A 230,686-nucleotide genomic window follows, 5' to 3' on the forward strand; every position below is an offset into this window, starting at 1 on the left:
GGCTTGACGAGGCGATGCTCACCATAGAGCAGGCCATCGACAACAACAATCGTGATGCCCTGCGTCGCGCCGCGCATAAGCTCCGCGGCGAAGCAGTTACCCTCTGTTTTACCGCGCTTGCAGAGCGGCTGCAGCAGCTTGAGAGCGAGGCTGCGTCACTCGACCAGGACGGGCTGAATGTCCTGAGAGGCGAGCTTATTGAGGAAGTCGGGCGCAGTGTCGCGTGGCTACGCCAGCGAGCGCAGGAGGTAAAGCATGATCCGTAAACTTATTCTGCTGTTGATAGTCAGCACGCCGCTGGTACAGGCAAGCCAGCCCGTCACCTGGTCTCTCGCCGGGCTGTGGCGCGTACATGACGCTAACGACAGCAGTTTTAACGGCGCGGCCGCTCCCGTCACCGACTGGCGTCTGCTTCGCGTTCCAGCCAACTGGTACAGCGCCGGATACGACCATCAGGGGGCACTTTGGTATCGGCATGACTTCACCCTTCCTGAGCGCACGCCGGATACCATGGCCACCCTGGTTTTTGACGGCGTAGACTATTTTGCCGACGTTACGCTCAACGGCCAGCCGTTAGCCCACCATGAAGGCTATTTCCAGCGCTTTTCAGTAGACGTGAGCGACACGCTGCGTCGGCATAATCAGCTTGCCGTACGGGTTGATAGCCCCTATGAGGATCCTAAAAAAGTCTGGCCTCTGCATAAAACACTGATGAAGGGCGTACTTAGCCAGCACGATTCACGCCCGGGGGGAGCCTGGTCTGAACAGGGGCAGGATAATAACTCCGGTGGCATCTGGGCACCGGTGCGATTGCACCTGAGTCGCGGGGTAACCATCGATGAAGTGGTTCTGCGCCCCGATTGGCGTCATGGGCTGGAGAACCCCGCCTTAGAGGCTGAGATCCACTATCGCGCCCTGACCAGCGGCCCCGCCACTCTGCGCCTGACAGCCGCACCAAATAATTTTAACGGCCAACGCTTTCAGCAAGAGTTTCCGGTAACGCTGGATAACAAGGACGGTACCGTACATACCCTGCGCGTCACGCTGCCTATGGAAGAGGCAAAGCTCTGGTGGCCGGTGGGCGTTGGCAAGCCAAACCTCTACCAGGTGCGCGCCACTCTCATGGACGGCCAGGGGGTGATGGATACCGCCGTCACCCGAACCGGCTTACGCAAGCTTGAAGAGCAGCCGGATAACAAAGGCTGGCTTATCAATGATAAGCGGTTATTTATCAAGGGCAGTAACTACATCGGTTCTCCCTGGCTCGGCACGATGACGCGAAAAAAATATCGCCGTGATTTTGAACTCGTCGAGGCAATGAATGCCAACGCGATTCGCGTTCACGGACACGTGGCAGGCCGCGCACTGTATGAGGTGGCCGATGAGATGGGGTTAATGATCTGGCAGGATGTCCCCTTACAGTGGGGCTATGATGATAGCCCTGCGTTTACCGAGAATGCGGTACGGCAGACCCGGGAGATGGTCAAACAGTTCGGTAACTCACCGGCCATTATCGTCTGGGGAGGCCATAACGAGCCGCCCTGGAACTCACCGTGGATGGAAAAAAGATTCCCTGACTGGAACAAAACGTTAAACCAGGCATTAACGCAAAAGGTCGCCGATGCGCTGGCTGAAGATACCTCTCGCATTGTGCATCGTTTTTCTGCCGTAGAGGAGCACTACTGGGCTGGGTGGTATTTCGGTACCATGCGCGATCTGCTTGCACCTGCCAAAACAGGGATTATCACCGAGTTCGGCGCTCAGGCGCTGCCAAGGCTCTCGACCCTGAAAACCTTTATTCCCGCTCACCTGATGTGGCCGAAAAGCACGGCCGCGGACGATCCCGGCTGGACGCTATGGAAGTATCACAATTTTCAACCGTTCCAGACGTTTAAGTTCGCACACATACCGCGCGGTAATAACATTCAGGAGATGATTCATAATACTCAGCAGTATCAGGCGCAGCTGGTGTCGATGGCAGCCGAGAGCTACCGTCGACAGCGATATCAGCCCGTCACGGCCCTTTTCCATTTTATGTTTGTGGAGACATGGCCCTCAATCAACTGGGGCGTCGTGGACTATCTGCGCAAACCAAAGGCCGGATACTACGCACTGCAAAAAGCCTATCAACCTATCCTGCCATCGATTGAGCCGGTTACGCCCGCGTGGCGTGTCGGTAGCCCGACAACAATTCGCCTGTGGGCCATTAATGATACGTGGTCAGCCTGCGACGACTGCCGCCTGAAATGGCAGGTCAAACAAAATGGCCGCGTGCTTGATAAAGGCGAAACAACGCTGACTCTTCTTCCCGACTCCGGCCAGCAGGTAAAAGCGCTCACGGTCACGCCTCGCAGCAAACATAACCTGTTGATTGAGTACTATATTGAGAATAAAGCAGGTAAAACGGTAGGGAAAAACCAGCGCGTAGAGCAGTGCGATAATTGCTAACATAAACTGTAACGGCTGTAACGCTGCTGAGCCTGTCAGATAGCGTTGCATTCGATGCCAGCAATCTTGTTACCGGTATCACGGAAAGCACTTTACGTAACCCAGATGTTAAATCCCGCAATTGTTAACCCTCCATCTTCAACCACACTATTGTCCTGATTAGAGAACCTGTACCTTAACGACACCTGGTGACATCAATGACAACTAAAGTTACCCGTAAAGAAAAGATCAGTTATGGCCTTGGGGATATGGCGAGCCATATTGGTCTGGATAACGTGATTATTTTCCTCACGTTTTACTATACCGATGTGGTGGGCCTGCCGGCCGCATTCGTCGGAACCATGTTTCTGCTTGCCCGCACCGCCGACGCCATTATCGACCCCGCGATGGGCTATATGGCCGACCGTACCCGTTCCCGTTGGGGAAAATTCCGCCCGTGGATGCTGTGGCTAGCCCTACCCTTTGGCCTGAGCTGCCTCCTGACCTATGCCGTACCACAATCGCTGGATATGACCGGTAAAATGATTTTCGCCAGCATCAGCTATACCTTCATGATGCTGATGTATACCGCCATCAATATCCCCTACTGCTCAATGGGCGCAGTGATTACTCCTGACAACGACGAGCGCATCTCCCTTCAGTCCTGGCGCTTCTTCCTTGCCACGCTTGGCGGCGCAATGTCGACATTTTTCATGATGCCGCTGGCGGAGTACCTGGGCGGCGCGGATAAGCTGGCAGGTTACCGCTGGGCGATGGCAATAATGGCCAGCGCGGCGGTGATCATGTTCTGGATCTGCTTTGCCAATACCCGGGAGCGTATTAAAGCACCCGCCACGCACAACAATTACCTGGCCGAACTACGGGATCTGCTGCGTAACGATCAATGGCGAGTCGTCGCGGTGCTGGTGATAACCAACATTGGCTTTGGCGTGATCCGCCTTGGGGCGATGATGTACTTCGTCACCTATTATCTCGGCAGCGCCAGTTACTTCATGTGGATGCTCGCCGCGCATATCCTTGGCAAAGCCGCCGGTAGTCTGCTGGCCAAGCGTCTGACCCGCAATTTCAATAAAGTGCAGATATTCGGCTACTGTGCCGTACTGGCGGGTGTGCTCAGCATCGCCCTGTTCTTTGCACCGAAATCCGTTTTCGTCCTGGTTCCGCTAACGTTTATTATCTCAACGCTCTATCAGGCGACCACCACCCTGATGTGGGTGATGATGGCCGACGTCGCCGACTACGGCGAATGGAGCCAGGGCAAACGTATGGATGGCATCATTTTCTCCACCTTCCTCGCCGTCCTCAAGCTGGGCATGGCGCTCAGCGGTGCCATCGTCGGTTGGACGTTGGGCTTCAGCGGCTACGTCGCCAACGCGCCGGAACAGACGTCGCTGGCAATGCACTGCATCGTCGCCCTTTTCACCGTCGTCCCCGGACTGCTCTCTCTGGCGGCTTTCGCCACGCTGCGCTGGTACAAGCTTGATGACCAGACCATGCAGGAAATCAATTTGGCTAAAATGCAATCCATTGTGAAAGGATGACCTCTCCATGAGCGAATTAATTGAGCACGCTAACGCCATCGAATGGCGCTTCGAACGACAGATTTTACGTCTCGAGCCCTGGGGCAAGAACAGCCTGCGGGTACGCGCCACCTGCGCGCCGGAGTTTACTTCCGCCCTTCATGCTCTGCTGACGCCAGAATCATGCCAGGCTGAAATTTTGCGAGATGCAGAAACCCTGACTCTGCGCAACGGCAACATCAGCGCGGTATTGAACCTTAAGGGCCAGTTGGCGTTTTACAATCAGCGCGGCGAGCTACTGCTGGAAGAGATGTGGCGACAGCGTTCTACGGTTGGCATCGGCGCCAGCGAAAAAAGCCAGGACAAGTACGTCAGTGCACTGAAGCTGGATGGCCGAGAATTTAAACCGCTGCCCGGCGGTAAATATCAGCTGACAGTCCGTTTTGAAGCCCGCCAGGGAGAAAAGTTGTATGGCATGGGGCAGTACCAGCAGCCCTGGCTGGATCTGAAAGGCTGCTCTCTGGAGCTGGCGCAGCGTAACTCGCAGGCCAGCGTGCCCTTTGTCCAATCCAGCCTCGGCTACGGCCTGTTGTGGAATAATCCGGCCATTGGCGAAGCTAGCTTTGCGAAAAACCACAGCCAGTGGACCTCACGCGTCACCCAGGAGATGGACTATTGGATCACTGCGGGTGATAGCGTGATGGAGATAACCCGCCAGTATGCCAAAGCCACCGGTACGCCGCCCGCCGCGCCGGAATTTATCAGCGGCCTGTGGCAGTGTAAATTGCGCTACCGCACCCAGCAGGAGGTATTGGACGTCGCGCGCGAATATCATCGCCGCAACCTGCCGCTGTCAGTGATGGTTATCGATTTCTTCCACTGGCCCAATCAGGGAACCTGGTGTTTCGATCCTGTCGACTGGCCGGATCCGCGGGCGATGGTAGAAGAGCTGGAATCCATGGGCATCAGGCTCATGGTGTCGGTCTGGCCGACCGTGGAAGCGCGTAGCCCGCTCTTTCCGCAGATGAAAGCCAAAGGTTGGCTGGTGACCAGCGATCGCGGCGTGCAGGTGAACCTCGATTTTATGGGCAATACCACTTTCTTTGACGCCACCCAGCCGCAGGCGCGGCAGTTTGTCTGGGATACGGTGAAGAAAAACTATTTTGATTACGGGATCAAGCTGTTCTGGCTGGATGAAGCCGAGCCGGAGTATCGCGCGTATGACTTCGATAACTATCGCTACCATGCTGGACCAGTACTGGAAGTAGGCAACCGCTATCCGCGCGATTTCGCTCAGGGCTTTTACGACGGCCTGCGTGCAGAAGGCGAAAACGAGATAGTCAACCTGGTGCGCTGTAGCTGGGCAGGCAGCCAACGCTATGGCGTACTCGCATGGTCTGGAGACGTTCACTCCTCCTTCCATTCGTTCCGCAATCAGCTGGCTGCCGGGCTTAACATGGGACTGGCGGGTATTCCATGGTGGACTACCGATATCGGCGGTTTCCAGGGCGGCAACATCCACGATCCAGCATTTCACGAGCTGCTGATCCGCTGGTTCCAGTGGGCGGTGTTCTGTCCGGTGCTGCGTATGCACGGCTACCGCGAGCCGCGGATCCAGCCGCCGGAAAGCTATCGCCACGGTATTCCGCAATGCGATAGCGGTTCACCCAACGAGCTGTGGAGCTATGGCGAGGAGAATTTTGCCATTATGCAGCGCTGGCTGGGCGTCCGCGAGGCGCTCCGTCCCTATATCGATGAACTTTACGCTAATGCGCATCACCACGGCGATCCGCTCATGCGTCCGCTCTTCTGGCACTATCCCGACGAAGCGCAAAGCTGGCAGGTTGAAGACCAATATCTGTTTGGTCGTGATTTACTGGTTGCGCCGGTTATGCACGCCGGTCAACGTCAGCGCGATGTCTGGCTGCCGGGCGAACATCAGTGGGTCAATTTACAGGGAGAGTGCTATCAGGGTGGGCAGCGTATTACGGTTTCTGCCGAACTGGAGACGATTCCACTCTTTATTCGTGAGGGCAGCCCGCTGATTTCACTGCTGGTAAAGTAAATCCCTAAATGAACCGGTTATGCCCTCGTGGCATGCCGGTACTTCGACTACGATTCGCCTGTAGGCCCGGCTTACGGGCCTGTCTGCTGAAGACCATCTTTTGTAGAAAACTCAGCTGAGAGGTAACGCCCGCTATCAGTAGCGTTTTTTTCAATGGTATAAAACACGGTATAGGTATGGCCCTTTTGGAAGTCATAACCAAATGTTGGCAGACACTGCCCGTTAGCGACATACACAGGGTCATGTTCTAATGTTTTGAGAAGATTATTGTTTTCTCCGTCAGAGAATTGGGCTGAAGAAACGAACTCTCCAGGATAGACAGGCGCAGTAATACAAACCTGGTTATCTTTTAATGTCACATTAGCGGGCTCTTTAGGCGGAATTCTGTCGCCAGGCCCCGGGCAACCGGAAAGTAAAAATGCCGCGACTATTACTGAATAATTTTTGTACATTGACCTTCCTCTGTCTTAGCGCCCATTTCGTAAAATCCAGGAGTGTTAATCTCTTACTCCGTTAGCAGTTATATTAATAACAGGCATCACTGCAACGTCATTTTCATAAAACAGATCTGAGTTAGTGAAGTTATAGATCTTCCCGGTCATTTTCACATTTACCGTATTTCCATAGGCAGTCGCTGTCACTGCATCCGTGTTCGTTTCAAGGAAAGGCGATCTATCCTTCAGAGCGTTAGTTACGTCACTGTTTCCAAGGTCTTTATCGAGATAAAAACGATAAATATTTGAAACAGTTGCGTTTCCCTCATCGTATTTCGTGACGTATAACCAGACGCTGTCTGACAGTTTTTGTTTACCCACAAAGGTATCGTGAGGCGGGGAGTTAAAAAAAGAGTAATAGGCCGCGTAACCGCCTACGAGCAGTAACAACACCACGGTAAGCATACCGTGTAGCTTTTTAGTAACCGAGCTTGCGAGCATAGTCTATCCCTTGCTTAATCCAATACTGGTCATGTGGATCGTCGCCATACGGCGGCTTTTGGTACCAATGTCCCCAGTTTTTTCTGGAAGTTTTCGCCATCTCCTGCGCAAAACCACCGCCCATTTGCAGGATTTCTGCTGGTATTCCTGCGGCGTAGCCGATTGCACCATAATGAAAATTACCAAAGTTTTCTAGCTCTGGGTGATGCTGCTTGTAGTCCCATGGGCCACGGTTTCTAACTTGCATGTAAAACCATGCATAAGTTAAAGGTGTTGCCATGTCACGAGGCATACCATGAATACGAGCTGTGCGCATATGAGCTAAAATCAATGGTATTCCCTGCGGTGGAAGCAAAGGTATAACTGCCATGTTAACCCCTCAATTACTAAGTGAATAGCAATCGTACTCCTGGCAATCAGATAGAGTAAACATAGTTTCCTAAAAACTCCTTATTTTCGGACACTAATGCTTTGTTACTCGTTCATGTAAAACGAGGTGCGGAACGTAGCAGTTGCCTCGTTGATAGGCCATCCGTCAGTCGCCCCGCTTATCCTAACAATCTTCATGATGTGCTTTGATTTTTCCCAATGGCAAGCATAACGCGGACGCTCTCGTCCTTAGGCTTACGGTTATACTTCTATTCAGTTTTAGCATGCTTGTTGTCCTGCGCTCGGTCCGCGTGTTGTTCATAGAATGCGGCTTGTAGAGGGTTATGCGCACGCATCGAGTACAACCGTAATACTTAATGCATAAAAACCTTTGAGAGTTGCATGGAGCAGAGATCCCAGCCGTTCAAATCAGAAACCACAAAACAATTTTGTATCAACAATGCTCAATGACTCTTCTGGAGGACATACAAAGTAAATTAAGGGATTTCACATATAAAGGATCCCACCATCGTCGCTCTTTACGTTAATTTCTATCGCGATACATGTGTCGGGGTGCTAGAGGCAAAGGTTCTCCAGCACTTCCAGCATGGTTGCCATAACTTTAGTCACTGGATTACTACCTCATCCCCGGCATGATCAGGCGGCCTGTTTATCATCAGCTTTAATCTGGCGCTGGCTGGCTTTAAGCATCATACCGACATGCTCGCTTAACCGGTCGAGGCCGGTCATACGGGGCAGGACGTCAGCCGGATCGTCGCTCTTTCCGTACACGAGATTGTTATACCAGGTACGCACTGCCGTGATTTGCGAGACATCTTTTTTGATTCTCTCAACCAGATCGGCAACAGCGCTAATCAAAGATTTTTACTTGTCGGGGTGGGAAGTAGGTCAAAGACAGGAAAAGCAGGCAAAACTCCACGCTGAGTCACTCTTCATTGCTCGAAAATCCCTTTGACTTGCGAAGCATAGGCTGTGAATTAGCAGCTAATAATCAGCGTTTGGTCAAGTTTTCATTTTTTTTCACATGCGTTGACTTTCATGTAGCCCTTGTCGTTCACGGACTTAGCCACTATTACCTTTCCGCAACCGCAACTTAACCTCAAAATCAACTCTTGTACTGAAAAGAATCCTTATTAAAATGTAGAACATATAGGGCAGCATTTGCTCACACCCCCTATATGTAGTGTCGATGTATGAATAACAGGCATAAAAAACCGGATTCATTTTCATGAACCCGGTCAAAGAAGCATGACCAATAGGAGTCGCCAAACTCGTATGAATCTTAGCCTTGCCTTCATTTCTAGCAGCTTGATTGTGCCAGGCAAAGAGGATCATGTAAATCTTAAAATGAACGCTCAATAGGAGCATTGCATGACCATTTGTAAACAGTCGCATCGTTACAATACACTTTTCATTAGCCTACCTCACGATCAAGGCGGTGAGGGTCGCCATAAATGCTGTGGGTGTGCTTATGATCAGGGCTACCGCGCTGGTTTAGCCCGTACAGGACAGCCTTGGGTTGATTTATCTGCTCTTCCCGATAGCCAAGCGGGAACGGTTCGTCATAAAAGCCCTCAAGCAGCATTTGCTGATGGCTATCGTGATGGAATCCGTGATTCATATAGCAAAGCTATTTGATACTTAATCTAGCATAAGGAGGCCTTTTGGCCTCCTTAAGAAGGTTATATATTTGAGGTTATTGATCAGGGATCAGAATGGATAGTTTAAAAGACTCAGTTTCACAAGCCTTAAAAGAGCGATTCACTAGCCCTTTATGGGGCTATATTATTCTTTCTTGGCTCGGATTCAATTGGCAGAATTTCGCATGGCTTTTCATGAGTAAACAGGATGTTGAAAAAAGAATTGAACTCATTACATCTCAAAATTGGTTTTACAGCCATTATTTACTTCTCCCCATTTTTGTTGGTGGAGTGCTGGCTGCATTATCACCATACTTTAAGGCATTGCTTTCTATAGTTCATAAAAAAGCAGAACAACAGTTAACTAATGTTGAGCGTGATAGGTCTCTAAACAGTTTACAAATAGAAATTGACATTATCGAGAAAACCGCCGAACGTAATTTCACCTCACGCAAGGCGGAAGCTAAAGAACAAAAAAGACTTATAGAAATTGAAGAAGAACAGAAACAGTTACCTCTAAAAACCGAATTCCTTCTGAAAGAACATGCAAATCTAAGCAAAAAAAATAAAATCCATCAATGAAGAATTAAATAACCATGTTAATCTGAAAGAAAAATTATCATCTGAAGTAGACGAACTAAAGAGCAAAGCAAATGAAATAATTAATATATTTCGAAAATATAATGCACCCAGCAATCATGAAGAAATAAAAAATTTTATTTCTGAAATATCTATTATTTTCAAAAAGATAGAAGACAGCCACCCTTCTCCTTCAAAGTCCACATCAGCTGATGATGCAAAAATTGCATTAGAGAATATAACTAAAGCATCACTTGCAGGTTTGAGCCTCCAGAATCCTTTTTCTGAAATGCAATACAAAAAAGCATATGAGCAGATTCAACAATCATTATCTCCTCATCCAGATTTAGCACAGTTGGCTGCAAGTTCTTTGATGGCTTTTAGCAATCCAAACTTTAAGGAAATTGGGGAGCTAAGCCGTCAAATCTCGGCTCTTAAAGACCAATACCCACAATTATCTTCATTATCTTCACAGACATCAGAAGCTCTTAAAAGTTTGACAAGTGATAACATCAATAATTTCGCTAAGTATGCACATTTAGTTAAACCAGAACTCACTAACATTGAAACTTTCCTTGATAAGGATAGCAATAATAAATAATAAATAAAAAATAAAACGATAATAGAAAAAGAATAAGCCGTGACCATAAAAAAGGGGGGCATCACCCCCTGTCTTATTTATTATGGCACTGGTACAACTGATATAATTGAGAACCCAGCAACTGATGTATCCCCCTGTGATGGGGTATTAAACTTTGCTGTATCCTTTCTTACAGCATCTTGGACTTCATCTTGTGTAGGTTCGTGATCGGACTGAATCAATACCTCTTCAGCTCTCGTTTCTTTTCCATTTCTATGCTCATAAGTGATTTTATACGTTACGCTCATTTGTCTGCTCTCGTGTGATTGGTATTGGTAAGTTTAGACAATAGGAGCCATAAAGCCCCGTTGGTGATACAGCAACAAGCGGAGCGTAGCGACTTCGACAATCTGTCAGAGAGATCGCGCCTTATCAGGATAACCGTGTACCCTTGCCGGGAGCGTGGCTGAGCCGCTGATAGAGCTTGCATTTGGTGTGCAAGTACCTTCCTGTTTACGCAGCCACAAGGCCGCACATTGGGCTTAAATGCATGTGATCAATCTGTTATGAGAATCAATGCCCGGATCAGGCTTTGCCTTCACGTTGTGCTGTCGCGGTGTGAAGATTGGAACTGCCGCCGACGAATAGTTGTACTCTCATTTCCATATTAACTATTCGTGACAACTATCAGTGTAGTTTAAAGTGGTAGAACATGAGACTGACAATCTATACGAGGTCAGAAACTGGTTTCGTAAACAATAGCTTAGGTAAGTTTTGTGACCACAGAGAGAGACTTGGAGCGGGCGAAGGGAATCGAACCCTCGTATAGAGCTTGGGAAGCTCTCGTTCTACCATTGAACTACGCCCGCTTTGAGGTGCGTAAGGCATTATAAACCTTACGCACCGTCTGGCAAGGCGGAAGAACGCTAACCGATGGTTAATTAATCAGTTAGCACTTCGGCGGCGTGCCCTGCGGCGGCAGGTAGCGGATCGGATCGATGGCGGTAGCACGGTAGCGCAGCTGGAAGTGCAGCTTCACCGAGTCGGTATCAGAGCTGCCCATCGTGGCAATCTTCTGCCCTATTTTTACGCTCTGGCCGTTGTTCACCAGCAGCGTGTCGTTGTGGGCATAGGCGGTGATGTAGTCTTCACTGTGCTTGATCATAATGAGGTTGCCGTAGCCGCGCAGCTGGTTACCCACGTAGACCACCTTCCCTGACCCGGCAGCGTAGATCGCCTGCCCGCGTGAGCCTGCAATGTCGATACCCTTGTTGCCACCGTCGGCGGAGGAGTATGGCAGCACCACGGTGCCGCTTGTCGGCCAGCGCCAGCAGCGCTGCCCTACCGGTGGCCAGGAAGCTGGCGGTACGGTGACGACGCGTGAGGAGGAACCGCTGCTGCTCTTACCGGAGGTCTTTTTACCGGCACCGTTGGTCCGCAGCCGCTGGCCGATCTCAATGGTATACGGCGGAGAGATACCGTTAAGGCGCGCCAGGTCCCTGACGCTAGTGCCGGTCAGGCGCGAAATACGCGACAGCGTATCGCCACGTTTAACGACGTAAACATCTTCATCTGACAGCTTGTTGGATGAACAGGCAGCTAACAGCATGCCCAGCATCAGACAGATAATAAGGCGAAACGGTTTTCTCATCGGGCGTCCTGCGCTCAAAACGGATCCTCAGGTAATTGTTATGGGGGTTGTTTATGATAGCAGTCATCCGCCGGAGGCTAAATCTCTTCACGGTGATTTACATTTCAAGGGAATGGATGCCCGGTAGCGCTACGCTTACCGGGCCTACGCTCAGTGCGGTTTTGTAGGCCGGATAAGCGCAGCGCCATCCGGCTTTTTTGCAGGAGTTACTTAACCGGACGCATTGCCGGGAACAGGATCACGTCACGAATGGTGTGGCTGTTGGTAAACAGCATCACCATACGGTCGATACCAATGCCCAGACCTGCGGTCGGCGGCAGGCCGTGCTCCAGCGCGGTCACGTAGTCTTCGTCGAAGAACATCGCTTCGTCATCACCGGCGGCTTTCGCATCCACCTGGTCCTGGAAACGCTGGGCCTGGTCTTCCGCGTCGTTCAGCTCGCTGAAGCCGTTACCGATCTCACGTCCGCCGATAAAGAACTCAAAGCGGTCGGTGATCTCCGGGTTCTGGTCATTACGACGCGCCAGCGGGGAGACTTCTGCCGGGTACTCGGTGATAAAGGTCGGCTGGATCAGATGTGCTTCAGCGGTCTCTTCGAAGATCTCGGTCACGATACGGCCCAGACCCCAGCTCTTCTCAACCTTGAGGCCAAGGCTTTCGGCAATGGCTTTCGCCGCGTCGAAATTGTCCAGATCCGCCATATTGGTCTCCGGACGGTACTTCTTGATCGCCTCGCGCATGGTCAGCTTCTCGAACGGCTTACCAAAGTCGAAGGTTTCATCGCCGTAAGGCACCTCGGTGGTACCCAGAATGTCCTGCGCCAGAGTCCGGAACAGGGATTCGGTCAGCTCGATCAGATCTTTATAATCCGCGTAGGCCATATAGAGTTCCATCATGGTGAACTCAGGGTTGTGGCGAACGGAGATGCCTTCGTTACGGAAGTTACGGTTGATCTCAAACACGCGATCAAAACCACCGACCACCAGACGCTTGAGGTACAGCTCCGGGGCGATACGCAGGTACATGTCCAGATCCAGCGCGTTATGATGGGTGATGAACGGACGCGCGGAGGCACCGCCCGGGATCACCTGCATCATCGGGGTTTCCACTTCCATAAAGTCGCGGTTAACCATGAACTGGCGAATACCGGCCATGATCTGGGAGCGGATTTTAAAGGTCTTGCGGGACTCATCGTTGGAGATGAGATCCAGGTAGCGCTGACGGTAACGCGCCTCCTGATCCTGCAGGCCGTGGAACTTGTCCGGCAGTGGGCGCAGGGCCTTGGTCAGCAGACGCAGCTCGGTGCAGTGGATGGAGAGCTCGCCGGTCTTGGTTTTGAACAGCTTACCTTTTGCGCCGAGGATATCCCCGAGGTCCCACTTCTTGAACTGCTCGTTGTAGATGCCTTCCGGCAGGTCGTCACGGGAAACGTAGAGCTGAATGCGGCCGCCAACGTCCTGCAGGGTGATGAAGGATGCCTTGCCCATGATACGGCGGGTCATCATACGGCCGGCCACGCTCACTTCGACGTTCAGCGCTTCCAGCTCGTCGTTCTCTTTCGCGTCGAACCCGGCGTGCAGCGCATCGGAGGTGTGGTCGCGGCGGAAGTCGTTCGGGAACGCAACGCCCTGCTCACGCAGCTGCGCCAGCTTCTCGCGGCGGGTTTTTAGTTCGTTATTAAGATCGACCGCCGCGTCAGCGCCCTGTGCTTGTTGTTCAGACATGTTGGTTCCTCATAGCCCTGCTTTCAAACTTGCTTCAATAAACTGGTCCAGACTACCGTCCAGCACCGCCTGCGTATTACGGGTTTCAACCCCGGTGCGCAGATCTTTGATACGGGAGTCGTCCAGTACGTAAGAACGGATCTGGCTGCCCCAGCCGATGTCGGATTTGTTATCTTCCATCGCCTGCTTCTCAGCATTTTTCTTCTGCATCTCCAGCTCATAAAGCTTCGCTTTCATCTGCTTCATGGCCTGGTCTTTGTTCTTATGCTGGGAACGGTCGTTCTGACACTGCGTCACGGTGTTGGTCGGAATGTGGGTAATACGCACCGCCGATTCCGTACGGTTAACGTGCTGACCGCCCGCGCCGGAGGCACGGTAGACGTCGATACGCAGATCCGCCGGGTTGATTTCGATATCGATATCGTCTTCCACTTCTGGATAGACAAACGCCGAACTAAAGGAGGTATGACGACGGCCACCGGAGTCGAACGGGCTCTTACGCACCAGACGGTGTACGCCGGTTTCAGTACGCAGCCAGCCGTAGGCGTAATCGCCAATGATCTTGATGGTCACCGATTTCAGGCCAGCAACTTCACCTTCGGACTCTTCGATAATCTCGGTTTTAAAGCCGCGCGCTTCGGCCCAGCGCAGATACATACGTGTCAGCATGCTGGCCCAGTCCTGGGCTTCGGTACCACCGGAGCCGGCCTGGATATCCAGGTAGCAGTCGGCGCTGTCGTATTCACCAGAGAACATGCGGCGGAACTCAAGCTGCGCCAGCTTCTCTTCCAGCACGTCAAGCTCGGCAACGGCCTCGTTAAAGGTCTCTTCGTCGTCGGCTTCCACGGCCAGCTCCAGCAGGCCGGAGACATCTTCCAGGCCCTGACGCATCTGATCCAGCGTGTCGACGATGGCTTCCAGCGAGGAGCGCTCTTTACCCAGCGCCTGCGCGCGTTCGGGTTCGTTCCAGACGTCCGGCTGTTCCAGCTCGGCGTTTACTTCTTCAAGACGCTCTTTCTTGGCATCGTAGTCAAAGATACCCCCTAAGAACGTCTGAGCGCTCTGTGAGGTCCTGAATGCGGTTTTTTACAGGATTGATTTCAAACATGGCTGTATTCTTTTCTGCGCTTGTCAAAATGCGGTTATAAGGGCGGGATCTTAGCGGATTCGCGCCCTTTTTTACAGTGAAAGTGATGCTAAATCGGCCAGATATCGTCGATGATCAGCTGCACGCTGCGGTTGCCTCGGAACTCGTTAACATCAAGTTTATAGGCAAGGCTCACTTCACGCACGCCGTTATCCGGCCAGATAGTGGTATCGACGTTAAAGGCGATGCCGTCCAGCAGCGGGCCACCGCCGACCGGTTCAACCATGACCTTCAGGTGGCGCTCGCCGACGATACGCTGCTGCAACAGGCGAAAACGCCCATCGAACAGCGGCTCCGGGAACATCTGTCCCCACGGCCCGGCGTCGCGCAGCATCTCTGCAACCTCCAGCGTCATTTCCGCAGGGGAAAGCGGGCCGTCCGAGACGACCTCCCCCTGTAACAGGGCAGGATCCAGCCACTCGGTAACCAAATCGCCAAAGCGCTGCTGAAACTCCTCAAAGCGCGATGCCTCCAGCGACAGCCCCGCCGCCATAGCGTGACCACCGAACTTCAGCATCATGCCCGGATAGAGCGTATCGAGACGCTCAAGGGCGTCGCGCATATGCAGGCCCTGGATCGAACGGCCGGAGCCTTTCAGCAGACCGTCCCCCGCCGGGGCGAAGGCTATGACCGGGCGGTGGAAGCGCTCTTTGATGCGCGAGGCGAGAATACCGACCACGCCCTGGTGCCACTCAGGGTGATACATCGCCAGTCCGCCGGGCAGCGTCTCGCTGCTGCGCTCCAGCTTCTCGCACAGCGCCAGCGCCTCGGCCTGCATCCCCTGCTCAATCTCTTTACGCGTCTGGTTGAGAGCGTCCAGCTCGCTGGCCAACACCCGGGCTTCACCGACGTTGTCGCAGAGCAGCAGCGCCACACCCACCGACATATCGTCGAGCCGCCCGGCGGCGTTAAGCCGGGGACCGAGGGCAAAACCGAGATCGCTGGCCGCCAGCTTCTGGGGATCGCGGTTGGCGATCTCCAGCAGCGCTTTAATACCCGGACGGCACTTGCCCGCACGAATGCGGCTCAGCCCCTGCCAGGTTAAAATACGGTTGTTGGCATCCAGCGGCACCACGTCGGCCACTGTGCCAAGGGCAACGAGATCCAGCAGCTCCGCCAGGTTAGGCTCGGCCAGACCACGGGCGGCAAACCAGCCCTGGTCACGCAGATGGGCGCGCAGGGCCAGCATCAAATAGAATGCAACCCCTACCCCTGCCAGCGACTTCGACGGGAAGGTGCAGTCGCGCAGGTTCGGGTTAACAATCGCCTCGGCGTCCGGCAGCGTCTCTCCTGGCAGGTGGTGATCGGTCACCAGCACCGGGATCCCCAGCTCATGGGCGCGATCGACGCCGGTATGGGAGGAGATACCGTTATCCACGGTCAGGATCATCTGCGCACCGCGGGCATGCGCCTGATCAACCACCTCCGGGCTTAGCCCGTAGCCGTCGTCGAAGCGGTTCGGTACCAGACAGGTGACGTTCCCACAGCCCAGCGCACGCAGGGCCAGCACGCTAAGGGCGGTACTGGTGGCACCGTCGGCGTCAAAATCGCCGACGACGACAATGCGCAGCTCCTCTTGCAGGGCGCGATAGAGCAGCGCCACGGCTTTATCGATGCCGCTGAGCTGCTGCCATGGGAGCATCCCTCTGACGCTGCGCTCCAGCTCCCCGGCCGAACTTACGCCGCGGCTGGCATATAAGCGCCGCAGCAGCGGGGGCAGGTTCGCCGGTAGATCCGCCGCCTCATCCACGGTTCGGCGGCGAAGTTGTCTCTGATGTTTCACGTAAATTATTTACCGCTCATAGATTTCTGCTGGTCGAGGAACGCCTTCAGCTCCTGCGGGCCCTGATAGCCCGGCACGACATAGCCGTTGCTCAGGACAATAGCCGGGGTGCCGCTAACGCCAAACTGCACGCCCAGCGCATAGTGGTTAGCAATGTCGATATCGCAGCTGGCTGGCTGCACGCCTTTGCCGTTCATCGCATTGTCGAAAGCCTTGTTACGATCTTTCGCGCACCAGACCGACTTCATATCTTTTGCCGCATCGCTCTGGATACCCTGGCGCGGGAAGGCCAGGTAGCGCACGGTGATGCCCAGCGCGTTATAGTCCGCCATCTCTTCATGCAGTTTATGACAGTAGCCACAGGTGATATCGGTAAACACGGTAATGACGTGCTTCTCCTGTGCGGCCTTGTAGACAATCATCTCTTTTTCCAGCGCGTTGAGATGGGTCATCAGCATCTGGTTAGTGACGTTAACCGGCTGCGCACCGCTGACGTCGTACATCGGCCCCTGAATAATATGCTTACCGTCGTCGGTGACGTAGAGCACGCCGCTGTTGGTCATAACGGTTTTCATGCCGCTCACTGGCGCAGGCTGGATCTCGGTGCTCTGTACGCCCAGCTTCGCCAGCGACTGTTTGATGGCCGCGTCATCAGCGTGGGCCATCCCGGAGAGCGTTGCCGCCAGCAGGGTAAACATCATTAAACTCTTTTTCATAACCGTCCTTAACTGTTCAGCATCATGCCCGGGGGTGATGCTGTTGATGAAGTTGTCGCAAGCGCTCTGTGGCCACATGGGTGTAGATCTGGGTCGTAGAGAGATCGCTGTGTCCAAGCAGCATCTGCACCACGCGCAGGTCAGCGCCGTGGTTTAACAGATGCGTGGCAAACGCGTGGCGCAAAACGTGCGGCGAAAGCTTTTCACTGTCAATGCCCGCCAGCAGAGCATAGTGCTTAATCCGGTGCCAAAAGGTCTGCCGGGTCATCTGCTGGGCGCGCTGGCTAGGAAAGAGCGTATCGATTGAGGTGCCGTTCAGCAACCACGGCCGCCCATGCTCAAGATAGTTCTCCAGCCAGTAGACGGCCTCTTCTCCCAGCGGCACCAGACGCTCTTTATTACCTTTACCAATAACCCGCACGACGCCCTGACGCAGGCTGATATCGCTCATAGTCAGCCCTACCAGCTCTGAAACGCGCAGGCCAGTGGCATAGAGCACCTCCAGCATGGCCTTATCGCGCAGCTCCAGCGGCTGATCCACCAGCGGAGCCTGCAGCAGGCGTTCAACCTGGGCCTCACTGAGATCTTTTGGCAGCCGCTGCGGCAGCTTAGGCGACGCCAGCAGCGCGCTGGGATCGTCCGGGCGCAGCTTCTCCCGGTACAGATGCTGAAAAAGTCGCCGTATGGCGCTCAGCAGGCGCGCAGAGCTGGTGGCTTTATATCCGCCCTCAATGCGCTCCGCCAGCAGCGCCTGCAGGTCGTCGCTTTGCGCGCTCTGTAACGAGAGACCGCGATGGTGCAGCCACTCCGCCACCATGCTGAGATCGCGGCGGTAGGCGCTTAGCGTATTCTCCGCCAGATTACGCTCCAGCCAGAGCGCATCAAGAAACTGTTCTATGCGTGCGAGATCCTGATCCATTTGAGCCTCTTGGGGTCTGCGGCTCTCCATTATGCCTGATTGCCCACTGATTCTGGTACACTGTGCGTAAAGCCCCATCAGGAATTGAGACGTTTACGCTATGAACATTGGTCTTTTCTATGGTTCCAGTACCTGCTACACCGAAATGGCGGCGGAGAAGATCCGCGACGTTATCGGCCCGGAACTGGTTACGCTACATAACCTGAAAGACGACGCTGTCTCCTTAATGGAGCAGTACGATGTCCTGATCCTCGGCATTCCCACCTGGGATTTTGGCGAGCTTCAGGAGGACTGGGAAGCCGTTTGGGACCAGCTCGACGGCCTCAACCTCGACGGTAAAATCATTGCGCTGTACGGCATGGGCGATCAGCTCGGCTACGGCGAGTGGTTCCTTGACGCGCTCGGCATGCTGCACGACAAGCTGGCCGCCAAAGCCGTCACCTTTGTTGGCTACTGGCCGACAGAGGGCTATGAGTTTACCAGCCCTAAGCCGGTGATTGCCGATGGTCAGCTCTTCGTTGGCCTGGCGCTGGATGAAACCAACCAGTACGATCAGAGCGAAGAGCGCATCCAGAGCTGGTGCGAACAGATCCTCAGCGAAATGGCCGAGCAGTTCGCCTGAGTTTTGTCAGTGCTCCCCTGTCGCTGGCTGCTGGAGCAGCATCCGGCGCAGGTCTCGCCACTCACGTTCATCCATACTGTCCGACGCCAACCACAGGTGATGCACGCGTCCGCCCTGCTTTTTACGCAGGCGCAGCATCATGCCGCTGGTCAGCATCCAGGGCGTGCCGATAATATCCCACTCCGCGTCCTGCCAGCGCAGCCGGGAATCCATCAGCAGCTTGATTTCACCGTGGCAAGCATTTATGCGCCGCTGGCTGCGTACGCAGTCAAACACCACCAGCGACAGCAGTATCAGCCACAGCGGCGTATAGCGCAGCGGCCAGGGAGCCAGCAGGATTATTGCCGCCACCAGGCCGTGAAGCAGAAGAGAGAGCCACTGAGCGCGCCACGAGACGCGTAGATCAGATTGCCACAGGACCACGTTCCCGATTCCGTGTCTGAATTAACTGCACCATTCTCTGCAACTCCGTGTCGGCAGGTTCACCGTGATTCATTAACCAGTTAAACAGATCCGGATCGTCACTTTCCAGCAGGCGAACGAAGAGCCGTTTGTCGTCATCGCTCAGCGTATCGTACTCGTGTTCAAAAAAAGGCATGATGGAGATATCCAGCTCGCGCATTCCCCGGCGGCAGGCCCAATGGATGCGGGCTTTATTATTTATGTCCATGTCTTCTCCCTGCATTACGCTATATAAGTATCGATAGTGCAGACAGTGTATCGTGTTTTTTGTTCATCCTTTACTGGAAAGTTGATAATTAGGAAGGGTGCTTCCAACATAAAACATCCCGGACGTACGTTTTGCATTTTATTGCGTAGCGCTACGCATCCCGGTGAAGTGAGCACAAATCGTATGCTTTTACCGCTTGCATTGGTCGGCGGCTCTTTTACCATTAAGCATCTAACAGCGTTAAGCAAACCAGGACACTATTATGGCCTTTACTCCTTTTCCTCCGCGCCAGCCTTCCGCCTCTGCGCGTCTGCCGCTGACGCTTATGACGCTCGACGATTGGGCGCTGGCAACCCTGACCGGCGCAGATAGCGAAAAGTATCTGCAGGGCCAGGTCACCGCTGACGTTGCCGCTCTGACCGAGCACCAGCATCTGCTGGCGGCGCACTGCGATGCCAAAGGCAAAATGTGGAGCAACCTGCGCCTGTTTCGCCGCGACGGCGGCTTTGCCTTGATTGAGCGCCGCAGCATCCGTGATGCTCAGCTGACCGAGTTAAAAAAATACGCGGTCTTCTCTAAGGTCACTATCGTGCCGGATGACGAGCACGTGCTGCTGGGCGTGGCCGGTTTTCAGGCCCGCGCCGCGCTGGCGAATGTATTTACCACCCTGCCCGACGCTGAAAAGCAGGTCGTACAGGAGGGGGCAACCTCTATTCTGTGGTTCGCGCACCCGGCAGAGCGTTTCCTGCTGGTCACTGACGTGGCCACGGCGGAGCTGCTTAGCGAGAAGCTACGCGGTGAAGCGCAGCTGAACAACAGCCAGCAGTGGCTGGCGCTGAACATTGAAGCGGGCCTGCCGGTGATCGACGCCGCCAACAGCGCCCAGTTCATCCCTCAGGCCACCAACCTGCAGGCGCTCGGTGGCATCAGCTTTAAGAAAGGGTGCTATACCGGCCAGGAGATGGTCGCCCGGGCGAAGTTCCGCGGTGCCAACAAGCGCGCCCTGTGGTATCTGGCGGGCAAAGCGAGCCGCCTGCCGGAGGCGGGAGAAGATCTTGAGCTGAAGATGGGTGAAAACTGGCGTCGCACCGGGACAATCCTGGCGGCGGTACAGCTTGATGATGGCCGCCTGCTGGTACAGGCAGTGATGAACAACGATATGGAGCCGGACAGCGTCTTCCGCGTGCGCGACGATGCCAATACGCTCAGCATCGAGCCGCTGCCCTACTCGTTAGAAGAGTGAGTTGGTGCGCCGGGTGGCGGCCTCGCCTTACCCGGCCTACGGTTTTGTAGGCCCGGCAAGCCTTGCGCCGCCGGGCAAAATTCAAGCCTGGCCAACGTAGAAGTAGATGGCGAGGAAGTGGCACAGGCTGCCGCCCAGCACAAAGCCGTGCCAGATCGCGTGGTTGTAAGGGATGCGTCTGCACACGTAGAAGATCACCCCCAGCGAGTAGACAATGCCCCCCGCAGCCAGCAATATGAGCCCGCCAGCAGAGAGTCTGACGGCCAGCTCATAGATCACCACCAGCGACAGCCAACCCATCGCCAGGTAGGTCACGAGCGAGAGCACCTTAAAACGGTGAGCAATGGTTAATTTGAACAGGATCCCGAGCAGCGCCAGACTCCAGATAACAACCATCAGGCCGCGTGCAAGAGGTGAATCCAGCCCTACCAGTAAAAAAGGCGTATAGGTACCGGCTATCAGCAGATAGATAGCACAGTGGTCGAATTTTTTTAGCCACGGCTTTGCGCGCGGATGGGGAATAGCGTGATAGAGCGTTGAGGCCAGAAACAGCAGGATCATACTGCCGCCGTAAAGGCTGTAGCTGGTAATGGCCAGTGGGCTGGCATGATTATCCATTGCCTGCATCAGTAAGAGCACCAGTCCCACCACACCGAATATCAGTCCAATACCGTGACTAATGCTGTTGGCTATCTCCTCAGCCAGTGAATATCCCTGTTTTTTTAATGGTTTATCAACCATAGCTTACTCCAGAAAACCGAGGCTTGCGCCGGGTCACTCAGTAGCCGATAGCTGCCTGAATGATAACCAGTATAGAGTAACTGAGAATGATTCCAGTGCACACCTGTTAGCTAAAATAAATATTACCGTCAAAAAAATGCAATAAACTCACGCTTCGCTCAGGCTACAGCTGTTCCGGTTTTCAGAGCAGACTGCGCCGCGCCGCCGTTTCCCGTTTCGGGCAAAATGTGGCAGCATAGAGAGGTGCCGCACCGTGCAGATAACCATCTGAAAAAGGAAGCCTCGTGACCCTGTTTAACCACTCCGCTGTTGCCAGCCTCAACAACCTTGAGATGATGGTCTACAACGTGGTCATTAAAAATCGCGACAAGGTGATGTACATGACCATTCGCGAGCTGGCCAATGCCGCAGGCGTCTCTACCACTACTGTTCTCCGCTTCTGCCGCAAGCTGGAGTGCGAAGGCTACTCAGAGTTTCGCGTGCGCTTTAAATTATATTTAGCACAAAGCGAACCGCAGCCCGCTAATTTTGGTGCCAGCGAAATTATTAGCTTTTTTAAAAGCGTCAATAACGATGAATTCGACCGCCTGCTGGATCAGGCAACCGATATTATTTTAGCTTCTGAACGAATTATATTTGTCGGCGTCGGCACCTCCGGATCGTTAGCAAAATATGGCGCACGCTTCTTTTCCAACGTGGGTAAATTCAGCAATCACGTTGACGACCCCTATTTTCCCGTCACCAACGATATGGCTAAAAATGCGCTGGCAATTGTCCTCTCCGTCTCCGGTGAGACAGAGGAGATCCTGCGCTTCGCCAGCCAGTTCAGCCTGCATCGCTGTAAGGTGATGTCGATTACCAGCCACGAGCACTCGGCGCTGGCTAAGCTGGCAGATTTTAATCTCTCCTGGCATATTCCCCAGACGCGCATTTTAGGGGGCTACGATCTGACCACCCAAATTCCCGTGATCTATATTCTTGAAACCCTGGGCCGCAAGCTGGCGAAAAAATTAGCCTAAAAAAACAGGCTGTTTTTTCTCTGTAACATATTACCGAGGCGGCAACGTGTTATATCGTGACTTTCGATTGGGCTTTGCTAGACTCGGCGTAAACCTATTTTCTGTCGGTTACAGCGGGATAAATAAGCATGAAAAAGATCACCTTACCAAAAGACTTTTTATGGGGCGGCGCGGTCGCTGCGCATCAGGTTGAAGGCGGCTGGAACAAAGGCGGTAAAGGCCCGAGCATCTGCGACGTACTGACCGGCGGCGCGCACGGCGTACCGCGTGAGATCACCCAGGACGTTGTGCCCGGCAAATACTATCCGAACCACGAAGCCGTTGAGTTCTACACCCACTACAAAGAAGACATCAAGCTGTTTGCCGAGATGGGCTTTAAGTGTTTTCGTACCTCTATCGCCTGGACCCGTATCTTCCCAAACGGCGACGAGCAGACGCCGAACGAAGAGGGTCTGAAGTTCTATGACGATATGTTCGATGAGCTGCTGAAATATAACATCGAGCCGGTGATCACCCTCTCCCACTTTGAGATGCCCCTGCATCTGGTGCAGGCCTACGGCGGCTGGACCAACCGTAAAGTAGTGGATTTCTTTGTGCGCTTCGCCGAAGTGGTCTTCGAGCGCTATAAGAGCAAGGTCAAATACTGGATGACCTTTAACGAGATCAACAACCAGCGTAACTGGCGCGCGCCGCTGTTTGGCTACTGCTGCTCCGGCGTGGTCTATACCGAGCATGAAAATCCGGAAGAGACCATGTACCAGGTGCTGCACCACCAGTTCGTTGCCAGCGCGCTGGCAGTGAAGGCCGCGCGGGAGATCAATCCTGAGATGCAGGTTGGCTGCATGCTGGCCATGGTGCCGCTCTATCCGTTCTCCTGTAAGCCAGAAGACGTCATGTATGCTCAGGAGTCAATGCGCGAGCGCTGGGTCTTTACCGACGTGCAGCTGCGCGGCTACTACCCCTCCTACGTTCTGAACGAGTGGGAACGTCGCGGCTTTGATATCAAAATGGAAGCCAACGACGAGCAGATCCTGCGCGAGGGTACCTGCGCCTATCTCGGCTTCAGCTACTACATGACCAACGCGGTGAAAGCGGAAGGCGGCAGCGGTGACGCGATCTCTGGCTTTGAAGGCAGCGTGCCAAACCCGCACGTTAAAGCCTCTGACTGGGGCTGGCAGATTGACCCGGTCGGCCTGCGCTATGCTCTGTGCGAGCTGTACGAGCGCTACCAGAAGCCGCTGTTTATCGTGGAAAACGGCTTTGGCGCGTACGATAAAGTGGAAGAGGATGGCAGCATCAATGACGACTACCGCATTGATTACCTGCGCGCCCACGTGGAAGAGATGATCAAAGCCGTGACCTACGACGGCGTCGATCTGATGGGCTACACCCCGTGGGGCTGCATCGACTGCGTCTCTTTCACTACCGGCCAGTACAGCAAACGCTATGGCTTTATCTATGTGAACAAGCATGACGACGGTACCGGGGATATGTCCCGCTCCCGTAAGAAGAGCTTTGAGTGGTACAAAGCCGTGATCGCCAGCAACGGTGAGAACCTGTAACTACGCATTGCCGGGCGGCTACTTGCCGCCCGCTAACTCAATAAAACTGCCCGTCACGTACGATGCCTTCTCGCTCAGCAGCCAGACTATCGCCTGCGCCACCTCTTCCGGCTGACCGCCGCGCTGCATTGGCAGCATGGACTTGATCCGATCCACGCGTCCCGGCTCGCCGCCAGAGGCGTGAATGTCGGTATAAATCAGGCCAGGGCGTACGCAGTTGACGCGAATGCCCTGCGCCGCCACCTCGAGTGATAACCCGGTGGTCAGCGAATCCACCGCCCCTTTGGATGCCGCGTAATCCACATATTCACCCGGTGCGCCGAGGCGTGAAGCCGCGGAGGAGACATTCACTATCGCCCCACCCTTGCCGCCATGTTTAAACGACATGCGTTTTACCGCTTCGCGACAGCAGAGAAAGTAGCCCGTCACGTTGGTAGCCAGCACGCGGTTGATGCGTTCGGCCGACAGGTTTTCGATGGTCGATTGCTCAAACAAAATGCCTGCGTTATTGACCAGCGCGGTCAGCGGCTCGTTCTCCTCGTCGAGACGAGCGAACATCGCCAGCACCTGCGCTTCATCGCTGATATCTGCCTGTACCGCGAAAGCCCTACCGCCCGCAGCAACAATCGTGTTCACCACCTCGGTTGCCGCATCCACGTTGTGATGATAGTTAACCGCCACGCCGTAGCCTTCACGCGCCAGCTCCAGCGCCGTGGCCCTGCCAATGCCCCGGCTTGCGCCGGTTACCAGTGCAATACCCATTCCATTCTCCCAATAAAAAAGCCGGGTAGCGGCTTCGCCTTACCCGGCTTACGTTACTAGACCAACACTATTACTGGTATTCGCTCATCGGCACGCAGGAGCAGAACAGGTTGCGGTCACCGTAGACGTCATCAAGACGCTTCACGGTCGGCCAGTACTTGTTCGCTGCCCCTGCCGGGAAGACCGCCAGCTCGCGGCTGTAGGCGTGGTTCCATTCCGCTACCAGCTCGTGCTGAATATGCGGAGCGTTAACCAACGGGTTGTCCTCTTGGGTCCACTCGCCGTCCTGCACGCGATCGATCTCCATGCGGATAGCCAGCATCGCATCAATAAAGCGGTCCAGCTCGGCTTTGCTTTCGGACTCCGTTGGTTCCACCATCAGCGTACCCGCCACCGGGAAGGACATGGTTGGCGCGTGGAAGCCGTAGTCGATTAGACGCTTGGCGATATCCAGCTCGCTAATGCCGCTCTGCTCTTTCAGCGGACGAATATCCAGAATGCACTCGTGCGCTACGCGACCATCGCGACCGGTATAGAGTACCGGGAAGGCCGACTGCAGGCGGGTAGCAATGTAGTTAGCATTGAGGATCGCTACCTGGCTGGCTTTCTTCAGCCCTTCTGCGCCCATCATACGGATATACATCCAGCTGATTGGCAGAATAGAGGCGCTGCCGAACGGGGCGGCAGAGACCGCGCCCTGACGGGTCAGCATCCCTTCAATTTGTACTACGCTGTGGCCTGGTACAAATGGTGCCAGGTGAGCTTTCACGCCGATAGGCCCCATGCCCGGACCGCCGCCGCCGTGCGGAATACAGAAGGTTTTATGCAGGTTGAGGTGCGACACGTCCGCGCCGATAAAGCCAGGGGAGGTGATCCCTACCTGAGCGTTCATGTTCGCGCCGTCAAGGTAGACCTGACCGCCGTACTGATGGACGATTTCGCACACCTCGCGGATCGTCTCTTCATAAACCCCGTGGGTAGACGGGTAGGTCACCATGATGCAGGAGAGGTTATCCCCCGCCTGCTCGGCCTTGGCACGCAGATCGGCCAGGTCGATGTTACCGTTTTTATCACAGGCAACCACCACCACCTGCATGCCGGCCATCTGCGCCGACGCCGGGTTGGTGCCGTGGGCGGAGCTGGGGATGAGGCAGATATCGCGATGGCCGTCGTTGCGGCTCTCATGGTAATGGCGGATCGCCAGCAGGCCTGCGTACTCACCCTGCGCGCCGGAGTTCGGCTGCATGCAGAGGGCGTCGTAGCCGGTCAGCTTCACCAGCCACTCAGAGAGCTGATTGATCATCTGATGATACCCTTCCGCCTGGTCTGCCGGGCAGAACGGATGCAGCTCGGAGAACTCAGGCCAGGTGATAGGGATCATCTCTGCGGCGGCGTTCAGCTTCATGGTGCAGGAGCCAAGCGGGATCATCGCCTGGTTCAGGGCCAGATCCTTACGCTCCAGCGAGTGCATGTAGCGCATCATCTCGGTTTCGCTATGGTAGCGGTTGAATACCGGATGGCTCAGAATAGCATCATCACGCAGCATACCCGGCTGAATTGAGCGGCTGTCGTGAGCCACTTCTTTGTCCAGCGCATCGATATTGAGACCATGACCATCGCCGACAATGACGTCAAACAGCGTCGCCACGTCTTCACGAGTGGTGGTTTCATCAAGCGTAATGCCCACGGCGTTATGGATGTCGCTGCGCAGGTTGATCTCTGCCGCTTCGGCACGCGCCAGCACCGCCGCTTTATCGGCAATTTCAACGCAGAGGGTGTCAAAGAAGTGCGCATGGCGCAGCTTCAACCCTTTCTGCTGCAGGCCGGTGGCGAGGATATCGGCCAGGCGGTGGATACGACCCGCAATGCGCTTCAGCCCAACCGGGCCGTGGAATACGGCGTAGAGGCTGGCGATATTCGCCAGCAGCACCTGCGAGGTACAGATGTTGGAGTTCGCTTTCTCGCGACGAATATGCTGCTCGCGAGTCTGCATCGCCATGCGCAGCGCGGTGTTCCCGGCAGCGTCTTTCGATACGCCGATAATACGGCCTGGCATGGAGCGTTTGAATTCATCTTTGGCAGCAAAGAAGGCCGCGTGCGGGCCGCCGTAGCCCATCGGCACGCCGAAGCGCTGGGCAGAGCCGAAGACGATATCCGCCCCCTGCTTGCCTGGTGCGGTCAGCAGCACCAGCGCCATAAAGTCTGCCGCGACGCTTACAACAACCTTGCGTGCTTTCAGCTCACTCATCAGCGCGCTGTAGTCATGCACTTCACCGGTAGTGCCTACCTGCTGGAGCAGCACGCCGAAGAGATCCTGGTGATCCAGCGCTTTGTCGGCGTTGTCGACCACGATCTCAAAGCCAAAGGTTTCCGCGCGGGTGCGCACCACGTCCAGGGTCTGCGGATGCACGTCGGCGGCAACAAAGAAGCGGTTCGCCCCTTTCAGCTTGCTCACGCGTTTGGCCATCGCCATCGCTTCGGCCCCTGCGGTCGCTTCATCAAGCAGCGAGGCGGAGGCGATATCGAGACCGGTGAGATCCAGCGTGACCTGCTGGAAGTTAAGCAGTGCCTCAAGGCGGCCCTGAGAAACTTCCGGCTGATAAGGGGTATAGGCGGTGTACCAGCCCGGGTTTTCCAGCATATTGCGCAGGATCACCGGCGGCAGCTGCACGGCGGTGTAGCCCATGCCGATGTAAGACTTAAAGCGCTTGTTGCGCGCGGCGATGGCTTTCAGCTCGGCCAGCGCGGCAAACTCCGTGGTCGCTTCGCCAATCTGCGGCGGCGTTGCCAGCTGAATGTCTTGCGGGACAATCTGGCCAATCAGGGCGTTAAGTGAATCTGCGCCAACGGTTTTCAGCATCTCTTGCTGCTGAGCAGCGTCCGGCCCGATGTGGCGATCGATAAAAGCGTCGCGGTGTTCAAGCTGGCTTAAAGTCTGGGTCATGAGCGATGGTTCCTGAAACGTGCGGTGAATCGTGGTTGTTCTTTCTCACATACGCAAAATAATTCGCGTTGCAGGAAGGCGGCGACGCAGTGAACCCTCAGGAGCTTACATAAGTAAGTGACTGGGGTGAGCGAGGAAGCCAACACACCTGCAACGTGAAGTATGAAGCGTATTACTCGTCTTCTAGCAGAGATTCGTACGCGGTCGCGTCCAGCAGGGCTTCAACCTCTGCTTCGTCGCTGGCCTTGATTTTAAAGATCCAGCCGCCGGCGTATGGCTCGCTGTTGACCAGCTCTGGGTTGTCGCTGAGCGCGTCGTTGACTGCCACGATCTCGCCGCTCACCGGAGCATAGATGTCGGAGGCCGCCTTAACGGATTCTGCAACGGCACAGTCATCGCCCGCGCTGACGGTAGCGCCCACGTCCGGCAGGTCAACGAACACCATATCGCCCAGCAGCTCCTGCGCATGTTCGGTGATGCCAACGGTGTAGGAGCCGTCTGCCTCTTTGCGCAGCCATTCGTGTTCTTTACTGTATTTCAGGTCGCCAGGTACATTGCTCATTCACATTTCTCCACGATAGATTAGGTTACGCGACGGCTTTGCCAGCGCGCACAAAAACAGGTTTCGTTACCTTCACCGGCATTTCACGGTTGCGGATCTGCACGATAGCCGTGTCGCCAATCCCGGCCGGTACGCGGGCCAGCGCGATGCTGTAGCCCAGCGTCGGCGAGAAGGTGCCGCTGGTGATAATGCCCTCCTGCGAGTTGCCGCTGGCATCGGTGAAACGCACCGGCAGTTCGTTACGCAGGACGCCTTTTTCGGTCATGATCAGGCCAACCAGCTGCTCGGTGCCTCTTTCACGCTGTAGTTCCAGCGCTTCGCGGCCAATAAAATCACGATCGGCAGGCTCCCAGGCAATGGTCCAGCCCATATTCGCCGCCAGCGGCGAAACGCCTTCGTCCATCTCCTGGCCATAGAGGTTCATACCCGCTTCCAGACGCAGCGTGTCGCGCGCGCCCAGGCCGCAGGGCTTCACGCCTGCGCTAATTAGCGCCTGCCAGAAATCCGCTGCCTGCTCACTCGGCAGCGCAATCTCATAGCCCGCTTCACCGGTGTAGCCGGTGGTAGCGATAAACCAGCCGTCCGACTCCACGCCAAAGAAGGGCTTCATGCCTGCCACGGCCTGACGTTGGGCATCGGTAAACAGACCTGCCGCTTTCGCCTGGGCGTTCGGCCCCTGAACGGCGATCAGCGCCAGATCGTCACGAACGGCAATCTCGATATCAAAGGGAGCCGCGTGCTGGGTGATCCACGCGAGATCTTTTTCGCGGGTGGCAGAGTTCACCACGAGGCGGAAATGATCTTCGGTAAAGAAGTAGACGATCAGATCGTCAATAACGCCGCCGGAGGCGTTGAGCATGCCGCTGTAGAGCGCCTTGCCCGGCTGGGTCAGTTTAGCAACGTCGTTGGCCAGCAGATGGCGGAGAAACGCCCGGCAGAGGCTGCCGCGCAGATCGACGATGGTCATATGCGAGACATCAAACATACCGGCATCGGTGCGCACCGCGTGGTGCTCATCGATCTGCGAGCCGTAGTGCAGAGGCATCATCCAGCCGTGGAAATCCACCATGCGGGCGCCGCACAGCGTGTGTTGTTCGTATAAAGGGGTTTGCTGAGCCATCTTTTCCTCATTGAATAAGCGGGGCCAGGATAAATAAGGCGAAGTCGTAAGCACGTAAGCCTCGGTTCCAGACGGCGACGCAAACGTTACCTTTCGCCTGAACTTATCATCGAACAGCGGGCATAACCATAAGCAAAAATGTTCCATCACATTAGCTTATGACCTAAAACACTGAAGCAGGCGGCAGGATATTACACTGGCACAGGCCGGTGAGTTTGCGATAAACATCATAAAACAGACGATGAAGACCCGATAAGCCAGCGTATTACGCGGCAAAGCACGCAGATTTCAAGATGGGAAAATTTTGGTAGATGAGAAAAAGTAATCCGAAAACCGGGGTGAAATTAGAATATTTCAAATGAGAGAACGCGTCCCTCTCCAGGCTCGGAGAGGGAAAGTGTGATCGAGTTAACGTAACCACTCGGGCAGATCGTTCAGGCCCATCGCCTGGCGAATAAGCTGCGGCTTAACCCCCGGCAGCGTGTCGGCCAGCTTCAGGCCGAGATCGCGCAGCAGCTTTTTCGCCGGGTGCGTGCCGGCAAACAGCTCGCGAAAGCCCTGCATACTCGCCAGCATCACGCCGGCGCTATGTTTACGGCTGCGCTCATAGCGGCGCAGGTAGAGATGCTGACCGATATCTTTGCCTGCGCCGTGCAGGCGTTTCAGCTCGTTGACCAGCTCGGCGGCATCCATAAAGCCAAGGTTTACCCCCTGCCCCGCCAGCGGATGGATGGTGTGCGCGGCATCGCCCACCAGCGCCAGCCGGTGGGCGGCAAACTGGCGTGCATAGCGCCCCGTCAGCGGAAACACCAGCCGCTCGCTCTCAACGTGGCAAAGGCCAAGGCGGTTATCGAACGCCATGTCCAGCGCCTGGTTGAAGGCCTCCTCTGTCGTATCCTGCATGCTTGCCGCCTCCAGCGGCGGCAACGACCAGACAATGGAGCAGAGATGCGGATCGCTCAGCGGCAGGAAGGCTAAGATGCCGTCGCCGTGGAAGACCTGACGCGCTACCGCCTCGTGAGGCTCATCGGTGCGGATAGTGGCAACCAGCGCATGATGCCGGTAGTCCCATGAGGTAAGCGCAATATCGGCTTTTTCACGCAGCCAGGAGTTAGCCCCGTCCGCGCCAACCACCAGCCGTGCCGTCAGCATGCCGCCATCTTTCAGGGTTAAAAAGGCTTCATTTTCACCCCAGGCGACCTGTTGTACGCCAGCAGGTGCCATAAGCGTAACATCCTGACACTGCTGCGCTCTCTGCCACAGCGCCTGATGGATCACATCGTTCTCAATAATATGGCCCAGGTGGCTATAGCCCATGCTGCGGTCGTCAAAAGCGATGCGTCCAAAGCTGTCTTTGTCCCACACTTCCATACCGTGATAGCAGCTGGCGCGGTTCGCCACGATAGATGACCAGACGCCAAGACGCGTCAGCAGCTTTTCACTGGCGGCGTTGATGGCCGAAACACGGAGCGCAGGCGGCGCACTCTCCGGCAGCGGCTGGGGCGGGTTTTGCTCCAGCACCGCTACGCGCAGGCCGCTCCCCTGCAATCCGCAGGCTACCGCCAGACCAACCATACCGCCGCCGACAATTGCTACATCTACACTTTGCAAAATTCGCTCCTAAAACTACTGCCTGTTATTGTGCGACCCATCCTAGCGTTCGCTGCGCCAGCACGTCGCGTGCCGGGGTAAAAAGTTCCATTGCCATCAGGCCGGCGTTGCGACCCGCAACCAGCGGTGACCAGCGGTTAGCAAACAGCTGCACCAGCCCGTCGGTAACGCCGATTGTCGCCTCTTTGTCACTCTGACGGCGCTGCTGATAGCCGCGCAGCACCGGATAAGCGCCAATGTCGCTGTTCTCTGCCTGCGCATCGGCTAGCGTCTCGGCCAGGCTCATCACATCGCGCATGCCGAGGTTGAACCCCTGCCCGGCGATAGGATGCAGCGTCTGGGCAGCGTTGCCCACCAGCACCACGCGGTGCGATACCGGCGATGAGGCAGTAGTTAACGTCAGCGGATAGGCATTGCGGGTGCCCGCGTGGACAATGCGCCCAAGCCGCCAGCCAAACGCGCTTTGCAGCTCGTGGCAGAAGCGCTCATCGGACCAGGCCATCACCTCATCGCGCTTCTCCAGTGGATGACACCAGACCAGCGAGTAGCGCCCCTGCGACATAGGCAGCAGCGCCAGCGGACCGTGTTCGGTAAAGCGCTCGAAGGCTCTCCCCTGGCCGGCAAGCGAGGTAGTCACGTTGGCGATCAGCGCTACCTGATGATACGGCGTCTGCTGCCAGCCGATACCGCACTGCGCTGCCAGCGCCGAGCGGGAACCGTCCGCCGCCACCAGCAGGCTTCCCTGCAGCGTTTTACCGCTCTCCAGGGTCACGCTGACGCCCTTTTCGCTGCGGGTAAAGTCGCTGACCCGGTCAGGACAGTGCAGCGTGACGCCAGGGGCGCGGCGTAGCAGCGAAAATAGCCGCTGCCCCACCTCGTGCAGCTCTACAACGTGCCCGAGCGCGTCGACGCGATAGTCCTGTGCTTCCAGCGTCACGAAGCCCACATGACCGCGATCGCTTACGTGAACGCTGGTGATGGGCGTGGCGCACGGGGCAATATGCTGCCAGATGCCGATCCGCGCCAGATGCTGGCAGGTGCCTTCGGCCAGCGCAATGGCACGCGCATCAAAGCCTGGATGCGCCTGCTCTTCCGGAGCAGTGGCTTCGATAAGGTGCACCGGCAGCGTGCCGTGCGTCAGGCGCGAAATAGCCAGCGCAAGCGTAGCGCCGGTCATCCCGCCGCCGACGATTATTACACTCATGAATGCTTCGCCGCCGCCATCAGCGCCTCGATCTCATCGGCCCTCTTCACTACGCTGGCGGTCAGGTTCTCGTTGCCGTTTTCGGTGATGAGGATGTCATCCTCGATGCGGATCCCAATGCCACGATACTGAGGCGGCACGTCGGCATCCGGAGCGATATAGAGACCCGGTTCGACGGTCAGCACCATGCCCGGCTCAAGCGTGCGCGAGCGGTCAGGCCCGTAGACGCCGACGTCATGAACGTCCAGCCCCAGCCAGTGGCTCAGGCCGTGCATGAAGAAGGCGCGGTGGGCGTTGTCGGCCAGCAGCTGGTCAACGTCACCTTTCAGGATATCGAGCTTCACCAGCCCGGTAATCATGATCCGCACAACGTCGCTGGTAACGTCTTGAATGGAGGTGCCCGGACGGAACAGGGTCAGCGCGGCGTCGAGCGAGGCCAGCACGATGTCATAGATCTCGCGCTGGGCCGGGGTAAACTTGCCGTTAATCGGGAAGGTACGGGTGATATCCCCCGCGTAGCCCCGATACTCGCACCCGGCGTCAATCAGCACCAGCTCACCGTCACGCAGCTCGCTTTCGTTCTCGGTGTAGTGCAGGATGCAGCCGTTTTCCCCACCGCCAACAATGGTGTTATACGACGCAAAGCGCGCCCCGTGGCGGTTGAACTCGTGCAGGATCTCGCCTTCGAGCTGGTATTCGAACATGCCCGGACGGCAGACCTGCATCGCCCGCGTGTGGGCCAGCGCGCTGATCTCACCTGCGCGGCGCAGGACGTCAATCTCTTCCGGGGATTTAAACAGGCGCATCTCATGGACAATGGGCCGCCAGTCAGTTATCGAGGCGGGCGCGGTGAGATTCTGCCGGGACCCTTTGCGCAGCTTGTCCAGCGCGGTGAAGAGGATCGCATCCGCATAGGGATATTCGCCCTGCGCGTGGTAGACCTCGTCGAGTCCGTTAAGCAGCTGGTAGAGCTGCTCGTCGATTTCACTGAACGCCAGCGCCCGATCCACCCCTAACTTCTCCGGCGCGGCCTCCTGGCCCAGCCGACGGCCAAACCAGATCTCTGCGGTTTTATCCCGCAGGCGGTTAAACAGTACGCTGTGATTGTGGGTGTCATCGCTCTTGATCAGCACCAGCACCGCCTCAGGCTCGTTAAAGCCGGTGAAGTACCAGAAGTCGCTGTTTTGACGGTAGGGATATTCACTGTCGGCGCTGCGGGTCGCCTCCGGAGCGGAGAAGATCAGCGCCGCGCTGGCCGGGGCCATCTGCGCAAGCAGCGCCTGGCGGCGGCGAAGAAACTCAGACTGGGTCATGACACCTCCTTTTAGCATTCAGTACGACGCTTAATGTAGCGTTGGCTTACGCACTTCCGGTGCGGTCGGCTGTGGACGAGTAAACGTATCATGGCAGAGGAGCGCCGCCACGCGGACGTACTCCACGATCTCTTCGAGCGACATCTCCAGCTCTTCCTGATCTTCGTCCTCCTCGTAGCCCAGCTGCGCGATGTTGCGCAGATCGTCGATGGCCTCGCCGGTATCACCAGTGACCTTATCGAGCTTCGGCTGCGTGACGCCCAGCCCCAGCAGGAAGTGGTTCACCCAGCCCGCCATGGCGTCGGCCCGGTCAAACACGCTGACCTCATCGCCGTCCGGCAGAAAGAGCTGGAACTGGAAGCCATCGTCTTCCAGTGCGTCGCTGGTGGCGGCGTGCATCTTACGCAGCGCCTCGGCCAGCTCATGGCCAAACGCCAGACCTTCGTTGGTGAGATCGTGTAACAGCGGCTGCCACGAACTGTCGTTATTGCCGCCGCAAAGCATCCCGCCGATCAGACCGTGCATCTCGGCTGGCGTTAAGCCAACACCCTGTTGGGTGAGTAACTGGTTCAATTCATTGTAACCAGGCATTTCGTTCTGTATTGACATGCGCATTCGTCGTCGTTGGGAGAAAGATTCATGGTATGCTACCACTTTGGACCCTGGTGATATAGCCGTCAGCTTTCGCCAAACATGCGTTTGCGACCTTTACGTATAGGTTTCTTTTTACGGCTATGTTAAGAGAATAGGCTAAGAGTTCAGGTTATGAGAATCTGCTTGAATCCTCTAACCAGGGTAGCTATAGTGTCGCCCCTTCGCAGCCAGGACTCGGTTGCCAAGGTAGAGCGCAGTCAAACAGCAGGAAGGTGTCATGTCTGCACAACCCGTCGATATCCAAATTTTTGGCCGTTCACTGCGCGTGAACTGTCCGCCTGAACAGCGGGACGCTCTCAATCAGGCTGCAGATGATCTGAATGAGCGGTTGCAAGATCTGAAAGTTCGCACTAGAGTCACAAATACTGAGCAGCTGGTTTTCATCGCCGCGTTGAACATTAGCTACGAACTGGCTCAGGAAAAGGCGAAAACCCGCGACTACGCATCCAGCATGGAGCAGCGTATTCGACTGTTACAGCAGACCATCGAACAGGCATTGCTTGATCAGGGTCGCACTAACGAAAGACCGGGGCCTAAGTTTGAATAACACTTCAATGTCGACTATGGTAGAGTGACAGTGAAGAAAAAATTTCTCTGAGATGTTCGCAAGTGGGCCAGTCCCCTGAGCCGATATTTCATACCACAAGAATGTGGCGCTCCATGGTTGGTGAGCATGCTCGGTTCGTCCGAGAAGCCTTAAAACTATGACGACATATTCACCTTGAACCAAGGGTTCAAGGGTTACAGCCTGCGGCGGCATCTCGGAGATTCCCCTTCCTCTACCTGATACCATGACATCACTCGCGCTATCCGCTTCACCCCGACAGCTCATTCGCCAGCAGATCCGCCAGCGTCGCCGTGCCCTAAGCAACGACGAGCAGCGTAGCTACGCCCAGCAGGCCGCTAACCGCATGATGGCGTTTCCGCCGATGGTGCTGGCCCACACCGTGGCGCTGTTTCTCTCTTTTGACGGTGAGCTTGATACCCGTCCGCTGATCGAGCAGCTCTGGCGCAGCGGCAAACGCGTCTGCCTGCCGGTTTTGCACCCCTTTAGCCCCGGTAATCTGCTGTTTCTGCACTACCACCCTGAGAGCGAACTGGTGGTAAATCATCTGAAAATTTATGAGCCCAGGCTCGATCTGCGCGACGTCACGCCGCTCGACACGCTGGACGTGTTGATCACGCCGCTGGTGGCCTTTGACAATCAGGGACAACGGCTGGGGATGGGCGGCGGCTTTTACGATCGCACGCTACAGAAGTGGCAGCAGCATGACTTTACGCCGGTAGGCTACGCCCATGACTGCCAGCAGGTCGATGCTCTGCCGGTAGAAGAGTGGGATATCCCCTTGCCTGCGGTGGTGACGCCATCGCAGACATGGCAGTGGTAGGCCCGGCTGGCACGCCGGGCAACACGGATCAGTAGAGCAGACGTGCGCGGATAGTTCCGGCAATGCCTTTCATGCTCTGCAGCGCCTTCTGCGCCACCTCTTCTTCCGCTTCGATATCGATCACCACGTAACCCATCTGCGGTGTCGTTTGCAGATACTGGGCGGCAATGTTGACCCCCTGCTCGGCAAAGATCTGGTTGATGGCGGTCAGCACGCCAGGGCGGTTCTCATGGATGTGCAGCAGGCGACGACCGCCGTGCAGCGGCAGTGAGACTTCCGGGAAGTTCACGGCAGAGAGCGTGGAGCCGTTGTCTGAATATTTCGCCAGCTTGCCCGCCACTTCAAGGCCGATGTTCTCCTGTGCTTCCTGCGTAGAGCCGCCGATGTGCGGGGTCAGAATGACGTTGTCGAACTCACACAGCGGGGAGTCAAACGGATCGCTGTTGGTCGCCGGTTCAGTCGGGAAGACGTCGATAGCCGCGCCGGCCAGGTGTTTGTTACGCAGCGCGTCGCACAGGGCCGGAATATCGACAACCGTGCCGCGTGCGGCGTTGATCAGCAGCGAGCCCGGCTTCATCAGCGCCAGCTCTTCGACGCCGATCATGTTCTTCGTCGAGGCGTTTTCCGGCACGTGCAGGCTCACGACGTCGCTCATGTTCAGCAGGTCAGAGAGGTGCTGAACCTGCGTCGCGTTGCCCAGCGGCAGCTTGCTTTCGATATCGTAGAAGAAGACGTGCATCCCCAGCGACTCCGCCAGAATGCCCAGCTGGGTACCGATGTGGCCGTAGCCGATAATACCGAGCTTCTTGCCACGCGCTTCATAGGAGCCTGCGGCAAGCTTGTTCCAGACGCCGCGGTGCGCCTTGGCGTTGGCTTCCGGAATACCGCGCATCAGCAGCAGCAGCTCGCCGATCACCAGTTCCGCCACCGAGCGTGTATTGGAGAACGGCGCGTTGAATACCGGTACGCCACGCTTAGCAGCCGCGTTGAGGTCAACCTGATTGGTGCCGATGCAGAAGCAGCCGACGGCAACCAGCTTCTCTGCGGCAGCGAAAATCTCTTCTGTCAGATGCGTACGGGAGCGCAGGCCGATGAAATGGGCATCACGGATCGACTCTTTCAGCTGGGCGCTGTCCAGCGCACCTTTGTGGTACTCAATGTTGGTGTAACCCGCTGCACGAAGGCTATCTATTGCTTTCTGATGAACGCCTTCAACCAGCAAAAACTTAATTTTGTCTTTTTCCAGTGATACTTTTGCCATTTCCCCGACCCTGTTATTTTCTAAATCAGTGTGTGTTCGCTTTAGCCAACATATCAAAAAAAACTATTGCGGCAATATGAACGTTTGCGTCGGCGGCATGAAGAAAAGTCACGCAGTGAAGTTTGACAGAGGAAAATGCTAGCAAAGCGGCTAAACGGCAACAGGATCGTCAGTCGCTGGCTGAAAACGTGACACAAGTCACCAAATTCAGCCAGGGGAAATTTTTTCTCCGGCGAGAGCCTCTCGCCGTCAGATCATTTTACGATGGTTTTTACGCCGTCGGCGGTACCGATCAGCGCCACGTCCGCACCACGGTTGGCGAACAGGCCGACGGTGACCACCCCTGGAATGGCGTTAATCGCATTTTCCAGCGCCACAGGATCGATAATCTCCAGACCGTGCACGTCGAGAATGACGTTACCGTTGTCGGTCACCACGCCCTGACGATATTCAGGACGACCGCCCAGCTTCACTAACTGACGGGCAACGGCGCTGCGGGCCATGGGGATCACCTCTACCGGCAGCGGGAAGCCTCCCAGAATAGCCACCTCTTTTGACGCATCGGCAATACAGATAAACTTATCCGCCACGGAGGCGATGATCTTTTCGCGAGTCAGCGCCGCGCCGCCGCCTTTGATCATCTGCATCTGACCGTTGATCTCGTCAGCACCGTCAACGTAAACGCCCAGACGATCGACCTCGTTGAGATCGAACACGGTGATGCCAAGGGATTTCAGCTTTTCGGTAGAGGCGTCAGAGCTGGAAACGGCCCCTTCAATCTGCCCCTTCATCGTGCCCAGCGCATCGATAAAGTGTGCAGCCGTTGAACCGGTGCCAACGCCGACAATGGTGCCTGGCTCAACGTAATTTAGCGCCGCCCAGCCTACTGCTTTTTTTAGTTCATCCTGCGTCATGATCGTTTGCCTGTGGTGTGAAGACCGAGCGCGCATTATAAGGCATCGATCGTTAAAATGTCCCTGTGATCAATGTCACAACTCTTAGTGAAAAACGCAGGCGCGCATTTCGTCTGTATCGAACGAAAATTTATGTCATAGTGCTGTTAATCACACTTTGGAGCACCTCTTAGCAATGAAACGTCCGGACTACAGAACATTACAGGCGCTTGATGCGGTCATTCGTGAACGCGGGTTTGAGCGCGCCGCGCAAAAGCTGTGCATTACCCAGTCCGCCGTCTCACAACGTATTAAACAGCTGGAAAATATGTTTGGTCAGCCGCTGCTGGTTCGTACCGTGCCGCCGCGTCCTACCGAGCAGGGTCAGAAGCTGCTGGCACTGCTGCGTCAGATTGAGCTGCTAGAGGATGAGTGGCTGGGGGATGAGCAGACCGGCTCTACGCCGCTGCTGCTCTCGCTAGCGGTCAACGCCGACAGCCTGGCGACCTGGCTGTTACCCGCCCTGGCACCGGTGCTGGTTGACTCACCGATCCGCCTTAATCTGCAGGTGGAAGATGAGACCCGTACCCAGGAGCGTCTGCGTCGGGGGGAAGTGGTCGGCGCGGTCAGTATCCAGTCCCAGGCGCTGCCAAGCTGCCTCGTGGATCGGCTCGGCGCGCTCGACTACCTGTTTGTAGGCTCAAAAGCCTTCGCCGAACGCTACTTCCCCAACGGCGTGACCCGCTCGGCGCTGCTAAAGGCCCCGGCGGTGGCGTTTGACCATCTCGACGATATGCATCAGGCCTTTTTGCAGCAGAACTTCGATCTGCCGCCGGGCAGCGTACCGTGCCATATCGTTAACTCGTCCGAAGCCTTTGTGCAGCTGGCGCGCCAGGGTACGACCTGCTGCATGATCCCGCACCTGCAGATTGAGCGCGAGTTAGACAGCGGCGAGCTGATTGACCTGACGCCGGGCCTGTTCCAGCGGCGGATGCTTTTCTGGCACCGTTTCGCGCCGGAGAGCCGCATGATGCGCAACGTTACCGAAGCGTTGCTGGCCCACGGTCGCCGCGTACTGCGTCAGGACTAAAACGGGAGAGTATCCGGCCAGGTTTGACCCCGGCCGGATAAGAGAGGATTACTGCTGGGCTGGCTGAGTTGACTGGGCTGGTGCCGACTGCGCAGGCGCAGGTTGAGAGGTGCTTCCCGCCTGCGGCTGCAGTTCAAACACCACGTCAACCTGATCGTCAAACTGGATCGTTGGCTGCTCGTAGGTCTCCTGCGCCGACGTTGGTGCCGCGTCTGCCTTCATCATGCGTACCATCGGGGTAGGCTGATAGTTAGAGACATGGTAACGCACGCTGTACACCGGCCCCAGGGTAGACTTAAAGCCCGCAGCCAGCTGCCCGGCCTGACGCACGGCGTCATCGATTGCTGCTTTACGCGCCTTGTCTTTATAGGCTTCTGGTTGCGCAACGCCGAGGGTAACCGCACGGATCTCGTTCAGCCCGGCTTTCAGCGCGCCGTCCAGCAGCGAGTTAAGCTTATCCAGCTCGCGCAGCGTCACCTCTACCGTACGTACCGCCCGGTAACCTTTCAGAATGCTTTTGCCATTCTGATAGTCATAGTCCGGCTGGGTACGCAGGTTAGCGGAGTTGATATCCTTCTTCGCCACGCCGTTCTGCTCAAGGAAGCTCAGGTATTGCGCAACGCGATCGTCGGCCTGCTTCTTCGCCGATGCCGCATCTTTTGCTGCAACGTTAACTTCAATCGCCAGGGTAGCGATATCCGGCACGGCATCAACGCTCGCCGTACCCGAGGTCACAATATGCGGGCCGTTTGGCAGCTCATTTGCCTGAACCGACAGCGCACCTAATCCAACTAATGCCGCAAGGGCCATCACTTTGAACTTCACCGTAGCTTCTCCTTGTCTGAATATTCGCCGCGGACGCGGACGTTTGGCTGCAAGCTTAACGTTTTCGGCGCGGTTGTCCATCGGACTTAGCCTGGTAACGCTGTGCTTACAGCACCTGTAAATGATGAATACCGTCCTTCGCCAGCTGAAACGCGATAAACCACATGATCACGCCAACGACGACGTTGATAATACGCTGCGCCTTAGCGGTGCGCAGGCGTGGCGCAAGCCATGCTGCCAGCAGCGCCAGGCCGAAAAACCAGATAAACGAGGCGCTAATCGTCCCGAGCGCAAACCAACGCTTCGGCTCTGCCGCCAGCTGCCCACCCAAACTGCCGAGCACCACAAAGGTGTCGAGATAGACGTGAGGGTTGAGCCAGGTTACCGCCAGCATAGTGGCGATTATTCGCCAGCGCCCCTGTTTTAACACCTCAGCATTAGCCAGCTCAAGCTGCTGGCTAAAGGCCGTTTTTAGCGCGCCGAAGCCATACCAGAGCAGGAACGCTACGCCGCCCCAGGTGACCAGCGCCATCAGCCACGGCGACTGCATCAGCACCGCGCTGCCGCCAAAGATCCCGGCACAGATCAGAACCAGATCGCTGAGAGCGCATAATCCAGCCACCATCAATGGATACTGGCGGCGGATGCCCTGATTCATCACAAACGCATTTTGTGGGCCCAGCGGCAGGATCATCGCCGCACCTAACGCAATCCCTTGAAAATAATAACTTAACACCATCATAGCCTCTACCTGTCGTTCATGGCGGAGACTATACCGTGCCCTTATTATAAGCGGAAATTTAAAATTCTAATCAATAATCAGTATTACTAATAATAAGCAGGGCCAGCAAGGCTGGCCCTGGGGAGATTATTGCTGCTCGGCAGGCTGAGCGGCTCTCTCACGCTTGAAGTGCACATCCATCTGCGGATAGGGGAAACCAATGCCGTGGGCATCGAATGTCTTCTTGATGCGCTCCAGCACGTCCCAGTAAACGTTTTGCAGATCGCCGCTGTTGCTCCAGGTACGGATCACAAAGTTAACTGAGGATGCGCCCAGCTCGTTCATGCGGACGGTTCTTTCGCGATCTTTCAGAATACGATCGTCAGACTCGATAATTTCGGTCAGCAGCTGTTTCACCAGATCGATATCCGCATCGTAATCAACGCCGATAATGAACTCGTTACGGCGCACCGGCTCGCGGGAGAAGTTAATGATGTTGCCAGCAATGATCTTACCGTTGGGGATGACAATGTAGCGGCCATCGGCGGAACGCATGGTGGTAGAGAAGATCTGCACATGCAGAACGGTTCCCGCCACGCCGCCTAAATCCACATACTCACCGGCGCGGAAAGGACGGAAAGTCACCAGCAGCACGCCTGCGGCCAGGTTAGAGAGCGAGCCCTGAAGCGCAAGGCCAATGGCCAGACCCGCGGCACCCAGCACGGCAATCACCGATGCGGTTTGCACCCCTACCCGGCCCAGCGCGGCGATCAGGGTAAAGGCAATAATGCCGTAGCGCACCAGCGCAGAGAGAAAGTCAGCCACCGTGGCATCAATATGGCGAGCCACCATCAGCCGGTTGATACCATTCGAAATGACCCGGGCGATGATCATCCCGATAGTGAGGATGACAATCGCAGCAACGATGTTGACGGCATAGCTTAGCAGCAGCGCCTGGTTACGTACCAGCCAGCCGCCGGCGTTGTTTATGCTACCCAGCACATTAAGATCGTCCATTCACTGTTCCTTATGCTTACCTAAATGGGTTAAAAATCACGTAAAACGTGAAGCAGGTCAGCAAAGCGTAAACAAAAAACGACACCTATGCCAAACCCTAAACGCACCGGTCGCACAAAACGCCTGCGATAAAGGTGACTTTTCAGACTGGGTTCACCCTATACAGGCAAAAAAAATGGCCCCCCGTAGGGAGCCACTCTCTTTTACACGCTTTAAATTACAGAACGTCGATCGCGTTCAGCTCTTTAAATGCCTGCTCCAGACGCGTCACCATGCTGGCCTGTGCGGCACGCAGCCATACGCGCGGATCGTAGTATTTCTTGTTCGGCTGGTCTTCGCCTTTCGGGTTGCCCAGCTGAGACTGCAGGTAAGCTTCGTTCTCTTTGTAGTACTTCAGGATACCTTCCCAGTTAGCCCACTGAGTATCGGTATCGATGTTCATTTTGATCACGCCGTAGCTTACGGAATCTTTGATCTCCTGAGCGGAAGAGCCGGAACCGCCATGGAACACGAAGTTCAGGCTGTTGTGCGGCAGGTTATGTTTCTTAGAAACATACTCCTGAGAGTCGCGCAGGATGGTCGGGGTCAGCTTAACGTTGCCCGGTTTGTACACGCCGTGCACGTTACCGAAGGAAGCCGCGATGGTGAAGCGCGGGCTGATTGCGTTCAGCTTGGTGTACGCGTAGTCAACGTCTTCCGGCTGGGTGTACAGTGCAGATGCGTCCATATGGCTGTTGTCTACGCCATCTTCTTCACCGCCGGTGCAGCCCAGTTCGATCTCCAGGGTCATGCCCATTTTGGACATGCGCTCCAGGTATTTAGAGCAGATCTCGATGTTCTCTTCCAGGGACTCTTCAGAGAGGTCGATCATGTGGGAAGAGAACAGCGGTTTACCGGTAGCGGCAAAGTGTTTTTCACCCGCGTCCAGCAGACCGTCGATCCACGGCAGCAGTTTCTTCGCGCAGTGGTCAGTGTGCAGGATCACCGGCACGCCGTAGTGTTCAGCCATCTGGTGAACGTGGTGCGCACCAGAGATAGCACCCAGAATAGCCGCCTGCTGGCCTTCGCCTTTGAAGCCTTTACCAGCGATAAACGCAGCACCGCCGTTAGAGAACTGAACGATAACCGGCGCTTTTACCTTCGCAGCGGTTTCCAGAACGGCGTTGATGGAGTCGGTACCTACGCAGTTAACGGCTGGCAGCGCAAAGTTGTTCTCTTTAGCAACCTGGAATACTTTCTGAACGTCATCACCGGTGATCACGCCTGGTTTTACGAAATCAAAAATTTTAGACATGGTGTAAATCCTGTATTTACAGAAAACGGGTCTGAAAACAGGCGGAGCGATCCGCCTGCTCAGGCATTACTTCTTAGCGCGCTCTTCGAGCATCGCTACGGCTGGCAGCACTTTGCCTTCCACGAATTCAAGGAACGCGCCGCCACCGGTGGAGATGTAGGAGATTTTGTCAGCGATGCCGAACAGGTCGATCGCTGCCAGGGTATCACCGCCACCTGCGATAGAGAATGCGTCGCTGTCAGCGATAGCGTTGGCTACGATCTCAGTCCCTTTACGGAAGTTCGGGAACTCAAAAACGCCAACCGGGCCGTTCCACAGAATAGTTTTGGCGTTTTTCAGGATTTCAGCCAGTTTCTCAGCGGAAACATCACCCAGATCCAGAATCTGCTCTTCATCTTTGATGTCGCTAACAGATTTCAGGGTCGCGGTCGCGGTTTCAGAGAACTCAGTGGCAACGCGCACGTCAGTCGGGACCGGAATGTCGCAGGTCTGCAGCAGACGTTTCGCTTCGTCGACCAGGTCCGCTTCGTACAGGGATTTGCCCACGTTGTGGCCCTGCGCAGCAACGAAGGTGTTGGCGATGCCACCACCGACGATCAGCTGGTCAGCAATTTTAGACAGGGAGTCGAGCACGGTCAGCTTGGTAGAGACTTTAGAGCCGCCAACGATAGCCACCATCGGGCGAGCTGGCTCTTTCAGCGCTTTACCCAGCGCGTCCAGTTCCTCTGCCAGCAGCGGGCCTGCGCACGCTACGTCAGCAAACTTGCCTACGCCGTGAGTAGACGCCTGCGCACGGTGTGCCGTACCAAATGCATCCATCACGAAGATGTCGCACAGGGCAGCATATTTTTTCGCCAGGGTTTCGTCGTCTTTCTTTTCGCCTTTGTTGAAGCGAACGTTTTCCAGAACAACCAGCTCACCCTCAGCCACTTCCACGCCGTCCAGGTAGTCTTTGACCAGACGTACCGGGTTAGAGAGTTTGTCTTTCAGGTAGTTAACAACTGGCAGCAGAGAGAATTCTTCGTTGTACTCGCCTTCGGTCGGACGACCCAGGTGAGAGGTGACCATCACTTTTGCACCCTGTTTCAGGGCCAGTTCGATAGTCGGCAGGGAGGCACGAATACGCGCATCGCTGGTTACTTTACCATCTTTAACCGGTACGTTCAGATCCGCACGGATAAAAACGCGTTTCCCAGCTAGATCCAGATCGGTCATCTTAATTACAGACATGGTGAATCCTCTCGTTGATTCTTAAAGTTTTGCAGACGCAAGACGCGTCCTACCTAAAACCTTTCGCGGCCATCGCTAACGTCGTGTCGAGCATTCGGTTAGCGAAACCCCATTCATTATCACACCAGACCAGCGTTTTGATCAGATGTGCACCGCTGACCCGCGTCTGTGTGCCATCGACAATGGCACTGTGCGGATCGTGGTTAAAATCAGTTGAGACCAACGGTAATTCCGTATAGTCAACTATACCATGAAATGCTTCCCGTGACGCCTTTTGCAGCAACTGGTTGACTTGACAGGCATTTACCGGGCTGCCTACCGTCACGCTGAGGTCGATTGCCGTGACATTGATTGTCGGTACGCGTACGGCAATGGCTTCAAATTTATCGTTAAATTTTGGAAAGAAGCGCGTAATGCCAGCCGCAAGCTTGGTATCCACCGGAATGATTGACTGGCTGGCTGCACGCGTACGCCGCAGATCCGGATGGTAAGCGTCAATGACCTGCTGATCGTGCATCGCCGAGTGGATGGTGGTGACCGTCCCCGACTCAATGCCAAAAGCATCATCAAGCAGCTTAATGACAGGAATAATGCAGTTTGTGGTGCAGGAGGCGTTAGAGACGATACGATCGTCCGGACGCAGATCGTCCTGATTGACGCCGAAGACCACGGTGGCGTCGAGATCGCTGCTGCCCGGATGAGAAAAGAGCACCTTTTTCGCGCCGGCGTTTAAATGTGCTTCACCGTGCTCACGGTTGCCATACACGCCGGTGCAGTCCAGCACCACGTCGACCTCAAGCTCGCGCCAGGGCAGCGCATCAATGGTTGGCTCGTGCAGGAGTCGGATCGCGTCATGGCCGACAAATAGCTGCCCGCCCTCGTGATGAACACGCTGGCTAAAGCGGCCGTGGCTGGTGTCATACTTCAACAGATGCGCAATGCCTGCGTCATCCGCCAGCTCGTTAATGGCCACTACGGCGATCTCCGCCCGGCGTCCGGATTCATACAAAGCACGAACCACGTTACGCCCGATGCGACCAAAACCATTTATCGCGATGCGTAGGGTCATAAGTCTCCTGCAAAGCTATCCCTGAGTCGATGGCTGACAGAGTAATGCAGCGGCATAGTCAGGGAAACCTCGCCTGTCACAAACTGTGACTAAGTGGTTAAATGTCGAACGGAATTTCGACTGAAACGCTTCAGCTAGGGTAAGCGAAACGCGGAATAAAGGGAATCTGTCGCCGCGGGGTTAAACCAGTTATCTGATCTACGTCACACTTTACCGCAAACCGACGGCGGAATTATTCCATTGCCGGAATCCGTATTCCTTTATACGCAAATCAGCCTTCGGTCGCGGTCTTTTCCTGATATACATCATTAAAACGAATTGCTGTCGCTCTTATGATCGCTGCCACTTTGGCGTTTACGAGGCCTATGACCATGACCCCCGGCACTTCTCCATCCAGCGCACGCTTCTATGCCCTGCGTCTGCTTCCCGGCGATGAGCTGCTCACTGCCCTGCGTGCGTTTACCCAGCGTCACGCACTCCACGCCGCCTGGATTGCAGGCTGCACCGGCAGCCTGACGGACGTGGCGCTGCGCTTCGCCGCCCGCGACGAGACCACTTATCTGCATGGCACCTTCGAAGCGATCTCCCTCGGCGGCACGCTGGAGCTGGCCGGTGAGCATCTGCACCTCAGCGTGGCCGATGAGAATGGCGTGATGACCGGCGGGCACGTCATGCCTGGCTGTACGGTTCGCACCACCCTTGAACTGGTGATCGGCGAGCTGACCACCCTCGCTTTCAGCCGCCAGCCCTGTGCTGTTTCGGGCTATGACGAGCTGGTTATTAACGTACGCTAATTTTCCCAATCTTATGAGGTCGCTATGGCACGTCGCCAACTCGCCAGCCAGACGCTGGCACTGATCGTTATCTCTATCGCCATCAATATGATCGGTGGCCAGCTGATTAGCCTGCTGAAGCTGCCGATCTTTCTCGACTCTATCGGCACGCTGATGAGCGCCGTGCTGCTGGGGCCGTTTATCGGCATGCTTACCGGCCTGCTGACCAATCTACTCTGGGGGCTGCTCACCGATCCCATCGCCGCTGCCTTTGCCCCGGTGGCCATGGTGATTGGTCTGGTGGCCGGTTGGCTGGCCCGGCTGGGCTGGTTCCGTACCCTGCCGAAGGTGATCGTCAGCGGCATCATCATTACGCTCGCGGTCACGGTGGTGGCCGTACCGCTTCGTACCGCCCTCTTCGGCGGGGTTACCGGCAGCGGAGCCGATCTCTTTGTCGCCTGGATGCACTCTATGGGCCAGGATCTGCTTGAGTCCGTGGCGATCACCGTGCTCGGGGCCAATCTCGTGGATAAGATCCTCACGGCGATTGTGGTCTGGATCCTGCTCCGCCGGCTGCCGCTGCGCACCACGCGTCACTTCCCCACCATGGCCGCCGTGCGTTAAATGCACCCCTTTACGTCGCTCACGCTGTGGGGGCTCGCCGCATTCTCTACGTTGCTGATACCAGCAGGCGCGGCGCTAACCGCCTGGAGCACCGCCGCCTTTGCCAGCCTGCTCTTTTTTCACGCCACCCGCAGGCGAGCACGCTACGTCGGCTGGCTGATGTTCTCTCTGGGCGCGGGGCTCTGGCTAGTGCACGGCGGCTGGCTGACAGAATGGCTTAGCGGGCAGCCGCGCGATCCCCGACGCTGGGCACAGGCCGTTACGCTCTGGCTGCGTATTCTGGCAGTCGTCTCGACTGCCCAGCTCTGGATGCACTGTGTGCCAGTCCGGCAGTTTATTCGCGCGCTGTTTGCCAGCCGCCTGCCGCCGGGTCTCGCCTACCTGCTTTCAGGCCCGCTGCTGATCGTTGAGCAGCTTAAGCATCGGCTAGCCAGCATTCATGAAGCCCAGCGCGCCCGGGGCGTGCCGCTGGACGGGCGCTGGTATCAACGGCTGCGGGCGATCCCGGCTCTGGTGCTGCCCCTGACCCAAGGCGCGCTTAACGATCTCGCCGTGCGCGGCGCGGCATTGGATATGCGGGCCTTTCGCCTGCACCGTACCCGCACCACGCTGTGGGCACCAAAAGACAGCGCCCTTCAGCGTGCCGTGCGCTACGGCATGGTGGCGCTGATAGTCGTGGAGGCAGGCGTATGGCTATGGTTACGTTAGAGGGCTTCTGCTATCAGCCGCTGCACGCCAGCGCCGCCCCGCGAGCGTACGATTTTCATTACGCGCTGCCCGGCATGGTGGCCATTATTGGTGGCAACGGCAGCGGGAAAAGCACGCTGGCGCAGCTGATGGCGGGCTGGTACCCGGACTTTCTTCCCGGCACCGTTAGCGGATCCGGCAGCCTGCTTGGGCAGCCGATTGGCACGCTTTCGCTTGCCGCGCAGGCGCAGACCATTCAGCTGGTGCAGCAGTCGCCCTATCTTCAGCTCTCAGGCTGTACTTTTAGCGTGGAAGAGGAGATTGCCTTTGGTCCGGAGAACCTCTGCCTGAGCGAGGAGGCGATCCTTGCTCGCATTGACGCGGCGCTGACCCTGACCGACTGCCAGCCGCTGCGCCACCGCCACCCGGCTACGCTCTCCGGCGGTGAGACGCAGCGCGTGGTGATTGCCTGTGCGCTGGCGATGCAGCCCAAAATCCTGCTGCTGGATGAGGCATTCAGCCGCCTGACACCCCAGGCTATGCAGCGCATGCTTGAACGGCTCGCTGCATGGGCCACGGCACAGCAGGCGCTGATCGTGCTGTTTGAACGTAGGCTTGAGCCTGTGCGTCCTCTCTGCCAGCAGGCCTGGCAGCTCACGCCCGGGGGGCTGGAGCCGCTATGCTGAAAGTAGAACACATCGATTTTCGCTGGCCGAAGACAGAGCAGTGCTGTCTTCGCAACGTATCGCTCCACCTGACGCCAGGCGAGTTCGTGGCCCTGATTGGCGATAACGGCGCGGGTAAATCGACGCTGCTGCGCATTATGGCCGGGCTGCTTGCCCCTGATGCGGGAAGCGTGTCGATCCAAAGCCATGCGCTAACGCGCCTTAAGGCACAGGAGCGTGCAAAGCTTGCTGGCGTGCTGTTTCAGGAGGCGGAAAATCAGATCGTGCAGAGCGAAGTCTTTGCCGAGGTGGCGTATGGCCTGCGGTTGCAGAAGCTGCCTCAGGACGAGATCCAACGAAGAGTCAAAGAGGCGTTAACGCTGTGCCATCTTGAAGAGGTAGCCCTGGCGCATCCACTCGATCTCCACGTTGCCCAACGCCGGATGGTCGCCGTGGCAAGCCTGGAGGCGCTGGCGCCGCCGCTGCTGCTGCTTGATGAACCCAGCCGCGATTTTGACGATCGCTGGCTGGGTATCTTCGAAAACTGGCTGGCACGCTGCCGCCAGCGTGGCACCACGGTGCTTGCCATCAGCCATGACTACGATTTTATCCGCCGTAACTTCCCGCGGATCGTGCGTCTGGCGGACGGCGGCATAGCCGAAGACCACTGTAGCCTGTAACTGCTTGTAGGCCCGCTAAGCACAGCGCCAGCGGGCATTAGCGGATTACAGCAGCGCTTTCGCCTTCGCCACCACGTTTTCCACGGTGAAGCCGAACTCTTCGAACAGCTGCTCTGCCGGAGCAGATTCACCGAAGGTGGTCATCCCGACGATAGCGCCGTTCAGGCCGGTGTACTTGAACCAGAAGTCGGCGATACCCGCTTCGATGGCAACACGGGCAGAAACGGCTTTCGGCAATACGGATTCACGGTACGCCGCATCCTGCTTGTCGAACGCGTCGGTAGACGGCATGGAGACCACGCGCGCCTTCACGCCTTCTGCAGTCAGCTGCTCCCATGCGGCAACAGCCAGCTCAACTTCCGAACCGGTAGCGATGAAAATCAGCTGTGGCTGACCGTCGCTGTCCTTCAGCACGTAGCCGCCGCGGGCGATGTCGGCCAGCTGCTGCTCGGTACGCTCCTGCTGGGCCAGGTTCTGACGAGAGAGGATCAGCGCGGTCGGGCCGTCGTGACGCTCTACGCCGTACTTCCACGCCACTGCAGATTCAACCTGGTCGCATGGACGCCATGTGCTCATGTTCGGCGTCAGACGCAGGGAAGCCACCTGCTCTACCGGCTGGTGGGTCGGGCCATCTTCGCCCAGACCGATGGAGTCGTGGGTATAGACCAGCACCTGACGCTGCTTCATCAGCGCAGCCATACGCACCGCGTTACGGGCATATTCCACAAACATCAGGAAGGTGGAGGTGTACGGCACGAAACCGCCGTGCAGGGCGATACCGTTGGCAATGGCGGTCATGCCGAACTCGCGCACGCCATAGTGGATGTAGTTTCCTGCCGCATCTTCGTTGATGGCTTTAGAGCCAGACCAGATGGTCAGGTTAGACGGTGCCAGGTCAGCGGAGCCGCCGAGGAATTCCGGCAGCAGCGGGCCAAAGGCTTCGATGGCGTTCTGAGACGCTTTACGGCTGGCAATTTTGGACGGGTTAGCCTGCAGCTTAGCGATGAACGCATCTGCTTTCGCGCTGAAGTCAGCCGGCATGTCGCCTTTCATGCGGCGAGTAAACTCGGCGGCTTCCTGCGGGAAGGCGTTGGCATAGGCGGCGAACTTCTCGTTCCACGCGTTCTCTTTCGCGGTGCCCACTTCTTTCGCATCCCACTGAGCGTAGATGTCAGACGGAATAACAAACGGCTCGTGTTTCCAGCCCAGCTGCTCGCGGGTCAGAACGATCTCCGCGTCGCCCAGCGGTGCGCCGTGGGAGTCATGGGTGCCCGCTTTGTTCGGGGAGCCGAAGCCGATAACGGTTTTGCACATCAGCAGGGACGGCTTGTCGGTAACGGACTGGGCTTCTTCAACGGCGCGTTTGATCGCGTCGGCATCGTGGCCGTCTACGCCGCGCACTACGTGCCAGCCGTAAGCCTCAAAGCGTGCTGCGGTATCGTCGGTGAACCAGCCTTCAACGTGGCCGTCGATAGAGATGCCGTTGTCGTCATAGAACGCCACCAGCTTGCCGAGCTTCAGGGTACCGGCCAGGGAGCACACTTCGTGAGAAATGCCTTCCATCATGCAGCCGTCGCCCATGAATGCGTAGGTGAAGTGGTCAACGATATCGTGACCAGGACGGTTGAACTGCGCTGCCAGCGTTTTCTCGGCAATTGCCATGCCTACGGCGTTGGCGATGCCCTGGCCCAGCGGACCGGTGGTGGTTTCAACGCCAGCGGTGTAGCCCACTTCCGGGTGGCCTGGGGTTTTTGAGTGCAGCTGGCGGAAATTCTTCAGCTCTTCAATGGGCAGGTCATAGCCGGAGAGGTGCAGCAGGCTGTAAATCAGCATGGAGCCGTGGCCGTTGGAGAGCACAAAACGGTCGCGGTTGGCCCAGGCCGGGTTGGCCGGGTTGTGGTTCAGGAAATCACGCCACAGGACTTCGGCGATGTCTGCCATACCCATCGGGGCACCCGGGTGACCGGATTTGGCTTTCTGTACCGCGTCCATGCTCAGCGCACGAATAGCATTGGCAAGCTCTTTACGTGAGGACATTTTGACTCCAGATCGGACTGTTAAAGGCCATGCCCGTAGCGACTTGACTACAGCGCAATATGGGCTACGCCGGAAAAAAGTGCCAACAATGTAACCCAAGCGGCTAGCCATGTACATGGACCATCCTTTTGCCACTTCAGAAATCTCTGGAAGCCGCTCGCAGGTTGCGCAAACACTCGCCCACGGCTTGCTATTTTCTTTATACTCACAGAAGGTTCCCGCCTCCCTGCGTCGGGAAGACCATTAAAATTATCAATATATTGATGCGGAAGATAACCAATGAAAATTCGGCAAGCATTGCTCGCTCTGGGTGTGGCAGCGGCATTAACCGGCTGTCAGAACATGGATTCAAACGGTTTATTAAGCTCGGGCGCTGAGGCATTCCAGGCCTATTCACTTTCGGATGCACAGGTAAAAGCGCTGAGCGACGAATCCTGTAAAGAGCTGGACAGCAAAGCAACGCTTGCGCCTGCCAACAGCCCCTATCGCCAGCGGCTGGCTAAGATTGCCTCTGCGCTGGGCGACAACATCAACGGCCAGGCGGTGAACTACAACGTCTATATCACCAAAGACGTTAACGCCTTTGCGATGGCCAACGGCTGTATCCGCGTCTACAGCGGACTGATGGATATGATGAATGACAACGAGGTCGAAGCGGTGATCGGCCACGAGATGGGCCACGTTGCGCTCGGTCACGTGAAGCGCGGTATGCAGGTTGCGTTGGGTACTAACGCCGTACGCGTTGCCGCCGCCTCGGCGGGTGGCGTGGTGGGTAGCCTCTCCCAGTCGCAGCTCGGCGATCTTGGCGAGAAGCTGGTGAACGCACAGTTCTCCCAGCGCCAGGAGGCAGAAGCGGATGACTACTCCTACGATCTGCTGCGCAAGCGCGGCATCAATCCGTCAGGCTTAGCCACCAGCTTCGAGAAGCTGGCCCAGCAGGAAGCGGGCCGTCAAAGCACAATGTTTGACGATCACCCGGCCTCCGAGGCCCGTGCACAGCACATTCGTGAACGTATGGCGGCAGACGGGATTAAGTAATTAACACCAGGTCGGGTAGTGGCTACGCCCTACCCGACCTGAATCACTTACGCTTCTTTCTTAGCAGCCTGGATGTAGAGCATCTCTAACGCCAGGGTCGCTGCGGCCAGGGCAGTAATATCCGACTGGTCGTACGCCGGGGCGACTTCCACCAGATCCATCCCCACGATATTCAGATCTTTCAGGCCGCGTACCAGCTTAATCGCGCGATCGGAGGTCAAGCCACCAATCACTGGCGTACCGGTACCCGGAGCAAAGGCCGGATCCAGACAGTCGATATCAAACGTCAGATAGACCGGCATGTCGCCGACGATCTGCTTCACCTGAGCGATGATGTCGTCAACGGAACGATCGTTAACCTGGCAAGCATCAAGCACGGTGAAACCGTTGTCTTTATCGAATTCGGTACGGATCCCGATCTGCACCGAGTGGTTTGGATCGATCAGGCCCTCTTTCGGCGCGGTATAGAACATGGTGCCGTGATCGAACTCGCAGCCGTTGGAGTAGGTGTCAGTGTGGGCATCGAAGTGCACCAGCGCCATCTTACCAAAGTGTTTTGCGTGGGCACGCAGCAGCGGCAGCGTGACAAAGTGGTCCCCGCCAAAGGAGAGCATGCGCTTGCCAGCCGCCAGCAGACGCTCGGCGTGGGTCTGCAGCTTCTCGCTCATCTCACGGGCATCACCGAAGGCGTAGACCAGGTCACCGCAGTCAACCACGTTCAGGCGCTCGCGCATGTCGAAGTCCCACGGGAAGCGGCAGTGCTCCCACGCCAGGTTGGTAGAAATCTGACGGATAGCGCCCGGGCCCTGACGGCTACCGGAGCGTCCGGACGTCGCCATATCAAACGGCACACCGGTAATAACCCAGTCAGCATCGCTGTCGTACGGCTGGAAGTTCAGCGGCAGGCGTAAAAAACCAAATGCGTTAGATACCAGAGAGTTATCGTATTGATGACCTAAGGTGCTCATGGCTATGACCTCTTTTTCGTCGATAAAAAAACCCCTCCGCGTCGTTAGCCCGACGAGGAAGGGTTTGAATGGGGGGAGTGCTTGTCTGACGCGGATTATCGCCGTTAATCTGTACGGGTTCAAGTAAGTCCAAAATAATCTGCCCACGACCCCTGCGTTTACATCCGTATCGACGATTATAGCCCACGCAGACGGGAAATGAGCGGCCCGGCCTCCGCAATCAGCCGATCCCAGTCGCTCGGTGGGTGGCCGCTGGATAACATTGCGCTGAATACCTTATACGCATCACGTTTGTGATCGTAGGCGCGTTTGGTAGATTCATCGTTTACCCACGCCAGAATAATGGTTCTATGCTGCTCACTGAATCGAAAAAACAACCGGTACTGGCCAAGAAACTTGGCACGAAACCAGTGTTTATTTTCTTCCCCCAGCGTCTCTCCTTGCCTGAACCTGGCATCCATTGGGTTGCCGCAGATTTCCAGTTTGATAACCTTCAAAATCGCGGCGAGCAATTTCGTGGCGGCTCTCTTTTGATAGTTATCCGGGTTCTTTTGCTTAAGCTCTTCTACCTGCGCCACCAGCGCTTCAAATTGTGAATCAAAGCAGGGGTGGGTATACAACTTCCAACCATTAATTTCGGTCGTCTTTCCGTTCATTTGTCCACTTACTCTTCATCGGTAAGCGGAGCGTCGAGGTCGATATCCATATCAGCAGTTAAAGACTCCGCGCGCGCCAGAAGTGAAGCGCGTAACGGTTTAATGCGGCCTGGATTTTCTTGCATATCGTTCTCAAGAAATCGCAGGAAAGAGCCTATTACCGGATCTTCATTTTCCGCAGAATTTTTGCGACACATAAGCACCTGACCATCGGGAAGCACGGCATATTCGATCTCTTCCCCAGGCTTTAACTTCATCGCGTCTCTAACTGAAGCAGGGATAGTCGTCTGGCTGCGGGCGGTGAGTTTCGAAGACGCACGCAGAGACACTCCGGCTTGAGTTAAAAGGTTCATTTGGGTTTGCTCCGCTCTAACGAGTCAAGTTTACATAGCTACTACAACAATAAAGGATAGCGAGCATTGACGGTTTCCCGTGTTGCAAAGCGTAGCTCATCGACAAAAGCAATGCAAGTGCATTGCAATGCATATGCATTACTAAAGATGAAAGCTAATCAGGAGTAGAAAAACAGGCAGGAGATGCCCGGCAGCAGAAGGCCACCGGGCGAACGAGATTACTCGTCTTCGAGATAGGTGTAGCCGTAAAGTCCCGCTTCAAACTCTTCGAGGAACTGCTGTTGCAGCGCATCGTCCAGCCCGGTCTGCTTCACCTGATCGCGGAAGTGGGTCAGCAGCGTGTTCGGATCGAGCTGCACGTACTCCAGCATATCCGCCACCGTATCCCCTTCGTCGGAGAGCTCCACCTCGACGCTGCCGTCCGGGAAGACAAATACGTCAACCGCTTCGGTATCGCCAAACAGGTTATGCATGTTGCCGAGGATCTCCTGGTATGCGCCCACCATAAAGAAGCCCAGCAGCGGCGGGTTGTCAGGATCGTACTCCGGCATCGGCATGGTGGTGGCGATCCCGTCCCCGTCTACGTAGTGATCGATAGCGCCATCGGAGTCGCAGGTGATGTCCAGCAGCACAGCACGACGCTCCGGGATCTGATCCAGCCCTTCCAACGGCATCACCGGGAAGAGCTGGTCGATACCCCATGCATCCGGCATCGACTGGAACAGCGAGAAGTTGACGTACATTTTGTCCGCCATCCGCTCCTGTAGCTCATCGATAATCGGACGGTGCGCGCGGTTGCTCGGATCCAGCTGCTTCTGCACCTCGTGGCACATGTTCAGATAGAGCTGCTCTGCCCAGGCGCGTTCTTGCAAACTGAATGCGCCAGAGGAGTAGCCGATATGAATATCGTGCAGATCCATCTGGCTGTCGTGCAGCCACTCGCGCAGCGAACGGCGGGTGCCCGGCTCGTGCATCTCCTGCCAGGTCTCCCACATGCTTTGCAGGGCACGTGGCGCATTCTCAGCAGGCGGCGTCGCTTCGGTATATTCGTTACGCTCTACGCCGATAATGTTCGACACCAGCACGGTATGGTGCGCGGTCACGGCGCGGCCGGACTCGGTGATCACCGTCGGATGCGGCAAGCCGTTCTCTTCGCAGGCGTCACCAATGGCCCAGATGATGTTATTCGCATACTCGTTCAGGCCGTAGTTGACCGAGCAGTCAGACTGGGAGCGGGTGCCCTCATAGTCCACGCCCAGGCCGCCACCCACGTCAAAGCACTCGATATTCACGCCCAGCTTGTGCAGCTCAACGTAGAAACGGGCCGATTCACGTACGCCGGTGGCGATATCGCGAATGTTCGCCATCTGCGAACCAAGGTGGAAGTGCAGAAGCTGAATGCTGTCGAGGCGTCCGCGCTCGCGGAGGATCTCCACCAGCTGTAGCACCTGCGTGGCCGCAAGGCCGAATTTGGATTTTTCGCCACCGGAGGACTGCCACTTGCCAGAGCCCTGGGACGCCAGACGCGCACGCACGCCGAGACGCGGCACCACGTTCAGACGCTCGGCCTCTTCCAGCACGATAGCCACTTCCGACATCTTCTCAATGACCAGATAGACCTTGTGGCCCATCTTCTCGCCGATCAGCGCCAGGCGAATGTATTCCCGGTCTTTATAGCCGTTACAGACGATAACGCTGCGGGTCATGCCGGCGTGCGCCAGGACCGCCATCAGCTCAGCCTTCGAACCGGCCTCCAGGCCCAGCGGCTCGCCGGAGTGGATCAGGGATTCAATGACGCGGCGATGCTGGTTAACCTTAATCGGATAGACCAGAAAGTAGTCGCCTTTGTAGCCGTAGGACTCACGGGCGCGCTTGAACGCGGCGTTAATTGAGCGCAGACGGTGCTGTAGGATCTGCGGGAAGCAGAACAGCGCAGGCAGGCGTTGCCCCTGGGCCTCGCGGGCTTTCACCAGCTGAGCGAGGTCAACGCGCGCGTCCGGTACGTCAGGATCCGGGCAGACGGTGATGTGGCCCAGCTCGTTGACGTCGTAGTAGTTATTGCCCCACCAGGCAATATTGTATGTGCGCAGCATTTTACTGGCTTCCTGGGAGCTCATCGCTACCTCCTGCATGGAACGTAGTACACCTTGTTCGCCCGCTGACGAAGGCGAAACTGAAGAGATGTCGTCAGACATAGCGAACCTCAAATTGTATTAGTAAGTGTAAAACAGTTGACTACTATCGCGTTCCGTAGAGGCGATAACAACCCATAAACAGCCCGGTTATCCAGCGTATTATGCTGAAGCGTGGACCGTGCGACCGGTTTCTTGTTCATATCATTGTAAAACACGTATCCGAACTCTGTATGACAAGGTTCGGCGAAACCACGAGAAAACTCCTGAATTAACAAGAGCGCCCTTGTTCAGGTGTCACCAGGCGTAACCGGCCCTGGAGTCCTGAGAAGCGCCGAAATGGGTATAACATCGGCAGGTTTGCAGAGTAGATTTGCGGGTAGCGGGAAATGCATGCACGCCAGAACGGCGCGGCAGATTTAGCGGCAAGCTAAGCAGTAAACTAAGCGATAAACAACGGTTCATTATTTGGTATCACCTCCACGCCAACCAGCTGGTTAGCGGCTGGTCAAGGCATACAAGCCGCGTGCGGCGTTTTATACCGATAACGGGGTGAAAAAGCAAAATAAAAAAGCCCCTTTTGCCGCGTGTGCAGAGAAAGTGACAGCATCGTTTTCACTCATAGTGCGATGAATATCAAAAAATGCTGGAAACGGGGTCAAGAAGTGACCTAAAATAGCCGTCCAGATGTTAATCCATCCATACCGATTAACCCTCAGACTTCCTGTGTCACTAACCTGCACGCCTCATAAAGGCCCATACAGGCACGGCGTCTGAGCTAACAAAATTTCCCCCAGGGTGAAGAGAACATGGCAAAACACCTTTTTACGTCCGAGTCCGTTTCCGAAGGGCATCCCGACAAAATTGCTGACCAGATTTCCGACGCGGTTCTGGATGCAATTCTTGAACAGGATCCAAAAGCACGCGTGGCGTGTGAAACCTACGTTAAAACCGGCATGGTTTTAGTCGGCGGTGAGATCACCACCAGCGCATGGGTTGATATCGAAGAGATCACCCGCAACACCGTGCGTGACATTGGCTATGTCCACTCGGATATGGGCTTTGACGCGAACTCCTGTGCGGTACTGAGCGCTATCGGTAAGCAGTCTCCGGATATCAACCAGGGCGTTGACCGTGCCGATCCGCTGGAGCAGGGTGCGGGCGACCAGGGCCTGATGTTTGGCTATGCCACTAACGAAACCGACGTGCTGATGCCAGCGCCGATCACCTACGCGCACCGTCTGGTGCAGCGCCAGGCTGAAGTGCGTAAAAACGGTACCCTGCCGTGGCTGCGCCCGGATGCGAAGAGCCAGGTCACCTTCCAGTACGATGACGGCAAGATCGTTGGCATCGACGCGGTGGTGCTCTCTACCCAGCACGCTGAAGATATCGACCAGAAATCGCTGCAGGAAGGCGTGATGGAAGAGATCATTAAGCCGATCCTGCCGGCAGAGTGGCTGAACACCTCAACCAAATTCTTTATCAACCCGACCGGCCGCTTTGTTATCGGCGGCCCGATGGGCGACTGCGGCCTGACCGGCCGTAAAATCATCGTGGATACCTACGGCGGCATGGCCCGTCACGGCGGCGGTGCATTCTCTGGTAAAGATCCGTCGAAGGTTGACCGCTCTGCGGCCTACGCGGCGCGCTACGTAGCGAAAAACATCGTTGCTGCTGGCCTGGCGGACCGCTGTGAAATTCAGGTCTCCTACGCCATCGGCGTGGCCGAGCCGACCTCTATCATGGTGGAAACCTTCGGCACCGAGAAGATCGCCTCTGAGCAGCTGACTCTGCTGGTACGCGAGTTCTTCGATCTGCGTCCGTATGGTCTGATCCAGATGCTGGACCTGCTGCACCCGATCTACAAAGAGACGGCCGCTTATGGTCACTTTGGTCGTGAACACTTCCCATGGGAAAAAACCGACAAAGCTGCCGTACTGCGTGAGGCCGCTGGCCTGAAATAAGCCAGACGCGCTCCCTCTCTCCCTCAGGCCAGCCTCGCGCTGGCCTTTTTTATACCGCTCTGTTGATAACGATTACACGCACTCATTACGGGTCCATTTGCCCATATCAGGCAAAATGCGCTTCGCAGCGTGTTTGTTACATTATATTTCGGTATAGTCTGACTCCCTTTACACAAGATTACGCTACTATTCATTAACTCTATGATTTGTCTTGTTACTTTCTGGTGACAATCTTTGAGCCTAGTGTAACCGATTACACTGGTGTGATTGAGTTCACATCTTTTTACGCAGCTCTAACCTAACCTTTATACCGTTAAAATTGATAACCCAACTGGAGGGCGATATGCCTGACAATAAAAAATCGGGGCGCTCAAACAAGGCAATGACCTTCTTTGTCTGTTTTCTCGCCGCGCTGGCTGGACTGCTTTTCGGCCTTGATATCGGCGTTATTGCGGGCGCGCTGCCCTTTATCGCTGACGAGTTCCAAATTAGTTCACATATGCAAGAGTGGGTAGTGAGCTCCATGATGTTTGGTGCCGCTGTCGGTGCCGTCGGTAGCGGCTGGCTCTCCTTCAAGCTGGGCCGTAAAAAGAGCCTGATGATTGGCGCGATCCTCTTTGTGCTCGGCTCGCTCTTCTCAGCGGCTGCACCCAACGTTGAAGTGCTGATCCTCTCCCGCGTACTGCTGGGTCTGGCGGTCGGCGTGGCTTCCTACACTGCTCCGCTCTATCTCTCTGAAATCGCCCCGGAGAAGATCCGCGGCAGTATGATTTCGATGTACCAGCTGATGATCACCATCGGTATCCTGGGTGCCTACCTCTCTGATACCGCCTTTAGCTACAGCGGCGCATGGCGCTGGATGCTCGGCGTGATCATTATTCCGGCCATTCTGCTGCTGATTGGCGTCTTCTTCCTGCCGGACAGCCCGCGCTGGTTTGCTGCCAAACGCCGCTTCCACGATGCCGAGCGCGTGCTGCTGCGCCTGCGTGATACCAGCGCTGAAGCCAGGCACGAGCTGGATGAGATCCGCGAAAGCTTAAAGGTAAAACAGAGCGGCTGGGCGCTGTTTAAAGAGAACAGCAACTTCCGCCGCGCAGTATTCCTTGGCGTGCTGTTGCAGGTGATGCAGCAGTTCACCGGGATGAACGTCATCATGTATTACGCGCCGAAGATCTTTGAGCTGGCGGGTTACACCAATACCACCGAGCAGATGTGGGGGACGGTTATCGTTGGCCTGACCAACGTGCTGGCGACCTTTATCGCTATCGGACTGGTGGACCGCTGGGGCCGTAAGCCGACGCTGGTGCTGGGCTTCCTGGTGATGGCTGCCGGTATGGGTATTCTGGGCACCATGATGCACATCGGTATTCACTCGCCTACGGCACAGTACTTTGCCGTCGCGATGCTGCTGATGTTTATCATTGGTTTCGCCATGAGCGCCGGTCCGCTGATCTGGGTACTGTGCTCTGAGATCCAGCCGCTGAAAGGGCGTGATTTCGGTATCACCTGCTCTACCGCGACCAACTGGATTGCCAACATGATCGTCGGCGCGACCTTCCTGACCATGCTTAATTCGCTGGGCAACGCCAACACCTTCTGGGTCTACGGTGGACTGAACGTACTGTTCATTATCCTGACCCTGTGGCTGGTACCTGAAACCAAGCACGTCTCGCTGGAACACATCGAGCGTAACTTGATGAAAGGACGTAAGCTGCGCGAGATTGGCGCAAGCAACTAACCTGATGAGCTTCCTCTCGCCTGAGAGGAAGCTTTTTTACCTCACCCGCCGTTATTAACTTCCCCGATACGTTGAGTAGCCATACGGGCTTAACAGCAACGGAACGTGGTAGTGCTCATCTGTTTTGCTGATGTGGAATTCAACCGGGATCTCCGGGAAAAAACTCTCCTGCTTTTTGCTGTCAAACCAGGGCTTGGTTTTAAACGTCACGCGGTAATCACCCGGTTTCGCTTCCTGCTCCGGCCACAGCGCTTTAATTCGACCATCTTTGTCGGTATAGCCGCTATTAAGCTTTTGCCACCCGTCGCTGTTTTTCTGCTCCAGTACCACCTCAACGTTAGAGGCAGGTTTACCGCTTTGCTCATCGAGAATGTGCACGCTCAGAATATTGCTGGCCGCTGCCATTGCAAGAGGGGATGCGGAAATAACAGCGAGCAGCGCTGCGCTCAGGATATACTTTTTCATGTGTTGCTCCAGTTCAAGTAGGTACCTGAAATGTATATGACCCGCGCGCGGTTAACCTGACACCAGGATTACATTTCCGTCATCTTTGATGATATTTTTACCCGCTGACGGCCGCTTATGACATAGTGAATCCATGAAGATTCTACTTATTGAAGATAATCAAAAAACCAGCGACTGGGTCAGTCAGGGACTGACCGAGGCGGGCTATGTCGTGGATACGGTAAGCGACGGCAGAGATGGGTTACGCCTCGCGCTGCATGAGCCCTATTCGCTGATTATTCTGGATATTATGCTGCCGGGCCTGGATGGCTGGCAGGTTCTTAAAGCGATAAGAACGGCGCATCAAACCCCGGTTATTTGCCTTACCGCGCGGGATGCGGTCGAGGACAGAGTCAAAGGGCTGGAGTTGGGAGCCAATGATTATCTGGTTAAACCCTTCTCCTTTGCTGAGCTGTTAGCCAGGGTGCGTGCCCAGCTGCGAAATAATCCCGTTGCCCATACGCATTTGAAATCAAACGGGCTGGAGATGGACTCCGTTAAGCAAAGCGTCTCCCGTGATGGAAAAACGATTGTCCTGACCCGCAAGGAGTTTCTCCTGCTATGGCTACTGGTCTCCAGAGCCGGCGAAATTATTCCCCGCGCGGTGATTGCCAGCGAGGTATGGGGAATTAATTTTGACAGTGAAACCAACACGGTTGATGTCGCGATTCGCCGCCTGCGAGCAAAAGTTGACGATCCTTTTGCGACTAAATTGATCAGCACCGTCAGAGGCATGGGCTATAGATTCGGGGCAGATGAAAACAGTGAAACCTGAGTTATCAATGACGTTACGCCTGACGTTGTCATTTGTGCTGGTGATGGCGTTAGCCTGCACCGGCGTAAGCTGGACGTTATATCGGGCGTTAAGCCACGAATTAACGTGGCGGGATGATATCACGCTGGTTAACCGCGCCGAGCAGATCAGGCAGCTGTTATTGGATGGTGCTAAAGCAGAAAATCTACCGCTCTATTTTAATCGGATGATGGATACCCGTCAGGATATTCTGCTCATCCACTCCCCCGACGCGCGGAGTATTTCCGTCAATCATACGGGCGTGGATCCGTCCCTGCTGGACGCCCTACCCTCGCTGAACAAGCCTGATTTAGCGACGATCGCCAGGCGTGATATCGCCGGCACGCAGCTTTCAGCGGTGCGGATCGCCGCGCTCAGCTATGATCAGCCCGTGACCATTACCGTCGCCAGGCTCGCGTCAGAGCGCCAATATATGCTTGAACAGTATCGCGATAACAGCATCATGATTTGCATCATCGCTATTCTGCTCTGCTCGGCATTAAGCCCGCTCTTGATCAGGAACGGTCTGAAAGCTATTCACGCGCTGAGCCGGTTAACGGCGAATATAGACAGTCGCGGACTTAGCCAGCCTCTGGATGAAAAAACCCTGCCCATTGAACTGAAACCCTTGGGTAGCGCGTTAAATATTATGCGTCAGAAGCTGGATGATGATTTTACCCGGCTCAATCAGTTTGCTGACGATCTGGCCCATGAATTACGTACGCCGGTCAATATTCTGCTTGGCCATAACCAGGTCGTCCTGAACAAAGAGCGCACCATAGATGAATACCAGCAGGCGCTGGCGAATAATATTGAAGAGCTGGAGGGGCTTTCCCGCTTAACTGAAAATATTCTTTTCCTCGCCCGCGCCGAGCATAATAATATCCTGCTCAAAAAAGAGGCGGTTTCGCCTGCTGAGGCGATAGGTAATCTGATCGATTTCCTGGAGTATGAGGCCGACGAAAAAAATATCACTTTCGTCACCGCATGCGAGGGCACGCTTCAGGCCGATCGGATCCTGCTCCAGCGCGTACTGTTAAACCTGCTCAGCAATGCGGTAAGGTACTCCCCGGAAAATGCGCTGATCCACATAAATACGTGGATGAAAAACGGCGAAACAGTTGTTGAAGTGATTAATCCAGGCGCCGAGCTGGAGGCGCCCGACAAGCTATTTAACCGCTTCTGGCGAGGCGATAACGCCCGGCACTCCTCCGGCTATGGGTTGGGGTTATCCATGGTGAAAGCGATTATGGAGTTGCACGGAGGCTCAGCAGACTACCGCTTTGCCGATGGAGAGCATATCTTCTCCCTGCGTTTTCCTGTCTGAGCAGCGGGTGCTGTTGCAGCCGCTTTTTTTAGCGATTATCCTCTGACGTTATGAAAACACCCCGCATCCCCATCGCCCTCCAGCAGGCTGTTATGCGCAGCCTGCGGGACAAGCTTGCCCAGGCCAACCGCTACCTTGAACGTCACTATCCGGAACCTACACTGGTCTATCAGCAGCGCGGCGCGGCGGCGGGTACGGCCTGGCTTGCCAGCTATGAAATTCGCCTGAATCCGGTGCTGCTGCTGGAGAACCAGCAGGCGTTTATTGACGAAGTTGTCCCGCACGAGCTGGCACACCTGCTGGTGTGGAAGCATTTTGGCCGCGTTGCGCCACACGGCAAAGAGTGGAAGTGGATGATGGAGAGCGTGCTCGGCGTCCCCGCCCGCCGCACCCATCAGTTTGAGCTGGCCTCGGTACAGCGTAATACGTGGCCCTACCGCTGCGCCTGCCAGCAGCATCAGCTGACCGTGCGCCGCCACAACCGCATCCTGCGCGGTGAAGCGGTCTACCGCTGCGTCCACTGCGGCGAGCCGCTGGTTGCCGAACCGGCCTCAGCCTGAACAAGCAAACGCTTTTGTGAACTGACTGATTGCATCTGAGAACCGCATTCGCTAGGGTGCGACGATCTTTTGTAATGGAGTTTGTCATGTCCCGCCCCTATCTTCTCACCCTTACCCTGCTGGCAGCGAGCCTCTCCCACTCTGCGCTGGCTGAGGGTATTCACAGTTTCGCCCAAGCCAAGGCGGCAGGCGTAAAAATCAACGCCGACGCGCCGGGGGACTTCTACTGCGGCTGCACCATTATCTGGCAAGGCAAGAAAGGCGTGGTCGATCTCGCCTCCTGCGGCTATAAGGTGCGTAAAAATGCCAACCGCGCCAGCCGTATTGAGTGGGAGCACGTCGTGCCCGCCTGGCAGTTCGGCCACCAGCGCCAGTGCTGGCAGGACGGCGGACGTAAAAACTGTGCGAAAGATCCGGTCTATCGCCAGATGGAGAGCGACATGCATAACCTGCAGCCCGCCGTCGGCGAGGTCAACGGCGATCGCGGCAACTTTATGTACAGCCAGTGGAACGGCGGCGAGGGACAGTACGGCCAGTGCGACATGAAGGTCGACTTCAAAGAGAAGCTGGCTGAACCGCCTGCTCGCGCTCGCGGGGCCATCGCCCGCATCTACTTCTATATGCGCGATCGCTATTCGCTGTCGCTCTCCCGCCAGCAAACGCAGCTGTTTGAGGCCTGGAACAAGATCTATCCCGTCACGCCCTGGGAGTGCGAGCGCGACAGGCGAATCAACAAGGTGCAGGGTAATGCGAATCCCTACGTGCAGCGCGCTTGTCAGGGGTGAAAGAGCTAACCTACACTAGCGGCATCTTGTTAACCGTGCGGCAGCCTTGCCGCACGCTCTATCCCGGACGATGTTTTCATGCGTAAACCCCGCATTTATCACCCTGAACTCCTCACCGTTGGCCAGCAGGTTGCGCTAAGCGACGATGCGGCCAATCACGTCGGTCGCGTGCTGCGCATGGGCGCAGGCCAGCCTCTGCAGCTCTTTGACGGCAGCAACCAGCTTTTTGAGGCGGAGATCGTGCGCGCCGATAAGAAAAGCGTGGTGGTGAGCCTCATCGCCGGTGAAACCGACGATCGCGAGTCGCCGCTGCATATTCATCTCGGCCAGGTGATGTCCCGGGGCGAAAAGATGGAATTCACCATCCAGAAATCGATCGAACTGGGTGTAAGCCTCATTACGCCACTTTTTTCTGAGCGCTGCGGGGTTAAACTGGATCCTGAACGCCTGAACAAGAAGATCCAGCAGTGGCAGAAAATTGCTATTGCTGCCTGCGAGCAGTGTGGCCGCAACCGGATCCCGGAGATACGTCCGGCTATGGATCTGGAAGCCTGGTGCGCCGAGCCTGATGAGGGGCTAAAGCTGAATCTGCATCCGCGCGCCAGCGCCAGCATCAATACGCTGCCGCTGCCGGTTGAGCGCGTGCGGCTGCTGATTGGCCCGGAAGGCGGCCTGACGGCGAACGAGATCGCCATGACCGCAGACTATCAGTTTACTGATATCCTGTTAGGACCACGCGTTTTGCGCACTGAAACCACCGCGCTCACCGCCATTACCGCACTTCAGGTGCGTTTCGGTGATTTGGGGTAAGACTGGCTACAGGTTTAAACGGAGAAAGCGAATGATTAAGCTCGGCATTGTGATGGATCCCATCGCAGGCATTAACATCAAAAAAGACTCCAGCTTTGCCATGCTGCTGGAAGCCCAGCGTCGTGGCTATGAGCTGCACTATATGGAGATGGCGGATCTCTATCTGATCAACGGCCAGGCCCGGGCTCGCACGCGCACCCTGAGCGTAGAGCAGAACTATGACCAGTGGTATACGTTCAACGGCGAGCAGGATATCGAGCTGGCCGATCTTGACGTCGTGCTGATGCGTAAGGATCCGCCGTTTGATACCGAATTTGTCTACGCCACCTATATTCTGGAGCGCGCGGAAGAGAAAGGCACGCTGATCGTCAACAAGCCTCAGAGCCTGCGCGACTGCAACGAGAAGCTGTTCACCGCCTGGTTCCCGGAGCTGACTCCGGAAACGCTGGTGACCCGCAACAAGGCGCAGCTTAAGGCGTTCTGGCAGAAGCACAGCGACATCATTCTGAAACCGCTGGACGGCATGGGCGGCGCGTCGATTTTCCGCGTGAAAGAGGGCGATCCTAACCTCGGCGTGATCGCTGAAACGCTGACCGAGCACGGCACCCGCTACTGCATGGCGCAGAACTATCTGCCGGCGATCAAAGACGGCGACAAGCGCGTGCTGGTTGTCGACGGCGAACCCGTTCCCTACTGCCTGGCGCGTATTCCGCAGGGCGGCGAAACCCGTGGCAATCTGGCCGCCGGGGGACGCGGTGAACCACGTCCATTAACCGACAGCGACTGGGATATCGCCCGCCGCGTTGCCCCTACCCTGAAAGCCAAAGGGCTGATCTTTGTAGGTCTGGATATCATCGGCGATCGCCTGACGGAGATTAACGTCACCAGCCCGACCTGCATTCGTGAAATCGAAGCAGAGTTCCCGGTCTCCATTACCGGTATGCTGATGGACGCGATTGAAAAGCGTCTCGGCAACTAAATTCAGCCCGCCCGTAACGGCCTGTTTGCAGGTGAAAGACCCGGATTTGCGATCCGCAGGGATAGCAAAGCGGGGGCTTTCACCGCATACTGGGTACTTGTTGCTTTTTGAACCAGGAACAGAACCTCTGACAATGAATTTACAGCATCACTTTCTGATTGCCATGCCTGCTCTCCAGGATCCCTTTTTCCGCCGTGCCGTGGTCTATATCTGCGAATATAACGAAGATGGCGCGATGGGGATCATCATCAATAAGCCGCTGGAGAACCTGAAGGTCGAAGGGGTACTGGACAAGCTCAAAATCAAGCCCGAAGGGCGTAATCCGGCGATCCGTCTGGATAAGCCGGTGCTGCTTGGCGGCCCGCTGGCAGAAGATCGCGGCTTTATCCTGCATACGCCGCCGGCAAAATTCTCCTCAAGTATTCGCATCTCGGATAACACGGTGATCACCACCTCCCGGGACGTGCTGGAGACGCTCGGCACCGACGAGCAGCCCGCCGACGTGCTGGTGGCCCTCGGCTACTCCTCGTGGGAGAAAGGCCAACTTGAGCAGGAGATCCTCGACAACGCCTGGCTCACCGCTCCGGCAGACCAGAATATCCTGTTCAAAACGCCTATCGCCGACCGCTGGCGCGATGCGGCAAAGCTGATCGGCATTGATATCTCCACCATGCCCGGCGTGGCGGGACACGCCTGATGAGCGGGACTCTGTTAGCCTTTGATTTCGGCACCAAAAGCATCGGCGTGGCGATCGGCCAACGCATCACCGGCACCGCCCGTCCGCTGACGGCGCTGAAGGCGCAAAACGGCACCCCGGACTGGAACCTGATCGAGCGTCTGCTGAAAGAGTGGCAGCCGGATGAGGTGGTGGTCGGTCTGCCGCTGAACATGGACGGCAGCGAACAGCTCCTGACCGCCAGGGCGCGCAACTTTGCCAATAAGATCCACGGCCGCTTCGGGGTCCGCGTTGCCCTGCACGACGAGCGCCTGAGCACCGTTGAGGCGCGTTCAGGACTCTTCGCCCACGGCGGCTTCCGGGCGCTGAACAAAGGCAGCGTTGACTCCGCCTCGGCGGTGATCATTCTCGAAAGCTACTTCGAACAGCACGTCTGATCTCAGCACGTCTGATCTTAGCCCTTCTCTGCCAGCCGCCCGGCGGCGACCCGCTGCTGGCGGCTCTGGCTGAAGGTCTGCATCCCCGCCTGCTGTCCGGTCTGCATCAGGCCCGGAAGCTGGTGGGTTTTGCCATCGCGGATCAGGTTCGCCACCGCCGGGGTGTTGACCAGCAGCTCAAACAGCGCCACGCGTCCGCCCTGCTTATCGGCCTCCAGCTTTTGCGCCAGCACCGCCTGCAGGCTGCCCGCCAGCTGGCTACGCACCCAAGCTTTCTCCTCCGCCGGGAAAGTATCGATCAGCCGCTCTACCGCCTGGGCCGCCCCCCGAGTGTGCAACGTAGCCAACACCAGATGCCCGGTCTCGGCAGCGGTCAGCGCCAGACGAATGGTCTCGCTGTCCCGCAGCTCGCCGATTAAAATGACGTCCGGATCTTCACGCAGCGCGGCGCGCAGGCCGTCGGCAAACGACGGGCAGTGCTGGCCTATCTCCCGCTGCTCGATCAGGCACTGCGCCCCCTGATGAACAAACTCCACCGGATCCTCCAGGGTGAGAATGTGCCCTGCCAGGCGGTGGTTGAGATAGTCGACCATCGCCGCAAGGGTCGTGGATTTACCGCTGCCGGTTGCGCCGGTGACCAGCACCAGCCCGCTGTCGCAGGCCAGGATCTGCTCCAGCGCCGGCGGCGTATCCAAAGCATAGAGCTTCGGACACGTAGTGGGCAGCAGGCGTAGCGCCAGGGAAATACCGTGATGGTGCATAAAGGCGCTGGCCCGCAGCCGCTGCTGGCTCGCCAGCGCAAGGGCAAAGTCTACCTGCCGGTTGGCCCACCACTCCCCCTGCTGCTCGTCCGTCAGGGTGTCGCGGAGGATCACCTGGATATCCGGCGGCGGAAACGGGGCATCTTCAAGCTTACCCTGCCTGCGCCAGCGCGGCGGCCAGGCGCTGCACAGGTGTAGATCCGAAACGTTATGCTTTACACTAAGGGCCACTATGTCTTCCATATCCATGATTAAGCCTCCGGAAAAGATGAACGATATCGCGCATAACCTGGCACAGGTCCGGGACAAAATCTCAGCCGCTGCGCTGCGCTGCGGCCGTGCTTCAGAAGATGTTGCTCTGCTTGCAGTCAGCAAAACCAAACCTGCGAGCGCAGTCGCAGAGGCTATCGACGCCGGACAACGCGCGTTTGGTGAAAACTATGTTCAGGAGGGGGTGGATAAAATTCGCCACTTCCAGGAGCAGGGCGTAACGGGACTGCAATGGCACTTTATTGGCCCCTTGCAGTCCAACAAAAGCCGCCTGGTGGCAGAGCATTTTGACTGGTGCCATACCGTCGATCGCCTGCGCATCGCCAGCCGTCTGAGCGACCAGCGCCCCGCAGGAATGCCGCCGCTTAACATCCTGATTCAAATCAATATTAGCGATGAAGAGAGCAAGTCCGGCATTCCCCTTGCCGAGCTGGATGCCCTCGCCGCCCAGGTCGCTGAACTGCCGGGCGTCTGCCTGCGCGGGCTGATGGCAATCCCCGCCCCTGTGTCAAATTATGAAAGGCAGTTTGCGGTGGCACAGCAAATGGCTGTAGCATTTGACGCGCTTAAATTGCGCTACCCAACGGTAGATACGCTCTCTCTGGGGATGAGCGACGATATGGAAGCCGCCATCGCGGCGGGCAGCACCCTGGTACGCATCGGCACCGCCATATTTGGTGCCCGTGACTATACAAAAAATTAAGGAAAACTGAGGAACGCCATGAAGACGTTGACTTTCCTGCTCTCAACGGTAATTGAGCTTTATACGATGGTGCTGCTGTTACGGGTCTGGATGCAGTGGGCCCGCGTAGATTTTTATAACCCGTTCTCACAGTTTATCGTGAAGATCACCCAGCCGGTGGTGGGGCCGCTGCGCCGTATTATCCCGGCGATGGGTCCCCTCGACAGCGCCTCGCTGCTGCTGACGTTTGTGCTGTGCGTGCTTAAGGCTATCGTGCTGTTTATGGTGGTGACCTTCCAGCCGATTATCTGGATTGCTGCCGTACTGATCCTGCTGAAAACCATCGGCCAGCTGATCTTCTGGGTGCTGTTGCTGATGGCCATCATGAGCTGGGTCAGCCAGGGCCGCAGCCCGGTTGAGTTTGTGCTGATGCAGCTCGCCGAGCCGCTGCTGCGCCCTATCCGCCGACTGCTGCCGTCCATGGGCGGGATCGACTTCTCGCCGATGATCCTGGTGCTGCTGCTCTATGTCATCAACATGGGCATTGCCGAGCTGCTGCAGGGCACCGGAAATATGCTGCTGCCGGGGCTGTGGATGGCGCTGTAAGCGCCAGCGGTCGCGGTTTACACGAATCAGGATGTAACTATGCAAAAAGTTGTTCTTGCCACCGGCAACGCCGGTAAAGTGCGCGAGCTGGCCTCGTTGCTCAACGATTTTGGTCTCGACGTGGTGGCGCAAACCGAGCTGGGCGTGGAGTCCGCCGACGAAACCGGCCTGACCTTTATCGAGAACGCCATTATTAAAGCGCGCCATGCTGCGCAGGTTACCGGCCTGCCGGCGATTGCCGACGACTCCGGGCTGGCGGTTGACGCCCTCGGTGGCGCACCGGGGATCTACTCCGCGCGCTTTGCTGGCGTAGATGCAACCGACCAGCAGAATCTGGAGAAGCTGCTGGTCGAGCTGCAGGACGTGCCGGACGGTGAGCGCCAGGCCCAGTTTCACTGTGTGCTGGTCTATATGCGCCACGCCGACGATCCGACCCCGCTGGTGTGCCACGGCAGCTGGCAGGGCACCATCGCCCGTGCGCCTGCGGGCAGCGGCGGCTTTGGCTACGATCCTATCTTCGTTGTGCCAGAGGCAGGTAAAACCGCTGCCGAGCTGAGCGCTGACGAGAAGCGCGCCGTCTCTCACCGGGGACAGGCGCTGAAACTATTACTGGAAGCCCTGCGTAATGGCTGATTTGCCACCTCTGAGCCTTTACATCCATATCCCCTGGTGCGTGCAGAAGTGTCCCTACTGCGACTTCAACTCGCACGCGCTAAAGGGCGAAGTTCCCCATGATGACTACGTTCAGCATCTGCTGAGCGATCTTGACGCTGATGCGCCCTGGGCGCAGGGGCGTGAGGTGAAGACGATCTTTATCGGCGGCGGGACGCCGAGCCTGCTCTCAGGCCCGGCAATGCAAACCCTGCTCGACGGCGTGCGGGCGCGTCTCAATCTGGCCGCTGACGCCGAGATCACCATGGAGGCCAACCCCGGTACAGTGGAGGCCGACCGCTTTGTCGACTACCAGCGGGCGGGCGTTAACCGCATCTCCATTGGTGTGCAGAGCTTTAGCGAAGCCAAGCTGACGCGGCTGGGGCGTATCCACGGTCCGGAGGAGGCGAAGCGCGCTGCCCGGCTGGCAACGGGTCTGGGGCTGCGCAGTTTTAACCTCGATCTGATGCACGGCCTGCCGGATCAGACGCTGGAAGAGGCGCTGGACGATCTGCGTCAGGCTATCGATCTGAACCCGCCGCATCTCTCCTGGTATCAGCTGACCATTGAGCCGGGCACGCTGTTTGGCTCCCGGCCGCCGGTGCTGCCGGATGACGACTCGCTGTGGGAGATCTTCGAGCAAGGACACCAGCTGCTGACGGCGGCAGGCTATCAGCAGTATGAGACCTCGGCCTATGCGAAGCCGGGCTACCAGTGTCAGCATAACCTGAACTACTGGCGCTTCGGGGACTATCTCGGTATTGGCTGCGGCGCACACGGCAAGGTGACCTTCCCGGATGGGCGGATCCTGCGCACCGCCAAAACGCGCCATCCGCGGGGTTATATGCAGGGAACCTATCGCGACCGGCAGCATGAGGTCGAGACCGCTGACAAGCCGTTTGAGTTCTTTATGAACCGCTTCCGTCTGCTGGAGGCTGCGCCACGGGCGGAGTTTACCCGCTATACCGGGCTGGATGAGTCTGCGATCCGCCCGCAGATCGAACGTGCCCTGGCGCTCAACTACGTAACCGAGTCCGCTGAGGCGTGGCAGATAACAGAGCACGGCAAGCTGTTTTTGAACTCGCTGCTGGAGCTGTTTCTCGCTGAATAGCCTGTGTGAGCTCGTACTGACATCAGCACGAGCTCACCGGCGAGCCGGGTTACTTAAAACCCTTCTGCTCTTTGATCAGCTCGTACGCTTTCTGAATATCCTGCGCTTTCTGCTTCGCAACTTCCATCATCTCCGGCGGTAACCCTTTTGCCACCAGCTTATCCGGATGGTGCTCGCTCATCAGCTTGCGGTAGGCACGCTTGATGGTGGTAGCGTCATCGGTGGGCTTCACGCCCAGCACGTTGCAGGCATCCTCGAGGGTCGGCCCGCGTTGAGCCTGCTGCCAGCCGCCGTTTGACTGCTGCTGTCCGTTAAAGCCGCCGCCAAACTGCGCCCCACCCTGCATCATGCGCAGGAACTGGTCGAACTGGACGCGGGAGATCCCCAGCTCCTCGGCAATGACGTACAGCACCGCACGCTCATTTGGATGCAGCGAACCGTCAGCGAACGCCGCCTGGATCTGAATTTCCAGAAACATCCTAATCAGATCAAAGCGGCCAAAACAGACGCTGCGGAACTGACGCATCTTTTCCCGCAGCGGATAGTTATCGGTTTTGCCGACGCGAAACGCCTGCTGGGCTAAGGCACGTGAATCGCCGTGCAGGTTGAGCCGGTCCATAAACAGGCTTGCCACCTGAATATCCGCCTCGGTAACGCGCCCCTTGGATTTGGTTAGATGCCCCATCACCTCAAAGGTGGTGGCGAAAAAGAGCGTCTGACGCTCGCGCTGGTTGGCAAAAAACGCCATTTTACGGCCGCGCGCCTTGTCAAACATGTGCCCAATGAGTAAGCCGAGGACCACGCCCCAGAAACCGCCGCCCATCATTAATGCGATGGCGACGCCAATCACTTTTCCCCAATACTGCATATACTCCCCAAATGGTCATGCCGTCGGCTAAGATTTGCATTATCATACCCGTCATTCTATGCCGTGCACAGGCACAGCCTTCTCTACCAGGCTCGAAAGCGGGCAGGATTAACACTAGCGCTGTGCAGGTGAGTAAGTTAGTCTCTGAGCGCTTGCAAGCTGAAAAGCCACTGATGACGGAACAACAAATACAACGTATGAAAAAACGTATTCCCACCCTTCTGGCCACAATGATTGGCTCAGCCCTGTACAGTCAGCAGGGGCTGGCGGCCGATCTCGCCTCGCAATGTCTGCTGGGCGTCCCGAGCTATAACCGTCCTCTGGTAGAGGGCGAAACGAATAAGCTGCCCGTCACCATTAACGCCGATAACGCGAAGGGTGACTATCCTGAAGATGCCGTATTTACCGGCAACGTCGATGTTCAACAGGGTAATAGCCGTCTGCAGGCGGACGAGATGCAGCTTCACCAGCAGCAGCCGGAGGGCCAGACCGCGCCGGTCCGTACCGTCGATGCGCTGGGCAACGTGCACTATGATGATAACCAGGTGATCCTGAAAGGGCCAAAAGCCTGGGCTAACCTGAATACCAAAGACACCAACGTCTGGAACGGCGACTACCAACTGGTCGGACGCCAGGGCCGCGGCACCGCTGACCTGATGAAGCAGCGCGGTGAGAACCGCTATACCATTCTGGATAACGGGACCTTTACCTCCTGTCTGCCGGGGTCAAACACCTGGAGCGTGGTGGGTAGCGAAGTGATTCAGGATCGCGAGGAGCAGGTCGCCGAGATCTGGAACGCACGCTTTAAGCTGGGTCCGGTACCGGTGTTCTACAGCCCCTATCTGCAGCTGCCGATTGGCGACAAGCGCCGCTCAGGCTTCCTGATCCCGAACGCCAGATACAGCTCCAAGAACTACTTTGAGTTTACGCTGCCGTACTACTGGAACATTGCGCCGAACTTCGATGCCACCATTACGCCGCACTATATGGACAAACGGGGCAGCATTCAGTGGCAGAACGAATTCCGCTACCTGACCCAGGCAGGCGCAGGCCTGATGGAGTTCGACTATTTGCCGTCGGATGATGTTTATCAAAACGATTATCCAACCGAAACCGATAAGCACCGCTGGCTCTTCTACTGGCAGCATGGTGGGGTGATGGATCAGGTATGGCGCTTCAACGTCGACTATACCAAGGTCAGCGATCCGCACTATTTTAACGATTTTACGTCGACCTACGGCTCCAGCACCGACGGTTACGCCACGCAGAAATTTAGCGTTGGCTACGCGCTGGAAAACTTTGATGCCACGGTGACCACCAAGCAGTTCCAGGTATTTGATACGCGAAACAGTAACTCTTATGCTGCAGAACCGCAGCTGGATGTGAACTACTATCACAACGACGTTGGGCCGTTTGATACCCACGTTTATGCCCAGGCGGTTCACTTTGTTAATACCAACTCGGATCTGCCGGAAGCAACGCGCTTACATCTGGAGCCGACAATCGATCTGCCGCTCTCTAACCAATGGGGCAGCATCAATACTGAAGCAAAACTGCTGGCGACTCACTACCAGCAGAAAAAGCTCGACTACTTTAACCAGGTGAGCAACACCGACTATAAAGAGTCGGTGAGCCGTGTGATGCCCCAGTTTAAGGTTGACGGTAAACTGGTATTTGAGCGTGATATGAACTGGATGGAAGGTTACAGCCAGACGCTGGAACCGCGTGCGCAGTATCTCTACGTTCCCTACCGCGACCAGAGCCATATCAATAACTACGACTCATCCCTGTTACAGTTTGATTACGGCGGCCTGTTCCGTGACAGAACCTACGGCGGCCTCGACCGCATCGCATCAGCGAACCAGGTCACAACCGGGATCACGTCACGCGTTTATGATCAACAATCGGTTGAACGTTTTAACATTTCCGTGGGTCAAATCTACTACTTCACCGAGTCTCACACCGGTGATAAAAACATGACCTGGGAAAATAACGACCAAACAGGTTCAGTTGTATGGGCAGGCGATACCTATTGGCGCATGAGCGAGCGCTGGGGCCTGCGCGGCGGTGTTCAGTACGATAACCGCCTTGATAGCGTAGCAAACGGTAATGGCACGCTGGAGTACCGCCGTGATGCGGACAGAATGGTGCAGTTGAGCTACCGCTACGCCAGTGCGGAATATATCCAGGCCACATTGCCTAACTACGCGTATGCCGATCAGAGCAAGGACGGCATCTCGCAGGTGGGCGGTGTTGCAAGCTGGCCAATCGCAGATCGCTGGTCGATTGTGGGTGCCTACTATTACGACACCAAGCAGAACAAACCTGCGGACCAGATGCTTGGTTTGCAGTACAACTCTTGCTGCTACGCTATCCGCTTCGGTTACGAACGTAAGCTTAACGGGTGGGAAGACCAGAACAACCAAAGCATCTACGACAACGTCGTCGGCTTTAACATCGAGCTGCGTGGTCTGAGCTCGAACTACGGGCTGGGCACTCAGCAGATGCTGCGTTCGAATATTCTGCCTTACAGTAGCTCTTTATAATGTAGTCGCTTATTTGTGAAGTAGATGAGTTATGAAGTTGATTTGCCACGTAATCCGCATTGCGGTTAATTGAAATGGAAAAAGTATGAAGAACTGGAAAACGCTGCTTCTCGGTATCGCCATGGTTGCGAATACCAGTTTCGCCGCGCCGCAGGTTGTCGATAAGGTCGCTGCCGTCGTGAATAACGGCGTTGTACTGGAAAGCGACGTTGATGGTTTGATGAAATCCGTAAAGCTTAACGCCGGACAGGCGGGCCAGCAGCTTCCGGATGACGCCACGCTGCGTCATCAGATCCTGGAGCGGCTGATCATGGATCAAATCATTCTGCAGATGGGCACCAAAATGGGTGTCAAAGTCACCGATGAGCAGCTCGATCAGGCTATCGCCAATATCGCCAAGCAGAACAACATGTCGCTGGATCAGATGCGTAGCCGTCTGGCCTATGACGGTATGGATTACAACACCTACCGCAGCCAGATCCGCAAGGAGATGCTGATTTCGGAGGTGCGTAACAACGAGGTGCGCCGTCGCATCACCGTTCTGCCGCAGGAAGTTGACTCGCTTGCCCAGCAGGTGGGTAACCAGAACGATGCCAGCACTGAGCTGAATCTGAGCCACATTCTTATTCCGCTGCCGGAAAATCCAACCTCCGATCAGGTTAACGAGGCGGAGAGCCAGGCACGTTCGATCGTTGAGCAGGCACGCGGTGGGGATGACTTTGGCAAGCTGGCGATCACCTACTCGGCCGATCCACAGGCGCTGAAAGGCGGCGAGATGGGCTGGGGCCGCATTCAGGAGCTGCCGTCTATCTTTGCTCAAGCGCTGAGCACGGCGAAAAAAGGCGACATCGTTGGCCCGATCCGCTCCGGTGTAGGCTTCCACATTCTGAAGGTTAACGATCTGCGCGGCCAGAGCAAAAGCGTCTCCGTGACCGAAGTTCACGCTCGCCATATTCTGTTGAAGCCATCGCCAATCATGACCGATGACCAGGCTCGCCTGAAGCTGGAGCAGATCGCCGCGGACATTAAGAGCGGTAAAACCAGCTTTGCCGCGGCAGCGAAGTCCTTCTCCCAGGATCCCGGCTCGGCTAACCAGGGCGGCGATCTCGGCTGGGCGGCTGCAGATATCTTCGATCCGGCTTTCCGCGATGCGCTGATGAAGCTGAACAAAGGCCAGATGAGCGCGCCGGTCCACTCCTCGTTTGGCTGGCACCTGATCGAACTGCTGGACACGCGTAACGTCGATAAAACCGACGCTGCGCAGAAGGATCGTGCCTACCGCATGCTGATGAACCGTAAATTCTCTGAAGAAGCGGCCAGCTGGATGCAGGAGCAGCGCGCCAGCGCCTACGTGAAGATCCTGAGCAACTAATGAACGTTCAGCGCATCGTTATCACTCCCGGCGAACCCGCCGGGATTGGTCCGGAGCTGGTCGTCCAGCTGGCCCAGCGCGACTGGCCAATGGAGCTGGTGATCTGCGCCGATCCGCAGCTTTTAGCCGACCGGGCGTTAATGCTCGGTCTGCCGCTGACGCTCCTCCCCTACGATGCTAACCTGCCCGCGCAGCCGCAGCAGGCCCGCACCCTAACGGTGCTGCCCGTTGCTCTGCACGCGCAGGTTGTTCCAGGCCAGCTTAGCGTGGCCAACGGTAGCTACGTTGTTGATACCCTGGCCCGCGCCTGCGACGGCTGCCTGAGCGGCGAATTTGCTGCGCTGGTGACTGGCCCGGTGCACAAAGGGGTGATTAACGATGCTGGCGTGCCCTTTACCGGGCACACCGAGTTTTTTGAAGCGCGCTCCGGCACCGCCAAAGTGGTGATGATGCTGGCAACCGAGGCGCTGCGCGTGGCGCTGGCGACCACGCACCTGCCGCTGCGGGAGGTGGCCGACGCCATTACCCCGGCGCTGCTGCGCGATGTCATCACCATTCTGTATCACGATCTGCAAAACAAATTTGGTATTGCCCATCCGCACGTGCTGGTTTGCGGCCTGAACCCACACGCGGGCGAAGGTGGCCATATGGGCAGCGAAGAGATCGACATCATCATTCCGCTGCTTGAAGCGCTGCGCGCCGAGGGCATGAACCTCAGCGGTCCGCTGCCTGCCGATACCCTGTTCCAGCCTAAATATCTCGATCGCGCCGATGCGGTGCTGGCGATGTATCACGATCAGGGCCTGCCCGTGCTAAAATACCAGGGCTTTGGCCGCGGTGTGAACATTACGCTCGGTTTACCCTTTATTCGCACATCCGTAGACCACGGCACCGCGCTAGAACTCGCGGGCCAGGGGAAAGCCGATGTCGGCAGTTTTATTACGGCGCTTAATCTCGCCATCAAAATGATTACTAATACTCAATGAATAGCAGAGTCCATCAGGGGCACCTGGCCCGTAAACGTTTCGGGCAAAACTTCCTTAACGATAAATTTGTCATCGACAGCATTGTTTCAGCCATTAACCCACAGAAAGGCCAGGCCATGGTCGAAATCGGCCCCGGCCTTGCCGCGCTGACCGAGCCGGTGGGTGAGCGCCTGGACGAGCTGACCGTCATCGAGCTGGACCGCGATCTGGCCGCGCGCCTGCAAACGCATCCGTTCCTCGGGCCAAAACTGACCATCTATCAGCAGGATGCCATGACCATGAACTTTGGCGAGCTCTCCCAGACCCTGGGCCAGCCGCTGCGTGTCTTTGGTAACCTGCCCTATAACATCTCCACACCGCTGATGTTCCACCTGTTTAGCTATACTGATGCCATCGCCGATATGCACTTCATGCTGCAAAAAGAGGTGGTAAATCGTCTGGTTGCAGGCCCGAACAGCAAAGCGTATGGTCGTTTAAGCGTGATGGCACAATACTATTGTCAGGTGATCCCGGTGCTGGAAGTGCCGCCGACGGCCTTTACCCCGCCGCCTAAAGTCGACTCTGCGGTGGTGCGCCTGGTACCGCATACCACGATGCCGCACCCGGTTAAAGAGGTTCGCGTGCTGAGCCGCATCACCACCGAAGCGTTTAACCAGCGCCGTAAAACCATCCGCAACAGCCTCGGCAATCTGTTTACGCCGGAGGTTCTCACGTCGTTAGGTATTGACCCGGCGGTGCGGGCAGAGAACGTCTCTGTCGCCCAGTACTGCCAGCTGGCAAACTACCTGACGGATAACGCACCGCCGAAGGAGAGTTAAGCCATGATCAATTCGCCCCGGGTATGTGTTCACGTACAGAGTGTCTATATCGAATCGCAGTCGGCACCTGATGAACAGCGCTATGTTTTCGCCTATACGGTGACCATCCGCAATCTGGGACGCGCGCCCGTGCAGCTGCTGGGGCGCTACTGGCTTATCACCAACGGCAACGGCCGTGAAACCGAGGTACAGGGCGAAGGTGTGGTTGGCGTTCAGCCGCACATTGCGCCCGGCGAAGAGTACCAATACACCAGCGGGGCCGTTATCGAAACGCCGCTGGGTACCATGCAGGGCCACTATGAGATGATCGATGCCGAGGGCAATCCGTTCCGCATCGACATACCGGTCTTCCGACTTGCCGTTTCAACACTCATCCATTAATCCATGTCGACATATCTTATTGGCGACGTTCACGGTTGCTACGATGAACTGATCGCATTGTTAAAACAGGTCGCGTTTGATCCTAAAACCGACACCCTCTGGCTAACGGGCGATCTGGTTGCACGCGGCCCGGCATCCCTGCAGGTGCTGCGTTTCGTGAAATCATTGGGCGATAGCGTACGCGTTGTGCTGGGCAACCATGACCTGCATCTGCTGGCCGTGTTTGCTGGCATCAGTAAAAACAAGCCAAAGGATCGTATTACGCCGCTGCTGGAGGCGCCGGATGCCGATGAGCTGCTGAACTGGCTGCGTCGCCAGCCGCTGCTGCAGGTCGACGAAGAGAAAAAGCTGGTGATGGCCCATGCGGGGATCACCCCCCAGTGGGATCTGCCGACGGCTCTGGCCTGCGCACGGGATGCCGAAGCGGTGCTGGCCAGCGACTCCTATCCGCTGTTTTTAGATGCGATGTATGGCGATCTGCCCAATAACTGGAGCCAGGAGCTGAGCGGTCTTGCACGCCTGCGTTTCATCACCAACGCCTTTACGCGGATGCGCTACTGTTTCCCGAACGGCCAGCTCGACATGTACTGCAAAGACATGCCTGATAACGCCCCTGCCCCGCTGAAACCGTGGTTTGTGATCCCCGGTCCGGTGACGCAGGAGTACAGCGTGGTGTTTGGTCACTGGGCATCGCTGGAGGGGAAAGGCACACCGGAAGGCGTTTACGCCCTGGATACCGGCTGCTGCTGGGGTGGCGTTCTGACCTGCCTGCGTTGGGAAGATAAAGCCTACTTTACCCAGGCATCGAGCCGCCACCTGGATCTGGGTGAAGGCGAGGTGGTTGCCTCCTGATGTTTTCCCCGGCAGCACTGCGCTTGCCGGGGCGACAACATCGACACAATCTGTAGGCCTGATAAGCGAAGCGCCATCAGGCGTTTCCATCAGCTAAACGTTAACGGCGCTCCAGGATCTCAAAGCAGTAGCTGTGGGAGTTCTGCGCGTCGGCATCGTGAAACTCGCTAAAGGTCGACTCCCAGTCGTCCGGCTCGTAGTCCGGGAAATGGGTATCACCTTCCACTTCCGCATCGATATGCGTCAGGTAGAGACGCTGGGCCTTGGGCAAAAACTGCTCGTAGATGCGCCCGCCACCGATCACCATAATCTCTTCTGCATCGCCGCAGGCGGCAATGGCGTCCTCAATGGAGCTAACCCACTGAACGCGATCGTCGCTGCCCGGCTGGCTGCTAATAACGATGTTTTTACGCCCCGGCAGCGGACGCCCGATGGACTCCCAGGTCAGGCGACCCATCACCACCGGCTTGTTTAAGGTATTGCGTTTAAACCAGGCGAGATCGGCAGGCAAATTCCACGGCATGGCATTTTCCATACCAATTACGCGATCGACCGCTAACGCCGCAATCAGACTGATCATTGTATATATCCCGGAGCTAAAAATTGTCGCCACTATACGGAAAGCACTCACGCTCGTCGACTGGCGGAAAGGTAAAGAGAACGAAAATTTTTCATTCTGCTGGCGGGCCCGCAGTTGCCTGGGGGCCGCCAGCGGAGATGATTAAACCGTCGGCTTAGCCTGCGGCTCGTCGCTGACATCGCCGGAGTGTTTACCCTCCTCCGTGCCCTGCCAGCCGTGCCGCTGAGTATGAGAGAGGTGTGCCCGATCCTCGGTGATGATCTCCGTCAGCATGGCGCTGGTGCGTTTGAACACCGCCGCCCGCGCCTGGGTATCATCTTCACCCTGCGCCATCTCCTCTATCATGTCTGAATTATAGCGGCGAAACAGATCGGCGCGCTCCCGGGCCTCATACTCTCCCAGCCCCAACCCCTCCAGCGCCAGCCGGCCAGTACGCAGCGCGCCTTCAAAGGTTTCACGCTCCGGACGCTCGACGCCCGCCTGACGCAGGCGGATAAAGTGATCGACGTCGCGGGCGCGGGCAACGATATGCAGATGCGGGAAGTGCTCTTTAGCCAGCTCGGTCAGCTGCAGGTTGGCTTTGGGATCGTCAATGGCGTTGATCAGCACCTCGGCCTTGCCTGCTCCGGCGGACTCCAGCAGATCCACGCGGGTCGCATCGCCATAGAAGACCTTCATGCCAAACTTGCGCAGGGTTTCAATATGATCGGGATCGTGATCGAGAACGACCATTTTCACTCCGCTGGAGAGCAGCAGACGGCCGGCAATCTGACCAAAACGGCCGAAGCCCGCAATAATGACCCGCGGCTGCTCTTCATCAATCTCATCTGCTTCTTGTTGCTGACCGGTGGTTTTGTTATCAAGCCGGGTCAGGAGCACCAGCAGCAGCGGCGTCGCGGCCATTGAGAGCGCCACCGCCAGGGTCAACGCTTTGGCCCACTCGGGATCCAGCACGTTAGCGCTTTGCGCCGTGCCGAACACCACGAAGGCAAATTCGCTCCCCTGCCCCAGCAGAACCGCGAACCAGCGCCGCTGCTTGCTCGGCACCTTTAACGGGCGGGCAATCAGCCACAGCATCAGGATTTTAATTACCAGGAAGCCCACCAGCAGAATGATAATGCGCAGCGGGTGGGTGACGAGGGTACCGAAGTCGATAGACATGCCGACGCCGATAAAGAACAGCCCCAGCAGCAGGCCTTTAAACGGCTCGATATCGCTCTCCAGCGCGTGGCGGTACTCGGAGCTCGCCAGCAGTACCCCGGCCAGGAATGCCCCCATCGCCATCGACAGCCCGGCCTCCTCCAGCAATAGCCCGAAGCCAAAGACCAGGAACAGCGCCACGGCGCTGAAAACTTCCCGCAGGCCAGAGCGAGCGACAAAGCGCAGCGCCGGACGCGCAACGTAGCGGCCAATCAGCACAACGATAGCCAGCGCGGCGACTACCTTCAGCGCCGAGAGGGTAAAGGCCCCCAGGGTCGTGGCTCCGCCGCTGGCCGCCAGCAGGGGGATCATCGCCACCAGCGGAATGGCGGCGATATCCTGGAATAGCAGAACGGCAAAGGCGCTGCGTCCCATCTGGGAGACCATCAGGTTACGCTCGTTCATTGCCTGCATTGCGATTGCCGTCGAGGAGAGTCCCAACGTTAGGCCGATCAGCACCGCCACCTGCCAGCGCAAGCCCAGTGCCATACAGAACGCGCCCAGCAGCAGACCGCAAACCAGCATCTGCAATGCGCCGCCGCCAAACACCGAGGCCCGCAGCTTCCACAGCCGCTGAGGATCCAGCTCAAGACCGATGACGAACAGCATCAGCACCACGCCGATTTCAGCAAAGTGCAGAATTGACTCGGCATCGGTGACCAGCCGCAGCCCCCATGGGCCGATAATACAGCCCGCGATCAGATAGCCGAGCACTGAGCCAAGGCCCAGCCGCACCGCAATCGGCACGATCAGCGCCGCCGATCCCAGATAGATCAGCGCTTGTATCAGGGTATGGCTATCCATGATTGACCTCCTGCCACTCCATCAGCCGCTGCTTGTAGTGACGCGCCTTGGCGTTCAGGGTTTCATCATCGTTTACGAAGGTGTTATGCATCGAGAAAGGGGCCAGCCACTTCATGCCGCAGTAGATTGCCGTGGCCTGCAGGGGCTGCGCCAGCGCCTCAAAGCCGGGATGCGATCCAATATCGAAGTGGTGCTCGCCGCCGCCGGTGGTCACCGCCCAGAGCAGATGTTTGCCGTGCAGGGCGGTACCGCCCTCGCCGTAGGCCCAGCCGTGCGTGAGCACTTTATCCATCCACAGCTTGAGCAGTGGCGGAACGCTATACCACTGAAGAGGATGCTGCCAGACCACCAGATCGGCACGCGATATAGCCTCCTGTTCGGCGGCGATATCAATATTGAAGTCGGGATAGAGTTGGTAAAGCGAACGGACTTCTACGCCGTCCAGGGTTCTTGCCTGCTCAAGCATCCGCTTATTCGCGTGCGAATGCCGCGGATAGGGATGAGCATAAATAATTAGAATCATTCATTAACCTGTCTAAACTGCACTGTTGTAATTGCAGTGAGTTTAGACAGTTAATCGGTGCGCTTACAGAAGAAAGATCCGCTTTGCTTACTCTTTTTCGATCAGCTGGGAGACATCGGAGGTTTTAATCTGGCGGCTATAGCCCTGCTGGTCAACGTAGCGGGTCATGCCGGTATCTTTATCAATTTCAGGCTTGCCTTGGGTAACAATCATCTCGCCGGTTTTGGTCGACATAATGTAGTCGCTGGAGCAGCCTACCAGCGAAAGCGATACGGCCCCCAGCAACAGAACAGCAGCAATCCTCTTCATAACACTCTCCTTTAATCGTGGAGAGAGGAGTGTAGCGAAGCGATATATTATTTAATATCGCAAAAATATATTAAAATGCTAACGACGAAGCGATTAGAAATATATTCATCTGAGTGATGATTCAGACAGTAATAATAAAAAAGCCCGGCACTATTATGCTGCCGGGCTACGATCGATATCGCTGACGGTGCAGAATTAGTTATCGAGTTCGCTCATATTTTTCAGCTGGTCGCGATTGATCTGTTCTGTCTGGCCTGTTGTGGCATTTTTGTACGACACCATACCGGTGTCACTGTCTACCTTCGGTTTTCCGTCAGTCACAATGGTTTTGCCGTCGGTGGTTTTTACAGCCTGATTAGAGGAACAACCCGCTACGGTAAATAACGTTGCTGCGGCCAAAATAGATGTAATGAGAATGCGCTTTTGCATGGTGTTCTCCCTGCTTTTAGGTGAATTTCAGTTGTCTTCCTGACTAACTGTAGACTATTTGCCTGATGTATCAGGGAAATACAGAACACTCTTAGGCAGCGAACATTATTCCATGCCTCATAGCCACTCGCGACGCGTAAAATGAAAAAACCCGCCGAAGCGGGTTTGGGTAACATTTGCCAGCGCTTATTTAACGATCTGCGCGTGCATCTCCTGCACCGAGGTGACTTTCTCGGTGGCATCCGCATTTAGCGCCATCGCCGTGGCGAAGCCGCCGTTCAGCGTGGTGTCGTAGTGCACCTTATACTGCAGAGCGCTGCGACGGATCAGCTTGGAGTCCTCAATCGCCTGACGGCCTGCGGTGGTGTTGATGATGTAGGTGTACTCGCCATTCTTGATACGATCCTGAATGTGCGGACGCCCCTCATGCACCTTGTTCACCAGACGCGGGTTGATACCGGCTTCACCCAGTACAATCGCCGTACCGTGAGTGGCGTCCAGCTCAAAGCCGAACTTCAGCAGCTTGGCGGCCAGGTCAACGACGCGCTCTTTGTCGCCTTCGCGTACGGAGAGCAGCGCACGGCCCTGTTTCTTCATGGTCGAGTTACTGCCCAGCTGCGCTTTGGCAAACGCCTCGGCAAAGGTGCGGCCCACGCCCATCACTTCACCGGTAGAGCGCATCTCTGGCCCTAACAGCGGATCCACGCCCGGGAACTTGTTAAACGGCAGCACCACCTCTTTCACCGAGTAGTACGGCGGGATAATCTCTTTGGTGACGCCCTGCTCGGTCAGGGATTTCCCTGCCATCACTCGCGCAGCCACCTTCGCCAGCGGCACGCCGGTGGCCTTGGAGACGAACGGCACGGTACGCGCCGCGCGTGGGTTCACCTCAATCAGGTAGACTTCGTTGTCCTTCACCGCGAACTGCACGTTCATCAGGCCACGCACCTGCAGCTCAAAGGCCAGCTTCTGCACCTGCTGGCGCATCACGTCCTGGATCTCCTGGCTCAGGGTATAGGCCGGAAGTGAACAGGCCGAGTCACCGGAGTGTACGCCCGCCTGCTCGATATGCTCCATGATGCCGCCGATCAGCACCATCTCGCCGTCGCAGATGGCATCTACGTCCACCTCTACCGCATCGTCGAGGAAGCGATCCAGCAGCACCGGCGCGTCGTTGGAGACGCTTACCGCCGTCATAAAGTAGCGACGCAGGTCGATCTCGTCGTAGACAATCTCCATCGCCCGGCCGCCCAGCACGTAGGAGGGACGCACCACCAGCGGGTAGCCAATCTCTTTCGCCTTCTCAACCGCCATTTCAATCGCGGTCACGGTGGCGTTGGCCGGCTGCTTCAGCTTCAGACGGTCAACCGCCTGCTGGAAGCGCTCGCGGTCTTCGGCACGGTCGATAGCATCCGGGCTGGTACCGATAACCGGTACGCCTGCGGCTTCCAGGGCACGCGCCAGCTTCAGCGGGGTCTGGCCGCCGTACTGGACGATAACGCCCTTCGGCTTCTCGATGCGCACAATCTCCAGCACGTCTTCCAGCGTGACCGGCTCGAAGTAGAGGCGATCCGAGGTGTCGTAGTCGGTGGAGACGGTTTCCGGGTTACAGTTGACCATGATGGTCTCGTAGCCGTCTTCGCGCAGCGCCAGCGAGGCGTGTACGCAGCAGTAGTCGAACTCAATGCCCTGGCCGATACGGTTTGGCCCGCCGCCCAGCACCATGATTTTTTCACGATCCTGAGTCGGGTTCGCCTCGCACTCCTCCTCATAGGTGGAGTACATGTAGGCGGTATCGGTAGAGAACTCTGCGGCACAGGTATCCACACGCTTGTAGACCGGGTGCAGGTTGTACTGTTCACGCAGCTTGCGGACTTCTGCTTCACGCACGCCTGCCAGCTTGGCCAGACGCGCATCGGCAAAGCCCTTGCGCTTCAGCTGGCGCAGGAAGTCAGCGTCGAGGCCGTTGATGCCCACTTCCGCCACCTTCTCTTCCAGGCGCACCAGCTCTTCAATTTGCACCAGGAACCAGCGGTCAACGTTGGTCAGGTTAAAGACGCCGTCAACCGACAGGCCCGCACGGAACGCATCCGCGATGTACCAGATACGCTCTGCCCCCGCGTCTTTCAGCTCGCGGCGAATTTTGGTCAGCGCTTCCGGATCGTCCAGGCTCACCTTCGGGTCAAAACCGGTCGCGCCCACTTCCAGCCCGCGCAGCGCTTTCTGCAGCGACTCCTGCTGGGTGCGGCCAATGGCCATCACTTCGCCCACGGACTTCATCTGAGTGGTCAGGCGGTCGTTGGCACCGACGAATTTCTCAAAGTTGAAGCGCGGAATTTTCGTGACGACGTAGTCGATAGAGGGCTCAAACGACGCTGGCGTACGGCCGCCGGTGATATCGTTCATCAGCTCGTCGAGGGTGTAGCCCACCGCCAGCTTGGCCGCCACTTTCGCAATCGGGAAGCCGGTGGCTTTTGACGCCAGCGCCGAGGAGCGGGAGACGCGCGGGTTCATCTCGATAACAATCAGACGACCGTTTTTCGGGTTCACCGAGAACTGAACGTTAGAGCCGCCGGTTTCCACGCCGATTTCACGCAGCACCGCCATCGAGGCGTTACGCATGATCTGATACTCTTTGTCGGTCAGGGTCTGCGCCGGGGCCACGGTGATGGAGTCACCGGTGTGGATACCCATGGCGTCAAAGTTTTCGATAGAGCAGACGATGATGCAGTTATCGTTCTTATCGCGCACCACCTCCATCTCATACTCTTTCCAGCCGATCAGCGACTCGTCAATCAGCAGCTCGTTGGTCGGGGAGAGATCCAGCCCGCGGGCGCAGATCTCTTCGAACTCTTCGCGGTTATAGGCGATACCGCCGCCGGTGCCGCCCATGGTGAATGAGGGACGAATAATGCACGGATAGCCGACGTCAGCGGCAACCGCCAGCGCCTCTTCCATGTTATGCGCAATGCCGGAACGGGCGGTATCGAGGCCGATTTTCTTCATCGCGACGTCGAAACGGCGGCGATCTTCGGCTTTATCAATCGCGTCGGCAGTTGCGCCAATCATGGTCACGCCGAACTCGGCTAGCACGCCCTGGCGCTCCAGCTCCAGCGCACAGTTCAGCGCCGTCTGGCCGCCCATGGTTGGCAGCACCGCATCCGGACGCTCTTTTTCGATGATCTTGCGCACCACTTCCCAGTGGATAGGCTCAATGTAGGTGGCGTCCGCCATCTCCGGGTCGGTCATGATGGTCGCCGGGTTGGAGTTAACCAGGATGACGCGGTAACCCTCTTCACGCAGGGCTTTACACGCCTGGGCACCGGAGTAGTCAAATTCGCAGGCCTGGCCGATAACGATCGGGCCAGCGCCAAGGATCAGGATGCTTTTAATGTCTGTACGTTTTGGCATGGTCTTCTCGGCTCCTGATTATTTGGCGGTAGAACGGTAGTGCTTAATCAATTCGATAAAGTGATCGAACAGCGGTGCAGCATCGTGCGGGCCTGGGCTCGCTTCCGGGTGCCCCTGGAAGCTGAACGCTGGCTTATCGGTACGATGAATACCCTGCAGGGTACCGTCGAACAGCGACGTATGCGTGACGCGCAGGTTAGCTGGCATGGTCGCCTCATCTACCGCAAAGCCGTGGTTTTGCGCGGTGATCATCACCGTGTTGTTATCAATATCTTTAACCGGATGGTTGCCGCCGTGGTGACCAAACTTCATCTTCACGGTTTTGGCACCGCTCGCCAGAGCCAGCAGCTGATGGCCAAGGCAGATACCAAACACCGGAATATCGGTTGCCAGGAAGGCCTGGATAGCGTCGATGGCGTAGTCGCACGGTGCCGGGTCACCGGGGCCGTTGGAGAGGAAAATACCGTCCGGGTTCATCTTCAGGACCTCTTCCGCCGGGGTCTGCGCCGGGACTACCGTCAGGCGGCAGCCTCTGTCGACCAGCATACGCAGGATGTTGCGCTTCGCACCGTAGTCGTAAGCCACCACGTGGAACGGCAGCTCCTCTTCTTTTTTCGCTTCTGGCAGCTCACCGGCCAGCGTCCAGCTTCCCTGGGTCCAGCTGTAGGACTCTGCGGTGGTGACCTCTTTCGCCAGATCCATCCCGTTCAGACCGGGGAACGCTTTCGCCTTCTCCAGGGCCAGCGCGGCATCCGGGCTGTCGCCCGCGATAATGCAGCCGTTCTGAGCGCCCTTCTCGCGCAGCAGACGGGTCAGTTTACGGGTATCGATATCGGCAATGGCCACGATGTTATGGCGCTTGAGGTAAGAAGAGAGGTCTTCGGTATTGCGGTAGTTGCTGGCAATCAGTGGCAGGTCACGAATAATCAGGCCTTGAGCATGAACCTGGGACGCTTCTTCATCGGCTTCGTTAGTGCCGACATTACCAATATGGGGATAAGTAAGAGTGACGATTTGGCGGGAATAGGAGGGATCAGTAAGGATTTCTTGATAACCGGTCATTGAAGTATTGAAAACGACTTCCCCAACCGCCGAACCTGTTGCCCCTATGGCCCGACCGTGAAACTGGGTTCCGTCTTCCAGAACCAATAGCGCTGACTTAATCAAAACACCCTCCAGAGAATATTCACTCACTTTATTTGCATATTAATTCATATTGAAGCCACAAATCAATGCAAATCTGCTTACCGGTGTATTTTTGGCAAACGGCGGCATTCTAGAGACAACCCTGATAAAAGTCTACCATCCAGACCACTTTTTCTTACTTTTTTGCAACCCTGAGGGATAACCTGCACCTTAAGATGCAAAAAAGCCAGATAAATTGCACAGGAAAACGCTTGCGTACATGTAAGGATTTCAGTTTTTTATACGTAACGATAAAAACAGGAATGGAGGGTGAGAATCTGCTTTTTTTTATCAAAAACAGCAGGAAGAGAGAGCGTTACAGCGCTTTAAAATGACAAAATGGATCAAACAGACAAAATAAAGGGGCAATAAAATATTGCCCCATGCAATCAAAGCATTGCGATCACAATAACCACATCACGATGGGTAATAAACGCTACAAATTGTTGAGATCGAGCACGTCACGCATATCAAAAAGGCCATTATTCTGTGATTTAAGCCACAAAGCAGCCCGAACCGCACCGTTGGCAAATGTCATACGGCTGGAAGCTTTGTGTGTAATCTCAATGCGCTCACCCACGTCGGCAAACATGGCGGTATGCTCGCCAATGATGTCACCTGCGCGAACGGTGGCAAAACCGATGGTGCCCGGCTGACGCTCACCGGTATAGCCTTCGCGACTGTAAACGGCGCACTCTTTCAAATCTTTATCCAGCGCATGGGCGATGGCTTCCCCCATGGCCAGGGCGGTACCTGACGGAGCATCAACTTTATGGCGATGATGCGCTTCAATAATTTCAATATCGGTGTAGTCGCCCATCACTTTGGCTGCTTTCTCCAGCAGCTTAAGCATGACGTTGACCCCAACGCTAAAGTTAGCGGCAAAAACAATGCCGATGGTCTTTGCCGCGTCGCTGATAGCCTGCTTGCCAGCCTCGTCGAAGCCGGTAGTACCAATGACCATACCTTTGCCATGCTGGCGGCAGAAGGCCAGATGGGTCAGAGTGCCTTCCGGGCGGGTAAAATCGATAAACACATCAAAGTCGTCTTTTACCGCCTCAAGGCTACTCTGCACCGTCACGCCTGATTTGCCCGCGCCCGCCAGCTCCCCGGCGTCGCTGCCCAGCAGGGACGAGCCCTCCCGCTCCAGCGCCGCGCCCAGCGTTACGCCATCCATGTTTAACGCCGCCTGGATCAGCTGGCGGCCCATGCGCCCACCTGCGCCCGCAATGGCAACGCGTATTTGTGCTTCGTGCATAGTTGTGCTCTTTTGTTAATGAAATGCTATAAATCGCCTTCAGATTAACCAGGCCGCTAACGGGCCGCCAGCCGAAAACGCCGATAATTAGAATTTAATGATAAACGTCGGAAAGTATCAGCAAAAGACATGATTGCTGCCTGAGCGGCAGCAAGGTGCTAAGGCAGGAGATAACTGATGGTAAGCTGGCCTTTCTTCTGTTTAATGCTGCCAATGACCAGCTTATCGATATCTTGCAGATCAGGAACATGCGTCCCGCCGCACAGATAGGCAGGCAGATCGCCAAAGCGTACCTTACGTCGATCGCTTTCGAACGCCACGTGGCGCAGCAGCCCGGCGCTTATCCATGCCTCAATAATTGTCAGGAGCATGTCGCTCTCCGGTACGGCGGCTCCCTCGCCAGCAGTAAACGTGACCTTCCCCTCGCCCGGCCAGTGATGCGCCTTGATCGGCTGCCAGCCGTGCCGCTCTGCCGCGTAGCCGATCAGATGGCCCGCGCTGTGCCAGCGCGAGTGCAGCCTGCGGGTTTCTGCATCCACCCGCAGCGTCGCTTCGCCTACGGCAAGCGGTTCCGCCAGGATGTGTATCACGCTCTCTCCGCGCTGGACGACGCTCTCAACGCGAATGCCAGCGATCTCGCCTCTGTCGGCCGGCTGCCCTCCCCCCTGGGGATGAAACAGCGTCTTATCCAGCTCGATGGCGTAGCGGCCATCAGGCTCCTGGGTACAGCTGAGCACCTGGGCAATAACCTCAGTCGCATCGCTGGTGTAATAAAGACGTTCAGTCATGGTTGTTCTCCTCTGTCTGAGAACAGTATATTCATAATCTCCGGGACGATAATTCCCTTTTCAATCACTGCACTTTTGCGTATCAGGCACAAATGAACCCACTTCTGCTTCCCGATCTAGCAACCTTTGTGACCATCATTGAACAGGGTAGCTTCTCCGCTGCGGCGCGAGCGAGCGGGGCAACGCCCTCGGCTATTAGCCGCTGCGTCTCCCGACTTGAACAGGAGATGGGCTGTAAGCTGCTGCATCGCACTACCCGCAAGCTGGCCCTGACGGAGACGGGCAGAACCGTTTATGAGCATGCCCAGGAGATGCTGGAGGCCGCCAGGCAGGCGCTAGACTCTGGCGGCAGCCTGCAAACCGTTGCGCAGGGCAAGCTTACTCTGAGCGTACCGAAAGCCGTAGGGCGCTTCGTTATCCACCCCCTGATGCCCGAGTTTCTTGCCCGCTATCCGCAGATAGACGTTACCCTGCGGTTAGAGGATCGCTATGTGGATTTAATTAACGACGGGGTGGATCTGGCGCTGCGTATCACCGACTCCCCTTCACCAGGGCTGTACGGTAAATCCCTGATGCCGGTAACCCACGCGATCTGCGCCACGCCTGAGTATTTACGCATGCACGGAACGCCCGCGCATCCACAGGATCTGCGTCGTCACAGCTGCATCTCTCTCGGTGAAACGCCTGCTGACGCACGCTGGAAATTTCGTCTGCGGGAAAAGCTGGAGACCGTTCAGACACGGGGACGCTACGCGGCAAACCATACCGGCGTGCGCCTGGACGCGGTTAAGCAGCATATTGGCATTGGCAGCCTGCCGCTGTTTACCGCCCGCGAAGCGCTGGAGAGTGGGGAGATTGTGCAGGTGCTGCCCGAGTGGGAATTTATCAGCACCTATTCTGGAGAGCTGTGGCTACTGTGGACGCGGAATAAACATATGCCCGCAAAAATGCGGGCACTGATTAGCTATCTGACCGAAAAGATGCCCACCGGCATCGTTTAAGGGTTACTCGACTTCGCGCACGTCTACACGCAGCTCTTTCGGCACCTCGAAGACGATATTCTCTTCGCGGCCTTCAAGGGGAATGGCTTCCCCACCGCCCAGCGCCTGCAGGCGGGCGATGACGTTCTGCACCAGAATATCCGGCGCGGAGGCCCCGGCGGTGACGCCGACGCAGGCGACATTCGCCACCCACTTCTCCTGAATATCGGACGCATCGTCGATCAGAAACGCCGCTTTCCCCATTCGCTGGGCCAGCTCCGCCAGTCGGTTGGAGTTAGAGGAGTTTTTCGATCCCACCACCAGCACCACGTCAGCCTGTTCGGCCAGCGCGCGCACCGCCTCCTGACGGTTGGTGGTGGCGTAGCAGATATCATCCTTACGCGGCCCGACGATCTTCGGGAAGCGGCTACGCAGGGCGTCGATGACGTCAGAGGTATCATCCACCGACAGGGTGGTCTGGGTCATAAACGACAGACGGGTTTCGTCTTTGACGTTGAGCGTCAGCACATCCTCCGGCGACTCTACCAGGTACATGCCCCCTTTCGGGTTGCTGTACTGGCCCATCGTGCCCTCTACTTCCGGATGGCCAGCGTGACCGATGAGGATCGACTCTTCGCCGCGACGGCTGGCGCGTGCCACTTCCATATGCACCTTGGTCACCAGCGGACAGGTGGCGTCAAACACCGTCAGATCGCGGCTTTTCGCTTCGTTACGCACCGCCTGGGAGACGCCGTGGGCGGAGAAGATCAGGATCGCACCGTCCGGCACTTCGCTGATCTGCTCGATGAAGATCGCCCCGCGCTCGCGCAGGCTATCAACAACGTAGCGGTTATGCACCACTTCGTGACGTACGTAAATTGGCGCGCCGTAGATTGCCAGCGCGTTCTCAACAATGCTGATAGCGCGGTCTACCCCAGCGCAGAAGCCGCGCGGGTTGGCCAACAGGATCTGCATCTTATGCCTCCAGTGCCGGATCGACTTCCAGCACTTCAATATCAAAATGAACGGTTCGATCGGCCAGCGGATGGTTGAAGTCAACGGTGATCGAATCGCCGTTAATCTCACGGATCACGCCTGGCATTTCGCTGCCATCCATTGCGGTAAACAGCATGATTGCACCCATTTCCGGTTCGCCCGCCTCCATAAACTCACGACGCGAGAAGTACTGGATCAGATCCGGGCTGCTGATACCAAAGGCGGCATCCGGCTCCAGCGAAAAGGCACGCTTCTCGCCAGCTTTCAGTCCCAGCAGATGCTGCTCCAGCCCTTCCGACAGCGAGCCGTCGCCAAGGCGAAACAGCGCCGGTTTGCCGTTGTTGCGGGTAGATTCGGCAACGGAGCCATCATCAAGCTTCAGCGTGAAATGCACCAGCACCGCGCTGTTGCTCTGTACAGAATTAGACATGCAGATATAGCCTTCCAATGTGTTTGCCCGGTGGCGCTACGCTTACCGGGCCTACAGGTTTTGCGCTACGGTTATGCTGCTTTTCTCTTCGCTGCCGAAGGCAAAAAGCCCTCCAGCACGATCAACGCCGCCCCAATACAGATAGCCGTATCGGCGAGGTTAAAGGTCGCGAAGTGCCAGTCGCCGACGTAGAAGTCGATCATATCGACCACGAAGCCGTGCCACAGGCGGTCAAATAGATTGCCCAGCGCGCCGCCAATAATCAGCGCGTAGGCGATGTTATTCAGCTTCTGCGAAGCCCTGGCGCGATACATCATCACCGCCAGCACCACGCAGATACCGATGGCGATGCCTGCGAAGAACCAGCGCTGCCAGCCGCCTTTATCGGCGAGGAAGCTAAACGCCGCGCCGTAGTTGCGCGCATAGTGCAGATTAAGCGACGGGAACAGCGAGACCGTCTCCCCCAGATTGAAATTCTGGAGGATCAGGAACTTGCTGCCCAGATCGATAATCAGCACGACTACCACCAGCCACAGCCAGCGTAGCCCTGTTGAAAAGATCGGTTTACTCATCAGGCAAACTTACGTTTTTCGCCGTCACCGGCGACGTTAACCACACAGCGTCCGCAAATTTCTGCGTGTTCCGCCACCTTACCGACGTCGGTCGTGTAGTGCCAGCAGCGCTGACACTTCTCACCTTCGGCCTTGCTCAGCGTCACCTTCAGCCCTTTGAGCAGCTCGCTCTGCTGGGCTTCGGCCGGCGCGTTAGTATAGTCCTCAACTCCGGCACCGGAGGTCAACAGGATGAATCGCAATTCATCGCCCAGCGCCGTCAGCTTCGCCGCCAGCTCAGGCTCGGCATAGAGCGTCACCGCTGCTTCCAGCGAGCCGCCTACCTTCTTGTCGGCGCGTGCCTGCTCGATAACTTTGTTTACTTCGCCGCGGACCTTCAGCAGCTCGCTCCAGTAAGCATCGTTCATGGCTTCCGTTTCGGCCAGGCCAAACAGGCCTTCATACCACTCACCGGTAAAGACATACTGCTCGCGCTCGCCCGGCAGGTAGCCCCAGATCTCATCGGCCGTAAAGGACATGATCGGTGCCATCCAGCGCACCAGCGCTTCGGCAATGTGATACAGCGCGGTCTGGCAGCTGCGACGGGCAACGCTGTTGGCTTTCGCGGTGTACTGACGATCTTTGATGATGTCGAGGTAGAACGAGCCCATCTCGATAGAGCAGAAGCGCATCAGGCGCTGCACCACTTCATGGAAGTCGTAAGAGTCGTACGCCTTGAGGATATCCTCCTGCGCGGCTTGGGCACAGCCTACTGCCCAACGATCCAGCACCACCATCTCTTCCGGTTTCACCATATCTTTTGCCGGATCGAAACCGTTGAGGTTCGCCAGCAGGAAGCGCGCGGTGTTACGGATACGACGATAGCTGTCGGCGGCACGCTTGAGGATCTCATCCGATACCGCCATCTCGCCGGTGTAGTCCGTCGAGGCCACCCACAGACGCAGAATATCCGCGCCCAGCTTGTTCATGACGTCCTGCGGCGAGACGGTGTTGCCGATGGATTTCGACATCTTGCGTCCCTGACCGTCCACGGTGAAGCCGTGGGTCAGCACCTGACGATACGGCGCTTTGCCTTTCATGGCGGTGGAGATCATCAGGGATGACATAAACCAGCCGCGATGTTGGTCAGAACCTTCCAGATACATATCGGCAGCGTGACCGGCAAACTCAGGGCGCACGTCTACAACGGAGGAGTGCGTTGAACCGGAGTCGAACCACACATCCAGGGTATCCGGCACTTTCTCGTAACTGTCAGCATCCGCGCCCAGGATGTCGCGGGAATCGAGATCCCACCATGCCTGAATGCCGTCCACTTCAACACGTTTCGCGACTTCTTCCATCAGCTCCAGCGTGTTCGGGTGCAGTTCCTGCGTCTCTTTATGCACAAACAGAGACATCGGCACGCCCCAGGTACGCTGACGGGAGATACACCAGTCAGGACGGTTGGCGACCATGGATTCAATACGCGCCTGGCCCCAGTCCGGGATCCACTGCACGCCTTTGATCTCTTTCAGAGACTGCGCGCGCAGGCCTTTCTGATCCATGCTGATGAACCACTGCGGAGTAGCACGGAAGATGATCGGTGTTTTGTGACGCCAGCAGCACGGGTAGCTGTGCTGCATTTTTTCTACGTGCAGCAGCGCGCCGCTGGTGCGCAGCATATCAACGATAATGTCGTTGGCTTTGAAGACGTTGACACCGTCCAGCGTTGGGTAAGTGCCAGGCAGATAAGCGCCGTCAGGACCCACCGGGTTGGCGATTTCCAGTCCGTATTTCAGGCTGATGTTGTAGTCGTCAGGGCCGTGACCACCGGCGGTATGAACCGCACCGGTACCGGCTTCCAGTGTTACGTGATCGCCCAGAATCGCAGGAACATCGAAATCCAGGAACGGGTGTTTGAAGCGCATCAGCTCAAGCTCAGCGCCGTTCACGGTGCCCAGCACGGTGAAGTTATCGATGTGGGCACGTTTCAGAACGCTTTCTACCAGATCTTTCGCCAGGATCAGCGCCTGACCGTCTACCTGCACCAGCGCATAGTCGAAATCAGCAGAGAGCGAGATCGCGCGGTCTGCTGGCAGCGTCCACGGGGTGGTGGTCCAGATAACCAGCGAGATTGGGCCATTTACCGACGTCACGCCAAATTTGGCTTTCACCGCATCCTGATCGACGGCATTGAACGCCACGTCGATAGACGGAGAGGTTTTGTCGTAATACTCCACTTCCGCTTCTGCCAGCGCAGAGCGGCAGTCAACGCACCAGTGCACCGGCTTCGCGCCTTTATGCAGGTGACCGTTGCCGATGATCTTGCCCAGCGCACGGATGATGTTAGCTTCGGTTTTGAAATCCATGGTCAGGTAAGGACGAGACCAGTCGCCCAGCACGCCCAGGCGGATAAAATCTTTACGCTGACCGTCAACCTGTGCGGCAGCGTACTCGCGGCACTTGGCGCGGAACTCGGCGGCGGTGAACTTCTCACCCGGTTTGCCATACTCCTGCTCCACCTTCAGCTCGATCGGCAGACCGTGACAGTCCCAGCCCGGCACGTAAGGCGAATCGAAGCCCGTCAGTCCTTTGGACTTAACGATAATGTCTTTCAGAATCTTGTTAACCGAGTGACCGATATGAATGCTGCCATTCGCATAAGGAGGGCCATCATGCAGAATGAAGGTTTTTTTGCCTTTTTTCGCGGCACGGATGATGCCGTACAGGTCATCATCGTTCCAACGCGCCAGCATTCCCGGTTCGCGTTTGGCGAGATCGCCACGCATCGGGAACCCTGTTTCCGGCAAATTCAGGGTTGATTTAAAGTCACTCATCAGATTCTCGGTTCCGTAATTAAAAACGTGTTTAGCCATTACGCCAGGTTTGATAACCCAAATAACTCGCGGGCGGTTAACTCATCTTTGGCAATTTGCGCCTTCAGCTCATCCAGCGAGGCAAATCGCTTTTCGCTGCGGATCTTTTTTCGCAGCACTACTTCTATATGGCGGCCATAGAGGTCCATTACAACGTCCAGCAGGTGCACTTCCAGCTGCTGGCGCACGCCTTTGACCGTGGGGCGGGTACCAATATTGGCCACGCCGGGCAGCGGTTTATCGCCCAGACCCATCACTTCTACCGCATAGACCCCTTTTACCGGGGAGACCTGACGGCGTAGAGGCACGTTCGCCGTCGGGAAGCCAATGGTGCGTCCCAGCGCGTCGCCGTGCACGACGCGGCCGGAGATAGAGAACGGATGCCCTAGCAGGCTCTCGGCCAGCGGCAGATCGTCATCCGCCAGCGCCTGGCGTACCGCCGTGCTGCTGATGCGCACGCCGTCTTCGCAGAAGGTTTGGGTGCTGGTGACGTCAAAGCCGTACTCCAGGCCAGCCTTCTGTAATAACAAGAAATCGCCCTGCCGACCAGCACCAAAGCGGAAATCGTCGCCGACGGCAAGAAAGCGCACGCCCAGGCGATCCACCAGCAGGTCGCTGACAAAGTTTTGCGCCGTCAGGGCAGCAAAGCGGCGATCGAAGCGCACGCAGAGCACGTAGTCGACGCCGCATTCGGCCAGATAACGCAGCTTTTCACGCAGGCGTGTCAGACGGGCCGGGGCTTTATCGCCAGCGAACAGCTCCAGCGGCTGGGGTTCAAAAATCATTACCACCACCGGCAGGCTACGTTTACGCCCTTCGGCGATCAGGCCGCGCAGCAGCGCCTGATGCCCCCGGTGCACGCCGTCGAAATTACCAATAGTCAGCACACACCCTTGCGGGGCCTGGCTGAGATTATGTGTGCCGCGTATCAGCTTCATGTCTGGCTCAAAACAGTGAAAATCGTCCGAGTATACCTTGTACAGCGTTTAAGGTTAACCGGCGATTGGCCTTGTAAAACAGAAAGCGCCAAGGATTTCATTGCGCTGCCTGCCTACCTAAAGAAAAAGTCGTGTTTCACAGCGATTTTTGTCGTAGAAAGGCTGTATTCATGACCAGCAAGCTGATAGAATCTTGCCCCATCACACGTAACGAGCGTCGCAACGTAGCGCCGCTTATTTGCACAAATCCATTGACAAAAGAAGGCTGAAAGGGCATATTCCTCGGCCTTTGAATTGTCCACATAGATCATATTTGGGAGTTGGACCTTGGCTAATATCAAATCAGCTAAGAAGCGCGCCGTTCAGTCTGAAAAGGCACGCAAGCACAACGCAAGCCGTCGCTCTATGATGCGTACTTTCATCAAGAAAGTATACGCAGCGATTGAAGCTGGCGACAAAGCAGCTGCACAGAAAGCATTTAACGAAATGCAACCGATCGTGGATCGTCAGGCCGCTAAAGGTCTGGTCCACAAAAACAAAGCAGCGCGCCATAAGGCTAACCTGACCGCGCAGATCAACAAACTGGCTTAATCGCCCGTCTGCTGAGCTTTGTTAAAAAAACCCGCCAAGGCGGGTTTTTTTACGTCTGGACTATGCCTCTGGCGCTTTAAAACGCGCCCGCAGCAGGCAGTAGCCAATCACTGCCGACAGCAGCGAGCCAGTCAGAATACCCAGCTTAGCCCAGTCCACCAGCTCAGGATCGATACCGTCAAACGCCAGGTTAGTGATGAAGATAGACATGGTAAAGCCGATGCCGCACAGCACGCCGACGGCCATTATCTGGTTGAAGGCTGTTCCATGAGGCAGTTTTGCCAGCTTCATCCGCAGCGCCAGCCAGGTAAAGAGCGTAATGCCCAGCGGCTTGCCGATAAGCAGACCGGCGATAATTCCCAGCGGCAGCATCGAGGCCAACCCGCTCAGCGTCACATCCTGTAACGGTACTCCCGCATTTGCAAAAGCAAACAGCGGCAGAATAAGCCAGCCAACCCACGGATGAAGCACATGCTCCAGCTGGCGGGAGGGCGATACCCCCTCTTCTTTCGTTAGCGGGATAAAGAACCCCAGGATCACCCCGGCGATGGTGGCATGCACGCCCGACTTCAGTACCGCCGTCCAGAGAACCAGCCCAACCAGTATATAGAGGCCGGTACGCCGCACGTTGAGGGCATTCATGACGGCCAGCACCACGACGGCCAGGGCAGCGACGCCCAGCGACACCATCGACAGATCGCTGGTATAGAACAGGGCAATAATCACAATGGCACCCAGGTCATCGATAATTGCCAGCGCCATCAGGAAGATCTTTAGCGCGGGCGGAATACGGCTGCCCAGCAGCGCCAGCACGCCCAGCGCAAAGGCGATATCGGTCGCGGTAGGGATTGCCCAACCGTGGCTGACCACCGGGTCGTTAGCGTTAAACAGCAGGAAAATCAGTGCCGGGACAACCATTCCCCCCACCGCGGCGATGACCGGGAAGATCGCCTGGTGAAAACTAGCCAATGCGCCCTGGATGAGCTCGCGCTTTACTTCCAGCCCTATCAGCAGGAAGAAGACGGCCATCAGCGCATCGTTAATGAACAGCAGCATGTTCTTATTGATATCGAGCGGACCCGCCCTGAACTGCACCGGCAGGTCGAGAAAAGCACGGTAGGCCTCTTGAGTCGCCCCCAGATTGGCGCAAAGCATAGCCAGCACGGCGGCAATGATAAGCGTCACGCCCCCGGACGCATCGCTGTTAATAAAGCGGCGCAAATGTTTCACAATGGCTCCTTCTGTAGAATTTACTTAATGTCTGAAACAGTTTAACCGTCTGGATTGCGAGGGGACAGAAATAATGAAAAAGCCCGGGCGTTACCCCAGGCTTTCGTGAACGCAGACGCTAACGCTTAGCGCGTCAGGTCATCAAAGAACTTCTTTACGCCGTCGAAGAAGCTTTTGGAGCGTGGGCTGTTATGTTCACCCGTTGGGCCACCGAAGCTCTCCTGAAGATCCTTCAGCAGCTGCTTCTGCTTCTCGCTGAGGCCCACCGGCGTCTCAACCACTACGCGGCACAGCAGATCGCCCTGCGCACCGCCGCGTACCGACTTCACGCCCTTGCCGCGCATGCGGAACAGCTTGCCGGTCTGGGTTTCGCTCGGCACCTTCAGGTTAACGCGACCGTCCAGCGTCGGGACCTCAATCTCACCGCCCAGCGCCGCCATGGCAAAGTTGATCGGTACTTCACAGTAGAGGTTGTTGCCTTCACGCTCGAAAATCGGGTGCTGCTTCACCTGAACCTGAACGTACAGATCGCCTGCCGGTGCACCATGCTCCCCAGCTTCGCCCTCGCCTGAGAGGCGAATACGGTCGCCGGTATCGACGCCTGCCGGGATCTTCACGGACAGGGTTTTGCTCTTCTCCACGCGACCGTGGCCGTGGCACTTGTTGCACGGATCTTTGATCAGCGTACCGCGGCCCTGACAGTGCGGACAGGTCTGCTGTACTGCAAAGAAGCCCTGGCGCATCTGCACCTGGCCGGAGCCGTGACAGGTCGGACAGGTCTGCGGCTGAGTACCGGCTTTCGCGCCGCTGCCGTGACAGATGTCGCACTCTTCCAGCGTCGGGATACGGATCTCTTTGGTGACGCCGCGTACGGCCTCTTCCAGCGTCAGCTCCATATTGTAGCGCAGGTCAGCCCCGCGCGACGCGCGCTGGCGACCACGACCGCCGCCAAAGATGTCGCCGAATACGTCGCCAAAGATATCGCTAAAGTCAGCGCCGCCGCCGCCAAATCCGCCGCCGCCGCCCATGCCGCCCTGCTCAAACGCCGCGTGACCGTACTGATCGTAGGCCGCACGTTTTTGCGCATCGGTCAGGATCTCATACGCTTCTTTAATCTCTTTAAATTTGGCTTCGGCCTCTTTATCGCCCTGGTTGCGGTCCGGGTGGAACTTCATTGCCAGACGCTTATAGGCCTTTTTGATTTCACGCTCTTCCGCTGTTTTCGGAACGCCTAAAATCTCGTAATAGTCTTGCTTTGCCATTTGTTTATCTGCCCCTAACATGCGAGCACGGGCGGAGAGGAAACCTCTACGCCCGTGCTGGTTTTCTACCCTACATCAGGGCGATTATTTTTTGTCTTTAACTTCTTCGAACTCAGCGTCGACCACGTCGTCGTCTTTCGCGTTGTTCGCAGAAGCGTCAGCGCCACCCGCCTGCTGCTGAGCGTGCTGCTGCTGAGCAATCTCCATCAGCTTCTGGGAAACCTGGGCCAGCGCCTGCATTTTCGCTTCGATATCGGCTTTGTCTTCACCTTTCAGTGAGGTTTCCAGCGCGCTCAGCGCAGACTCGATAGCGGTTTTGTCTTCAGCCGGCAGCTGATCGCCTGCTTCGGTAACCTGCTTACGGGTGCTGTGCAGCAGGTGGTCACCCTGGTTGCGGGTCTGTACCAGCTCTTCAAACTTGCGGTCAGACTCGGCGTTAGCTTCCGCATCCTGAACCATTTTCTGGATCTCATCTTCATTGAGGCCAGAAGAGGCTTTGATGGTGATCTTCTGCTCTTTGCCGCTGTTTTTGTCTTTCGCGGAAACGTGCAGAATACCGTCGGCGTCGATGTCGAAGGTAACTTCGATCTGCGGCATGCCGCGCGGTGCCGGGTTAATACCGTCGAGGTTGAACTGGCCCAGCGACTTGTTATCGCCTGCACGTTTACGCTCACCCTGCAGCACATGGATGGTTACCGCAGACTGGTTGTCTTCCGCAGTAGAGAACACCTGGCTGTGCTTGGTCGGGATAGTGGTGTTTTTGCCGATCAGCGCAGTCATCACGCCGCCCATGGTTTCGATACCCAGGGAGAGCGGAGTCACGTCGAGCAGCAGAACGTCTTTCACATCACCGGTCAGCACGCCGCCCTGAACAGCAGCACCAATAGCTACGGCTTCGTCCGGGTTAACGTCTTTACGCGGCTCTTTGCCAAAGAACTCAGCAACTTTCTTCTGCACCATCGGCATACGGGTCTGGCCACCGACCAGGATCACGTCCTGCACGTCAGAGACGGAGAGGCCCGCATCCTGCAGCGCAACTTTCAGCGGCTCGATAGAACGGTTTACCAGGTCTTCTACCAGGCTTTCCAGTTTCGCACGGGTCACTTTGATGTTCATGTGTTTCGGACCGGTCGCGTCTGCGGTGATGTACGGCAGGTTCACGTCGGTCTGCTGCGCAGAGGAGAGCTCAATTTTCGCTTTCTCTGCGGCTTCTTTCAGGCGCTGCATCGCCAGCGGATCGTTACGCAGGTCAATGCCCTGATCTTTCTTAAACTCTTCAACGAGGTAGTTGATCATACGGCTGTCGAAGTCTTCACCACCCAGGTGGGTATCACCGTTGGTTGCCAGCACTTCGAAGGTTTTCTCACCGTCAACTTCGTCGATTTCGATAATAGAGATATCGAAGGTACCGCCACCGAGGTCGTATACGGCGATAGTGCGGTTGCCAACTTCTTTATCCAGACCGTAGGCCAGTGCCGCTGCGGTCGGTTCGTTGATGATACGTTTGACTTCCAGACCCGCGATACGGCCAGCGTCTTTGGTCGCCTGGCGCTGAGCATCGTTGAAGTAAGCCGGAACGGTAATAACCGCTTCGGTCACTGGTTCGCCCAGGTAGTCTTCAGCCGTTTTCTTCATTTTTTTCAGCACTTCAGCAGAGATCTGCGGCGGTGCCATTTTCTGGCCTTTTACATCAATCCATGCGTCGCCGTTGTCGGCTGCAATGATTTTGTACGGCATGATAGCTTCATCACGCTGCACTTCTTCGTCCTGGAAGCGGCGACCGATCAGGCGTTTAATCGCAAACAGGGTGTTTTGCGGGTTTGTCACTGCCTGACGTTTAGCCGGCTGGCCTACCAGAGTTTCACCATCCTGGGTATAGGCAATGATTGACGGCGTGGTGCGATCGCCTTCGGCGTTCTCCAGCACACGTGCGGTGGTGCCATCCATAATCGCTACACAAGAGTTGGTAGTACCCAGGTCGATACCAATAATTTTACCCATCTAAACGTCTCCACTAAAAATTTGTTCATCATGTGGTTGTGAATCTGTAATAAGGGCAAATGTTGCGGTTTCAACTGCCCAGAACTGTTTTTTTTCAGACTCACCACTTCGGTTGACTACAAGATGGGGACGTAACGCAACGCATCAAGGGGCGCGCGAGAAAATTTTTTTGCCCGCCTGCCCGCATCCCGATTATGCATTCACCTCCGTGATTAAAATCAAGAAACCATTCACCAAAAAACTGTAATAAAAAGAAAAGATTAGTTGCATGAACCTTTATATTTGTATGGGTATTATAGGGGCGGACTAATAATGGTTTAACCGAGTAAGAGAACATGATGAAAACCCGATTATCCCTGGCGGCTTCCCTGATACTGGGCATGCTGCTGACCAGTACGGCGCAGGCTAACGATCATAAAGTGATGGGCGTGATTGCTATGCCACGAAATGAAACCAGCGATCTGGCGCTAAAAATGCCGGTTTGTCGCGTGGTGAAGCGCATTCAGCTCACCGCTGACCACGGCGATATCGACCTGAGCGGCGCATCGGTCTACTTCAAAACCGCAAAAAGCGCCAGCCAGAGTCTGAGTGTGCCCTCCTCACTGAAAGAGGGGCAGACCACCGACTGGATCAATATCAATAGCGATAACGACAACAAGCGCTGCGTGGCAAAGATCACCTTCTCAGGCCATACGGTGAACTCCTCTGATATGGCAACGCTAAAAATCATTGGCGATGACTAATCCTCGCTGCTTCTTTTATGGGACATAACGCACCATGAACGTCAGATACCTAAACGACGAAGATTTGGATTTTCTGCAGCATTGCCGCGAGGATCAGCTGGCTGAGCTGACGCGCCTGCTTACCCATAACGAAAAGGGAAAGGCGAGGCTGTCGAGTGCCCTACAGCATAACGAGCTATTCAAAGCGATGGAGGGGCACCCCGAGCAGCACCGCTGCAATTGGCAGCTGATTGCTGGTGAGCTACAGCATTACGGTGGCGACAGCATTGCCAATAAGCTGCGGGGGCATGGCAAGCTTTACCGGACCATTTTGCTGGACGTGGCGAAACGGTTAAAGCTCAAGGCGGATAAAGAGAGCTCGACCTTTGAGATTGAACAGGATCTGCTGGCGCACTTTCTGCGTAACGCCTGGCAGAAGATGGATGCCGCGCAGCAGCAGGCGTTTCTGCAGGAGGTTGAGGCGAAAGTCACTGAGCTGGAGGAGCTGCTGCCGTTGCTGATGAAGGATCCGGCGTTGGCGAAAGGGGTTTCTCATCTGCTCTCCAGCCAGCTCACCCGCATTCTGCGTACCCACGCCGCCGTTAGCGTCATCGGCCACGGGCTGGTGCGCGGTGTGGGCCTTGGCGGCCCGCTGGGGGCGGCGCTAAACGGTGTTAAAGCCGTCAGCGGCAGCGCCTATCGCGTCACCATTCCCGCTGTACTGCACATCGCCTGCCTACGCCGGATCACCGCCGTCGTACAGAAGTGATCTCACCGTTAAAAATATATTTCACTTCACCCTGTTCAGATCATAGACAGAGTAATTGCCGCTCATTATGATGCCGCGCCCCGCCTCCACTATCGTGTGGCGGGGCCTTTACTTTCACCATTTTTATGATGATTTTTTTGAGGATTTATGGGCGACACTAAGTTGGCTAATCCGGCTCCGCTGGGCTTAATGGGCTTCGGCATGACCACTATTCTGCTTAATCTGCACAATATTGGCATGTTCCCGCTGGATGGCATTATCCTGGCTATGGGCATTTTCTACGGCGGCATCGCGCAAATTTTTGCCGGGCTGCTGGAGTATAAAAAAGGCAACACCTTTGGCTTAACCGCCTTTACCTCTTACGGCTCTTTCTGGCTCACCCTGGTGGCGATCCTGATTATGCCAAAAATGGGCCTGGCGGATGCCGCCAACGCGCACTTCCTCGGTGTTTACCTGGGGATATGGGGCGTGTTCACCCTGTTTATGTTCTTCGGCACGCTGAAAGACGCACGTATGCTGCAGTTCGTGTTCCTGAGCCTGACGGTGCTGTTTGCGCTGCTGTGCGTGGGACACCTGGTGGATAACGAAAGCATCGTGCACGTGGCAGGCTGGATTGGTCTGGTCTGCGGCGCAAGCGCGATCTATCTGGCAATGGGTGAAGTGCTGAACGAGCAGTACGGCCGTACCGTGCTGCCGATTGGCGAAAGGATCTAATCTATCCGATGCTCCAGCGGTTAACGCAGGAGCATCGTTCATTTGTTCAGGAGAGTACCAGCGCGTCGAGCGCCTCTTCGGATAAGCCGGTCAGCTGTATGATCTGCGCGCGCTCCATCCCCTGGTTCAGCATAGCCAGAGCAATGCGAATTGTGGCCTCCTGACGTCCTTCAAGGACGCCTTCTCCGTGGCCTTCCTGTCTAAGTTGTTCTGCAATAGTCATTAAAATACCCTTATGTTGCGGGGCTTTTTTCGCCAGCAAACGAATTAGCGCACCCTGATCTACACTATTTCCAGCCTGAACAAGATAGTTAATAGCACTTCTGAGCTGCTGTCCGGTAGTGTATCCCTCTAAAAGTAGGGAAACCAAATGCTCATGAAATACCATGAGATCCCGCACACGAATATTTTTCTGTAAAAACTCAAGGAGCGCCACTCTGCGATGAGTCAGGATGCTATCGTCGGGAATGACCGTAACATCAACCAAAAGAAATTCTTGAGCATATAACTGCTGTGCCAATATGGGATTTTCGAATGCATCTAACCAGCACATCGAGAAAGGATACGGGCTTACAGCTCCATGGTAGAACAGGATTGGGATCACCAGCGGTAATTCTTCATTTCCGGCATCCAGATGACGTTGCATTGCGGCCAATGCGTAACGCATAAGTCGAAAGGTCATCTGTTTGTCAGGGGTACTTTGGTGCTCAAGCAAAGCATAGATGTAGCCCGCACCATAACGGGTTTGCACTGACCAAAGTACATCGGAATGGCGAGCCTGTAAGTTTTCCTCAATAAAACTGCCTGATTCAAGACGTAATGATTTGAGATCGCAAAGCTTCAAAAGGTGCTCGGGAAGATGGATTTCAAGAAAGTCACGTGCAGTTTCAGGATGGGTCAAAAATTGTTTGAACACAGCGTCGTGAGGGGCAGACGGCGAAATCCTTGCCATGTTTTTTCCTTTTACGTTGAGCCTGCCCGGAGTATTCACCTCATTCTGGCTTTTGTCAGAATGAGGTGAATACCTTGCGAAGAGGCTCGGAAAAAACGCAGCTAGCGGAAAACTATAAGGATGTTTGCTTAAGTTCACCGCGCGGCGGAATTTCTTGCGAGTTCAGATCCTGCCGCAGCCAGATCCCTAATGCTAAGCCCACCAGCGCCAGCGCCAGCACGTACCAGGCCGGAGCCAGCGGCGAGACGCCCATCAGTAGGGTAACCGCAATCGGCGTCAGTCCGCCAAAGATGGCGTAAGAGACGTTGTAGGAGAAGGAGATCCCGGTAAAGCGCACCTCAGCAGGAAACGCCCGCACCATGACGTAGGGCACCGCGCCAACGACCCCGACGCCCAGCCCTGCCAGGCCATAGAGCAGAGAGAGATGCTCCGGGTGCGTACCGGCGAAGTGATAGAAGATACCGCTGGTGCAGGCCAGCAGAATGCTGCCGACGATAAAGGTTCTGCTCGCCCCAAAGCGATCCGCCGCCAGCCCAGCCAGCAGACAGCCAATGCAGAGCATAATGGTTGCCACGCTGTTGGCCTGCAGAGTCAGAGCCGGAGCAAGTCCGTACTGCTTTTGCAGCCACACCGGCGACATCAGAATCACCACCACGATGCAGGCGGAGAGCAGCCAGGTGAGCAGCATTGAGATCGCCACCGCCCTCTTATGCTTCACCACCACCGCCTTCACCGGCAGCTCCTGGGCCAGAGCCTTACGCTGCTGCATCTCCAGGAAGATCGGCGTCTCCTGCAACCAGCGGCGCAGGTACATTGCCACCAGGCCAAAGGCACCGCCGAGCAGGAACGGAATACGCCAGCCAAAGTCGTGCAGCATCTCCGGTGTCATTGTGCGGTTCACCACCGTGGCAACCACCGACCCCAGCAGAATGCCCACGGTCAGTCCCGCCGTCAGGGTACCGCAGGCGATGCCGATCCGGCGGGCAGGCACGTGCTCAGCAACAAAAACCCATGCGCCCGGCACTTCGCCGCCGATCGCCGCGCCCTGTAAAAGACGCATCAGCAGCAGAAGCAGCGGTGCGGCAATACCGATAGAGGCGTAGGTGGGCAGCAGGCCAATCGCCAGGGTTGGTACCGCCATCAGCAGGATGCTCAGGGTAAACATCTTTTTACGCCCGACCAGATCGCCAAAGTGCGCCATGATAATGCCGCCCAGCGGTCGCGCCAGATAGCCTGCGGCAAAGATACCGAAGGTCTGCACCTGACGCAGCCACTCTGGAATATCCGCGGGGAAGAACAGCGCGCCGACGACGGCAGCAAAAAAGACGAAGATGATGAAATCATAAAACTCCAGCGCGCCGCCAAGGGCAGCGAGCGAGAGCGTTTTATAATCCTGGCGATTCAGTGGGCGGGCGTTTTCAGACATAGCGAACCCTGTGCAAAGAGGGGTGAATGATTTTATTATTTACGGCATATGTAAACTTAAAATTACTATACCGTAAAAAAATCAGCACGCCACTCTTTGGCGCCCCTATTGCAGCGCTTATCCCAGAAAAGCTCTCTGTTCAGGAGATTGTTTCGCGTCTGGCGCTTTTGGGCCGAAAAGCTGCTACCACCTCTGGGTGGGTTTCCACGTAGGGCCCCTCCAGAAGCTGTAAACAATAAGGTACACTGGCAAAAATACCTGGTACAACGACCTTCCCGTCACTCTCTTTAACCCCCTCCAGCGTCTCCTGGATCGATTTCGGCTGGCCGGGAAGATTGAGGATCAGCGCCTGCTTGCGGATCACCCCCACCTGGCGCGACAGGATCGCGGTGGGAACAAAGTGCAGGCTGATCTGCCGCATCTGTTCGCCAAAGCCTGGCATCTGGCGATCGGCAATGGCAAGCGTCGCGTCGGGGGTGACATCCCGGCGTGCGGGGCCCGTGCCACCGGTGGTCAGGACCAGATGGCAGCTCATCTCATCCACCAGCTCGCACAGCGTCTGCTCGATGATCGCCTGCTCGTCTGGAATAAGACGGGTTTCAATAGTAAAGGGGGTTGCGAGGGCAGAGGCCAGCCAGGCTTCGAGGGCAGGAATACCCTTATCCTGATAGACCCCGTTAGAAGCGCGGTCAGAGACAGAGACTAAGCCGATGCGTAACGTATTCATAGTATTTCCGTTCAAACAATATCGATACGGGAATGATACACGCAGAGGGGAATAACAGACAGGATCGAAAAGCAGGAGCGTGACCGGAGACCCGGCCACGCAGCGGGATTACAGCAGATCGCCGATCATGGCTTCCAGCTTACCCTGGTCCACGGCAAACTTGCGGATACCGTCCGCCAGCTTATCTACCGCCATCGGATCCTGGTTGTGTTCCCACAGGAACTCGGCTTCGGTGATGCGTTCCGGACGCGCTTTCACTTCACCGCTGAAGGAGAGCTTACGCTCAATCGTACCTTCGCTCTCTGCCAGCTCTTTCAGCAGCGCAGGGGCAATGGTCAGACGGTCACAGCCTGCCAGCTCAATGATTTCGCCAACGTTACGGAAGCTTGCGCCCATTACCACGGTCTCGTAGCCGTGCTGCTTGTAGTATTCGTAGATTTCGGTAACGGAGACCACGCCCGGATCTTCTGCCGGTGCGTACTCTTTCTTGTCGGTGTTGGATTTGTACCAGTCAAGAATACGGCCAACGAACGGCGAAATCAGGAACACGCCCGCTTCAGCACAGGCGCGCGCCTGAGCGAAGGAGAACAGCAGGGTCAGGTTACAGTTGATGCCCTCTTTTTCCAGCTGCTCAGCGGCACGGATGCCCTGCCAGGTGGAGGCCAGCTTGATCAGGATGCGATCGTTGCTGATACCCGCGTCGTTGTAGAGCTTGATCAGACGCTTGGCTTTGGCAATGGAGCCTTCGGTGTCATAGGAGAGACGTGCGTCTACTTCAGTAGAGATACGGCCCGGCACCAGTTTCAGGATCTCCAGACCGATGTTCACGGCCAGCTTGTCAGAGGCGTCAACGATCTGCTGCGCGCGGTCGCTGCTCTGGCTTTTGGCCCAGCTTACGGCATCGTCAATCAGCTTGCGGTATTCAGGGATCTGGGCTGCGTTGAGGATCAGAGAAGGGTTGGTTGTAGCATCCTGCGGCTGATACAGCTTCATTGCCGCGATATCTCCGGTGTCGGCCACCACGGTGGTGAACTGACGCAGGGAGGTCAATTTATCCGTCATAATCGTGTTTCTCTTTAAACAGCTTGTTAGGGGGATGTAACCGGTCTTCCCTGATGATATCACGACGCACTGTCAGCGCAACCGCAGACAGTGCCCTATCCTGGAGTATGGTAGACTCAATCAACGACGCGTTGCACCGCGCCAAAAATGGCAGCGCTTACACTGGCCGATCGGCATGAACAAGAGGAATGTGAATGCCAGATTTTTTCCTTTTTATCAATGAAATACTCTGGGAATCGGTGATGATCTACCTGCTTATCGGAGCAGGGATCTGGTTTACCGTGCGCAGTGGATTTATTCAGTTTCGCTACCTGCGCCACGTCGGCAAAAGTCTGAAAAACAGCGTGACGCCCCAGCCTGGCGGCCTGACCTCATTCCAGGCGCTCTGCACCAGCCTCGCGGCGCGCGCCGGCAACGGCAACCTGATGGGCGTGGCGCTGGCCATCTCCGCCGGTGGGCCGGGCGCCGTGTTCTGGATGTGGGTCTCTGCGCTGATCGGTATGGCAACAACCTTTGCCGAATGCGCGCTGGCGCAGCTCTATAAAGAGCGTGACGAACATAACCAGTTTCGCGGCGGCCCCGCCTGGTATATCACTCGCGGCCTCGGCATGCGCTGGCTGGGCATTATATTCGCCCTCTTTCTGCTGGTATATGGACTCATTTTCAATACCGTTCAGTCCAACACCGTGGCCCATGCTCTGCGCTACGCCTGGGAGATACCGGAGCTGCTCAGCGGTGTGCTTTTAGCTGCCGCCACGCTGCTGGCGATAAGGCTCGGCATTCGCGGTGTCGCCCGCATTATGCAGTGGCTGGTCCCGGCCATGATGCTCGTGTGGGTGCTTGCCAGCCTGCTGATCGGCGCATGGCATGTTGAGCAGCTGCCCGGCATCGTCAACGCCATCTTCCGAGGCGCCTTCGGCTGGCACGAAGCGGCGGCAGGCGCGCTCGGCTATACCGTCAGCCAGGCGCTGACCAGCGGCTTTCAGCGGGGCATCCTGTCGAACGAGGCGGGAATGGGCACCACGCCTAATGCGGCGGCCGCAGCGGCATCGTGGCCTCCCCATCCGGCCGCGCAGGGGATCGTGCAGATGATCGGCGTCTTTACCGATACCCTTATCGTCTGTACCGCCAGCGCGCTCATTGTCCTGCTTGCCAACGCGTCGTCGCCGCACACTCCCCTCGATGGCATTGAGCTGGTGCAGCAGGCTATGGTCTCTCTGACCGGCAGCTGGGCCGCCGGGTTTGTCGCGGTGATTACCGCGCTGTTTGCTTTTACCACCATCGTGGTGAACTACATCTATGCCGAAAATAACCTGATCTTTTTGCGCCTGCACAGCAGACGCAACCTCTGGCTGATGCGCGGCGGCACGCTGCTGATGGTGATAACCGGATCGCTACTGAGCCTGCCGATGGTCTGGCAGATGGCGGACGTGATGATGGCGCTAATAGCGATTGTTAACCTCAGCGCCATCCTGCTGCTGTCGCCGGCGGTGAGAATTATCGCCAATGACTACCTGCGCCAGCGCAGGCTGGGGGTGCGCCCGGTGTTTACTCCCCAGCGCTACCCGGAGATCCAACGCCAGCTCGCTCCCGGTGCGTGGGACAACCTGCCGGACCGCTAGGGCAGCAATTGCAACTATCGATCAACACAGGCGCTTTTTTTGCTAAAGTCCGTTTTTTGCGACAGTCTGCGCATATTTTCCTGAGGAGTGGACATGCTGATTCTGATCTCGCCGGCCAAGACGCTGGATTACCAAAGCCCGCTGGCCACCCAGCGCTATACGCAGCCGGTGCTGCTGGATCACGCCCAACAGCTGATTGACGTTGCCCGCCAGCTCTCCGCGCCGCAAATCAAGACCCTGATGGGTATCAGCGATAAGCTGGCGGATCTCAACGCTACGCGCTTTCACGACTGGCAGCCGGACTTCACGCCGGACAACGCCCGTCAGGCTATCCTGGCTTTTAAGGGCGATGTCTATGCCGGTATGCAGGCCGAGACCTTCAGCGACGACGATTTTACCGTTGCCCAGCAGCATCTGCGGATGCTATCCGGCCTCTACGGCGTGCTGCGCCCGCTCGATCTGATGCAGCCCTACCGGCTTGAGATGGGCATTCGCCTGCAGAACCCAAAAGGCAGCGACCTGTATCAATTCTGGGGGGAGACCATCACCCATACGCTCAACGAGGCGCTGGCGGCGCAGGGCGATAACATCATCGTTAACCTGGCGTCGGATGAGTACTTCCGGGCGGTGAAGCCGAAGCTGCTGGCTGGCGAGATCGTGAAACCGGTATTCCTTGATGAGAAAAACGGTGTCTTTAAGGTGATTAGCTTCTATGCCAAGAAAGCGCGTGGGCTAATGAGCCGCTACATCATTGAAAACCGTCTGACGACGCCGGAGCAGCTTAAGGCATTTGATGTGGACGGCTACGTCTTTGATGAAGAGATGTCGAAAAAGAACGAGCTGGTCTTTAAGCGTCGCGAAGGTTAAACGCCGCGCCGAAAGCCCGGAGGCGGCGACGCCTTACCGGGCCTGGAGAGAGCAGTTACCTTTACGCTTTTTGCATCATCAGCGCGCGCAGGGCGGCAAAATCAGCAGGCAGGCTGTGGGAGAGCAGCGGCAGCTCGGCGCGCTCAGCCAGCGCGGCAGGCAGATCCAGCGTATCGCCAAGGATCGCCTCGACGCTCTCTTTGAATTTCGCCGGATGCGCGGTGCCGAGGAACAGGCCGTACTCGCCCGGATGCAGCTGGTCGCGCAGAGCGCGGTAGGCCACTGCCGCGTGCGGCTCGGAGAGATACCCCTTCTCTTTCAGCTCCAGCATGGTGGCTTTGGTCACTTCGTCATCGATGGCAGCATAGCCCAGCTCGTTCAGACGCCAGATCTTACGGCGGAACAGCTCCTCCACGCGTGGCCAGTTGTTCGGCTGGCTGACGTCCATGGCGTTGGAGAGCGTCGCCTGGGTCGTATTCGGGCTCCACTCCCCTGCTTTCAGGAAGCGCGGCACGGTGTCGTTGGCGTTAGTGGCAGCAATAAAGCGCTTCACCGGCAGGCCCAGCGATTTCGCCAGCAGGCCTGCGGTGAGATCGCCAAAGTTTCCGCTGGGTACAGAGATCACCAGCTGGTTGCGCGCTTCCTGCGGCAGCTGCGCCACCGCCTCGAAGTAGTAGCAGATCTGCGCCAGCAGGCGGCTGATGTTGATGGAGTTCGCCGAGTTCAGCCCCAGGGTCTGCTTCAGCTCTTCATCATCAAAGGCCTGCTTGACCAGCGCCTGGCAAGCGTCAAAGTCGCCGTCGATAGCCACCGTCTCGATGTTGCCCCCCAGCGTACAGAAGAGTTTCTCCTGTAGCGGGCTGATTTTGCCCTGCGGGTAGAGGATCACCACGCGGACGTTTTTCAGGCCATAGAAGGCGTGCGCCACCGCCGCGCCGGTATCGCCGGAGGTCGCGGTCAGGATGGTGACGGGCTTATCGCCGCTAATGTGGGTCAGCATCTGCGCCATAAAGCGGCCGCCAAAGTCTTTAAACGCCAGCGTCGGGCCGTGGAACAGCTCCAGACAGCCGATGTCCTCCTCAACCTTGCTCACCGGGGCGGGGAAGGTAAAGGCCGCCCGCACGCGCTCCTCCAGCAGCTCCTGAGGGATCTCATCGCCAATAAAGGCGGCGAGGATCTTTGCGCTACGGCTAACGAAATCCTGCTCCAGCATCTCGTCGATTTCGGTCAGGTTGAACTCGGGCAGATCGTGAGGGAAGAAAAGCCCCTGCTGTTTACCCAGCCCCTGCGTTACCGCCTGGGCAAAGGAGACCTGCTCGTTATGATCTTTAAGGTTGTAGAGTTTCATTAATTATCCCAGTACGCGTGCGCCCGCTGTATCCAGCCGGCAAATATGAACGAAGCCTTCCTGATTCTGCAGATAGTGTTTACTCAACCAGTCTGCTACGCGCTGCGCGGTGTCCGGCCGGTCGCAGAGCGCGAACAGCGTCGGCCCCGACCCGGAGATACCGCTCGCCAGCGCGCCAATCTCTGCCACCGCCTGACGCGCCTCTTTAAAGCCCGGCAGCAGGCGGGCCCGGTACGGCTCGGCAATCACGTCTTTCATCAGCTTCGCGGCCAGCTGCGGCTGGCGAGAGTAGCAGGCGTGAATAAACCCAGCCAGATGTCGCCCGTGGGCAATGCAGTCCTGGCGGCGATACTGCGCGGGTAAAATCGCCCGAGCCTCTGCCGTGGAGACCTTGATCCCCGGGTAGGCCAGCACCCACAGCCACTCATCAAAGCCTGGCACCTGCTGGCTGATAATGCCGTTCTCTTCGATCATCAGCTGCATGCCGCCGAGGAAACAGGGAGCTACGTTATCGTAATGAATGCTGCCGGAGATGCGTCCCTCCAGCTCGCCCATCAGCGCCAGCAGGCGCGTATCGTTCAGCGGCTTGCCACAGTGCTCGTTCATCGCCACCAGCGCGGCAACCACGGAGCAGGCGCTGGAGCCGAGCCCCGAGCCAATCGGCATATTTTTTTCCAGCGTCATAGTCACCGGAATAGTTTTATTCATCTCCTGGCAGAAACGCTCCCAGCACTGATAGACAATATTTTCCCGCGGCTCCGGGGGGAGCTTATCCGCAAAGCGCCCCACATTGTGCAGGCTAAAACCATCGGCCGCCTCCACCGTGACGACGTCGCCCAGCAGGGCGCCATCCACCGGCGTTACCGCCGCCCCAAGCACGTCGAAGCCAACGCTCATATTGGCGCTGGAGGCCGGGGCATACACTTTCACCATGTTAAACTCCTAACTTCCATGAGAGGGTGCGCAGCAGATCGGCAAAAACGCCTGCCGCCGTCACATCGTTGCCCGCACCGTAACCGCGCAGCACCAGCGGCAGCGGTTGATAGTAGTGGCTGTAGAACGCCAGCGCGTTCTCACCGTTTTTCACTTTATAGAGCGGATCGTTGCCGTCTACCTCGGCGATTTTCACCCGGCAGACGCCATCCTCTTCAATATTCCCTACGTAGCGCAGCACGTTACCCTCATCGCGCGCCTTTGCCACCCGAGCGGCAAAGGCATCATCAAGCTGTGGCAGACGGGCCATAAAGCTGTTTACGTCGCCGCTGTCGTCAAAGCCTGCCGGCAGCACCGGCTCGATAACGATATCCGTCAGCTCCAGCTCGCGCCCCGTCTCGCGGGCGAGGATCAGCAGCTTGCGCGCTACGTCCATGCCGGAGAGATCGTCCCGCGGATCCGGCTCGGTATAGCCCAGATCCCGTGCGATCCCGGTCGCTTGCGAGAGGCTCATACCTTCGTCCAGCTTACCGAAAATAAAGGATAGCGATCCGGAAAGGATCCCGGAAAAACGCTGTAGCTCATCGCCCGCGTTGAGCAGGTTTTGCAGGTTTTCAATCACCGGCAGCCCTGCCCCAACGTTGGTGTCGTACAGGAACTTGCGGCGCGACCCGGCGGCGGCGTGGCGCAGCTGGTGGTAGTAGGCCATCGACGAGGTGTTGGCTTTCTTGTTCGGCGTCACCACGTGGAAGCCTTCGCGCAGGAAGTCGGCGTACTGATCGGCCATTGTCTGGTTGGACGTACAATCCACGATCACCGGATTGAGCAGATGGTACTCTTTAACCAGGCGGATCAGCCTGCCGAGGTTAAACGGCTCTTTCGCTTCTGCCAGCTCCGCCTGCCAGTTATCCAGGTTCAGGCCGTGCACGTTCGTCAGCAGCGCCTTTGAGTTCGCTACGCCGCAGACCCGCAGATCGATATGCTTGCCCTTCAGCCAGCTCTGCTGACGCTTGAGCTGCTCCAGCAGCGCGCCGCCGACGCCACCGACGCCAATCACGAACACCTCAATCACCTGGTCGGTGTTGAACAGCATCTGATGGGTAACGCGTACGCCGGTTGTGGCGTCGTCGTTGCTGACCACCACCGAGATGGAGCGTTCAGAGGAGCCCTGAGCAATCGCCACGATGTTGATATTGGCGCGGGCCAGCGCGGCGAAGAATTTAGCCGAGATGCCGCGCAGAGTACGCATGCCGTCGCCGACCACCGAGATAATCGCCAGCCGCTCCATGACCGCCAGCGGCTCCAGCAGCCCCTCTTTCAGCTCAAGGTAGAACTCATCCCCCAGCGTCCGGCGCGCACGGGCGCAGTCGGCCTGCGGCACGCAAAAGCTAATGCTGTACTCGGACGAGGACTGGGTAATCAGCACCACCGAGATCCCAGCCCGTGACATGGTGGCAAATACCCGCGCCGCCATCCCGACCATCCCTTTCATCCCGGGGCCGGAGACGCTGAACATCGCCATGTTATTGAGATTAGAAATCCCCTTAACCGGCAGGCCGTCGTCATCGGAAGTGGCACCGATCAGCGTACCGGGCGCCTGCGGGTTACCGGTATTTTTAATCAGGCAGGGGATCTGGAACTGGGCGATGGGGGTAATAGTGCGTGGGTGCAGCACCTTCGCGCCGAAGTAGGAGAGCTCCATCGCCTCCTGGTAAGACATGGATTTCAGCAGTCGGGCATCGGGCACCTGACGTGGGTCGCAGGTGTAGACACCGTCAACGTCGGTCCAGATCTCACAGCAGTCGGCGCGCAGGCAGGCGGCCAGCACGGCGGCAGAGTAGTCGGAGCCGTTGCGCCCCAGCACGACCAGCTCGCCCTTCTCATTGCCTGCGGTGAAGCCGGCCATCAGGATCATATGGTCTGCGGGGATCTGGCTGGCGGCGATGCGACGGGTGGATTCGGCGATATCCACGGTAGATTCGAGATAGTGGCCCACGGCGAGCAGTTTTTCTACCGGATCGATCACCGAGACCTTATGCCCCCTGGCTTCCAGTAGCCCGGCCATAATCGCAATCGAGAGCTTCTCCCCTCGGCAGATGATGGCGGCGTTGATGCTGTCCGGGCACTGGCCCAGCAGGGCAATCCCATGCAGAACGTGTTTGATTTGCGCGAGCTCGTGCTCAACCTGCTCTTTCAGCCGGGCAAGGGGGAAACCGGGCTGAACCTCGGCCAGGCCTGCAAGCAGGTCGGCAAAAATATGCTCTGCGTCGCTGATGTTGGGTACGGCATCCTGGCCCCCGATGGTCTTCTCAATCATCGCCACCAGGTGGTTGGTAATTTTGGCCGGGGCAGACAGCACGGTGGCAACCTGCCCCTGCCTGGCATTGCTCTCCAGAATCTCGGCAACACGCAGAAAACGTTCTGCATTTGCCACTGACGTACCGCCGAACTTCAACACTCGCATGGTATTACCCCTTGATTTTTGCTCGAAAAAAAAGCCCGCACTGTTCAGGTGCGGGCTTTTTTCTGTGTTTCCTGTACGCGTCAGCCCGCACCGTTACCTGTGGTAATGGTGGTGGTAATAATTGTCAGCGTGCTGATGCTATTCATGGATGTTGTGTGCTCTGTTATATTTATCTGTCTGTCTTGTATAGCTATACGGTTAAAGTATATCCCTGCCTGAGTCAATGAATTTTTGCTTTTTGCCCTTTTCATCGCCTGCGCAGGTCGCGCTGCGCTGACCGCACTTTCCTCCGCACTCTCACCGGATGAAAAAGCGATATCAGCATCTTTTACCATAATAAAAAACGATGACAGCGTTTTACTCTGCAAGTTTTTTTTCGATATCGTGCAGCAAACGGTGCAGCATCGCCGTGTCCCGCTGCTCAAACAGGCCCAGCCGCTGCTCCAGCCAGTCGGCTAATTTGACGTCATCCGCAACGCCCAGCGTCCCCAGTAGCGATCGTGCCCGCAGACGCAGCGCCTTGAGCTGCGCTTCACGCTGGACCACTACCGGTTCGCTGCGCTGTTGCATTAACGATGCTAACTGGTAACAGTAAACCATCACGGCCTGTCCAAGATTCAGCGAGGGATAATCGGCAACCATGGGAACCCCGGTGAGAATGTCAGCCAGGGCCAGCTCGTCATTGGTTAAACCCGAATCCTCCCGGCCAAACACCAGCGCGGCGCGGTCCATCCACTGGCTCTTCTCCTGCATTAGCGGCACCAGTTCAGCGGGCGTGGCGTAGTAGTGAAACTTTGCCCGGCTGCGGGCGGTAGTGGCCACCGTAAAATCGATATCGGTCAGGGCATCGGCGAGCGTCGGGAAAAACCGTGCGTTATCAATAATATCGCCAGAGCCATGGGCCACCCAGCGCGCGCTCTCCTGCCGGTGGGCTTCGCTGTCTACGATACGCAGATCGCTAAAGCCCATGGTCTTCATGGCCCGGGCCGCCGCGCCAACGTTTTCGGGCCTGGCGGGTGAAACGAGTACTATTGCTACATGCATGGGTTACTCTCTGGTGTGCCCGAGGACGGGCTAAAAAGGCAATCAACATCAAGTTATTACGCATCACAAATTTACAAAAACGTAACAGAAATCACTGAATTTGTGTCAGGTAAAGCTTAAAAATTACTACACTATTTACTGGGTTAATTAGCTGCCAGTATGTTAACAGAACAGGATTATCCCTCTGTAACGCATGGTAATCTACATGATGAGAACAATCCCTTGGTGGATTCAGCAAACTTATTAATTAAAGGCTGTAACTACCTGTTTATTGAAAAGATGTTATAAACGCTAGTAATAAGATGCGATGATTTCATCAAACTGTTAACGTGCTACAATTGAACTTGATATATGTCAACCAACCGTAGTTTTATTGGGTGTCCGGTGCGTCTTAACCTGTTATGTTGCTGTTAAAATGGGTAGGATGACAACCGTTTTTGACACTGTCGGGTCCAAAGGGAGTATGTACCCACGACCAAGCTAATGATGTTGTTGACGTTGATGGAAAGTGCATCAAGAACGCCATTTACGTACTTTAGTCATGTTACGCCGTTCATGTTAATTTGCGACATGCATCAGGCAGGTCAGGGACTTTTGTACTTCCTGTTTCGATTTAGTTGGCAATTTAGGTAGCAAACATGCAGACCCCGCACATTCTTATTGTTGAAGACGAGTTAGTTACTCGCAACACGCTGAAGAGCATTTTCGAAGCAGAAGGATACGATGTCTTTGAAGCGACTGATGGCGCTGAAATGCATCAGATTCTTTCTGATAACGATATCAACCTGGTGATCATGGATATCAACCTGCCGGGCAAAAACGGCCTGCTGCTGGCGCGTGAACTGCGCGAACAGGCAGACGTCGCCCTGATGTTCCTCACAGGCCGTGATAACGAAGTCGATAAGATCCTCGGCCTCGAGATTGGCGCGGATGATTACATCACCAAACCGTTTAACCCCCGCGAATTAACCATTCGCGCGCGCAACCTCCTCTCCCGTACCATGAACCTGGGCACGGTGAGCGAAGAGCGCCGCAGCGTTGACAGCTATAAATTCAACGGCTGGGAGCTGGATATCAACAGCCGCTCGCTGATTAGCCCGAACGGCGAGCAGTACAAACTGCCGCGCAGTGAGTTTCGCGCCATGCTGCACTTCTGCGAAAACCCAGGCAAGATCCAGACCCGCGCCGATCTGCTGAAGAAGATGACCGGTCGCGAGCTGAAGCCGCACGATCGTACCGTTGACGTGACTATCCGCCGTATTCGTAAACATTTCGAATCGACGCCGGATACGCCGGAGATCATCGCCACTATTCACGGCGAAGGCTACCGCTTCTGCGGCGATCTGCAGGAGTAAGGCTCAGTCACTGTAATGCCGGGCGGCACTGCGTCTGCCCGGCCTACGGTCACAAATTAATGCCACGGCATAATCGGCACGGCGCTTAGCGCGTTCTTCGGCGACCCTTCTACGACCTTATCGGAGTAGGCAAGGTAGGCCAGCGTGTTGCGCTTCGCGTCGTAGAAACGTACCACCTGCAACTTCTTGAAGACCAGTGAGGTACGTTTCTGGAACACCACCTCTCCCTGCGCTTTCCCGCCCTTCACCTTCTCACTCAGCTCAATCGGCCCTACCTGCTGACAGGAGATCGCGGCGTCGGAGGTATCCTCTGCCAGCCCTAATCCGCCCTTGATACCGCCAGTTTTCGCCCGGCTGATATAGCATGTCACGTTTTTAACATCGGGATCGTCGAAGGCTTCAACCACAATTTTATGATCCGGTCCGAAGACTTTAAAGACAGTATCAACCGACCCAATCTCTTCAGCCTGCGCAGCCTGGCCTACGAGACCTAGCGCGAAGAGTATTGCTAAGCACTTGTATTTCATATTGTTACCATATTTGAATATTACGTTATGTTACTATTTTTCCTGTACAGCTAAATACTTGCAATTCAATTGGTTAAGATTTTTTGCACTGCTCCTCGTTAAAAGCGCACGCTTACTCAAAAAAAACACTGAATGCTAAAATAGCAGGGAATGATATTATTCGCTCAGCTCCGCTGCTGAGTATGACCGTTTTAAGGATGAGGATACTGTATGGATCAGGCTGGGATTATTCGCGATCTACTTGACTGGCTGGAGGATCACCTCGATCAACCGCTGACTCTGAATAATGTGGCGATCAAGGCAGGTTATTCCAAGTGGCATCTGCAAAGAATGTTCAGGGATGTCACCGGCCGGGCAATTGGATCCTATATCCGCGCGCGGCGACTGTCGAAAGCCGCCGTGGCGCTGCGTCTGACCGCCCGCCCGATCCTCGATATTGCCCTGCAGTACCGTTTCGACTCCCAGCAGACCTTTACCCGTGCGTTTAAGAAACAGTTTGGCCTGACGCCCGCGCACTATCGCCGCTCTCCTGACTGGAGTGCGTCAGGCATTCGTCCCCCGCTGCATCTGGGTGAGTTCTCTCTGCCCAAACATGAGTTTATTACCCTACCCGAAACGCCGTTGATGGGGATCACCCAGAGTTATACCTGCTCGCTGGAAGAGATCTCCGCCTTCCGGCATGAGATGCGGATCCAGTTCTGGCGTGAGTTTTTAGGCAACTCGCCTGCCCTGCCCGCTGAGCTGTACGGTCTGCATGAGCCGCGTCCGAGCCTGGAGAAGGATGACGAGCAGGAGGTGCTCTACACCACAGCCGTCACGCCCGAGATGGCAAACGGCCATCTGCAAGGTGCTTTTCCTCTGCTGTTGCAGAGCGGCGAGTACGTGATGTTTACCTATGAAGGACCGGGCACCGGGCTCCAGCAGTTTATCTTAACGGTCTACGGCACCTGTATGCCGATGCTCAACCTCACCCGGCGCAGGGGACTGGATATCGAACGTTTCTTCCCACGTGATGAAGCCAGGAACCAGACACCACCGCTGTATCTTCGCTGCGAATATCTGATCCCTGTCCGGCGTTAACGCTGTAGCTCGTCCAGCGCGGGCGCATCCAGGTGCGAAACGTCACCCGCTGTCTCCACGACCCATCCTGAGGCTAGCCACGGGCTCTGCTGATAATCAATGCGCGAGATAGAGCAGTTGCGCAGCCGCAGCCGACGCTCCGCCCAGGCGGGCAGGCCAAGGATAGTGCTGACCAGACAGCCTAGCGCCATACCGTGACTAACCAGCAGCGGGCGGCTCCCTTCCGGCAGGTCGAGGCAGGTGGCCAGCACCGCATGCATACGATCGCTCAGCTCCTGCATCGACTCCCCGTCGGGAATACGACCATCGGAGGTGCCGTTGACCAGTTGACGACGCCACTGCTCCTCTTCCTCGGTCAACGACTCGATAGGACGCCGCTCCAGCACGCCCATATCCAGCTCGCGCAGGCGGGCATCCAGCGAAATCTCACACCCGCAGTAGTCGGCAATGATCTCTGCCGTGCGCTGCGTGCGCCCCAGATCGCTGGCGATAACGTGGGTGATCCCCAGCGCTTTTGCGCGTTCGGCCACCTGGCGTGCCTGCTGCTCCCCTTTGGCCGTCAGCGGACTGTCTGACTGACCCTGAATACGACGCTCGGCGTTCCACTGCGTTTCACCGTGGCGAACAAGGTATACCTGTAACATGCTTTTTATCCGTTATACTGCGATGAAATTTTTTATATGAGTTGTTTAGATTATGCACCATGTTATCTCAGCTACCACTAATCCCGCCAAAATTAAGGCGATTCTGCACGCGTTTAGCGAGATTTTCGGCGAAGGATCCTGCCATATCGAGTCCGTGGCCGTCGAGAGCGGCGTACCAGAACAGCCGCTTGGCAGCACAGAAACGCGGACTGGCGCACGTAACCGCGTGGAGAACGCCCGTCAGGCGTGGCCAAACGCCGACTTCTGGGTGGCCATTGAAGCAGGAATAGATGAGGACAGCACCTTTAGCTGGGTGGTGATAGAGAGCCGGGAGCAGCGCGGCGAAGCGCGTTCCGCCACCCTGCCACTGCCGGCGGCCATACTGAGCCGCGTGCGTGCCGGAGAGGCGCTCGGGCCGGTGATGTCAGAGGTCACCGGTATTGATGAGATTGGACGTAAAGAGGGGGCGATAGGCGTCTTCACCCACGGCGTGCTGACGCGGAGCAGCGTCTACCATCAGGCGGTGATCCTGGCCCTGAGCCCGTTTCACCATGCGGCGTACCGCTAGCCCTTCAGCAGCGCCTTCTCCAGCCACAGACGCAGCTCTGGCGGGGCGGCTTTCAGGCTGTTAGAGCCACGGGTAATCGTCGCGATGCCGGTGCCCAGCTCGTTTTTAAGCTCCCGCTGGCTCATTTCACCGCGCAGAAGCTCCTCAATAATGCGTACCCGCGTGCCCAGCGCTTCGCGCTCGTCGGGGGTCAGCATCAGATTAAGCAGCGGCAGGTGCAGATCCTGGTCATAGGCGTGCTGAAGCAGTTCGACGAAGCGCAACCACTCCTGATGACGCTGTTCGGCTACTTCTGCTGAATAAGGGGATTGCTGGGTCATGTTAGGCTGCCATACTCGTTGACGAGTACAACAGCATAACACAAACCGCCGGATCAGTAACGGCGGCCCCACTCCGTGGCGGTTAGCAGAGTCGGTTTCCCACCCAGGAAGTAGCGGTAATAGGCATCATAGGCCAGCACGTTTTTCACATAGCCCCGCGTCTCTGAGAAGGGAATGCTCTCCACAAACGCTACCGCGTCAATGCGTCCGGCGCTGTTGCCAAGCCAGGTCCGCACCCGTCCAGGCCCGGCGTTATAGGCCGCCGATGCAAAGATGCGGTTATTACCAAACTGGTTATAGACGTATTGCAGGTAGCTGGTGCCGATATCAATATTGGTTTGCGGATCCAGCAGCTGGGCAGGATCGCTGTAGCCCGCAATATTGAACATCTGCACCGTATGCGTTGCCGTGCCCGGCATCACCTGCATCAGACCGCTGGCGCCAACCGGTGAGCGCGCCTTCGGATTCCAGGCGCTCTCCTGGCGAGCAATCGCCATCGCATAGCTCTGGGGAATATCCTTGCCGCTGGTATAACGCTCAAAGAGATCGCGCCAGGCCAGCGGGAAGCGCTCCTGCAGCTGATCCCACAGCTTGCCAGCGATGGTCGCCTGCACGCCCAGATCCCACCACTGACGATCGTAGGCGTAGCGCGCCAGCTGGGCCTGCTCCTGCGGCGTGCGGCCGGTGACCAGGTTGGCCCACTCGCTGCGTGCGGTGTTATCAAGGCCCCAGAACATGAGCTCGCGTACCCGCGCCATCTCTGGACTCTGCACCAGCTGCGGATCCGGCGCGCCTGACGCCTTGTCGATCTTTAGCTGATACTCTTCGCCAAGGCGCTGCGCGGCAACCATGGGATAGAAGCCGCGCTTCTGCATCAGATCGTGCAGGATGGTATTGGCTTCCTCCTCCCGGCCGCGCTCCAGCAGCAGATCGGCCTGCCAGTAGCGCCACTCCTCTTTCTCTTTAGCCTCCATGGGCAGGCGGGCCAGCCAGGTATTGAGCCCCTGGCGATCGCCTGTACCTAACGCCAGTCGTACCCGGCGCTCTACCAGCGCCGTTGACTGGGAGCGCATAATGGCATCGTCGCGCCAGCGCGCCTGCTCCTCGGTGATGTCGTTGCCCATCAGCCGCCAGACAACGATATCCCGCAGCGCCTGGGTCTGCTCCTCGTTGAGCTGCTGCGCCGAGGCCAGCGATGGGATCATCAGGCGCGCGTTTTCGACATCCTGACGGGCGACGCTCTCAAACGCCTCCTGGACCATCTGCCGGGTAAAGTCGGTCGCGCCGGTGGTGCGCGCGAAGGTCAACACGCTGTTGGGATCGTTTGCCAGATCGATAATGGCGCTGGAGATGGTCTGGTATTCGCTGGGCATCTGGTTCGCCAGCAGGAGAACGAGGCGGGTATTGCCCGCTTTCATCGCCAGCCGGATGCGTTCGAGGAAGGCCAGCGGATCCTGCGTGCCGGAGGCGCGCCACGCGCCAAACAGCCGATCGCAGGCGTCAGGCTGGCTCTTTCCGGTCAGCCAGAGCGTCTTTGCCCCCTCCCACGCCGCGTCCGGCTGGGCGGTGTTCCATTTGGCGTAGTAGTAGTTGCACTGCGCTTCGGTGGTCGCGGGCTTGTCCGGGCTAAACGCCAGCAGGCCGCGCCAGTCCTCCCGGCGCGCCAGCTCGTTAACAAAGCGCGACTTCAGGTTGCGGGCGGAGGGCAGCGTCGGATTGGCCTGCACAAAGTTGCTCACCGCAACGGCCGGCTGGTTCATCAGATCGCTGTTGATCTGACGGTACTCCAGATAAGGATAGAGAGGATAGTCCTTGAGCTCGGGCATCAGCTGCGCCACGACGTCCATCTGCTTGTTGTCCCACGCCTGCTTGATTTGTGCATAGCGGTTTCGCTGCTCATCCAGTGAGTCAGCGCGTGCCAGGCCGCTTACCGTCAGCATGCAGCAGCCGACGACCAGCAGTCGCCAGGCGACAGGTTTAGCATTCACAGGCACTTTCTCCTTAGAAATAAATTTGTTGGCGCATAACCTCTTCATGCTAACCAGGCATAAGCTAATTCGCCACGCGCTGAACACTTTTTTACTTTTGGCCTGATTTAACACTCGTGACGCAGCTGGCTGGGATTGCACCCCAAAAACCGCTACACTCCGCACTTGAGTACCATTCACATTACGATAAAAGAGGCGAAGTCCAACGTGGCTCAATTCGTTTATACCATGCATCGTGTCGGCAAAGTGGTTCCGCCGAAACGTCATATTCTGAAAAATATCTCGCTGAGCTTCTTCCCGGGCGCAAAAATTGGCGTCCTCGGTCTCAACGGTGCGGGTAAGTCCACCCTGCTGCGCATTATGGCCGGCATCGATACCGACATCGAAGGTGAAGCCCGCCCGCAGCCCGGTCTGAAAATCGGCTACCTGCCGCAGGAGCCGAAGCTGAACCCAGAGCACACCGTGCGCGAATCCATTGAAGAAGCCGTGGCCGAGGTGGTTAACGCCCTGAAAGGCCTCGACGAGGTATACGCTAAGTACGCAGAGCCGGACGCTGACTTCGATAAGCTCGCGGCCCAGCAGGGCAAGTTTGAAGAGATCATCCAGGCCCACGACGGCCACAACCTGAACGTGCAGCTGGAGCGCGCCGCTGATGCCCTGCGTCTGCCGGATTGGGATGCAAAAGTTGAGAAGCTCTCCGGGGGTGAACGCCGCCGCGTGGCGCTGTGCCGCCTGCTGCTGGAAAAACCAGACATGCTGCTGCTCGACGAACCGACCAACCACCTGGACGCCGAGTCCGTAGCCTGGCTGGAACGCTTCCTGCACGACTTCGAAGGCACCGTGGTGGCCATTACCCACGACCGTTACTTCCTCGATAACGTTGCCGGTTGGATCCTTGAGCTTGACCGTGGTGAAGGCATTCCGTGGGAGGGTAACTACTCCTCCTGGCTGGAGCAGAAAGATCAGCGTCTGGCCCAGGAAGCCTCTCAGGAAGCGGCCCGCCGTAAATCCATTGAGAAAGAGCTGGAGTGGGTGCGTCAGGGTGCCAAAGGCCGTCAGTCCAAGGGCAAAGCCCGTCTGGCCCGCTTTGAAGAGCTGAACAACACCGAATACCAGAAACGTAACGAAACCAACGAACTGTTTATTCCGCCTGGCGCACGTCTGGGGGATAAAGTCGTTGAGGTGAGCAACCTGCGTAAATCCTACGGCGACCGCGTGCTGATCGACGATCTGAGCTTCTCGGTACCGAAAGGGGCTATCGTTGGCATCATCGGCCCGAACGGCGCGGGTAAATCTACCCTGTTCCGCATGATGTCCGGTCAGGAACAGCCTGACAGCGGCACCATCACCCTGGGTGAAACCGTTAAGCTGGCCTCCGTGGATCAGTTCCGTGACGCCATGGATAACAGCAAAACCGTGTGGGAAGAAGTGTCTGGCGGGCTGGATATCATGAAGATCGGCAACACCGAGATGCCAAGCCGCGCCTACGTGGGCCGCTTTAACTTCAAAGGTGTCGATCAGGGCAAACGCGTAGGCGAACTGTCCGGCGGTGAGCGTGGCCGTCTGCACCTGGCCAAGCTGCTGCAGGTTGGCGGTAACGTGCTGCTGCTCGATGAACCGACCAACGACCTGGATATCGAAACCCTGCGCGCGCTGGAAAACGCCATGCTGGAGTTCCCGGGCTGTGCGATGGTGATCTCGCACGACCGTTGGTTCCTCGACCGTATCGCTACCCACATTCTGGACTACCAGGACGAAGGTAAAGTGGAGTTCTTCGAAGGTAACTTCACCGAGTACGAAGAGTACAAGAAACGCACTCTCGGCGCAGATGCGCTGGAGCCGAAGCGTATCAAGTACAAACGTATCGCCAAGTAATGATAGCGGCCTTCCTCGGAAGGCCGTTTTTTTATCCCTGCTCGCCCATCATCTCTTTCACCAGCTCCACGCAGCGCAGAAAACGCCCGTCGTAGTCTGACTCTTCGACGTGGATAAAGTCGATCCCATTGTCGTTAAGCATTGAGACCAGCATGCTCTGGAAGGTTTTGCGATCCACCGAGCTGCCGAGACTGCGCAGGCCGTCGGCGACCCACGGGGTATTGTTCTCCAGCAGGATCACCAGATCGAAGCGGTACTCGTCGATCAGCGCCTGCACGAACGGGTGCTCGCGCCCCTCATACTTTTTGCAGAACGCCTGAGTGGTCACGAAATCGGTATCGATAAAGGCCACCTTGTTGGCGTACTTCACCGCAAAGTCGATGTACTGGGCCTGGCCGAGGGCGATCTTGTCGTAGTCGGAGTACTGGAGGGCCATCTCATCACCGCCAAGATGGGAGAAGACGTAGTCGCGCCCGTACTCCCATGCGCTGGTGGTATTGAAGATGTTGGCGAGCTTATTCACCAGCGTCGACTTGCCGCTCGACTCGCCGCCGAGAATGGCCACCGTGCGTACAAAGAACGGCTTCACCTCGGTGGGAATGTACTCCCAGTAGCGGAACGGGTTAGCGCGGATCTGCCCGCCGCTGATATTCATAAAGGTACGTTTGGGATCGATCAGCACCGTCTCGATGTCGAGATGTTTCTCATACTGCTCGGCATCCGCCTCTTCGGAGGTGTAGATCCAGTTGGGCTGGATCCCCTTCTCATCCATAAAGGCTTTGATCCCTTTACTCCACACGTCCCAGCCGTGCGGGTAGGGCTCCATCCCCTCTTCGTTAAAGGCGTGGATGCGGATATTCTTTTGATATTTGAAGGTCTGTAGCAGCCAGCGCAGGCGGTCGGACACCGTGGGCTGCTGGGACATGGCGCTCTCCTCAAACAGCGCCCGGTCGCGGGTCTCATCATAGCCCATGATGACATGCAGCTCATCTACCTGGCTGCAGGCACGCTGCAGCAGATAGATATGGCCGGTGTGCAGCGGGTAAAACTTGCCAAACACCACGCCGATATTTTTCTGCTGCCGGGGAAACGCCAGTCCGAGGAAGCGGTGCAGCGCCTCCAGCTTCTGTGCGCTGGGGCTTTTGATCTTGGCGTTGAGCAGCTGGCTTAGGTAGCCCTTGGTCATGCCGCTCGCCTCCGCCACCTGCTGTAATGTGCAGCCCTTCTGGCGGATGGCGGTTTTCAGATAGTCAAATGACGACATAAATTACGGTGCCTCCTGCAAAATCGTAGTGGTAATTATAAGTCGTCAAAGACGCTTAGCGCATCGGCCAATTTTTTCACGCCAAACACCTGCATCCCGGCCGGTGGTTTTTTTGGTACGTTGGCGGCAGGGACGATAGCCCGTTTGAAGCCGTGCTTCGCCGCCTCGGCGATACGCTCCTGGCCGCTCGGCACCGGACGGATCTCCCCGGCCAGCCCTACTTCGCCAAACACCACCAGATCGTCCGGCAGCGGGCGGTCGCGCAGGCTGGAGACCATCGCCAGCAGCAGCGCCAGGTCGGCGCTGGTCTCGGTGACCTTCACCCCGCCGACGACGTTCACAAACACATCCTGATCTGACATTTGCAGCCCGCCGTGGCGATGCAGCACCGCCAGCAGGATCGCCAGCCGGTTCTGCTCCAGACCCACCGCCACGCGGCGCGGGTTGGCCATCATCGACTGATCCACCAGGGCCTGGATCTCCACCAGCAGCGGACGGGTGCCCTCCCAGACTACCATTACCGAGCTGCCAGAGGTGACTTCGTCGCCCCGGCTGAGGAAGATGGCCGACGGGTTGCTGACCTCGCGCAGGCCCTGCTCGGTCATGGCAAAGACGCCCAGCTCGTTCACCGCACCGAAGCGGTTTTTGTGGCTGCGCAGGGTACGGAAGCGCGAGTCGGCGTCGCCGTCCAGCAGCACCGAACAGTCGATACAGTGCTCCAGCACCTTCGGCCCCGCCAGCGAGCCATCTTTGGTAACGTGACCCACCATCACGATGGCGACGCCGCGCGTCTTGGCGAAGCGCGTCAGGTAGGCCGCCGTCTCACGCACCTGGGCCACGCTGCCCGGCGACGACTGGATATCCGCCATGTGCATCACCTGGATCGAGTCGATGACCATCAGCTTCGGCAGCTCTTCGTCAGCAATCATGCAGATCTGCTCGATGCTGGTTTCAGAGAGCATGTTCAGGTTAGCGGTCGGCAGCCCCAGCCGATGGGCGCGCATCGCCACCTGCTGGAGTGACTCCTCGCCGGTGACGTACAGCGTCTTCATGTTTTCGGAGAGCTTGCACAGGGTTTGCAGCAGCAGCGTCGACTTGCCTGCCCCAGGGTTACCGCCGATCAGGATCGCGCTGCCCGGCACGACGCCACCGCCCAGCACGCGGTCAAACTCTTTAAAGCCGGTAGAGAAGCGCGGCAGCTCTTCCAGGCTAATCTCTGACAGCTTCTGCACCTTCGACACGCCTGCGTTACCGGCATAGCCGCTCAGTCGTTCGTTGCGCGCAACCGTCGGAGACGCCGCAACGCGCACCTCGGTGATGGTGTTCCATGCCTGACAGGCGCTGCACTGCCCCTGCCAGCGCGGATAATCCGCACCGCACTCATTACAGACAAATGCGCGTTTTGGAGCTTTCGCCACGTTTACCTCGTTAGTTCTGGTTCAGGCTGCCCGACAGGATACAGAAAACGCCCATCAGGTCAGCGTGACGGATAGTGACTTCCGTCTTCTCATTCACTTTGGGTTTCGCGTGATAGGCGATCCCCAGCCCTGCCGCTTTGATCATCGGCAGATCGTTAGCCCCGTCGCCGATCGCGACGGTTTGCTCCAGCGGGATATCGTACTCCTGCGCCAGGCGCAGCAGCGTGGCCGCCTTGTACTGCGCATCCACAATGTCACCCACCACGTGGCCGGTCAGCTTGCCATCGACAATCTCCAGCTCGTTCGCCACGGCAGCGGTCAGGTGCAGCCTGTCGCGCAGGTAGTCGGCAAAGAAGGTAAAGCCGCCAGAGGCGATAGCCACCTTCCAGCCCAGGGTCTCCAGCTTCAGCACCAGCTGGGTCAGGCCCGGCATCAGCGGCAGGCCGTCGCGTACCTGGTGCAGGATGCTGGCATCGGCCCCCTGAAGGGTGCCGACGCGGCTGCGCAGGCTGGCGGTAAAGTCCAGCTCGCCGCGCATCGCCCGCTCGGTCACCTCGGCGACCCTCTCACCGGTGCCCGCCAGTTTGGCGATCTCATCGATGCACTCGATCTGGATCGCGGTGGAGTCCATGTCCATCACCAGCAGGCCCGGCGTGCGCAGGTGTGGGATCTTACCCAGCGGCGCAACGTCCAGACCGGCCTCGTGCGCCAGACGCGTCGCCCGCGGCGTCAGCGATCCGGCCAGGCGGATCACCTGGTAATCCTCGACGCACCAGGCCGCGACGATCACCATCGCCGCGCCAAGGGAGCGCTGATACGCCGTCAGCCGCTGTTTATCCAGGCTGCGGCCATAGAGCAGCCAGCCGCTGCGACCCGCGTGATAATCGAGCGGCATCACCTCGTCGCCGCTTAAAGAGAGCGGCAGCCTAGGCCACTGAGAAACGGCTTCGGGCAGGTCGCGCCAGGTTAAACTGTTAGACATTAAAGCTCCTGTAAAAACACGTGCGGCCAAACGCATCCGGGTAAAAATAACGCATGAGGCTACCCTGTAATCATCGCTTCTGGCAACATGCTAACCTCAAATTTTCATCAGGTAAGAATATGGCCCGCGCAAAACTGAGATTCCGGCTGCATCGCGCTGTAATTGTGCTCATCTGTCTCGCCCTGCTGGTGGCGCTGATGCAGGGGGCATCGTGGTTTAGCCAGAGCCACCAGCGGGCGCGTAACCCGCAGTTTGAAGAGCTGGCCCGTACCCTGGCGCACCAGGTGACCCTGAACCTCACGCCGCTGATGCGCAGCGAAACGCCGGACGAGAAGCCGATTAGCGCGCTGCTGCGCCAGCTCACCGAAGGGAGCCGCATTCTTGACGCAGGCGTCTACGATGAGCAGGGCGATCTGATTGCACGTTCAGGAGAGAGCGTCGACGTCCGCGACCGTTTGGCGCTGGACGGAAAAAAAGCCGGCGGCTACTTCAACCAGCAGATTGTTGAACCCATACAGGGGAAAAATGGCCCGCTCGGCTACCTGCGTCTGACCCTCGACACCCATACCCTACCGACCGAAGCAAAACAGGTCGATAATACCACAAATATCCTCCGCCTGATGCTGCTCCTGTCGCTGGCGATTGGCGTGGTGCTGACCCGTACGCTGCTGCAGGGCAAGCGAACCCGCTGGCAGCAGTCACCCTTCCTGCTCACCGCCAGCCGGTCGGTACCGGAAGAGGAAGAGAGCGAGAAACGCGAGCCGTAGGCCGGGTATGCATACGCGCCGCTTTGTCGTTAATATGGGGACAAATAAAGAAAAGGAAAGCTGCCATGTCCACATTACGTCTGCTTATCTCTGATTCGTACGATCCCTGGTTTAACCTGGCGGTAGAGGAGTCTATCTTCCGTCAGATGCCCGCCACCCAGCGCGTGCTCTTTCTGTGGCGCAACGCCGATACGGTGGTGATTGGCCGGGCGCAAAACCCGTGGAAAGAGTGCAATACCCGGCGCATGGAGGAGGATAACGTCCGCCTCGCCCGGCGCAGCAGCGGCGGCGGCGCGGTGTTTCACGATCTTGGCAATACCTGCTTTACCTTTATGGCGGGGAAGCCGGAGTATGACAAAACCATCTCTACCCACATTGTGCTCAACGCCCTCAACGCCCTGGGCGTAGCGGCGGAAGCCTCAGGACGTAACGATCTGGTGGTCAAAACGGCGGAGGGCGATCGCAAAGTCTCCGGTTCGGCCTATCGCGAGACCCCGGATCGTGGCTTCCACCACGGAACGCTGCTGCTTAATGCCGATCTGAGCCGGCTGGCGAACTACCTTAACCCTGATAAGAAAAAGCTCCAGGCCAAGGGCATTACCTCGGTGCGCGGGCGGGTGGCGAACCTGGTCGATCTGCTGCCGGGTATCACCCATGAGGCGATCTGCGCCGCGGTCACCGAGGCCTTTTTTGCCCACTACGGCGAACGTGTCGCGGCGGAGATTATCTCTCCGGACAAGACGCCGGATCTGCCGAACTTTGCCGACACCTTTGCCCGCCAGAGCAGCTGGGAGTGGAACTTTGGTCAGGCCCCCTCGTTCAGCCATCTGCTGGATGAGCGCTTCACCTGGGGTGGGGTTGAGCTGCATTTCGACGTCGAGCGAGGACATATCACGCGCGCGCAGATCTTTACCGACAGCCTAAACCCGGCACCGCTGGAAGCGCTGGCGGCGAGTCTGCAGGGCTGCCCTTATCGTGCGGCCAGGCTGCAGCAGGCGTGCGATGCGCTAATAGGGGATTTTCCCGAGCAGGAGAGAGAGCTGCGGGAGCTAGCGGAATGGATGGGTAACGCGGTCAGATAACGGAAACGCCCGGTGGCGCTACGCTTACCGGGCCTACAGGTTTCGCAGGCCCGTCCAGCACAGCGCGCCGGGCAAGAGCAAACTTACTCTTTGTCGCCCAGCAGTACGGACTCCAGCGCGATCTTAATCATATCGTTGAAGGTCGTCTGACGTTCGGCAGCGGTAGTCTGCTCGTGAGTACGAATATGGTCGGAGACGGTGCAGATAGTCAGCGCTTTCGCACCGAACTCTGCCGCTACGCCGTAGATCCCTGCCGCTTCCATCTCCACGCCGAGAATGCCATATTTTTCCATGACGTCGAACATGGTCGGATCCGGCGTATAGAAGAGATCGGCAGAGAAGATGTTGCCGACGCGGGCGTCAACGCCCAGTGCTTTAGCCGCGTCTACCGCGTTGCGCACCATGTCAAAGTCGGCAATCGCCGCAAAGTCATGATCCTTAAAGCGCAGACGGTTCACCTTAGAGTCGGTGCAGGCACCCATGCCGATCACCACGTCACGCAGCTTAACGTCAGCGCGTACCGCGCCGCAGGAGCCTACGCGGATGATCTTTTTCACGCCAAAATCGGTGATCAGCTCTTTGGTATAGATAGAGCAGGACGGAATACCCATCCCGTGACCCATCACCGAGATTTTACGGCCTTTGTAGGTGCCGGTGTAGCCCAGCATCCCGCGCACGTTGTTTACTTCGCGCACGTCTTCAAAGAAGGTTTCCGCGATATGTTTGGCACGCAGCGGATCGCCCGGCATCAGCACAACGTCAGCAAAATCGCCCATCTCGGCGTTAATGTGTGGGGTAGCCATTTTCATTCCTTTTTTTACATTTTTGCACCGGATGGCGGCTACGCCTTATCCGGCCTACAGGATACGTACGCCCGGCAAGCGCAGCGCTGCCGGGCAAAAGCATTACAGCATATTTTTGCCATATTCCATTGGCGACGTACCGAAATACGATGCCAGCGTCTGGCCGATATCCGCGAAGGTGTCACGGTGGCCCAGCGAGCCAGGCTTGACGTTCGGGCCGTAGATCAGCACCGGGATATGCTCGCGGGTGTGGTCTGTACCGGTCCAGGTCGGGTCGCAGCCGTGGTCGGCGGTGAAGATAATGATGTCCCCCTCTTCCACCAGCGCTAACAGCTCCGGCAGGCGACGGTCGAACAGCTCAAGGCCGCCCGCGTAGCCTGATACATCCCGGCGATGCCCCCAGGAGGAGTCGAAGTCAACGAAGTTGGTAAACACGATGGTGTTATCCCCTGCTTCCTTCATCTCTTTCACGGTGGCGTCAAACAGCGCGTCCAGGCCGGTAGCTTTCACTTTTTTAGTGATACCGACGTGGGCATAGATATCGGCGATTTTGCCTACCGATACCACCTGGCCATCTTTCTCTTCTACCAGCTTCTGCAGAACGGTCGGAGCCGGCGGCTCTACCGCCAGATCGTGACGGTTACCAGTACGCTGGAAGTGACCTGCTTTGTCGCCAACAAACGGACGCGCAATCACGCGGCCGATGTTGTAGCCGCCTTCGGTCAGCTCTTCACGGGCAATTTCGCACAGCTCGTAGAGTTTATCCAGGCCATAGGTCTCTTCATGGCAGGCGATCTGGAACACCGAGTCCGCAGAGGTGTAGAAAATCGGCTTGCCGGTTTTCATATGCTCTTCACCGAGCTGATCCAGAATCACCGTCCCGGAGGAGTGGCAGTTGCCCAGATAGCCCGGCAGCCCGGCGCGCTCTACCAGCTTGTCGAGCAGCTCCTGTGGGAAGCTGTTCTCGGTGTCGGAAAAGTAGCCCCAGTCAAAGAGAACCGGCACGCCGGCAATCTCCCAGTGGCCCGACGGCGTATCTTTCCCGGAAGAGAGCTCATGCGCCCAGGCGTAAGCGCCAGCGATCTCTGCGTTACCGTCCATCCCCGCAGGAATAGTGCCGGTTGAGCCTTCATGCGCCTTCGCCAGGCCCAGACGGGTTAAATTAGGCAGGTTCAGCGGGCCCTGACGGCCGGTGTTAGCTTCGCCTTTGGCACAGGCTTCGGCAATATGGCCGAGCGTATCAGAGCCTGCATCACCAAAACGGTCCGCATCTTCGGTAGCGCCGATGCCGAAAGAGTCCAGCACCATAATAAATGCACGTTTCATATTTTCTCCGTACTAGTGCTTCAAATTAAGTCGATCAGATCAGTATACAGCTATTCAGTAATACGACGATAGACGGTTGGCGTGGTTTCGGGAGCTTGATCGTCTAACGTGACGGCGGACTTCACGGCTTTCGCCGCTTCCTGCCAGCTGGCCTCGTCTTTGGCGTGGATCACCGCCAGCGGTCGCTGGCCGTCAATGCTGTCTCCCAGACGCGCCATATCGGTAAAGCCGACGCTGTAGTCGATGCTGTCAGAAGCCTGGCGACGACCGCCGCCCATCGACACCACCGCCATGCCCAGCGCACGGGTATCCATCGCCGAGACAAACCCTTCGGTATCGGCGTAGACCGCCTTGCTAAGCGTCGCCGTCGGCAGGTATTTTGCGTAGTTTTCTACGAAGTCAGCGGGGCCTTTTTGCGCAGCCACCATCCGGCCAAAGATCTCTGCCGCTTTGCCGTTGTCCAGCACCGCCTGCAGCTGCTGGCGGGCATCGGCGTCGTCGCGGGCAAGCTTGCCGGAGATGAGCATCTCCACGCACAGCGCCATGGTGACGTCGAGCAGGCGCGGGTTGCGGTATTCACCGGTCAGGAACTGCACCGCCTCGCGCACTTCCACCGCGTTACCGGCGCTGGAGGCCAGGACCTGGTTCATATCGGTCAGCAGAGCCGTAGTACGTACGCCTGCGCCGTTGGCAACGCCAACGATGGCTTCGGCCAGTGCTTCAGACAGTTCATAGGTCGGCATAAACGCCCCACTGCCCACTTTCACATCCATTACCAGCGCATCCAGCCCTTCCGCCAGCTTTTTCGCCAGAATAGAGGCGGTGATCAGCGGAATAGAGTCAACCGTGGCGGTAATATCGCGGGTGGCGTAAAAGCGCTTGTCCGCCGGGGCGAGGGAGCTGGTCTGGCCGATAATCGCGACGCCGACGTCCTTAATAATGTCCCGGAAGCGGCTATCGCTTGGGAAGATGTCAAAGCCGGGGATGGCTTCCAGCTTGTCGAGGGTGCCGCCGGTGTGGCCCAGACCGCGTCCGGAGATCATTGGCACGTAGCCGCCACAGGCTGCCACCATCGGGCCGAGCATCAGGGAGGTTACATCGCCCACGCCGCCGGTAGAGTGCTTATCGACAATCGGGCCGTTCAGGCTGAGGCTTTTCCAGTCCAGCACCGTACCCGAGTCGCGCATCGCCATGGTCAGAGAGACGCGCTCCGGCATTGCCATGTCATGGAAAAAGATGGTCATCGCCAGCGCGGCGATCTGACCTTCTGAAATGGTGTTATCACGAATGCCGTTGATAAAAAAGCGGATCTCTTCGTCGCTGAGGGCGTGGCCATCGCGTTTTTTTCGAATGATTTCTTGAGCGAGAAACAAGGTAACCCCCTTGATGAGCTGGCGCGGAGGCCATCAGCATATGCCCGATGGCGCTCCGCTTATCGGGCCTACGAGGAGACCCAACGGTATTGATTAATAGCTGCTTGCGCTTTTGCCGTCGCCGTGGCCGAGGGCCTTCAGCAGGCTCGCCAGCAGGCTGGACGCGCCAAAGCGGTAGTGGCGTGAGTCAGCCCACTCTGCGCCGAACAGCTGGTCGGCAATGGCCAGGAACTGCGCGGCGTCTTCCGCCGTACGCACGCCGCCCGCCGGTTTAAAGCCCACGGTTTTCTCTACGCCCAGGTCGCGAATGGTTTCCAGCATAATGCGCGCGCTCTCCGGGGTAGCGTTTACCGGCACCTTACCGGTGGAGGTTTTAATAAAGTCCGCGCCTGCTTTGATAGCGATTTCGGAAGCTTTACGGATCAGGGCCTCCTCTTTCAGCTCGCCGGTTTCGATAATGACCTTCAGCAACACGTTGGCTTCTGCACAGGCGGCTTTACAGGCCTGAACCAGATCGAAACCGATCTGCTCATTGCCGGCGATCAGCGCCCGATACGGGAACACCACGTCCACTTCGTCCGCGCCGTAGGCAATGGCCGCGCGCGTCTCTGCCAGGGCGATCTCAACATCGTCATTGCCGTGCGGGAAGTTCGTCACCGTAGCAATGCGGATCTCCGGCGTGCCCTGCTCTTTCAGCGTTTTACGCGCAATCGGAATAAAACGCGGGTAGATGCAGATGGCGGCGGTGTTACCTACCGGGGTTTTCGCCTGATGGCACAGGGCGATGACTTTCGCATCGGTGTCATCATCGTTCAGGGTGGTCAAATCCATCAGTTGCAATGCGCGCAGGCTGCTTGCAGTTAAATCAGTCATAACACTCTCCAGAAGCTGAAGACGGCGTTTGCCGGTTCATTGTTTAACCGGGCGGGTCTGTTACTATTCTAACATCCTCCCGCCACGACACTTCGATGCACATCACATTTAATGAAAACGTCATGCAAAGTTGCACAATATCAATGTGAGATACATCACTGTTTAAGCCGTTCATTGCGGCGATACCCGGAACGGCCGGCATGTTAGAATTCTAACATAACAGCACCGTTAAGCGCGACATATCGGCGTAATATCGCTCCAAGCGGGAGAGAAATGATAAAATTTTCACATAAACGTTTGATGCGTATTATCAAGAAGCGTAGCAGCTATCTCGTCAGGGGATTCCGGACGCAGCTCACAGAGTGTGCTAAAGACGCGGGCGGCCTGCTCGGGGCGATTGGGGTGCCCCTGGAAACCGTTGAGCGGCATATCCGGGGCATCGGTCTCCAGCAGTAGAGAGGAGAGCGGCAGGCGGGCGATAACGTCGCGGGTTTTACTCGCCCGCGGATAGGTGATCGTGCCCCCGACGCCAATTCGGTAGCCCATCTCAACAAAGCGCTGGGCCTGTTGCAGGCTACCCGCAAAGCCGTGTACGACGCCGGTACGCGGCAGGCTATGACGCTTGAGGTGCATCGCTAGCTTGTCATGGGTGCGTCGGGAGTGAAGGATCACTGGCAGATCGTACTGCTTTGCCAGCCGCAGCTGCGCATCAAGGATCTGCTCCTGCTTATCAAACTGCGGATCTTGCCGATAGAGATCCAGCCCAATCTCGCCTATCGCCACCAGCCGGGTAGGCCGGGCGGCCAGCTGCTCGGCCAGTCTGTCAATGCAGGCTGGCGTATGGTTTTCTATCACGATCGGGTGGAGTCCCAGCGCGGCATAGACGGCGTCAAATCGCTCTGCCAGCGCCAGCACGCGGGAAAAATTTGCCGCTTCGGTGGCGGGCACGATAATCGCCTCAACGCCCGCTGCTCTGGCCTGAGCCAGGCTCTGCGCCTCCTCGCCGGTAAAGGGCGGAAAGTCAAAGTGACAGTGGGTATCGATAAAGCGTTGCGTCATGCCGAATTCTCGTTGCTAAAGGTCGTATCGTTGGCCTGCGGCGCGTCGACCAGCGTAGTGGTCAGCGCATCGTTTGCCACTACCGCAGGCGGCACCACTACCGTCGCCGGGGTAATAATTCTTGGCGCATGGCGCAGCAGCGGCGGCTCGTCTACCAGCAGCTTGCCAACGGTGGCGAGGAAGTAACGACCGCACAGCCGCCCCATCTTGTAATCATCACGCAGCGCGGGCAGGCGACTGCCGAGGGCCATGCTCTTTAGCAGGCGCGGCGGATAGATCTCAAAGATCCGCAGCTTGCCGGGGGGCTTCTCAATAAACTGCTGGATCGCATGATAGCTGTTCTCATGGTGGTGAACCAGGTTGACGAAAGGCTGCAAGCTGCCCTCGCCCAGCCAGCGCTCCATGCGCTTGAACCACTGCGGTGTGTAGTACATCTGCGACGGCACGGTGCGGATCACCACGATGGTTTTCGCCCCCCGCTTTGCCGCCTCCTGCACCGGAATGGCGTCGCTAATGCCGCCGTCGAGATAGTTAATTCCGTCCAGCATCACGCCGCTGCGGTAAAAGCCGGGGATAGCGCTGGTGGCGCGGATCAGATCCATCCAGGTTTGACTGGTCGGCGAGAAGTAGCCTGGGGTGTAGTCATCGCCGCGGCAGGCGCACATATAGAACAGCTTGCCGACGTCAAACAGGCGGGCAGCGGTATCCATCGCCAGCGGCATATCTCTGGCCGTAGACTCTACCAGCCAGTCGAGATCGATCAGGTTGCCGCCGCGCACAAAGCGCACCGGATTGAAGAATTCACGGGAAGTGGTGTAGCGCATGATGACCTTGCGCGCGTAACCGGGCTGATTACAGAGGTAGGCCGAGATATTTTGTGCTCCGGCAGAGGTGCCGAAGAAGAGTTCAAAGGGATTGAATTGCGCGCGCATGAATTCGTCCAGCACGCCGGCAGTAAAAATGCCTCGTTGACCGCCGCCTTCACACACTAAGGCGAGTCGTCCCGGGCGAAAGGATCTCAACGCCAGCGGCGCTATATTGCCGAGCGTAACGGGAATTCGCTGCCCCACCCTGCCTTCCTTTCATTGTTTTAATTATTAATAGCTTATCCTAATTTCCTGCGTTCTAAAACCGTGAAAGCCAGTCACAAGGACTGGCTTTACGATTAGCGGGAATTCACGGCTCGCTATGGACGCCGACGTCCCATGAACAGGCTGACCAGGAACAGAATGATCCCGACAACAAAAACAATTTTTGCTGCACCTGCTGCCGTACCGGCCAGGCCACCAAAGCCCAGAGCAGCGGCGATTAACGCGATAACCAGAAATATAATGCCCCAACGAAACATAAGATTCTCCTTTCCTTTACCATAGTTAACTTTACCGCTGTTAGTGAGCGCTCAGGCTACTCACCGGCGATACTTACTCGGTGTGATGCTCACGTCCCCCGTTACAACGCGGGGGATCGCATTCTGAGATTACTTGTTAACTTTAAGATCGTTTTTCACACTTTTCACACCATCGACCGCTTTGGAGATGCTCTCCGCACGTTCGATTTGTGCCTGGGAATCAACCGTACCGGACAGCTGGACCACACCATCGGTGGTTTCAACTTTCACTTTACGTGCCGGAACGATGTCATCAGCTAACAGCTTAGCTTTAATTTCGCTGGTGGTCGCAGTATCACCTGCATAGCCCTTCACAGAAGAGTCTTTGCCATCGCGTACGTGCAGCTTATCGCTAACGGACTTGACGCCCTCAACCTGTTTAGTAACTTTTACCGCTTCTTCAGCCTGCGCCTGGCTCTCAACGAAACCGCTCAGGGTGACAACAGCTTTGTCAGTCTTGACGGAGATGTCGGTGCTCTTAATGCTGTCGTGATCGACCAGAGCTGCTTTAACTTTGGCGGTGATCGCGCTGTCGTCCATGAAGTTACCGACTTTATTCATAGAGCTATCGATTTTTTCACCTGCGCTGTGCGCCGAAGATTGCGCTTTGTCAGTTGCGCTGGTTTCTGCCATGGCAGAACCGCTTGCAACAACAGAACCTAATACAACAGCCAGCAGGGTTTTAGAAATCTTCAGTCTTGTCATAGTCATCGATCTATTCCTTTCAGTTTGCCCACGTTTTGGGCTTTGAGCAGCCATCAAGGCCACTTTGCTGCTAAGGTGAGTAACACCCTGTCGTACAGCGATTAATCATGTGACTAAAAAAGAGTGTGGGATGAAACGCTTTTATTCACGCATTGAACAGTGCATTCATCCACACGTCTGGTAATCACTTTGTTAAATATAGCCAACAATTTAAAAAGCGCTTGGGAGAGAAGATAAAAAACAGGCGATAAAAGCAAAAAGCGGGCTATTTAAGAACATTCCGCAAGGGACTAATAAGACAGGGAAAGTGACAGAGCACGGCGGCTGCCGTGCTCTGGAGAAGAGAGGAGATTAGTGTTCGCGCGTTTTACGGAACTGAACGTCAGGGTAACGCTCCTGCGTCAGGTTCAGGTTGACCATGGTCGGCGCGATGTAGGTCAGGTTATCCCCGCCGTCCAGCGCCAGCTGGACCTCGTTTTTACGTTTGAACTCTTCGAATTTCTTCACGTCGCTGCACTCTACCCAGCGGGCGGTCGCCACGTTAACCGATTCGTAGATCGCTTCCACGTTGTATTCGCTCTTCAGGCGCGCAACTACCACGTCGAACTGCAGCACCCCAACCGCGCCAACGATCAGATCGTTATTGGCAATCGGACGGAACACCTGCACTGCGCCCTCTTCCGAGAGCTGAACCAGCCCTTTGAGCAGCTGCTTCTGCTTCAGCGGATCGCGCAGGCGGATGCGGCGGAACAGCTCAGGGGCAAAGTTCGGGATACCGGTGAACTTCATCATTTCGCCCTGGGTGAAGGTGTCGCCGATCTGGATCGTACCGTGGTTGTGCAGGCCGATGATATCTCCCGGATACGCCTCTTCAACGTGCGAACGGTCGCCCGCCATAAAGGTCAGCGCGTCGGAAATCACCACATCCTTACCGATACGCACCTGGCGCAGCTTCATGCCCTTTTCATATTTCCCGGAAACGACGCGCAGGAACGCCACGCGGTCACGGTGTTTCGGATCCATGTTGGCCTGAATTTTAAAGACGAAGCCAGAGAACTTCTCCTCTTTAGCTTCCACTTCGCGGGTATCGGTTTTACGCGGCATCGGCGTGGGTGCCCACTCGACCAGACCGTCCAGCATGTGGTCAACGCCGAAGTTACCCAGCGCGGTACCAAAGAACACCGGGGTAATTTCACCGGCGAGGAAGAGCTCTTTGTCGAACTCGTGAGACGCGCCCTTCACCAGCTCCAGCTCATCACGCAGCTGTGCGGCCAGCTCTTCACCTACCGCAACGTCGAGATCCGGGTTATCCAGGCCCTTAACAATACGGACCTCCTGGATGGTGTGCCCTTTACCGGTCTGGTAGAGGTAGGTTTCATCTTTATAGAGATGGTAAACGCCTTTAAACAGCTTGCCGCAGCCAATCGGCCAGGTAATCGGTGCGCAGGCAATCTTCAGCTCGCTCTCTACCTCGTCCATCACTTCCATCGGGTCACGGATGTCGCGGTCGAGCTTGTTCATAAAGGTCAGGATCGGCGTATCGCGCAGACGGGTCACTTCCATCAGCTTGCGGGTACGATCCTCAACCCCTTTCGCGGCGTCGATAACCATCAGGCAGCAGTCCACCGCCGTCAGGGTACGGTAGGTATCTTCAGAGAAGTCTTCGTGCCCCGGGGTGTCCAGCAGGTTCACCAGGCAGTCGTGATACGGGAACTGCATCACGGAGGTGGTAATGGAGATACCACGCTGCTTTTCCATCTCCATCCAGTCGGATTTTGCGTGCTGGCTCGAACCACGGCCTTTTACCGTACCGGCGGTCTGGATCGCCTGTCCGAACAGCAGCACCTTTTCAGTGATGGTGGTTTTACCGGCGTCCGGGTGAGAGATAATGGCAAAAGTACGGCGCTTGGCCACCTCTTGCAGATAAGGAGACAACGTCATAATCAAATCTTCTTATATAAACGCGGCACCAGGCCGCGCATCATGAAACAGGAAAATGCGGCTATTTTACCCAGCAATGGGAGGCAGGCAATCAATGTTTACACAGGAGTTGCTCCAGTTCGCTCAGCGAGGTCACGGTCCAGGTCGGGTTGATCCCCTCCGGCAGCGTGCGGTTGTGCGCATTGAGCCAGCAGGTGGCTAATCCGGCATTCATGCCACCCAGAATATCGGACTCGGCGGTATCGCCCACCATCAGCACGCGGGAACGCGCGGGATTGCCCGCCTGCTCCAGGGCGTAGTCAAAGATGCGCGGATGCGGCTTCGCCACGCCAACCTGCTCGGAGATGACAATCAGGTCAAAATGGTCGCGCAGGCCGGTGCGCTCCAGGCGAATTTGCTGTAGCGCGGTAAAGCCGTTGGTAATAATGCCCATCTTGCACTTGCCCTGCAGGGCGTTCAGCAGCGAGACCGCTCCCGGCAGCGGGGCGCAAATTTCGGCCATCGCATTAATAAAGGCGCTGTTAAGATCGCCTGGCAGCACGCTGAGGCGGTCGGCCCAGCTCTGGAAACGCTGATGCTGAAGCTGCAAAGAGGTGATAGCGCCGTTCTGGTAATCCACCCACAGCGGCTTATTGACGGCCTGGTAGTCCTGAAAATCTTCAGCGGTAAAGGTCACGCTGTAGTCGAGAAACATCCGCTGTAGTCCGCTGAATGAGTCGAAGGTAAACAGCGTTTCGTCGGCGTCAAAGAAGATCCAGTCCCAGTTCATTACATTACCTTTTTTATTAAAGCGGCAAAGCCATAATTACGGCGTCTTCGCGCCCGTCAGCGGTTGGATAGTAGTTGCGGCGAATTGTCGCCTCGTTAAAGCCCAGGCTTTCATAGAGGGCAATAGCCGCGCTGTTTGAGGCCCGCACCTCCAGCCACAGCGTCAGTACCTCACGCTTCTCCAGCTCGCTAATAAGATGCTCAAGCAGCGCACGCCCCAGCCCCCGGCGCTGAAACGCGGGATCGACCGCGATATTAAACAGCGTGGCTTCGTCAAGAACGACCTGGGTAATGGCAAACGCCGCCAGCGTCTCGTCAACCGTCAGGCCCAGGTTCAGGTAACGTTCACCCTGATTACTGGCGAAGGTCTTTTCGCTCCACGGAAAAGCATGGGCGCGTTGCTCAATGGCAAAAGCGTGCGTGAGGTCAGCCGTGCTGAGGGAAGAAATCGTGTTCATACTCGCAGATTTGTCGCCATAGGTCGGCTCGTGCCGCCGGGTTTGCCCGCAGTTCATCGAGCGCGGGAGAGTGGACGCGGGCGCCTTCCAGCGTCAGCGCCTCGTGAGTACCCAGCAGCCAGCTGTTACAGCGGCTCTCCGGGGGCAGCATCGCCACGCGGTCGGGCGTCAGCTGCAGCACCTGATCCGGGGTTATCGTCAGCGCCCGCAGAATATCACCCACCAGCGGCTCGCTGAGCGCCGGAAGCGTGTTTGCCACCATCACCAGACGGATATGCGCGGGCAGTGACACAGCGACTTCGCCCTGCAACGCCGTAGGCAGGCGCAAAGACCACTGGGTAATGCCCAGCTGCTGTAGCTGCCAGTCGCGTCGGGAAATCATAGCGGGTCACTCCTGTAAGTCAGGCGCGCAAATATAGCAAATTCGTCGTATCTGCGCCAACAAACAACTATAATCCAGCGCTGAGTTTATTAAGGAGCTGTTTCATGTCTGCTTTAACCCCGGCAAGTGAAGTCTTGCTGCGTCACAGTGATGATTTCGAAGAGAGCCGCGTTCTGTTTGCCGGAGATATGCAGGACGACCTGCCCGCGCGTCTGGATACCGCTGAGAGCCGCGCCCATACCCAACAGTTTCACCACTGGCAGGTGCTGAGCCGCCAGCTGGGCGACAACGCCCGCTTTAGCCTTGTTGCTGAGCAGGCCGACGTGGGCGACAGCGATACGCTGATCTACTACTGGCCGAAGAACAAGCCGGAAGCCCAGTTCCAGCTGATGAATATTCTCTCCCTGCTGCCGCTGGGCACCGATATTTTTGTGGTCGGCGAGAACCGCAGCGGCGTGCGCAGCGCCGAGCAGATGCTGGCGGAGTACTGTCCGCTGAACAAGGTCGACAGCGCGCGCCGCTGCGGCCTGTACCATGGCCGTCTGGAGAAGCAGCCTGCGTTTGATGCCGCCGCGTTTGGTGGTAGCTATACGCTGGACGATCTGACTATCCACACGCTGCCGGGCGTGTTCAGCCGTGATGGTCTGGACAGCGGCAGCCAGCTGCTGCTCTCCACCCTGACACCGCACACCAAAGGCAAGGTGCTGGATATCGGCTGCGGCGCGGGCGTGCTCTCTGCGGTGCTGGCCAGCCACTCACCGAAGGTCCGCCTGACGCTCTGTGACGTCAGCGCACCGGCGGTGGAAGCCAGCCGCGCGACCCTCGCAGCCAACGGCTTTGAGGGCGAGGTCTTTGCCAGCAACGTCTTCTCCGAGGTGACCGGGCGTTACGATATGATCATCTCTAACCCGCCGTTCCACGATGGTTTGCAGACCAGCCTGGAGGCAGCGCAGACGCTGATCCGCGGCGCGGTACGCCATCTGAACAGCGGCGGCGAGCTGCGGATTGTGGCCAACGCCTTCCTGCCCTATCCCCAGGTGCTGGATGAGACCTTTGGCTTCCACGAAGTGCTGGCCCAGACCGGGCGGTTTAAGGTTTACCGTACGGTAATGACCCGCCAGGCGAAGCGTTAAACATCTGAACGCCGGGCGAACCGGCGTTTTTTGCATCAGTTGCCCTCACCCCCATAATTAACTGTTGACGAACGGTATAAAACATCTAGAATGCGCCTCCGTGGTTACGATACTTTAAAAGTATCGATGGTCTGCGAAGGTGGCGGAATTGGTAGACGCGCTAGCTTCAGGTGTTAGTGTCCTTACGGATGTGGGGGTTCGAGTCCCCCCCCTCGCACCATAAATCACGATTGATATTGCTCGCACTGGGCGAAGGTGGCGGAATTGGTAGACGCGCTAGCTTCAGGTGTTAGTGTCCTTAGGATGTGGGGGTTCGAGTCCCCCCCCTCGCACCAACGAGGCGATATCAAACAGTAAAAAAGTAAGATAGCTGTGCGAAGGTGGCGGAATTGGTAGACGCGCTAGCTTCAGGTGTTAGTGTCCTTTGGATGTGGGGGTTCGAGTCCCCCCCCTCGCACCACTTATCTTGCTCTCCCCCAATACGCTCTTCCGGTTTTACCCGCTTCCTCTGCTTTTCCAACGTCATCATTACCCGCACCCGCACGATACCCAACGGCAACTACGGCCGAAAATAGCCTGCTCCATTCGCTTTCTGTCACCTGGTCGACCAGTGCATTAATTTTCTACATCTGTTAATGACAGACATTCATGAAGGTGATAAATTGTGCGCCTCGGAAAATACATAATAATTTATTACTCTTTTCGCGAATTTTTATTCACGCGTTATTTCTCATTTTGCCAACCATAACTTTTCATATATTGCAGATAAATAACGACATTACACATGACAGCACAATCCTGGCATAACCTCTGTAACAAGAAATATCAATTATCGCTGCGGTTATTCTTGTTTCTCAATGCCGTTTCGGCCCTCTTCTCATACCTGCTGCCGCTGAGCAGCGCCAGGGGCGTGACGCTGCCGCTCGGGCTGCTCTTCACCGCCAGCGTTGCGCTGCTGCTTTGGCATAGATGGCAATCTGAGAAGAAAATAAATATTCCGCTCATTTCGATCTTATTTGGCACTCTGTGGGCGTGGCACGTTAGCGTGAAATATTCAGCTATCGGTCACCAGGATCCGGCTTATCTTTTAATTGCGTTATTAAGCGTATTATTCATTGGGACTATCGCTTTCTCTAACAATATCAGCGCGTTTATCTTGCACTCCCTGCCGGTCAGCCTGACCTGCCTCTGGCTTAGCGACGGTAACGCCTGGCTAAGAGTGCTCTACTGCCTCGCCCTGCCGGTAGTCGGCATCACCATCCAGCATGTGATTCAGCGGCGTAATGAAAGCTTTGCCCAGGATCTGATGTACAGGCTGCTGGATGAGCGCAAGACGCTGAACGATTTAAGCATGCTCGATCCGCTGACCGGCCTCTATAACCGCCGCGGCCTGCAAAATAAGCTCGATAACCTGCTCGCCCATGATGACGGCAGGCAGTTCGTGCTGCTGCTGGATATCGACCACTTCAAGGCTTACAACGATCACTACGGCCATATGATGGGTGACCAGGCGCTGATCCGCGTTTCTGCTGCCATCCGTGATGCCGTGCGCTCCCGGGATATCGTGGCCCGCTTCGGTGGCGAGGAGTTTATGATCCTGCTGAGTAACGTCGATCTGGAGCACGCCCGAACTACCGCCGAGCGCATTCGCCAGCAGGTTTTCGATCTTAAAATCCCGCATATGTTTAATGAGAGCGTGGCAACCAACGTCACGGTTAGCATCGGTATCGCCCCTCTGCTGGACGAAGATATTGAGGACGCGCTGGGCAAAGCGGATAAGGCGCTGTACGAAGCGAAGCATTTAGGCCGCAACTCTATTCTGGTCAGCGGTGAGCTGCAGATGGCATAAACGCAAACAGACCCGCGTTTAGCGACAAAAATGTTGCGCTTGCGCTTGCCTGTGGTTAGGATTGGCAATCATTATCATTTAGATTCCGGTCTAACCTCCTATGGCGCAACGTTCCGAACTGCTGGCAAACGATCTGATTTGGCGAACCCCGCTGTACAGCGCTGCGCCAACGCTTGCCAGTGCCTTACGCGAAACAATGTCCAGCCAGCGTCCGCATATGCTGGAGGTTATCCGTCTCGACGAGCCGCCGCCGCATCAGGCGATGACCCTGGCACAGTGGCAGCGCCCCGCCGCGCTGCGCACGCTGCTGGCCGACTACGGCGATCATATCTACCGCAACCAGCCGAATCAGCCTCGCGAAGGGAAACCGCTCCTCTCGCTGTGGGCGCAGTGGTATCTGGGCCTGCTGGTTCCGCCGCTGATGCTGGCCCTGCTGGCGCACGACACTGCGCTGGATGTCTCCCCCGAACATTTCCACGTGGAATTCCATGAAACGGGCCGCGCGGCCTGCTTCTGGGCCGACGTGCATGCCGATCGCTACACCACGCTGCTAGACGATCGGGGTCGCATTGAGAAACTCATTGTCTCGGCGATGCTGCCGGTCGTGCAGGCCCTGGAAGCCACCGGCGAGATCAACGGCAAGCTTATCTGGAGCAATACCGGTTATCTTATCAACTGGTATCTGAATGAGATGAAGCCGCTGCTCGGCGATGCCAGAGTGAGCGCCCTGCGCCAGCTCTGCTTTTTCGACAAAACGCTGGCGAACGGCATGGATAACCCCCTCTGGCGCACCGTTGTGCTGCGTGAAGGCGTGCTGACGCGTCGTACCTGCTGTCAGCGCTACCGCCTGCCGGATGTCCAGCAGTGCGGCGACTGTACGCTTAAATAACCTCTACGCAACCTGCTGGCTCTCACCCTCTGCGCGCTGTGACTCCTGCGCCTCCTGCTCCAGAAGCTGCTTCTCGTACACTTTGAAGAACGGGAAGTAGATCACGGCGGAGACCACGGCCAACAGCACCACAAGGATGGCCGCCCGGTAGTCCCAGCCCAGCGCCCAGGCAGCCCCAATCGGTGCCGGTGCGGTCCAGGGTACAACGGCAATGACCCGACCAATCAGATCCATTTTCATTGCGCCCCAGGCAATCACCGAGTTAACCAGCGGTGCGAGCAGGAAGGGGATAAAAAAGACCGGATTCATGACGATAGGCGTGCCGAAGATAACGGGCTCGTTGATGTTGAAGAAACTGGGGACAATGCTGAGCCGCCCAATCGAGCGCAGGTGTACGGAGCGGCTACGCAGATAGCAGATCACCAGCCCCATTGTCGCTCCGGAGCCCCCGACCACAATAAAGAACGTCCAGAACGCCTCCATAAAGATGTGCGGCAGCGGTGCGCCTTGCGCCAGGGCAGTCTGGTTCATCCCCAGGTTGGTTAACCAAAACATCTGCAGCATGCCGGAGACGATAGCCGCCCCGTGAATGCCCGCGAACCACAGCAGGTGGCCAATCAACACCGCCAGCAGGATGGCAGGCAGCGAGTCAGCGGCGGCCACCAGGGGTTTAAACAGCGCCATAATCGCCTGTGGGATCAGCACCGAGAACTCTGACTGGATAAACAGGCTCAGCGGGTAGAGCGTTAGCACCACCACTAATACCGGGATCAGCAGATCGAATGAGTTTTTGATCATCGGCGGAACCTGGTCCGGCAGGCGGATACCGATGTTGTGCGCTTTTAAAAAGCGCATCAGCTCCACACAGTAGATGGCGACCAGGATAGCGGTAAAGATCCCGGTGCCGCCGAGGCTATGCACCGGCAAGGCACTATCGGTTTTTGGCGCTGCTACCAGCAAGAACGCCATCAGCGAGAGCATGGCGCACATGAAGGGGTCGAGCTGGTGAGACTTCACGTAGTGCTTGCCGAGGTTGTAAGCGATGGCGGCACAGATGTAGATCGACATGATCCCCATGGTCATATCGAACGGGGTGAGGATCCGCCCCTCATACTGCTTGGCCAGATCGAGCCAACCGCGCGCGAAGCCCCAGGTGGTATCCGGTGAAAACGGGGGATAGGCAAAAATAAGCAGGAAGGATCCGACAATCATAAAGGGCATTGCCGAGATAAAACCATCACGAATTGCCATCACATGACGCTGAGCAGAGATGCGTCCGGCGATGGGGCTGACATAATTTTCAACAAAACGGAAGATCAGGTTAAACGCAGCGTGGTTGGCAGACATTTTGGCTCTCCGGTCAGGCGAAATATGGAATGGCAAAATGAGTATCAGTCTCCGATCTGTACTGTGCAACCGGTTACTGTAACCGGTTTCCGTGATTGTGAAGAGGATCGATAATCGGCCTGCCACCCTGTGTATAACCAGGATTTACCTCACAGTTAGGCCGTTATCCGCCGTTGAGGTGCGTCGGGCTCATTCAGCGTTTTTCGCATATGTATAAGAATGTCCGCAGCATAGAGCAGCTCTGCATCGTTACGTACGCCCAATTTCGCCATAAGAGTAAGCTTATAGGCACGAATGGTTTTAATATTCCGTCTGAAGTAGCGGGCAATATCCACAATTGAGTAGCCCTGCGTGGTACAGAAAACAATATCGCGCTCGGTCTGGGTCAGCACCTGATCGTAGCTGTAATACCAGAGGTTGAGCACGTTATCGTCCTGCTGATGGTTCTCGTTGAGCCACGTCCACAGCTGCCGCCGCACCAGCTCCAACGGCATGGTTTTACTGAGAATACCGTGCAGTGCGGTAGGCGAAAAATCACTTATCAGACGCTTCTCCATCTGATTCCCAGCCAGAACAATACGCTGCCGGTCGGGGTAATTTTTCTCCATATGGTTTAGCGCTCTGAGACAGGTTAACCTCTCTGTTCTGATCCCCGATAGTGAATAGATAAGTGAAATGCAGGGAGCCCATACCATCGCACTAAGGAACGTCGCATAATCTTTAAAAAAGTGAAAGTGGAAATGCGCTGCTGCTGGAAATAGCTGACTTAGTCCAGCCTCGCTTATGGCACATCGCTCAATAATGGCAACGTGTTTGCTTTTCCCATCTGTTTCCATTGTCCATCATCTCCATAGCTTGTATTTAAATTTAATACATTTGCACCCTGACTACTGTTAATCCATGCAAATAGCTCGGCATTGCTCCGCAAACAGAGACGGCGCATGGCACTATTTTTCTGTGCGCTAACCGTTTTATTACTCTTTTTCAGCATGGCGGCAATCTGATTAATACCCCATCCTTTACCAAGAAGTCGTAATACCTGTCGTTCTGAATAGGTTAAAGATACTGCGGGTGTGTTTTCATCAGCGAGGTCGCCATCATGAGGAGATAAAAGTACTTCGCTAATTTCTCCTGCGCGTCGGCTACCGCTGCGAATAGCATTAATAATACCTTCGAGGGGTTCCATACTGGAAAGCAGCGTGCTCTCCGATCGTAACAGCTGCTCTACTGCCATAGGGTAAACCTGCAAGGGAACCATAAAAACCCAATGCGTTTCAGTAATATGCAGCATCATCGCGGCGTATTCCCTGCAGGCGCTGCGCGCCTTATGCAGATCGTTGGTAAGATCGACAAACACAACGCTTGCGCGCTGGAGCAGGGAGAATGTCACCTCCTGCCGGGCTGAGCAGCAGACAACTTCATACTCAGAAAAGGCATCGTCCATAATGGCAACGAAACCACGCTGTATTAGTGGCGCCTTGCTTACGATCACTGCACACCTATATTTTTCGGGTAACATACCACCTCCGCTTCCATTCAAAAACCAGGATTTATTTATTCGCCCATCGAAATAACAATCATGAATAAATCGATGAGCGAATGAATCGTCTGTACAGCGTTAGTACTGTAGGTAACGCACAGGATTAAGATTACTTATAACCTTTTTATCGTGTCGACTGGCGTCAGTCATCAGAGGGAAAATTCTTCTACCCCTACCCTAATATTGCACATCTTTACTGAAAAAAATAATGGCTGACACGTTAAAAAAGTACAATATAGAGTAAGCAAATTTAAATATATAGATAATATGAATATTAATCTGGCTTTGTCCGCCCCGGTAGCAGACGGTGAGCGGATCGAATGGCAAGCATCGCGATAAATTGATTAATTAGCTAAATATTGATCTATCACAGCGCCGGACAGGTAGCACGTTGTGTTAAAAATAGGTTTTCTATTTCACCCTATTGCTATTTCGCTACGTTGCCAGGGCAAACCATGGAAGCAGATCGGGATCAACAGCGGGCCGTAACGCGACTGTGCATTCAGTGCGGCCTTCTTCTATTACAGCACGGCGCAGAGAGCGCGCTGGTGGAAGAGCTCTCTACCCGCCTTGGCCTCGCGCTGGGAATGGATGGTGTAGAGAGCGCCATCGCCGCGAACGCTATTGTGCTCACCACCATTCAGAACGGCCAGTGTTTGACCTCAACGCGTAAAAACAGCGATCGCGGCATCAATATGCACGTGGTCACTGAGGTGCAGCACATCGTCATTATGACCGAACATAAGCTGCTGGATGAGAGAGGCGTCGAACGGCGCTTTAACCAGATCAAGCCGCTACGCTATTCACGCTGGCTGGTCACGCTGGCAGTTGGCCTCTCCTGCGCCTGCTTCTGCAAACTGAATAACGGCGGCTGGGATGGCGCAGCCATCACCTTCTGTGCCAGCAGCGTCGCCATGTATGTACGTCTGACGCTAGCCCAGCGGCACCTGCATCCGCAGATCAACTTCTGCCTGACGGCCTTTGTGGCTACCACCGTCTCGGGGCTGATGCTTACCCTGCCCGCCTTCTTACAGACGTCAACGGTAGCGATGGCGGCCAGCGTCCTGCTGCTGGTTCCCGGCTTTCCGCTTATTAATGCCGTTGCCGACATGTTTAAAGGTCATATCAACACCGGACTGGCACGCTGGGCCATTGCCAGCCTGCTGACGTTGGCGACCTGTATCGGGGTGGTGATGGCCATGACGCTATGGGGGCTACGCGGATGGGTATGATTAATTTTCTACTGGCGCTGGCGCAGGACATGATCCTCTCTGCGATTCCTGCCGTTGGCTTTGCCATGGTGTTCAACGTGCCGCAGCGTGCTCTGCCCTGGTGCGCCCTGCTGGGTGCCATCGGCCACGGCGCGCGAATGGTGATGATGACCAGCGGCATCAACGTTGAATGGTCGACCTTTATCGCTGCCATGCTGGTTGGCTGCATCGGTATCCGCTGGTCACGCTGGTATCTTGCCCACCCTAAAGTCTTTACCGTCGCGGCGGTGATCCCGATGTTTCCGGGGATCTCGGCCTATACGGCGATGATCTCCGCAGTGAAGATAGGCCATCTGGGCTACAGCGAAACGCTGATGATCCTGCTGCTGACCAACTTTCTCAAGGCAACCTCCATTGTCGCAGCGCTCTCTGTCGGCCTGTCAGTACCCGGACTGTGGATCTACCGTAAGCGCCCCCGCGTTTGAGGTTTGTGTTCTGCCTGCGCCCTGGTAATAATCCCTGTTCCTGTTACGGCCAAAAAGAGGCAGATGTGAAGCACGACGGCGTTTATTTACCGGAGAAACTGGACGAGTCTAGCCTGAAAGACAAAATCTTCACCAGTGCCATTGCGCTATTTGCCGAGTATGGCCTGAACGGCGCGCGTATGGAGCAGATCGCCGAAAAGGCGGGCACCACCAAGCGGATGGTGGTTTACCACTTTAAGACCAAAGAGACCCTCTATCTGCAGGTGCTTGAGTATGTTTATACCCAGATCCGCGCCAGCGAAACGCGCCTTAACCTGACGCGCTTGCCGCCGGTAGAGGCGATGGTTGAGCTGGTGGAGAGCACCTTTGATTATCATGCTGCGCATCCCGATTTTATTCGCATTATCTGTATGGAGAACATGCAGCGCGGACGCTACATGCAGCAGTCGGCGTATCTGCGCAAGGTAAACCGCAGCGCGCTGATCCTGCTGGAGGATATCTTACAGCGCGGCCAGCAAAAGCAGCTTTTCAGCCGCAGCGTGAATGCCCGCGACGTGCACCGTCTGATGAGCAGCTTCAGCTTCCACTACGTGGCGAACAGCTACACCTTTACGCTGCTGTTTGAAGAGGGAGCGGACAGCCAGGCCCAGCAGGCGTACTACCGCGCGATGGCAGTGCAGGTGGTGCTGCGCTATGTCTGCCCGTGATGGATTTGCCTTGCCACAAAAATATAACTTGCAATTAAATCGTGTGCTATCTATATTCTTTTCATGAAGACGAAATCGACGGCTCCGGCGGATGCGCCGCTGGCCCTGAATAACCAGCTCTGCTTTGCGCTCTACTCCGCAAACCTGGCGCTGAATAAACTCTATCGGCAGCTCTTAGCGCCGCTAGGCCTCACCTACCCGCAGTATTTGGTGATGCTGGTATTGTGGGAGCGGGACGACATTACCGTGTCAGAGATTGGCGAGCAGCTGTTTCTCGACTCTGCCACCCTGACGCCGCTGCTGAAACGCCTGGAGAGCGCCGGGCTGATTGTTCGCCAGCGCTCACGTCAGGATGAACGCCAGGTCGCCGTCACGCTAACCGAATCAGGACGGGCGCTGCATGAGCAGGCGCTTACTATTCCAGAATCGGTACGCTGCGCCGCCGCTTGCGATACAGATTCACTGGCCGCCCTTCAGCACGAGCTGGAGACGCTGCGCCATCAGCTTCACCGCGCATAGCGCCGTCCCTGACGGCCTTATGTGCAACATATAAATAGCGCACTATTTTATAGTGCATATAGCGATAACAGCGAAAATAAGGAACCTGCCATGTCTTTAGAAAAAGTAGTCTATACCGCAAAAGCCAAAGCAACCGGTGGCCGTGACGGCCGTGCGACCTCCTCTGACGGCGTGCTGGACGTGCAGCTGGGCGTACCGAAAGAGATGGGCGGCATGGGCGGCAACGTCACTAACCCAGAGCAGCTGTTTGCTGCGGGCTACTCCGCCTGCTTCCTTGGCGCAATGAAATTTGTTGCTGGCCGCGACAAAATCGCCATGCCGAAAGAGGCCTTTGTTGAAGGTGAAGTCGGCATCGGGCCGCTGCCAACCGGTTTTGGTATCGAAGCGAAGCTGAATATTCACCTGCCGGGTATGGATGCGGCCGAAGCGCAGAAGCTGGTCGACGCGGCGCATATCGTCTGCCCTTACTCCAACGCCACCCGCAACAACATTGATGTCACGCTGAACATTATCGCCTAATATGTTCGCAAGGCCGGGCGGCGCGACGCTTGCCTGGCCTATAAAAGCGCCCCCTCTCTGTGCTACTATGAGCACATATCACCCGCGGATCTTTCCGCTCTGTTTTTAGCTTGAGATAGCGCTATGTCTTCCAGAATCCTCTCCACCAATGTCATCGGTATCGACGCGTTTATGCACGATCACGCCCGCGTCCTGACCCAGTCCCGTGAGGGGACGGTGGCCGTTTTTGCGGATAACGCCCCGGCGTTTTATGCCCTGACGCCCGCGCGTCTGGCGCAGCTGCTGGAACTGGAAGCCCGACTGCAGCGCCCGGCCAGCGATATCGCCCTCGATCAGCAGTTTTTTAGCGAGCCGACCGAGACACCGCCCAGCGTGCCGATGGGAAAATTCGCCATGTACGCAGGCTGGCAGCCGGATCCCGATTTTCAGCGCCTGGCCGCGCTGTGGGGCATTGCCCTGAACCAGCCCGTGACCCATGAAGAGCTGGCCTCGTTTGTCACCTACTGGCAGGCCGAAGGCAAGGTGTTTCACCATATGCAGTGGCAGCAGAAGCTGGCCCGCAGCGTGCAGATCGGCCGCGGTAGCCTGACAGGCAGCGTTAAGCGCGATATCAACGCGGTTTCCGAGCCGGATAACCAGGTTCCACCAGGTTTCAGAGGTTAATCATGAAAGACGTCGGCGAAATGATGAAGCGTTTGCAAAAAATGATGCCTGCCCACGTGAAACCGGCGTTTACCACCGGTGAAGAGCTGCTGGCCTGGCAAAAAGAGCAGGGCGAGATCCGCTCCGCGTCGATTGCCCGGGAAAATCGGGCGATGAAGATGCAGCGTACCTTCAACCGCTCCGGCATCCGTCCTCTGCATCAGAACTGCTCTTTTGATAACTATAAGGTTGAAAACGAGGGGCAGATGAACGCCCTGAGCAAGGCGCGCCAGTACGTCGAGGAGTTTGACGGCAACATTGCCAGCTTTGTCTTCTCCGGCAAGCCCGGCACGGGAAAAAACCACCTTGCGGCGGCGATCTGCAACGAGCTGCTGCTGCGCGGTAAGTCGGTGTTGATCATTACCGTGGCCGACATCATGTCTGCGATGAAAGAGACCTTCAGCAGCCGGGAGACCAGCGAAGAGCAGCTGATCAACGATCTCAGCATGGTCGATCTGCTGGTGATCGACGAGATCGGCGTCCAGTCAGAGTCACGCTACGAGAAGGTGATCATCAACCAGATTGTCGATCGTCGCTCCTCCTCCAAGCGCCCAACCGGCATGCTGACCAACAACAACGTGGCGGACATGACCCGACTGCTTGGCGAACGGGTGATGGATCGCATGCGCCTCGGCAACAGCCTGTGGGTTAACTTTAACTGGGATAGCTACCGCAGCCGCGTCACCGGCAAAGAGTATTAAGAGCTTTCCTGGCGCGGTCTGGCGGGTCTCCCGGTATATACTGCCCTGGTCCATCCTAACGGGTTATGCCACATGAAATCAGCCAAACGTTTACTGTGCAGCGTCGCGATCGCGAGCGCCCTGCTCTCTTCCCTCTCTCACGCTGCCACCTGGCAGGAGCAGCTGAACAGCGCAGCGACCCAGCTGAGCCAGAACGCGGGTTCGGCCACGTCGACGCAGCAGAGCGGGACCTCGCTCTCTGCGCTTGGCGGCCTGCTGAATAGCGGTAACCAGGCGCTGAGCGCTGACACCATGAATAACGCCGCGGGCATCATGGGATACTGCGCCAAAAACAAGCTGGCCTCGGTGACCAGCGCAGAGAATATCAAAAGCCAGGTGCTGGAGAAGCTGGGCCTGAGCGCGCCGGAGCAGAAGGAAGATACTAACTTCCTTGAGGGCCTGCAGGGGATGCTCAACACCAAAGACGGTGAGCAGCTGAATCTGAATAATATCGGCAGCACGCCGCTGGCAGAGAAGGTGAAAACCAAGGCCTGCGACCTGGTGCTGAAGCAGGGTATGAACTTCCTCTCCTGATTATCACGCCTTAGCGCGTCTGCCCACCCTGCACGGCAGGCGCGTCTCCTTTACAAAATGAGACATCGCTCATAAAACCCCGCTCTCTAAACCTTTTCTTAATAGAATGTAGTGAGTGTGACGCTAGAATTGCAGCTATGTGAATTCGCCATTAAAGTGTTTTCCCTGCAACATTCGGCTGCTGCTATTGAGGATTGACCGTTGTCTGAACTTCTCTCTCTTGTGCTGTTTATTGCCTCAATAGCCATCTACTCTCTGAAGGCAGGCCGCAATACCTGGTGGTTTACCGCGATCCTTGCCGTACTGGGTTGCTTTGTGGTGCTTAATATTGCCCTCTACGCCAGCGACTACTTTACCGGCGACGGCATTAACGACGCGGTGCTCTACACCATTACCAACAGCCTGACCGGCGCGGGGGTGAGTAAGTATATTCTGCCCGGCGCAGCGCTGATCATCGGCCTGCTGGCACTCTTTTTTGCCCTCGGCTGGATCCTGCGCCGTCGCCGCCATCACCCGCTGCACGTCGGCTACAGCCTGCTGGCGCTGCTGCTGGCCCTGGGTTCGGTCGATGCCAGTCCGGCTTTTCGGCAGATTACCGAGCTGGTCAAGTCCCAGTCCCGGGCGGGGGACCCGGACTTCGCGGTCTGGTATAAAGAGCCCGCAAAAAGCATTCCGCAGCCGGCGCTCAACCTGGTCTATATCTACGGCGAGAGCCTGGAGCGTACCTACTTTGACAGCGCGGCCTTTCCTGGCCTGACGCCGGAGCTGGGCGCGCTGAAAGATGAGGGGCTGGATTTTACCCATACCGCGCAGCTGCCGGGCACCGACTACACCATTGCCGGGATGGTCGCCTCCCAGTGCGGCATTCCGCTGTTTGCACCCTTCGAGGGGAACGCCTCGGCCTCTATGTCGAGCTTCTTCCCGCACAATCTCTGCCTCGGCGATATCCTGAAGAACTCTGGCTACGAGAACCACTTCGTGCAGGGAGCAAACCTGCGCTTTGCCGGGAAAGATGTCTTTTTAAAATCCCACGGCTTTGACCATCTTATTGGTGCGGAGGAGCTGAAAGGCCGCGTTGCCGATCCGACCTACCGCAACGACTGGGGTTTCTACGATGACACCGTGCTGGACGAGGTGTGGCAGCAGTATCAGCAGCTCTCCCAGAGCGGCAAACGCTTCTCGCTGTTTGCCCTGACCGTTGATACCCATCATCCCGACGGCTTTGTCTCGCGCAGCTGCGAGCGGAAAAGCTACGCCATCGACGGTAAAGCGAACCAGTCCTTTAGCGCAGTGACCTGCAGCCAGCAGCATATCGCCGCGCTGATCAACAAGATCAAAGCCTCGCCGTGGTTTAAGGATACGGTGATTGTGGTCTCCTCCGATCATCTGGCGATGAACAACACCGCGTGGAAGTACCTCAGCAAACAGGATCGTAACAACCTCTTCTTTGTGCTGCGCGGCGACCAGCCTGTCCAGGACATCATCGGCCTGAAGCGCAACACCATGGATAACGGTGCCACCGTGCTGGATATCCTCGGCGGGGATAACTTCCTTGGCCTCGGACGCAGCAGCCTCTCGGGCCAGTCGCTCTCCCAGTCGTTCCTGAACATGAAAGAGAAGGTACTGGCGTGGAAGCCGGATATCATTCGCCTGTGGAACTTCCCCAAAGAGATGAAGGACTTCACCGTTGATCGCGACAAGGAGATGATTGCGTTTTCCGGCAGCCGTTTCCGCCTGCCGCTGCTGATTCGCGTCTCGGACCAGCGCGTAGAGCCGCTGCCAGAGAGCGAGTACTCTGCGCCGCTGCGCTTCCAGCTCGCCGACTTCGCGCCACGGGATAATTTTGTCTGGATCGACCGCTGCTACAAGATGGCCCAGATGTGGGCCCAGCAGCTGGCGCTCTCCACCGACTGGTGCGTCTCGCAGGGCCAGTTGGGCGGTCAACAAAGGGTACAGCACGTCGACAGCGCCCAGTGGCAAGGCAAAACCGCGTTTAAAGATACGATCATCGACACCGCCCGCTATCAGCGCAACGTGGATATGCTCAAGGTGGTGGATAATGACGTTCGCTACAAAGCAGACAGCTTTATCTTCAACGTGGCGGGCGCGCCGGAAGAGGTGAAGCAGTTCAGCGGCATCTCTCGCCCGGAGAGCTGGGGGCGCTGGTCCAACGCGCAGCTTGGTGAAGAGGTGAAGATTGAGTACAACGCGCCGCTGCCGGAGAATTTCGATCTGATGATCACAGCTAAAGCCTATGGCCCGAACGCTAACAAACCGATCCCAGTGCGGATAGGTGATAGTGAGCAGACACTAACTTTAGGCAACGATGTCTCAACCACCACGCTGCGGTTCCATAACCCGTCGCACAGTAATACGTTGACCATTGTGCCGCCGGATCCGCAGTCCACCAACGAAGGGAATATTCTCGGCCACTCGCCGCGTAGATTAGGGATTGGGATGGTGGAGATTAAGGTAGTAAAAACCGAGGGCTAGCGGCCCCCGGTTGAGTAGGATCGTAACGCAGGCCGGGTAAGCGCAGCGCCACCCGGCGTTATGATTATAACAACTTAGAAGGTTTCCCAGTTATCGCCCGCGTCGGCAACGGCCGGTTTGCGGGTCGCCAGCGGCGCTGAGGCTTTGGCGATGATAGCCTGGTCACGGGCCTCTTTACGCTGATCCTGCATAATGCGGAACACCGCTACGGCCTGGGTCAGACGGCTCGCCTGCTCTTCCAGCGCCGCCGCGGCTGCGGCAGATTCCTGTACCAGTGAGGCGTTCTGCTGGGTAACGCGATCCATCTCGGCCACCGCCAGACCCACCTGGTCGATACCGCGGCTCTGCTCGTCGGACGCAGAGGCGATTTCGCCCATGATGTCTGTTACGCGGGTTACCGCATTAACGATCTCGTCCATGGTCTCACCGGCGCTCTCAACCAGGGTTGAGCCCAGCTCTACGCGGCCTACGGAGTCCTCGATCAGGCTCTTAATTTCGCGAGCGGCCTGGGCGCTGCGCTGGGCCAGGTTACGTACTTCACCTGCCACCACCGCAAAACCACGACCCTGCTCACCGGCACGTGCTGCTTCTACCGCCGCGTTCAGTGCCAGGATGTTGGTCTGGAAAGCGATGCCGTCGATCACGCTGATGATGTCAGCGATTTTCTGCGAGCTACCAGCGATGTCACGCATGGTCTGCACCACGTTATCCACCACTTTACCGCCCTTCTGCGCGGTCTCAGAGGCGCTAAGTGCCAGATGGCTCGCCTGACGGGCGTTTTCGGCGTTCTGCTTCACGGTCGCGGTCAGCTCTTCCATGCTGGCAGCGGTCTCTTCCAGTGAGGCAGCCTGCTGCTCGGTACGGGAGGAGAGATCGTTGTTGCCCATCGCGATTTCGCTTGCGCCGCTGTAGATCTCATTCGCACCGGTACGCACCGTACCCACGGTACGCATCAGCTCGCCCTGCATGTGACGCAGGCTTTCTGCCAGCTGGCCCATCTCGTTAGCACCGTGCACGTCGATCTTCTGCACCAGATCGCCACCGGCGATATGGCGGATGCTCTCCACCAGACGGTTGAGCGGGGAGATCAGCACGTTTTTGATGCCGAACCAGACGGCAACGATCACCGCCAGCACTGCCAGCAGCACGCCGATAATGATCCAGATAGCCATGCTGTAGGAGCTGTTGTTGTCCGCGACGGCGAGATCGTACAGCTGGTCATTCTGCTTCAGGAACTCGACGTACTCTTTCTCAAATCCATCCTGGTAACCCTGGGTTGGCTGGTCAAAGAACTCGTTGATTTTGCCTGCGCCCAGCAGCTGGATAAGTTCAGCCAGCGCACCGTGATAGATATCGTACTGGCGCTTGATCTCCTGGGTTACGGCTTCGTTCTGACGCGGATCGTGCGGCAGAGCCTGATACTCGTTCCAGCGCTGCTCCGCCTGTTTCAGGGAGGCGCTGGCAATCTGCATCAGCTCGGCGACGGTGGTGCCGCTGCCGATGTTGTTCTGATCCATCATGTAGCGGATCCCGGCACGGTTAAGCGTGTTACGGGTCTGCAGCAGGGCAACCCAGCTACCGTTAAGCGTGGACTGCTGCTCACGGATGGTTTGCAGAACGGTGAAGTTATCTTTGTCGTGTTTCAGCGCGCTGAAGAACAGTCCGCCGGAGGTGATCTGTAACAAGCCAAATAGTGCAAGGACCAGAAGTAAACTGGTCACAATTTTGATACGGTTTAACATGTTTTCTCATTCCTTTAGAGGGATAACAGTTTTTCGGCCTGGAACAGGAAAACTTTACCGAATAGTTGTGTGTTGCGTTGATCGCCATGCAACCTGTGCACGGCACATACGACCATTTTTCGGAGTGCTTTTTTTATTCGTCGTGGTTTAGACTTGAGCGATTAGTCAGCAAAGGAGATTGATGACATGGAAACAGTCACACATTCTACTTTTCTCAGAACGGCTTCTGTCTGCCAGCGTTTAGGGAAAAAACCAGCAGCTTTCATCATTGTTGCGTTGGCTGTTGTTGTCGGCTACATCAGCCTTTTTCGGGAAAGTGAAATCATGGCCGTCGATCGGGAATTAAACTTTGCTAATGTTGCGGTTAAACACTTTCCCCTTACTGACAATGGGAAGGTGGATTGGTGGCAAGACCATAAGCAGATTCTGAAGGAAAAGTTCAGCATCCCTGTTCCAGCTAAAAACGGAAACTGGTACATCAGCGTCTGGGATTATGGTGACGGATTTAAAGCAAAGCCAAATGGCGACATCAGAGTTTTTAACGCTGACACCCAGGATATGCAGTGCTTCAACAACGATGACAGTAAATGCATAGATAAAGATTTACTGATGCGCATTGAAGGCAACAGGGATGGCAGTGTAGATATACAAGTAGGTGATAAAACGATAGCTGTTAAGTCATAAATGTATAAGGCCCCATTTGAACTGGGGTCTTACTAAGCAAAATCGACATCGGTCTGCGGTTTAGCCAGTGATCCACATCACACTCTTTTTCCTGTTCACGCCCCGTTAAAACCGCTTATCGCTCTCCTGCGACCGCTTACCCCTCACATTCAACCGCTCGGCCACTTATTGCCCGTTTTCTGCTCGCCGTTTGTCATGATCCTCAGGGAAAATTTATTAATTTAACGCCTCCTACTCCTGTAATCTTTTTCCTATAGCCAGGTCTGATATGGATAATAAAAAGCTACTCAAGCACGTACCCTGGATGATCCTCGGGATCATCGGTGCTTTCTGTCTGGCGGTTGTCGCCTTACGGCGGGGTGAAAACGTAAGCGCCCTGTGGATCGTTGTCGCATCGGTCTCCGTTTACCTCGTTGCTTATCGCTACTACAGCCTCTACATCGCGCAGAAGGTCATGAAGCTCGACCCGACCCGCGCCACCCCGGCAGTCATCAACAATGACGGCCTGAACTACGTGCCCACCAACCGTAACGTGCTGTTTGGTCACCACTTTGCCGCTATCGCCGGGGCGGGGCCGCTGGTCGGTCCGGTACTGGCCGCGCAGATGGGCTACCTGCCCGGCACGCTCTGGCTGCTGGCGGGCGTAGTGCTGGCCGGTGCGGTACAGGACTTTATGGTGCTGTTTATCTCCTCCCGCCGTAACGGGGCCTCGCTCGGGGAGATGATCAAAGAGGAGATGGGTCCCGTGCCGGGCACTATCGCCCTCTTCGGCTGCTTCCTGATCATGATCATCATCCTCGCCGTGCTGGCGCTGATCGTCGTTAAGGCGCTGGCGGAAAGCCCGTGGGGCGTCTTCACCGTCTGCTCCACTGTGCCGATCGCGCTGTTTATGGGGATCTACATGCGATTCCTGCGCCCGGGCCGCGTGGGCGAAGTGTCGGTGATTGGTATCGTGCTGCTGGTGGCGTCTATCTACTTCGGCGGCGTGATTGCAGCCGACCCGTACTGGGGCCCGGCGCTGACCTTTAAAGACACCACCATCACCTTTACCCTGATTGGCTATGCGTTTGTCTCCGCCCTGCTGCCGGTGTGGCTGATTCTCGCCCCGCGTGACTACCTGGCGACCTTCCTGAAGATCGGCGTTATCGTCGGCCTGGCGATTGGTATTGTGATCCTCAACCCAGAGCTGAAGATGCCAGCCATGACCCAGTACATTGACGGTACCGGTCCGCTGTGGAAAGGCGCGCTGTTCCCGTTCCTGTTTATCACCATCGCCTGTGGCGCCGTCTCCGGCTTCCACGCGCTGATCGCCTCTGGTACTACGCCGAAGCTGCTGGCCTGTGAAACCGACGCCCGCTTTATCGGCTACGGCGCGATGCTGATGGAGTCCTTCGTAGCGATTATGGCGCTGGTGGCGGCCTCGATTATCGAGCCGGGCCTCTACTTTGCCATGAACACCCCGCCTGCCGGTTTGGGTATCGTGATGCCGAACCTGCATGAGCTGGGCGGCACGAACGCCCCGGCGATCATGGCTCAGCTGCAAGACGTTACTGCCCATGCGGCCGCTACGGTCAGCTCCTGGGGCTTTGTCATCACCCCAGAGCAGATCCTGCAAACCGCGAAGGATATCGGTGAGCCGTCCGTACTGAACCGCGCCGGCGGTGCGCCGACGCTGGCGGTCGGTATCGCCCACGTGTTCCACAAAATTCTGCCGTGGGCGGACATGGGCTTCTGGTACCACTTCGGCATTCTGTTCGAAGCGCTGTTTATCCTTACCGCGCTGGATGCCGGGACCCGCTCCGGACGCTTTATGCTTCAGGATCTGCTGGGTAACTTCGTGCCGTTCCTGAAGAAAACCGACTCTCTGGTCGCGGGTATTATCGGTACCGCAGGCTGCGTTGGCCTCTGGGGTTACCTGCTCTATCAGGGCGTGGTCGATCCGCTGGGCGGCGTGAAGAGCCTGTGGCCGCTGTTTGGCATCTCCAACCAGATGCTGGCCGCTGTGGCGCTGGTGCTGGGTACCGTGGTGCTGGTTAAGATGCAGCGTACTAAGTACATCTGGGTGACCGTGGTTCCAGCCGTTTGGCTGCTGATCTGCACCACCTGGGCGCTGGGGCTGAAGCTGTTCAGCGACAACCCGCAGATGGAAGGCTTCTTCTACATGGCGAACCAGTACAAAGCACGTATTGCCGCCGGTAGCGAGCTGACCGCCCAGGAAGTGGCGAACATGAACCATATCGTGGTCAACAACTACACCAACGCCGGACTGAGCATCCTCTTCCTGGTGGTGGTCTACAGCATCATCTTCTACGGGTTCAAAACCTGGATGAAGGCCCGCAACAGCACGGCCCGTACGGATAAAGAGACGCCGTACGTGCCGGTGCCGGAAGGCGGCGTGAAGACCTCTTCACAACACTAATCGTTAACGTAGGCCCGGCAACCTTGCCGGGCTTTTTCAATATCAGGAACGCCACATGTTTGGTAACTTAGGTGAAGCAAAAAAGTATCTCGGCCAGGCCGCGAAAATGCTGATTGGAATTCCTGACTATGATAACTACGTCGAGCATATGAAGACCAATCACCCGGATAAGCCCTACATGACCTATAACGAGTTCTTCCGCGAGCGACAGGAAGCACGCTACGGCAGCGGCGGAAGCAGCTGCTGTTAGGAGACCCTATGACACCCATTGCAGTAACGCTTCTTACCGGTTTTCTTGGCGCAGGCAAAACGACCCTGCTGCGCCACATCCTCAACGAGCAGCACGGCTACAAAATTGCGGTCATCGAGAATGAGTTTGGCGAGGTCTCCGTTGACGATCAGCTGATTGGCGATCGTGCCACGCAGATCAAAACCCTGACTAACGGCTGCATCTGCTGCTCTCGCTCCAACGAGCTGGAGAGCGCCCTACTGGATCTGCTCGACGGCCTTGACCGGGGCGATATCGCCTTTGACCGGCTGGTGATCGAGTGCACCGGCATGGCCGACCCCGGCCCGATTATCCAGACTTTCTTCTCCCATGAAATCCTCTGCCAGCGCTACCTGCTGGACGGCGTCATTGCCCTGGTGGATGCGGTGCACGCCGACGGGCAGATGAACCAATTTACTCTCGCCCAGTCGCAGGTAGGCTATGCCGACCGCATTCTGCTGACCAAAACCGACGTGGCGGGCAGCGCCGACGCCCTGCGCGAGCGGCTACAGCGCATCAACGCCCGGGCACCGATCTACACCGTCACCCACGGCGACATCGACCTGGCGCTGCTGTTTAACACCAACGGCTTTATGCTGGAGGAGAACGTCGTGCCGGCGACGCCGCGCTTCCACTTTATGGCGGAGAAGCAGAACGATATTTCGTCTATCGTCGTGGAGCTGGACTATCCGGTAGAGATTGGCGCGGTCTCCCGGGTGATGGAGAACCTGCTGCTCAGCTTTGCGGAAAGGCTGCTGCGCTACAAGGGCATGCTGTGGATCGACGGCGAACCCAACCGCCTGCTGTTTCAGGGCGTGCAGCGCCTCTACAGCGCCGACTGGGACCGCCCCTGGGACGACGAGCCGCCGCACAGCACGCTGGTGTTTATCGGCGTCCAGCTGCCGGAGGAGGAGATCCGAGCGGCCTTTGCTGAGTTAAAAACCCGGTGACCCGCGATATCCCGCAAACCTTCTGGCGCTCGCCGCTGCTGCCAGGGGTGGAGTTACGCTCCACCTGGCAGAGCCGCCAGGCATACAAGACGCATAGCCACGCTCAGCTGTCGATCGGTGCCATCGTCGAGGGGCAGACCCGCTGCGTCTGTAACGGCGAAACGTATCTGCTCTCGCCGGGGGATCTGATCGTCATTCCCGCACATGCTCCGCACAGCTGCAATCCGGTGGATGGGCAGCCTCGCAGTTATCATATGCTCTATATCGAAACGGATTGTCAGCCTGCGCTTCAGATTGTTCAGAGTGAATCCCTGTTCCGTCACTATCTGCAAGCCATTGAGAACCTCTCTTCTCACGCAGTCGAGGCCCTGCTCGCCGCGCTTCCCGCTGGATCCGTCCAGCCTGCAACGCTGCGCCCCAGCAGCCTGCAGCTGCAGGAAACGCTGCTTGAAAACCTGGTGGCTCCGCCTTCGCTGGATGCGCTGGCCCACCGCTTTTCCCTACGCAAAGAGACGCTGATCCGCACTTTTAAGCAGGATCTTGGCCTGACGCCCATCACCTTTCTCAATAGCGCCCGGATTGAGTTTGCCAAAACACGCCTGCGCGCCGGGGCGGATATTGCCGACGCTGGCTACCAGAGCGGCTTTGCCGATCAGAGCCACTTCCATAAGACCTTCGTCAGCTATACCGCCGCCACGCCGCGCCAGTACGCCACGGGCCGATCAATATCTGACAATAATTAATGCTCCGCGCGCCGTAGGATGGCCTCAGGTTTACTTTATGAGGTCGCTATGGAGTTGTTACACACCCTGTTTCCCGCTGCGTTTGCCATGCTGGCGCTGTCGCACTTTGTCGCCCTGCTCAGTCCCGGCCCGGATTTCTTTCTGCTGGCGGGCTACGCAATCCGCTACCGTCTGCGCGGCAGCCTTGGACTGTGCGTGGGCATCGCCGCGGGCAACGCCGTCTATATCGCGCTGGCAATTGTTGGCTGGAGTGAGCTGCGGCGCGCTCCCCTGCTGTTTTCCCTTATCGAAGTGGCCGGAGCGGCGTACCTGCTATGGATTGGCAGCCATCTTATTCGCAGCAGGCCGGGCAATCTGGCGCTACAAGGGGTCGATGCTGGTCGCCCGTCGCTGGTGAAGCAGGTGCTGATGGGGCTGGCTTCGGCGCTGCTCAACCCCAAAAACGCCCTCTTCTACCTGGCGTTGATGGCCTCGCTGCTGGGGCCCAACGTTACGCTGCTCCAGCAGTCGGTAAGCGGCATCTGGATGGTCATGGTGGTGCTGATGTGGGATCTGCTGGTGGTGATGCTGATTGGTTTGCCGCCGGTGCAAAAACGCCTCTCGGCGGCGGTGGTCGTTATCGAGCGGATCGCCGGTGCGGTGCTGATGGGGTTTGGGCTATGGATTTTAGCAACGTGTTTTTTTGCCGGCCCCTAGGCTCGGCAAGCGTGGCGTTGACTATGAGGTATTTTCAGCAATAAGTGAAATCGATGCGGAACAGCTGCTGTAGCACGGTCCGGCCTCGCTCAGTGACCGTCAGCTCACGGTAGCCGGGAGCCTGACTCAGCCAGCGCTTTTCAAGAAACAGCGCCAGCAGGGCTGCGCCAGCGTCGCCGCCAAGATGATACCGCCGCTCGCTCCAGTCCAGACAGGGACAGCAGGCCTTGCGCCGCGGGCGAGGATTGAGCTTTACGCCCAAGCCCAGGAGCTGCTCTCGCCCCTCTGGCGTTAGCGTATCGCCGTCCGTGGTAAGCCACTGCGCCTCAACCATAAAGGCATAGACGCCTACGGCCACCTCACCGGCGAGGTGATCGTAGCAGGTGCGGGCATGGCGCAGACGTAAGGGAGTACTGGAAGCGCGTGCTGGCTGGGCACGCATAGAGACGCCCATCAAGTTCTCGATAAGCCCGGCTATTTCACGATTTTCCAGGCTGTAATATCTGTGCCGTCCCTGGGAGAGACAGCGGATCAGGCCGCTACCGAGCAGCTTTGTCAGATGCCCGCTGGCGGTAGAGGGGGCAATGTCCGCCACTACGCTCAGCTCGGTAGCCGTCCATGCCCGCCCGTCCATCAGCGCGCAGAGCATGCTGACCCGGGACGGATCGGCGAGGGCAGCGGCAACCGCTGACATGGCCTGTTCGAGCACCCCATCAGGATGCTCGTCGTACTGCTTACGGGTGAGGCTCATTCACGTCCCATTTTATCGTTACCGCTGCGGCCCGCGCGTTATCATCGGTTAGGAGGATCAGCCGGTTACTGTGATCGCTGTACTGAACCAGAATATTAACGCCGCTACGGGCAATTGCATCAGCAATTTCACCCAGCTCGCCCGGACGCGCCTGGCGTAGCTTTCTAATCAGGGGCGGGCTAACGTTTTTGACATCAAATCCGGCATCGGTCAGCACCCGGCGGGCGGCGAAGTGTGGCTGCGGCGCACGATGCTACTCCACTTCCCCGCGCCCCAGCCCAATATCTTTTAGCTGCGCATTGCTCATTTTTTGTAGGGTACGCTGCGCCTGGCTCCGCAGATGCCATTTTTTGATTGCTCGCCAGAGGATGGCGAAGCCGATAAAGGGTCTTTTACCTCTGTTTTCATGAAATTCCATTCTGTGTCTCCTCTCGCTGGCTGAGACACTATCTTCATGGATTTCGGGTAGAACAATACAGACTCACAAAACGATTTTGTTTTCCATACAGATGCGCTAAAACGGTATCTGCACAGCGAAACCAGCGCGTATCTGTACTGGTTTTTTTATCTGTATGGCAAAAAGGAAAGATACAGCATGGCACGTTACCAACGTCTGGCAGAGCTCTTAGCCGAGCGTATTGAGCAAGGCCTGTATCGTCATGGCGAAAAACTCCCGTCGGTTCGCAGCCTGAGCCAGGAGCATGGGGTGAGCATCAGTACCGTTCAGCAGGCATATCAAACCCTGGAAACACGGCAGCTTATTACCCCGCAGCCGCGCTCCGGCTATTTTGTTGCCCCGCGTAAGGTTCAGCCCCCCGTGCCGCATATGTCGCGTCCGGTACAGCGTCCAGTTGAGATCACCCAGTGGGATCAGGTGATCGATATGTTAAAGGGGCACAGGGATAAAGAGATTACTCCCTTCAGCAGCGGCGCGCCCGACATTGAGCAGCCCAGCCTGCAACCGCTCTGGCGCGAGCTAAAACGCCTGGTGCAGCATAATCTCAATGAGGTGCTTGGCTATGACTCCCTCACCGGTCGTCAGGAGCTACGGGAGCAGATTGCCCGCCTGATGTTAGACGGTGGCTCGGTGGTGAGCGCGGAGGATATTATCGTCACCAGCGGCAGCCAGAGCGGATTATCACTGGCCCTGCTGGCAGTATGCCAGCCTGGGGATATTATCGCCGTCGAGTCGCCCGCCTACTACGGCACCATGCAGCTTCTACGGAGCCTCAACGTTAAGGTCATTGAGATCCCGACCGATCCAGAAACGGGCATGAGCATTGAGGCGCTGGAGCTGGCGCTTGCCCAGTGGCCGGTCAAGGGGGTCATTACCGTGCCGAACTGTAATAATCCTTTGGGGTTTATTATGCCGGACGCGCGTAAACGGGCGCTCCTTGCCCTTGCCCAGAGCCATGACATCGTGATTTTTGAAGATGACGTCTATGGCGAACTGGCGACTGAGTACCCCCGTCCACGGACAATCCACTCCTGGGACATTGATGGCCGGGTCATGCTGTGCAGCTCGTTTACCAAAACCGTTGCGCCAGGCCTGCGCGTGGGCTGGATTGTGCCTGGCCGCTACCACGATCGTTTTTTGCAGATGAAGTATGCCGTGCTGGGTAGCAATGTGCCCGTGACCCAGCTGGCAGCGGCACACTTTATCAAAGAGGGGCATTACCATCGTCATATCAGACGGATGCGCCACCTTTACCAGCGTAACATGGCGATCTATACCTGCTGGGTACGGGAATATTTTCCGGAAGGGGTCTGTATCACCCGCCCGAAAGGTGGATTCATGCTATGGGTTGAGCTGCCCGAGCAGGTCGACATGGTCTGCGTGGCGCAACAGCTATGCCGACTGAAAATCCAGGTCGCACCAGGATCGCTATTTTCGGCATCAGGGAAGTATCGCAACTGCGTGCGAATTAACTGCGCATTACCGCCAAACGAGAAGCATCATGCGGTAATGGAAAAACTGGGCAATGCGATAAAAGTAGCAATGGAATAACCCCCTCCCTGGCAGGAGGGGGCGGGAGTCACTTATTTACTGACCACGACCAACTTCTGGTTCACGAACTCTTTGATCCCCAGATCTGACAGCTCGCGGCCAAAGCCGGAGCGCTTAACGCCGCCGAACGGCAGTTCCGGAGCGGTATCGGTCAGGGAGTTGATGTAAACCATCCCGGTCTCGATACGTGACGCCAGGGCTTTTGCCCGGTCGATATTCTGGCTGAAGATAGCGCCGCCCAGCCCGTAGTGTGAGTCGTTGGCCAGCTGCACCACCTCGTCGTCATCTTTGACCACATAAATCTGCGCCACCGGGCCAAAGAACTCTTCGAAATAAGCCGGATTGTCGCGAGTGATGTGGGTCAGGATCGTCGGCTCAAAGAAGTTGCCTTCGCGCTCAACGGGCTTACCGCCAAAGTGCAGCGTCGCACCGTTTTTCACCGCCTCGTTAACCTGTTTGGTCAGGGTTTCCAGCGCGTCCTTCGACGACAGCGGGCCTAAGGTAGTGGACTCATCCATCGGGTCGCCAATCTTCACCTGGCGGAAGGCGGCGGTGTATTTCTCAAGGAACTTATCGGCAATCGACTCCTGCACAATAAAACGCTTCGCGGCGGTACAAACCTGCCCTGCGTTTTGCAGACGCGCAGTGACGCCTACCTCAACGGCCTTATCCAGATCGCTGTCGTCCAGCACCACAAATACGTCGTTGCCGCCCAGCTCAAGGGTCGCTTTTTTCAGTTTTTTGGCCGCCTGCGCCGCTACCGCGCTGCCTGCGGTTTCAGAGCCGGTCAGCGCCACGCCCTGAACGCGATCGTCGGCAATGATATTGGACACCTGGTCCGAAGAGATAAACAGGTTAGTGTAAGCCCCCTCCGGCGCACCTGCATCCCGTACCAGCTGCTCGAAGATCTCCGCACAGTGCGGCACAATGCTCGCATGTTTAACGATAATCGGGTTACCGGCGGCCAGGTTCGGAGCCAGAACGCGCATCAGCTGATAGTAAGGGAAGTTCCACGGCTCAACCGCCATCAACACGCCGATGGGATGATGCTCAACCCAGGCGTCGCCCAGATCGGAGTTGTATTTCACCGGCGCAAGGAAGGTGCTGGCATTGTCGGCGTAGTAGCGCGCAATGCTCGCACAGAGTTTGACTTCGCCGCGGCTCTGCTCGATCAGTTTGCCCATCTCCTGGGTGGCAATTTTCGCCAGCTCCTCGGAACGCTCCTCCAGCAGATTGGCAAGCTTAAGCAGCACTGGTAGACGCTTCTCGATATCGCCCTTTGACCATGAGGAGTGGTATAGCGCATCCGCTTTTGTCAGCGCCGCCTCGATATCCGCATCAGTATGGGACGGATACTCTTTAACAAGCTGATTTGTGGATGGATTCACTGTCTGATAGGCCATCTCAAATACCTCCTGGTTAGCAGTAAAAGATGCTGATAAGGATAATAAGGGTAGTTGAGATGCGTGATGGTGCATGGATTATCCGGCATAAACAGACGGTTCTGAATGCTCTACAAAGCAGAGAATAGCCCAGCGTTTGCACGATAGTACGTTCAGCTTCTACGCTTAAACGCATGGATAAAATCACTGGCTATTCATCACGACAAGGCATCGGGGGCAATCATGAGTGAAGCGACTATTCGTGGTATGGACCATATCGGCATTACCGTACCGGACATCAAGCAGGCAACCACCTTCTTCTGTGCCGCCCTGGGTGCAGAGCTGCTCTATGAGTCTGTCTCTATTGGTCAGGAGATTGATCAGGACGCCCAGCAGCACACGCTGCGTCTTGCTCCGGGCACCCAGGTGAAAGCGGTCAGGATGCTGAAACTGCACAACGGTCCGGGCATTGAGCTGTTTGAGATGCAGGGGCCGGATCAGGATCGCCCCCAGCGGGCCAGCGATTATGGCCTGCAACATTTTGCGGTCTATACCGATAATATCGAGCAGGCAACGCAGCGCTTCGAGGAGGCTGGCGGCAAGATGTTCACCGAGCCCAAGCCGCTTACCTTCCCCACCGAGTATGGCGACGGCAATCAGTTCTGCTACGGCAGCACGCCCTGGGGCGGCATCGTAGAGTTTATCTCCCGTCCCTCGCCGATGCCCTACGAGAAAGAGACTGCCTCACGGCGCTGGAAACCCTGATCGGGATTTCTATTTAGTCGTCAGGGATCTATGATGAGTAGATGGATAAATTAGCCGAACTTAAACGCGCCAAGCGCCTGGCCCTGTCGCTGCTGCTGATCGCTGCGGCGACCTTTGCTGCCACCCTTTTTCTGCCGCCCACCCGTCTGGTAGGTGCAGTGAAGGCCGTCGCCGAAGCGGCAATGGTCGGCGCGCTGGCCGACTGGTTTGCGGTGGTGGCGCTGTTTCGCCGCGTGCCGCTGCCCTTCATCTCTCGCCATACGGCGATCATTCCCCGAAATCAGGAGCGGATCGGCGACAATCTTGGCATTTTTGTGCAGGAGAAGTTTCTTGATACCCAGTCGCTGATCGCGCTGATTCGCCGTCACGAGCCCGCGTTGATGATCGGCACCTGGTTCAGCCAGCCGGATAACGCCCGCCGGGTGGGTCAGCACCTGTTGCAGGTGATGAGCGGCTTTCTCGATCTTACCGACGATGCCCGCATCCAGAACTTGCTCAAGCGCGCCGTGCACAAGGCGATCGACAAGGTCGATCTCTCTGGCACCACCGCGCTGGTGCTGGAGAGCCTGACTAAAAACAACCGTCATCAGGTGCTACTGGACTCGCTGATCGCCCAGCTGTTGACGCTGATCCAGCGCCAGAGCACCCGCGACTTTATTGCCCACCATATTGTGCGCTGGCTGAAGACCGAGCATCCCCGTAAGGCGATGCTGCTGCCTACCGAGTGGCTGGGAGAGCAGAGCGCGGAGATGGTCTCCAGCGCGGTGAACTCCCTGCTGGATGACATTAGTCACGACCAGGGCCACCAGATCCGTCAGGCCTTTGACAAAGCCACCCTGAAGCTTATCGAACGGCTGAAGAACGATCCAGAGATGGCCGCCCGCGCCGAGAGCACCAAGACCTACCTGAAAGAGGACGAAGCGTTTAACCGCTATCTGGGTGAGCTGTGGGGAGATCTGCGCAACTGGCTGAAGGCCGATATGGAGAGTGAAAACTCAAAAGTGCAGCTGCGCATCGCCGAGGCCGGACAGTGGTTTGGCGAAACGCTGGTAGCGGACGACGCCCTGCGCGCCTCGTTTAATCAGCACCTTGAGCAGGCCGCCCGCAGCGTGGCCCCGGAGTTTGCCCAGTTCCTCACCCGTCACATCAGCGATACGGTCAAGAGCTGGGATGCAAAAGAGATGTCGCAGCAGATCGAGCTCAACATCGGCAAAGATCTGCAGTTTATCCGCGTCAACGGCACGCTGGTGGGCGGTACCATTGGACTGATCCTGTGGCTCCTGTCGCAGCTGCCGGGGCTATTGGCTGCCTGATTAAGCCGGCGGCGGTATCACGTAGCGCGTTGCCGCGAAGCGGTTGAGCAGTATGTGGACCAGGAATACCAGCGTCAGAGTAATGAACAGCGACACGGTGACCGAGACGATACGGTAGAGATCGCTGAACACCAGGTCCTGATTAGGGTGCATATTCTGGCCGAACATGATCCCAAGGGTGGTGATGCTGGCAAAGCCCACGCCCGCCCCCACCTTCTCCATGGTATGCAGTCGCGCACCAATCCCCAGACCGAGACAGATCAGCGGCATCATCAGCAGCATATGGCTGCTGTGATCGTAGAGCACCAGCTGGATCAGCAGAATATAGACGCACCCCAGCACCACGCCCGCGATTCGCCATATTGAGCTGAGTACCGCGCCACGATAGCTCATCGGGAAGAGGCTGAGCACGCCCGCCATCAGCGCCGACAGCGAGTCGCTGAGGTTACACACCTGGAAAACGATAAAGATCACCGTTGCCACGGTCCCGGAGAGCAGAGACTCATGACGGATGCGGGCAGCGTCTTTCTCGATAACCGGCGGGCGCATACGCGGCTCGACGTCCGGGATCAGGTAGTGCAGCAGTGCGCTCAGACAGACCGCCATCACGCAGGCCTCAATATTCGAGAAGAACAGCACGTGCCAGTCGTTAGTGGGATAGCTCATAAAGTTGAGCATCGTGCTCTGGCACACCACGCCCATCGAACCGAAGAGAAACAGCGGCCCCTGGCTCATAAAGCGAAAGCGCACCACGTACAGGGCAAAGACCACCAGCGTCATGATCACCGGCCACTGCGACAGAAAGCCGATGATCAGCACCATCTCAATGCAGTTGATGACCGAGCTGAAGATAAACTGCCTCGCCACGTGGCCATTGAAGACCGGCACCAGCGACATCAGCATCAGCGGATAGACCACAAAGAAGACGCCGTACTGAACGTTGTAGAAGCTCGAAATGCTCAGGGCCAGCGTCCCTGCCAGCGCAATACGCAGCGTCTGGCGGAAATCGTTCGCCGAGTAGACGACCTTATCGTGAGGCGAAAAAACGCGGGCCAGCGTACTAATAGACATAATGCAGCAAACTAACCAGGTGGATTTGCAGGCCGGAGAAGAAGTGGGCAAATGGCCCTTCGCTGTTGTAGAGCTGAACGGTGGCGCGCGCGCCGGTCGGCAGCGGCTGCGCCAGCGGCTCATCCAGCACCACGTGGATACGCATTCGCTGAGCATCGCGCACCCAGCGGTTAGAGGTTTCCGGCTGGGATAGCTCGCCGTTCACTGCCTCCTGGCCCGCCAGGATCCCAGCGTCGCGGGAGGTAACCCGGGCATGGAACACCTGCCCCGGCAGCGCATCAAAGACCACCGCGGCATCCGTCCCCGGTTTCGTATGACGCAGGCTCTTCTCACGGAAGTCGGCCACGATATCGGTGTTATTGCTCACCAGCGCCAGCGCTGCCGATCCGGCAGAGGCGTACCAGCCGGGGCTAAGCTGCAGGTTGCTGATGGTGCCATCCGCTTCAGCGCGGATCTGCGTCCAGCCAAGGTTAAGCTGCGCCTCTTCCAGCGCGTTCTGGTACTTCTGCAGGGTAACGTTATGGCCATCGTCCCGATCGCCGCGCTGAATGTGCAGCGCGCGGATGTTTGCCTGTAGGTTACTGACCGCCTGCTCGCTGGACTGCCACGCGGTGCGAACCTTATCGAGATCCTGCTGGGAGACGTTCTGCGTGGTGCTCAGACGCTGATAGCGATCGAAGGTGGACTTGTCGTTACGGGCGGTAAGCTGGGCGCTGGTCAGGCTCGCCTGCGAGGCGGCAATCTGCGCATCCAGCTGCTGGTTTGTCAGATGCGCCTGCCGCAGCGCAATCTGCGCCGCCTCGACGCGGTTGATAAACGGCGTGCGGTCGAGCTCAAACAGCAGATCGCCCTTCTTCACCTGGCTATTGTTATGCACATAAACTTGGGCGACATAGCCCGAAACGCGGGCGGAAACGGGCGATACCACGCGCATCACGGTGGAGTCCGGCGTCAGCGGGATCCAGATATCCGCAACGATAAAATAGACAAACATCAGCAGGAAAGAGGCAATACTGACCCTTACCCAGCGGGCGAATTTTTGTTCAGGCGTCATCATAATTATTATGTCTTACGGTGTTAGTGCAGGTGATGCAGCGGCGCACCAGGCATGCCAGCGGCGTCGGTTGACAAAAGCGGGGTAAGCTAATGCTTATCAGGGAAACTATCAAGAAATGAACAGGTAAAGAGCATGGAATGCGAAAGGTAACAGCCCTGTCCCAGCGCGGTTACCGTTATAAATATGAGAACGAAGCGAACCTGAAACGCTATGTATCGGAGGTAAAACGCATACCCGCGTAGGGCCTCTGCCTGCAGGCAGCAAGACGCTGGGCTAAGTCGCCCACGTGGATCTCCAGTTGGTGTCCATCTGGATCGAGAAAATAGCAGGAGTCGCCTTCGCTCCTGTTCTCTTTCCAGAATACCGTTTCGGCCTGCTCTAGCCTGGCAACAAAGGCCGAAAAATCCTGCGCGGCAATGCTGAAGGCGTAGTGCGTGTAGTCTTTTTCAGCTAATGCAACCTGCTGGCGAGCCGCATCGACCGACAGGCATAGCCACAGATCCCCGCAGCTAAAGTACGCGCCGTTATCCCACTGCGCGTGGAGTTCGAGTCCCAGCAGACGCTGGTAAAAGTCGACGCTGCGTCTTAAATCGACGACGGCCAGCGTGAGGTGGTTCAAGCCTTTCAGCACACCCTTCTCCTTTTTACAGTGGATAACTATGTAGGCCCGGCAAGCCTGCGCCGCCGGGCATATCGAGCTATCTTCGCACACGCTTACTCGTCGAAGTACCAGTAGCCCTGGTTAATCAGCGCGGTCAACTCCGCCACGCAGAGCGGATTACCCAGCGCCGCGCCCAGCTCGTTTTTGCCGAGGGTGGTGTAGCGACAGAGCGCATCCGCCGCTGCGGGATCGGACATCTCCAGCGGCTCACTGTTGATGAAGACGCTGCCGCCGATGTTTAGCACCCGCAAGCCGCTCAGGCGGCTCAGGCACTCTCCCCCCAGCAGCGCGTCCAACACCTCATCCTGTTCATAGGGCGGCTCGGCGGGAGCGATATCCAGCTCGTGACGCGGTGTAGTCACAAAGCTGCCAAACCACTGTTTAAACGTCTCAGGCTGCTGGATCATCTCGATCATCATCGCACGCAGACGATCGAGTTCATAGCCCTCCACCCGCCCCGGATGATCGCGGCAAGTGAGATCGGGATCGCTGTAATGCTCGCTGCCAAGATCGTTTTCCAGCGCGTAATCGGCAAAGCTGCTGAGCAGATCTCTGCCGTTAGGCCCCCGGAAGCCAACGGAGTAGTTCAGCGCGGTGGTATGGGTGATGCCGTCGTGTGGGAAGCCGGGCGGGATGTAGAGAATATCGCCCGGCTCAAGATCTTCATCGATAATCGGCGTGAAGGGATCAACGTGCAGCAGCGCCGGATGCGGACAGAACTGGCGCATCGGCAGCTTGTCGCCCACCCGCCAGCGGCGGCTGCCCATCCCCTGAATGATAAAGACATCGTACTGATCGATATGCGGGCCCACGCCGCCGCCGGGAACGGAGAAGGAGATCATCAGATCGTCCAGGCGCCAGTCCGGCAGCGCACGAAACGGACGCACAAGCTCGGCGGAGGGCATGTGCCAGTGGTTGACGGCCTGCGCCAGCAGCGACCAGCCGGTTTCGCCCAGGTGATCAAAGTGCTCAAACGGGCCGTTACTGGCCTGCCACTGGCCGTTGTGAAAGCTAACCAGACGGCTGTCGACCTCTGGCTCCATTGCCAGCCCTGCCAGCTCGTCGGGGCTGATAGGATCAACGAAGTTGCGCAGCGCGTTTTTTAAAACAACCGGTTGTTTTTGCCAGTATTTTTCAAGAAATTCAGGCCAGTTGAGATCGAGTTGGTAAGCCATGGGTTCACACCAGAGAGAGGAAATGTCCCTGATTATAAAGAGGCCGTGACCGACGCTGCCTTGTCATGGGTCAAGAGAGTGGCAACCCCACTGTTTCTAAATAGTAATTTGAGTTTTTCTAAATAGTCAGTCGAAAAATACTGTATATAATTACAGTTATTCTCTTTTCGGCGCTCTGCCTCTTTCTCGCTAAGGAGCCATTATCATGGCAGATGACAATCGTCTTATAGAACCCGTTACCCAACGCCGTTTAACCGTCAGTTACGCGACACGCTTTCATGACCATGCCCATGTGCCTGCCATCGCCATAAAAGGCCAGTGGCTGGAAGAGGCCGGTTTTCCAACCGGTACGGAGATGGATGTCAGGGTGCTGAACGGTTGCATCGTGCTCATCGCTAAACCCGTTGAAGAGGAGCTGGTGCAGTCGGTGCGGAAAATCAGCAAGCTCTCTCCACGAAAGCAGCGCCAGGTGCAGGACTACATCGACCTGGTCGCGGCAAAAAGACGGGTAAATTAAGCGTCCTGTAGCTGTTCGTGTAGAGCGGGTTCGCAGCGTGTCTGTAGATCCTGCGTGAAAGCCGCGCTCAACGTGGCCGGGCCAACGATGCGAATGTCGGGCAGCCAGTAGCGTAACCAGCGAAACAGCGTGTCCTGGTCACTGATCGCCGTCGCAATGGTAATGCTGCCGTCCTTATGCTCCTTCAGCAGACGCTGGGCGGGGAAAAGCGGGCGGCGCGTTACGAAAGTGGCCGCATGGGCAGAGACGTGCAGCGTCACCTCGGTTCTTTTACCAAAGCGGATACCGGGGGTCGTTTCAAGCTCTTCAACGACGTCAGCCTCCAGCTCGAATGTCGTTTGCGTTGTGGCAAACTCTGCAATCCGCGCCAGCTCAAATGACTTCAGGCAACCCTGCTCGACTGCGGCCAGATACCAGAGGCCATAGTGATTGATGAGCCGATACGGCTGCAGACGACGGTTTTTTTCGCGGTAAAAGCAGGTGACTTCCGTGCGGGAGGTTATCGCATTATCGAGGCTATTCATGAGATCGCCATACTGCTGATTCTCCCGGCTGCTGGCACCGTGAATAGCAATATTGTCGGCACTGTTCATGCGCTTACGTAGAGACTGGCCATCATGATGCGGGAAAAGATGTGCAACGCCGACAAAGCTGGCGAACTCTGCCAGATGACCGGCATGGAGCGACGGCAGCAGATTCGCCGTTAACTTAAAGCGTCCATTCGATACCTCGTCCAGCACATGGGCAAGCCTGGCGAGATCCCGATAGGCGGTTCGCTCTGCAATGCCAAACCGCTCGCACAGCCAGTTTTTATCGATAGTGACACCCTGGTAGAGTGCACCAAACGTTTCACACAGGCGCTCAATAAGCAGGTCGTATTTTGTACTGCCGTTATCCTTCATTGGTTTACGTCCCGGAAGAGAAGGGCCTCGAAAGAGGTTAAGGTCATAATAATTAACGGCAGCGGCCTTGAAAACTATAATAATTTTTTTAACTGAGTATTTACTCGCTATAAAAATCACACTTTTTATTGATGGTGCATTGCATATATAACTATCTCTAATAATTTCTTATCACTCTTTAGCAAGACTCAACTGGTAAAAAGGATTGCCAGCACTATACTTAACCAAAATTAACAAAAATATATTTATCACACTATTACCATTAATAATTGCCCATGCAAAAGCATGAGTGAAAATATAATTTACTGGATATACGCTTAAATTTCTTAAAGTTTATCGATTACCGCTTCGGTAAACGGCACTGCCCATTATAAAAAGTTATTCGGTTACGGATCACAAAAAATAAAAATGCAGGAGAGAGCGGGATGCCAATATTTGACAGCTTCTGGCAAGCGGGTTACGAGGGTGCCGACCATCGAAACGGTCAAGGTATGCCGCTCTCAATGAATGACGTTACCGGGCACAATGCCAGAGTGCTAAGCGATTATATTTCATTAAAGAAGTTAAATATTTCAACGGTACGGGAGAGCGTAGGCTGGCGTCTTGTTGAAACCGCGCACGGATATGATTTTTCATCCGTTGCCGAAAAGATGCAGGCTGCAAACGAGGCCGGAATACAAATTTGCTGGACGATCTGTCACTACGGCTGGCCAGACGACACCGATATTTTTTCACCCGATTTTGTGCCCCGCTTTGCACGGCTGTGCGGTGCACTGGCGCATTTTTTAGCGCCCCGGTACGTCTCTTCGCCCGTTTACTCGCCGGTCAATGAGATCTCCTTCACCAGCTGGGCCCTCTCGGTAGGGTTTTTCCGCTGCTCTGCGCCGCCGGGCATCGCCACTGGTGAAGAGAGCAAGCGTCAGCTGATACGCGCCACCATAGCAGCCTGCGAAGCGATCTGGGCTGCCGATCCGCGTGCACGCGTTTTGCACTGCGATCCCATTATCCACCTGACCGCGCCAGACCAGAGCCCGGAGTCGCTGGCTGCGACAGCAGGCCACTACAACTCACAGTATCAAACCTGGGACATGCTTTCAGGCAGAACAGAACCGGAACTGGGCGGTGCGCCTCGTTACCTCGATCTTATTGGGGCGAACTACTACCACGATAACCAGTGGGAGAGCGGCAGCAATGCACGCTTGTGGTGGCACCTTGGCGATCCCAGGCGTGTCCGTCTCAGCCAGATGTTAGAAACGCTTTATCGTCGCTATGAGCGCCCGATCCTGCTGGCTGAGACCAGCCACGTTGGCAGCGGACGCGGTGCATGGATAAGCCAGATAGCGGCAGAGGTAGCCCAGGCGCAGCTGGCGGGCGTCGAGCTACAGGGGGTGTGTCTTTATCCCGCCATCGACCGGCCAGACTGGGAGGATTTGAGCCGTTGGCATCGCAGCGGACTATGGGAACTTGACCATCAGGGCACGGACCCACTGGCACGCATACTTGATCCTGTTTATGCCGCAGCCTTACAAAAGGCGCAGCACACGCTGGGTCTGTTCCAATCCCGACTATGCGATCTGAATGACGCTAAGAATAGTAGCGACCCTATGAAAAAACTGTATATCTTTAGCCATCTGCGCTGGGACTTTGTCTTTCAGCGCCCGCAGCATCTCCTGACCCGGCTGGCGAAACATTACCAGATTTACTTTATTGAAGAGCCAACGTTCGCGCCTCCGCCTGCTAACCTGAGCATGACGCATCCTGCGCCCAATGTGACTGTGATAAAACCACATACACCGCTCCAGGTACATGGCTTCCACGACAGTCAGATTGCCTATCTCCAGCCGCTGCTGGCGGATATCGTCGATGAAAATGAAGCGCCGCTGGTCTGGTTCTATACGCCGATGGCGCTACCGCTGCTGGCGGTCTTTAATCCCTCTCTGGTGATCTACGACTGTATGGATGAGCTGGCCGCGTTTGAGAATGCGCCCAGACAGCTTTTACAGCGCGAGTCCGCCCTGCTTAACCGGGCCGATATCGTCTTTACCGGCGGCCCTAGCCTCTATGCGGCAAAGTCAGGACGGCATGAAAATATCCACTGCTTTACCAGCAGCGTCGACGCCATCCACTTTGAGCAGGCGCTCGATCGCAACAACTATCATCCGCTGATCCAGGACCTGCCGCACCCGCGCTTAGGGTATTGTGGCGTTATTGATGAACGTATGGATCTCGATCTGGTGGCCGCGATTGCCGATGCCCATCCGGAGTGGCAGGTGATCATGGTCGGGCCGGTCGTCAAAATCGATCCGGCTACCCTGCCCCAGCGTCCTAATATCCACTATCTCGGCATGCAGCCTTACCAGGCTCTGCCGCAGTTTTTGGCCGGGTGGGATGTTTGCCTGATGCCGTTTGCCCTCAACGCCTCGACGCGCTACATCAGCCCGACCAAGGTGCTTGAGTATATGGCCGCCCTGCTGCCGGTGGTGAGCACGGCAATTACCGATGTGGTCGAGCCCTATAAGCATGTGGTCGCCATTGGCTACGATCGTGCTGGCTTTGTACGCGCCTGCGAAAAAATGCTCGCACTGACGCCCGAAGCCAGGCAGACGATGCAGCGTGAGATGAAACGGATTGTCGACAGCACCTCCTGGGACGTCACGGCGCAGGCAATGCACGGCCTGATGGAGAAAGCGATGGCAAAATCCTCCCTGCAGCGGATCGCCACACCTGCCGCGCAGGCGGCAAATGATGCAGCGCGGAAAAACATGGCGCTTAAGCCGAAACCCGCTCGCAGCGAAAACGCGATTTCGGCCCGCTGCCTGATCCTCGGCGGTGGCCCCACGGGCCTGAGCGCGGCGTATCACTATGGCTCGCAGGCGGTGCTGCTGGAGCGCAACGAGAGCGTCGGCGGCTGGTGCCGCTCTATTGAAGACGGTGGTTTTACCTTCGACTACGCCGGGCACATCATGTTCTCCAACGATCCCTATGTGCTGGAGCTATATGACATGCTGCTGGGTGACAACCTGCACTGGCAGATGCGCGAGGCCTGGATCTACACCGACGGCGTCTACACCCGGTATCCCTTCCAGGGTGCGCTGTATGGCCTGCCGACCGAGACCATCAAAGAGTGTATTCTCGGTGCCATTGAAGCCAAGTACAGCGGCACGGCTGACACGCCGCCAGAGAACTTCGAACGCTTTATCTACCAGGTCTGGGGCGCGGGTATCGCCAGGCATTTTGCTATCCCCTATAACCAGAAGCTGTGGACCGTGCCGCTCTCTGAGATGGAGACCTCCTGGCTTGGCGGACGCGTGCCGCTACCGGATCTTGCCCAGATCGTTGAGGGTGCAGTAGAGCCGGTCGGCAAGCCGATGGGGCCAAACGCTCGCTTTGGCTACCCGTTGAAAGGGGGCTTCCAGGCACTGATGTCGGCGTTTCTGCCGCACATTAAAGGTGTGGTAGAGACCAACAGCGAGATCACCCATATTCTGGCGAACCAGCATATTGCCGTTCTCGCCGACGGCAGGCAGTTCCACTATGAACAGCTGATTAGCACCATGCCGCTTCCCGAGCTCATTCGCATTATTGGCGATGAGGCCCCGGACGAAGTGATCGCAGCGGCAAACGGGCTGCACCATGTCTCGGTGCGCTGTGTGAACCTCGGCATTGGTCGGGCCGATCTTACTGATAAGCACTGGATCTACTTTGCTGGCGACACCATTTTTCACCGTATCTTTGTGCAGGGAAATACCAGCCCAGAGTGTAATCCGCCGGGCGGCTGCGGCCTGACCTGCGAGATCACCTACTCCGAACATAAACCGCTGCCGGTTGATGGTCAGGCGCTGATAGACCGCTGCATTGCCGAGTGTATTGAGGTCGGCATCTTTACGGCGGAGGATGAGGTGCTGGTGGCTAATCAGCTGGATATTCCCTACGCCTACGTGGTTTACGATCACCAGCGGTCAAAAAACGTTGAGACGGTGCGCCAGTGGCTGCTGACCCAGGATATTGTGCTGGCGGGCCGCTACAGCGAGTGGGAGTACTACAACTCCGATCATGCGTTTATTGCCGGGAAAAATGCCGCTGAGAAGGTGAAAAACAGCGTCAGCCGACGCGGGGCGGGAGCCTAAGGCCCATAAAAAAACCCGGAACGTTTGCTTCCGGGTTTTTTATTACTTACCGATGATTACGGCGCTTTTTTAGCGGTCTCGTTCTCAATCGGCGGAACTGAGCCCAGATCGGTCCCGGTAACCGGGTTAACCGACGGGTCAGATGCGGTACGCAGCTTCAGCGCGTCCAGGTTCGCCTGCTGCGGCCCTGGTAGGTTAACGCTGGCCATGCCATCGCCACCGTCAACGGCCGGCGGTGGGTTAGTCACGTACTCAAAGTTTTCATCTGAGTTCCAGCTCCCGCGCACTTCACCACCTTCAGACATATCGAAGTAGGTGTTAGCGTACTGTTCGATCGGCGGCAGTTTTCCTGGCGGGAAGTTGTTGCGGATCGAGTAGAGCGCTTTTTCAAAGGAGATCTGGTGCGCAACTTCGCGGGTCATCAGGAAGCCCAGCGCATCTTTCACGCCCGGGTCGTCCGTCATGTTGATTAGGCGCTCATAAATGATTTTTGCGCGCGCTTCAGCGGCAATGTTAGAGCGCAGGTCAGCGGTCACTTCACCGATGGTATCGATATAGGCTGCGGTCCAAGGTACGCCCGCAGAGTTGGTCAGCGACGGACCACCGCCGTACAGCAGTGCGGTCAGATGGCTGTCATTACCGTTACCGGTGATTTTACGATAAAGCTCGGCTTCTTGATCTGTACCTTCAGCCAGGTCGCCTTTCGCGCCCTTGTTGAGCATCCCTACCAGAGAGCCGATGATTTCGAGGTGGCTTAGCTCTTCAGTAGCGATATCCATCAGCATGTCTTTGCGGCCCGGATCGTCATCGCCCAGCCCCTGAGTAAAGTAGCGGCACGCTGCGGCCAGTTCACCCTGTGGTCCACCAAACTGCTCAAGCAGGAGGTTAGCTAAACCGGGATTGGGCTCGGCTACGCGTACTGTGTACTGTAATTGCTTTACATGTCTGAACATAGGCTCACTCCAGTGATTATTTATTTTCCAGCATCGTTCACAGCTGCTGAATGAAGAATAAATAACTGCTTAAATATGAAAACCTTAAATTTTCATAAAAGTCGTCGTACCGCTTATAAGGATAGACCATGATTGAAATTCAGCCGTGGTATTGAATCATCCTTAAGATTTTAAGATTTGTCTTAAGCAGGCGATTGCAGAATAAAACAGGTTTAAAGAAATAACTATTTACAAAAATAATAATATTTTTCAATATACATTGATGCATTTGTTTTATAAGGGAAAGGACTTCAAAGAGCGTGTTTAGATTTATGTTTAGAGGATCCTAATATATCCAAGCGTCGCAAATGTGATGACGTGTCCGCCAGCACGATGCCACTGAGACGATCGCCTGCTCAACGCCCATCTTCAGCGGGCGGGCAGTTTTGGCCAGGTGGCCTGCAAACTATCCTTTTGCAGGCCACCTTCGGTTATTTATACCCCGTTTGTGCTTAAGCTCTCTTCGCGCAAGCTTAATATGCTGAAGGCTATGCTGCCCAGGAGTGATCCGCACCATTCTGGACAAATCTGTTTAAACTCTTCATATTTTTATACGGTTTAAGCAACAGATTAATCTCCTGCAGCTCTAAGTTTTTAACCTTGCTACCTAGCATTTTTTTCTTTTCCTCTGTGAACAGATCGAGAGTGCGGTTGAACTCCTTCATATTCAAACCAGGAAACAGTTCATACATCGCCTGGGTAAGTACATCAGGCCCGGCAAGTTTTAATACGTTTTCCACGCCAGCCTGATAGTTCTCAGCCGCTAAATCGAGCGTTCTGTCGATAACAGGATTATTCTCCGTTACGGCAATAGGCGTATTAGGGATAGCCTGGGCTTTATCAGCGGAGGCAGCATACTCTTCATTCACCATTATGCCTCCCGGCCCAGAGAGCTGACCAAAAGGTTGTTTCTGGGTATCATCAATGTCTTTATAGATGCCCCCGTCAAATTTCAACAAAAATAACCGTAGCAGATCGCTGGCTTGTGCATAGCGCTTGCCTGCAACCGCCTCCTCATAATATTTAAATGCGGGGTGGGCTTTCATTTCATCATAATGCGCATGGGTACGAATATCTCTGACATTGATATTTGTATCCCTGAAATTCTCCTGAAGATCCCTCATAGCAGATTCATGTCCCTGAATGCCGCTATCAAAATAGAGAGTTATATCGTAATCCCTATTGAGCATTCCGGTATCTTTTGTTAACTGAGTATTTACAGAACTAATATTTCTGGTACCAATCCATATCATATGAAGCCTCTTCGGGATATCCATGTCCGGGTATTTGGTACTTTCTTGTTCAATTTTTTGCGCGAACTTCTCTCTTTTAGCCAGCCCCTGTCCCATACAAGCAAAAACAGGCATATTGCCATCCGGGTCAAAGAGAGAGACCGGATTATTTTTCACCATCCGGAACAGGTTCAGGCCGTCCACCTCGCCTGCCGGGTCGGCACTCACCCAGCGGCAGAGCCACGGGGCGTAGTAGCGGTGGCCGTAGTGGTACAGCCCCGTGCCGTCCCGCTCCTTGCCGGAGTAGCGAATGGTTTTATAGCTGGCTTCGGTTTCACTGCGCGCCGCCCACACCGCCGTGCCGCCGAAGGGGTAGTACTCCTCCCGGCTGATAAGCTGGCCCTCTGCATCCAGCTCCAGCGCCAGCGAGCCAATATTGTCGTCCACGCTCCAGCGCACCTGGTTATTGTCGATACCGTCCGGCCGGCCTGTCTCCCAGTGCAGCACCCGGATACCCGCCCGCCCCGCCTGGCCGGTCAGCACGTGCAGCTCTTCTGACGGCGGACTGTCACCGTCTGCCGTCTCCTGCCAGCTCATGCGCAGCTCCAGTTCCGGCAGGTAGCGCACCTCATCCACCCGCCACAGCCCGGCGTCGCCGTTCACCAGGGTGCGGGTCTGCCTGCGTACCCGCTCACTGCCGCTGTACTGGTACACCTCCCGGTCGTTGTCCCCGCTGCTGCGGCTGACCAGCGTCACCGCCTGCAGGTTGCTGCTGCCGTCCCACGCCAGCCCGTCGCTGCCGGAGGAACTCGCCTGGAGCTGCAGCAAATTACCGTTGCTGTCGAACCAGCCCGCTACTTCATCCGGCGTCTGTGCTCCGCCGTCGTTCTGCTGTACGCTGCGATTAGAGGTGCTCTCTGTGGTCATGGTACGGGTGAAACGGGCTGCCCCGGCGTGCGTCAGGGTGGAGAGATTCCCGCTGTCGTCGTAGTGGTAGCTGCGGGTGTAGCTGACGTACTGACTGTCGTCTGCCGGCACCGGCAGGCTGGCGTACTGCATCCCGGTGTTGCCGGCGTTCTCCCGTCCGGTGGCGCTCAGCAGCTGGTACAGCGCGTCATAAATAAACGTCCGCGTCCCGTCCGTGGTCTGGTTGCGGTAATAGCCCGCTGCCACCGTGCCGTCGGTCACCGAGGTGACGTTGCCGGTGAAATCATATCCGTAGCTGAGCGCCTGAAGAAGGGTGTTATCCGTGCGCCGGGCTGTGATGCTCTCAAGCCACTGGTTCTGTTCGTCATACCCGTAGGTGGTGGTCACCCCGTTGCCGGCCCGTTCGGTCAGCACCTGGCCCGCCGCGCTCCGGGTCACGCTCTCCAGCAGGGTCTGCGTGGTCCCGTCTGCCGGGGCCACCGTCTGATGGCAGCCACTGCCGCTGACGTCATAGCGCCAGGCCTGCACATGGCCCCTCGCATCCGTCTGGTTCAGGGTAGCACCGCGGGCGTCGGCGATTGTGGTCGTGGCATATACGTCTGCCTCCAGCAGCGTCTCCCGCGCCGTCTCATCTTCAGGCCAGTCCGGTAAATCCTCTGCCGAAACCAGGAAGCGCTGCCCCTGGCGGAGCACCGCCCCGCTGAGAGCCACTGAGTTCACCTGTAGCAGGCCGCCGCCGTTGTAGTGCGCCACGCTCACACCGCGCAGGTTATTGTCCTGCGAGCCGTCATCTGCCGGATGGCTGTCGCCGTAGTCGCTGCGCCAGCTGACGCGGATCTCATCGCTCCCGTTCAGCTGCTCGCCGCCGCTCTGTGGCCGCCCCAGCTCATCGTACGCCAGGGTCTGCACCGTGCCCCGTCCGTCGCGGCTCCACACCAGGCGGCCTGCCGAATCGAACAGGGTCACCTGCATCCCGCTGTCGGTACTCTCCCGCCGCAGCACCTGGCCCGCCAGCGACGGCACGGAGTGCAGGTTCGCTGCCGTGGCACCCTGAGCCCGGGCGGCAAAAAGGCGCGGGTCACGCAGCGACACCGTCCGGGTGGCATCGTCCGCCTGTGAATGAGTAACCAGCAGGCGCAGCGGGTCAGAAGCCTGCTCCCGGTTCCAGTTAAGGGCACGCACGGCCAGCCCCCGGTTATCATGCACGCTGACCACCGGCGTACTGGTTGCGACTGTTGAATTATTCATAGCTGACTCCCTGGCGAGCAAGATGGCAAGATTAAATAAAAGAGAAGAAGTTATTAGTCAGCATAAAATCATTTACAGCGCTCAGATGTGCAGTTTTAGGTAGTACTGCCCCAAAATAGAGGAGCCTGCACGCCGCGTCTGCTGCGGGAGTCGCTGAAATTGACCTGAGAAAATCCGTCAGTAACAACATTTTTAATGCCCTCTCTCCATTTGTAAGAAAAAATAATAGAGCATTAACATTAGTTTTTTATTATCTGGTCATAAATGTGGGATGCTATAGTATTTGTATAACATCTCCTGTATTAATCTCCTCTGCACCTGGCATCCATAACTTTCCCCATCTCCCGGTACAGTGGCAGGTAAGGACCTGCTTAGGGTTAACATCTTGGATATAGTTCCGCAAAAACATAAGACGCCACGGCATAGCATGTCGCAAATGCATCCCACCTACGATTGCGTAAATAGTTTTTACTCCGGTCAGCCTCCTGGAGTGCTCAATAATATTCTTAACTCCTTTATGCCCGCAGCCGGTAAAAATCACCAGACCTTTATCTGACTTATATATCAGAGCACCTTCATCCTTGAGTGTATCAGGTACCACCCTTTCCTTTTTGATATAGCCGTAGGTTTTAACTGATGCGATTTCGCCAGACCAGATAAACATATTGCTTATCTCATAAGGCTCTTTTGTGAAATGAAAACTCTTCTGATCAGAGGGTAACTGAGTAGATATCTTCTTGATTGCTATGAAGCGGCTTAAAAATTTCACACCTGCGTATTTATGGTCATACACGCCGGGGTGGCACAGCACCTTAGGAAGATTTTGAAGATGCCTCAGCCCACCGCAGTGATCGTAGTGGCCGTGGGATAAAACAACCCAGTCAATACCATCAAGCGACACGCCCATCTTTTTAGCGTTGTGTATAAACGCGGCATCTGGCCCGGTATCGAAGAGTATCCTCGTTTCACCATCGTCAATTAACAGGCTTAGCCCTGGCCGACAGCTTAGCCCCTCGGCATGCTTTGCTTTTCGGTTTTCCATTAACACGGTCACTTTCAGCATGAGTAGAACCTCCTTGTTCAGTTAAAATTCAGGCCTGCCGTTTCGCAAGGCTACTATTAATAGCCTCTATCTCCCGCTTCAGATTACCGCCGTCGTAGACCATTGAGGTATCGTATTTTTCATACTTTGCCTCGCGCGTCGCACTAAACCAGTTAAACGATCCGATGCACAGCAGGCCGTCATCACCAATGACGATTTTACTGTGTACGCGGTCCACCAGCCGGGTAGCGATGCCCACGGCTTTCAGCTGCTCTAATGCCGCCGTCAGGTTTTGCTGCTTCTCTTTGCGCTTTTCATAGTCCTTGTCAGCCGTGTTATAGCTCTTATCGGTGATGACGGTAACGTTAATGCCCCGTTCACGGGCCTGAAGCATCGATGCTAAAAAGCCGGTCTCCTCCAGCTTCTGCCAGGTCAGCCACGGCGAGACGATGGTGATCTGCTTGTCGGCCTTCTCCAGCGTCTGGTTGAGGAAGCTGTCGTGCTGCTCAACGCCGTGCAGGGTGTAGACCCGCGTCTCCCTCGTCTCTAAATCTTTGCGCTTCTTGTAGGCAAAGGAGAGAGCGTTGTCCTTATCGGCAAACAGATACTTTTTCAGCAGCCCACGCGGGGATGAAGCCGGCTGAACCTCAAACAGATCCATATCGCCAAAGACCAGGAAGCTGTCCTTCGCCCGGGAGACCGCCACGTTCAGCATGCTGCTGTCGCTGTCGATAAATCCGCCGTCCTCATGCTTGGAGTAAACTGGAGAGAAGATCACGATGGCTCGCTCAGCTCCCTGCAATGAATGCACCGTTCCGACGGTCAGGGTATTTTCCTCGCTGCCTGCGAAGAGCCCGTGATCACCCAGCGCCCGCTTAATAGTAGAGACCTGAGCGCTAAACGGCGTCACGATCCCTACTACCTGTTGAATGGGCTTCCGGTAGTGGCTCTCAATGCGTTCCCGATTATCAAGCAGCCAGGCGGCGAGGGTATCGGCCTCCAGCATGTTGTAGCGGCTGCCGCTGCTGGCCAGCTCGCCTTTGCCATCAATGTGCAGATACCCCATCGCCGGAAGCAGCGTGGAGGATTTGTCTTCTCTTTTGGGCTGGAGCTTGCCGTGGTAGCACAGCGCGTTACAGTAGCCGATGATGTCGTCAAAGCAGCGGCGGTGCTCGTAGAGATACATGCCACGCTCCAGCTCCGGATCGTACTGATAGCGCGAAGCCAGCTGGGCCACTCGCATCACACTGCCGGATGCGGCGCTTTTACCTGTTTGAGCAACGGCAGCATAGGATGCAGCGATCTCATCCTGGGTAGCGCCCGGCAGCAGCTTCCCTGCCAGCATATTGCCCATGTCGATCGCCGGTAAAATGTTCCAGATAGGCGGGATCTGTTTGGTGTCACCGATCACCAGCGCCTTCTTCGCCAGCGCAAATGACGCGGCGGCCACCTCCGGTAGCACCTGCCCCGCCTCGTCGACGATCAGTAGATCGGCAAAACCGTAGAGATAGTTCGCCTCCCATCCCTTATCACCTTTATTCTCAAAGACCTTCATAGAGGCAGGCAGCATGTAGCAGGTCATCACTACGCAGGGTGTCAGCTTCATTCTTCGCTGCCAGCGAGCGGTGACGGCTATCGCCCCATTCTTGCGCTGCTCCGCAACCGTATCGCGAATTTTAGCCATATCCATTAGCCAGCGGCCTTCCCAGTAGTGGGTCGTCAGCAGGAACGCCGGGAAACGGACCTGCGTGTCCGCCAGCTCATCGGCCTGGGCAAAGCTCAGCGTCTGGCTGCCGGTATAGCCTAGCCCGCGTAGATGCGTCTGCCATGTCTGCTCTGCCTGATGCTCCTCAAGCAGAGCTGCCTGAGCTTTATCTATCTGCTGCTGATATTTATCACGGCGTTCTGTTGCCGCTTTCCGCAGCGCATTGATTGTGTCCTCGATAGCATTCGGATCGGTCCACTCGCTCCCCTCCATCGGGCGCTTCAGCTTAGGTTCAAGACGCTGCTTAATCATATAGAACCGCTTGCTGCGGATGGCCGGGATCCATGAGCATAAAGAGTAGAGTAGCGACTCTTTGGCACGATAATCATCCCATTCAGTTTTAACACTGGTGAGGGTTTCGATCTCTTCCGCCTGCGCGGTAAGCAGCTGCGCCTTATCAGCAAGATACTGAACGATATCATCGTCGATCTCAGCTCTCTTTTCCCGGGCCTCGTTCAACGTCTGCCAGGCTGCCGGGAGTGCCTTTAATTTATCTTCCTGAGCTTTGAGCTGGCCGTGGAGCAGCTTCACAACGGTTTCCGGGGAGTCGCACGTCTCATCAGGGAAGGCTGCCCTGGCCCGGCTTAAATAGAACGCCTGCGCATCCTCAACATACTCTTTGGACTCTACCTGCCTGAAGAAGTCTTCGGTTTGATACTTTTTGGTAGCCTCGGGGTTTCTACTACGTGACGGGAAATAAGCCCCGAAGCTCTTCACCTCCGGTAGCCACCGCCCCGCCATCGGCCCGGTTCCGGTGGCAAAATCCTTCCCGAAGGCCTCGATGATATTGGTGACCGCCTGATTGTTGGTAGATGTCGCCACGATCACCGGCGGCTCGCCCTGCTCCAGCGCGGCCCTCGCCCACTGGGTAGCGATGATAGAGAGCAGCAACGTGGTTTTACCTGTACCGGGAGGGCCGTTAACTGCCAGGATGTCGCCCTCCTGGCTCTCGAGGAAATGGCTCAACGCATCGCGCTGGGCCTCCGCCAGCGGGAACCGGTCTCCAGAGTGACCCAGCCGTTCGCTGAACTTTGCGCCCGACGACAGCAGCGGTTCGGTCGTAACGTTCTCCCGCGCGGCAAAGCGCTTAAACAGCGGCACATCTTTTTGACTGACCAGCAGATGATCGTAGAGCGCGAGGATATGAAAACTAGCACCGCCGGGCTGAGTTTTCTTAACCAAATAGCCATAGTCGGCGGGTTCATACTGCTCGGGGTTAGCCAGCCAGGGTCCGGCGACGGCTTTCAACAGCGCCCCAGCATCGTCCAGATAGTGCTGCCAGGATTGATAGTAGCGAGCGTGCCGGGCCTGCCGCTGCTCATCGGTTTCAGCATCCGCATCAAACTCATCAGCGCTGGCAGAGAACGAGGGGTGTGTGGTTTTATAACGGTCGTAGCAGGAGATTTCGCCGATTGAGAGTGCCCCCTTCGGCAACGGCTCAAGCAGATCGCGGGGAATGGAGGTAGCAGGCGTGGGGAACAAAAAACCTTCGCGGTTTACGACCGCCGAAGTCACTAGCGGAGTAATCACCTCCGGTGCGCCCGCGGTACGTTCCTTGCCATGCTTTATTAGTTGGAAGTAAACCTTGGGCCGCAGCACGACGTCTACCGTTTTGACATCGTCTCGCTCGCCTGTAAAAAGAGCGCTGACAATCTCCTCGCTCAGGCGTCCGGAACTTCTCTCATTCCATTGAGTAAAACCGCCGACGTCCTTACGTTCAAACGTCCCCTTGCCGAACTCCGCATCCGCCAGCGAGTTACGCCAGTATGCGGCGAACCCTGAAGTGTTACTGTCCATCGCCTGTCCTGTTGCTTTATGCAAATTATTGGTTTCGCTGTTATAAAAACAGCCGATGGATAAACATTGTCCACGTCAGGAGGATGAGTGCAATGGTTTGGGGAGGTTTTTGCGGGGTTAAATGACGACCGGGTTACGCGTACATGGGCGATGAAAGGGTTTGATTACTACTGATGCGCCTTCGCGTATAGCCACTTGCCCGCCCTGGCTGATTCTGCAAACATTTTCACCGTTAACGGTTCTGCGGTTTGCTTGATTGGCTTCTGAGTAAACCACTTACGAAAAAACCATTCTATCTCCCACGGATAGTAGGCAGAGTAATCAATAACCGATACGTCCACTTCGTATTTTTTGCTATATTTATCAATAGTTAGAGAGAGATCGTCAAACTCAGTATAAGCCTGTAGCGCATCATCAAGCTGCAAAGGGACCATTTTACCCGTCAGTGTTCCCATTCCAGGCAAATCGTCCCGAAAGAATTCTAATACCTCGCTATCAGTTACCATGCCCTGCCCCCTTTTCTCGCTATCGACTAATCATATAACCACTTACCGGCTTTTGCTGACTCGACCAGCATGCCGATAGTAAAAGCAGGCACGGGAACAGGTTCCATTTTCTTAAACAGGTTCCATGAAAAAGGGATATCGGGATAGTAGGTCTTGATGTTGAAGTTACCCCGTTCTACGTGCAGTTCACTGAAAAACGTATCCATGAGCTCGCTGGCATCGAGATCTTCAAGATACAAATCGGCATCGAGATCGCTTTCAAGCGTTAGCTCTACCGGCTCGAAGCTAAATAAATAGACGCCAGCATAGGGGCGTATAAGCTCATAAACTCGCTGCTCTATGTTGTCTACCATAAGGTATCGTTGCCTCGTCCTGTTCCTGAGTATTCTTATTAGCTTAACGATTATCAGGTAGAGAACGGTAGCGATTGCTACAACTGAGACAACATCAATATAAAAATAGACATCGTCTATTTCTTCACCACCCACATTGCCGTACCCGTAAATCAGGTTAGCTAGCTTATCGGCTAAGGCGTCGTTAACCCAGTTGTAGGGATCGCCCAGAGTACGGCCTACCGCAATAAAGATGGCAAGGAACAGTAAAACGTTTAGTAGCCGGATAGCCCAACGATTACGAGCAGATTTTATCACTGCCGATCGCCTCCATTACGTTATCGACAAGGGTGTTAATGCCTTATGGCGTCTACACCCATACATTGGGCTGAGCTAAAGACTCGCGCATTTATCGTTAGTTATTCATCTCCTTTGATAGCTCGACCTCACCGGTAGCAGCGTTGGAGTAAAGATAAAATAGATCGCTGTTAACCTCCTCAGGCTTTACCCAGATTTCCGCCGCCTCTGAATCTGTTCTCTGCCTGGTGTATCCTAATTTTTTTAGATATACCCGTAATGGTTCAACGTTTGATGCTCCCTTAAAGATAATCGTGTTGGTTGGCGCATATCCATCGCCGGGCTGTGATTTAAAGTAGTAATCGCCAGATATACGAGGGGCTTTCTCGATCTCTTTGTCCGTCAGCGTGTGGTAACTGAAGAAGTCGTTCTTCGTGTAAGTCGTAGTCTCATCAATACCTGACGCAACCAACCAGACGAACAGCCACCCCAAGATGAGTACGGTGATGATGGCGGCGGTGACCCACCTTAATATTTTCAGCATATAAACCTGATTCTGTTTTTTTTCAAAGTGATTATACACTTTATGTTTCACTAAGAAAGTGAATATGAATTAGTAATAACTCCTGTAATGACCGAGCAAACATCCTTGTATATAAATAAAGTTCATTACAATTCGGTTATTGCTATAACTTCGTATAAATTCCATAGTTAACTCAGGTTTTAAAGATGCAACGTTAAAGAGTTACATAAAGCTCAATATTCAGATTTGGCATGGCCGACGGCTGGGTTCACTACAGGAAGTGTCCGGTATAGTTCATCCAAAACCAGAATGAATTTTATTAATGGATTCATTAATACACGCCAACAGCACAGGCATATTTAGACCGTGCAGGCTCTGCAATAGACGATGGCGGCGCTACAAGGAATATTATGTTTCGTAACTACCAAGCAAAATCATTGGAGGACGTTTACCTTGAAGACATTCCCCACATACTGCATCCTAAATTTGCACAACAGTACCTCGCATATACTGCTCTACCCAACCGAATTATCACATCCAGAGATCTGCCGGAGAGTTACGAGCTCTTTGTCAGCAAGTATCGCCAGTTCCATTATCAGTGCGCCTGGATGGCATACCGGGATGCACTAGCCGACGTAAAAATGGGAAACGTCCTTTTGCTAAGAACACGCACATCAGGTTATGGCCCTACGGGAGTACTGACATTTTCTGGGAACCTCGAATACGATTTGCCTATCCTCGTTCACTCCCGACTTAGTTACCTTATTTCACATCAACTGAAACGCCCGGTTTACTATGTTCGTCGCTCAACACCTCTACAACATGCCCAGAGTGCAAAAACCATCAACAGTAAGGCGGCAGGACGGCTTCTGGCTGCTGGGGGCATTTATAACGGCAATATCGAGGGGTTTAGAAAGACCGCTGAGGAGCTTGGAGGCGAAGCACCAGATAGTTTCAATCAGGTTATGGATAACAAGGGGTTGCTCATCGCTGGCGCGTCTGTTGCGGCAGGATTAACGATGGGAGGAATGCAAGTTCCTGAGCTAGACGAGCTTGCATACTTTGGTGCCAGAGGGGTGGCATCTGCACGTAATTTTGATCCAGAAAAAGCTGGCGGACCGATAGAAAAGTTGACTACAGACGGAGTAACCATCGATTATGATGGTATTGCTATCATTGAAAAACACATATCCCGATTCGACCATGATCCCGCCAATGATGTAATGATTGAAAGGTTAAAAAGTATCGCACAAGGTAAAATCTCTCCGGAGAAGGTAGATTTGAATTACTATACTCATGAGTGTCGAGAGTTTCAGCGGTACTGTAATTTAGGTTGGGAAAGTGGTGAGCCGGAAGGTGTTGCTGGCTATGAACTATGGAACAATGCTCATACAGCAACGTTAGAGGATTTTGGAATTAATGATGATGATCTATTTCACCCGGATGCAACAAAATGACGATAAATAATACTGAATTTAATGTCTTGAAAGTGATGGCACAAAAGGACATTGATTGGACCTGGATGATACTAGATCGCACACTTGCTGTGGGAGGCATCCCCGGATTTAGCAACGTTGCGAACATCGTAACGAGCCTGGTGAATAATGGAATGGTTGATATCGTTTACAGCGAAGAAAACGCTAAGCCTCGGTATCGAGTATCAGTTCAAGGGCATCAGTTTCTAAGTAAAAAGGAAACGGAGAAGTAACAATATCTGCCACACCTGAAGTTAACAGGATGATTAGCGCAGATATTTATGGCCTGTATAAGCCATTATGGTAAACCATATGGAGTTAAACATTCTGAAGCTGTTAGCTTTCAGAAATGACGTAAACTGGAACTGATATAATCTTGATCGCGCCATGGCAATGCGAAACATGGAGGATATCGGTAATGTTGCCCAGCTGGTGAGGGGCTTATCCGAAGCGGGTTTAGTTGATGTTATACCCAGAGCCCCGGTAGGTATGGATCACTACAAAGTCTCAGAGCATGGGCATGAACTATTGGAAGAGCTTGAGCACCAGAACTTACCCATGTCGATACGTCAGATTAGCTGTTGACTACTCTGCTTCAGAGTTCATCAATGGGATACCCATTTGGCCCTCTTTACAGGACAGAGTGAGTGAGTTTTGTTTGGGATTTCATCAATGAAGGCAACAAAGCCGCGCCGTCTCGGGTATGGACCGAGCACCTGATATACACCTCGTTACTGGTAATTATGTTCACCTATGTGCCAATGTTGAACATCGACCTCGATACCATCAAATATGACACCATGCGCTCAAGGCAATGCGGAATGACGGTACCACAGCCCGCCGATACCGGCTATAAACTCGCTGGGCGGTAAAACCGCCGCCGTCCCGGTCTGGTGGTACTTTATTCATGTGATCAGCAAAGGCATCACCAGCGCAACGGTTGCCACCCTGCCCTGCCAGCCCGATCTGCGTCAGATCCGTTTTGAGGTACAGCACACCCGAATCAAGGATCCAGCTCTGGCACAGGAACTGCGGGATTTTGTCGAGGAGTGTTATGCCCCTTCCCGCGCTCGTCTGAAATTCCGCGTCGGAGAGCTGGACGATGACACCAGTGACGATACGGCCTGGCTGGGATCATCTTATTTTCTCAACACGGCTGGTTACTACGATACCGACCATGCGCTTTCACCACATAGCGACTGGTCGTATAGCGCATCACGCGATGCCGTACTGGCCGATACAGGCACCGGTGGCTACCCTACCTGTAAACAGTGGTGGGCCGACGATACAGTTGGGCTGAAGGCACGGCTCCTGCAACTCCCGGCCCCGGATATCTGGAAAGCGTTTAAAAAGATCGGCCAGTCCCAGGCAGTTTATGAAGAGGCCATGCTGCGTTCGCTGGTCAGTGAACGAAATATGCAGGTATCGCAGAACGGGCGCGTTTACCCCGGCTATGGTGGCAATGTCGATGGCACCGTCGCCAATGCCGCCACCCGACTGACATCCAGCGCCGGAAATATCCTCGGCAGCATAGCAGCGTTCCCGGCGTTTGACAGCGTGCGTCAGACTCTGCCAATGGTACAAACGTTACTGCAAATGGCGCTGGTGATTTGTATTCCGCTAGTAACACTTTGCTCGGCGTGGGATGTGAAGGCGGTAATGACACTGACATTTGTGCAGTTCGCACTATTCTTTCTCACCTTTTGGTGGGAGCTGGCGCGGTGGCTCGATAGCTGGCTGCTGGATGTTCTCTACAACAGCGATACCCACAGTAGCTGGAATCTGGCCGGGATTCAGAATACGCAGGATGACGTGATTATCAATCTGGTGATGGGGTCGATGTTTCTGGTGCTGCCGACGTTCTGGCTGGGTGCGATGACATGGGCTGGGGCTGGGGTAAGGGTTGGCGTGGCGGTGAATGGGGCGCTGGCAGGCGGGGTTAAGGTGGCGCAGGATAGCGGGGGGAAGGCTGGGGGACGGTTGTTGTAACAAAATAAATAATGCAACATTTCCCTAAAACAGCAGACATAAAGTGAGTTACAACTGCCCCATCGCTAATTAATAAAGAAGACTTAATGACATGACTTTTACCTCAGATCTTTTCCTCGCTAGCAGATGGCAAGAGGCGGCCTCAAGCACCACACAGGGTTATCATTCATTAAAATGTAACTTTCAGGAACTGGCGGAGGCTTATCATAGGGAAGCATCAGAAGTACTTTCGAATATGATGAATTTTTTCGCAAGTCTCTGCTCTATGGCACTGACACCAGAAAGCCCCAACGAACCTTACAGACCATTTATAACGTCTTCAAATAGTAGAAGTATGATTCCAGACGATCTTACCGGAGAGGATCTTATATTTATAGAATCTATTTTGGGTCATATCGACTTTCCATTACTTAAAGCACGTTTGGCAGATTTATTATGGCTGCGTAAACGTCCGAGAAGTGTTGAACATGCCAGAATTGTTATTTCATCATACCTAGCGCTTCCAATAACTAGTGAGGAATGGACGAAAGGTGGACAGCTATGTTGGGAAAGGGCCATAGCACTTAGTTTTCAAGTAAAAGACTTCACAACAATTGATATAATAAAACAGCGCCTCACAGAAGCATTGACATTGAGCTATGAAGATTTTCCACTAATGAGATACCGCATAGGTGAGTCAATCAATAGAACGAATTTATTCGGGAATGATACAGGTACAATTGCTCAAGCTCTTTTTGAAGTAGGGGATGGGATCACCGTACCTGAAACTATATCATTAGCCTTTCATATCAAGAGATCATATTTTAAAGTATCAGAAAAGTTATTTAGAAAAGCAAAGGAGCACAACCGAGCTATCGCCTGTCAGGTAAGAATCGCTGAAGCATTCGTAAATGAAGCTGAGCAGCGACTTTCTGGTGAAAATCCAACCCCCGGTGTTGCGAACAGCTTTTATGAAGACGCTTTGCAAGCCTATCGCAAAGTCCCACAAGCCTATAGATCTGAATATAATGTGGAGCGTAAATTAGAAGAAATCGAACAAGCCATTCTCAGAACAGGTGCCGAGGCGCTTGAGAATATGTATGAGATTCGAACAGATGGCATTGATTTATCAACCCAAGTCGAACAAGCTATTGCTCATGTTACAAACAAATATCCACTGGGGATGGCAATTTTATGTTTTACTGGTTTTATTACAGAAAGTTATACGGCATTAAGAGAGCAGGCGATTGCCAGTTTATCTGAGCCAAGTTTTCTAAATACCATTGGAAGGACCATAATATCACAAGACGGACGCACGATCGCCAGAACTCCGAGTGTATCAATCAATAATAGTGCATCAGATAATGAATTTATCATCTTTAGTAAAATCATGGAGATATTTAACTTCAATCTGAGTATTATTGTTAATGGAACTCTTATTCCGGCCCTCGATCAAATTATAATGGAACACCGTATTACTAAAGATGACATGGAAGCATTGTGCTTTTATTCATCAATAATACCACGAAGCTATAACAGCTCTGTTGCGAATGCATTATGGTATGGTTTTGAACGTGACTTTCGAACGGCTATATATCTATTATGTCCACAAATCGAGAATATTATACGTCAAAAATTAAAAAGTGTGGGAGTAAACACAACCATTACAGATGAAAATGGAATTACTCAGGAAGTCGGCATGGGAACATTACTTAATTTTAATTCAGCAACAGATCTATTGGGGGAGAATCTCATTTTCGAGTTGAAGGCTATTTTCACTGAAGCACTTGGGTCTAATTTAAGGAATAATATTGCTCACGGCTTACTGGATGATGATAGTTCAAATTCTGAGGCATGTGTTTATGCCTGGTGGCTAGTTTTAAAAGTAATTGTCCAGATATAAATAATTATAAAATTATAGGATATGGATAGCTACATACTATCTGTATCCTCTTCAACCGCAACTATCACTGCTCTTCCTGTCTGTAAAAATCCATGAATTAATAAAGCAATAGTACTGCTTTGTTTGCAATTGGTGCCAATCCATCCTCGATTCACAAAATCTGAAAATTCTGTATTGGTAAGATATCTTGGCGAATTTTTGAAAGAAATAAACCGGCCACCTCTTTTACCTTTTGGACCGTTAGGACCAAGTAAAAATTGCATATACTCTCTAGTTATATACATTCCAGAGATGAGTTTTTCAGATGCAGCCTGAAGCCCTTTACAAGGTACTAATTTGAAGAGAAAACCATCTTGGTTCAGACGATACTCATGGTGATTCGAAAAGTCTTTTGATAAAGTTATTTTATGATGAAAATCATTCATTCGAGCAATCTCTTTATCAAGTTGCTTATCCGGCCGGTAGAAAAAGCCATCAGAATCATTCTCCTCCTTCATTGTCTTATATTGAACCAAAACAAATGATTGATAAGATTTATTATAATAAATCAAATCAACGCCTAATGTATGTTCCAATGAGTTTTTATTTGCATACACGACTTCCAAGATACGATTTCCTTTTCTAAAACAAGCCCCTCCCATACTTGTAGAATGCGCCTTCTCATTCTCCCAATTATACAGGTCATGCTGTAATGCAGATTCTTCTTGTATATGTCTTTGGGGTATTCCGGATATAAAAGAGAAAGGCCTATTCTCAGGTATTGATAGATTAGCCTCCATTGTTAAATCGTTATAGTTGCTTACATCATCCAATTTGGGAGCCCAAGATTTAAGGATTTCTTTTCTGAGATCATTATTTCCATTAAAAATATCAAGAGCAGCCCCCAAAGCCTCCCTCTCCAAAGCAAGTGTTTCCGCAGAGTCATCAGTCAGTCGATATTGGGATATAGTTTTGAGCGACATTAACCTATCGATTTCAGCTGACAAATCTGGTCTAATATTTTTCAAAACTTTAATCACATCTGACCAAGTTTTCTTAGGTACCTTCCCTCCTCGGCCAGTTGAACTTCTTATAAAATGCAATTTTGTTTTTGATGATAAACGTTCTTCTACCTCAGTTAAAGGAATACCATTCAAATCAATTAAATTCGTAAATTCCACTCGCGATTTGGCAGTAACAACTCTGTTTCCCTTTGTGGCTAAACAGATAAAATCAATTGTTACTCCGGTAAATGAAAGTAACACCACTTGTAATTTTTTTATATCCCAATCAGGAACACTAAGAGCATCAGTGAAAGAATCCCCATAATAGCCTTCATTAATATAATAATTACGCTCATCTTCATCGAAATGAATTATGAATCCCTCTGAGCCCAACATATCACATCCTCCTCTGTAACATTTAAAACTGTACATTTGTACCACATATCAGAAACACTCAGCATTAAGAGTTTCATCATTCTGATGCTTTTACTTGCTGATATACAGCCCTCATTAAATGACCAGACGCAATATCTCTAAATGACTCATCATTCATCAAGCGCATAAATATTTCTTCGTTCCCATCCATACGTTCAATGAATAAGTTTTCGAGCATTTTGTTAAATACAGGTTCGAAGTTATCAATACTATTGGCTTTAACCGCCTGCCGTAACTGTTCATTCGCCACGGCTGTTTCACGCACCTGATCAAAAAATAACTGATCAGCTGGGGTAAATTCCGTACCAAAGCGCTCATTCAAGCGTCCGACTAAGGTTGAAAGCTGCACATCTTCGTCTGCCTGGCCGGTACCCACATCCGTAGGACCATATAATGCTTCTGGTTCACCCGCTTTAAGATCGATTGCCCCTTCGCTAATCTTTTGTAACCGATAATATTTAAGTTCAACATCATCATCAATCCGAACGGTGCGGCTATCGATAGTATGTGGTAATTTGGTCAGCAGAAAACGAGCATACGTATATAGCTTCTCAAGTTCAGAGTCCTGATACGGGATAATTTGAGAAACAAAACTATAGAGATTGCGGAAGCTAACAAGTTGTCCTTTAAATAGATTCTGATCTTCTTCACTAAGTGTTTTGAAACGCTCAATGGCAAGATCGAGTATTCCATTTAATTTTTTATGTTCACCACCTGTTGGGTTCAATCTATTACGAAACCAGATCTCACACCAAGCGTTAACCTCCTCGGTAGTAAACACCTTCCAGCCCGCAAGAGCATAGGCAAGCGTGTTTAACTGCTGCGGATCGGTATCATCTCCCTTCGAAGTAAACTCATAATAGGGTTTAAAGGCAGTGTAGATATCTTCGGGCTCATTAACAAAATCCAGCACAAAGGTATCTGATTTACCTCGTGTTGTCCGATTCAGTCGCGAGAGAGTTTGCACTGCCTGTATACCTGACAATCGTTTATCAACATACATACTATGCAGTAATGGTTGATCAAATCCCGTCTGATATTTCTCCGCAACTAATAAAACCTGATATTCCTCGGTATTGAATTTTTCCGGTAATTCGGTCTCTTTAATACCATTATTCATAGTCACTTCAGTAAACTTTTTATCACTGTATTCTTTAAGCGTAATCTCACCAGAAAAAGCGACTAAAGACTTAACGTCGTTATAACCACGATCTTTGATATATTTATCAAAACCCAGCTTGTAGCGCACTGCGTGTTCACGTGAGCCTGTAACTACCATTGCTTTAGCGCGCCCACCAATTTTATGACGGGTATGTGTGCGGAAATGCTCAACGATAACCTCAACTTTTTGCGCAATTTCATAATCATGAAACTCGACAAAGCGGGCCAGAGCGCGAGCAGCCTTTCGGCGCGGCACTTCAGGATCGACCTCAACTTTCTGGAGCAAACGGTAGTAACGCTTATAACAGGTATAGTTCTTCAATACATCGTGGATAAACCCTTCTTCGATAGCCTGACGCATACTGTAATGATGGAACGGTGCTTTCCCATTCGCACCAGGCTCATTGAAAACAGCTAAGGTTTTAAACTTAGGTGTTGCTGTGAAGGCAAAAAAGCTAAGATTAGGCTGTTTAGTTCGTTTTAATTGCTCACGTAATAGTGCTTTTTTAGCCTCCTCGCTAAGTACCTCATCATCCATATCCAGTAACTGTTCAGCAATAGCAGCTTCGATACCTTCTTTATTAAGAATTTTTCGCAGCTCCATAGCTGTTTCGCCACTTTGTGAGCTATGGGCTTCGTCGACAATCACTGCAAACCGTTTACCGGCAGTAGAGATCTGTACTCCCTTCCCATTCGCCTCCATTGTACGGATAGCTTGTGTAATAAAGGGGAATTTTTGGATCGTAGAGATAATAATCGGCACACCATCAGCCAACGCTTTAGCTAACTGCTGAGTATTCTCATCTATTTTCTGCACTACACCGAGCTTGTGTTCGAACTGGAAAATAGTATTTTGTAACTGCTGATCGAGCACGCGTCGGTCAGTAATTACTACTACTGAGTGAAAAACTTTCTCATTATTAACATCATGCAAACAAGACAAACGGTGCGCCAGCCAGGCGATTGAGTTTGATTTACCGGAGCCGGCAGAATGCTGGATTAAATAATTATGGCCGGAACCATTAACTTGAGCATGATCAATACATGCTCTCACCGCATCCAATTGATGATAACGTGGGAAAATCAGAGTTTCTTTATAGTGCCGCTTAATCCCTTTTTCAGTAACTATCGTTTTTTCTTCGATATTGAGATGAATAAATCGCGCCAGAATATCCATTAGCGAATCGCGGGTTAATACATTTTTCCACAAATAACTGGTGCGTACATCCCCATCAACGGGAGGATTGCTAGCCCCATAGTTATATCCCAGATTAAACGGTAGAAAGAAAGTATCTTTTCCTTCTAACTTTGTCGTCATAAAGACTAATTCGGTATCCACAGCAAAATGCACTAGACAACGCTTTTTGAACGCGAAAAGAAGCTCTTTGGGGTCACGTTCAAATCGATATTGCTGTTTAGCATTTTCTACATTCCACTGTGTGGCCGACATCGAATTTTTCAGCTCCATTGTCGCCACAGGTAGGCCATTAACTACCAATAAAATATCAGGGATCGCTCCACTCTTAGTGTTTACCTGACGTACAATGGTTAAACGGTTATCTGCGTAACGCTCCGTCGCAGAGGGATCGAGCCCAGTATTTGGTGAAAAGTAGGCTAAGCGTACAGTTTTACCAACACATTTAAACCCTTCACGCAGGACGGCCAGCGAGCCTTTAGCTGCCAATTCCTTGACCAAGCTATCCAGTAACATAGCGGACGCTTTATGCGCATCCAGCATAGTTAAACGGGCCCAAACTTTAGGTTGAGTATGCTGCACAAAGGCAACGACATCAGCAGGAAATAGCGCATTTTCCGAATCGTAGGCGTAAGGATCTCCCTTTTCATAGCCACCATTACTGATAAATTCGTGCTCGATCTCATTCTCAAAATCGATTTCTTTGTGCATGGTGCCCCCTTTATTGATCGTTAGTCTATTAAAGTTTAATAGACTTAAATTTCTGTCAAACTTAAAGATTGTGAACTTTTGAAATTTCGCAAATCTATTTTACCTGTAACAGCATTTGTTATAATTGCAGCTCGATACTCTTGTAGTTTCAATATAATAGTTTTGATCATCGAGCTCTGCTCAATTATTTTAGCCACAACATCATCCAAGTATTCTGATATTTTATCCTGCTCTTCCTTCGGAGGGCAAGATCCTATTTGATCCCCAATCCTTTCAATGTTTAAATTAAGTTGCGTATTTAAAACCGCAGTCGAAAGAAGCTGTTGTTTCATAGCAATAAATAAATAATAAAGATAATTTAAGTTAATGTCTTCTTTTGGTATGAATCCTACAATACTATCTGGGAAACAAGCATCAAAATCGAGTATAGCCATATCGCCAATATTTGCAGCAATAGTCATAACAAGAGTGCCAGAAGGGAAAAGTCGACTCACTTTCAAACCATCATCATTTAATGTTTGTACATAGCTGGTTATGAATTTATCAGCGTTAGCCACATCACCAGTCTGGATAAATGGATATTCACCATTGTAAAATCTGGGATCATTTCTTGGTCGGTGTGAAAACCGTCCTCTAGTAATAGTTGCAAAATATTTTATTTTCTTTGAAGTCCAGTGAGATGGAATACTTCCCAGCCATTCACAATTAGAATTTTTTAGCGTAACAGCGGGGTTTATTCCTTTCGTTACAGCTTGATTGATTAAAATCATTCTCTTTTCTGCAAGTTTCTCAAGCAAAGATTCCTGCTTAGCAATCAAGCTATCTATCTGAGTCGTTTTGAAATCAAGAAATGCAGCAATTCTTTGCTGTTCTGATACAGGTGGAACACATGTATATGCATTCGATATAACACTTTGAGGTAGCCCAAAGCGGGTTACTCCATTGGCCGATACAATAAATTGGGCATTAAAACCTTTCGACTGAAATAAACGTAGCAAATAACGTCCATCTAAACTTATTGGCTTTATATGTGTTAAATGGTACCCACATAAGAGACCATCAATTTTCTCAGAAACACATGCAGGAATTGCTATATCTGAAGGATCTTCTGAATCCTTTGTGACAATAACATCTCCAACACCTGTAGAAAATTTTCTTCTCTCCATTAAAGTAGCTGTAGCAGGCATGAATTCTAGTCGGCTATCAATATACTCATTTTTATAAACATCTGTGTAATTACATAGTAAAACAGGTTCTTCGCCATCAATAGTTTTCTTATCAACATTACTTGGTTGGACGACTGCAAGAAACTTCAATTTTTTGACAGACCAGTGGCTAGGAATCTGCCCTAGCCATGGTGAGCCAGATTCTTTGTAGCTATTGTAATGTTCCATTGCCATCAAATAACCTCCTTCAACATCGCTACAATATCTTTCTCAAGTTCGCTGATTTCGCTAGCAATTTCATCCAATGGGCGAGGTGGCTGATAAACATAGAAATGACGAGTTAACGGAATCTCATAGCCCACTTTGGTTTTATCATAATCAACCCATGCGTCAGCAACATGCGGTAAAACTTCAGCTTTAAGGTAATCTTCACAATGTGTTTTCACTAAAGCCAGCAACTTACTCAGACCCGTTTCGTTGTCATAGCCTAAAGGTAGCGGTAAAGCGATGTCTTTTGGCAAAGATACTATTTCGGTGTCGCGTAAATCGGCATCGGGTTCAGGAGCCCCTTTAGCATCCAGACAGACATCGGCTTCTGGATCACGCTCGGATAAGGCAACCATAATTGCCTTTTTAACCGGCGCAGCAACTTTAATATCGGCAGCTTTCAATGCCTTGTTTAACGCTTTCTCAAACTCAGGTCGATTACGATATACTCTATCTCCATCCATGCTTTGTAAGACGCTCTGAATAGCGAGCTGTGTTTTTTCACCTTCAGCTATTTCTGCAAGGTACTGTGCTTCATCTTTACGCTTTTTACTAGAGGCAAGACTAGCGAACGCTTTCTGATCAACCAATCTAGCAATACGTTCAGCGCTGGCCTGGAAGTTAAGACGCAACGGCCGCTCGACGGTAATTTTCAGAAAACCAAAATCCTGGTTATCAAACAATTTGCTACAAATTCGAGACTCAACTTTACCATCAACAATGACATCGCTCAGCGCGTCGTGTTCATGTTCAGCATACAAACGTACTAACTCTCTGATATGTTCATCAGAAAGCTCGTTGCGCTTATTACCTAAACTTTTATCCATTTTGCGGAAATGTCGGGTACCATCAATGAGCTGAACTTTGCCTTTACGGTGTGCTGGCTTCTTATTCGTCACGATCCAAACATAGGTATAAATACCAGTGTTATAAAACATTTGATCAGGCAAAGCGACGACTGCATCTAACATGTCCTGCTCGATGATCCAACGACGAATATTGCTTTCACCACTGCCTGCATCGCCGGTAAATAGAGGTGAGCCGTTAAACACGATGGCTATCTTAGAGCCATCACCCCCGTTATTTTCACCCAGTTCATTATACTGCGGCGGATTGTGCATCTTAGAGATCATGTGTTGAAGGAATAACAATGACCCATCATTGATACGAGGTAGGCCCGCTCCGAAACGCCCGGAAAAGCCGAGATCTTCGAATTCCTCACGCACAAACGCTTCTTCCGGCTTCCACTCAACACCAAAAGGAGGATTAGCTAACATATAATGAAACTTCTTGTTCCGATGTCCATCATGGGGAACAAAACCATTAGTTTTATTTTTGGCGTCTTTTACACCCAATGTGTCGCCATAAATCAGGTTAGTGATAGGCTCATCTTTAATTAACAAATCAGAGCAACAGATTGCATAAGATTCGGGGTTATATTCCTGACCGAACAATTCAATATTGGCATCTGGGTTTAACCCTTTGGTAACACCGTCACCACAGATATGCTTTTCAGATTCTGAAAGCATCCCGCCCGTACCCGCAGTGGGATCGTAAATACTACGGTAGATACCCTTTTCGTAGATACCATCCTCACCGGTAAAGATCAACTGCACCATCAGACGGATTACTTCGCGGGGCGTGAAATGGTCTCCTGCTTCTTCGTTCGCCTGCTCGTTAAACTTGCGAACAAGCTCCTCAAACAAATACCCCATCTGCAAATTACTGATACGCTTCGGGGACAAATCTATTTGTGATGAACAGAATTCCTGCATAACCAGAAACAACCGGTTTGCTTCATCTAGTTTTGCGATCTCGGCTTCAAACTCGAACTTGTCGAAAATGTCACGTGCGCGCGGCGAAAAACCCTGGATATAGGCAATTAAGTTACCGGCAATATTAGGCGCATCACCGATCAGTTTCTCAAAAGTAAAACCGCTGGTATTGTAAAGCTCCTGCTTGCGGCCATCAGTGGCAATGCGCGATAACGCCTTGGACAATGCAGGGCCGTTAATACCTTTCTCTTCCAGCCTCTTTTTCTCATCCAGTACTTTCTGCTTGTTTTCCGCTAGAACAAGATCGAAGCGACGTAATACAATCAAAGGCAGCATGACTCGCCGGTACTGCGGCGGGCGGTAGGGTCCGCGCAGTTTGTTTGCGATGTTCCAGATAAACCCAACAAGATTCTGATGCTGACTGTTTTGCATGAATAATTCCTGAATGCTTATGCTCATCCTGTAAAAAACTTACAGGGAAAATGTATGATTTATTTGTTCCACAATGACTTGTGGATTTTTCCGGTCTGGTGGTACTCCCCCACCAGCTCAATAAAATCTTTAAAATCCCGATTCTCTTCCACCAGACGGTTCACTGACTGCCAGTCCACGCTGGTACGTTCACGCGCTGGGATCAACGTCTGGCTATTAGAGAAATCATGTGGATCCAGGAGGATCACACCGATACCGTGCAACGCACAGAGCATCTGAAGTTCACGCTCCACACTACGTTGTTTATCTTCGTTAATTTCAGTCGCCACCAGATAGCCGAAATGCGCCCAACTGGAATTGCTGACCGCCTGGAAGAAACATTCACGCACATTGCTACGGTTTAGCTGTTTTTTCACCTCAAAAGACCACAGCCGTGTCAAACGCCCTTCACTATGGCGAACACAGTTTTGAACCACATCGTCCCACTCTTTATCAAGAGGCTCCAATGCGACAATATCGGGATAAAGCCAATGGTTGCCACCCAACCCTTTGTTGTTGCTTGAGCGCTTTTCGTCAATACGACGGCACAATAGCCCTTCTTCCTGAGAGAGATAATCAATCAGGATCGGATACAACGAATGCTCGGTAAAGCTAACAGTTTCAACCGTTGGTTCGGGGGCTACATTAGCATCCGCCTGTTCAACCACAGACTCCCCCCAATAAAACAATCGTGGTCTTGGCTTATCACGCGTCATCATCTGCGGACACATAGCTTTCGCTTTAACAGTCCGACTGCCACCAACTTCAGCGGTAATTTGGCTTAAAAAAGCCTCATCGCTGGCAAAACGTGGATTTTTACGTTTTTCAGCCAGTTCTGCGCTGTAGTGCTCGATGATTTTCTGCGCCAGTTGGCGTGCAGTAAACTGCTGGCCGGGATTCGCCTGTAACACGTTGATTATCATCTGGGGACGACTAGTCATATGCCTTCCTGCGTTTGTACGCACGGCTTTGCGTATCGGCTTTTAAGCGATGCGTGGTTTACAACTCCTGTGGATGGGCCCAGTTTACCTTTCAGAGTTACAGACTTAAAGCATCGATTTCTCTCTCATGAACGTGACGAGCAATAATTGAATTTCACCGCTTTTGCGAGCATGATCGCAATAACATCAGCCTGTTACCCGGTTCATTCCCATGATATCTCTCGAAGCACTGCAATCAGCCATCTCCAACGTCTCTGTGTGGCGTCAGGGTGATGTATGCGCGCCGCATAAGCCGTTGCTGCTGCTGTATGTGTTGTCGCAGTACAAAGCAGGTCACCCGCGCCTGTTTAACTACGGCCTTGAGATCCACGAACCGCTCACTCGTCTGCTGAAAGAGTTTGGCCCCAAGCGTCGTACTGACTATCCCAATATGCCCTTCTGGCGGCTCAGAACTGATGGTTTCTGGGAAATCACCAACGCGGAAGGTTGTAAACCCCGTAAAGGGAATACTCAGCCGACAAAAAAAGAGCTGATTGATAACCAGGTAACAGGCGGCTTTGATGAAGCAGCTTACCAGCAGTTGCTAGCTCACCCTGAAGTAATTGACCAACTGCCCCAGCAGATCCTGATAGATCGCTTTCCCGAAAGTATTCAGAGGATCCTCGCCAACCAACTGGGCCTGGATTTTATCGACCGTTCAAAGAACCGCGATCCACGCTTCAGAGATATCGTTCTCCGGGCTTACCATTCGCGATGTGCTTTCTGCGGTTACGATCTACGGCTGGATGGTGCGCTGGTTGGTATTGAAGCAGCCCATATCCACTGGAAAACCTATGGTGGGCCATGTGTGGTAAACAACGGTCTGGCGCTGTGTTCGCTGCACCACGATGCTTTTGATATGGGCGCGTTCGGGCTGGATGAAAACCTGACGATCCGCATCTCCGGCGGCGTCAGCCGTAGCCCGGTGGAGCTGCGTGGAGAGAGATTGACAAAACAGAGAGTGAGTGAAAAGATCCGGCCCGAGGCTTTATAAACAAAAAAAGCCGGAGATGCGGCCATTTTGTAGTTGCCGTCAACATCCCGCTTCATTGTACAACGTACTGATTGTTGTAGATTTTCCGATTATCATAATCGTTTTTGGTGCCGAAGGCCGGACTCGAACCGGCACGTATTTCTACGGTTGATTTTGAATCAACTGCGTCTACCGATTTCGCCACTCCGGCACTGAAGGGGATGTACAGATAGCGGATGCATTATACCCGTTGCGGATCGCCATGCAAGCACCTCCTCCCACCCTCCTCGCTAACCGCATAAAAAACCACCGTTGTTCATGCCCACATCCCCCTCTCGGCCTTGCTCGCAAAAACCTGCAACACAATCCGAGGTTTACATTACTCCCTGTTTGTTATTTGATTCTGTTATTGGCTGGGGTTACCCCATCAACAGACATCAGGATGCAGGCATGCGCTTCTATCAGGTCGATCCCACGCTGGAGAACTACTGGCGCGGCGTGATCCTCTTCGGCAACAACTTCGCCACCTACAAGTTCGCCCTGGCCCATGCCCTGTACGATGTCGATCGCAGCGACTCCCTGGTGAAGCTCGATGACCTGGCCGTGCCCTTCAGCAGGCATATCTGCGAGCACCTGAAACATGCCCCCCGGCAGATCCTTAATGACAAGAAACCCGGCAAGCTGATTACCGCCTGCCTGCAATACAATTTGGGTGAGATAGATGAGGGTGAGCTGCATCGAATGACGGTTCGCTACGGCTTCTCGGTGGTGCTGGATGCTTTCCACAACGTCAACGGCGGGCCGCTGGAGAAGCAGTTCTTCATCAACGAACGCCGGGAGCACAAGGGCATTCGCCTGACGGATGAGTTCTACCGCCTGACGGAGACCCAGCAGTTCCACAACCTGGTATATGAAACCGACGCCCGCTGGCGGCTGGTGGAGAAAGCCTGGGAGATGGATCTGCCTCCGCAGCTGCTGGACGTGCATTACGATGCCGGGAGTGAAACCCTCTTCACCCAGCTCAACAGCTACCGCATCTCGCTCACCAGCTGCCGCAACAGCCTGAACGGCTATCAGAAGGGGCACTGCTTCTACTGCAACGCGCCGATAAGCCTGGAGTCCGGGCATCCGCTGCTGGCTGATGTGGATCACTTTATCCCGCTGGTGGCCCAGAGGCAGATGCCGGGGATGAACCTCAACGGCGTCTGGAACCTGGTCCTGGCCTGCCAGTCCTGTAACCGGGGCGAGAATGGCAAGTTCGCGCAAGTTCCCGCTCTCGATCTGCTGTATCGTCTCCATGCCCGCAACGAGTATTTTATTAACAGCAGGCTGCCGCTGCATGAGGCGATCATTAATCAGACCGGCAAGAGCGAGCCGGTGCGCCGCACGTTCTTAAACGATACCTGGAATGCCGCCCTCGCCTGCCGGTTGCGTATCTGGCAGCCGGATGCCGCCGGAGAGGTGATGTTCAGATGACGATGACCTATTACCTGCGCAACGCGCAGACGTTTTTCGACGCGACGGTGGGAGTGGATATGTCCTCCCTCTACGTGCCCTTCCTGAACCGGGTTGTTCCCGGTGGACGGGTGCTGGACGCAGGCTGTGGCTCCGGGCGCGACGCTAAAGCGTACAGCGCGCTGGGCTATCAGGTGGAGGCGTTCGACGCCTCGGCGGAGATGGTAGAGCTTGCCGCGGCTTATACCGGCCTGCCGGTGAGGCAGATGACATTTAACGCGCTGGAGGCCAAAGAGCGCTACGACGGGATCTGGTGCTGCGCCTCGCTGCTGCATCTTCCCCAGACTGAGCTGCCCGAGTCGATGCAGCGTCTCGCCCGGGCCCTGAAGCCGGGCGGGGTCTGGTATCTGTCGTTTAAATACGGTGTCGGCGAGCGGGAAAAAGAGGGGCGGCACTTTACCGATCTGAATGAGGCCGGGCTTGAGGCAGTGGTAGCCGCCGTGCCGCAGGTGAGCATCATCGAGCAGTGGACGACGCAGGACAAACGTCCCGATCGCGACGAGGTCTGGCTGAACGCCCTGTTGCGTAAGCATCTGTCTGAATAGACTACCATCCCGCACCTTCCGCCGATGCGCCGCCCTACCCCATGCTCTACACTTCCTAATCAACGCTGAACCAAAGGAAACCACAATGAGCAAAATTAAAAGCTATGCTGCCAAAGAAGCCGGGAGCGAACTGGAGCTGTACGAATACGACGCCGGGGAACTGCAGGCCGGGGACGTTGAGGTCCAGGTCGACTACTGCGGCATCTGCCACTCTGACCTGTCGATGATCGACAACGAGTGGGGCATGTCCCAGTATCCGCTGGTCGCCGGGCACGAGGTGATTGGTCGCGTGGCAGCCCTGGGCAGCGCGGCGCAGGACAAAGGTCTGAAGGTGGGCCAGCGTGTGGGTATCGGCTGGACGGCGCGCAGCTGTGGCCACTGCGATGCCTGTATCAGCGGCAACCAGATCAACTGTCTGGAAGGCGCGGTGCCAACCATCCTTAACCGCGGCGGCTTTGCTGAAAAGATCCGTGCCGACTGGCAGTGGGTGATCCCGCTTCCGGACAGCATCGATATTGAATCCGCCGGGCCAATGCTCTGCGGCGGCATTACGGTGTTTAAACCGCTGCTGATGCACAACATCACCGCCACCAGCCGCGTCGGGGTGATCGGTATCGGCGGTCTGGGCCATATCGCCATTAAACTGCTGCACGCCATGGGCTGCGAAGTGACGGCGTTCAGCTCTAACCCGGCGAAAGAGCAGGAAGTGCTGGGGTTCGGGGCAGATAAGGTGGTGAACAGCCGCGATCCAGAGGCGTTGAAAGCCCTGGCGGGTCAGTTCGATCTGATTATCAACACCGTTAACGTCGACCTGAACTGGCAGCCCTACTTCGAGGCACTGGCTCACGGCGGAAACTTCCACACCGTTGGCGCGGTGCTGAAGCCGCTTCCGGTTCCGGCCTTCACCCTGATCGGTGGCGACCGCAGCATCTCCGGGTCAGCAACCGGCACACCGTACGAACTGCGCAAGCTGCTGCGCTTCGCCGGTCGTAGCAAGGTTGCGCCACAGACCGAGCTGTTCCCAATGTCGCAGATCAATGAGGCCCTGCAGCACGTTCGTGACGGCAAGGCCCGTTATCGCGTAGTGTTGAAGGCAGATTTTTAAGTTGTAAACGCCCGGCGGCGCAGGTCGCCGGGCAGTAAAGGTTACGCCTTCACTAGAGCAGCAAAGACCTCGGCTACCGCTACCGCACCCGGATCGGTAACGCCGGTCAGGCTGTCGCTGTTCACGTATGACGAGCGCCCCGCGCCCGCTTTCTGCATCTTCGCGGTGCTCTCTGCCCCCTCTTTCGCCGCCGCGACCGCAGCGCTGAGATCCTGGCTCTGCAACGCCTCCAGCGCAGGCTGTAGGGCATCGATCAGCGTCCGGTCACCCAGATCCGCTCCACCGTAGTGCTTCATCTGCTTGAGGCCTTTTAACAGCGCATCGGCGATGCTCTCCCCGTCGTGAATCGCCTGCCCGGCAGCGGTGAAGAATATCGACATCAGCACCCCGCTGGAGCCCCCCATCACCGTCGCCAGCCGCTCACCAATGAGCTGGAAGAGCTGAGCGCTGTTATCCAGCGGCAGCTTGCCTTGCTCAAGCTGCTGGGCGATATCCCGCGCGCCCTCGGCAAAGGTCGAGCCGGTATCGCCGTCGCCTACTTTAGCATCCAGCGCGTTGAGCCGGTTCTCCAGGCTAATCAGCGTCTCGGTGGCGGCGTTAACGATGGCGCGAACGCCAGGGTTGTCAGAGGGCTGGGTCTCAATGCCGGTGTTAATCGCATTGTGCTTAACCGTGCGCACCGGGGCAAAGGCCACCGCTTTTTGCCAGCCGACGGTCTCAACGTCGGCGTTGAGGGCGCGCTCGAACTCATCGTTGAGGCGCAGCAGCGAGAGCGAGAAGCCTTTCATATCCAGGGAGCTGACCAGCGGCGCGGGGCCGATGAGGTAAGCAATCTGATCCTTGAGCGCCGAGTGCGCCAGCTCTTTGGTGAGCAGGGCCATCTCCAGGGCCGAGACGCCGCCAAGGTTGTTGATCAGCACCGCCACACGGTCGTTACCCGCTTTTGCCTTCAGCGGCTCGACGAGGGTGTCGATGAGGGTTTTACTGTTGTGGGTGTCGACGATGCTGGCCCCCGGCTCGCCGTGGATGCCGAGGCCCAGCTCGACCTTGCCGCGCTGGATACGGTTCTCCTCCTCTTCGCCGCTGCCCGGCAGGTTGCAGGTCTCCATCGCCAGCCCGAGGCTCCAGACGCTGTCGCTGGCCTGCTGGGCTATCGCCCGCACCTCGCCGAGGGATTTACCCTGCTCGGCGGCGTAGCCCGCAATCTTATGCACCAGCGCCGTGCCGGCGATGCCGCGCGGCTGCTTGTTATCGGGCAGGGCGATATCGTCCGCGACAATCACCATCTCCACCTTCAGGCCGTGGCGTTTGGCTTTCTCCGCCGCGAGGCCGAAGTTGAGGCGGTCCCCGGTGTAGTTTTTGACGATCAGCAGGCAGCCACGATCGCCGGTGACGGCGACGATGGCGTTAAGCACGGCGTCGACGCTGGGGGAGGCGAACACGTCTCCGCAGACGGCGGCGGTGAGCATCCCTTTACCGACGAAGCCGGCGTGAGCGGGCTCGTGGCCGGAGCCACCGCCGGAGATGACCGCCACGCGGCCCTTGTCCCAGTCGCCGCGCGCAACGATGCGGATAGCGGGATCGATATCGAGACGCACCAGGTTAGCGTGCGGTGCGGAGATAATTAAGCCTTCGATGGCATCATTGACCAGCTGCTTGCGGTCGTTGAAGAAAAATTTAGACATAGCTTCCCGAGCGGTTAATTCATCGTAAGGAAAGCATAGACGGTGTGACGAAGCGCAAAGTATTAAAGCGGGATTTTCCCCGCCCTAAAAAAGAGCGGGGAGGGCGGGATTACGCCCGGCGCATCATGAGCAATACGCTGATAGCGAGGAACAAGGCGCTCGGCAGCAGCGCGCCGATAAAGGGCGGAATGCCGTATACCAGCGTCAGCGGGCCGAAGATCTGGTCCAGCACGTAGAAGACGAAGCCGAAGCTGATCCCGGTGACCACGCGAACGCCCATCGGCACGCTGCGCAGCGGACCAAAAATGAACGACAGGGCCATCAGCATCATCACCGCCACCGACAGCGGCTGGAAGATCTTACTCCACATGTTGAGCTGATAGCGGCCAGAGTCCTGCCCGGTTGACTTCAGGTAGGTAACGTAATCACGCAGGCCGCTGATGGAGAGCGCATCCGGCTCCAGAGCCACCACGCCAAGCTTGTCCGGCGTGAGCGTGGTTTTCCAGGTACCGGTGACGGTCTGAGAGCCGGTGATCTGCTTCGGATCCTGCAGATTAGACTCGTCCACCTGCGACATACGCCAGAACTTCTCTTTATCATCAAAGATCGCATAGGCAGCATAGCGCACCGACTGCAGGCGACGCTGGTCGTTGAAGCTGTAGATGCTCACGCCGTTCAGCTCGTTGTTGCCGGTGACCCGCTCGATATAGACAAAATTATTGCCGTCTTTGGCCCACAGTCCCTGCTGGGTAGAGAGCATTGCGCCGCCATAGATGGCCTGAGTACGATAGGTCCGCGCCATCTGCTCGCCCTGCGGAGCGACCCACTCACCGATGGCCATGGTTAGCAGCACCAGCGGGATCGCCGTCTTCATTACCGACAGCGCCACCTGAAAACGGGTAAAGCCGGAGGCCTGCATGACCACCAGCTCGCTGCGCTGGGCCAGCATCCCCAGGCCCAGCAGCGCGCCCAGCAGGGCCGCCATCGGGAAGAAGACCTGAATATCTTTTGGAATGCTGAGCACGGTATACATCCCCGCGCCCAGTGCATCGTAGCTCCCCTGCCCGGCTCGTTTGAGCTGATCGACAAACTTGATGATGCCGGAGAGCGACACCAGCATGAACAGCGTCATCATGATGGTGGTGAAGATAGTTTTACCGATATAGCGATCGAGTACGCCAAAAGCCTGCATTATAACGCTCCTTTACGCACGAAACGGGCGCGTATGCGGCGCATCGGCACCGTGTCCCACAGGTTCAGCGCAACCGCCAGCGCCAGATAGAGCAGGTTCACTGCCCACATCCAGATCATCGGATCGAGCTTGCCCTTGCCGCCGCTGGACTTCAGCGAGGTCTGCACCAGGAAGAAGACCAGGTAGAGCAGCATCGCGGGCAGCATCGACAGCACGCGGCCCTGGCGCGGGTTCACCACGCTGAGCGGCACCACCATCAGCGCCATGACAAACACGGCGAAGATGAGGGTTAAGCGCCAGTGCAGCTCTGCGCTCGCCCGCGACGTGTCGGTGTGCATCAGGGTGCGCATGTCCATCTGCTCGGTATCGTCCGGATCCAGCGCTACCGCCTGATGGCCAACAATCGCCTGGTAGCCCTGGAAGTCGGTAATGCGGAAGTCGCGCAGCAGAGCGGTGCCTTCAAAGCGCGTCCCCTTGGTCAGGGTGACCACCTGCGAACCGTCTTTGCGCTGCGAGAGCTGGCCGGAGTCAGCTACCACGACCGATGGACGCGCGTTGCCTTTAGGTCGCAGCTGCGCGAGGAAGACGTCGTGGAAGTTGCTGCCGCTGACGCTCTCGATAAACAGCACCGAGTTACCGTCGGTGGCCTGCTGGAACTGCCCCTGCGCCAGCGCCGCCATGCCAGGGTTGGCTTTGGCTTCCGCCAGCACCTCATCCTGATGGCGCGAGGACCACGGCCCGGCCCACATGACGTTAACGGCGGCCAGAATGCCGGTAAAGATCACCAGCACCATCGCGGCCTTCACCAGCACGGCCTTGCTCAGGCCGCAGGCGTGCATCACCGTGATCTCACTGTCGGTGTAGAGCTTGCCAAAGGTCATCAGCAGCCCGAGGAACAGGCTAAGCGGCAGGATCAGCTGCGCCATTTCAGGTACGCCCAGCCCCAATAAGGAGAGCACCAGATTTGTCGGGATATCACCGTCAACGGCTGCGCCGAGGATCCGCACCAGCTTCTGACAGAAGAAAATCAGCAGCAGGATGAATAGGATCGCAAGTTGACTTTTTAGCGTCTCCCGAACCAGATATCTTATGATTATCACTATAAATACGCCCGTAAAAACCCGTCTTTTTGCAGGAAAATCGCTTGTTTCATGGCTTAAACGTCATTTATTCTCTTGAGTCGTCGAAAGCATCGCTAAGATGTAAGAAACTTAGCGGATGCACGTTTCAGGATATGTTCTGACGTGTCGAACTAAGATTAACACGAAGTCACCGCAACAGCGGACATGAGTTACGAAAGCTTGCAATTCTATCCGTAGCCCCGGCTGTTGTCTTTAAGATTCAGGAGCGTAGTGCATGGAGTTCAGTGTAAAAAGCGGTAGCCCGGAGAAACAGCGGAGTGCCTGCATCGTGGTTGGCGTGTTTGAACCGCGCCGGCTCTCCCCTATCGCCGAGCAGCTCGATAAGATCAGCGACGGCTACATCAGCGCGCTGCTGCGCCGTGGAGAGCTAGAAGGCAAGCCGGGACAGACGTTGTTGCTGCACCACGTTCCTAACGTCCTCTCAGAGCGCATTTTACTGATTGGCTGCGGCAAAGAGCGTGAGCTGGACGAGCGCCAGTACAAGCAGGTTATTCAGAAAACGATAAATACGCTGAATGATACCGGCTCGATGGAGGCGGTCTGCTTCCTGACCGAACTGCACGTTAAAGGGCGCAACACCTACTGGAAAGTGCGTCAGGCCGTTGAGACAGCAAAAGAGACCCTCTACAGCTTCGATCAGCTGAAAACCAACAAATCCGAGCCGCGTCGTCCGCTGCGTAAAATGGTCTTCAACGTGCCGACCCGTCGCGAGCTGACCAGCGGCGAGCGTGCTATTCAGCACGGCCTGGCGATCGCCTGCGGCATTAAAGCGGCAAAAGATCTCAGCAACATGCCGCCGAATATCTGTAACGCAGGCTACCTCGCCTCGCAGGCGCGTCAGCTGGCGGACTCCAACAGCGAGAACGTCACCACCCGGGTGATCGGCGAGCAGCAGATGCGCGAGCTGGGGATGCACTCCTATCTGGCCGTAGGCCAGGGCTCGCAGAACGAATCCCTGATGTCGGTCATCGAGTACAAGGGCAGCAGCGATGCCGAAGCGCGTCCGATTGTGCTGGTGGGTAAAGGGCTGACCTTTGACTCCGGCGGCATCTCCATCAAGCCTGCCGAAGGCATGGATGAGATGAAGTATGACATGTGCGGCGCGGCGGCGGTGTACGGCGTGATGCGCATGGTCGCCGAGCTGAAGCTGCCGCTGAACGTGGTGGGCGTGCTGGCAGGCTGTGAAAACATGCCCGGTGGCCGCGCCTTCCGTCCGGGCGACGTCCTGACCACCATGTCCGGCCAGACCGTGGAAGTGCTGAACACCGATGCCGAAGGGCGTCTGGTGCTGTGCGACGTCTTAACCTACGTGGAGCGCTTCGATCCCGAGCTGGTGATCGACATCGCGACCCTGACCGGGGCGTGCGTCATTGCCCTCGGCCACCACATCACCGGCCTGATGTCGAACCACAACCCGCTGGCCCACGAGCTGATCGGCGCGTCCGAGCAGGCGGGGGATCGCGCGTGGCGTCTGCCGCTAAGCGACGAGTACTACGAGCAGCTGGAGTCGAACTTTGCCGACATGGCAAACATCGGCGGGCGTCCTGGCGGGGCGATCACCGCGGGCTGCTTCCTGTCGCGCTTTACCCGGAAATACAACTGGGCGCACCTCGACATCGCCGGTACCGCATGGCGCTCCGGCAAAGCCAAAGGCGCAACCGGCCGCCCCGTCGCCCTGCTGTCGCAGTTCCTGCTGAACCGCGCCGGTTTTAACGGCGAAGAGTAAGCGTTATACGGCAGTAAATCGTAGGCCGGGTAAGCGTAGCGCCACCCGGCTTCGCATTTAAAGTGACCACAAGAAGCCCCATATATGAAGAATGCAACGTTCTACCTTCTGGACAATGACACGCAGCAGGATGGCTTAAGCGCCGTTGAACAACTGGTGTGTGAGATTGCCGCAGAACGTTGGCGCGCAGGGAAACGCGTACTGATCGCCTGCGAAGATGAGCGGCAGGCGGTGCGCCTCGACGAAGCCCTGTGGGCGCGTCCGGCCGAGCGCTTTGTGCCGCATAATCTGGCGGGCGAAGGTCCGCGCGGCGGTGCGCCGGTGGAGATCGCCTGGCCGCAAAAGCGCAACAGCAGCCCGCGCGATCTGCTGATTAGCCTGCGGGTGAACTTTGCAGATTTTGCCACCGCTTTCACAGAAGTGGTAGACTTCGTTCCTCACGAAGAAACTCTGAAACAACTGGCTCGCGAGCGCTATAAGGCCTATCGCCTGGCTGGTTTCAACCTGAACACGGCAACCTGGAAATAATGGAAAAGACATATAACCCCCAAGATATCGAACAGCCGCTTTACGAGCACTGGGAGCAGCAGGGCTACTTCAAACCGAATGGCGATGAGAGCCAGGAGAGCTTCTGCATCATGATCCCGCCGCCGAACGTGACCGGCAGTTTGCATATGGGCCACGCCTTCCAGCAGACCATCATGGATACCATGATCCGCTACCAGCGCATGCAGGGCAAAAACACCCTGTGGCAGGCCGGGACCGACCATGCGGGCATTGCGACCCAGATGGTGGTTGAGCGTAAGATTGCCGCTGAAGAGGGGAAAACCCGCCACGACTACGGTCGCGACGCCTTCATCGACAAAATCTGGCAGTGGAAGGCAGAGTCCGGCGGCACCATCACCCGTCAGATGCGCCGTCTCGGCAACTCCGTGGACTGGGAGCGCGAGCGCTTCACCATGGACGAGGGCCTCTCCAACGCCGTGAAAGAGGTGTTCGTTCGCCTCTATAAAGAAGATCTGATCTACCGTGGCAAGCGCCTGGTGAACTGGGATCCGAAGCTGCGCACCGCGATCTCTGACCTGGAAGTCGAGAACCGCGAATCGAAAGGTTCTATGTGGCACATCCGCTACCCGCTGGCCGACGGCGCGAAAACCGCTGACGGTAAAGATTACCTGGTGGTCGCCACCACCCGTCCGGAGACCCTGCTGGGGGATACCGGCGTTGCGGTGAACCCGGAAGATCCGCGCTACAAAGATCTGATCGGTAAATTCGTCGTACTGCCGCTGGTTAACCGTCGCATTCCGATTGTCGGCGACGAGCACGCCGACATGGAGAAAGGCACCGGCTGCGTGAAGATCACCCCGGCGCACGACTTTAACGACTACGAAGTAGGCCGTCGTCACGCCCTGCCGATGATCAACATCCTGACCTTTGACGGCGATATCCGTGAAAGCGCAGAGGTGTACGACACCAAAGGCAACGAAACCGACGTCTACTCCAGCGAGATCCCGGCAGCGTTCCAGAAGCTGGAGCGCTTTGCCGCCCGTAAAGCGGTAGTGGCCGCCGTTGACGCCCTTGGCCTGCTGGAAGAGGTTAAACCCCACGACCTGACCGTACCGTACGGTGACCGCGGCGGCGTGGTGATCGAGCCGATGCTGACCGACCAGTGGTACGTCCGTGCCGACGTGCTGGCAAAACCGGCTGTGGAAGCGGTTGAGAACGGTGACATCCAGTTCGTACCGAAGCAGTACGAGAACATGTACTTCTCCTGGATGCGTGATATTCAGGACTGGTGTATCTCCCGTCAGCTGTGGTGGGGCCACCGTATCCCGGCCTGGTACGACAACGAAGGCAATGTCTTTGTGGGCCGTACGGAAGAGGAAGTGCGCCAGGAGAATAACCTGAGCGCCGACGTTGCCCTGCGCCAGGACGAAGACGTGCTGGACACCTGGTTCTCCTCTGCGCTGTGGACCTTCTCTACCCTCGGCTGGCCGGAGAACACCGACGCCCTGCGTCAGTTCCACCCGACCTCAGTGATGGTCTCTGGCTTCGACATCATCTTCTTCTGGATCGCTCGCATGATCATGATGACCATGCACTTCATCAAAGATGAAGACGGCAAGCCGCAGATCCCGTTCAAGACCATCTACATGACCGGTCTGATCCGCGATGACGAAGGCCAGAAGATGTCCAAGTCTAAGGGCAACGTGATCGACCCGCTGGATATGGTGGACGGTATCTCCCTGGCAGATCTGCTGGAGAAACGCACCGGCAACATGATGCAGCCGCAGCTGGCAGAGAAAATTGCCAAGCGCACCGAGAAGCAGTTCCCGAACGGCATCGAGCCGCACGGCACCGACGCCCTGCGCTTTACCCTGGCGGCGCTGGCCTCTACCGGCCGCGACATCAACTGGGACATGAAGCGCCTGGAAGGCTACCGCAACTTCTGTAACAAGCTGTGGAACGCCAGCCGCTTTGTGCTGATGAACACCGAAGAGCAGGATTGCGGCTTCAACGGCGGCGAGATGACCCTCTCCCTGGCGGATCGCTGGATCCGTGCCGAGTTCAACCAGACGGTGAAAGCCTTCCGTGAAGCGCTGGACAGCTTCCGCTTCGATATTGCGGCGGGCATCCTGTATGAGTTCACCTGGAACCAGTTCTGTGACTGGTATCTGGAGCTGACTAAGCCGGTGATGAACGGTGGCTCTGAAGCCGAGCTGCGCGGCACGCGCAACACCCTGGTCACGGTGCTGGAAGGTCTGCTGCGTCTGGCGCACCCGATCATTCCGTTTATTACCGAAACCATCTGGCAGCGCGTGAAGGTGCTTACCGGTAACAACGCCGACACCATTATGCTGCAACCCTTCCCGGCCTTCGATGCCGCCCAGGTTGATGAAGCGGCGGTAGCGGATACCGAGTGGCTGAAGCAGGCGATTGTCGCGGTGCGTAACATCCGCGCCGAGATGAACCTCTCCCCGGCGAAGCCGCTGGAACTGCTGCTGCGCGGCTGCAGCAACGATGCGGTACGTCGTGTGAACGACAACCGCAGCTTCCTGCAGACCCTGGCGCGTCTGGAGAGCATCACCCTGCTGCTTGCCGATGATAAAGGCCCGGTCTCCGTGACCAAGATCATCGACGGCGCAGAGCTGCTGATCCCGATGGCTGGCCTGATCGACAAGGATGCCGAGCTGGAGCGTCTGGCAAAAGAGATCGCCAAAGTGGACGTTGAAATTGGTCGTATCGAGAGCAAACTGGGGAACGAAGGCTTTGTGGCGCGCGCGCCGGAAGCGGTCGTTGCCAAAGAGCGTGAGCGTCTGACTGCCCTGGCCGAAGCGAAAGTTAAACTCGCCGAACAGCAGGACGTCATCAGCGCGCTGTAATCGCGTTCGCCCCTTACCTCTCCGGTAAGGGGCACTTATCAACGAAGAGCCTCACCATGAATGTTGCAACCGCCACTCAACTGCACATGCGCCGCATCACGCCTGAAGACAATGCGGCTATCGCCGCCGTTATTCGCCAGGTATCAGCGGAGTATGGCCTGACCGCCGACAAGGGCTACACCGTTGCCGATCCCAATCTTGATGAGCTGTACGCGCTCTACAGCCAGCCGGGCCACGCCTACTGGGTGATTGAGCAGGATGGTCAGGTGGTGGGCGGCGGCGGGGTCGCGCCACTTCAGTGCAGCGAACCCGATATCTGTGAACTACAGAAGATGTACTTCCTGCCCGCGGTACGCGGCAAAGGAATGGCGAAAAAGCTGGCGCTTGCCGCGCTGGATCACGCCCGTACGCAAGGGTTTACCCGCTGCTATCTGGAGACCACCGCGTTTCTGAAAGAGGCAATTGGCCTCTACGAGCATCTGGGCTTTGAACACATCGACGGGCCGCTGGGCTGTACCGGGCACGTCGACTGTGAAGTGCGGATGTTAAAAGCGCTGGCCTGAAATCAGACCGGCACACCGCTGTGAAAACGAAACTCGCTGTCGGGGGTGGCAATCAGCGCCGCCTCCACCTCGCCAAAAAAGCGTACCCGGGGAGTGATATCCTGAGCTGAGATCTGCTGGGCCAGCGTCAGGTAGTCCTCGTAGTGCCGCGCCTCGGATCGCAGCAGCGATAGATAGAACTTCTGCAAATCCTCTTCGAGATAGGGTGCCAGGGCGGCAAAGCGCTCGCAGGAGCGGGCCTCGATATACGCCCCGCAGATCAGCTTATCAATCAGCGTGAGCGGCTCGTGGGTCCGTACCTCCTTCAGCATCCCTTTGGCGTAGCGGCTGGCGGTGATCTTGATGTAGGGAATGTTCCGCACCGTCATCGCCTCGCGCACCTGCCAGAAGTGGTGCAGCTCCTCTTTAATCAGCAGCACCATGCTGTCGATCAGCAGGCGGCCCCAGGGATCGTTGGTCTGCGGCATCACACCTTTACCAATCTGCCGGTGCAGGGCGACAAAATCTGGCTCTGGCCCTTCACGGAAGGTGAAGGCCTCATAAGGTTTGAGCCACTCAAGCAGCGTCTCGCCACCGGTCTTATCCGCCACGTACTTGCGGACCAGCAGCATCGCGGTCTGCGCGGCCTTGAGCTCGCACACCATATGGTCGGTCAGCAGCAGAGGCAGGTTGGCCGGATCGCGGGCTTTGTCGATCCACGCCTGAGGCGTTGGGCAGTGCAGGAAGGTGTGTATCGGGGCGAGTATCTGGGCGTAGTCCATGGCGTTCCTTGCAGTGCGGCAGCGGGCGCTACCGCACGCACAATCAAAGCGTGTTACCGAATGACTTAGTGGCGGGTGCCGTCATCATCTTCGTCGACGTAATCTTCACCGTCTTCGTCATCACCCTCTTCGCCGTTAGGATCCTCGTAGTAGGTGCCCCAGCCGTCGTACTCAACGTCAAACTTCTCTGCCAGGGTCATCAGCTGCTCAACCTGAGCGTCGATCAGATCGGCATTCAGCGCGCACTCGCTCAGAATGTCGCAGCAGATCACGGTGTCACCCTCTTCTACTTCCAGCTCCTCCGGCTCGGTCACTTCATAACCCATTTTGAACGCCTCTACCGCCACTTTCTCCAGCGTTTCAAAATCATCGGCAGAGAGATGATGCTCGATAGTGTAGAGCGCATCAGGATCGCTACCGTCCTCCAGCAGCTCTTCAATAATCAGACGGGTCTCTTCACGCTGCTCTTCCAGATGTTCCTGGTTTGCCATAGGTTGTTCCTCATAATGTGCGGCAGATACTCTTATTTTCACATACCGTTGCCAATGCCTCCACTCCTGACGGAAAAGATTTGTTGAACAGGGTTGCAAATGAATATTTAGACATATAAAGTGAATTTTAATTCAATAATTGGCTTGAGCCATGTGAGGGAAACATGTCTGCGTTCTACCAGAAACATTTTTTAAAACTGCTCGACTTTACCCCTGCCGAAATTACTGCCCTGCTCCAGCTCGCCGCCCAGCTCAAAAAAGATAAAAAACAAGGCAATGAAGTACCGCAGCTGGCGGGTAAAAACATCGCGCTCATCTTCGAAAAAGACTCTACCCGTACCCGATGCTCTTTCGAAGTTGCCGCCTATGACCAGGGTGCTCGCGTCACTTATTTAGGGCCAAGCGGGAGCCAGATCGGGCATAAAGAGTCAATTAAGGATACCGCCCGCGTGCTGGGCCGCATGTATGACGGCATTCAGTATCGCGGCCACGGCCAGGAGATCGTCGAGGCTCTGGCCGAATTCGCCGGCGTTCCGGTATGGAACGGCCTGACCAACGAGTTTCACCCGACCCAGCTGCTGGCGGACCTGCTGACCATGCAGGAGCACCTGCCGGGCAAAGCCTTTAACGAGATGACGCTGGTTTACGCGGGCGACGCGCGCAACAACATGGGTAACTCTATGCTGGAGGCCGCCGCGCTGGTGGGGCTGGATCTGCGTCTGGTGGCCCCTCAGGATTGCTGGCCGGAAGCGAGCCTGGTGGCCGAGTGCAGCGCCCTGGCGCAGCAGAACGGCGGCAGCATCACCCTGACAGAGAACATTGCCGAGGGGGTCAACGGCGCGGACTTTATCTATACCGACGTGTGGGTTTCGATGGGCGAAGCCAAAGAGAAGTGGGCCGAGCGTATCGCGCTGCTGCGCGACTATCAGGTGAACAGCCAGATGCTGGCCCTGACCGGCAACCCGCAGGTGAAGTTCCTGCACTGCCTGCCCGCCTTCCACGACGACCAGACCGCCCTTGGCAAACAGATGGCGGAGACGTATGGCCTTCACGGTGGCATGGAGGTGACCGACGAGGTGTTTGAGTCGCCGAACAGCATCGTGTTCGACCAGGCGGAAAACCGCATGCACACCATCAAGGCGGTCATGGTTGCCACCCTCTCCAGGTAAACCGTTGCTCACGTAGGCCGGGCAAGCGCCAGCGCCGCCCGGCTTTTGCATTGCCCGACTACGCCACTAATACTTTCACCACCACTTTACGCACCTGGGCTGGGTTGCCCACCGCACACAGCGGCTTATGCACTTCGCCTGGATAGAAGACCACGAAATCCCCTTCGCTCAGCACCACCGTCTTCTCCTGCTCGCCTTCCGGCAAAAACGCGATGTCCTTATCTGCCAGCCAGTCGGTGTCCGGCGTACCCGCTGGCAGGGTGCTGTAGGTCATCCCCTCCTGGCCTTTCAGTACGATCTGAATATCCAGATAGCGGGCGTGATACTCCGCACGGCGTTTGGCAAACGGCTCGGTCATGTCTTCCGAGAGCAGGAAGAAGAGGCGCGAGCCGTCGATATCGTGCTTGCCCGTTGGCGTCGCGTCGTTAACGTGCTGTTTGACGTACTCAATGGCCTCGGCCAGCTCCTGCGGCAGCCAGGACTGAAGGTTGTGAATGTTGCCTGTGATCATGCGTAACCTCTCGATATAAAACGTTGTTTCATTTTTAACTTTTATACGAGAATTTTGCTTGCCCTACCACCCCTTTTTAGCGAACCCTTGCGATAGCGCATAGTTATTGGCAAATAAGTTAACTTTTTGTTAAAAGACAGAACACGTTTATGCACTCTCTTTGCATAAGTGCCGCTTTATATTAATACCGCTGAGAATTATGCTACTGAAAACCGAGTACTAATAAAAAAAACCTCAGCACGATCACACACTACGTCACAGCTTATCGCTAAAGGCGGCAGCATATTTATTTTATAATGTCTGGCACAGAGAAATAAAAAACACCCAAAAATGAATATCCATGCACCACTCAAAAATATTTTCTTTATTTTCAATCGGATATAGATTTTCAAATAAACACACCCCGCACACATCTTTAACAATAACAAATATTACCCTGTATTAATGCGTAGCAATGCATTGCGTTATTTCAATAAAAAATGGTTTCTCTGAACCATCTCAAATAAACCAACTGGGGTTATTCCATTACCGTTCACCCGTGAGCGGTATCACATAATTAATGTACCAGGCCTCTATTATAGCCACGAAATCCAGCGAAGCTCGCACGCTATAAAATAACGCATTTTATAGCGTCTCTCTCTTATTGCCGGAAAACGTAAGGAATAGTTATGGAAAAACACTACGTCGGATCGGAAGTGGGTCAACTACGCAGCGTAATGCTGCACCGTCCTAATCTGAGCCTGAAAAGACTGACGCCCTCAAATTGTCAGGACCTGTTATTTGATGATGTATTATCCGTTGAGCGCGCGGGTGAAGAGCACGATATTTTCGCTACTACCCTGCGTGAGCAGGGCGTTGAGGTGCTATTACTCACCGATCTCTTAACCCAGACGCTGGATACGCCAGATGCCAAAGAGTGGCTGCTGCAAACTCAGGTCTCTGACTATCGTCTGGGGCCTGCCTTTGCCAGCGATGTACGCGGCTGGCTGGCAGATATGCCCCACCGCGAGCTGGCCCGACGATTAAGCGGCGGACTGACCTACGGTGAAATACCGACGTCGATCAGTAATATGGTTGTTGATATTCATACGGCAAATGACTTTATTATGAAGCCGCTGCCTAACCACCTCTTTACCCGTGATACCTCCTGCTGGATATATAACGGTGTCTCTATAAACCCTATGGCAAAAGCGGCCCGCCAGCGTGAGACCAATAATTTGCGGGCCATCTATCGCTGGCATCCTCTGTTTATAAATGGCGACTTTATTAAATATTTCGGCGACGAAGACATTAATTATGACCACGCTACCCTGGAAGGGGGTGATGTATTAGTCATTGGCCGGGGTACGGTATTAATCGGCATGTCTGAACGCACCACGCCCCAGGGCGTCGAGTTCCTTGCCTCCGCTCTGTTTACCCACCGCCAGGCCGAACGCGTTATCGCCGTCGAGCTGCCGAAACACCGCTCCTGTATGCACCTCGACACGGTGATGACCCATATCGATATCGACACCTTCTCCGTCTACCCGGAAGTGGTGCGCCCGGACGTGCAGTGCTGGACGCTAACGCCCGACGGTCATGGCGGCACTGCCCGTCGCCAGGAGACCACCCTGCTGCGGGCGCTGGAGAAAGCGCTCGGCGTCACGCAGATCCAGCTGATCACCACCGGCGGCGACGCCTTTGAAGCCGAGCGCGAGCAGTGGAACGATGCCAATAACGTCCTGACCCTGCGCCCCGGCGTGGTGGTTGGCTACGAGCGCAACGTCTGGACCAACGAGAAGTACGACAAGGCAGGGATTACCGTTCTCCCTATTCCAGGGGATGAGCTGGGACGCGGACGCGGCGGCGCACGCTGCATGAGCTGCCCGCTGGAACGCGACGCCATTTAAGGCAAGGAGCAGAGAATGAAAACGGAGATGAAACCGATCCTCGTGGTCGCCCTTGGTGGTAACGCCCTGTTGAAACGCGGCGAGCCGCTGGAGGCCGCGATCCAGCGCAAAAATATCGATCTGGCCGCCGAGACGATCGCTCAGCTTACCCAGCGCTGGCGGGTGGTGCTGGTGCACGGCAACGGCCCACAGGTGGGTCTGCTGGCGCTGCAAAACAGCGCCTATACCGGCGTTACGCCCTATCCGCTGGATGTTTTGGGGGCCGAGAGTCAGGGAATGATTGGCTACATGCTGCAACAGTCGCTGAAAAACCGGCTGCCAAAATGCGAAGTCAGCGTCCTGCTGACTCAGGTGGCGGTGGACCCCGCCGATCCTGCCCTCGCCAACCCCACGAAATACATTGGGCCGGTGTATGACCAGCCGCAGGCCGACGCGCTGGCCGCCGAAAAAGGGTGGTGCTTTAAAGCCGATGGGAGCTATGTCCGCCGCGTGGTTCCCTCCCCGCAGCCGATGCGCATCGTCGAGCGCGATGCTATCGAGGCACTTCTCCAGCGCGGCCATCTGGTGATCTGCAACGGCGGCGGCGGCGTGCCGGTGGTTGAGCAGGCTGACGGCTTCCACGGCATTGAAGCGGTGATTGATAAAGACCTCTCTGCGGCGCTGCTGGCCCGCCAGCTGGAGGCCGACGCGCTACTGATCCTCACCGATGCCGACGCGGTCTATCTCAACTGGGGTACGCCAGAGCAGCACCCGCTCACCGAGGCCACCCCGCAGCAGCTGAGCGGGTTTACCTTCGACGCCGGTTCGATGGGGCCAAAAATCGCCGCCTGCTGCCGCTTTGTCAAGACCTGCAACGGCATCGCCGGGATCGGCTCCCTGGCGGATGGCCCGGTCATTCTGGCTGGCGAGCGCGGAACCCTGATCCGCAACGATCCCCTTCAATAAACAGATTAAGGACGACGCATGAAAATCGCTTTGAAAAACCGCAATTTCCTCAAGCTGCTGGATTTTACCCCCGATGAGATCCACTTCCTGATTGATATGGCGATGGAGCTAAAAGCCGCCAAAAAAGCGGGCTGCGAAAAGCAGACCCTGGGCGGCAAAAATATTGCGCTGATCTTCGAGAAAAGCTCGACCCGTACCCGCTGCGCCTTTGAGGTGGCCGCCTTTGATCAGGGTGCGCAGGTGACCTACATCGGTCCGAGCGGATCGCAGATTGGTCACAAGGAGTCGATGAAGGACACTGCCCGCGTACTGGGTCGCATGTACGATGGCATTGAGTATCGTGGCTACGGCCAGGCGATCGTTGAAGAGCTGGGAGAGTACGCCGGAGTACCGGTGTGGAACGGCCTGACCAACGAGTTTCACCCCACGCAGATCCTGGCCGATCTCATGACCATGCTGGAACACGCACCGGGTAAACGCCTCTCTGAGCTGCGCTTTGCCTATTTGGGCGATGCGCGTAACAACATGGGCAACAGCCTGATGGTCGGCGCGGCCAAAATGGGCATGGATATCCGGCTGGTGGCGCCAAAAGCGTTCTGGCCAGACGAGGCGCTGGTGGCGCAGTGCCGGGAGATTGCGAGGGATACCGGGGCAAACATCACCCTGACCGAGAACGTTGCTGAGGGTGTCACCGGCGTTGATTTTCTCTACACCGACGTCTGGGTCTCCATGGGCGAGCCAAAAGAGGCGTGGGGCGAGCGCGTCAGCCTGATGAAACCTTATCAGATCAGCCAGCAGGTCATAGAGGCCACCGGCAATCCGCAGGTGAAATTTATGCACTGCCTGCCCGCCTTCCACAACGAGCACACCACCGTGGGAGGCGAAATTGAGCTGGCCTGGGGCCTGAAGGGGCTGGAGGTCACCGAGGAGGTGTTCGAATCCGCCCACTCCATCGTGTTCGATGAAGCAGAGAACCGGATGCACACCATCAAAGCGGTGATGGTGGCGACCCTCGGCGAGTAACCACCCCGGGCGTCGCAGCACCTGTGACGCCCAAACAGGGAGAGAACCCTATGCGTAGATTTAAATTTCCCTCTGCTTACACCATTCTATTTATTCTGATCGCGCTGGTTGCCGCGCTGAGCTGGATTGTCCCGGCCGGGCATTATCAGATGGTTATGAACGAGACGCTGGGTAAAGAGGTCCCCGTCGCGGGCACCTATGCGCACGTTACGGCCCAACCGCAGGGGATCGTTTCCGTTATTATGGCCCCCATCAGCGGCCTGTACGATCCCGATACCGGTCAGGCAGGTGCCATTGACGTCGCACTGTTTGTGCTGATCATCGGCGGCTTTCTGGGGATCGTCAATAAAACCGGGGCCATTGACGCCGGGATCGAACGCGTCACGCAGAAGCTCAGCGGCCGCGAGGAGTGGATGATCCCGATCCTGATGGGACTCTTTGCCGCAGGCGGTACGATCTACGGCATGGCAGAAGAGTCGCTGCCGTTCTACACCCTGCTGGTGCCGGTCATGATGGCGGCGCGCTTCGATCCGCTGGTCGCCGCCTCTACGGTGCTGCTCGGAGCGGGCATTGGCACGCTCGGTTCAACCATTAACCCCTTCGCCACGGTGATTGCCGCCAACGCGGCGGGCATTCCATTTACCACTGGCATCTGGCTGCGCGTGGCCCTGCTGGTGGCGGGCTGGCTTATCTGCGTCGCATGGGTGATGCGCTATGCCCGCCAGGTGCGGCAGGATCCCAGCCGGTCCATCGTGGCGGATAAGCAGGATGAGAACATCGCCCACTTCCTGGGCGGCAAGCGCCAGCAGGATCTGGCCTTCACCGGCACGCGCAAGCTGATCCTGGTTATCTTCGCCCTCGCCTTTGCGGTGATGATCTACGGCGTGGCGGTGCTGGGCTGGTGGATGGGGCAGATCTCCGGCGTCTTTCTCGCGGCGGCCATTATTACCGGGCTGCTGGCCCGCATGAGCGAGGAGGAGCTGACCTCCACCTTTATTGACGGCGCGCGGGATCTGCTGGGCGTGGCGTTAATCATCGGCATTGCCCGCGGTATCGTGGTGGTGATGGACAAGGGCATGATTACCCATACCATCCTGCACAGCGCCGAGGGGCTGGTGAGCGGCCTCTCCAGCATAGTGTTTATTAACGTGATGTACTGGCTGGAGGTGGTGCTCTCGTTTCTGGTGCCCTCCTCCTCGGGGCTGGCGGTGCTGACCATGCCGATCATGGCTCCGCTGGCGGATTTTGCCCGCGTCGATCGCGATCTGGTGGTCACCACTTACCAGGCCGCGTCCGGCATTGTCAATCTGGTTACCCCCACCTCGGCGGTGGTGATGGGTGGGCTGGCGATTGCCCGGGTGCCCTACGTTCGCTATCTGAAGTGGGTCGCGCCGCTGCTGCTGATGCTGACCGTATTGATCTGTTTGATATTAAGCCTCGGTGCGCTGCTTTAACCACAACAGGGAGGAAAGAGCATGAAGGACTATCGCGACTGCTCCACCAGGGAACAGCAGCAGCTGGCTGCCTGCCGACAGCTGGTTACCGAGAAGAGCTACCTGTCGCAGGAGGCGATCCGCCGGGACCTTCAGCGGCACGGCTTTGAAACCATCAGCCAGTCCACGGTATCACGCCTGCTGAAGCTGCTGGGGATTATCAAGATCCGCAATGCCAAGGGACAGCGGATCTATGCCCTCAACCCGCAGCTGCGCCCGGCACCGGATGCCGCGCGCTGCCTCTCCGATATGGTGCTTAACGTCGAGCACAATCGCGAGTTTATTCTTATTCATACCGCTGCAGGATACGGGCGAGCGGTAGCCCGTATTCTGGACTATCACGCTCTGCCGGAGATCCTTGGCGTGGTGGCAGGCAGCAGCATTGTCTGGGTCGCCCCGCGTGACGTGCAGCGTACCGCCCAGGTGCGCAATCGCGTTAACCATCTCTTAAAAATGCATATATATGCAAAATAACCGTTTGCTTTTGATAAATAGCGCATCGATCTCTTGATTCGCCTTATGAGCTGAGTATAATCGCGGACAATTTGCCGGGAGGAAGCATGGTCAAGTCCGTTCGACACACTGTCTCACCGCGCCTGAAAGAGGGCGCTGGCCTGCCGTTTTTCTTCCCAATGCTCACCTATTTCTATAGCCCCTCTTTTGAGGGGCTTTTTTTTGCGCAGACGTCAGGAGATAACCATGGCTAATCCGCTCTATCAGAAACATATCATTTCCATAAACGATCTCAGCCGCGAAGAACTGGAACTGGTGCTGGAGACCGCAGCGAGCCTGAAGGCAAACCCGCAGCCGGAGCTGCTGAAGCATAAGGTGATCGCCAGCTGCTTCTTTGAAGCCTCTACCCGCACCCGCCTGTCATTTGAAACCGCAATGCACCGCCTGGGTGCAAGCGTGGTCGGCTTCTCCGACAGCAGCAACACCTCGCTGGGTAAAAAAGGCGAGACCCTGGCGGACACCATCTCCGTTATCAGCACCTACGTTGACGCCATTGTGATGCGTCACCCGCAGGAGGGCGCGGCGCGGCTGGCCACCGAGTTCTCCGGCGGCATTCCGGTATTGAACGCGGGCGACGGTGCAAACCAGCACCCGACCCAGACCCTGCTGGATCTCTTCACTATTCAGGAGACCCAGGGACGACTGGAGAACCTCAACATCGCGATGGTGGGCGACCTCAAGTATGGCCGCACCGTTCACTCGCTGGCCCAGGCGCTGGCGAAGTTTAACGGCAACCGCTTCCTGTTTATCGCCCCCGATGCGCTGGCGATGCCGCAGTATATCCTCGATATGCTGGATGAGCGCGGGATTGCCTGGAGCCAGCATGCCACCATTGAAGAGGTGATCCCGGAGGTGGATATCCTCTACATGACCCGCGTGCAGAAAGAGCGTCTGGATCCGTCCGAGTACGCCAACGTGAAGGCGCAGTTTGTCCTGCGTGCCAGCGACCTGCACAGCGCCCGGGGCAACATGAAGGTGCTGCACCCGCTGCCGCGCGTCGATGAGATTGCCACCGACGTGGATAAGACGCCGCACGCCTGGTATTTCCAGCAGGCGGGCAACGGTATCTATGCTCGCCAGGCGCTGCTGGCGCTGGTGCTTAACCGCGATTTGGCCTAACAGAGGGGGGAAACGAGATGACACACGACAATAAACTGCAGGTCGAAGCGATTAAGCGCGGCACGGTGATCGATCATATTCCGGCGCAGGTGGGCTTTAAGCTGCTGACTCTGTTTAAGCTGACCGAAACCGACCAGCGGATCACCATCGGTCTGAATCTGCCCTCGGGAGAGATGGGCCGCAAGGATCTGATCAAGATCGAAAATACCTTCCTCACCGACGAGCAGGTTAACCAGCTGGCGCTGTATGCCCCGCAGGCGACGGTAAACCGCATCGACGACTACGAGGTGGTAGGCAAGTCGCGACCTAACCTGCCGTCGCGCATTGAGGCGGTGCTGATCTGCCCCAACAGCAACTGCATCAGCCATGCCGAGCCGGTGTTCTCCAGCTTTGCGGTGAAGCAACGCGCCAACGACATTGCTCTGAAGTGCAAATATTGCGAGAAAGAGTTTTCTCACGCGGTGGTGCTGTCACACACCCGTTAATTCAGATTGGTCATCGTCTCCGCGCTGCCTATAATGGCGCGGAACCTCAATACCATTCGCTTTCAGGAGAAATCATGACAAAAATCATCGCGACGGAAAATGCACCAGCAGCCATTGGTCCTTACGTTCAGGCGGTCGATCTCGGCAATATGATCCTAACGTCCGGCCAGATCCCGGTCGATCCAAAAACCGGCAGCGTGCCGGAGGATATCGCGGCCCAGGCGCGCCAGTCGCTGGATAACGTTAAGGCCATCGTGGAAGCCGCTGGCCTGAAGGTAGGCGATATTGTTAAAACCACGGTGTTCGTGAAAGATCTGAACGATTTCGCCACCGTTAACGCCACCTACGAAGCGTTCTTTAACGAGCACCAGGCCGCCTTCCCAGCCCGCTCCTGCGTAGAAGTCGCCCGCCTGCCAAAAGACGTGAAGATCGAGATCGAAGCGATCGCCGTGCGTCGTTAACAGCGGCGTAGTACCGCCCGGCGGCGCTGCGCTTGCCGGGCCTACGGAGTCAGTTTCCTTCCTGAATATTTACATTTCCCCCAGCGCACGCCCTCTGTACGCTCCCCGTTTTACCTTGTCCTGCGTCAATAAAATCGCAAACTTGTTTGATGCAAATCACTATATGTAGCACTTAAAATGCCGTCGCGGCGCTACATATTGTATTAATCGCCTAATATTTCCCCAGCGCCGCGAAAAACATTTTAACTATGGAGAGATCATGACCCCGCATGTGATGAAGCGAGATGGCTGTAAGGTACAGTTCAAATCAGAGCGTATTCAGGAAGCGATTCTGCGTGCCGCCGCTGCGGCGGGCGTTGATGATGCCGACTATTGCGCTACCGTCGCAGAGGTGGTCAGACAGCAGATGCAGGCGCGATCGCAGGTAGACATCAGCGAGATCCAGACCGCAGTAGAAAACCAGCTGATGGCTGGCCCCTACAAGCAGCTGGCGCGGGCCTATATTGAGTATCGCCACGACCGCGATATCTCCCGCGAGAAGCGTGGCCGCCTGAATCAGGAGATCCGTGGCCTGGTAGAGCAGACCAACTCCGCCCTGCTCAATGAGAACGCCAACAAAGACAGCAAGGTGATCCCGACCCAGCGCGACCTGCTGGCGGGCATCGTTGCCAAGCACTACGCTCGTCAGCACCTGCTGCCGCGCGACGTGGTGCTGGCCCACGAGCGCGGGGATATCCACTACCACGATCTCGACTACTCGCCCTTCTTCCCGATGTTTAACTGCATGCTTATCGACCTGAAGGGGATGCTGACCCAGGGCTTCAAGATGGGCAACGCCGAGATCGAACCGCCGAAGTCTATCTCTACCGCCACGGCGGTTACCGCACAGATCATCGCCCAGGTGGCGAGCCACATCTACGGCGGCACCACCATCAACCGTATCGATGAGGTACTGGCTCCGTTCGTGACGGCCAGCTTCGACAAGCACCGCAAAACGGCGGCGGAGTGGCAGATCCCGGATGCCGACGGCTACGCCCGCTCGCGCACCGAGAAAGAGTGCTACGACGCCTTCCAGTCGCTGGAGTACGAGGTCAATACCCTGCACACCGCCAACGGCCAGACGCCGTTCGTCACCTTTGGCTTCGGGCTGGGCACCAGCTGGGAGTCACGCCTGATCCAGCAGTCGATTCTGCGCAACCGCATTGCTGGCCTCGGTAAAAACCGCAAAACGGCGGTGTTCCCGAAGCTGGTGTTCGCCATCCGCGACGGGCTGAACCATAAGCCTGGGGATGCCAACTACGATATCAAGCAGCTGGCGCTGGAGTGTGCAAGCAAGCGCATGTACCCGGATATCCTTAACTACGATCAGGTGGTGAAGGTGACCGGCTCCTTTAAAACCCCGATGGGCTGCCGCAGCTTCCTCGGCGTGTATGAAGATGAGAACGGGGAACAGATCCATGACGGGCGTAATAACCTTGGCGTCATTAGCCTGAACCTGCCGCGCATCGCGCTGGAAGCAAAAGGTAACGAGGCGGCGTTCTGGACGCTGCTCGACGAACGCCTGGCGCTGGCCCGCAAGGCGCTGATGACCCGCATCGCCCGCCTCGAAGGGGTGAAAGCCCGCGTGGCCCCTATTCTCTACATGGAAGGGGCCTGCGGCGTGCGGCTGAAGGCCGACGATGAGATCTCCTCCATCTTTAAAAACGGTCGTGCCTCGATCTCGCTGGGTTATATCGGCATTCACGAAACCATTAACGCCCTGTTTGGCGAGACGCACATGTACGACAGCGAGGCCCTGCGTGCCAAAGGCATCGCCATTGTCGAGCGGATGCGCCAGGCGGTAGACCAGTGGAAAGAGGAGACCGGGTACGGCTTCAGCCTCTACAGCACGCCGAGTGAAAACCTCTGCGACCGCTTCTGCCGTCTCGATACCGCCGAGTTCGGCGTAGTGCCGGGCGTCACCGACAAGGGCTACTACACCAATAGCTTCCATCTCGACGTTGAGAAGAAGGTTAACCCTTACGACAAGATAGATTTCGAAGCGCCCTACCCACCGTTAGCCAACGGCGGCTTCATCTGTTACGGCGAGTATCCCAACATCCAGCACAACCTGAAGGCGCTGGAGGATGTCTGGGATTACAGCTATCAGCACGTGCCCTACTACGGCACCAATACGCCCATCGATGAGTGCTACGAGTGCGGCTTTACCGGCGAGTTCGAGTGCACCAGTAAAGGCTTTACCTGCCCGAAATGCGGCAACCATGACGCCGCCCGCGTCTCGGTAACCCGCCGCGTCTGCGGCTATTTAGGCAGCCCGGATGCCCGGCCGTTCAACGCTGGCAAACAGGAAGAGGTGAAGCGCCGCGTCAAGCATTTGGGTAACGGGCAGATTGGGTAATGCATTACCACCAATATTACCCGGTCGACATCGTCAACGGCCCCGGCACGCGCTGCACGCTATTCGTTTCGGGGTGCGTGCACGAATGTCCCGGCTGCTATAACAAAAGCACCTGGCGGCTCAACTCGGGCAAGCCCTTTACCGCCGAGATGGCAGACCGCATCGTTAACGATCTCAACGATACGCGGATCAAACGCCAGGGCATTTCGCTCTCCGGCGGCGATCCGCTCCATCCGCAAAACGTGCCGGATATCCTCCGGCTGGTACAGCGCATCCGTGCCGAATGCCCCGGAAAGGATATCTGGGTCTGGACCGGCTATAAACTGGATGAGCTAAGCCGCGACCAGCTGGCCGTCGTCGATCTGATTAACGTGCTTATCGACGGTAAGTTTGTCCAGGATCTGAAGGATCCGATGCTGATCTGGCGCGGCAGCAGCAATCAGGTTGTCCACTACCTGCGCTAGTCTGGCGCAGGCTTTTATTAAATCATTTCTCTTCATTGCCGATAACTTTTCTGTCTCGTTTACCCAACGCAGATGTATTCACCTCCCTTGGGGGCACTGTTCCCCTGTCTTCTGCACAGCATATTTTTTCGGAGATGATGATGAAT

The 230,686-nt window shown here is 55.9% G+C and carries 214 protein-coding genes, 5 tRNA genes, 1 other RNA gene, 5 pseudogenes and 1 other annotated feature (2 of these 226 only partly in view); of the genes and pseudogenes, 106 read left to right on the forward strand and 119 right to left on the reverse strand.

Going from position 1 to position 230,686, the window contains the following annotated elements; genetic code table 11:
* The 4 genes from NR795_RS13170 to NR795_RS13185 all read left to right on the forward strand — a co-directional run.
* A protein-coding gene (locus NR795_RS13170; protein ID WP_257758474.1) for a response regulator crosses the window boundary here: on the forward strand, window positions 1-266 show its end. The gene continues 2,416 nt to the left of window position 1, outside the view; 266 of the gene's 2,682 nt are visible here — the last part of the coding sequence; its start codon lies off the left edge, out of view; its stop codon occupies window positions 264-266.
* Entirely contained in the window at window positions 256-2,448 is a 2,193-nt protein-coding gene (locus NR795_RS13175; RefSeq protein WP_257758475.1) for a glycoside hydrolase family 2 protein, read from the forward strand. The genes NR795_RS13170 and NR795_RS13175 overlap by 11 nt, the downstream gene beginning before the upstream one ends.
* 197 nt (window positions 2,449-2,645) lie before the next feature.
* Window positions 2,646-3,989: a glycoside-pentoside-hexuronide (GPH):cation symporter gene (locus NR795_RS13180; protein ID WP_257758476.1), complete on the forward strand. Its 1,344-nt coding sequence runs from the start codon at window positions 2,646-2,648 to the stop codon at window positions 3,987-3,989.
* A 7-nt stretch (window positions 3,990-3,996) separates the two neighbouring features.
* Window positions 3,997-6,033 (forward strand): TIM-barrel domain-containing protein, encoded by a 2,037-nt coding sequence (locus NR795_RS13185; RefSeq protein WP_257758477.1) that lies wholly within the window; start codon window positions 3,997-3,999, stop codon window positions 6,031-6,033.
* 71 nt (window positions 6,034-6,104) lie between these two features.
* Here NR795_RS13185 and NR795_RS13190 read toward each other — a convergent pair whose 3' ends face one another.
* From NR795_RS13190 to NR795_RS13205, 4 genes are all read right to left on the reverse strand, one after another.
* The gene (locus NR795_RS13190) at window positions 6,105-6,485 is read right to left on the reverse strand and encodes a putative T6SS immunity periplasmic lipoprotein (RefSeq protein WP_257758478.1); all 381 of its coding nucleotides are present in this window, start codon (window positions 6,483-6,485) and stop codon (window positions 6,105-6,107) included.
* A gap of 45 nt (window positions 6,486-6,530) precedes the next feature.
* On the reverse strand, window positions 6,531-6,968 hold the full coding sequence (locus NR795_RS13195) for a hypothetical protein (protein ID WP_257758479.1): 438 nt from the start codon (window positions 6,966-6,968) through the stop codon (window positions 6,531-6,533).
* On the reverse strand, window positions 6,946-7,338 hold the full coding sequence (locus NR795_RS13200; RefSeq protein ID WP_257758480.1) for a polymorphic toxin type 44 domain-containing protein: 393 nt from the start codon (window positions 7,336-7,338) through the stop codon (window positions 6,946-6,948). The genes NR795_RS13195 and NR795_RS13200 overlap by 23 nt, the downstream gene beginning before the upstream one ends.
* Before the next feature lie 656 nt (window positions 7,339-7,994).
* Window positions 7,995-8,216, reverse strand: a complete 222-nt coding sequence (locus NR795_RS13205) for a hypothetical protein (RefSeq protein WP_257758481.1) — start codon at window positions 8,214-8,216, stop codon at window positions 7,995-7,997.
* Between the two features lie 513 nt (window positions 8,217-8,729).
* On the opposite strand from NR795_RS13205, the gene NR795_RS13210 reads away from it, so the two are divergent.
* The 3 genes from NR795_RS13210 to NR795_RS13220 all read left to right on the forward strand — a co-directional run bounded on the left by NR795_RS13210 (window position 8,730) and on the right by NR795_RS13220 (window position 10,178).
* On the forward strand, window positions 8,730-8,996 hold the full coding sequence (locus NR795_RS13210) for a hypothetical protein (protein ID WP_257758482.1): 267 nt from the start codon (window positions 8,730-8,732) through the stop codon (window positions 8,994-8,996).
* 77 nt (window positions 8,997-9,073) lie between these two features.
* A complete protein-coding gene (locus NR795_RS13215; protein ID WP_257758483.1) occupies window positions 9,074-9,580 on the forward strand; it encodes a hypothetical protein in 507 nt (168 codons plus the stop codon).
* Window positions 9,581-9,866: 286 nt separating this feature from the next.
* The gene (locus tag NR795_RS13220) at window positions 9,867-10,178 is read left to right on the forward strand and encodes a hypothetical protein (protein ID WP_257758484.1); all 312 of its coding nucleotides are present in this window, start codon (window positions 9,867-9,869) and stop codon (window positions 10,176-10,178) included.
* An 80-nt stretch (window positions 10,179-10,258) separates the two neighbouring features.
* Here the strand turns inward: NR795_RS13220 and NR795_RS13225 are convergent, their stop codons facing one another.
* The 8 genes from NR795_RS13225 to xerD form a co-directional block, all read right to left on the reverse strand.
* Window positions 10,259-10,465 (reverse strand): hypothetical protein, encoded by a 207-nt coding sequence (locus NR795_RS13225; protein WP_257758485.1) that lies wholly within the window; start codon window positions 10,463-10,465, stop codon window positions 10,259-10,261.
* Window positions 10,466-10,952: 487 nt separating this feature from the next.
* Window positions 10,953-11,026: transfer RNA gene (locus tag NR795_RS13230), tRNA-Gly, on the reverse strand.
* Window positions 11,027-11,106: 80 nt separating this feature from the next.
* A complete protein-coding gene (gene actS / locus NR795_RS13235; protein WP_257758486.1) occupies window positions 11,107-11,808 on the reverse strand; it encodes an amidase activator ActS in 702 nt (233 codons plus the stop codon).
* A gap of 206 nt (window positions 11,809-12,014) precedes the next feature.
* Window positions 12,015-13,532 (reverse strand): lysine--tRNA ligase, encoded by a 1,518-nt coding sequence (lysS, locus tag NR795_RS13240; RefSeq protein WP_257758487.1) that lies wholly within the window; start codon window positions 13,530-13,532, stop codon window positions 12,015-12,017.
* Between the two features lie 9 nt (window positions 13,533-13,541).
* Window positions 13,542-14,640, reverse strand: a protein-coding gene (prfB, locus tag NR795_RS13245; protein WP_106403885.1) for a peptide chain release factor 2 whose coding sequence is annotated in 2 segments (ribosomal slippage) — window positions 13,542-14,564 and window positions 14,566-14,640 — 1,098 coding nt in all. Because the reading frame shifts where the segments join, the coding sequence is not laid out codon by codon here.
* 88 nt (window positions 14,641-14,728) lie between these two features.
* Complete coding sequence (gene recJ / locus NR795_RS13250; RefSeq protein WP_257758488.1) at window positions 14,729-16,462, reverse strand: single-stranded-DNA-specific exonuclease RecJ; 1,734 nt, start codon at window positions 16,460-16,462, stop codon at window positions 14,729-14,731.
* 5 nt (window positions 16,463-16,467) lie between these two features.
* Window positions 16,468-17,178, reverse strand: a complete 711-nt coding sequence (gene dsbC, locus NR795_RS13255) for a bifunctional protein-disulfide isomerase/oxidoreductase DsbC (RefSeq protein ID WP_042388024.1) — start codon at window positions 17,176-17,178, stop codon at window positions 16,468-16,470.
* A 22-nt stretch (window positions 17,179-17,200) separates the two neighbouring features.
* Window positions 17,201-18,097, reverse strand: a complete 897-nt coding sequence (gene xerD, locus NR795_RS13260) for a site-specific tyrosine recombinase XerD (RefSeq protein ID WP_042388027.1) — start codon at window positions 18,095-18,097, stop codon at window positions 17,201-17,203.
* Between the two features lie 100 nt (window positions 18,098-18,197).
* Between xerD and fldB the strand changes: the two genes are divergently transcribed.
* Complete coding sequence (fldB, locus tag NR795_RS13265; protein ID WP_042388029.1) at window positions 18,198-18,719, forward strand: flavodoxin FldB; 522 nt, start codon at window positions 18,198-18,200, stop codon at window positions 18,717-18,719.
* Between the two features lie 6 nt (window positions 18,720-18,725).
* Here the strand turns inward: fldB and NR795_RS13270 are convergent, their stop codons facing one another.
* Together NR795_RS13270 and sdhE are read right to left on the reverse strand one after the other, a co-directional pair.
* Window positions 18,726-19,142, reverse strand: coding sequence for a protein YgfX (locus NR795_RS13270; RefSeq protein WP_144816072.1), 417 nt, complete (start codon window positions 19,140-19,142; stop codon window positions 18,726-18,728).
* Complete coding sequence (sdhE, locus tag NR795_RS13275; protein WP_042388033.1) at window positions 19,123-19,389, reverse strand: FAD assembly factor SdhE; 267 nt, start codon at window positions 19,387-19,389, stop codon at window positions 19,123-19,125. The genes NR795_RS13270 and sdhE overlap by 20 nt, the downstream gene beginning before the upstream one ends.
* 262 nt (window positions 19,390-19,651) lie before the next feature.
* Here sdhE and ygfZ point away from each other — a divergent pair, with 262 nt between their 5' ends.
* Window positions 19,652-20,632, forward strand: coding sequence for a tRNA-modifying protein YgfZ (gene ygfZ, locus NR795_RS13280; RefSeq protein WP_144816074.1), 981 nt, complete (start codon window positions 19,652-19,654; stop codon window positions 20,630-20,632).
* An 81-nt stretch (window positions 20,633-20,713) separates the two neighbouring features.
* Here ygfZ and NR795_RS13285 read toward each other — a convergent pair whose 3' ends face one another.
* The gene (locus NR795_RS13285) at window positions 20,714-21,373 is read right to left on the reverse strand and encodes a hemolysin III family protein (RefSeq protein ID WP_144816076.1); all 660 of its coding nucleotides are present in this window, start codon (window positions 21,371-21,373) and stop codon (window positions 20,714-20,716) included.
* Between the two features lie 290 nt (window positions 21,374-21,663).
* Between NR795_RS13285 and NR795_RS13290 the strand changes: the two genes are divergently transcribed.
* Both NR795_RS13290 and NR795_RS13295 read left to right on the forward strand, forming a co-directional pair.
* Window positions 21,664-22,392, forward strand: coding sequence for a MurR/RpiR family transcriptional regulator (locus NR795_RS13290; RefSeq protein WP_257758651.1), 729 nt, complete (start codon window positions 21,664-21,666; stop codon window positions 22,390-22,392).
* A gap of 128 nt (window positions 22,393-22,520) precedes the next feature.
* Window positions 22,521-23,954 (forward strand): 6-phospho-beta-glucosidase, encoded by a 1,434-nt coding sequence (locus NR795_RS13295; RefSeq protein ID WP_257758489.1) that lies wholly within the window; start codon window positions 22,521-22,523, stop codon window positions 23,952-23,954.
* Window positions 23,955-23,972: 18 nt separating this feature from the next.
* Here NR795_RS13295 and NR795_RS13300 read toward each other — a convergent pair whose 3' ends face one another.
* The 8 genes from NR795_RS13300 to NR795_RS13335 all read right to left on the reverse strand — a co-directional run bounded on the left by NR795_RS13300 (window position 23,973) and on the right by NR795_RS13335 (window position 34,079).
* A complete protein-coding gene (locus NR795_RS13300; RefSeq protein WP_257758490.1) occupies window positions 23,973-24,716 on the reverse strand; it encodes an SDR family oxidoreductase in 744 nt (247 codons plus the stop codon).
* Window positions 24,717-24,786: 70 nt separating this feature from the next.
* Window positions 24,787-27,660 (reverse strand): aminomethyl-transferring glycine dehydrogenase, encoded by a 2,874-nt coding sequence (gene gcvP / locus NR795_RS13305; RefSeq protein WP_257758491.1) that lies wholly within the window; start codon window positions 27,658-27,660, stop codon window positions 24,787-24,789.
* Window positions 27,661-27,832: 172 nt separating this feature from the next.
* Window positions 27,833-28,222: a glycine cleavage system protein GcvH gene (gene gcvH, locus NR795_RS13310; RefSeq protein WP_042388045.1), complete on the reverse strand. Its 390-nt coding sequence runs from the start codon at window positions 28,220-28,222 to the stop codon at window positions 27,833-27,835.
* A gap of 25 nt (window positions 28,223-28,247) precedes the next feature.
* Entirely contained in the window at window positions 28,248-29,342 is a 1,095-nt protein-coding gene (gene gcvT / locus NR795_RS13315) for a glycine cleavage system aminomethyltransferase GcvT (protein WP_257758492.1), read from the reverse strand.
* Window positions 29,343-29,750: 408 nt separating this feature from the next.
* The gene (gene ubiI, locus NR795_RS13320) at window positions 29,751-30,953 is read right to left on the reverse strand and encodes an FAD-dependent 2-octaprenylphenol hydroxylase (protein ID WP_144816088.1); all 1,203 of its coding nucleotides are present in this window, start codon (window positions 30,951-30,953) and stop codon (window positions 29,751-29,753) included.
* Window positions 30,954-30,978: 25 nt separating this feature from the next.
* Window positions 30,979-32,157, reverse strand: coding sequence for a 2-octaprenyl-6-methoxyphenyl hydroxylase (gene ubiH / locus NR795_RS13325; RefSeq protein ID WP_257758493.1), 1,179 nt, complete (start codon window positions 32,155-32,157; stop codon window positions 30,979-30,981).
* A complete protein-coding gene (gene pepP / locus NR795_RS13330) occupies window positions 32,154-33,470 on the reverse strand; it encodes a Xaa-Pro aminopeptidase (RefSeq protein WP_257758494.1) in 1,317 nt (438 codons plus the stop codon). Before pepP ends, ubiH begins: the two co-directional genes overlap by 4 nt.
* Before the next feature lie 30 nt (window positions 33,471-33,500).
* Entirely contained in the window at window positions 33,501-34,079 is a 579-nt protein-coding gene (locus NR795_RS13335; protein ID WP_144816095.1) for a YecA family protein, read from the reverse strand.
* Between the two features lie 262 nt (window positions 34,080-34,341).
* Between NR795_RS13335 and zapA the strand changes: the two genes are divergently transcribed.
* From zapA to NR795_RS13350, 3 genes are all read left to right on the forward strand, one after another.
* The gene (gene zapA / locus NR795_RS13340) at window positions 34,342-34,671 is read left to right on the forward strand and encodes a cell division protein ZapA (RefSeq protein WP_144816098.1); all 330 of its coding nucleotides are present in this window, start codon (window positions 34,342-34,344) and stop codon (window positions 34,669-34,671) included.
* A 41-nt stretch (window positions 34,672-34,712) separates the two neighbouring features.
* Window positions 34,713-34,896: non-coding RNA, 6S RNA (gene ssrS / locus NR795_RS13345), on the forward strand.
* A 19-nt stretch (window positions 34,897-34,915) separates the two neighbouring features.
* A complete protein-coding gene (locus NR795_RS13350; RefSeq protein WP_257758495.1) occupies window positions 34,916-35,512 on the forward strand; it encodes a 5-formyltetrahydrofolate cyclo-ligase in 597 nt (198 codons plus the stop codon).
* A 28-nt stretch (window positions 35,513-35,540) separates the two neighbouring features.
* On the opposite strand, the gene serA is transcribed toward NR795_RS13350, so the two are convergent.
* Together serA and rpiA are read right to left on the reverse strand one after the other, a co-directional pair.
* On the reverse strand, window positions 35,541-36,773 hold the full coding sequence (serA, locus tag NR795_RS13355) for a phosphoglycerate dehydrogenase (protein WP_144816102.1): 1,233 nt from the start codon (window positions 36,771-36,773) through the stop codon (window positions 35,541-35,543).
* A 254-nt stretch (window positions 36,774-37,027) separates the two neighbouring features.
* Window positions 37,028-37,687 carry a ribose-5-phosphate isomerase RpiA gene (gene rpiA / locus NR795_RS13360; RefSeq protein ID WP_257758496.1) on the reverse strand — a complete coding sequence of 220 codons (660 nt, stop codon included), beginning with the start codon at window positions 37,685-37,687 and terminating at the stop codon, window positions 37,028-37,030.
* Window positions 37,688-37,862: 175 nt separating this feature from the next.
* On the opposite strand from rpiA, the gene NR795_RS13365 reads away from it, so the two are divergent.
* Entirely contained in the window at window positions 37,863-38,756 is an 894-nt protein-coding gene (locus tag NR795_RS13365) for a LysR family transcriptional regulator ArgP (RefSeq protein ID WP_257758497.1), read from the forward strand.
* Window positions 38,757-38,804: 48 nt separating this feature from the next.
* On the opposite strand, the gene NR795_RS13370 is transcribed toward NR795_RS13365, so the two are convergent.
* The 6 genes from NR795_RS13370 to epd all read right to left on the reverse strand — a co-directional run bounded on the left by NR795_RS13370 (window position 38,805) and on the right by epd (window position 44,912).
* Window positions 38,805-39,581 carry an oxidative stress defense protein gene (locus NR795_RS13370; protein WP_257758498.1) on the reverse strand — a complete coding sequence of 259 codons (777 nt, stop codon included), beginning with the start codon at window positions 39,579-39,581 and terminating at the stop codon, window positions 38,805-38,807.
* Window positions 39,582-39,687: 106 nt separating this feature from the next.
* Window positions 39,688-40,317, reverse strand: coding sequence for an arginine exporter ArgO (gene argO / locus NR795_RS13375; protein ID WP_257758652.1), 630 nt, complete (start codon window positions 40,315-40,317; stop codon window positions 39,688-39,690).
* 132 nt (window positions 40,318-40,449) lie between these two features.
* On the reverse strand, window positions 40,450-41,319 hold the full coding sequence (locus NR795_RS13380; RefSeq protein ID WP_257758499.1) for a small-conductance mechanosensitive channel MscS: 870 nt from the start codon (window positions 41,317-41,319) through the stop codon (window positions 40,450-40,452).
* Window positions 41,320-41,536: 217 nt separating this feature from the next.
* The gene (gene fbaA / locus NR795_RS13385; protein WP_042388071.1) at window positions 41,537-42,613 is read right to left on the reverse strand and encodes a class II fructose-bisphosphate aldolase; all 1,077 of its coding nucleotides are present in this window, start codon (window positions 42,611-42,613) and stop codon (window positions 41,537-41,539) included.
* Window positions 42,614-42,679: 66 nt separating this feature from the next.
* Window positions 42,680-43,843: a phosphoglycerate kinase gene (pgk, locus tag NR795_RS13390; RefSeq protein ID WP_154058527.1), complete on the reverse strand. Its 1,164-nt coding sequence runs from the start codon at window positions 43,841-43,843 to the stop codon at window positions 42,680-42,682.
* A gap of 49 nt (window positions 43,844-43,892) precedes the next feature.
* Window positions 43,893-44,912: an erythrose-4-phosphate dehydrogenase gene (gene epd, locus NR795_RS13395; protein ID WP_257758500.1), complete on the reverse strand. Its 1,020-nt coding sequence runs from the start codon at window positions 44,910-44,912 to the stop codon at window positions 43,893-43,895.
* A gap of 365 nt (window positions 44,913-45,277) precedes the next feature.
* On the opposite strand from epd, the gene NR795_RS13400 reads away from it, so the two are divergent.
* From NR795_RS13400 to NR795_RS13420, 5 genes are read left to right on the forward strand one after another with little or no spacing between them, the layout of a single operon-like run.
* Window positions 45,278-45,706, forward strand: coding sequence for a PPC domain-containing DNA-binding protein (locus NR795_RS13400; RefSeq protein WP_144816118.1), 429 nt, complete (start codon window positions 45,278-45,280; stop codon window positions 45,704-45,706).
* A gap of 24 nt (window positions 45,707-45,730) precedes the next feature.
* Complete coding sequence (locus tag NR795_RS13405) at window positions 45,731-46,309, forward strand: ECF transporter S component (protein ID WP_144816120.1); 579 nt, start codon at window positions 45,731-45,733, stop codon at window positions 46,307-46,309.
* Window positions 46,310-47,017, forward strand: a complete 708-nt coding sequence (locus tag NR795_RS13410) for an energy-coupling factor transporter transmembrane component T (protein ID WP_257758501.1) — start codon at window positions 46,310-46,312, stop codon at window positions 47,015-47,017.
* Window positions 47,005-47,682: an ABC transporter ATP-binding protein gene (locus NR795_RS13415; RefSeq protein ID WP_257758502.1), complete on the forward strand. Its 678-nt coding sequence runs from the start codon at window positions 47,005-47,007 to the stop codon at window positions 47,680-47,682. The genes NR795_RS13410 and NR795_RS13415 overlap by 13 nt, the downstream gene beginning before the upstream one ends.
* Window positions 47,676-48,341: an energy-coupling factor ABC transporter ATP-binding protein gene (locus NR795_RS13420; protein WP_257758503.1), complete on the forward strand. Its 666-nt coding sequence runs from the start codon at window positions 47,676-47,678 to the stop codon at window positions 48,339-48,341. The genes NR795_RS13415 and NR795_RS13420 overlap by 7 nt, the downstream gene beginning before the upstream one ends.
* Before the next feature lie 45 nt (window positions 48,342-48,386).
* Here NR795_RS13420 and tkt read toward each other — a convergent pair whose 3' ends face one another.
* Window positions 48,387-50,378, reverse strand: coding sequence for a transketolase (gene tkt / locus NR795_RS13425; protein WP_222888808.1), 1,992 nt, complete (start codon window positions 50,376-50,378; stop codon window positions 48,387-48,389).
* A 279-nt stretch (window positions 50,379-50,657) separates the two neighbouring features.
* On the opposite strand from tkt, the gene NR795_RS13430 reads away from it, so the two are divergent.
* Window positions 50,658-51,416 (forward strand): M48 family metallopeptidase, encoded by a 759-nt coding sequence (locus NR795_RS13430; RefSeq protein ID WP_144816137.1) that lies wholly within the window; start codon window positions 50,658-50,660, stop codon window positions 51,414-51,416.
* A 47-nt stretch (window positions 51,417-51,463) separates the two neighbouring features.
* On the opposite strand, the gene speB is transcribed toward NR795_RS13430, so the two are convergent.
* The 5 genes from speB to yqgB form a co-directional block, all read right to left on the reverse strand.
* Window positions 51,464-52,384: an agmatinase gene (speB, locus tag NR795_RS13435; RefSeq protein ID WP_257758504.1), complete on the reverse strand. Its 921-nt coding sequence runs from the start codon at window positions 52,382-52,384 to the stop codon at window positions 51,464-51,466.
* Between the two features lie 176 nt (window positions 52,385-52,560).
* Window positions 52,561-53,040: a type II toxin-antitoxin system YhaV family toxin gene (locus NR795_RS13440; protein ID WP_144816139.1), complete on the reverse strand. Its 480-nt coding sequence runs from the start codon at window positions 53,038-53,040 to the stop codon at window positions 52,561-52,563.
* Window positions 53,041-53,048: 8 nt separating this feature from the next.
* Entirely contained in the window at window positions 53,049-53,393 is a 345-nt protein-coding gene (locus tag NR795_RS13445) for a type II toxin-antitoxin system PrlF family antitoxin (protein WP_144816141.1), read from the reverse strand.
* A gap of 218 nt (window positions 53,394-53,611) precedes the next feature.
* Entirely contained in the window at window positions 53,612-55,588 is a 1,977-nt protein-coding gene (gene speA / locus NR795_RS13450) for a biosynthetic arginine decarboxylase (protein ID WP_144816143.1), read from the reverse strand.
* An 8-nt stretch (window positions 55,589-55,596) separates the two neighbouring features.
* Window positions 55,597-55,728 (reverse strand): acid stress response protein YqgB, encoded by a 132-nt coding sequence (gene yqgB / locus NR795_RS13455; protein ID WP_144816825.1) that lies wholly within the window; start codon window positions 55,726-55,728, stop codon window positions 55,597-55,599.
* Between the two features lie 606 nt (window positions 55,729-56,334).
* Between yqgB and metK the strand changes: the two genes are divergently transcribed.
* The gene (gene metK / locus NR795_RS13460) at window positions 56,335-57,489 is read left to right on the forward strand and encodes a methionine adenosyltransferase (RefSeq protein WP_144816145.1); all 1,155 of its coding nucleotides are present in this window, start codon (window positions 56,335-56,337) and stop codon (window positions 57,487-57,489) included.
* A 343-nt stretch (window positions 57,490-57,832) separates the two neighbouring features.
* Entirely contained in the window at window positions 57,833-59,227 is a 1,395-nt protein-coding gene (gene galP / locus NR795_RS13465) for a galactose/proton symporter (protein WP_144816147.1), read from the forward strand.
* Between the two features lie 54 nt (window positions 59,228-59,281).
* Here the strand turns inward: galP and hiuH are convergent, their stop codons facing one another.
* Window positions 59,282-59,692 (reverse strand): hydroxyisourate hydrolase, encoded by a 411-nt coding sequence (gene hiuH / locus NR795_RS13470; protein ID WP_257758505.1) that lies wholly within the window; start codon window positions 59,690-59,692, stop codon window positions 59,282-59,284.
* A gap of 133 nt (window positions 59,693-59,825) precedes the next feature.
* Here hiuH and hprR point away from each other — a divergent pair, with 133 nt between their 5' ends.
* From hprR to ruvX, 8 genes are all read left to right on the forward strand, one after another.
* Window positions 59,826-60,506 carry a response regulator transcription factor HprR gene (gene hprR, locus NR795_RS13475; protein ID WP_257758506.1) on the forward strand — a complete coding sequence of 227 codons (681 nt, stop codon included), beginning with the start codon at window positions 59,826-59,828 and terminating at the stop codon, window positions 60,504-60,506.
* Window positions 60,507-60,513: 7 nt separating this feature from the next.
* A complete protein-coding gene (locus NR795_RS13480) occupies window positions 60,514-61,851 on the forward strand; it encodes a heavy metal sensor histidine kinase (RefSeq protein ID WP_308219182.1) in 1,338 nt (445 codons plus the stop codon).
* Window positions 61,852-61,901: 50 nt separating this feature from the next.
* The gene (locus NR795_RS13485) at window positions 61,902-62,411 is read left to right on the forward strand and encodes a SprT family zinc-dependent metalloprotease (RefSeq protein WP_238081503.1); all 510 of its coding nucleotides are present in this window, start codon (window positions 61,902-61,904) and stop codon (window positions 62,409-62,411) included.
* A gap of 86 nt (window positions 62,412-62,497) precedes the next feature.
* A complete protein-coding gene (gene endA, locus NR795_RS13490) occupies window positions 62,498-63,196 on the forward strand; it encodes a deoxyribonuclease I (protein ID WP_144816155.1) in 699 nt (232 codons plus the stop codon).
* A gap of 78 nt (window positions 63,197-63,274) precedes the next feature.
* Window positions 63,275-64,006: a 16S rRNA (uracil(1498)-N(3))-methyltransferase gene (gene rsmE, locus NR795_RS13495; protein ID WP_257758508.1), complete on the forward strand. Its 732-nt coding sequence runs from the start codon at window positions 63,275-63,277 to the stop codon at window positions 64,004-64,006.
* Between the two features lie 31 nt (window positions 64,007-64,037).
* On the forward strand, window positions 64,038-64,985 hold the full coding sequence (gshB, locus tag NR795_RS13500) for a glutathione synthase (protein ID WP_144816160.1): 948 nt from the start codon (window positions 64,038-64,040) through the stop codon (window positions 64,983-64,985).
* Window positions 64,986-65,118: 133 nt separating this feature from the next.
* The gene (locus NR795_RS13505; RefSeq protein ID WP_144816162.1) at window positions 65,119-65,682 is read left to right on the forward strand and encodes a YqgE/AlgH family protein; all 564 of its coding nucleotides are present in this window, start codon (window positions 65,119-65,121) and stop codon (window positions 65,680-65,682) included.
* The gene (gene ruvX / locus NR795_RS13510; protein ID WP_144816164.1) at window positions 65,682-66,098 is read left to right on the forward strand and encodes a Holliday junction resolvase RuvX; all 417 of its coding nucleotides are present in this window, start codon (window positions 65,682-65,684) and stop codon (window positions 66,096-66,098) included. The genes NR795_RS13505 and ruvX overlap by 1 nt, the downstream gene beginning before the upstream one ends.
* A gap of 17 nt (window positions 66,099-66,115) precedes the next feature.
* Here the strand turns inward: ruvX and NR795_RS13515 are convergent, their stop codons facing one another.
* Window positions 66,116-67,108 (reverse strand): type IV pilus twitching motility protein PilT, encoded by a 993-nt coding sequence (locus NR795_RS13515; protein WP_257758509.1) that lies wholly within the window; start codon window positions 67,106-67,108, stop codon window positions 66,116-66,118.
* Between the two features lie 19 nt (window positions 67,109-67,127).
* Between NR795_RS13515 and NR795_RS13520 the strand changes: the two genes are divergently transcribed.
* Genes NR795_RS13520 through hemW form a run of 4 tightly spaced genes read left to right on the forward strand, consistent with a single transcriptional unit; the run spans window position 67,128 to window position 70,179 of the window.
* The gene (locus tag NR795_RS13520; RefSeq protein ID WP_144816169.1) at window positions 67,128-67,832 is read left to right on the forward strand and encodes a YggS family pyridoxal phosphate-dependent enzyme; all 705 of its coding nucleotides are present in this window, start codon (window positions 67,128-67,130) and stop codon (window positions 67,830-67,832) included.
* Between the two features lie 18 nt (window positions 67,833-67,850).
* Window positions 67,851-68,417, forward strand: coding sequence for a YggT family protein (locus NR795_RS13525; protein WP_144816171.1), 567 nt, complete (start codon window positions 67,851-67,853; stop codon window positions 68,415-68,417).
* Window positions 68,418-68,456: 39 nt separating this feature from the next.
* The gene (locus tag NR795_RS13530) at window positions 68,457-69,050 is read left to right on the forward strand and encodes an XTP/dITP diphosphatase (RefSeq protein ID WP_144816173.1); all 594 of its coding nucleotides are present in this window, start codon (window positions 68,457-68,459) and stop codon (window positions 69,048-69,050) included.
* A complete protein-coding gene (gene hemW / locus NR795_RS13535; protein WP_144816175.1) occupies window positions 69,043-70,179 on the forward strand; it encodes a radical SAM family heme chaperone HemW in 1,137 nt (378 codons plus the stop codon). Before NR795_RS13530 ends, hemW begins: the two co-directional genes overlap by 8 nt.
* Window positions 70,180-70,228: 49 nt before the next feature.
* Here hemW and djlA read toward each other — a convergent pair whose 3' ends face one another.
* Entirely contained in the window at window positions 70,229-71,047 is an 819-nt protein-coding gene (djlA, locus tag NR795_RS13540; RefSeq protein ID WP_144816177.1) for a co-chaperone DjlA, read from the reverse strand.
* Between the two features lie 197 nt (window positions 71,048-71,244).
* Here djlA and lptD point away from each other — a divergent pair, with 197 nt between their 5' ends.
* The 6 genes from lptD to apaH all read left to right on the forward strand — a co-directional run bounded on the left by lptD (window position 71,245) and on the right by apaH (window position 78,002).
* Complete coding sequence (gene lptD / locus NR795_RS13545) at window positions 71,245-73,593, forward strand: LPS assembly protein LptD (RefSeq protein WP_144816179.1); 2,349 nt, start codon at window positions 71,245-71,247, stop codon at window positions 73,591-73,593.
* An 85-nt stretch (window positions 73,594-73,678) separates the two neighbouring features.
* On the forward strand, window positions 73,679-74,965 hold the full coding sequence (gene surA / locus NR795_RS13550) for a peptidylprolyl isomerase SurA (RefSeq protein ID WP_144816181.1): 1,287 nt from the start codon (window positions 73,679-73,681) through the stop codon (window positions 74,963-74,965).
* Window positions 74,965-75,951: a 4-hydroxythreonine-4-phosphate dehydrogenase PdxA gene (gene pdxA, locus NR795_RS13555; protein ID WP_257758510.1), complete on the forward strand. Its 987-nt coding sequence runs from the start codon at window positions 74,965-74,967 to the stop codon at window positions 75,949-75,951. Before surA ends, pdxA begins: the two co-directional genes overlap by 1 nt.
* The gene (rsmA, locus tag NR795_RS13560; protein WP_144816186.1) at window positions 75,948-76,769 is read left to right on the forward strand and encodes a 16S rRNA (adenine(1518)-N(6)/adenine(1519)-N(6))-dimethyltransferase RsmA; all 822 of its coding nucleotides are present in this window, start codon (window positions 75,948-75,950) and stop codon (window positions 76,767-76,769) included. Before pdxA ends, rsmA begins: the two co-directional genes overlap by 4 nt.
* Before the next feature lie 3 nt (window positions 76,770-76,772).
* Entirely contained in the window at window positions 76,773-77,150 is a 378-nt protein-coding gene (gene apaG, locus NR795_RS13565; protein WP_144816188.1) for a Co2+/Mg2+ efflux protein ApaG, read from the forward strand.
* 3 nt (window positions 77,151-77,153) lie between these two features.
* Entirely contained in the window at window positions 77,154-78,002 is an 849-nt protein-coding gene (gene apaH, locus NR795_RS13570; protein WP_144816190.1) for a bis(5'-nucleosyl)-tetraphosphatase (symmetrical) ApaH, read from the forward strand.
* Window positions 78,003-78,102: 100 nt separating this feature from the next.
* Here apaH and folA read toward each other — a convergent pair whose 3' ends face one another.
* The 9 genes from folA to NR795_RS13615 all read right to left on the reverse strand — a co-directional run bounded on the left by folA (window position 78,103) and on the right by NR795_RS13615 (window position 88,489).
* Entirely contained in the window at window positions 78,103-78,582 is a 480-nt protein-coding gene (folA, locus tag NR795_RS13575; protein WP_154058558.1) for a type 3 dihydrofolate reductase, read from the reverse strand.
* A 141-nt stretch (window positions 78,583-78,723) separates the two neighbouring features.
* Window positions 78,724-80,586 (reverse strand): glutathione-regulated potassium-efflux system protein KefC, encoded by a 1,863-nt coding sequence (gene kefC / locus NR795_RS13580; protein WP_257758511.1) that lies wholly within the window; start codon window positions 80,584-80,586, stop codon window positions 78,724-78,726.
* Window positions 80,579-81,109: a glutathione-regulated potassium-efflux system oxidoreductase KefF gene (kefF, locus tag NR795_RS13585; protein ID WP_144816197.1), complete on the reverse strand. Its 531-nt coding sequence runs from the start codon at window positions 81,107-81,109 to the stop codon at window positions 80,579-80,581. Before kefF ends, kefC begins: the two co-directional genes overlap by 8 nt.
* Before the next feature lie 87 nt (window positions 81,110-81,196).
* Entirely contained in the window at window positions 81,197-81,418 is a 222-nt protein-coding gene (locus NR795_RS13590; RefSeq protein WP_144816200.1) for a YgdI/YgdR family lipoprotein, read from the reverse strand.
* Window positions 81,419-81,613: 195 nt separating this feature from the next.
* Window positions 81,614-81,847 (reverse strand): YgdI/YgdR family lipoprotein, encoded by a 234-nt coding sequence (locus NR795_RS13595; protein WP_144816204.1) that lies wholly within the window; start codon window positions 81,845-81,847, stop codon window positions 81,614-81,616.
* Window positions 81,848-82,033: 186 nt separating this feature from the next.
* Complete coding sequence (carB, locus tag NR795_RS13600) at window positions 82,034-85,258, reverse strand: carbamoyl-phosphate synthase large subunit (protein WP_257758512.1); 3,225 nt, start codon at window positions 85,256-85,258, stop codon at window positions 82,034-82,036.
* Between the two features lie 18 nt (window positions 85,259-85,276).
* The gene (carA, locus tag NR795_RS13605; RefSeq protein WP_144816208.1) at window positions 85,277-86,425 is read right to left on the reverse strand and encodes a glutamine-hydrolyzing carbamoyl-phosphate synthase small subunit; all 1,149 of its coding nucleotides are present in this window, start codon (window positions 86,423-86,425) and stop codon (window positions 85,277-85,279) included.
* Between the two features lie 454 nt (window positions 86,426-86,879).
* Window positions 86,880-87,701: a 4-hydroxy-tetrahydrodipicolinate reductase gene (dapB, locus tag NR795_RS13610; RefSeq protein ID WP_144816211.1), complete on the reverse strand. Its 822-nt coding sequence runs from the start codon at window positions 87,699-87,701 to the stop codon at window positions 86,880-86,882.
* A gap of 158 nt (window positions 87,702-87,859) precedes the next feature.
* Complete coding sequence (locus tag NR795_RS13615) at window positions 87,860-88,489, reverse strand: alanyl-tRNA editing protein (protein WP_257758513.1); 630 nt, start codon at window positions 88,487-88,489, stop codon at window positions 87,860-87,862.
* A 92-nt stretch (window positions 88,490-88,581) separates the two neighbouring features.
* Here NR795_RS13615 and NR795_RS13620 point away from each other — a divergent pair, with 92 nt between their 5' ends.
* Window positions 88,582-89,490: a LysR family transcriptional regulator gene (locus tag NR795_RS13620; protein ID WP_144816215.1), complete on the forward strand. Its 909-nt coding sequence runs from the start codon at window positions 88,582-88,584 to the stop codon at window positions 89,488-89,490.
* 3 nt (window positions 89,491-89,493) lie between these two features.
* Here the strand turns inward: NR795_RS13620 and ispH are convergent, their stop codons facing one another.
* From ispH to NR795_RS13650, 6 genes and pseudogenes are all read right to left on the reverse strand, one after another.
* On the reverse strand, window positions 89,494-90,444 hold the full coding sequence (gene ispH, locus NR795_RS13625) for a 4-hydroxy-3-methylbut-2-enyl diphosphate reductase (protein ID WP_144816217.1): 951 nt from the start codon (window positions 90,442-90,444) through the stop codon (window positions 89,494-89,496).
* Between the two features lies 1 nt (window position 90,445).
* On the reverse strand, window positions 90,446-90,895 hold the full coding sequence (fkpB, locus tag NR795_RS13630) for an FKBP-type peptidyl-prolyl cis-trans isomerase (protein WP_042388172.1): 450 nt from the start codon (window positions 90,893-90,895) through the stop codon (window positions 90,446-90,448).
* Window positions 90,896-90,966: 71 nt separating this feature from the next.
* The gene (lspA, locus tag NR795_RS13635; protein ID WP_238081539.1) at window positions 90,967-91,467 is read right to left on the reverse strand and encodes a signal peptidase II; all 501 of its coding nucleotides are present in this window, start codon (window positions 91,465-91,467) and stop codon (window positions 90,967-90,969) included.
* A complete protein-coding gene (gene ileS / locus NR795_RS13640) occupies window positions 91,467-94,283 on the reverse strand; it encodes an isoleucine--tRNA ligase (RefSeq protein ID WP_257758514.1) in 2,817 nt (938 codons plus the stop codon). Before ileS ends, lspA begins: the two co-directional genes overlap by 1 nt.
* 38 nt (window positions 94,284-94,321) lie before the next feature.
* A complete protein-coding gene (gene ribF, locus NR795_RS13645; RefSeq protein WP_257758515.1) occupies window positions 94,322-95,260 on the reverse strand; it encodes a bifunctional riboflavin kinase/FAD synthetase in 939 nt (312 codons plus the stop codon).
* A 7-nt stretch (window positions 95,261-95,267) separates the two neighbouring features.
* A pseudogene (locus NR795_RS13650) lies at window positions 95,268-95,508 on the reverse strand (DUF2575 domain-containing protein).
* A gap of 79 nt (window positions 95,509-95,587) precedes the next feature.
* Here NR795_RS13650 and rpsT point away from each other — a divergent pair.
* A complete protein-coding gene (gene rpsT / locus NR795_RS13655; protein WP_042388178.1) occupies window positions 95,588-95,851 on the forward strand; it encodes a 30S ribosomal protein S20 in 264 nt (87 codons plus the stop codon).
* Between the two features lie 60 nt (window positions 95,852-95,911).
* On the opposite strand, the gene nhaA is transcribed toward rpsT, so the two are convergent.
* The 3 genes from nhaA to dnaK form a co-directional block, all read right to left on the reverse strand.
* Entirely contained in the window at window positions 95,912-97,081 is a 1,170-nt protein-coding gene (gene nhaA / locus NR795_RS13660; RefSeq protein ID WP_144816229.1) for a Na+/H+ antiporter NhaA, read from the reverse strand.
* Between the two features lie 125 nt (window positions 97,082-97,206).
* Entirely contained in the window at window positions 97,207-98,343 is a 1,137-nt protein-coding gene (dnaJ, locus tag NR795_RS13665) for a molecular chaperone DnaJ (protein ID WP_144816231.1), read from the reverse strand.
* 84 nt (window positions 98,344-98,427) lie between these two features.
* On the reverse strand, window positions 98,428-100,344 hold the full coding sequence (gene dnaK / locus NR795_RS13670; RefSeq protein WP_144816234.1) for a molecular chaperone DnaK: 1,917 nt from the start codon (window positions 100,342-100,344) through the stop codon (window positions 98,428-98,430).
* A gap of 338 nt (window positions 100,345-100,682) precedes the next feature.
* On the opposite strand from dnaK, the gene NR795_RS13675 reads away from it, so the two are divergent.
* The 3 genes from NR795_RS13675 to satP all read left to right on the forward strand — a co-directional run bounded on the left by NR795_RS13675 (window position 100,683) and on the right by satP (window position 102,549).
* Entirely contained in the window at window positions 100,683-101,087 is a 405-nt protein-coding gene (locus NR795_RS13675; protein ID WP_144816236.1) for a DUF2541 family protein, read from the forward strand.
* 34 nt (window positions 101,088-101,121) lie between these two features.
* Window positions 101,122-101,835, forward strand: a complete 714-nt coding sequence (msyB, locus tag NR795_RS13680) for an acidic protein MsyB (RefSeq protein ID WP_144816238.1) — start codon at window positions 101,122-101,124, stop codon at window positions 101,833-101,835.
* Between the two features lie 147 nt (window positions 101,836-101,982).
* Window positions 101,983-102,549 carry an acetate uptake transporter gene (gene satP, locus NR795_RS13685; protein ID WP_257758516.1) on the forward strand — a complete coding sequence of 189 codons (567 nt, stop codon included), beginning with the start codon at window positions 101,983-101,985 and terminating at the stop codon, window positions 102,547-102,549.
* Between the two features lie 46 nt (window positions 102,550-102,595).
* Here satP and NR795_RS13690 read toward each other — a convergent pair whose 3' ends face one another.
* The 4 genes from NR795_RS13690 to tal all read right to left on the reverse strand — a co-directional run bounded on the left by NR795_RS13690 (window position 102,596) and on the right by tal (window position 106,716).
* Window positions 102,596-103,501: an Rpn family recombination-promoting nuclease/putative transposase gene (locus NR795_RS13690; protein ID WP_257758517.1), complete on the reverse strand. Its 906-nt coding sequence runs from the start codon at window positions 103,499-103,501 to the stop codon at window positions 102,596-102,598.
* Window positions 103,502-103,613: 112 nt separating this feature from the next.
* Window positions 103,614-104,927, reverse strand: a complete 1,314-nt coding sequence (locus NR795_RS13695; RefSeq protein WP_144816245.1) for an MFS transporter — start codon at window positions 104,925-104,927, stop codon at window positions 103,614-103,616.
* Window positions 104,928-105,066: 139 nt separating this feature from the next.
* Window positions 105,067-105,654, reverse strand: a complete 588-nt coding sequence (mog, locus tag NR795_RS13700; protein ID WP_144816248.1) for a molybdopterin adenylyltransferase — start codon at window positions 105,652-105,654, stop codon at window positions 105,067-105,069.
* Between the two features lie 108 nt (window positions 105,655-105,762).
* Window positions 105,763-106,716, reverse strand: coding sequence for a transaldolase (gene tal / locus NR795_RS13705; RefSeq protein WP_144816250.1), 954 nt, complete (start codon window positions 106,714-106,716; stop codon window positions 105,763-105,765).
* A 194-nt stretch (window positions 106,717-106,910) separates the two neighbouring features.
* Here tal and NR795_RS13710 point away from each other — a divergent pair, with 194 nt between their 5' ends.
* Together NR795_RS13710 and yaaA are read left to right on the forward strand one after the other, a co-directional pair.
* Window positions 106,911-108,338: a sodium:alanine symporter family protein gene (locus NR795_RS13710; RefSeq protein ID WP_144816252.1), complete on the forward strand. Its 1,428-nt coding sequence runs from the start codon at window positions 106,911-106,913 to the stop codon at window positions 108,336-108,338.
* A 93-nt stretch (window positions 108,339-108,431) separates the two neighbouring features.
* Entirely contained in the window at window positions 108,432-109,205 is a 774-nt protein-coding gene (yaaA, locus tag NR795_RS13715; protein WP_144816254.1) for a peroxide stress protein YaaA, read from the forward strand.
* A gap of 61 nt (window positions 109,206-109,266) precedes the next feature.
* Here yaaA and thrC read toward each other — a convergent pair whose 3' ends face one another.
* From thrC to yjjY, 6 genes and pseudogenes are all read right to left on the reverse strand, one after another.
* Complete coding sequence (gene thrC, locus NR795_RS13720; RefSeq protein ID WP_144816256.1) at window positions 109,267-110,553, reverse strand: threonine synthase; 1,287 nt, start codon at window positions 110,551-110,553, stop codon at window positions 109,267-109,269.
* A 3-nt stretch (window positions 110,554-110,556) separates the two neighbouring features.
* A complete protein-coding gene (thrB, locus tag NR795_RS13725) occupies window positions 110,557-111,486 on the reverse strand; it encodes a homoserine kinase (protein WP_257758518.1) in 930 nt (309 codons plus the stop codon).
* A gap of 1 nt (window position 111,487) precedes the next feature.
* Window positions 111,488-113,950, reverse strand: a complete 2,463-nt coding sequence (thrA, locus tag NR795_RS13730; protein WP_257758519.1) for a bifunctional aspartate kinase/homoserine dehydrogenase I — start codon at window positions 113,948-113,950, stop codon at window positions 111,488-111,490.
* A 24-nt stretch (window positions 113,951-113,974) separates the two neighbouring features.
* Window positions 113,975-114,095 (reverse strand) — a sequence feature (Thr leader region).
* Window positions 114,031-114,096: a thr operon leader peptide gene (gene thrL, locus NR795_RS13735; RefSeq protein ID WP_257758653.1), complete on the reverse strand. Its 66-nt coding sequence runs from the start codon at window positions 114,094-114,096 to the stop codon at window positions 114,031-114,033. Its footprint overlaps the feature before it by 65 nt.
* 211 nt (window positions 114,097-114,307) lie before the next feature.
* The gene (locus tag NR795_RS13740) at window positions 114,308-114,994 is read right to left on the reverse strand and encodes a tRNA/rRNA methyltransferase (RefSeq protein ID WP_144816263.1); all 687 of its coding nucleotides are present in this window, start codon (window positions 114,992-114,994) and stop codon (window positions 114,308-114,310) included.
* A gap of 399 nt (window positions 114,995-115,393) precedes the next feature.
* Window positions 115,394-115,537 (reverse strand): annotated as a pseudogene (gene yjjY / locus NR795_RS13745) (protein YjjY).
* 95 nt (window positions 115,538-115,632) lie between these two features.
* On the opposite strand from yjjY, the gene arcA (NR795_RS13750) reads away from it, so the two are divergent.
* A complete protein-coding gene (gene arcA / locus NR795_RS13750; protein WP_144816265.1) occupies window positions 115,633-116,349 on the forward strand; it encodes a two-component system response regulator ArcA in 717 nt (238 codons plus the stop codon).
* A gap of 56 nt (window positions 116,350-116,405) precedes the next feature.
* Here arcA (NR795_RS13750) and creA read toward each other — a convergent pair whose 3' ends face one another.
* Window positions 116,406-116,876, reverse strand: a complete 471-nt coding sequence (creA, locus tag NR795_RS13755; RefSeq protein ID WP_144816267.1) for a protein CreA — start codon at window positions 116,874-116,876, stop codon at window positions 116,406-116,408.
* Window positions 116,877-117,086: 210 nt separating this feature from the next.
* Here creA and robA point away from each other — a divergent pair, with 210 nt between their 5' ends.
* Window positions 117,087-117,956: an MDR efflux pump AcrAB transcriptional activator RobA gene (gene robA / locus NR795_RS13760; RefSeq protein WP_144816269.1), complete on the forward strand. Its 870-nt coding sequence runs from the start codon at window positions 117,087-117,089 to the stop codon at window positions 117,954-117,956.
* Here the strand turns inward: robA and gpmB are convergent.
* Entirely contained in the window at window positions 117,953-118,600 is a 648-nt protein-coding gene (gene gpmB, locus NR795_RS13765) for a 2,3-diphosphoglycerate-dependent phosphoglycerate mutase GpmB (RefSeq protein WP_144816272.1), read from the reverse strand. The two genes, robA and gpmB, sit on opposite strands and share 4 nt — an antisense overlap.
* Window positions 118,601-118,652: 52 nt before the next feature.
* Between gpmB and yjjX the strand changes: the two genes are divergently transcribed.
* A complete protein-coding gene (yjjX, locus tag NR795_RS13770) occupies window positions 118,653-119,168 on the forward strand; it encodes an inosine/xanthosine triphosphatase (protein WP_257758520.1) in 516 nt (171 codons plus the stop codon).
* Here the strand turns inward: yjjX and trpR are convergent.
* Together trpR and sltY are read right to left on the reverse strand one after the other, a co-directional pair.
* Window positions 119,165-119,488, reverse strand: coding sequence for a trp operon repressor (trpR, locus tag NR795_RS13775; RefSeq protein WP_042388219.1), 324 nt, complete (start codon window positions 119,486-119,488; stop codon window positions 119,165-119,167). The two genes, yjjX and trpR, sit on opposite strands and share 4 nt — an antisense overlap.
* Before the next feature lie 53 nt (window positions 119,489-119,541).
* Window positions 119,542-121,524: a murein transglycosylase gene (sltY, locus tag NR795_RS13780; protein WP_374544358.1), complete on the reverse strand. Its 1,983-nt coding sequence runs from the start codon at window positions 121,522-121,524 to the stop codon at window positions 119,542-119,544.
* Window positions 121,525-121,683: 159 nt separating this feature from the next.
* Between sltY and ettA the strand changes: the two genes are divergently transcribed.
* Entirely contained in the window at window positions 121,684-123,351 is a 1,668-nt protein-coding gene (ettA, locus tag NR795_RS13785) for an energy-dependent translational throttle protein EttA (protein WP_144816281.1), read from the forward strand.
* Between the two features lie 31 nt (window positions 123,352-123,382).
* Here the strand turns inward: ettA and nadR are convergent, their stop codons facing one another.
* The 3 genes from nadR to serB are packed head-to-tail and all read right to left on the reverse strand — an operon-like array spanning window position 123,383 to window position 127,015.
* Window positions 123,383-124,615 carry a multifunctional transcriptional regulator/nicotinamide-nucleotide adenylyltransferase/ribosylnicotinamide kinase NadR gene (gene nadR / locus NR795_RS13790; protein ID WP_257758522.1) on the reverse strand — a complete coding sequence of 411 codons (1,233 nt, stop codon included), beginning with the start codon at window positions 124,613-124,615 and terminating at the stop codon, window positions 123,383-123,385.
* A gap of 35 nt (window positions 124,616-124,650) precedes the next feature.
* Window positions 124,651-126,033, reverse strand: a complete 1,383-nt coding sequence (gene radA, locus NR795_RS13795; protein ID WP_144816286.1) for a DNA repair protein RadA — start codon at window positions 126,031-126,033, stop codon at window positions 124,651-124,653.
* 10 nt (window positions 126,034-126,043) lie between these two features.
* The gene (gene serB / locus NR795_RS13800; RefSeq protein ID WP_257758523.1) at window positions 126,044-127,015 is read right to left on the reverse strand and encodes a phosphoserine phosphatase; all 972 of its coding nucleotides are present in this window, start codon (window positions 127,013-127,015) and stop codon (window positions 126,044-126,046) included.
* A 119-nt stretch (window positions 127,016-127,134) separates the two neighbouring features.
* Between serB and NR795_RS13805 the strand changes: the two genes are divergently transcribed.
* Together NR795_RS13805 and lplA are read left to right on the forward strand one after the other, a co-directional pair.
* On the forward strand, window positions 127,135-127,782 hold the full coding sequence (locus NR795_RS13805) for a YtjB family periplasmic protein (protein ID WP_144816291.1): 648 nt from the start codon (window positions 127,135-127,137) through the stop codon (window positions 127,780-127,782).
* A gap of 65 nt (window positions 127,783-127,847) precedes the next feature.
* Entirely contained in the window at window positions 127,848-128,864 is a 1,017-nt protein-coding gene (gene lplA, locus NR795_RS13810; RefSeq protein WP_222888859.1) for a lipoate--protein ligase LplA, read from the forward strand.
* An 83-nt stretch (window positions 128,865-128,947) separates the two neighbouring features.
* Here the strand turns inward: lplA and deoD are convergent, their stop codons facing one another.
* The 12 genes from deoD to NR795_RS13870 all read right to left on the reverse strand — a co-directional run bounded on the left by deoD (window position 128,948) and on the right by NR795_RS13870 (window position 139,939).
* Window positions 128,948-129,667, reverse strand: coding sequence for a purine-nucleoside phosphorylase (gene deoD, locus NR795_RS13815; protein WP_144816295.1), 720 nt, complete (start codon window positions 129,665-129,667; stop codon window positions 128,948-128,950).
* 102 nt (window positions 129,668-129,769) lie between these two features.
* A complete protein-coding gene (gene deoB / locus NR795_RS13820) occupies window positions 129,770-130,993 on the reverse strand; it encodes a phosphopentomutase (RefSeq protein WP_144816297.1) in 1,224 nt (407 codons plus the stop codon).
* Between the two features lie 50 nt (window positions 130,994-131,043).
* Window positions 131,044-132,366 carry a thymidine phosphorylase gene (gene deoA, locus NR795_RS13825; protein ID WP_257758524.1) on the reverse strand — a complete coding sequence of 441 codons (1,323 nt, stop codon included), beginning with the start codon at window positions 132,364-132,366 and terminating at the stop codon, window positions 131,044-131,046.
* A gap of 93 nt (window positions 132,367-132,459) precedes the next feature.
* Window positions 132,460-133,239: a deoxyribose-phosphate aldolase gene (gene deoC / locus NR795_RS13830; protein WP_154058596.1), complete on the reverse strand. Its 780-nt coding sequence runs from the start codon at window positions 133,237-133,239 to the stop codon at window positions 132,460-132,462.
* Window positions 133,240-133,524: 285 nt separating this feature from the next.
* Entirely contained in the window at window positions 133,525-134,298 is a 774-nt protein-coding gene (locus NR795_RS13835) for a TatD family hydrolase (protein WP_257758525.1), read from the reverse strand.
* A complete protein-coding gene (locus NR795_RS13840) occupies window positions 134,295-135,368 on the reverse strand; it encodes a patatin family protein (RefSeq protein ID WP_144816306.1) in 1,074 nt (357 codons plus the stop codon). The genes NR795_RS13835 and NR795_RS13840 overlap by 4 nt, the downstream gene beginning before the upstream one ends.
* Window positions 135,369-135,484: 116 nt before the next feature.
* On the reverse strand, window positions 135,485-135,646 hold the full coding sequence (locus NR795_RS13845) for a DUF1328 domain-containing protein (RefSeq protein WP_002437547.1): 162 nt from the start codon (window positions 135,644-135,646) through the stop codon (window positions 135,485-135,487).
* A 129-nt stretch (window positions 135,647-135,775) separates the two neighbouring features.
* On the reverse strand, window positions 135,776-136,396 hold the full coding sequence (gene osmY / locus NR795_RS13850; protein ID WP_042388246.1) for a molecular chaperone OsmY: 621 nt from the start codon (window positions 136,394-136,396) through the stop codon (window positions 135,776-135,778).
* Window positions 136,397-136,741: 345 nt separating this feature from the next.
* Window positions 136,742-138,331: a peptide chain release factor 3 gene (gene prfC / locus NR795_RS13855; protein WP_257758526.1), complete on the reverse strand. Its 1,590-nt coding sequence runs from the start codon at window positions 138,329-138,331 to the stop codon at window positions 136,742-136,744.
* A gap of 91 nt (window positions 138,332-138,422) precedes the next feature.
* Entirely contained in the window at window positions 138,423-139,100 is a 678-nt protein-coding gene (gene yjjG, locus NR795_RS13860) for a pyrimidine 5'-nucleotidase (RefSeq protein WP_144816312.1), read from the reverse strand.
* A 16-nt stretch (window positions 139,101-139,116) separates the two neighbouring features.
* A complete protein-coding gene (gene rimI, locus NR795_RS13865; RefSeq protein ID WP_257758527.1) occupies window positions 139,117-139,557 on the reverse strand; it encodes a ribosomal protein S18-alanine N-acetyltransferase in 441 nt (146 codons plus the stop codon).
* Window positions 139,526-139,939, reverse strand: a complete 414-nt coding sequence (locus NR795_RS13870) for a DNA polymerase III subunit psi (protein ID WP_144816317.1) — start codon at window positions 139,937-139,939, stop codon at window positions 139,526-139,528. The genes rimI and NR795_RS13870 overlap by 32 nt, the downstream gene beginning before the upstream one ends.
* A gap of 104 nt (window positions 139,940-140,043) precedes the next feature.
* Between NR795_RS13870 and rsmC the strand changes: the two genes are divergently transcribed.
* The 6 genes from rsmC (at window position 140,044) to fhuF (ending at window position 143,810) form a co-directional block, all read left to right on the forward strand.
* The gene (gene rsmC, locus NR795_RS13875; protein WP_042388257.1) at window positions 140,044-141,072 is read left to right on the forward strand and encodes a 16S rRNA (guanine(1207)-N(2))-methyltransferase RsmC; all 1,029 of its coding nucleotides are present in this window, start codon (window positions 140,044-140,046) and stop codon (window positions 141,070-141,072) included.
* 133 nt (window positions 141,073-141,205) lie between these two features.
* Window positions 141,206-141,292 (forward strand) — tRNA-Leu (locus NR795_RS13880).
* A 29-nt stretch (window positions 141,293-141,321) separates the two neighbouring features.
* Window positions 141,322-141,407 (forward strand) — tRNA-Leu (locus tag NR795_RS13885).
* 39 nt (window positions 141,408-141,446) lie between these two features.
* Window positions 141,447-141,532 (forward strand) — tRNA-Leu (locus tag NR795_RS13890).
* A 324-nt stretch (window positions 141,533-141,856) separates the two neighbouring features.
* Window positions 141,857-142,921: a diguanylate cyclase gene (locus NR795_RS13895; RefSeq protein WP_144816319.1), complete on the forward strand. Its 1,065-nt coding sequence runs from the start codon at window positions 141,857-141,859 to the stop codon at window positions 142,919-142,921.
* Between the two features lie 100 nt (window positions 142,922-143,021).
* Window positions 143,022-143,810: a siderophore-iron reductase FhuF gene (fhuF, locus tag NR795_RS13900; protein WP_144816321.1), complete on the forward strand. Its 789-nt coding sequence runs from the start codon at window positions 143,022-143,024 to the stop codon at window positions 143,808-143,810.
* 3 nt (window positions 143,811-143,813) lie between these two features.
* Here the strand turns inward: fhuF and NR795_RS13905 are convergent, their stop codons facing one another.
* The 3 genes from NR795_RS13905 to NR795_RS13915 all read right to left on the reverse strand — a co-directional run bounded on the left by NR795_RS13905 (window position 143,814) and on the right by NR795_RS13915 (window position 146,676).
* The gene (locus NR795_RS13905; protein ID WP_042388263.1) at window positions 143,814-145,157 is read right to left on the reverse strand and encodes a PTS sugar transporter subunit IIC; all 1,344 of its coding nucleotides are present in this window, start codon (window positions 145,155-145,157) and stop codon (window positions 143,814-143,816) included.
* Window positions 145,158-145,312: 155 nt separating this feature from the next.
* Complete coding sequence (gene bglJ / locus NR795_RS13910) at window positions 145,313-145,993, reverse strand: DNA-binding transcriptional activator BglJ (protein ID WP_257758528.1); 681 nt, start codon at window positions 145,991-145,993, stop codon at window positions 145,313-145,315.
* Entirely contained in the window at window positions 145,939-146,676 is a 738-nt protein-coding gene (locus NR795_RS13915; RefSeq protein WP_144816326.1) for a helix-turn-helix transcriptional regulator, read from the reverse strand. The genes bglJ and NR795_RS13915 overlap by 55 nt, the downstream gene beginning before the upstream one ends.
* A gap of 476 nt (window positions 146,677-147,152) precedes the next feature.
* Between NR795_RS13915 and NR795_RS13920 the strand changes: the two genes are divergently transcribed.
* The 9 genes from NR795_RS13920 to opgB all read left to right on the forward strand — a co-directional run bounded on the left by NR795_RS13920 (window position 147,153) and on the right by opgB (window position 154,607).
* Complete coding sequence (locus NR795_RS13920; RefSeq protein ID WP_144816328.1) at window positions 147,153-147,929, forward strand: threonine/serine exporter ThrE family protein; 777 nt, start codon at window positions 147,153-147,155, stop codon at window positions 147,927-147,929.
* Window positions 147,920-148,393, forward strand: a complete 474-nt coding sequence (locus NR795_RS13925; protein ID WP_257758529.1) for a threonine/serine exporter — start codon at window positions 147,920-147,922, stop codon at window positions 148,391-148,393. The genes NR795_RS13920 and NR795_RS13925 overlap by 10 nt, the downstream gene beginning before the upstream one ends.
* Before the next feature lie 65 nt (window positions 148,394-148,458).
* The gene (locus NR795_RS13930) at window positions 148,459-149,100 is read left to right on the forward strand and encodes a TetR family transcriptional regulator (protein ID WP_257758530.1); all 642 of its coding nucleotides are present in this window, start codon (window positions 148,459-148,461) and stop codon (window positions 149,098-149,100) included.
* Window positions 149,101-149,163: 63 nt separating this feature from the next.
* The gene (locus tag NR795_RS13935; RefSeq protein ID WP_144816335.1) at window positions 149,164-149,619 is read left to right on the forward strand and encodes a MarR family winged helix-turn-helix transcriptional regulator; all 456 of its coding nucleotides are present in this window, start codon (window positions 149,164-149,166) and stop codon (window positions 149,617-149,619) included.
* A gap of 90 nt (window positions 149,620-149,709) precedes the next feature.
* Window positions 149,710-150,138 (forward strand): organic hydroperoxide resistance protein, encoded by a 429-nt coding sequence (locus NR795_RS13940; RefSeq protein ID WP_042388279.1) that lies wholly within the window; start codon window positions 149,710-149,712, stop codon window positions 150,136-150,138.
* 123 nt (window positions 150,139-150,261) lie between these two features.
* On the forward strand, window positions 150,262-150,801 hold the full coding sequence (gene dnaT / locus NR795_RS13945; RefSeq protein ID WP_144816337.1) for a primosomal protein DnaT: 540 nt from the start codon (window positions 150,262-150,264) through the stop codon (window positions 150,799-150,801).
* 2 nt (window positions 150,802-150,803) lie between these two features.
* Window positions 150,804-151,541, forward strand: coding sequence for a DNA replication protein DnaC (gene dnaC, locus NR795_RS13950; protein WP_144816340.1), 738 nt, complete (start codon window positions 150,804-150,806; stop codon window positions 151,539-151,541).
* Window positions 151,542-151,613: 72 nt separating this feature from the next.
* The gene (locus NR795_RS13955) at window positions 151,614-152,114 is read left to right on the forward strand and encodes a DUF2501 domain-containing protein (RefSeq protein ID WP_257758531.1); all 501 of its coding nucleotides are present in this window, start codon (window positions 151,614-151,616) and stop codon (window positions 152,112-152,114) included.
* Window positions 152,115-152,315: 201 nt separating this feature from the next.
* On the forward strand, window positions 152,316-154,607 hold the full coding sequence (gene opgB, locus NR795_RS13960) for a phosphatidylglycerol--membrane-oligosaccharide glycerophosphotransferase (protein WP_257758532.1): 2,292 nt from the start codon (window positions 152,316-152,318) through the stop codon (window positions 154,605-154,607).
* Between the two features lie 74 nt (window positions 154,608-154,681).
* On the opposite strand, the gene tsr is transcribed toward opgB, so the two are convergent.
* Entirely contained in the window at window positions 154,682-156,349 is a 1,668-nt protein-coding gene (gene tsr / locus NR795_RS13965) for a methyl-accepting chemotaxis protein (protein ID WP_257758533.1), read from the reverse strand.
* A 186-nt stretch (window positions 156,350-156,535) separates the two neighbouring features.
* Between tsr and NR795_RS13970 the strand changes: the two genes are divergently transcribed.
* The 6 genes from NR795_RS13970 (at window position 156,536) to NR795_RS13995 (ending at window position 162,109) form a co-directional block, all read left to right on the forward strand.
* Complete coding sequence (locus tag NR795_RS13970) at window positions 156,536-157,033, forward strand: DUF943 family protein (RefSeq protein WP_257758534.1); 498 nt, start codon at window positions 156,536-156,538, stop codon at window positions 157,031-157,033.
* A gap of 268 nt (window positions 157,034-157,301) precedes the next feature.
* The gene (locus NR795_RS13975; protein ID WP_257758535.1) at window positions 157,302-159,452 is read left to right on the forward strand and encodes a carbon starvation CstA family protein; all 2,151 of its coding nucleotides are present in this window, start codon (window positions 157,302-157,304) and stop codon (window positions 159,450-159,452) included.
* A 55-nt stretch (window positions 159,453-159,507) separates the two neighbouring features.
* Window positions 159,508-159,702, forward strand: a complete 195-nt coding sequence (locus NR795_RS13980) for a YbdD/YjiX family protein (protein WP_042388298.1) — start codon at window positions 159,508-159,510, stop codon at window positions 159,700-159,702.
* Between the two features lie 8 nt (window positions 159,703-159,710).
* A complete protein-coding gene (gene yjiA, locus NR795_RS13985) occupies window positions 159,711-160,670 on the forward strand; it encodes a GTPase (RefSeq protein ID WP_257758536.1) in 960 nt (319 codons plus the stop codon).
* A complete protein-coding gene (locus tag NR795_RS13990) occupies window positions 160,667-161,413 on the forward strand; it encodes an AraC family transcriptional regulator (RefSeq protein ID WP_257758537.1) in 747 nt (248 codons plus the stop codon). Before yjiA ends, NR795_RS13990 begins: the two co-directional genes overlap by 4 nt.
* A gap of 48 nt (window positions 161,414-161,461) precedes the next feature.
* The gene (locus tag NR795_RS13995) at window positions 161,462-162,109 is read left to right on the forward strand and encodes a LysE family translocator (RefSeq protein ID WP_257758538.1); all 648 of its coding nucleotides are present in this window, start codon (window positions 161,462-161,464) and stop codon (window positions 162,107-162,109) included.
* A 34-nt stretch (window positions 162,110-162,143) separates the two neighbouring features.
* Here the strand turns inward: NR795_RS13995 and NR795_RS14000 are convergent, their stop codons facing one another.
* The 3 genes and pseudogenes from NR795_RS14000 to NR795_RS14010 all read right to left on the reverse strand — a co-directional run bounded on the left by NR795_RS14000 (window position 162,144) and on the right by NR795_RS14010 (window position 163,278).
* The gene (locus tag NR795_RS14000; protein ID WP_257758539.1) at window positions 162,144-162,860 is read right to left on the reverse strand and encodes a helix-turn-helix transcriptional regulator; all 717 of its coding nucleotides are present in this window, start codon (window positions 162,858-162,860) and stop codon (window positions 162,144-162,146) included.
* A pseudogene (locus NR795_RS14005) lies at window positions 162,844-163,086 on the reverse strand (amino acid-binding protein); the annotation flags it as partial. The gene NR795_RS14000 and the pseudogene NR795_RS14005, both read right to left, overlap by 17 nt.
* A gap of 27 nt (window positions 163,087-163,113) precedes the next feature.
* Window positions 163,114-163,278, reverse strand: coding sequence for a DUF1127 domain-containing protein (locus tag NR795_RS14010; RefSeq protein WP_257758540.1), 165 nt, complete (start codon window positions 163,276-163,278; stop codon window positions 163,114-163,116).
* Window positions 163,279-163,455: 177 nt separating this feature from the next.
* On the opposite strand from NR795_RS14010, the gene NR795_RS14015 reads away from it, so the two are divergent.
* Complete coding sequence (locus tag NR795_RS14015) at window positions 163,456-164,868, forward strand: PLP-dependent aminotransferase family protein (RefSeq protein ID WP_144816369.1); 1,413 nt, start codon at window positions 163,456-163,458, stop codon at window positions 164,866-164,868.
* 32 nt (window positions 164,869-164,900) lie between these two features.
* On the opposite strand, the gene NR795_RS14020 is transcribed toward NR795_RS14015, so the two are convergent.
* On the reverse strand, window positions 164,901-166,271 hold the full coding sequence (locus tag NR795_RS14020) for an NAD-dependent succinate-semialdehyde dehydrogenase (protein WP_257758541.1): 1,371 nt from the start codon (window positions 166,269-166,271) through the stop codon (window positions 164,901-164,903).
* Window positions 166,272-166,493: 222 nt separating this feature from the next.
* On the opposite strand from NR795_RS14020, the gene NR795_RS14025 reads away from it, so the two are divergent.
* Entirely contained in the window at window positions 166,494-167,015 is a 522-nt protein-coding gene (locus NR795_RS14025; protein ID WP_257758542.1) for a VOC family protein, read from the forward strand.
* Between the two features lie 41 nt (window positions 167,016-167,056).
* Window positions 167,057-168,328, forward strand: coding sequence for a DUF445 domain-containing protein (locus NR795_RS14030; RefSeq protein WP_257758543.1), 1,272 nt, complete (start codon window positions 167,057-167,059; stop codon window positions 168,326-168,328).
* On the opposite strand, the gene NR795_RS14035 is transcribed toward NR795_RS14030, so the two are convergent.
* From NR795_RS14035 to NR795_RS14050, 4 genes are all read right to left on the reverse strand, one after another.
* Complete coding sequence (locus NR795_RS14035; RefSeq protein ID WP_144816378.1) at window positions 168,329-169,399, reverse strand: DUF2955 domain-containing protein; 1,071 nt, start codon at window positions 169,397-169,399, stop codon at window positions 168,329-168,331.
* On the reverse strand, window positions 169,389-170,456 hold the full coding sequence (locus NR795_RS14040) for an HlyD family secretion protein (protein WP_257758544.1): 1,068 nt from the start codon (window positions 170,454-170,456) through the stop codon (window positions 169,389-169,391). The genes NR795_RS14035 and NR795_RS14040 overlap by 11 nt, the downstream gene beginning before the upstream one ends.
* 208 nt (window positions 170,457-170,664) lie before the next feature.
* Complete coding sequence (gene fos / locus NR795_RS14045) at window positions 170,665-171,087, reverse strand: fosfomycin resistance glutathione transferase (RefSeq protein ID WP_257758545.1); 423 nt, start codon at window positions 171,085-171,087, stop codon at window positions 170,665-170,667.
* Window positions 171,088-171,170: 83 nt separating this feature from the next.
* Window positions 171,171-172,292, reverse strand: a complete 1,122-nt coding sequence (locus tag NR795_RS14050) for a cupin domain-containing protein (protein ID WP_144816391.1) — start codon at window positions 172,290-172,292, stop codon at window positions 171,171-171,173.
* Window positions 172,293-172,497: 205 nt separating this feature from the next.
* Here NR795_RS14050 and symE point away from each other — a divergent pair, with 205 nt between their 5' ends.
* The gene (gene symE / locus NR795_RS14055; RefSeq protein WP_144816393.1) at window positions 172,498-172,809 is read left to right on the forward strand and encodes an endoribonuclease SymE; all 312 of its coding nucleotides are present in this window, start codon (window positions 172,498-172,500) and stop codon (window positions 172,807-172,809) included.
* Here the strand turns inward: symE and NR795_RS14060 are convergent.
* Window positions 172,806-173,711 carry a WYL domain-containing protein gene (locus NR795_RS14060; RefSeq protein WP_144816395.1) on the reverse strand — a complete coding sequence of 302 codons (906 nt, stop codon included), beginning with the start codon at window positions 173,709-173,711 and terminating at the stop codon, window positions 172,806-172,808. The two genes, symE and NR795_RS14060, sit on opposite strands and share 4 nt — an antisense overlap.
* Before the next feature lie 425 nt (window positions 173,712-174,136).
* On the opposite strand from NR795_RS14060, the gene NR795_RS14065 reads away from it, so the two are divergent.
* On the forward strand, window positions 174,137-177,838 hold the full coding sequence (locus tag NR795_RS14065; protein WP_257758546.1) for an NAD(P)-binding protein: 3,702 nt from the start codon (window positions 174,137-174,139) through the stop codon (window positions 177,836-177,838).
* A gap of 56 nt (window positions 177,839-177,894) precedes the next feature.
* On the opposite strand, the gene NR795_RS14070 is transcribed toward NR795_RS14065, so the two are convergent.
* The 7 genes from NR795_RS14070 to NR795_RS14100 form a co-directional block, all read right to left on the reverse strand.
* Window positions 177,895-178,791, reverse strand: coding sequence for a manganese catalase family protein (locus tag NR795_RS14070; protein WP_257758547.1), 897 nt, complete (start codon window positions 178,789-178,791; stop codon window positions 177,895-177,897).
* 527 nt (window positions 178,792-179,318) lie between these two features.
* Window positions 179,319-182,237, reverse strand: a complete 2,919-nt coding sequence (locus tag NR795_RS14075; protein WP_257758548.1) for an RHS repeat-associated core domain-containing protein — start codon at window positions 182,235-182,237, stop codon at window positions 179,319-179,321.
* A gap of 274 nt (window positions 182,238-182,511) precedes the next feature.
* A complete protein-coding gene (locus NR795_RS14080; RefSeq protein WP_257758549.1) occupies window positions 182,512-183,300 on the reverse strand; it encodes an MBL fold metallo-hydrolase in 789 nt (262 codons plus the stop codon).
* 28 nt (window positions 183,301-183,328) lie between these two features.
* Window positions 183,329-186,841 carry an AAA domain-containing protein gene (locus NR795_RS14085; protein WP_257758550.1) on the reverse strand — a complete coding sequence of 1,171 codons (3,513 nt, stop codon included), beginning with the start codon at window positions 186,839-186,841 and terminating at the stop codon, window positions 183,329-183,331.
* A 167-nt stretch (window positions 186,842-187,008) separates the two neighbouring features.
* Entirely contained in the window at window positions 187,009-187,347 is a 339-nt protein-coding gene (locus tag NR795_RS14090; RefSeq protein WP_257758551.1) for a DUF1493 family protein, read from the reverse strand.
* A 26-nt stretch (window positions 187,348-187,373) separates the two neighbouring features.
* A complete protein-coding gene (locus NR795_RS14095; protein WP_257758654.1) occupies window positions 187,374-187,700 on the reverse strand; it encodes a DUF1493 family protein in 327 nt (108 codons plus the stop codon).
* 394 nt (window positions 187,701-188,094) lie between these two features.
* Window positions 188,095-188,520 carry a hypothetical protein gene (locus NR795_RS14100; RefSeq protein WP_257758552.1) on the reverse strand — a complete coding sequence of 142 codons (426 nt, stop codon included), beginning with the start codon at window positions 188,518-188,520 and terminating at the stop codon, window positions 188,095-188,097.
* Between the two features lie 389 nt (window positions 188,521-188,909).
* Here NR795_RS14100 and NR795_RS14105 point away from each other — a divergent pair, with 389 nt between their 5' ends.
* The 4 genes and pseudogenes from NR795_RS14105 to NR795_RS14120 all read left to right on the forward strand — a co-directional run bounded on the left by NR795_RS14105 (window position 188,910) and on the right by NR795_RS14120 (window position 193,845).
* Window positions 188,910-189,956 carry a hypothetical protein gene (locus NR795_RS14105; RefSeq protein WP_257758553.1) on the forward strand — a complete coding sequence of 349 codons (1,047 nt, stop codon included), beginning with the start codon at window positions 188,910-188,912 and terminating at the stop codon, window positions 189,954-189,956.
* Window positions 189,953-190,207, forward strand: coding sequence for a MarR family transcriptional regulator (locus NR795_RS14110; RefSeq protein WP_257758554.1), 255 nt, complete (start codon window positions 189,953-189,955; stop codon window positions 190,205-190,207). The genes NR795_RS14105 and NR795_RS14110 overlap by 4 nt, the downstream gene beginning before the upstream one ends.
* 438 nt (window positions 190,208-190,645) lie before the next feature.
* Window positions 190,646-191,963: pseudogene (locus tag NR795_RS14115) on the forward strand (conjugal transfer protein TraG N-terminal domain-containing protein); the annotation flags it as partial.
* Window positions 191,964-192,054: 91 nt separating this feature from the next.
* Window positions 192,055-193,845 carry a DUF4209 domain-containing protein gene (locus tag NR795_RS14120; protein ID WP_257758555.1) on the forward strand — a complete coding sequence of 597 codons (1,791 nt, stop codon included), beginning with the start codon at window positions 192,055-192,057 and terminating at the stop codon, window positions 193,843-193,845.
* 29 nt (window positions 193,846-193,874) lie between these two features.
* Here the strand turns inward: NR795_RS14120 and NR795_RS14125 are convergent, their stop codons facing one another.
* From NR795_RS14125 to NR795_RS14145, 5 genes are all read right to left on the reverse strand, one after another.
* Window positions 193,875-195,224 carry a hypothetical protein gene (locus NR795_RS14125; RefSeq protein WP_257758556.1) on the reverse strand — a complete coding sequence of 450 codons (1,350 nt, stop codon included), beginning with the start codon at window positions 195,222-195,224 and terminating at the stop codon, window positions 193,875-193,877.
* Window positions 195,225-195,300: 76 nt separating this feature from the next.
* Window positions 195,301-198,330: a type I restriction endonuclease subunit R gene (locus tag NR795_RS14130; protein WP_257758557.1), complete on the reverse strand. Its 3,030-nt coding sequence runs from the start codon at window positions 198,328-198,330 to the stop codon at window positions 195,301-195,303.
* Window positions 198,331-198,374: 44 nt separating this feature from the next.
* On the reverse strand, window positions 198,375-199,730 hold the full coding sequence (locus NR795_RS14135; protein ID WP_144816420.1) for a restriction endonuclease subunit S: 1,356 nt from the start codon (window positions 199,728-199,730) through the stop codon (window positions 198,375-198,377).
* Window positions 199,730-201,970, reverse strand: a complete 2,241-nt coding sequence (locus NR795_RS14140) for a class I SAM-dependent DNA methyltransferase (RefSeq protein ID WP_144816426.1) — start codon at window positions 201,968-201,970, stop codon at window positions 199,730-199,732. Before NR795_RS14140 ends, NR795_RS14135 begins: the two co-directional genes overlap by 1 nt.
* Before the next feature lie 59 nt (window positions 201,971-202,029).
* The gene (locus NR795_RS14145) at window positions 202,030-202,950 is read right to left on the reverse strand and encodes a COG2958 family protein (RefSeq protein WP_257758558.1); all 921 of its coding nucleotides are present in this window, start codon (window positions 202,948-202,950) and stop codon (window positions 202,030-202,032) included.
* Window positions 202,951-203,161: 211 nt separating this feature from the next.
* On the opposite strand from NR795_RS14145, the pseudogene NR795_RS14150 reads away from it, so the two are divergent.
* Window positions 203,162-203,917, forward strand: a pseudogene (locus NR795_RS14150) (phosphorothioated DNA-binding restriction endonuclease); the annotation flags it as partial.
* Between the two features lie 171 nt (window positions 203,918-204,088).
* Here NR795_RS14150 and NR795_RS14155 read toward each other — a convergent pair.
* A tRNA-Leu gene (locus NR795_RS14155) sits at window positions 204,089-204,173 on the reverse strand.
* A 239-nt stretch (window positions 204,174-204,412) separates the two neighbouring features.
* On the opposite strand from NR795_RS14155, the gene NR795_RS14160 reads away from it, so the two are divergent.
* The 3 genes from NR795_RS14160 to NR795_RS14170 all read left to right on the forward strand — a co-directional run bounded on the left by NR795_RS14160 (window position 204,413) and on the right by NR795_RS14170 (window position 207,127).
* On the forward strand, window positions 204,413-205,438 hold the full coding sequence (locus NR795_RS14160) for an HNH endonuclease domain-containing protein (RefSeq protein WP_257758559.1): 1,026 nt from the start codon (window positions 204,413-204,415) through the stop codon (window positions 205,436-205,438).
* The gene (locus NR795_RS14165; RefSeq protein ID WP_257758560.1) at window positions 205,435-206,022 is read left to right on the forward strand and encodes a bifunctional 2-polyprenyl-6-hydroxyphenol methylase/3-demethylubiquinol 3-O-methyltransferase UbiG; all 588 of its coding nucleotides are present in this window, start codon (window positions 205,435-205,437) and stop codon (window positions 206,020-206,022) included. The genes NR795_RS14160 and NR795_RS14165 overlap by 4 nt, the downstream gene beginning before the upstream one ends.
* An 85-nt stretch (window positions 206,023-206,107) precedes the next feature.
* The gene (locus tag NR795_RS14170; RefSeq protein ID WP_257758561.1) at window positions 206,108-207,127 is read left to right on the forward strand and encodes an NAD(P)-dependent alcohol dehydrogenase; all 1,020 of its coding nucleotides are present in this window, start codon (window positions 206,108-206,110) and stop codon (window positions 207,125-207,127) included.
* 41 nt (window positions 207,128-207,168) lie between these two features.
* Here the strand turns inward: NR795_RS14170 and NR795_RS14175 are convergent, their stop codons facing one another.
* The 3 genes from NR795_RS14175 to lptF all read right to left on the reverse strand — a co-directional run bounded on the left by NR795_RS14175 (window position 207,169) and on the right by lptF (window position 211,104).
* Window positions 207,169-208,812, reverse strand: coding sequence for a dihydroxyacetone kinase subunit DhaK (locus NR795_RS14175; protein ID WP_257758562.1), 1,644 nt, complete (start codon window positions 208,810-208,812; stop codon window positions 207,169-207,171).
* Window positions 208,813-208,921: 109 nt separating this feature from the next.
* A complete protein-coding gene (gene lptG, locus NR795_RS14180; protein ID WP_257758563.1) occupies window positions 208,922-210,004 on the reverse strand; it encodes an LPS export ABC transporter permease LptG in 1,083 nt (360 codons plus the stop codon).
* Complete coding sequence (gene lptF, locus NR795_RS14185; protein WP_257758564.1) at window positions 210,004-211,104, reverse strand: LPS export ABC transporter permease LptF; 1,101 nt, start codon at window positions 211,102-211,104, stop codon at window positions 210,004-210,006. The genes lptG and lptF overlap by 1 nt, the downstream gene beginning before the upstream one ends.
* A gap of 256 nt (window positions 211,105-211,360) precedes the next feature.
* Between lptF and pepA the strand changes: the two genes are divergently transcribed.
* The 4 genes from pepA to NR795_RS14205 all read left to right on the forward strand — a co-directional run bounded on the left by pepA (window position 211,361) and on the right by NR795_RS14205 (window position 216,818).
* The gene (gene pepA, locus NR795_RS14190; protein WP_144816442.1) at window positions 211,361-212,872 is read left to right on the forward strand and encodes a leucyl aminopeptidase; all 1,512 of its coding nucleotides are present in this window, start codon (window positions 211,361-211,363) and stop codon (window positions 212,870-212,872) included.
* Between the two features lie 84 nt (window positions 212,873-212,956).
* Window positions 212,957-213,400, forward strand: a complete 444-nt coding sequence (gene holC / locus NR795_RS14195; RefSeq protein ID WP_222888918.1) for a DNA polymerase III subunit chi — start codon at window positions 212,957-212,959, stop codon at window positions 213,398-213,400.
* Window positions 213,400-216,255 (forward strand): valine--tRNA ligase, encoded by a 2,856-nt coding sequence (locus NR795_RS14200; RefSeq protein ID WP_257758565.1) that lies wholly within the window; start codon window positions 213,400-213,402, stop codon window positions 216,253-216,255. Before holC ends, NR795_RS14200 begins: the two co-directional genes overlap by 1 nt.
* 56 nt (window positions 216,256-216,311) lie before the next feature.
* Window positions 216,312-216,818: a GNAT family N-acetyltransferase gene (locus NR795_RS14205; RefSeq protein ID WP_144816448.1), complete on the forward strand. Its 507-nt coding sequence runs from the start codon at window positions 216,312-216,314 to the stop codon at window positions 216,816-216,818.
* 2 nt (window positions 216,819-216,820) lie between these two features.
* Here the strand turns inward: NR795_RS14205 and miaE are convergent, their stop codons facing one another.
* Together miaE and rraB are read right to left on the reverse strand one after the other, a co-directional pair.
* The gene (gene miaE, locus NR795_RS14210) at window positions 216,821-217,579 is read right to left on the reverse strand and encodes a tRNA isopentenyl-2-thiomethyl-A-37 hydroxylase MiaE (RefSeq protein ID WP_144816450.1); all 759 of its coding nucleotides are present in this window, start codon (window positions 217,577-217,579) and stop codon (window positions 216,821-216,823) included.
* Between the two features lie 65 nt (window positions 217,580-217,644).
* Window positions 217,645-218,070: a ribonuclease E inhibitor RraB gene (rraB, locus tag NR795_RS14215; protein ID WP_144816452.1), complete on the reverse strand. Its 426-nt coding sequence runs from the start codon at window positions 218,068-218,070 to the stop codon at window positions 217,645-217,647.
* A 120-nt stretch (window positions 218,071-218,190) separates the two neighbouring features.
* Here rraB and NR795_RS20735 point away from each other — a divergent pair, with 120 nt between their 5' ends.
* Both NR795_RS20735 and argF (NR795_RS14220) read left to right on the forward strand, forming a co-directional pair.
* Window positions 218,191-218,265, forward strand: coding sequence for a hypothetical protein (locus tag NR795_RS20735; protein WP_374544363.1), 75 nt, complete (start codon window positions 218,191-218,193; stop codon window positions 218,263-218,265).
* Window positions 218,235-219,239, forward strand: coding sequence for an ornithine carbamoyltransferase (gene argF, locus NR795_RS14220; RefSeq protein ID WP_257758566.1), 1,005 nt, complete (start codon window positions 218,235-218,237; stop codon window positions 219,237-219,239). The genes NR795_RS20735 and argF (NR795_RS14220) overlap by 31 nt, the downstream gene beginning before the upstream one ends.
* 58 nt (window positions 219,240-219,297) lie before the next feature.
* Here argF (NR795_RS14220) and NR795_RS14225 read toward each other — a convergent pair whose 3' ends face one another.
* The gene (locus tag NR795_RS14225) at window positions 219,298-219,750 is read right to left on the reverse strand and encodes a YhcH/YjgK/YiaL family protein (protein ID WP_144816456.1); all 453 of its coding nucleotides are present in this window, start codon (window positions 219,748-219,750) and stop codon (window positions 219,298-219,300) included.
* 668 nt (window positions 219,751-220,418) lie between these two features.
* Between NR795_RS14225 and arcA (NR795_RS14230) the strand changes: the two genes are divergently transcribed.
* The 12 genes from arcA (NR795_RS14230) to NR795_RS14285 form a co-directional block, all read left to right on the forward strand.
* Window positions 220,419-221,639 (forward strand): arginine deiminase, encoded by a 1,221-nt coding sequence (gene arcA / locus NR795_RS14230; protein ID WP_257758567.1) that lies wholly within the window; start codon window positions 220,419-220,421, stop codon window positions 221,637-221,639.
* Between the two features lie 15 nt (window positions 221,640-221,654).
* On the forward strand, window positions 221,655-222,584 hold the full coding sequence (gene arcC, locus NR795_RS14235) for a carbamate kinase (protein WP_257758568.1): 930 nt from the start codon (window positions 221,655-221,657) through the stop codon (window positions 222,582-222,584).
* Window positions 222,585-222,602: 18 nt separating this feature from the next.
* Window positions 222,603-223,607: an ornithine carbamoyltransferase gene (gene argF, locus NR795_RS14240; protein WP_257758569.1), complete on the forward strand. Its 1,005-nt coding sequence runs from the start codon at window positions 222,603-222,605 to the stop codon at window positions 223,605-223,607.
* A 50-nt stretch (window positions 223,608-223,657) separates the two neighbouring features.
* Window positions 223,658-225,061, forward strand: coding sequence for a YfcC family protein (locus NR795_RS14245; protein ID WP_257758570.1), 1,404 nt, complete (start codon window positions 223,658-223,660; stop codon window positions 225,059-225,061).
* A 21-nt stretch (window positions 225,062-225,082) separates the two neighbouring features.
* Window positions 225,083-225,574, forward strand: a complete 492-nt coding sequence (locus NR795_RS14250) for an arginine repressor (RefSeq protein WP_257758571.1) — start codon at window positions 225,083-225,085, stop codon at window positions 225,572-225,574.
* A gap of 86 nt (window positions 225,575-225,660) precedes the next feature.
* Window positions 225,661-225,807, forward strand: coding sequence for a pyrBI operon leader peptide (locus NR795_RS14255; protein ID WP_174435470.1), 147 nt, complete (start codon window positions 225,661-225,663; stop codon window positions 225,805-225,807).
* On the forward strand, window positions 225,800-226,732 hold the full coding sequence (gene pyrB / locus NR795_RS14260) for an aspartate carbamoyltransferase (protein WP_144816469.1): 933 nt from the start codon (window positions 225,800-225,802) through the stop codon (window positions 226,730-226,732). The genes NR795_RS14255 and pyrB overlap by 8 nt, the downstream gene beginning before the upstream one ends.
* A gap of 17 nt (window positions 226,733-226,749) precedes the next feature.
* Window positions 226,750-227,217, forward strand: coding sequence for an aspartate carbamoyltransferase regulatory subunit (gene pyrI, locus NR795_RS14265; RefSeq protein WP_257758572.1), 468 nt, complete (start codon window positions 226,750-226,752; stop codon window positions 227,215-227,217).
* Between the two features lie 74 nt (window positions 227,218-227,291).
* Window positions 227,292-227,678 (forward strand): 2-iminobutanoate/2-iminopropanoate deaminase, encoded by a 387-nt coding sequence (ridA, locus tag NR795_RS14270; RefSeq protein ID WP_042388394.1) that lies wholly within the window; start codon window positions 227,292-227,294, stop codon window positions 227,676-227,678.
* A gap of 259 nt (window positions 227,679-227,937) precedes the next feature.
* Complete coding sequence (gene nrdD / locus NR795_RS14275) at window positions 227,938-230,076, forward strand: anaerobic ribonucleoside-triphosphate reductase (RefSeq protein WP_222888931.1); 2,139 nt, start codon at window positions 227,938-227,940, stop codon at window positions 230,074-230,076.
* The gene (nrdG, locus tag NR795_RS14280) at window positions 230,076-230,540 is read left to right on the forward strand and encodes an anaerobic ribonucleoside-triphosphate reductase-activating protein (RefSeq protein WP_144816477.1); all 465 of its coding nucleotides are present in this window, start codon (window positions 230,076-230,078) and stop codon (window positions 230,538-230,540) included. Before nrdD ends, nrdG begins: the two co-directional genes overlap by 1 nt.
* 140 nt (window positions 230,541-230,680) lie before the next feature.
* Window positions 230,681-230,686: the 5' portion of a hypothetical protein gene (locus NR795_RS14285; protein ID WP_257758573.1), read on the forward strand. Its footprint extends 423 nt past the window's final position; 6 of the gene's 429 nt are visible here — the first part of the coding sequence; its start codon is at window positions 230,681-230,683; its stop codon lies off the right edge, out of view.

Origin of the sequence: Pseudescherichia sp. L3, assembly GCF_024656065.1 — a bacterium.
GTDB lineage: Bacteria > Pseudomonadota > Gammaproteobacteria > Enterobacterales > Enterobacteriaceae > Pseudescherichia.

Coding starts and splice junctions, on each gene's coding strand:
- gcvT (WP_257758492.1), bottom strand. CDS start 29,342: ATGGCTCAGCAAACCCCTTTATACGAACAACACACGCTGTGCGGCGCC.
- NR795_RS14225 (WP_144816456.1), bottom strand. CDS start 219,750: ATGATCACAGGCAACATTCACAACCTTCAGTCCTGGCTGCCGCAGGAG.
- rsmC (WP_042388257.1), top strand. CDS start 140,044: ATGTCTGCTTTAACCCCGGCAAGTGAAGTCTTGCTGCGTCACAGTGAT.
- NR795_RS14085 (WP_257758550.1), bottom strand. CDS start 186,841: ATGGACAGTAACACTTCAGGGTTCGCCGCATACTGGCGTAACTCGCTG.
- NR795_RS13515 (WP_257758509.1), bottom strand. CDS start 67,108: ATGGATATGGAAGACATAGTGGCCCTTAGTGTAAAGCATAACGTTTCG.
- thrC (WP_144816256.1), bottom strand. CDS start 110,553: ATGAAACTCTACAACCTTAAAGATCATAACGAGCAGGTCTCCTTTGCC.
- NR795_RS13595 (WP_144816204.1), bottom strand. CDS start 81,847: ATGCAAAAGCGCATTCTCATTACATCTATTTTGGCCGCAGCAACGTTA.
- fldB (WP_042388029.1), top strand. CDS start 18,198: ATGAACATTGGTCTTTTCTATGGTTCCAGTACCTGCTACACCGAAATG.
- NR795_RS13530 (WP_144816173.1), top strand. CDS start 68,457: ATGCAAAAAGTTGTTCTTGCCACCGGCAACGCCGGTAAAGTGCGCGAG.
- pyrB (WP_144816469.1), top strand. CDS start 225,800: ATGGCTAATCCGCTCTATCAGAAACATATCATTTCCATAAACGATCTC.
- zapA (WP_144816098.1), top strand. CDS start 34,342: ATGTCTGCACAACCCGTCGATATCCAAATTTTTGGCCGTTCACTGCGC.
- NR795_RS13335 (WP_144816095.1), bottom strand. CDS start 34,079: ATGTCAATACAGAACGAAATGCCTGGTTACAATGAATTGAACCAGTTA.
- gpmB (WP_144816272.1), bottom strand. CDS start 118,600: ATGTTACAGGTATACCTTGTTCGCCACGGTGAAACGCAGTGGAACGCC.
- endA (WP_144816155.1), top strand. CDS start 62,498: ATGTCCCGCCCCTATCTTCTCACCCTTACCCTGCTGGCAGCGAGCCTC.
- NR795_RS14135 (WP_144816420.1), bottom strand. CDS start 199,730: ATGGCAATGGAACATTACAATAGCTACAAAGAATCTGGCTCACCATGG.
- NR795_RS14090 (WP_257758551.1), bottom strand. CDS start 187,347: ATGGTAACTGATAGCGAGGTATTAGAATTCTTTCGGGACGATTTGCCT.
- rimI (WP_257758527.1), bottom strand. CDS start 139,557: ATGAACACGATTTCTTCCCTCAGCACGGCTGACCTCACGCACGCTTTT.
- robA (WP_144816269.1), top strand. CDS start 117,087: ATGGATCAGGCTGGGATTATTCGCGATCTACTTGACTGGCTGGAGGAT.
- gcvP (WP_257758491.1), bottom strand. CDS start 27,660: ATGACCCAGACTTTAAGCCAGCTTGAACACCGCGACGCTTTTATCGAT.
- NR795_RS13210 (WP_257758482.1), top strand. CDS start 8,730: ATGACCATTTGTAAACAGTCGCATCGTTACAATACACTTTTCATTAGC.
- arcA (WP_257758567.1), top strand. CDS start 220,419: ATGGAAAAACACTACGTCGGATCGGAAGTGGGTCAACTACGCAGCGTA.
- gcvH (WP_042388045.1), bottom strand. CDS start 28,222: ATGAGCAATGTACCTGGCGACCTGAAATACAGTAAAGAACACGAATGG.
- NR795_RS13980 (WP_042388298.1), top strand. CDS start 159,508: ATGTTTGGTAACTTAGGTGAAGCAAAAAAGTATCTCGGCCAGGCCGCG.
- mog (WP_144816248.1), bottom strand. CDS start 105,654: ATGAATACGTTACGCATCGGCTTAGTCTCTGTCTCTGACCGCGCTTCT.
- NR795_RS13180 (WP_257758476.1), top strand. CDS start 2,646: ATGACAACTAAAGTTACCCGTAAAGAAAAGATCAGTTATGGCCTTGGG.
- epd (WP_257758500.1), bottom strand. CDS start 44,912: ATGACCCTACGCATCGCGATAAATGGTTTTGGTCGCATCGGGCGTAAC.
- lptD (WP_144816179.1), top strand. CDS start 71,245: ATGAAAAAACGTATTCCCACCCTTCTGGCCACAATGATTGGCTCAGCC.
- yjjG (WP_144816312.1), bottom strand. CDS start 139,100: ATGAACTGGGACTGGATCTTCTTTGACGCCGACGAAACGCTGTTTACC.
- NR795_RS13350 (WP_257758495.1), top strand. CDS start 34,916: ATGACATCACTCGCGCTATCCGCTTCACCCCGACAGCTCATTCGCCAG.
- tsr (WP_257758533.1), bottom strand. CDS start 156,349: ATGTTAAACCGTATCAAAATTGTGACCAGTTTACTTCTGGTCCTTGCA.
- NR795_RS13445 (WP_144816141.1), bottom strand. CDS start 53,393: ATGAACCTTTTAACTCAAGCCGGAGTGTCTCTGCGTGCGTCTTCGAAA.
- lplA (WP_222888859.1), top strand. CDS start 127,848: ATGTCCACATTACGTCTGCTTATCTCTGATTCGTACGATCCCTGGTTT.
- arcC (WP_257758568.1), top strand. CDS start 221,655: ATGAAAACGGAGATGAAACCGATCCTCGTGGTCGCCCTTGGTGGTAAC.
- sltY (WP_374544358.1), bottom strand. CDS start 121,524: ATGAAGAGGTTATGCGCCAACAAATTTATTTCTAAGGAGAAAGTGCCT.
- kefF (WP_144816197.1), bottom strand. CDS start 81,109: ATGATTCTAATTATTTATGCTCATCCCTATCCGCGGCATTCGCACGCG.
- NR795_RS13970 (WP_257758534.1), top strand. CDS start 156,536: ATGGAAACAGTCACACATTCTACTTTTCTCAGAACGGCTTCTGTCTGC.
- ispH (WP_144816217.1), bottom strand. CDS start 90,444: ATGCAGATCCTGTTGGCCAACCCGCGCGGCTTCTGCGCTGGGGTAGAC.
- yqgB (WP_144816825.1), bottom strand. CDS start 55,728: ATGAACAAGAAACCGGTCGCACGGTCCACGCTTCAGCATAATACGCTG.
- NR795_RS14170 (WP_257758561.1), top strand. CDS start 206,108: ATGAGCAAAATTAAAAGCTATGCTGCCAAAGAAGCCGGGAGCGAACTG.
- NR795_RS13480 (WP_308219182.1), top strand. CDS start 60,514: ATGACGTTACGCCTGACGTTGTCATTTGTGCTGGTGATGGCGTTAGCC.
- osmY (WP_042388246.1), bottom strand. CDS start 136,396: ATGACTATGACAAGACTGAAGATTTCTAAAACCCTGCTGGCTGTTGTA.
- NR795_RS13200 (WP_257758480.1), bottom strand. CDS start 7,338: ATGGCAGTTATACCTTTGCTTCCACCGCAGGGAATACCATTGATTTTA.
- NR795_RS14080 (WP_257758549.1), bottom strand. CDS start 183,300: ATGCTGAAAGTGACCGTGTTAATGGAAAACCGAAAAGCAAAGCATGCC.
- fhuF (WP_144816321.1), top strand. CDS start 143,022: ATGGCGCAACGTTCCGAACTGCTGGCAAACGATCTGATTTGGCGAACC.
- msyB (WP_144816238.1), top strand. CDS start 101,122: ATGAACGTCAGATACCTAAACGACGAAGATTTGGATTTTCTGCAGCAT.
- NR795_RS14120 (WP_257758555.1), top strand. CDS start 192,055: ATGACTTTTACCTCAGATCTTTTCCTCGCTAGCAGATGGCAAGAGGCG.
- hemW (WP_144816175.1), top strand. CDS start 69,043: ATGGCTGATTTGCCACCTCTGAGCCTTTACATCCATATCCCCTGGTGC.
- NR795_RS14250 (WP_257758571.1), top strand. CDS start 225,083: ATGAAGGACTATCGCGACTGCTCCACCAGGGAACAGCAGCAGCTGGCT.
- yjiA (WP_257758536.1), top strand. CDS start 159,711: ATGACACCCATTGCAGTAACGCTTCTTACCGGTTTTCTTGGCGCAGGC.
- NR795_RS13695 (WP_144816245.1), bottom strand. CDS start 104,927: ATGTCTGAAAACGCCCGCCCACTGAATCGCCAGGATTATAAAACGCTC.
- holC (WP_222888918.1), top strand. CDS start 212,957: ATGAAGAATGCAACGTTCTACCTTCTGGACAATGACACGCAGCAGGAT.
- NR795_RS13440 (WP_144816139.1), bottom strand. CDS start 53,040: ATGAACGGAAAGACGACCGAAATTAATGGTTGGAAGTTGTATACCCAC.
- trpR (WP_042388219.1), bottom strand. CDS start 119,488: ATGACCCAGCAATCCCCTTATTCAGCAGAAGTAGCCGAACAGCGTCAT.
- NR795_RS13195 (WP_257758479.1), bottom strand. CDS start 6,968: ATGCTCGCAAGCTCGGTTACTAAAAAGCTACACGGTATGCTTACCGTG.
- NR795_RS13400 (WP_144816118.1), top strand. CDS start 45,278: ATGACCATGACCCCCGGCACTTCTCCATCCAGCGCACGCTTCTATGCC.
- lysS (WP_257758487.1), bottom strand. CDS start 13,532: ATGTCTGAACAACAAGCACAGGGCGCTGACGCGGCGGTCGATCTTAAT.
- NR795_RS14075 (WP_257758548.1), bottom strand. CDS start 182,237: ATGAATAATTCAACAGTCGCAACCAGTACGCCGGTGGTCAGCGTGCAT.
- NR795_RS13505 (WP_144816162.1), top strand. CDS start 65,119: ATGAATTTACAGCATCACTTTCTGATTGCCATGCCTGCTCTCCAGGAT.
- ribF (WP_257758515.1), bottom strand. CDS start 95,260: ATGAAGCTGATACGCGGCACACATAATCTCAGCCAGGCCCCGCAAGGG.
- nrdD (WP_222888931.1), top strand. CDS start 227,938: ATGACCCCGCATGTGATGAAGCGAGATGGCTGTAAGGTACAGTTCAAA.
- NR795_RS14110 (WP_257758554.1), top strand. CDS start 189,953: ATGACGATAAATAATACTGAATTTAATGTCTTGAAAGTGATGGCACAA.
- dnaJ (WP_144816231.1), bottom strand. CDS start 98,343: ATGGCAAAGCAAGACTATTACGAGATTTTAGGCGTTCCGAAAACAGCG.
- NR795_RS13485 (WP_238081503.1), top strand. CDS start 61,902: ATGAAAACACCCCGCATCCCCATCGCCCTCCAGCAGGCTGTTATGCGC.
- NR795_RS13220 (WP_257758484.1), top strand. CDS start 9,867: ATGCAATACAAAAAAGCATATGAGCAGATTCAACAATCATTATCTCCT.
- NR795_RS13525 (WP_144816171.1), top strand. CDS start 67,851: ATGAAGACGTTGACTTTCCTGCTCTCAACGGTAATTGAGCTTTATACG.
- NR795_RS14145 (WP_257758558.1), bottom strand. CDS start 202,950: ATGACTAGTCGTCCCCAGATGATAATCAACGTGTTACAGGCGAATCCC.
- NR795_RS14060 (WP_144816395.1), bottom strand. CDS start 173,711: ATGAAGGATAACGGCAGTACAAAATACGACCTGCTTATTGAGCGCCTG.
- xerD (WP_042388027.1), bottom strand. CDS start 18,097: ATGGATCAGGATCTCGCACGCATAGAACAGTTTCTTGATGCGCTCTGG.
- NR795_RS14200 (WP_257758565.1), top strand. CDS start 213,400: ATGGAAAAGACATATAACCCCCAAGATATCGAACAGCCGCTTTACGAG.
- gshB (WP_144816160.1), top strand. CDS start 64,038: ATGATTAAGCTCGGCATTGTGATGGATCCCATCGCAGGCATTAACATC.
- NR795_RS13405 (WP_144816120.1), top strand. CDS start 45,731: ATGGCACGTCGCCAACTCGCCAGCCAGACGCTGGCACTGATCGTTATC.
- NR795_RS13805 (WP_144816291.1), top strand. CDS start 127,135: ATGGCCCGCGCAAAACTGAGATTCCGGCTGCATCGCGCTGTAATTGTG.
- NR795_RS13175 (WP_257758475.1), top strand. CDS start 256: ATGATCCGTAAACTTATTCTGCTGTTGATAGTCAGCACGCCGCTGGTA.
- NR795_RS14030 (WP_257758543.1), top strand. CDS start 167,057: ATGGATAAATTAGCCGAACTTAAACGCGCCAAGCGCCTGGCCCTGTCG.
- NR795_RS13895 (WP_144816319.1), top strand. CDS start 141,857: ATGACAGCACAATCCTGGCATAACCTCTGTAACAAGAAATATCAATTA.
- thrA (WP_257758519.1), bottom strand. CDS start 113,950: ATGCGAGTGTTGAAGTTCGGCGGTACGTCAGTGGCAAATGCAGAACGT.
- NR795_RS13190 (WP_257758478.1), bottom strand. CDS start 6,485: ATGTACAAAAATTATTCAGTAATAGTCGCGGCATTTTTACTTTCCGGT.
- fkpB (WP_042388172.1), bottom strand. CDS start 90,895: ATGTCTAATTCTGTACAGAGCAACAGCGCGGTGCTGGTGCATTTCACG.
- NR795_RS13430 (WP_144816137.1), top strand. CDS start 50,658: ATGAAAATTCGGCAAGCATTGCTCGCTCTGGGTGTGGCAGCGGCATTA.
- NR795_RS14000 (WP_257758539.1), bottom strand. CDS start 162,860: ATGAGCCTCACCCGTAAGCAGTACGACGAGCATCCTGATGGGGTGCTC.
- NR795_RS13870 (WP_144816317.1), bottom strand. CDS start 139,939: ATGATTTCCCGACGCGACTGGCAGCTACAGCAGCTGGGCATTACCCAG.
- NR795_RS14175 (WP_257758562.1), bottom strand. CDS start 208,812: ATGTCTAAATTTTTCTTCAACGACCGCAAGCAGCTGGTCAATGATGCC.
- djlA (WP_144816177.1), bottom strand. CDS start 71,047: ATGCAGTATTGGGGAAAAGTGATTGGCGTCGCCATCGCATTAATGATG.
- NR795_RS14025 (WP_257758542.1), top strand. CDS start 166,494: ATGAGTGAAGCGACTATTCGTGGTATGGACCATATCGGCATTACCGTA.
- NR795_RS14125 (WP_257758556.1), bottom strand. CDS start 195,224: ATGTTGGGCTCAGAGGGATTCATAATTCATTTCGATGAAGATGAGCGT.
- apaG (WP_144816188.1), top strand. CDS start 76,773: ATGATCAATTCGCCCCGGGTATGTGTTCACGTACAGAGTGTCTATATC.
- ubiH (WP_257758493.1), bottom strand. CDS start 32,157: ATGAGTGTAATAATCGTCGGCGGCGGGATGACCGGCGCTACGCTTGCG.
- NR795_RS14010 (WP_257758540.1), bottom strand. CDS start 163,278: ATGGAATTTCATGAAAACAGAGGTAAAAGACCCTTTATCGGCTTCGCC.
- dnaK (WP_144816234.1), bottom strand. CDS start 100,344: ATGGGTAAAATTATTGGTATCGACCTGGGTACTACCAACTCTTGTGTA.
- deoC (WP_154058596.1), bottom strand. CDS start 133,239: ATGACTGATTTAACTGCAAGCAGCCTGCGCGCATTGCAACTGATGGAT.
- NR795_RS13905 (WP_042388263.1), bottom strand. CDS start 145,157: ATGTCTGCCAACCACGCTGCGTTTAACCTGATCTTCCGTTTTGTTGAA.
- NR795_RS13690 (WP_257758517.1), bottom strand. CDS start 103,501: ATGGCAAGGATTTCGCCGTCTGCCCCTCACGACGCTGTGTTCAAACAA.
- NR795_RS14245 (WP_257758570.1), top strand. CDS start 223,658: ATGCGTAGATTTAAATTTCCCTCTGCTTACACCATTCTATTTATTCTG.
- sdhE (WP_042388033.1), bottom strand. CDS start 19,389: ATGGACATAAATAATAAAGCCCGCATCCATTGGGCCTGCCGCCGGGGA.
- folA (WP_154058558.1), bottom strand. CDS start 78,582: ATGATCAGTCTGATTGCGGCGTTAGCGGTCGATCGCGTAATTGGTATG.
- argF (WP_257758566.1), top strand. CDS start 218,235: ATGTCTGCGTTCTACCAGAAACATTTTTTAAAACTGCTCGACTTTACC.
- NR795_RS13845 (WP_002437547.1), bottom strand. CDS start 135,646: ATGTTTCGTTGGGGCATTATATTTCTGGTTATCGCGTTAATCGCCGCT.
- NR795_RS14100 (WP_257758552.1), bottom strand. CDS start 188,520: ATGCTGAAAATATTAAGGTGGGTCACCGCCGCCATCATCACCGTACTC.
- NR795_RS13185 (WP_257758477.1), top strand. CDS start 3,997: ATGAGCGAATTAATTGAGCACGCTAACGCCATCGAATGGCGCTTCGAA.
- NR795_RS13420 (WP_257758503.1), top strand. CDS start 47,676: ATGCTGAAAGTAGAACACATCGATTTTCGCTGGCCGAAGACAGAGCAG.
- serB (WP_257758523.1), bottom strand. CDS start 127,015: ATGTCTAACAGTTTAACCTGGCGCGACCTGCCCGAAGCCGTTTCTCAG.
- rsmE (WP_257758508.1), top strand. CDS start 63,275: ATGCGTAAACCCCGCATTTATCACCCTGAACTCCTCACCGTTGGCCAG.
- NR795_RS13975 (WP_257758535.1), top strand. CDS start 157,302: ATGGATAATAAAAAGCTACTCAAGCACGTACCCTGGATGATCCTCGGG.
- NR795_RS14070 (WP_257758547.1), bottom strand. CDS start 178,791: ATGTTCAGACATGTAAAGCAATTACAGTACACAGTACGCGTAGCCGAG.
- NR795_RS13590 (WP_144816200.1), bottom strand. CDS start 81,418: ATGAAGAGGATTGCTGCTGTTCTGTTGCTGGGGGCCGTATCGCTTTCG.
- rraB (WP_144816452.1), bottom strand. CDS start 218,070: ATGGCAAACCAGGAACATCTGGAAGAGCAGCGTGAAGAGACCCGTCTG.
- NR795_RS14050 (WP_144816391.1), bottom strand. CDS start 172,292: ATGGCTTACCAACTCGATCTCAACTGGCCTGAATTTCTTGAAAAATAC.
- pgk (WP_154058527.1), bottom strand. CDS start 43,843: ATGTCTGTAATTAAGATGACCGATCTGGATCTAGCTGGGAAACGCGTT.
- NR795_RS13615 (WP_257758513.1), bottom strand. CDS start 88,489: ATGACTGAACGTCTTTATTACACCAGCGATGCGACTGAGGTTATTGCC.
- NR795_RS13620 (WP_144816215.1), top strand. CDS start 88,582: ATGAACCCACTTCTGCTTCCCGATCTAGCAACCTTTGTGACCATCATT.
- NR795_RS13380 (WP_257758499.1), bottom strand. CDS start 41,319: ATGGACGATCTTAATGTGCTGGGTAGCATAAACAACGCCGGCGGCTGG.
- rpiA (WP_257758496.1), bottom strand. CDS start 37,687: ATGACGCAGGATGAACTAAAAAAAGCAGTAGGCTGGGCGGCGCTAAAT.
- NR795_RS13675 (WP_144816236.1), top strand. CDS start 100,683: ATGAAAACCCGATTATCCCTGGCGGCTTCCCTGATACTGGGCATGCTG.
- ruvX (WP_144816164.1), top strand. CDS start 65,682: ATGAGCGGGACTCTGTTAGCCTTTGATTTCGGCACCAAAAGCATCGGC.
- dnaT (WP_144816337.1), top strand. CDS start 150,262: ATGTCTTCCAGAATCCTCTCCACCAATGTCATCGGTATCGACGCGTTT.
- hiuH (WP_257758505.1), bottom strand. CDS start 59,692: ATGAAAAAGTATATCCTGAGCGCAGCGCTGCTCGCTGTTATTTCCGCA.
- bglJ (WP_257758528.1), bottom strand. CDS start 145,993: ATGGAAACAGATGGGAAAAGCAAACACGTTGCCATTATTGAGCGATGT.
- NR795_RS14255 (WP_174435470.1), top strand. CDS start 225,661: ATGGTCAAGTCCGTTCGACACACTGTCTCACCGCGCCTGAAAGAGGGC.
- dsbC (WP_042388024.1), bottom strand. CDS start 17,178: ATGAAAAAGAGTTTAATGATGTTTACCCTGCTGGCGGCAACGCTCTCC.
- dapB (WP_144816211.1), bottom strand. CDS start 87,701: ATGCACGAAGCACAAATACGCGTTGCCATTGCGGGCGCAGGTGGGCGC.
- NR795_RS14160 (WP_257758559.1), top strand. CDS start 204,413: ATGCGCTTCTATCAGGTCGATCCCACGCTGGAGAACTACTGGCGCGGC.
- thrB (WP_257758518.1), bottom strand. CDS start 111,486: ATGGTGAAAGTGTATGCCCCGGCCTCCAGCGCCAATATGAGCGTTGGC.
- NR795_RS13740 (WP_144816263.1), bottom strand. CDS start 114,994: ATGCATGTAGCAATAGTACTCGTTTCACCCGCCAGGCCCGAAAACGTT.
- yjjX (WP_257758520.1), top strand. CDS start 118,653: ATGCACCATGTTATCTCAGCTACCACTAATCCCGCCAAAATTAAGGCG.
- dnaC (WP_144816340.1), top strand. CDS start 150,804: ATGAAAGACGTCGGCGAAATGATGAAGCGTTTGCAAAAAATGATGCCT.
- fbaA (WP_042388071.1), bottom strand. CDS start 42,613: ATGTCTAAAATTTTTGATTTCGTAAAACCAGGCGTGATCACCGGTGAT.
- tal (WP_144816250.1), bottom strand. CDS start 106,716: ATGACGGATAAATTGACCTCCCTGCGTCAGTTCACCACCGTGGTGGCC.
- ridA (WP_042388394.1), top strand. CDS start 227,292: ATGACAAAAATCATCGCGACGGAAAATGCACCAGCAGCCATTGGTCCT.
- pepP (WP_257758494.1), bottom strand. CDS start 33,470: ATGACCCAGTCTGAGTTTCTTCGCCGCCGCCAGGCGCTGCTTGCGCAG.
- ygfZ (WP_144816074.1), top strand. CDS start 19,652: ATGGCCTTTACTCCTTTTCCTCCGCGCCAGCCTTCCGCCTCTGCGCGT.
- NR795_RS13285 (WP_144816076.1), bottom strand. CDS start 21,373: ATGGTTGATAAACCATTAAAAAAACAGGGATATTCACTGGCTGAGGAG.
- lspA (WP_238081539.1), bottom strand. CDS start 91,467: ATGAGTAAACCGATCTTTTCAACAGGGCTACGCTGGCTGTGGCTGGTG.
- NR795_RS13300 (WP_257758490.1), bottom strand. CDS start 24,716: ATGGGTATTGCACTGGTAACCGGCGCAAGCCGGGGCATTGGCAGGGCC.
- actS (WP_257758486.1), bottom strand. CDS start 11,808: ATGAGAAAACCGTTTCGCCTTATTATCTGTCTGATGCTGGGCATGCTG.
- deoD (WP_144816295.1), bottom strand. CDS start 129,667: ATGGCTACCCCACACATTAACGCCGAGATGGGCGATTTTGCTGACGTT.
- miaE (WP_144816450.1), bottom strand. CDS start 217,579: ATGGACTACGCCCAGATACTCGCCCCGATACACACCTTCCTGCACTGC.
- NR795_RS14105 (WP_257758553.1), top strand. CDS start 188,910: ATGTTTCGTAACTACCAAGCAAAATCATTGGAGGACGTTTACCTTGAA.
- yaaA (WP_144816254.1), top strand. CDS start 108,432: ATGCTGATTCTGATCTCGCCGGCCAAGACGCTGGATTACCAAAGCCCG.
- NR795_RS14205 (WP_144816448.1), top strand. CDS start 216,312: ATGAATGTTGCAACCGCCACTCAACTGCACATGCGCCGCATCACGCCT.
- surA (WP_144816181.1), top strand. CDS start 73,679: ATGAAGAACTGGAAAACGCTGCTTCTCGGTATCGCCATGGTTGCGAAT.
- NR795_RS14165 (WP_257758560.1), top strand. CDS start 205,435: ATGACGATGACCTATTACCTGCGCAACGCGCAGACGTTTTTCGACGCG.
- NR795_RS13925 (WP_257758529.1), top strand. CDS start 147,920: ATGGGTATGATTAATTTTCTACTGGCGCTGGCGCAGGACATGATCCTC.
- nrdG (WP_144816477.1), top strand. CDS start 230,076: ATGCATTACCACCAATATTACCCGGTCGACATCGTCAACGGCCCCGGC.
- NR795_RS14035 (WP_144816378.1), bottom strand. CDS start 169,399: ATGTCTATTAGTACGCTGGCCCGCGTTTTTTCGCCTCACGATAAGGTC.
- argF (WP_257758569.1), top strand. CDS start 222,603: ATGAAAATCGCTTTGAAAAACCGCAATTTCCTCAAGCTGCTGGATTTT.
- creA (WP_144816267.1), bottom strand. CDS start 116,876: ATGAAATACAAGTGCTTAGCAATACTCTTCGCGCTAGGTCTCGTAGGC.
- apaH (WP_144816190.1), top strand. CDS start 77,154: ATGTCGACATATCTTATTGGCGACGTTCACGGTTGCTACGATGAACTG.
- NR795_RS13295 (WP_257758489.1), top strand. CDS start 22,521: ATGAAAAAGATCACCTTACCAAAAGACTTTTTATGGGGCGGCGCGGTC.
- NR795_RS13365 (WP_257758497.1), top strand. CDS start 37,863: ATGAAACGTCCGGACTACAGAACATTACAGGCGCTTGATGCGGTCATT.
- pdxA (WP_257758510.1), top strand. CDS start 74,965: ATGAACGTTCAGCGCATCGTTATCACTCCCGGCGAACCCGCCGGGATT.
- NR795_RS13995 (WP_257758538.1), top strand. CDS start 161,462: ATGGAGTTGTTACACACCCTGTTTCCCGCTGCGTTTGCCATGCTGGCG.
- NR795_RS13415 (WP_257758502.1), top strand. CDS start 47,005: ATGGTTACGTTAGAGGGCTTCTGCTATCAGCCGCTGCACGCCAGCGCC.
- NR795_RS13410 (WP_257758501.1), top strand. CDS start 46,310: ATGCACCCCTTTACGTCGCTCACGCTGTGGGGGCTCGCCGCATTCTCT.
- NR795_RS14015 (WP_144816369.1), top strand. CDS start 163,456: ATGGCACGTTACCAACGTCTGGCAGAGCTCTTAGCCGAGCGTATTGAG.
- pepA (WP_144816442.1), top strand. CDS start 211,361: ATGGAGTTCAGTGTAAAAAGCGGTAGCCCGGAGAAACAGCGGAGTGCC.
- NR795_RS13225 (WP_257758485.1), bottom strand. CDS start 10,465: ATGAGCGTAACGTATAAAATCACTTATGAGCATAGAAATGGAAAAGAA.
- pyrI (WP_257758572.1), top strand. CDS start 226,750: ATGACACACGACAATAAACTGCAGGTCGAAGCGATTAAGCGCGGCACG.
- serA (WP_144816102.1), bottom strand. CDS start 36,773: ATGGCAAAAGTATCACTGGAAAAAGACAAAATTAAGTTTTTGCTGGTT.
- nadR (WP_257758522.1), bottom strand. CDS start 124,615: ATGTCGTCATTTGACTATCTGAAAACCGCCATCCGCCAGAAGGGCTGC.
- NR795_RS13915 (WP_144816326.1), bottom strand. CDS start 146,676: ATGTTACCCGAAAAATATAGGTGTGCAGTGATCGTAAGCAAGGCGCCA.
- tkt (WP_222888808.1), bottom strand. CDS start 50,378: ATGTCCTCACGTAAAGAGCTTGCCAATGCTATTCGTGCGCTGAGCATG.
- NR795_RS13215 (WP_257758483.1), top strand. CDS start 9,074: ATGGATAGTTTAAAAGACTCAGTTTCACAAGCCTTAAAAGAGCGATTC.
- prfC (WP_257758526.1), bottom strand. CDS start 138,331: ATGACGTTGTCTCCTTATCTGCAAGAGGTGGCCAAGCGCCGTACTTTT.
- arcA (WP_144816265.1), top strand. CDS start 115,633: ATGCAGACCCCGCACATTCTTATTGTTGAAGACGAGTTAGTTACTCGC.
- carB (WP_257758512.1), bottom strand. CDS start 85,258: ATGCCAAAACGTACAGACATTAAAAGCATCCTGATCCTTGGCGCTGGC.
- NR795_RS14130 (WP_257758557.1), bottom strand. CDS start 198,330: ATGCACAAAGAAATCGATTTTGAGAATGAGATCGAGCACGAATTTATC.
- ileS (WP_257758514.1), bottom strand. CDS start 94,283: ATGAGTGACTTTAAATCAACCCTGAATTTGCCGGAAACAGGGTTCCCG.
- NR795_RS13520 (WP_144816169.1), top strand. CDS start 67,128: ATGAACGATATCGCGCATAACCTGGCACAGGTCCGGGACAAAATCTCA.
- rsmA (WP_144816186.1), top strand. CDS start 75,948: ATGAATAGCAGAGTCCATCAGGGGCACCTGGCCCGTAAACGTTTCGGG.
- deoB (WP_144816297.1), bottom strand. CDS start 130,993: ATGAAACGTGCATTTATTATGGTGCTGGACTCTTTCGGCATCGGCGCT.
- NR795_RS14040 (WP_257758544.1), bottom strand. CDS start 170,456: ATGATGACGCCTGAACAAAAATTCGCCCGCTGGGTAAGGGTCAGTATT.
- satP (WP_257758516.1), top strand. CDS start 101,983: ATGGGCGACACTAAGTTGGCTAATCCGGCTCCGCTGGGCTTAATGGGC.
- lptG (WP_257758563.1), bottom strand. CDS start 210,004: ATGCAGGCTTTTGGCGTACTCGATCGCTATATCGGTAAAACTATCTTC.
- NR795_RS13940 (WP_042388279.1), top strand. CDS start 149,710: ATGTCTTTAGAAAAAGTAGTCTATACCGCAAAAGCCAAAGCAACCGGT.
- speB (WP_257758504.1), bottom strand. CDS start 52,384: ATGAGCACCTTAGGTCATCAATACGATAACTCTCTGGTATCTAACGCA.
- NR795_RS13935 (WP_144816335.1), top strand. CDS start 149,164: ATGAAGACGAAATCGACGGCTCCGGCGGATGCGCCGCTGGCCCTGAAT.
- galP (WP_144816147.1), top strand. CDS start 57,833: ATGCCTGACAATAAAAAATCGGGGCGCTCAAACAAGGCAATGACCTTC.
- NR795_RS14020 (WP_257758541.1), bottom strand. CDS start 166,271: ATGGCCTATCAGACAGTGAATCCATCCACAAATCAGCTTGTTAAAGAG.
- symE (WP_144816393.1), top strand. CDS start 172,498: ATGGCAGATGACAATCGTCTTATAGAACCCGTTACCCAACGCCGTTTA.
- hprR (WP_257758506.1), top strand. CDS start 59,826: ATGAAGATTCTACTTATTGAAGATAATCAAAAAACCAGCGACTGGGTC.
- NR795_RS14065 (WP_257758546.1), top strand. CDS start 174,137: ATGCCAATATTTGACAGCTTCTGGCAAGCGGGTTACGAGGGTGCCGAC.
- NR795_RS14140 (WP_144816426.1), bottom strand. CDS start 201,970: ATGCAAAACAGTCAGCATCAGAATCTTGTTGGGTTTATCTGGAACATC.
- NR795_RS13920 (WP_144816328.1), top strand. CDS start 147,153: ATGGAAGCAGATCGGGATCAACAGCGGGCCGTAACGCGACTGTGCATT.
- metK (WP_144816145.1), top strand. CDS start 56,335: ATGGCAAAACACCTTTTTACGTCCGAGTCCGTTTCCGAAGGGCATCCC.
- kefC (WP_257758511.1), bottom strand. CDS start 80,586: ATGGATAGCCATACCCTGATACAAGCGCTGATCTATCTGGGATCGGCG.
- NR795_RS14095 (WP_257758654.1), bottom strand. CDS start 187,700: ATGGTAGACAACATAGAGCAGCGAGTTTATGAGCTTATACGCCCCTAT.
- speA (WP_144816143.1), bottom strand. CDS start 55,588: ATGTCTGACGACATCTCTTCAGTTTCGCCTTCGTCAGCGGGCGAACAA.
- NR795_RS13955 (WP_257758531.1), top strand. CDS start 151,614: ATGAAATCAGCCAAACGTTTACTGTGCAGCGTCGCGATCGCGAGCGCC.
- NR795_RS13710 (WP_144816252.1), top strand. CDS start 106,911: ATGCCAGATTTTTTCCTTTTTATCAATGAAATACTCTGGGAATCGGTG.
- NR795_RS13835 (WP_257758525.1), bottom strand. CDS start 134,298: ATGACGCAACGCTTTATCGATACCCACTGTCACTTTGACTTTCCGCCC.